192 protein-coding genes, 1 tRNA gene, 3 pseudogenes and 1 riboswitch (2 of these 197 only partly in view) are annotated in these 230,686 nt (G+C 67.2%); of the genes and pseudogenes, 117 read left to right on the top strand and 79 right to left on the bottom strand.

The genetic code is table 11. The annotated features are described in order from the left end of the window. A protein-coding gene (locus Q9Q79_RS20200; RefSeq protein WP_012481654.1) for an alpha/beta hydrolase crosses the window boundary here: on the bottom strand, window positions 1-584 show its 5' portion. It extends 271 nt beyond the left edge of the window; the window shows 584 of its 855 coding nt (coding positions 1-584); its start codon is at window positions 582-584; its stop codon lies beyond the left edge, outside the window. Further along, window positions 581-1,543, bottom strand: coding sequence for a ferrochelatase (gene hemH / locus Q9Q79_RS20195; protein ID WP_012481653.1), 963 nt, complete (start codon window positions 1,541-1,543; stop codon window positions 581-583). The genes Q9Q79_RS20200 and hemH overlap by 4 nt, the downstream gene beginning before the upstream one ends. A gap of 165 nt (window positions 1,544-1,708) precedes the next feature. Between hemH and Q9Q79_RS20190 the strand changes: the two genes are divergently transcribed. From Q9Q79_RS20190 to tatC, 4 genes are all read left to right on the top strand, one after another. Further along, window positions 1,709-2,602 carry a YSC84-related protein gene (locus Q9Q79_RS20190; protein ID WP_005411678.1) on the top strand — a complete coding sequence of 298 codons (894 nt, stop codon included), beginning with the start codon at window positions 1,709-1,711 and terminating at the stop codon, window positions 2,600-2,602. 75 nt (window positions 2,603-2,677) lie between these two features. After that, window positions 2,678-2,905: a Sec-independent protein translocase subunit TatA gene (tatA, locus tag Q9Q79_RS20185; protein WP_005420453.1), complete on the top strand. Its 228-nt coding sequence runs from the start codon at window positions 2,678-2,680 to the stop codon at window positions 2,903-2,905. A gap of 15 nt (window positions 2,906-2,920) precedes the next feature. Next, window positions 2,921-3,382, top strand: a complete 462-nt coding sequence (gene tatB / locus Q9Q79_RS20180) for a Sec-independent protein translocase protein TatB (protein ID WP_043034409.1) — start codon at window positions 2,921-2,923, stop codon at window positions 3,380-3,382. Beyond that, entirely contained in the window at window positions 3,379-4,128 is a 750-nt protein-coding gene (gene tatC, locus Q9Q79_RS20175) for a twin-arginine translocase subunit TatC (RefSeq protein ID WP_005411675.1), read from the top strand. Before tatB ends, tatC begins: the two co-directional genes overlap by 4 nt. A 107-nt stretch (window positions 4,129-4,235) precedes the next feature. On the opposite strand, the gene Q9Q79_RS20170 is transcribed toward tatC, so the two are convergent. The 3 genes from Q9Q79_RS20170 to Q9Q79_RS20160 are packed head-to-tail and all read right to left on the bottom strand — an operon-like array spanning window position 4,236 to window position 7,751. Beyond that, entirely contained in the window at window positions 4,236-5,147 is a 912-nt protein-coding gene (locus Q9Q79_RS20170) for a BPSS1780 family membrane protein (protein ID WP_024957777.1), read from the bottom strand. A gap of 50 nt (window positions 5,148-5,197) precedes the next feature. Then, complete coding sequence (locus Q9Q79_RS20165) at window positions 5,198-5,944, bottom strand: glutamine amidotransferase (protein WP_012481650.1); 747 nt, start codon at window positions 5,942-5,944, stop codon at window positions 5,198-5,200. Next, entirely contained in the window at window positions 5,916-7,751 is a 1,836-nt protein-coding gene (locus Q9Q79_RS20160) for a GspE/PulE family protein (protein WP_005414929.1), read from the bottom strand. The genes Q9Q79_RS20165 and Q9Q79_RS20160 overlap by 29 nt, the downstream gene beginning before the upstream one ends. Before the next feature lie 84 nt (window positions 7,752-7,835). On the opposite strand from Q9Q79_RS20160, the gene glyQ reads away from it, so the two are divergent. The 4 genes from glyQ to Q9Q79_RS20140 all read left to right on the top strand — a co-directional run bounded on the left by glyQ (window position 7,836) and on the right by Q9Q79_RS20140 (window position 16,817). Further along, window positions 7,836-8,747 (top strand): glycine--tRNA ligase subunit alpha, encoded by a 912-nt coding sequence (gene glyQ, locus Q9Q79_RS20155; RefSeq protein WP_012481649.1) that lies wholly within the window; start codon window positions 7,836-7,838, stop codon window positions 8,745-8,747. 87 nt (window positions 8,748-8,834) lie between these two features. Continuing rightward, window positions 8,835-10,910 (top strand): glycine--tRNA ligase subunit beta, encoded by a 2,076-nt coding sequence (gene glyS / locus Q9Q79_RS20150; protein ID WP_012481648.1) that lies wholly within the window; start codon window positions 8,835-8,837, stop codon window positions 10,908-10,910. A 256-nt stretch (window positions 10,911-11,166) separates the two neighbouring features. Beyond that, entirely contained in the window at window positions 11,167-12,963 is a 1,797-nt protein-coding gene (locus Q9Q79_RS20145; RefSeq protein ID WP_005414924.1) for an autotransporter assembly complex family protein, read from the top strand. After that, window positions 12,960-16,817 (top strand): translocation/assembly module TamB domain-containing protein, encoded by a 3,858-nt coding sequence (locus Q9Q79_RS20140; protein ID WP_076739431.1) that lies wholly within the window; start codon window positions 12,960-12,962, stop codon window positions 16,815-16,817. Before Q9Q79_RS20145 ends, Q9Q79_RS20140 begins: the two co-directional genes overlap by 4 nt. Window positions 16,818-16,828: 11 nt before the next feature. On the opposite strand, the gene Q9Q79_RS20135 is transcribed toward Q9Q79_RS20140, so the two are convergent. The 3 genes from Q9Q79_RS20135 to Q9Q79_RS20125 all read right to left on the bottom strand — a co-directional run bounded on the left by Q9Q79_RS20135 (window position 16,829) and on the right by Q9Q79_RS20125 (window position 21,215). After that, window positions 16,829-18,076 (bottom strand): heat-shock protein, encoded by a 1,248-nt coding sequence (locus Q9Q79_RS20135; RefSeq protein WP_012481645.1) that lies wholly within the window; start codon window positions 18,074-18,076, stop codon window positions 16,829-16,831. After that, complete coding sequence (locus tag Q9Q79_RS20130; RefSeq protein ID WP_172986132.1) at window positions 18,073-19,221, bottom strand: heat-shock protein; 1,149 nt, start codon at window positions 19,219-19,221, stop codon at window positions 18,073-18,075. Before Q9Q79_RS20130 ends, Q9Q79_RS20135 begins: the two co-directional genes overlap by 4 nt. Window positions 19,222-19,526: 305 nt before the next feature. Beyond that, complete coding sequence (locus Q9Q79_RS20125) at window positions 19,527-21,215, bottom strand: molecular chaperone HscC (protein WP_012481643.1); 1,689 nt, start codon at window positions 21,213-21,215, stop codon at window positions 19,527-19,529. A gap of 127 nt (window positions 21,216-21,342) precedes the next feature. On the opposite strand from Q9Q79_RS20125, the gene Q9Q79_RS20120 reads away from it, so the two are divergent. Continuing rightward, on the top strand, window positions 21,343-23,490 hold the full coding sequence (locus tag Q9Q79_RS20120) for a S46 family peptidase (RefSeq protein WP_012481642.1): 2,148 nt from the start codon (window positions 21,343-21,345) through the stop codon (window positions 23,488-23,490). Between the two features lie 207 nt (window positions 23,491-23,697). Continuing rightward, a complete protein-coding gene (locus Q9Q79_RS20115) occupies window positions 23,698-27,144 on the top strand; it encodes a PAS domain-containing hybrid sensor histidine kinase/response regulator (RefSeq protein ID WP_033835356.1) in 3,447 nt (1,148 codons plus the stop codon). A gap of 39 nt (window positions 27,145-27,183) precedes the next feature. Here the strand turns inward: Q9Q79_RS20115 and Q9Q79_RS20110 are convergent, their stop codons facing one another. The 3 genes from Q9Q79_RS20110 to acs form a co-directional block, all read right to left on the bottom strand. Continuing rightward, window positions 27,184-27,759, bottom strand: coding sequence for a manganese efflux pump MntP family protein (locus Q9Q79_RS20110; protein WP_006403281.1), 576 nt, complete (start codon window positions 27,757-27,759; stop codon window positions 27,184-27,186). 88 nt (window positions 27,760-27,847) lie between these two features. Beyond that, window positions 27,848-27,937, bottom strand: a riboswitch (yybP-ykoY riboswitch). Between the two features lie 233 nt (window positions 27,938-28,170). Continuing rightward, window positions 28,171-28,836, bottom strand: a complete 666-nt coding sequence (locus Q9Q79_RS20105; protein ID WP_005411662.1) for a response regulator transcription factor — start codon at window positions 28,834-28,836, stop codon at window positions 28,171-28,173. Between the two features lie 79 nt (window positions 28,837-28,915). Next, window positions 28,916-30,859 carry an acetate--CoA ligase gene (acs, locus tag Q9Q79_RS20100; RefSeq protein ID WP_065183645.1) on the bottom strand — a complete coding sequence of 648 codons (1,944 nt, stop codon included), beginning with the start codon at window positions 30,857-30,859 and terminating at the stop codon, window positions 28,916-28,918. 245 nt (window positions 30,860-31,104) lie between these two features. On the opposite strand from acs, the gene Q9Q79_RS20095 reads away from it, so the two are divergent. The 4 genes from Q9Q79_RS20095 (at window position 31,105) to xth (ending at window position 36,873) form a co-directional block, all read left to right on the top strand. Further along, on the top strand, window positions 31,105-32,532 hold the full coding sequence (locus Q9Q79_RS20095) for a DcaP family trimeric outer membrane transporter (RefSeq protein WP_005411660.1): 1,428 nt from the start codon (window positions 31,105-31,107) through the stop codon (window positions 32,530-32,532). Between the two features lie 127 nt (window positions 32,533-32,659). Further along, complete coding sequence (locus Q9Q79_RS20090; RefSeq protein ID WP_005411659.1) at window positions 32,660-34,321, top strand: MFS transporter; 1,662 nt, start codon at window positions 32,660-32,662, stop codon at window positions 34,319-34,321. A 213-nt stretch (window positions 34,322-34,534) separates the two neighbouring features. Then, window positions 34,535-35,944, top strand: coding sequence for a coniferyl aldehyde dehydrogenase (locus Q9Q79_RS20085; RefSeq protein WP_201861778.1), 1,410 nt, complete (start codon window positions 34,535-34,537; stop codon window positions 35,942-35,944). 161 nt (window positions 35,945-36,105) lie between these two features. Then, entirely contained in the window at window positions 36,106-36,873 is a 768-nt protein-coding gene (gene xth, locus Q9Q79_RS20080) for an exodeoxyribonuclease III (RefSeq protein WP_201861777.1), read from the top strand. 79 nt (window positions 36,874-36,952) lie between these two features. Here the strand turns inward: xth and Q9Q79_RS20075 are convergent, their stop codons facing one another. Further along, window positions 36,953-37,204: a GlsB/YeaQ/YmgE family stress response membrane protein gene (locus Q9Q79_RS20075; protein ID WP_044571088.1), complete on the bottom strand. Its 252-nt coding sequence runs from the start codon at window positions 37,202-37,204 to the stop codon at window positions 36,953-36,955. 90 nt (window positions 37,205-37,294) lie between these two features. Here Q9Q79_RS20075 and Q9Q79_RS20070 point away from each other — a divergent pair, with 90 nt between their 5' ends. The 9 genes from Q9Q79_RS20070 (at window position 37,295) to Q9Q79_RS20030 (ending at window position 45,754) form a co-directional block, all read left to right on the top strand. Then, window positions 37,295-37,894 carry a 4'-phosphopantetheinyl transferase superfamily protein gene (locus Q9Q79_RS20070; protein WP_049397043.1) on the top strand — a complete coding sequence of 200 codons (600 nt, stop codon included), beginning with the start codon at window positions 37,295-37,297 and terminating at the stop codon, window positions 37,892-37,894. 39 nt (window positions 37,895-37,933) lie between these two features. Further along, a complete protein-coding gene (gene rsmG / locus Q9Q79_RS20065) occupies window positions 37,934-38,572 on the top strand; it encodes a 16S rRNA (guanine(527)-N(7))-methyltransferase RsmG (RefSeq protein ID WP_012481632.1) in 639 nt (212 codons plus the stop codon). 113 nt (window positions 38,573-38,685) lie between these two features. After that, complete coding sequence (locus Q9Q79_RS20060; protein ID WP_005411653.1) at window positions 38,686-39,483, top strand: ParA family protein; 798 nt, start codon at window positions 38,686-38,688, stop codon at window positions 39,481-39,483. Then, complete coding sequence (locus tag Q9Q79_RS20055) at window positions 39,483-40,406, top strand: ParB/RepB/Spo0J family partition protein (RefSeq protein WP_005411652.1); 924 nt, start codon at window positions 39,483-39,485, stop codon at window positions 40,404-40,406. The genes Q9Q79_RS20060 and Q9Q79_RS20055 overlap by 1 nt, the downstream gene beginning before the upstream one ends. Window positions 40,407-40,531: 125 nt before the next feature. Further along, the gene (locus Q9Q79_RS20050) at window positions 40,532-41,266 is read left to right on the top strand and encodes a suppressor of fused domain protein (RefSeq protein WP_024957791.1); all 735 of its coding nucleotides are present in this window, start codon (window positions 40,532-40,534) and stop codon (window positions 41,264-41,266) included. Between the two features lie 45 nt (window positions 41,267-41,311). Continuing rightward, the gene (locus Q9Q79_RS20045; protein WP_005411650.1) at window positions 41,312-42,277 is read left to right on the top strand and encodes an NAD-dependent epimerase/dehydratase family protein; all 966 of its coding nucleotides are present in this window, start codon (window positions 41,312-41,314) and stop codon (window positions 42,275-42,277) included. Window positions 42,278-42,366: 89 nt separating this feature from the next. Next, window positions 42,367-43,089 (top strand): glycosyltransferase family 2 protein, encoded by a 723-nt coding sequence (locus tag Q9Q79_RS20040; protein WP_005420380.1) that lies wholly within the window; start codon window positions 42,367-42,369, stop codon window positions 43,087-43,089. Then, window positions 43,089-43,436 (top strand): lipid-A-disaccharide synthase N-terminal domain-containing protein, encoded by a 348-nt coding sequence (locus Q9Q79_RS20035; RefSeq protein WP_005414908.1) that lies wholly within the window; start codon window positions 43,089-43,091, stop codon window positions 43,434-43,436. Before Q9Q79_RS20040 ends, Q9Q79_RS20035 begins: the two co-directional genes overlap by 1 nt. 545 nt (window positions 43,437-43,981) lie before the next feature. After that, window positions 43,982-45,754, top strand: coding sequence for a DUF885 family protein (locus Q9Q79_RS20030; RefSeq protein ID WP_049396040.1), 1,773 nt, complete (start codon window positions 43,982-43,984; stop codon window positions 45,752-45,754). 95 nt (window positions 45,755-45,849) lie between these two features. On the opposite strand, the gene Q9Q79_RS20025 is transcribed toward Q9Q79_RS20030, so the two are convergent. The 5 genes from Q9Q79_RS20025 to Q9Q79_RS20005 form a co-directional block, all read right to left on the bottom strand. Next, a complete protein-coding gene (locus Q9Q79_RS20025; RefSeq protein WP_005411646.1) occupies window positions 45,850-49,059 on the bottom strand; it encodes a CusA/CzcA family heavy metal efflux RND transporter in 3,210 nt (1,069 codons plus the stop codon). Between the two features lie 10 nt (window positions 49,060-49,069). Further along, window positions 49,070-50,275 (bottom strand): efflux RND transporter periplasmic adaptor subunit, encoded by a 1,206-nt coding sequence (locus Q9Q79_RS20020; protein WP_111197066.1) that lies wholly within the window; start codon window positions 50,273-50,275, stop codon window positions 49,070-49,072. Continuing rightward, complete coding sequence (locus Q9Q79_RS20015) at window positions 50,272-51,525, bottom strand: TolC family protein (protein ID WP_201861943.1); 1,254 nt, start codon at window positions 51,523-51,525, stop codon at window positions 50,272-50,274. The genes Q9Q79_RS20020 and Q9Q79_RS20015 overlap by 4 nt, the downstream gene beginning before the upstream one ends. Window positions 51,526-51,581: 56 nt before the next feature. Next, window positions 51,582-51,920, bottom strand: a complete 339-nt coding sequence (locus Q9Q79_RS20010) for a hypothetical protein (protein ID WP_201861942.1) — start codon at window positions 51,918-51,920, stop codon at window positions 51,582-51,584. A gap of 161 nt (window positions 51,921-52,081) precedes the next feature. After that, window positions 52,082-52,480 (bottom strand): RidA family protein, encoded by a 399-nt coding sequence (locus Q9Q79_RS20005; protein WP_049459522.1) that lies wholly within the window; start codon window positions 52,478-52,480, stop codon window positions 52,082-52,084. A 107-nt stretch (window positions 52,481-52,587) separates the two neighbouring features. Here Q9Q79_RS20005 and Q9Q79_RS20000 point away from each other — a divergent pair, with 107 nt between their 5' ends. Then, window positions 52,588-53,481: a LysR family transcriptional regulator gene (locus tag Q9Q79_RS20000; protein WP_150359364.1), complete on the top strand. Its 894-nt coding sequence runs from the start codon at window positions 52,588-52,590 to the stop codon at window positions 53,479-53,481. A 55-nt stretch (window positions 53,482-53,536) separates the two neighbouring features. Continuing rightward, window positions 53,537-54,046: a DNA polymerase III subunit epsilon gene (dnaQ, locus tag Q9Q79_RS19995; RefSeq protein ID WP_005411640.1), complete on the top strand. Its 510-nt coding sequence runs from the start codon at window positions 53,537-53,539 to the stop codon at window positions 54,044-54,046. A gap of 13 nt (window positions 54,047-54,059) precedes the next feature. Here the strand turns inward: dnaQ and Q9Q79_RS19990 are convergent, their stop codons facing one another. Next, window positions 54,060-55,274: a glycosyltransferase gene (locus tag Q9Q79_RS19990; RefSeq protein ID WP_201861941.1), complete on the bottom strand. Its 1,215-nt coding sequence runs from the start codon at window positions 55,272-55,274 to the stop codon at window positions 54,060-54,062. 278 nt (window positions 55,275-55,552) lie between these two features. On the opposite strand from Q9Q79_RS19990, the gene rpmB reads away from it, so the two are divergent. The 6 genes from rpmB to Q9Q79_RS19960 all read left to right on the top strand — a co-directional run bounded on the left by rpmB (window position 55,553) and on the right by Q9Q79_RS19960 (window position 61,784). After that, on the top strand, window positions 55,553-55,789 hold the full coding sequence (gene rpmB, locus Q9Q79_RS19985; RefSeq protein WP_005411638.1) for a 50S ribosomal protein L28: 237 nt from the start codon (window positions 55,553-55,555) through the stop codon (window positions 55,787-55,789). 10 nt (window positions 55,790-55,799) lie between these two features. Further along, window positions 55,800-55,967 (top strand): 50S ribosomal protein L33, encoded by a 168-nt coding sequence (gene rpmG / locus Q9Q79_RS19980; RefSeq protein WP_169411268.1) that lies wholly within the window; start codon window positions 55,800-55,802, stop codon window positions 55,965-55,967. A gap of 232 nt (window positions 55,968-56,199) precedes the next feature. After that, complete coding sequence (gene cls, locus Q9Q79_RS19975; RefSeq protein WP_005414897.1) at window positions 56,200-57,618, top strand: cardiolipin synthase; 1,419 nt, start codon at window positions 56,200-56,202, stop codon at window positions 57,616-57,618. 45 nt (window positions 57,619-57,663) lie between these two features. Further along, window positions 57,664-59,085 carry an FAD/NAD(P)-binding protein gene (locus tag Q9Q79_RS19970; RefSeq protein WP_201861940.1) on the top strand — a complete coding sequence of 474 codons (1,422 nt, stop codon included), beginning with the start codon at window positions 57,664-57,666 and terminating at the stop codon, window positions 59,083-59,085. 9 nt (window positions 59,086-59,094) lie between these two features. Next, the gene (gene uvrD, locus Q9Q79_RS19965) at window positions 59,095-61,287 is read left to right on the top strand and encodes a DNA helicase II (protein ID WP_049396046.1); all 2,193 of its coding nucleotides are present in this window, start codon (window positions 59,095-59,097) and stop codon (window positions 61,285-61,287) included. A gap of 170 nt (window positions 61,288-61,457) precedes the next feature. After that, complete coding sequence (locus Q9Q79_RS19960; RefSeq protein WP_049396047.1) at window positions 61,458-61,784, top strand: low molecular weight protein tyrosine phosphatase family protein; 327 nt, start codon at window positions 61,458-61,460, stop codon at window positions 61,782-61,784. 91 nt (window positions 61,785-61,875) lie between these two features. Here Q9Q79_RS19960 and Q9Q79_RS19955 read toward each other — a convergent pair whose 3' ends face one another. Next, window positions 61,876-62,502: a hypothetical protein gene (locus Q9Q79_RS19955; protein WP_024957802.1), complete on the bottom strand. Its 627-nt coding sequence runs from the start codon at window positions 62,500-62,502 to the stop codon at window positions 61,876-61,878. A gap of 255 nt (window positions 62,503-62,757) precedes the next feature. Here Q9Q79_RS19955 and Q9Q79_RS19950 point away from each other — a divergent pair, with 255 nt between their 5' ends. Beyond that, entirely contained in the window at window positions 62,758-63,312 is a 555-nt protein-coding gene (locus Q9Q79_RS19950) for a hypothetical protein (protein WP_043034430.1), read from the top strand. Between the two features lie 48 nt (window positions 63,313-63,360). Here Q9Q79_RS19950 and Q9Q79_RS19945 read toward each other — a convergent pair whose 3' ends face one another. After that, window positions 63,361-63,507 (bottom strand): hypothetical protein, encoded by a 147-nt coding sequence (locus Q9Q79_RS19945; protein WP_005411630.1) that lies wholly within the window; start codon window positions 63,505-63,507, stop codon window positions 63,361-63,363. A gap of 185 nt (window positions 63,508-63,692) precedes the next feature. Between Q9Q79_RS19945 and Q9Q79_RS19940 the strand changes: the two genes are divergently transcribed. After that, window positions 63,693-64,139 carry a universal stress protein gene (locus Q9Q79_RS19940; protein WP_005411629.1) on the top strand — a complete coding sequence of 149 codons (447 nt, stop codon included), beginning with the start codon at window positions 63,693-63,695 and terminating at the stop codon, window positions 64,137-64,139. 258 nt (window positions 64,140-64,397) lie between these two features. On the opposite strand, the gene Q9Q79_RS19935 is transcribed toward Q9Q79_RS19940, so the two are convergent. Beyond that, entirely contained in the window at window positions 64,398-64,682 is a 285-nt protein-coding gene (locus Q9Q79_RS19935) for a DUF2782 domain-containing protein (protein WP_005411628.1), read from the bottom strand. Window positions 64,683-64,780: 98 nt separating this feature from the next. On the opposite strand from Q9Q79_RS19935, the gene polA reads away from it, so the two are divergent. Next, window positions 64,781-67,555, top strand: coding sequence for a DNA polymerase I (gene polA / locus Q9Q79_RS19930; RefSeq protein WP_076739419.1), 2,775 nt, complete (start codon window positions 64,781-64,783; stop codon window positions 67,553-67,555). Window positions 67,556-67,895: 340 nt separating this feature from the next. Further along, window positions 67,896-68,375, top strand: coding sequence for a YetF domain-containing protein (locus Q9Q79_RS19925; RefSeq protein WP_201861934.1), 480 nt, complete (start codon window positions 67,896-67,898; stop codon window positions 68,373-68,375). 42 nt (window positions 68,376-68,417) lie between these two features. Here Q9Q79_RS19925 and Q9Q79_RS19920 read toward each other — a convergent pair whose 3' ends face one another. The 7 genes from Q9Q79_RS19920 to Q9Q79_RS19890 all read right to left on the bottom strand — a co-directional run bounded on the left by Q9Q79_RS19920 (window position 68,418) and on the right by Q9Q79_RS19890 (window position 76,811). Next, entirely contained in the window at window positions 68,418-69,581 is a 1,164-nt protein-coding gene (locus tag Q9Q79_RS19920) for a hypothetical protein (protein WP_076739418.1), read from the bottom strand. A 95-nt stretch (window positions 69,582-69,676) separates the two neighbouring features. Beyond that, the gene (gene hemF / locus Q9Q79_RS19915) at window positions 69,677-70,573 is read right to left on the bottom strand and encodes an oxygen-dependent coproporphyrinogen oxidase (protein ID WP_201861932.1); all 897 of its coding nucleotides are present in this window, start codon (window positions 70,571-70,573) and stop codon (window positions 69,677-69,679) included. A gap of 54 nt (window positions 70,574-70,627) precedes the next feature. After that, complete coding sequence (locus Q9Q79_RS19910; protein WP_201861931.1) at window positions 70,628-72,241, bottom strand: hypothetical protein; 1,614 nt, start codon at window positions 72,239-72,241, stop codon at window positions 70,628-70,630. 37 nt (window positions 72,242-72,278) lie between these two features. Further along, window positions 72,279-73,400, bottom strand: coding sequence for a hypothetical protein (locus Q9Q79_RS19905; protein WP_012481611.1), 1,122 nt, complete (start codon window positions 73,398-73,400; stop codon window positions 72,279-72,281). 34 nt (window positions 73,401-73,434) lie between these two features. After that, window positions 73,435-73,995 (bottom strand): hypothetical protein, encoded by a 561-nt coding sequence (locus Q9Q79_RS19900; protein WP_111197056.1) that lies wholly within the window; start codon window positions 73,993-73,995, stop codon window positions 73,435-73,437. 30 nt (window positions 73,996-74,025) lie between these two features. Beyond that, complete coding sequence (locus Q9Q79_RS19895; protein WP_012481609.1) at window positions 74,026-74,445, bottom strand: NUDIX domain-containing protein; 420 nt, start codon at window positions 74,443-74,445, stop codon at window positions 74,026-74,028. Continuing rightward, window positions 74,442-76,811, bottom strand: coding sequence for a S9 family peptidase (locus Q9Q79_RS19890; protein ID WP_099562692.1), 2,370 nt, complete (start codon window positions 76,809-76,811; stop codon window positions 74,442-74,444). Before Q9Q79_RS19890 ends, Q9Q79_RS19895 begins: the two co-directional genes overlap by 4 nt. Before the next feature lie 168 nt (window positions 76,812-76,979). On the opposite strand from Q9Q79_RS19890, the gene Q9Q79_RS19885 reads away from it, so the two are divergent. From Q9Q79_RS19885 to Q9Q79_RS19750, 28 genes are all read left to right on the top strand, one after another. Then, window positions 76,980-77,309 carry a hypothetical protein gene (locus Q9Q79_RS19885; protein WP_005411618.1) on the top strand — a complete coding sequence of 110 codons (330 nt, stop codon included), beginning with the start codon at window positions 76,980-76,982 and terminating at the stop codon, window positions 77,307-77,309. Window positions 77,310-77,345: 36 nt separating this feature from the next. After that, a complete protein-coding gene (locus tag Q9Q79_RS19880) occupies window positions 77,346-77,999 on the top strand; it encodes a sigma-70 family RNA polymerase sigma factor (RefSeq protein WP_201861929.1) in 654 nt (217 codons plus the stop codon). Next, window positions 77,996-78,211, top strand: coding sequence for a hypothetical protein (locus Q9Q79_RS19875; protein ID WP_012481606.1), 216 nt, complete (start codon window positions 77,996-77,998; stop codon window positions 78,209-78,211). The genes Q9Q79_RS19880 and Q9Q79_RS19875 overlap by 4 nt, the downstream gene beginning before the upstream one ends. 321 nt (window positions 78,212-78,532) lie before the next feature. After that, window positions 78,533-79,828 carry an ABC transporter permease gene (locus Q9Q79_RS19870; protein ID WP_012481605.1) on the top strand — a complete coding sequence of 432 codons (1,296 nt, stop codon included), beginning with the start codon at window positions 78,533-78,535 and terminating at the stop codon, window positions 79,826-79,828. Between the two features lies 1 nt (window position 79,829). Beyond that, a complete protein-coding gene (locus tag Q9Q79_RS19865; protein ID WP_201861927.1) occupies window positions 79,830-81,029 on the top strand; it encodes an ABC transporter permease in 1,200 nt (399 codons plus the stop codon). A 129-nt stretch (window positions 81,030-81,158) separates the two neighbouring features. Further along, complete coding sequence (locus Q9Q79_RS19860; protein WP_012481603.1) at window positions 81,159-82,556, top strand: cytochrome ubiquinol oxidase subunit I; 1,398 nt, start codon at window positions 81,159-81,161, stop codon at window positions 82,554-82,556. A 1-nt stretch (window position 82,557) separates the two neighbouring features. Next, a complete protein-coding gene (cydB, locus tag Q9Q79_RS19855; RefSeq protein WP_005414876.1) occupies window positions 82,558-83,571 on the top strand; it encodes a cytochrome d ubiquinol oxidase subunit II in 1,014 nt (337 codons plus the stop codon). Window positions 83,572-83,788: 217 nt separating this feature from the next. Further along, entirely contained in the window at window positions 83,789-84,532 is a 744-nt protein-coding gene (locus tag Q9Q79_RS19850; RefSeq protein WP_012481602.1) for a beta-ketoacyl synthase chain length factor, read from the top strand. Next, a complete protein-coding gene (locus tag Q9Q79_RS19845) occupies window positions 84,525-85,322 on the top strand; it encodes a lysophospholipid acyltransferase family protein (protein WP_005414875.1) in 798 nt (265 codons plus the stop codon). The genes Q9Q79_RS19850 and Q9Q79_RS19845 overlap by 8 nt, the downstream gene beginning before the upstream one ends. After that, window positions 85,309-85,566: a phosphopantetheine-binding protein gene (locus tag Q9Q79_RS19840; protein ID WP_005411610.1), complete on the top strand. Its 258-nt coding sequence runs from the start codon at window positions 85,309-85,311 to the stop codon at window positions 85,564-85,566. Before Q9Q79_RS19845 ends, Q9Q79_RS19840 begins: the two co-directional genes overlap by 14 nt. A 17-nt stretch (window positions 85,567-85,583) precedes the next feature. Next, window positions 85,584-85,841, top strand: a complete 258-nt coding sequence (locus Q9Q79_RS19835) for an acyl carrier protein (RefSeq protein ID WP_005411609.1) — start codon at window positions 85,584-85,586, stop codon at window positions 85,839-85,841. 22 nt (window positions 85,842-85,863) lie between these two features. After that, window positions 85,864-86,415 (top strand): hypothetical protein, encoded by a 552-nt coding sequence (locus tag Q9Q79_RS19830; RefSeq protein WP_005414874.1) that lies wholly within the window; start codon window positions 85,864-85,866, stop codon window positions 86,413-86,415. Then, window positions 86,408-88,093 carry an AMP-binding protein gene (locus Q9Q79_RS19825; RefSeq protein ID WP_005411607.1) on the top strand — a complete coding sequence of 562 codons (1,686 nt, stop codon included), beginning with the start codon at window positions 86,408-86,410 and terminating at the stop codon, window positions 88,091-88,093. Before Q9Q79_RS19830 ends, Q9Q79_RS19825 begins: the two co-directional genes overlap by 8 nt. Continuing rightward, complete coding sequence (locus Q9Q79_RS19820) at window positions 88,083-88,853, top strand: glycosyltransferase family 2 protein (RefSeq protein ID WP_109337362.1); 771 nt, start codon at window positions 88,083-88,085, stop codon at window positions 88,851-88,853. The genes Q9Q79_RS19825 and Q9Q79_RS19820 overlap by 11 nt, the downstream gene beginning before the upstream one ends. 1 nt (window position 88,854) lies before the next feature. After that, the gene (locus tag Q9Q79_RS19815) at window positions 88,855-89,796 is read left to right on the top strand and encodes an acyltransferase (RefSeq protein WP_024957723.1); all 942 of its coding nucleotides are present in this window, start codon (window positions 88,855-88,857) and stop codon (window positions 89,794-89,796) included. Further along, window positions 89,786-91,336, top strand: a complete 1,551-nt coding sequence (locus Q9Q79_RS19810; RefSeq protein ID WP_005411604.1) for an aromatic amino acid ammonia-lyase — start codon at window positions 89,786-89,788, stop codon at window positions 91,334-91,336. The genes Q9Q79_RS19815 and Q9Q79_RS19810 overlap by 11 nt, the downstream gene beginning before the upstream one ends. Further along, complete coding sequence (locus tag Q9Q79_RS19805; protein ID WP_005411603.1) at window positions 91,323-91,754, top strand: acyl-CoA thioesterase; 432 nt, start codon at window positions 91,323-91,325, stop codon at window positions 91,752-91,754. The genes Q9Q79_RS19810 and Q9Q79_RS19805 overlap by 14 nt, the downstream gene beginning before the upstream one ends. Further along, window positions 91,751-92,380 (top strand): outer membrane lipoprotein carrier protein LolA, encoded by a 630-nt coding sequence (locus tag Q9Q79_RS19800; protein ID WP_012481598.1) that lies wholly within the window; start codon window positions 91,751-91,753, stop codon window positions 92,378-92,380. The genes Q9Q79_RS19805 and Q9Q79_RS19800 overlap by 4 nt, the downstream gene beginning before the upstream one ends. Beyond that, on the top strand, window positions 92,352-94,727 hold the full coding sequence (locus tag Q9Q79_RS19795; RefSeq protein WP_150359357.1) for a hypothetical protein: 2,376 nt from the start codon (window positions 92,352-92,354) through the stop codon (window positions 94,725-94,727). Before Q9Q79_RS19800 ends, Q9Q79_RS19795 begins: the two co-directional genes overlap by 29 nt. Before the next feature lie 52 nt (window positions 94,728-94,779). Further along, a complete protein-coding gene (locus Q9Q79_RS19790) occupies window positions 94,780-96,030 on the top strand; it encodes an NAD(P)/FAD-dependent oxidoreductase (protein ID WP_049459615.1) in 1,251 nt (416 codons plus the stop codon). Further along, window positions 96,018-96,575, top strand: a complete 558-nt coding sequence (locus Q9Q79_RS19785) for a DUF3261 domain-containing protein (protein WP_005414865.1) — start codon at window positions 96,018-96,020, stop codon at window positions 96,573-96,575. Before Q9Q79_RS19790 ends, Q9Q79_RS19785 begins: the two co-directional genes overlap by 13 nt. Then, entirely contained in the window at window positions 96,572-97,756 is a 1,185-nt protein-coding gene (locus Q9Q79_RS19780; RefSeq protein ID WP_005411598.1) for a beta-ketoacyl-[acyl-carrier-protein] synthase family protein, read from the top strand. The genes Q9Q79_RS19785 and Q9Q79_RS19780 overlap by 4 nt, the downstream gene beginning before the upstream one ends. Beyond that, window positions 97,753-98,208, top strand: coding sequence for a hotdog family protein (locus Q9Q79_RS19775; protein ID WP_005411597.1), 456 nt, complete (start codon window positions 97,753-97,755; stop codon window positions 98,206-98,208). The genes Q9Q79_RS19780 and Q9Q79_RS19775 overlap by 4 nt, the downstream gene beginning before the upstream one ends. Further along, complete coding sequence (locus Q9Q79_RS19770; RefSeq protein WP_201861924.1) at window positions 98,205-98,936, top strand: 3-ketoacyl-ACP reductase FabG2; 732 nt, start codon at window positions 98,205-98,207, stop codon at window positions 98,934-98,936. The genes Q9Q79_RS19775 and Q9Q79_RS19770 overlap by 4 nt, the downstream gene beginning before the upstream one ends. Beyond that, on the top strand, window positions 98,936-100,174 hold the full coding sequence (locus Q9Q79_RS19765) for a beta-ketoacyl-ACP synthase (protein WP_201861923.1): 1,239 nt from the start codon (window positions 98,936-98,938) through the stop codon (window positions 100,172-100,174). The genes Q9Q79_RS19770 and Q9Q79_RS19765 overlap by 1 nt, the downstream gene beginning before the upstream one ends. 62 nt (window positions 100,175-100,236) lie before the next feature. After that, the gene (locus tag Q9Q79_RS19760; protein WP_005411594.1) at window positions 100,237-100,677 is read left to right on the top strand and encodes a hypothetical protein; all 441 of its coding nucleotides are present in this window, start codon (window positions 100,237-100,239) and stop codon (window positions 100,675-100,677) included. A 160-nt stretch (window positions 100,678-100,837) separates the two neighbouring features. Then, window positions 100,838-101,098 carry a YcgL domain-containing protein gene (locus tag Q9Q79_RS19755; RefSeq protein ID WP_005411593.1) on the top strand — a complete coding sequence of 87 codons (261 nt, stop codon included), beginning with the start codon at window positions 100,838-100,840 and terminating at the stop codon, window positions 101,096-101,098. Then, window positions 101,091-104,429 carry an ankyrin repeat domain-containing protein gene (locus Q9Q79_RS19750; protein WP_099562687.1) on the top strand — a complete coding sequence of 1,113 codons (3,339 nt, stop codon included), beginning with the start codon at window positions 101,091-101,093 and terminating at the stop codon, window positions 104,427-104,429. The genes Q9Q79_RS19755 and Q9Q79_RS19750 overlap by 8 nt, the downstream gene beginning before the upstream one ends. Before the next feature lie 134 nt (window positions 104,430-104,563). On the opposite strand, the gene Q9Q79_RS19745 is transcribed toward Q9Q79_RS19750, so the two are convergent. After that, window positions 104,564-106,342, bottom strand: coding sequence for a monovalent cation:proton antiporter-2 (CPA2) family protein (locus Q9Q79_RS19745; protein WP_049427090.1), 1,779 nt, complete (start codon window positions 106,340-106,342; stop codon window positions 104,564-104,566). Window positions 106,343-106,686: 344 nt separating this feature from the next. On the opposite strand from Q9Q79_RS19745, the gene mgtE reads away from it, so the two are divergent. Continuing rightward, window positions 106,687-108,057: a magnesium transporter gene (gene mgtE, locus Q9Q79_RS19740; protein WP_065183617.1), complete on the top strand. Its 1,371-nt coding sequence runs from the start codon at window positions 106,687-106,689 to the stop codon at window positions 108,055-108,057. A gap of 189 nt (window positions 108,058-108,246) precedes the next feature. Continuing rightward, complete coding sequence (locus Q9Q79_RS19735) at window positions 108,247-110,973, top strand: bifunctional acetate--CoA ligase family protein/GNAT family N-acetyltransferase (protein ID WP_099524098.1); 2,727 nt, start codon at window positions 108,247-108,249, stop codon at window positions 110,971-110,973. A 35-nt stretch (window positions 110,974-111,008) separates the two neighbouring features. On the opposite strand, the pseudogene Q9Q79_RS19730 reads toward Q9Q79_RS19735, so the two are convergent. Beyond that, window positions 111,009-111,119 (bottom strand): annotated as a pseudogene (locus Q9Q79_RS19730) (YbjQ family protein); the annotation flags it as partial. A gap of 686 nt (window positions 111,120-111,805) precedes the next feature. Next, a pseudogene (locus Q9Q79_RS19725) lies at window positions 111,806-112,034 on the bottom strand (IS5/IS1182 family transposase); the annotation flags it as partial. 159 nt (window positions 112,035-112,193) lie between these two features. On the opposite strand from Q9Q79_RS19725, the gene Q9Q79_RS19720 reads away from it, so the two are divergent. The 3 genes and pseudogenes from Q9Q79_RS19720 (at window position 112,194) to Q9Q79_RS19710 (ending at window position 114,339) form a co-directional block, all read left to right on the top strand. Further along, window positions 112,194-112,571 (top strand): hypothetical protein, encoded by a 378-nt coding sequence (locus Q9Q79_RS19720; RefSeq protein WP_043034456.1) that lies wholly within the window; start codon window positions 112,194-112,196, stop codon window positions 112,569-112,571. Between the two features lie 172 nt (window positions 112,572-112,743). Continuing rightward, window positions 112,744-113,509 (top strand): annotated as a pseudogene (locus Q9Q79_RS19715) (ATP-binding cassette domain-containing protein). Window positions 113,510-113,637: 128 nt separating this feature from the next. Further along, window positions 113,638-114,339, top strand: coding sequence for an alpha/beta hydrolase (locus tag Q9Q79_RS19710; RefSeq protein ID WP_043034459.1), 702 nt, complete (start codon window positions 113,638-113,640; stop codon window positions 114,337-114,339). On the opposite strand, the gene Q9Q79_RS19705 is transcribed toward Q9Q79_RS19710, so the two are convergent. After that, the gene (locus Q9Q79_RS19705; RefSeq protein WP_224119435.1) at window positions 114,302-114,874 is read right to left on the bottom strand and encodes a YdcF family protein; all 573 of its coding nucleotides are present in this window, start codon (window positions 114,872-114,874) and stop codon (window positions 114,302-114,304) included. The two genes, Q9Q79_RS19710 and Q9Q79_RS19705, sit on opposite strands and share 38 nt — an antisense overlap. Between Q9Q79_RS19705 and Q9Q79_RS19700 the strand changes: the two genes are divergently transcribed. The 3 genes from Q9Q79_RS19700 to Q9Q79_RS19690 all read left to right on the top strand — a co-directional run bounded on the left by Q9Q79_RS19700 (window position 114,842) and on the right by Q9Q79_RS19690 (window position 117,527). Next, window positions 114,842-115,285 carry a hypothetical protein gene (locus Q9Q79_RS19700; protein WP_223846451.1) on the top strand — a complete coding sequence of 148 codons (444 nt, stop codon included), beginning with the start codon at window positions 114,842-114,844 and terminating at the stop codon, window positions 115,283-115,285. The two genes, Q9Q79_RS19705 and Q9Q79_RS19700, sit on opposite strands and share 33 nt — an antisense overlap. A 180-nt stretch (window positions 115,286-115,465) precedes the next feature. Next, the gene (locus Q9Q79_RS19695) at window positions 115,466-115,792 is read left to right on the top strand and encodes a hypothetical protein (protein ID WP_099527226.1); all 327 of its coding nucleotides are present in this window, start codon (window positions 115,466-115,468) and stop codon (window positions 115,790-115,792) included. Window position 115,793: 1 nt separating this feature from the next. After that, window positions 115,794-117,527, top strand: coding sequence for an ATP-binding protein (locus tag Q9Q79_RS19690; RefSeq protein ID WP_188246426.1), 1,734 nt, complete (start codon window positions 115,794-115,796; stop codon window positions 117,525-117,527). Window positions 117,528-117,589: 62 nt separating this feature from the next. On the opposite strand, the gene dkgB is transcribed toward Q9Q79_RS19690, so the two are convergent. Together dkgB and Q9Q79_RS19680 are read right to left on the bottom strand one after the other, a co-directional pair. After that, entirely contained in the window at window positions 117,590-118,399 is an 810-nt protein-coding gene (gene dkgB, locus Q9Q79_RS19685; RefSeq protein WP_188246427.1) for a 2,5-didehydrogluconate reductase DkgB, read from the bottom strand. A gap of 125 nt (window positions 118,400-118,524) precedes the next feature. Next, window positions 118,525-119,739 carry an MFS transporter gene (locus tag Q9Q79_RS19680; RefSeq protein ID WP_188246428.1) on the bottom strand — a complete coding sequence of 405 codons (1,215 nt, stop codon included), beginning with the start codon at window positions 119,737-119,739 and terminating at the stop codon, window positions 118,525-118,527. Between the two features lie 105 nt (window positions 119,740-119,844). Here Q9Q79_RS19680 and Q9Q79_RS19675 point away from each other — a divergent pair, with 105 nt between their 5' ends. After that, on the top strand, window positions 119,845-120,747 hold the full coding sequence (locus tag Q9Q79_RS19675) for a LysR family transcriptional regulator (RefSeq protein WP_005411584.1): 903 nt from the start codon (window positions 119,845-119,847) through the stop codon (window positions 120,745-120,747). A gap of 721 nt (window positions 120,748-121,468) precedes the next feature. On the opposite strand, the gene Q9Q79_RS19670 is transcribed toward Q9Q79_RS19675, so the two are convergent. After that, window positions 121,469-123,589 (bottom strand): methyl-accepting chemotaxis protein, encoded by a 2,121-nt coding sequence (locus Q9Q79_RS19670; protein ID WP_043034463.1) that lies wholly within the window; start codon window positions 123,587-123,589, stop codon window positions 121,469-121,471. A gap of 182 nt (window positions 123,590-123,771) precedes the next feature. Here Q9Q79_RS19670 and Q9Q79_RS19665 point away from each other — a divergent pair, with 182 nt between their 5' ends. Next, a complete protein-coding gene (locus Q9Q79_RS19665; RefSeq protein WP_024958520.1) occupies window positions 123,772-124,227 on the top strand; it encodes an Rrf2 family transcriptional regulator in 456 nt (151 codons plus the stop codon). After that, a complete protein-coding gene (locus Q9Q79_RS19660) occupies window positions 124,217-125,122 on the top strand; it encodes an NAD(P)/FAD-dependent oxidoreductase (RefSeq protein WP_043034464.1) in 906 nt (301 codons plus the stop codon). Before Q9Q79_RS19665 ends, Q9Q79_RS19660 begins: the two co-directional genes overlap by 11 nt. 95 nt (window positions 125,123-125,217) lie before the next feature. Here Q9Q79_RS19660 and Q9Q79_RS19655 read toward each other — a convergent pair whose 3' ends face one another. The 4 genes from Q9Q79_RS19655 to Q9Q79_RS19640 form a co-directional block, all read right to left on the bottom strand. Continuing rightward, complete coding sequence (locus Q9Q79_RS19655) at window positions 125,218-126,438, bottom strand: RtcB family protein (RefSeq protein ID WP_076739692.1); 1,221 nt, start codon at window positions 126,436-126,438, stop codon at window positions 125,218-125,220. Between the two features lie 56 nt (window positions 126,439-126,494). Then, on the bottom strand, window positions 126,495-127,619 hold the full coding sequence (locus Q9Q79_RS19650; RefSeq protein ID WP_005411579.1) for a slipin family protein: 1,125 nt from the start codon (window positions 127,617-127,619) through the stop codon (window positions 126,495-126,497). A 357-nt stretch (window positions 127,620-127,976) separates the two neighbouring features. Further along, window positions 127,977-128,050, bottom strand: a tRNA-Thr gene (locus Q9Q79_RS19645). 649 nt (window positions 128,051-128,699) lie between these two features. After that, complete coding sequence (locus tag Q9Q79_RS19640; RefSeq protein ID WP_012481579.1) at window positions 128,700-129,656, bottom strand: aldo/keto reductase; 957 nt, start codon at window positions 129,654-129,656, stop codon at window positions 128,700-128,702. Window positions 129,657-129,825: 169 nt separating this feature from the next. Between Q9Q79_RS19640 and Q9Q79_RS19635 the strand changes: the two genes are divergently transcribed. From Q9Q79_RS19635 to Q9Q79_RS19625, 3 genes are all read left to right on the top strand, one after another. Next, window positions 129,826-130,683, top strand: a complete 858-nt coding sequence (locus tag Q9Q79_RS19635; RefSeq protein WP_005411577.1) for a class I SAM-dependent methyltransferase — start codon at window positions 129,826-129,828, stop codon at window positions 130,681-130,683. 95 nt (window positions 130,684-130,778) lie between these two features. After that, window positions 130,779-131,045 (top strand): hypothetical protein, encoded by a 267-nt coding sequence (locus tag Q9Q79_RS19630; RefSeq protein ID WP_012481577.1) that lies wholly within the window; start codon window positions 130,779-130,781, stop codon window positions 131,043-131,045. A gap of 64 nt (window positions 131,046-131,109) precedes the next feature. After that, entirely contained in the window at window positions 131,110-131,649 is a 540-nt protein-coding gene (locus tag Q9Q79_RS19625; RefSeq protein WP_012481576.1) for a pseudouridine synthase, read from the top strand. A 90-nt stretch (window positions 131,650-131,739) separates the two neighbouring features. Here the strand turns inward: Q9Q79_RS19625 and Q9Q79_RS19620 are convergent, their stop codons facing one another. Both Q9Q79_RS19620 and hrpB read right to left on the bottom strand, forming a co-directional pair. Beyond that, the gene (locus Q9Q79_RS19620; protein WP_005411574.1) at window positions 131,740-132,114 is read right to left on the bottom strand and encodes a hypothetical protein; all 375 of its coding nucleotides are present in this window, start codon (window positions 132,112-132,114) and stop codon (window positions 131,740-131,742) included. Window positions 132,115-132,325: 211 nt separating this feature from the next. After that, on the bottom strand, window positions 132,326-134,830 hold the full coding sequence (gene hrpB, locus Q9Q79_RS19615) for an ATP-dependent helicase HrpB (RefSeq protein WP_201861615.1): 2,505 nt from the start codon (window positions 134,828-134,830) through the stop codon (window positions 132,326-132,328). A 67-nt stretch (window positions 134,831-134,897) separates the two neighbouring features. On the opposite strand from hrpB, the gene Q9Q79_RS19610 reads away from it, so the two are divergent. Then, window positions 134,898-135,695, top strand: coding sequence for a TatD family hydrolase (locus tag Q9Q79_RS19610; RefSeq protein ID WP_053443855.1), 798 nt, complete (start codon window positions 134,898-134,900; stop codon window positions 135,693-135,695). 78 nt (window positions 135,696-135,773) lie between these two features. Here the strand turns inward: Q9Q79_RS19610 and Q9Q79_RS19605 are convergent, their stop codons facing one another. The 5 genes from Q9Q79_RS19605 to Q9Q79_RS19585 all read right to left on the bottom strand — a co-directional run bounded on the left by Q9Q79_RS19605 (window position 135,774) and on the right by Q9Q79_RS19585 (window position 140,903). Continuing rightward, window positions 135,774-136,700, bottom strand: a complete 927-nt coding sequence (locus tag Q9Q79_RS19605) for an epimerase (protein WP_286244719.1) — start codon at window positions 136,698-136,700, stop codon at window positions 135,774-135,776. After that, window positions 136,697-137,635, bottom strand: coding sequence for a 2-dehydropantoate 2-reductase (gene panE / locus Q9Q79_RS19600; RefSeq protein WP_005411570.1), 939 nt, complete (start codon window positions 137,633-137,635; stop codon window positions 136,697-136,699). Before panE ends, Q9Q79_RS19605 begins: the two co-directional genes overlap by 4 nt. 377 nt (window positions 137,636-138,012) lie before the next feature. Further along, window positions 138,013-138,780 (bottom strand): hypothetical protein, encoded by a 768-nt coding sequence (locus Q9Q79_RS19595; RefSeq protein ID WP_201861616.1) that lies wholly within the window; start codon window positions 138,778-138,780, stop codon window positions 138,013-138,015. Window positions 138,781-139,146: 366 nt separating this feature from the next. After that, window positions 139,147-139,938 (bottom strand): ABC transporter permease, encoded by a 792-nt coding sequence (locus tag Q9Q79_RS19590; protein ID WP_005411568.1) that lies wholly within the window; start codon window positions 139,936-139,938, stop codon window positions 139,147-139,149. Beyond that, window positions 139,935-140,903 (bottom strand): ABC transporter ATP-binding protein, encoded by a 969-nt coding sequence (locus tag Q9Q79_RS19585; RefSeq protein WP_005411567.1) that lies wholly within the window; start codon window positions 140,901-140,903, stop codon window positions 139,935-139,937. Before Q9Q79_RS19585 ends, Q9Q79_RS19590 begins: the two co-directional genes overlap by 4 nt. Before the next feature lie 84 nt (window positions 140,904-140,987). Here Q9Q79_RS19585 and Q9Q79_RS19580 point away from each other — a divergent pair, with 84 nt between their 5' ends. After that, complete coding sequence (locus Q9Q79_RS19580; RefSeq protein ID WP_201861617.1) at window positions 140,988-141,737, top strand: ferredoxin--NADP reductase; 750 nt, start codon at window positions 140,988-140,990, stop codon at window positions 141,735-141,737. Between the two features lie 152 nt (window positions 141,738-141,889). Here Q9Q79_RS19580 and Q9Q79_RS19575 read toward each other — a convergent pair whose 3' ends face one another. The 3 genes from Q9Q79_RS19575 to Q9Q79_RS19565 form a co-directional block, all read right to left on the bottom strand. Beyond that, window positions 141,890-143,059 carry a lytic polysaccharide monooxygenase gene (locus tag Q9Q79_RS19575; protein WP_005411565.1) on the bottom strand — a complete coding sequence of 390 codons (1,170 nt, stop codon included), beginning with the start codon at window positions 143,057-143,059 and terminating at the stop codon, window positions 141,890-141,892. Between the two features lie 178 nt (window positions 143,060-143,237). Next, window positions 143,238-144,410, bottom strand: a complete 1,173-nt coding sequence (locus Q9Q79_RS19570) for a lytic polysaccharide monooxygenase (protein ID WP_201861618.1) — start codon at window positions 144,408-144,410, stop codon at window positions 143,238-143,240. Between the two features lie 190 nt (window positions 144,411-144,600). Beyond that, the gene (locus tag Q9Q79_RS19565) at window positions 144,601-145,128 is read right to left on the bottom strand and encodes a DUF1203 domain-containing protein (RefSeq protein ID WP_099524085.1); all 528 of its coding nucleotides are present in this window, start codon (window positions 145,126-145,128) and stop codon (window positions 144,601-144,603) included. Between the two features lie 255 nt (window positions 145,129-145,383). On the opposite strand from Q9Q79_RS19565, the gene Q9Q79_RS19560 reads away from it, so the two are divergent. From Q9Q79_RS19560 to Q9Q79_RS19545, 4 genes are all read left to right on the top strand, one after another. Beyond that, window positions 145,384-145,728 carry a diguanylate cyclase gene (locus Q9Q79_RS19560; RefSeq protein ID WP_062605396.1) on the top strand — a complete coding sequence of 115 codons (345 nt, stop codon included), beginning with the start codon at window positions 145,384-145,386 and terminating at the stop codon, window positions 145,726-145,728. 68 nt (window positions 145,729-145,796) lie between these two features. Beyond that, complete coding sequence (locus Q9Q79_RS19555) at window positions 145,797-147,323, top strand: alpha/beta fold hydrolase (protein ID WP_201861624.1); 1,527 nt, start codon at window positions 145,797-145,799, stop codon at window positions 147,321-147,323. Next, window positions 147,320-148,066 (top strand): ATP-binding cassette domain-containing protein, encoded by a 747-nt coding sequence (locus Q9Q79_RS19550; RefSeq protein WP_005411560.1) that lies wholly within the window; start codon window positions 147,320-147,322, stop codon window positions 148,064-148,066. The genes Q9Q79_RS19555 and Q9Q79_RS19550 overlap by 4 nt, the downstream gene beginning before the upstream one ends. Continuing rightward, complete coding sequence (locus Q9Q79_RS19545) at window positions 148,063-149,247, top strand: ABC transporter permease (RefSeq protein ID WP_032967061.1); 1,185 nt, start codon at window positions 148,063-148,065, stop codon at window positions 149,245-149,247. The genes Q9Q79_RS19550 and Q9Q79_RS19545 overlap by 4 nt, the downstream gene beginning before the upstream one ends. Before the next feature lie 22 nt (window positions 149,248-149,269). Here Q9Q79_RS19545 and Q9Q79_RS19540 read toward each other — a convergent pair whose 3' ends face one another. Both Q9Q79_RS19540 and Q9Q79_RS19535 read right to left on the bottom strand, forming a co-directional pair. Next, on the bottom strand, window positions 149,270-149,980 hold the full coding sequence (locus Q9Q79_RS19540; protein WP_049397678.1) for a transposase: 711 nt from the start codon (window positions 149,978-149,980) through the stop codon (window positions 149,270-149,272). 100 nt (window positions 149,981-150,080) lie between these two features. Beyond that, complete coding sequence (locus tag Q9Q79_RS19535) at window positions 150,081-150,878, bottom strand: helix-turn-helix transcriptional regulator (RefSeq protein WP_099485130.1); 798 nt, start codon at window positions 150,876-150,878, stop codon at window positions 150,081-150,083. Window positions 150,879-150,955: 77 nt separating this feature from the next. On the opposite strand from Q9Q79_RS19535, the gene Q9Q79_RS19530 reads away from it, so the two are divergent. Then, window positions 150,956-151,210: a hypothetical protein gene (locus Q9Q79_RS19530; protein WP_005414831.1), complete on the top strand. Its 255-nt coding sequence runs from the start codon at window positions 150,956-150,958 to the stop codon at window positions 151,208-151,210. A gap of 82 nt (window positions 151,211-151,292) precedes the next feature. On the opposite strand, the gene Q9Q79_RS19525 is transcribed toward Q9Q79_RS19530, so the two are convergent. Further along, a complete protein-coding gene (locus Q9Q79_RS19525; RefSeq protein WP_099485129.1) occupies window positions 151,293-152,297 on the bottom strand; it encodes an energy transducer TonB in 1,005 nt (334 codons plus the stop codon). Between the two features lie 202 nt (window positions 152,298-152,499). Further along, the gene (locus tag Q9Q79_RS19520) at window positions 152,500-153,120 is read right to left on the bottom strand and encodes a TIGR00645 family protein (RefSeq protein WP_005411554.1); all 621 of its coding nucleotides are present in this window, start codon (window positions 153,118-153,120) and stop codon (window positions 152,500-152,502) included. A gap of 112 nt (window positions 153,121-153,232) precedes the next feature. Here Q9Q79_RS19520 and Q9Q79_RS19515 point away from each other — a divergent pair, with 112 nt between their 5' ends. The 4 genes from Q9Q79_RS19515 (at window position 153,233) to Q9Q79_RS19500 (ending at window position 158,889) form a co-directional block, all read left to right on the top strand. Continuing rightward, the gene (locus Q9Q79_RS19515) at window positions 153,233-153,922 is read left to right on the top strand and encodes a glutathione binding-like protein (protein WP_076739703.1); all 690 of its coding nucleotides are present in this window, start codon (window positions 153,233-153,235) and stop codon (window positions 153,920-153,922) included. Window positions 153,923-154,084: 162 nt separating this feature from the next. After that, a complete protein-coding gene (locus Q9Q79_RS19510; protein WP_005414827.1) occupies window positions 154,085-156,310 on the top strand; it encodes a S9 family peptidase in 2,226 nt (741 codons plus the stop codon). A gap of 25 nt (window positions 156,311-156,335) precedes the next feature. Further along, a complete protein-coding gene (locus Q9Q79_RS19505; protein WP_005414826.1) occupies window positions 156,336-156,851 on the top strand; it encodes a cytochrome c oxidase assembly factor Coa1 family protein in 516 nt (171 codons plus the stop codon). Between the two features lie 238 nt (window positions 156,852-157,089). Next, window positions 157,090-158,889, top strand: a complete 1,800-nt coding sequence (locus tag Q9Q79_RS19500; protein ID WP_065183890.1) for a DUF885 domain-containing protein — start codon at window positions 157,090-157,092, stop codon at window positions 158,887-158,889. 171 nt (window positions 158,890-159,060) lie between these two features. On the opposite strand, the gene Q9Q79_RS19495 is transcribed toward Q9Q79_RS19500, so the two are convergent. After that, entirely contained in the window at window positions 159,061-159,519 is a 459-nt protein-coding gene (locus Q9Q79_RS19495; protein ID WP_005411549.1) for a hypothetical protein, read from the bottom strand. Window positions 159,520-159,703: 184 nt separating this feature from the next. Here Q9Q79_RS19495 and Q9Q79_RS19490 point away from each other — a divergent pair, with 184 nt between their 5' ends. The 4 genes from Q9Q79_RS19490 to Q9Q79_RS19475 all read left to right on the top strand — a co-directional run bounded on the left by Q9Q79_RS19490 (window position 159,704) and on the right by Q9Q79_RS19475 (window position 162,303). Further along, window positions 159,704-159,952 (top strand): hypothetical protein, encoded by a 249-nt coding sequence (locus Q9Q79_RS19490; protein ID WP_005411548.1) that lies wholly within the window; start codon window positions 159,704-159,706, stop codon window positions 159,950-159,952. 122 nt (window positions 159,953-160,074) lie between these two features. Then, window positions 160,075-160,992 carry a bestrophin family ion channel gene (locus Q9Q79_RS19485; RefSeq protein WP_005411547.1) on the top strand — a complete coding sequence of 306 codons (918 nt, stop codon included), beginning with the start codon at window positions 160,075-160,077 and terminating at the stop codon, window positions 160,990-160,992. 19 nt (window positions 160,993-161,011) lie between these two features. After that, complete coding sequence (hemB, locus tag Q9Q79_RS19480; protein WP_005414824.1) at window positions 161,012-162,001, top strand: porphobilinogen synthase; 990 nt, start codon at window positions 161,012-161,014, stop codon at window positions 161,999-162,001. 32 nt (window positions 162,002-162,033) lie between these two features. Beyond that, on the top strand, window positions 162,034-162,303 hold the full coding sequence (locus Q9Q79_RS19475; protein WP_049397683.1) for a hypothetical protein: 270 nt from the start codon (window positions 162,034-162,036) through the stop codon (window positions 162,301-162,303). A gap of 82 nt (window positions 162,304-162,385) precedes the next feature. Here Q9Q79_RS19475 and Q9Q79_RS19470 read toward each other — a convergent pair whose 3' ends face one another. Next, window positions 162,386-163,249 (bottom strand): PD40 domain-containing protein, encoded by an 864-nt coding sequence (locus tag Q9Q79_RS19470; RefSeq protein ID WP_049417654.1) that lies wholly within the window; start codon window positions 163,247-163,249, stop codon window positions 162,386-162,388. 49 nt (window positions 163,250-163,298) lie between these two features. Between Q9Q79_RS19470 and aroE the strand changes: the two genes are divergently transcribed. The 3 genes from aroE to dinG all read left to right on the top strand — a co-directional run bounded on the left by aroE (window position 163,299) and on the right by dinG (window position 166,771). Beyond that, window positions 163,299-164,144 carry a shikimate dehydrogenase gene (aroE, locus tag Q9Q79_RS19465; RefSeq protein ID WP_033833778.1) on the top strand — a complete coding sequence of 282 codons (846 nt, stop codon included), beginning with the start codon at window positions 163,299-163,301 and terminating at the stop codon, window positions 164,142-164,144. Window positions 164,145-164,147: 3 nt separating this feature from the next. After that, window positions 164,148-164,501, top strand: a complete 354-nt coding sequence (locus Q9Q79_RS19460; protein WP_005411542.1) for a hypothetical protein — start codon at window positions 164,148-164,150, stop codon at window positions 164,499-164,501. Window positions 164,502-164,668: 167 nt separating this feature from the next. Continuing rightward, on the top strand, window positions 164,669-166,771 hold the full coding sequence (dinG, locus tag Q9Q79_RS19455; protein ID WP_005411541.1) for an ATP-dependent DNA helicase DinG: 2,103 nt from the start codon (window positions 164,669-164,671) through the stop codon (window positions 166,769-166,771). A gap of 168 nt (window positions 166,772-166,939) precedes the next feature. Here the strand turns inward: dinG and Q9Q79_RS19450 are convergent, their stop codons facing one another. After that, the gene (locus tag Q9Q79_RS19450) at window positions 166,940-167,557 is read right to left on the bottom strand and encodes a hypothetical protein (protein ID WP_099524117.1); all 618 of its coding nucleotides are present in this window, start codon (window positions 167,555-167,557) and stop codon (window positions 166,940-166,942) included. A gap of 138 nt (window positions 167,558-167,695) precedes the next feature. Next, complete coding sequence (gene ilvD / locus Q9Q79_RS19445) at window positions 167,696-169,534, bottom strand: dihydroxy-acid dehydratase (RefSeq protein ID WP_065183892.1); 1,839 nt, start codon at window positions 169,532-169,534, stop codon at window positions 167,696-167,698. Window positions 169,535-169,991: 457 nt separating this feature from the next. On the opposite strand from ilvD, the gene Q9Q79_RS19440 reads away from it, so the two are divergent. The 3 genes from Q9Q79_RS19440 to Q9Q79_RS19430 are packed head-to-tail and all read left to right on the top strand — an operon-like array spanning window position 169,992 to window position 172,397. Further along, window positions 169,992-170,564, top strand: coding sequence for a DUF1190 domain-containing protein (locus Q9Q79_RS19440; protein ID WP_005411539.1), 573 nt, complete (start codon window positions 169,992-169,994; stop codon window positions 170,562-170,564). Between the two features lie 7 nt (window positions 170,565-170,571). Further along, on the top strand, window positions 170,572-171,750 hold the full coding sequence (locus Q9Q79_RS19435) for a glutathionylspermidine synthase family protein (protein ID WP_099527030.1): 1,179 nt from the start codon (window positions 170,572-170,574) through the stop codon (window positions 171,748-171,750). Beyond that, complete coding sequence (locus Q9Q79_RS19430) at window positions 171,750-172,397, top strand: hypothetical protein (RefSeq protein WP_099527031.1); 648 nt, start codon at window positions 171,750-171,752, stop codon at window positions 172,395-172,397. The genes Q9Q79_RS19435 and Q9Q79_RS19430 overlap by 1 nt, the downstream gene beginning before the upstream one ends. A gap of 138 nt (window positions 172,398-172,535) precedes the next feature. Here the strand turns inward: Q9Q79_RS19430 and Q9Q79_RS19425 are convergent, their stop codons facing one another. The 10 genes from Q9Q79_RS19425 to baeS form a co-directional block, all read right to left on the bottom strand. Then, window positions 172,536-173,834: a DUF58 domain-containing protein gene (locus Q9Q79_RS19425; RefSeq protein WP_049397688.1), complete on the bottom strand. Its 1,299-nt coding sequence runs from the start codon at window positions 173,832-173,834 to the stop codon at window positions 172,536-172,538. Next, window positions 173,831-174,817: a MoxR family ATPase gene (locus Q9Q79_RS19420; RefSeq protein ID WP_005411535.1), complete on the bottom strand. Its 987-nt coding sequence runs from the start codon at window positions 174,815-174,817 to the stop codon at window positions 173,831-173,833. Before Q9Q79_RS19420 ends, Q9Q79_RS19425 begins: the two co-directional genes overlap by 4 nt. Next, complete coding sequence (locus tag Q9Q79_RS19415) at window positions 174,814-175,998, bottom strand: DUF4350 domain-containing protein (protein ID WP_033833771.1); 1,185 nt, start codon at window positions 175,996-175,998, stop codon at window positions 174,814-174,816. The genes Q9Q79_RS19420 and Q9Q79_RS19415 overlap by 4 nt, the downstream gene beginning before the upstream one ends. Beyond that, window positions 175,995-177,617: a DUF4129 domain-containing protein gene (locus tag Q9Q79_RS19410; RefSeq protein WP_099473917.1), complete on the bottom strand. Its 1,623-nt coding sequence runs from the start codon at window positions 177,615-177,617 to the stop codon at window positions 175,995-175,997. The genes Q9Q79_RS19415 and Q9Q79_RS19410 overlap by 4 nt, the downstream gene beginning before the upstream one ends. Further along, window positions 177,607-178,599 carry a stage II sporulation protein M gene (locus tag Q9Q79_RS19405; protein ID WP_201861625.1) on the bottom strand — a complete coding sequence of 331 codons (993 nt, stop codon included), beginning with the start codon at window positions 178,597-178,599 and terminating at the stop codon, window positions 177,607-177,609. Before Q9Q79_RS19405 ends, Q9Q79_RS19410 begins: the two co-directional genes overlap by 11 nt. After that, window positions 178,596-179,285, bottom strand: a complete 690-nt coding sequence (locus Q9Q79_RS19400) for an RDD family protein (RefSeq protein ID WP_197614646.1) — start codon at window positions 179,283-179,285, stop codon at window positions 178,596-178,598. Before Q9Q79_RS19400 ends, Q9Q79_RS19405 begins: the two co-directional genes overlap by 4 nt. Before the next feature lie 123 nt (window positions 179,286-179,408). Further along, entirely contained in the window at window positions 179,409-179,939 is a 531-nt protein-coding gene (locus Q9Q79_RS19395; protein ID WP_197614645.1) for a gamma carbonic anhydrase family protein, read from the bottom strand. A gap of 140 nt (window positions 179,940-180,079) precedes the next feature. Next, on the bottom strand, window positions 180,080-180,901 hold the full coding sequence (locus Q9Q79_RS19390) for a nucleotidyltransferase domain-containing protein (protein WP_005411529.1): 822 nt from the start codon (window positions 180,899-180,901) through the stop codon (window positions 180,080-180,082). Window positions 180,902-181,033: 132 nt separating this feature from the next. Beyond that, window positions 181,034-181,723: a response regulator gene (locus Q9Q79_RS19385; RefSeq protein ID WP_005414809.1), complete on the bottom strand. Its 690-nt coding sequence runs from the start codon at window positions 181,721-181,723 to the stop codon at window positions 181,034-181,036. Next, window positions 181,720-183,123: a sensor histidine kinase efflux regulator BaeS gene (baeS, locus tag Q9Q79_RS19380; RefSeq protein ID WP_012481545.1), complete on the bottom strand. Its 1,404-nt coding sequence runs from the start codon at window positions 183,121-183,123 to the stop codon at window positions 181,720-181,722. The genes Q9Q79_RS19385 and baeS overlap by 4 nt, the downstream gene beginning before the upstream one ends. A 117-nt stretch (window positions 183,124-183,240) precedes the next feature. Here baeS and smeA point away from each other — a divergent pair, with 117 nt between their 5' ends. From smeA to smeC, 3 genes are read left to right on the top strand one after another with little or no spacing between them, the layout of a single operon-like run. Then, window positions 183,241-184,437, top strand: coding sequence for a multidrug efflux RND transporter periplasmic adaptor subunit SmeA (gene smeA / locus Q9Q79_RS19375; RefSeq protein WP_201861628.1), 1,197 nt, complete (start codon window positions 183,241-183,243; stop codon window positions 184,435-184,437). A gap of 12 nt (window positions 184,438-184,449) precedes the next feature. Continuing rightward, window positions 184,450-187,599 (top strand): multidrug efflux RND transporter permease subunit SmeB, encoded by a 3,150-nt coding sequence (gene smeB / locus Q9Q79_RS19370; RefSeq protein ID WP_201861636.1) that lies wholly within the window; start codon window positions 184,450-184,452, stop codon window positions 187,597-187,599. After that, window positions 187,596-189,011 carry a multidrug efflux transporter outer membrane subunit SmeC gene (gene smeC, locus Q9Q79_RS19365; protein ID WP_049397694.1) on the top strand — a complete coding sequence of 472 codons (1,416 nt, stop codon included), beginning with the start codon at window positions 187,596-187,598 and terminating at the stop codon, window positions 189,009-189,011. Before smeB ends, smeC begins: the two co-directional genes overlap by 4 nt. Window positions 189,012-189,143: 132 nt before the next feature. Here the strand turns inward: smeC and mnmG are convergent, their stop codons facing one another. Both mnmG and Q9Q79_RS19355 read right to left on the bottom strand, forming a co-directional pair. Beyond that, window positions 189,144-191,033, bottom strand: coding sequence for a tRNA uridine-5-carboxymethylaminomethyl(34) synthesis enzyme MnmG (gene mnmG, locus Q9Q79_RS19360; protein WP_049451258.1), 1,890 nt, complete (start codon window positions 191,031-191,033; stop codon window positions 189,144-189,146). A 549-nt stretch (window positions 191,034-191,582) separates the two neighbouring features. After that, window positions 191,583-192,065, bottom strand: a complete 483-nt coding sequence (locus Q9Q79_RS19355; RefSeq protein ID WP_201861638.1) for a hypothetical protein — start codon at window positions 192,063-192,065, stop codon at window positions 191,583-191,585. Window positions 192,066-192,224: 159 nt separating this feature from the next. Here Q9Q79_RS19355 and Q9Q79_RS19350 point away from each other — a divergent pair, with 159 nt between their 5' ends. Both Q9Q79_RS19350 and Q9Q79_RS19345 read left to right on the top strand, forming a co-directional pair. After that, window positions 192,225-193,187, top strand: a complete 963-nt coding sequence (locus tag Q9Q79_RS19350; RefSeq protein ID WP_049451257.1) for a pyridoxal-phosphate dependent enzyme — start codon at window positions 192,225-192,227, stop codon at window positions 193,185-193,187. After that, on the top strand, window positions 193,172-193,816 hold the full coding sequence (locus Q9Q79_RS19345; protein ID WP_024958800.1) for a YdcF family protein: 645 nt from the start codon (window positions 193,172-193,174) through the stop codon (window positions 193,814-193,816). The genes Q9Q79_RS19350 and Q9Q79_RS19345 overlap by 16 nt, the downstream gene beginning before the upstream one ends. A gap of 938 nt (window positions 193,817-194,754) precedes the next feature. Here Q9Q79_RS19345 and bioC read toward each other — a convergent pair. The 5 genes from bioC to bioB form a co-directional block, all read right to left on the bottom strand. Further along, on the bottom strand, window positions 194,755-195,639 hold the full coding sequence (gene bioC, locus Q9Q79_RS19340; RefSeq protein WP_005414800.1) for a malonyl-ACP O-methyltransferase BioC: 885 nt from the start codon (window positions 195,637-195,639) through the stop codon (window positions 194,755-194,757). A 12-nt stretch (window positions 195,640-195,651) separates the two neighbouring features. After that, window positions 195,652-196,431, bottom strand: coding sequence for an SDR family oxidoreductase (locus tag Q9Q79_RS19335; RefSeq protein ID WP_201861640.1), 780 nt, complete (start codon window positions 196,429-196,431; stop codon window positions 195,652-195,654). 29 nt (window positions 196,432-196,460) lie between these two features. Then, entirely contained in the window at window positions 196,461-197,240 is a 780-nt protein-coding gene (gene bioH, locus Q9Q79_RS19330; RefSeq protein ID WP_201861647.1) for a pimeloyl-ACP methyl ester esterase BioH, read from the bottom strand. A gap of 17 nt (window positions 197,241-197,257) precedes the next feature. Then, complete coding sequence (gene bioF, locus Q9Q79_RS19325; protein WP_024958354.1) at window positions 197,258-198,481, bottom strand: 8-amino-7-oxononanoate synthase; 1,224 nt, start codon at window positions 198,479-198,481, stop codon at window positions 197,258-197,260. A 67-nt stretch (window positions 198,482-198,548) separates the two neighbouring features. Continuing rightward, window positions 198,549-199,592, bottom strand: a complete 1,044-nt coding sequence (gene bioB / locus Q9Q79_RS19320) for a biotin synthase BioB (protein WP_043034226.1) — start codon at window positions 199,590-199,592, stop codon at window positions 198,549-198,551. A 204-nt stretch (window positions 199,593-199,796) separates the two neighbouring features. On the opposite strand from bioB, the gene Q9Q79_RS19315 reads away from it, so the two are divergent. The 14 genes from Q9Q79_RS19315 (at window position 199,797) to Q9Q79_RS19250 (ending at window position 224,025) form a co-directional block, all read left to right on the top strand. Further along, entirely contained in the window at window positions 199,797-201,167 is a 1,371-nt protein-coding gene (locus Q9Q79_RS19315; protein WP_201861648.1) for a chloride channel protein, read from the top strand. A 68-nt stretch (window positions 201,168-201,235) separates the two neighbouring features. Then, complete coding sequence (locus tag Q9Q79_RS19310; protein ID WP_201861649.1) at window positions 201,236-201,691, top strand: hypothetical protein; 456 nt, start codon at window positions 201,236-201,238, stop codon at window positions 201,689-201,691. Between the two features lie 194 nt (window positions 201,692-201,885). Continuing rightward, window positions 201,886-203,055 carry an L-dopachrome tautomerase-related protein gene (locus tag Q9Q79_RS19305; protein WP_099527753.1) on the top strand — a complete coding sequence of 390 codons (1,170 nt, stop codon included), beginning with the start codon at window positions 201,886-201,888 and terminating at the stop codon, window positions 203,053-203,055. Window positions 203,056-203,143: 88 nt separating this feature from the next. Further along, window positions 203,144-203,833 carry a ComF family protein gene (locus Q9Q79_RS19300; protein ID WP_201861653.1) on the top strand — a complete coding sequence of 230 codons (690 nt, stop codon included), beginning with the start codon at window positions 203,144-203,146 and terminating at the stop codon, window positions 203,831-203,833. Window positions 203,834-204,089: 256 nt separating this feature from the next. Further along, window positions 204,090-205,772: a ShlB/FhaC/HecB family hemolysin secretion/activation protein gene (locus Q9Q79_RS19295; RefSeq protein ID WP_286244689.1), complete on the top strand. Its 1,683-nt coding sequence runs from the start codon at window positions 204,090-204,092 to the stop codon at window positions 205,770-205,772. An 86-nt stretch (window positions 205,773-205,858) separates the two neighbouring features. Then, on the top strand, window positions 205,859-216,397 hold the full coding sequence (locus Q9Q79_RS19290; protein ID WP_286244687.1) for a hemagglutinin repeat-containing protein: 10,539 nt from the start codon (window positions 205,859-205,861) through the stop codon (window positions 216,395-216,397). Beyond that, window positions 216,390-216,893, top strand: a complete 504-nt coding sequence (locus Q9Q79_RS19285) for a hypothetical protein (protein ID WP_134948736.1) — start codon at window positions 216,390-216,392, stop codon at window positions 216,891-216,893. Before Q9Q79_RS19290 ends, Q9Q79_RS19285 begins: the two co-directional genes overlap by 8 nt. A 136-nt stretch (window positions 216,894-217,029) precedes the next feature. Beyond that, a complete protein-coding gene (locus Q9Q79_RS19280) occupies window positions 217,030-218,091 on the top strand; it encodes a hemagglutinin repeat-containing protein (protein WP_087803706.1) in 1,062 nt (353 codons plus the stop codon). Then, a complete protein-coding gene (locus tag Q9Q79_RS19275; protein WP_231098189.1) occupies window positions 218,037-219,185 on the top strand; it encodes a hypothetical protein in 1,149 nt (382 codons plus the stop codon). Before Q9Q79_RS19280 ends, Q9Q79_RS19275 begins: the two co-directional genes overlap by 55 nt. 697 nt (window positions 219,186-219,882) lie before the next feature. Further along, window positions 219,883-220,557, top strand: coding sequence for a polymorphic toxin type 50 domain-containing protein (locus tag Q9Q79_RS19270; protein ID WP_140416108.1), 675 nt, complete (start codon window positions 219,883-219,885; stop codon window positions 220,555-220,557). A 1,049-nt stretch (window positions 220,558-221,606) separates the two neighbouring features. Next, window positions 221,607-222,170, top strand: coding sequence for a hemagglutinin repeat-containing protein (locus Q9Q79_RS19265; protein ID WP_239511233.1), 564 nt, complete (start codon window positions 221,607-221,609; stop codon window positions 222,168-222,170). 100 nt (window positions 222,171-222,270) lie between these two features. Continuing rightward, a complete protein-coding gene (locus Q9Q79_RS19260; RefSeq protein WP_143599427.1) occupies window positions 222,271-222,552 on the top strand; it encodes a hypothetical protein in 282 nt (93 codons plus the stop codon). A gap of 454 nt (window positions 222,553-223,006) precedes the next feature. Then, window positions 223,007-223,558, top strand: coding sequence for an HdeD family acid-resistance protein (locus tag Q9Q79_RS19255; protein WP_005414787.1), 552 nt, complete (start codon window positions 223,007-223,009; stop codon window positions 223,556-223,558). Then, the gene (locus Q9Q79_RS19250; RefSeq protein ID WP_076739873.1) at window positions 223,555-224,025 is read left to right on the top strand and encodes a hypothetical protein; all 471 of its coding nucleotides are present in this window, start codon (window positions 223,555-223,557) and stop codon (window positions 224,023-224,025) included. Before Q9Q79_RS19255 ends, Q9Q79_RS19250 begins: the two co-directional genes overlap by 4 nt. A gap of 557 nt (window positions 224,026-224,582) precedes the next feature. On the opposite strand, the gene Q9Q79_RS19245 is transcribed toward Q9Q79_RS19250, so the two are convergent. From Q9Q79_RS19245 to Q9Q79_RS19225, 5 genes are all read right to left on the bottom strand, one after another. Continuing rightward, window positions 224,583-226,370 (bottom strand): MFS transporter, encoded by a 1,788-nt coding sequence (locus Q9Q79_RS19245; protein ID WP_201861656.1) that lies wholly within the window; start codon window positions 226,368-226,370, stop codon window positions 224,583-224,585. Between the two features lie 123 nt (window positions 226,371-226,493). Next, entirely contained in the window at window positions 226,494-227,621 is a 1,128-nt protein-coding gene (gene nagA / locus Q9Q79_RS19240; protein WP_201861659.1) for an N-acetylglucosamine-6-phosphate deacetylase, read from the bottom strand. Beyond that, window positions 227,618-228,394 carry a DeoR family transcriptional regulator gene (locus tag Q9Q79_RS19235; RefSeq protein WP_201861661.1) on the bottom strand — a complete coding sequence of 259 codons (777 nt, stop codon included), beginning with the start codon at window positions 228,392-228,394 and terminating at the stop codon, window positions 227,618-227,620. Before Q9Q79_RS19235 ends, nagA begins: the two co-directional genes overlap by 4 nt. Window positions 228,395-228,428: 34 nt before the next feature. Continuing rightward, window positions 228,429-229,763 (bottom strand): D-tagatose-bisphosphate aldolase, class II, non-catalytic subunit, encoded by a 1,335-nt coding sequence (locus Q9Q79_RS19230; protein WP_059035749.1) that lies wholly within the window; start codon window positions 229,761-229,763, stop codon window positions 228,429-228,431. A 16-nt stretch (window positions 229,764-229,779) separates the two neighbouring features. Continuing rightward, a protein-coding gene (locus Q9Q79_RS19225; protein WP_059035748.1) for an ROK family protein crosses the window boundary here: on the bottom strand, window positions 229,780-230,686 show its 3' portion. It continues 32 nt past the right edge of the window; the window shows 907 of its 939 coding nt (coding positions 33-939); its start codon lies beyond the right edge, outside the window; the stop codon is at window positions 229,780-229,782.

Raw genomic sequence — 230,686 nt, 5'->3', positions numbered from 1 at the left:
CACCAGCGGTAGCCACCCTCGACCGGTTCCACGCCGCGCTCGACCAGCAGCCGTGCACAGTGCTCGCTGAGCTGGTTGGTCATCATCCGTGCGCGGATCGGCGCGGCGAGGTCGGGGAACACGCGCAGCTGCTTGCGTGCCAGTGCGCGCGTGGCATTCACATGCTCGCGCAGGCGGTTGGCGGTTTCTTCCTCGGGGCCGCGCAGGCCGCCGAGCGCTTCGATCGCCACCAGGCGCTCGACGCGGTCACTGACCGAGGCGGTGAGGCTGGCGATGCCGGCGCCCATCGAATGGCCGAGCAGGTTGAAGCGGTCCCAGCCCAGTGCATCGGCGACGTCGAGCACGTGGCAGATCGCGGCGGCCGTGGTGTAGCTGGTACCGGCCGGCAGATGCGCGCTGTGGCCATGACCGGGCAGGTCGATGGCAACGAGCTGCAGCGACGACAGGTGCGGCGCCAGCGGCACGAAGCTGGCCGCGTTGTCGAGCCAGCCGTGCAGGGCCAGCACGCGCGGGCCATCGCCGTGGTTGCGCAGGCCGGCGACGCGCGCGCCACCGACCTCCAGTTCAAACGGTTGCAGACTCATGCCAGCGAGGCCACGGCCAGCCGCGCAAGCGCGCGTGCGTGCTCCGGTTCGGCGTTGAGGCAGGGGATGTAGCGCATCGTCGCACCGCGCTCGGCCAGTGTTTCGGTGAACCCTAGCGCGACTTCTTCCAGCGTCTCCAGGCAGTCGGTGGCGAAGCCGGGGCACACCACGTCGATCTGCTTCACGCCGGATTCGGCCAGCGCCCACAGGCTGGGCTCGGCATACGGCTGCAGCCAGCGCTCGCGGCCGAAACGCGACTGGTAACCCATCTGCCACTCGTCCCTGCCCAGTTCCAGCGCCTTGGCGATGGCCTGTGCGCTGGCCTCGCAGCGCTGCGGATACGGATCGCCGGCATCGGCCAGGCGCTGCGGGATGCCATGGAAGGAGAACATCAGCATCTGGCCGCGACCGTGCTGTTCCCAGTAGCGACGGATCGAGCCGGCCACGGCCTCGACCCAGCCCGGATCGACCGAATAGTCGCGCACCAGGCTGACGGTCACGCCAGGATTGCGGCGCTGCCAGGCATCGACGCGGTCTTCGACCGAGGCAGTGGTGGTGGTGGAGTACTGCGGATACAGCGGCAGCACCACGATGCGGCGCGCACCGTCGGCTGCCAGGCGGTCGAGCTCGCTGGCCAGCGCGGGTTCGCCGTAACGCATCGCATGACGCACTGTCAGGGTCGGCAACAGGGCCTGCATGGCCTGCGCCAGCTGGCGCGTATGCACCATCAGCGGTGAGCCGTCGGGCAGCCAGACCTGGGCGTACTTGGCCGCCGAACGACTGCTGCGCAGGGGCAGGATCAGTCCGCGCAGCAGCGGCTGCCACAGCAGTGGCGGGATCGCGACCACGCGGCGGTCGGACAGGAATTCAGCCAGGTAACGGCGTACGGCGGGGGCCGTCGGCGTCTCGGGCGTGCCTAGGTTGACCGCCAGCACGGCGGTATCGGGTGCGTCGAGCATGGGCGGTATTGTCGCCGATCCGGTGTCGCGCCGGGATGCAGGGTTCGGATTGCGGGCATAGCGCGCATCAATGTGAGCAGGGAACGCTCATTGGGGATTCATGACAACGCTACTAATTTCAGTCACTTGCTATATCTTCCTATGGACTGACTTCTGGAGCCTGCCATGCGTCGCCCGATCCAAGCCCTGCTGATCGCCGCCAGCCTGCTGTCCAGCCAGGCCATGGCCGGGCCGCAGGAAGACCAGCGTGCGCGCAATGCCGTGCGCGTGCTGGCTGAAATCCAGGAAATCCCTGAACAGGGCATTCCGGATAAATTGCTGGACGAAGGCCGCGCGGTCATCGTCATTCCCGACACGATCAAGGCCGGTCTGGTCATTGGCGGCCGTCGTGGCCACGGCCTGATGTCGGTGCGCATGCCCAACGGCGCCTGGTCCAACCCGGTGTTCGTGAAGCTCACCGGCGGCAGCATCGGCTTCCAGGCCGGCGTGCAGTCCTCCGATGTGGTGCTGGTGTTCCGCAACGACCGCAGCCTGGACAACCTGGTCAACGGCAAGTTCACGCTGGGTGCCGACGCTGGCGTCGCCGCCGGTCCGGTGGGCCGCAACGCCGCCGCGGCCACCGACGGCCAGCTGAAGGCCGAGATCTGGTCCTGGTCGCGCGCCCGCGGCCTGTTTGCCGGCGTCGCGCTGGATGGCGCGGTGCTGCAGATCGACGATGCCGCCAATCTGGACGCCTACGGCAGCAACACCACGCCGCGGATGATCTTCGAAGGCCGCGCCGCCGGTTCGCCGTCGATGGATGTGGTCGCCTTCCGCGATCGCCTGGAAGAGGCCACCTACGCGGCGCGCAACAACCGCAGCGGCAACGGCGGCAGCGCGCCGCGCCCGGCTGCCGCCCCGGCAGCTGCTCCGGCGCCTGTTCAGGCAGCACCGGCTGCGCCGGCTGAGGCCACCACCGCGCCGCTGCAGAACGTGCCGCAGACCCCGCCGCCGCAGCAGCAGGGCTTCCAGCCGGTGAATGACGGCGAGATCCGTACGGAAACGCTGGGCGGAAACTGACTTTCGTCACGCGCGCCGGCTGACAGCCGGTGCGCTATGCTCGACAGCCTGATCACTAACGTAACGAGCGTCTTTATGGGCAGTTTCAGCATCTGGCATTGGTTGGTCGTGCTGGCCATCGTCCTGCTGGTGTTCGGCACCAAGCGCCTGACCAGCGGCGCCAAGGACCTCGGTTCGGCGGTCAAGGAATTCAAGAAGGGCATGCGCGACGAGGACAAGCCGAACGCGCAGCTGGGCGATGAGTCGCGCAGCCAGGACGCGTCGCGCACCGCGCAGGACGAGCACGACCGTAACGCTCGCTGATCCGGAGCGGTTGCGGTGTTCGATATCGGCTTCAGCGAACTGCTGGTGATTGCAGTGGTCGCCCTGGTGGTGCTCGGTCCCGAGCGCCTGCCCAAGGCGGCCCGCTTCGCCGGCCTGTGGGTGCGTCGCGCCCGCAATCAATGGGATTCGGTGAAACAGGAACTGGAGCGCGAACTGCAGGCAGAGGACATCAAGCGGCAGATGCAGGATGTGCGCCAGGGCATGCAGGACACCGAGAACCAGCTGCGCGCCAGCGGTGAAGCGATCCGTCGCGAAGCCCAGCAGGCGCAGCAGCAGGGCGATGACCTGGTGCAGCAAGTCCGTGCACCGGCGCCCGCGGATCTGCCGCCGCACATGAGCGCCGCGCCCGATGCCGTTGAACCAGCGCAGGACGGTGGTGCCGCCGAGCCGGTTTCGGCCGCGCCCGCTGAAACTGGTACGCCGCCGCCGGCGCAGAGCACGGAGCGCCACCCATGAGTGAACAGGATTTCGGCGAGAGCTCGCTGGTAGAACACCTGGTGGAACTGCGCGGCCGGCTGGTGCGCGCATTGCTGGGCCTGGGCGTGGTGCTGCTGGCGCTGCTGCCGTTCACCCAGAAGCTCTACAACGCGCTGGCCGAACCGCTGGTCTCGCAGCTGCCGAACGGACAGACGATGATCGCCACCAACCCGGCCGGTGCCTTCTTCGCACCGCTGAAGCTGACCTTCTTCGTCGCGTTGTTCGTGGCGGTACCGTGGCTGCTGTACCAGCTGTGGGCGTTCGTCGCGCCCGGTCTGTATGCACGCGAGAAGCGCCTGGCGGTGCCGCTGCTGGTGTCATCGGTGCTGCTGTTCTACACCGGTTGCGCCTTTGCGTATTTCCTGGTGCTGCCGGCGGTGTTCCACTTCCTCACCACCTTCAGCCCGGACGTGATCGCAATCACACCGGATGCGAATGCCTATCTGGACTTCGTGCTGGCGATCTTCTTCGCCTTTGGTGGCAGTTTCGAACTGCCGGTGGCGATGGTGATCCTGGTGCTGCTGGGCTGGGTGACGCCGCAGCAGTTCAAGGAAGGCCGCGGCTACGCGATCGTCGGCATCTTCGTGCTGGCGGCGGTGCTGACCCCGCCGGACGTGGTGTCGCAGCTGATGCTGGCGATTCCGATGTGCCTGCTGTACGAGCTGGGCATCCACGCCGCACGCTGGCTGGTGCCGTCGTCGGTAGTGAAGAAGCCCGCCGCCTGAAAGACAAAAAGGGGACGGAGGGGATTAAGTCGTTAAAGGCAAAAACGACTTAATCCCCTCCGTCCCCTTTTCTATCCACGCATGGCGTGGATCTACCTGCGTTCTGGTCAGGCGTGGAACACGTCGCTCGAGGTCGGCGTGGTCGGAATCGGCGGCGCCGCGCGGCTGCCGCGGTGCACGAACATCTGTTTCCACGCGGCGTAGACCGCGCCGACATACAGCGGCATCAGCACCGTGGTCAGTACCAGCTGGGCGATGAAGGCGGCGGCCAGCGGGCCGCCGATCAGCATCGCGATCTGGATCACGATCACGAACAGGATGTACATGCAGAACGCGGCGATCAGGCCGAGTACGGCGAACACGAACATCGCGCCGATGTTCTCGATGCAGCCCTGCAGGCTCAGGCGCAGCGCATGCATGCCGCTCTGCTTGTCGAACACCACCAGCGCCGGCTGGGTGAACATTGCCAGCGACAGCGCCACCGCGCTCAGGAACACCAGCAGCATCCACAGCGCGATGCGCTTGGCCGGCAGATTGGCGACCAGCGCGGCCGCGTCATCCGGCTTGATCTGCTGGCCACTGCGGCTGATCTCTTCCATCTTGGTCATGACCTCGCTGAAGGCGGTGAAGCCCTCGCGGCCGATCATCAGGAACAGCAGCGCGCCCAGCAGCAGCACCGCCAGCACCTGGATCGCCAGCGGCACCAGCAGGTGGCTGACGCGGTGGTCGCGGATCGGCTGCAGCAGGTGCGAGGCCAGGCCCGGGCGGCCTTCATCGATCTCGCCCACGGCATACAGCATGCCGCCGAACATGATCGGCGAAATGGCCAGCGTCATAAGCTGCACGGCCATGCCGGCAGCGCCAGGAATCAGCGTCGACAACAAGGTGACCACCCAGCTCACCAGCAGCCAGGTCAGGCCGATCCGGGCCAGCTGCAGCGGCGCACGCCGGTACAGGGAGAACGTATCCAGCAACCACTGGGCGCCCGCCGAAGCCGGCAGCTTGCGAATCTCTTTCATGGACATCCGGGAAGGACAGGAGGGGGCCGGGCGGCTGCCCGTGCCGCCGATTATCCCTGTTTTGCCACCGGCTGGGCTGAAGACAGCCGTGCCTGGCGGACGAAGCGGCGCAACAGCTGGCGGGCCAGCGGCGCGGCACTGACCGCGCGCTCGATGCTGCGGGCGCAGCCGCCGTGGCGGCCGATGCAGTCGGCGCGGGCACGCACGTAGCCACGCATGTGGTGGGTGGCGAACTCCGGATGGAACTGCACGCCCCAGGCCTGGCGGCCCCAGCGGAAGGCATGGCAGCCATCCAGCGGTGAACGGGCCAGCACCTCGGCACCATCGGGCGCGCGCAGCACGGTCTGCAGATGGGTGGCATGGGCGGCAAAGTGCTGCGGCAGGCCCTGGAACAGCGGGTCCTGCGCGGCCTGCGGCTGCAGTTCCAGTTCGATCGTGCCGGACTCGCGGCCGGCCGGGTTGTAGGCCACCTCGCCACCCAGCGCATGTGCCAGCAGCTGATGGCCGTAGCAGATGCCGAATACCGGCAGGTCGTCGTGGGCGGTCTGGCGCAGCCACGCGGCGCTGCGCTCGCTCCAGTCGGCATGGTCGGTGACGAAGGCGGCCGAGCCGGTCACCAGCACGCCGGCGAAGGCATGAGGGTCGGGCAGGGCGCCACCGTGCTCGACATCGACCACCACCGTCTCGTGTTCTTCCAGCCCGGCGGCGACGCGGATCCAGTGCGGAAAGCGCCCGTAGCGGCGCAATGACGGCACCGGTCGGCCGGTTTCAAGGATCAGGAACGGGGCTGGGTTCATCCGGGGGCGGCAGCACTGACAGGACTTCCTCGATTGTAGTCAGCCCCTGCGCCACCTTTTCAAGCCCGGCCTGGCGCAGGGTTCGCAGCCCTTCAGCCCGCGCGGCACGGGTGAAACCGGCCAGGTCCATGTCGGCGCGGATCTGCCCGCGCAGCCGCGAACCCAATGGCAGCAACTCATACAGGCCGATGCGGCCGAGGAATCCGGTGCGCCGGCATTCCAGGCAACCGACCGGCCGACAGGGCGTGGCGGCATCTGGATATGCAGCATGGCTATCAGCCAGCACCGCCCAATCGGCCGCGCCGAGGCTGTGCGGCTGCTTGCAGTGCGGGCACAGCGTGCGCACCAGGCGCTGGGCGAGGATGCCGTTGAGGGTGCTGGCCAGCAGGTAATGCGGCACGCCCAGGTCGAGCAGGCGGGTGACCGCCGAGGGCGCGTCGTTGGTATGCAGGGTGGACAGCACCAGGTGGCCGGTCAGCGAGGCCTGCACCGCCATCTGTGCGGTCTCCAGGTCGCGGATCTCGCCGATCATGATGATGTCCGGGTCCTGCCGCAGCAGGGTGCGCACGCCGCTGGCGAAGTCCAGGTCGATGTTGGCCTGCACCTGCATCTGGTTGAACTCGGGCGCGATCATCTCGATCGGATCCTCCACCGTGCACACGTTCACGTCCGGCGTGGCCAGCCGCTTCAGCGTGGAATACAGGGTGGTGGTCTTGCCCGAGCCGGTCGGGCCGGTGACCAGCACGATGCCGTGCGGGCGCTCGACCAGCGCATTCCAGCCGGCGGCCTCCTGCGGGCTGAAACCGAGCTGGTCGATGCTCTTGAACGCGGCATCCGGGTCGAAGATGCGCATCACGCACTTCTCGCCGAAGGCGGTGGGCATGGTCGACAGGCGCATCTCGACCTCGCGGCCACCCGGCGAGCGGGTCTTGATGCGGCCATCCTGCGGGCGCCGGCGCTCGGCCAGGTCCATGCGGCCCAGCACCTTGATGCGGCTGACCACGGCGGTCATCACCGCCGGCGGTACCTCGAACACCTTGTGCAGCACGCCGTCGATGCGGAAGCGCATGCGCCCCATCTCGCGGCGCGGCTCCAGGTGGATGTCCGAGGCGCGCTGTTCGTAGGCGTACTGCAGCAGCCAGTCGACGATGTGCACGATGTGCTGGTCGTCGGCATTGACGTCGCCGGTGCGGCCCAGCTCCACCAGCTGCTCGAAGCTGGGCAGGGTGGTGCTGGCCTCGCCGCGCACATCGCCACGGGCGCCGCGCACCGAGCGGGTCACCCCGTAGAACTCCATGGTGTAACGGTGCAGGTCCAGCGGGTTGACCACCGCCAGCTCGATGCGGCGGCGGGTCAGGTGCTGCAGGTCACGACGCCATTCCTGCACCAGCGGCTCGCTGGTGGCTACCAGCACGCGCTCGGCATCCACCGCCAGCGGCAGGAAGCGGTGGCGGCGGGCGTAGGCATGCGACACCAGCGCGGTCACCGCAGCGACGTCCACCCGGGTCGGGTCGATGCGCAGGTAACGGCTGCCGGTGCGCTGCGCCAGCCACTCGGTCAGGCGTTCCAGGGTCAGTTCGCCGCCGCCGGTGGCGGCCAGCTTGAGGTTGGACAGCAGCACCAGCGGATGCACTTCACTGGCGTTGCGCGCGCCCTGTGCGGAAAACCGCATGCGCTCGCGGTCCTGCTCGGCCACCAGGCCATCGGCGGTCAGGGCCGCGGCAATCTGCTCGAAATGCAGCCGTCCCCAGGGCAGCGGGACGCCGTCCGCCTCGCCGGGCGTGCCTGCCGGCAGCCGATGTTCCATCTGCCTGCTCCTCCCGGGTACGGAATGCCCCGCAGGTCGGCCGTTATACTAGCGCACCCCCCTTGCCGGCCAAGACTCGTACGCATGTCCGCGACCCCGACCGTTCCGATCACCTTCCAGGGCCTGATCCAGACCCTGAACCAGTTCTGGGCCCAGCAGGGCTGCGTGCTCATCCAGCCGCTCGACCTGGAGGTGGGCGCCGGTACCTTCCACCCGGCCACCTTCCTGCGTGCGATCGGTCCGGAAGGCTGGAATGCGGCCTACGTGCAGCCGTCGCGGCGCCCGACCGATGGCCGTTACGGTGAGAACCCGAACCGCCTGCAGCGCTACTACCAGTACCAGGTGGCGATGAAGCCGGCGCCGGACAACATCCAGCAGTTGTACCTGGATTCGCTGAAGGCACTGGGCATCGACCCGCTGGTGCACGACCTGCGCTTCGTCGAGGACAACTGGGAATCGCCGACGCTGGGCGCGTGGGGCCTGGGCTGGGAAGTCTGGCTCAATGGCATGGAAGTGACCCAGTTCACCTACTTCCAGCAGGCCGGTGGCCTGGAATGCCGCCCGGTGCTGGGCGAGATCACCTACGGTCTCGAGCGCCTGTGCATGTACCTGCAGAACTGCGACAACGTCTACGACCTGATCTGGACCTACGGCCCGGACGGCCAGCCGGTGACCTACGGTGACGTCTACCACCAGAACGAGGTGGAGCAGAGCACCTACAACTTCGAATACGCCGACGTGGAAGAAATGTTCCACCGTTTCGACGCCTGCGAGCGTGAGGCGCAGAAGCTGGTGGAAGTGAACCTGCCGCTGCCGGCCTACGAGCAGGTGATGAAGGCCAGCCACACCTTCAACCTGCTGGATGCGCGCCGTGCGATCAGCGTGACCGAGCGCCAGCGCTACATCCTGCGCGTGCGCGCGCTGGCCCAGGCGGTGGCCAGGGCGTACTACGAGCAGCGCGAGAAGCTGGGCTTCCCGGGCGCGAAGAAGGCCTGACGGCCCTCCCGCACCGACCCGCTTTTCATCAACTACCCGGGGCGCCGGACGCGTTGCGCGCTGCGCCCCCACCACAGGATCGAACCGATGAGCCAACTGTCCCCCCTGCTGATCGAACTGGGCACCGAGGAGCTGCCGGTCAAGGCGCTGCCGGGCCTGGCCCAGGCATTCTTCGACGGTGTCGTCGAAGGCCTGCGCAAGCGCGGCGTCGCGCTGGAACTGGGCGATGCGCGCCCGCTGTCGACCCCGCGCCGACTGGCCGTGCTGCTGCCGGGCGTCGGTCTGGAACAGCCGGAGCAGCACAGCGAAGTGCTGGGCCCGTACCTGAACATTGCGCTGGACGCCGAAGGCCAGCCGACCAAGGCGTTGCAGGGCTTCGCCGCCAAGGCCGGGATCGACTGGACCGCGCTGGAGAAGACCACCGACAACAAGGGCGAGCGCTTCGTGCACCGCGCGGTGACCCCGGGCGCGAGCACCGCCAGCCTGCTGCCGGAGATCCTGCGCGAGGCGATCGCGGCGATGCCGATTCCCAAGCCGATGCGCTGGGGCGACCACGCCTGGGGCTTCGCGCGCCCGGCGCACTGGCTGGTGCTGCTGCACGGCGCCAACGTGGTCGAGGCCGAACTGTTCGGCCTGCAGGCCGGCCGCGTCAGCCGTGGCCATCGCTTCCACCATGACCAGGCGGTGTCGCTGGCGCAGCCGCAGGACTACGTTGAAGCGCTGCGCGCCGCGTTCGTGCTGGTCGACCCGAGCGAGCGCCGCGCGCGCATCGTCGCCGAGGTCGAGGCCGCTGCGGCCAAGGCCGGTGGCAGCGCCCGCATCACCGACGACAACCTGGAGCAGGTGGTGAACCTGGTCGAATGGCCGTCGGCGGTGCTGTGCAGCTTCGAGCGCGCGTTCCTGGCGGTGCCGCAGGAAGCGCTGATCGAGACGATGGAGATCAACCAGAAGTTCTTCCCGGTGCTGGATGCGGCAGGCACGCTGACCGAGAAGTTCATCGGCATCGCCAACATCGAATCGAAGAACGTGGCGGAAGTGGCCAAGGGCTACGAGCGGGTGATCCGTCCGCGGTTCGCCGATGCCAAGTTCTTCTTCGACGAGGACCTGAAGCAGGGCCTGGTGTCGATGGGTGAGGGGCTGAAGACGGTGACCTACCAGGCCAAGCTGGGCAGCGTGGCCGACAAGGTGGCGCGCGTGGCTGCACTGGCCGAAGTGATCGCACCCCAGGTCGGTGCCGATGCCGCGCAGGCCAGGCGGGCTGCCGAACTGGCCAAGAACGACCTGCAGTCGCGCATGGTCAACGAGTTCCCGGAGCTGCAGGGCATCGCCGGCCGCCACTACGCCGTGGCCGGTGGCGAATCGGCCGAGGTGGCGCTGGCCATCGACGAGGCCTACCAGCCACGTTTCGGTGGTGATGACATCGCGCTGTCGCCGCTGGGCAAGGTCCTGGCCATTGCCGAACGCGTGGACACCCTGGCCGGCGGCTTCGCCGCAGGCCTGAAGCCGACCGGCAACAAGGACCCGTTCGCGCTGCGCCGCAATGCGCTGGGCCTGGCGCGCACGATCATCGAAAGCGGCTTCGAGCTGGACCTGCGCGCACTGCTGGCCAGCGCCAACGCCGGCCTGGCCGCACGCAACGTGCAGGCCGACGTCGGCGAGCTGTACGACTTCATCCTCGACCGCCTGAAGGGTTATTACGGCGACAAGAACGTGCCAGCCACGCACTTCAATGCGGTGGCCGAACTGAAGCCTGTCTCGCTGTATGACTTCGACCGCCGCCTGGACGCGATCGGCACCTTCGCCGCGCTGCCGGAAGCCGAGGCGCTGGCTGCGGCCAACAAGCGCATCCGCAACATCCTCCGCAAGGCTGAAGGCGACATTCCGGCCCAGATCGACCCGGCGCTGCTGCAGGAAGACGCCGAGCGCGCGCTGGCTGAAGCGGTCACTGCGGCCATCGACGACACCGGCGCCAGCCTGCATCAGAAGGATTACGTGGCGGTGCTGGCGCGCCTGGCCCGCCTGCGCCCGCAGGTCGACGCGTTCTTCGATGGCGTGATGGTCAATGCGGAAGATCCGGCGTTGCGTGGCAACCGCCTGGCGCTGCTGACGATGCTGGGCGAGCGCCTGGGCAAGGTGGCAGCGATCGAGCATCTGTCGAGCTGATGCCCGTATCGGTAGTGCCGGCCGCTGGCCGGCATTGCCACCGCGCATCGCATCGACCTGTGGATTGCCGGCCAGCGGCCGGCACTACCGGAACACCGTCGGCGGATGTCCATCGGGGTCATCGCCGGCATCGCGCACGATGCCGGCATCCTCGCCTGCGATCACGAGGATCGCCACAAAGGCGCGTATTTTGACCGCCACTTAACAACCGATCCCGAATGACGTGATGCATTTCGCATCGTCACCTTCGGTCGGTATGCTGTGCCGCATGCAGCCAAAGAAATACGCCCTGCCGCTGATGGTCCTGTCGCTGGCCGCCACCTCCGTGGCCCACGCGCGCGGCACCATCGACAAGGTGGACATCAAGGGATTGGACAAGGGCGACGACGCCGCAATCATCGAGAACATCCAGGAATCGCTGTCGCTGTACGACACGATCGGCAAGGAACAGGGCGAATCGCGCCTGGAGTACCTGCTGTCACAGGCCGAGCGGCAGACCCGCCAGGCACTGGAACCCTTCGGGTACTACAACCCGGTGATCAAGGTCGAGGCGCCGCGCGAGGACGAGCATGTGCGGGTGCTGATCCATGTCGACAAGGGCACCCCGGTGACCGTGCGCCGTGAGCACATCGACATCACCGGGCCGGCGATGTATGACCAGTACCTGCAGGACGACCTGGCCGCATTCAAGCCCCGCAAGGGCCAGCGCTTCGAGCACACGCAGTACGAAGCCAGCAAGATCACCATCACCCGTCGCCTGGCCGAGCGTGGCTACTTCGATGCCGACTACACCCAGCGCCAGGTGCAGATCACCCGCGCCGACAACGCAGCCGACATCGACCTGACCTGGGACAGCGGCCGCCGCTACAACATGGGGCCGGTGCGTTTCGAGCAGGATTACTTCGTCGACAAGCTGTTCGACCCGCTGGTGTACTGGGAACAGGGCAGCTACTTCCACGAGGGCAAGCTGGACCGGCTGCGCGAGTCGCTGACCAAGCTGGACTACTTCAGCGTGATCGACATCCAGCCACGGCCCGACCAGGCCGATGCCAACGGCGAAGTGCCGGTGGATGTGAAGCTGACCCGCGCCAAGCGCACCATCTATACCGCGGGTCTGAGCTACGGCAGCGAGAGTGGTCCGGGTGTGCGCGGCGGCATCGAGCGGCGGTTCCTGAACAACCGCGGCCACAAGATGAACACGCAGCTGGACTATGCGCAGAAGCGCAAGAGCCTGGTGACCAGCTACCGCATCCCCGCCTTCAACTGGCTTGACGGCTGGTACACCTTCGCCGCCAGTGCGTATGACGAGCAGACCGATTACATCGACCTGCGCAACTTCAAGCTGATCGCCAGCCGCAGCGGCGAGATCAACGAGCACTGGACCGCGATCGCCTCGATCAACGCACTGCGCGAGCGTTGGCGCTATGCCTCCGGCACTGAATTCACCGATGCCGTCTACAACACCTCGACGCTGGTGTACCCGCAGATGGTTGCCGACTACGTCAACGTCGACGACGAGATGTTCCCGCGCAAGGGCATCAGCGGTACTGCGACGATGCGCGCCGGCGTTGAAGGTGCTGGCTCGGACACCAGCTTCGTGCAGGCCAACGCCGTGCTGCGCTGGTACATCCCGGTGGGTGAAAGCAACCGCCTGATCCTGCGCGGCGAGGGGGGTACCACCTGGACCAGCGATCTGGTGGCGATGCCGCCGAGCCTGCGCTACTTCGCGGGCGGTGACCGCAGCATCCGCGGTTACGCCTACCGCGAAGTCGGCCCGCGCACACCCAAACCCGACAAATACGCGCTGGGCGCCAAGAACCTGGTGATCGGCTCGGCCGAGTACGAGCACTACTTCAATGGCGGCCCGTGGGGCGCGGCGGTGTTCGTCGATACCGGCAGCGCCTTCGACAACACCATTGATCTGCACACCGGCGTCGGCTTCGGCGTGCGCTGGAAATCGCCGGTGGGCCCGGTGCGCGTGGATATCGCGCATGGCCTGAACAATCCGGATTCGCAGTTCCAGCTTTACCTCAACATCGGAGCGGACCTGTGAGCACGCCCGCACCCACCCCGAACACGCCGCCGCCGCGCGTGCGTTTCTACCGCCGCCGCCGCTTCTGGGCGTGGTCCGGCGTGGGCGTGATCGGCCTGGTGCTGCTGGCGTTGCTGGCGGTGTACTGGCTGCTGCAGACCGTGGCCGGCCGCGACGTGCTGCTGGCACAGGTGGTGGCGCGGCTGCCGGTGGGCGCCAGCTTCACCTGGGACAAGGTGGACGGCCCGGTGGCCGGTCCGCTGACCCTGTACAACGTCGACTTCCGCTACGACGACATCCATTTCCACGCCGAGCGCGCGCACCTGGAGCCGGACCTGCGCCCGCTGCTGGGCCGCAAGCTGCTGCTGGACAAGCTGGAGCTGACCAACGCGACGCTGAACCTGGCCAAGAGTGACGAGCCGTTCAAGCTGCCGTCGTGGCCCGATTCGCTGCCGCAGATCGAAATGCCGCTGGCGATCCAGGCCGATGCCATTGCCATCGACGGCTTCCGCATCAGCCAGGCCAACGAGCCGGTGATCGACATCAGCCGTGTGCGTGGTGGCATCGAGATCGCCAATGGCGAGTTCCAGGCGCACAAACTGGTCGTGGACAGCGACATGGGCAATTTCACCGCCCAGGGCCGCTACATCCCGGCCAAGGACTACGACACCGACGTGACCGTCACCGCAGTGTTGCCGGCCCCGCGTGGCCGTACCGCAGCGACGGTGGGGCTGGTGGCACGCGGTGACCTGGCGCACATGGAAGTGGCCGTAGCCGGGCGCGCGCCGAAGCCGCTGCACGCGATGCTGGTGTTCGATGGCCGCACCGATCCGAGCTGGAGCGCCAGCATCCGCAGCGACGAACTGGATCTGGCGCTGCTGTCGCCGGCACTGGCCAGCTCGGCGATCGCACCACTCGCACTGGACTTCACCGCGGCTGGCAAGGGCGGCAACGCCAACCTGCGTGGCAAGGTGAAGCAGGGTGATCAGGAGCTGGAGCTGGCACCGTCGGTGGTGTCGCTGCAGGACCAGGTGCTGAAGGTGTCGCCCCTGCTGGTGAAAGGGCTTGGCGGTGAGGCACGGCTGGAAGGCACCGCCGACTTCAGCCAGGAAGACCAGCAGAAACTCAATTTCTCGGTGGTCGCCCATGACCTGACCTACGTGCCGGCGCCCGATCCGAACACGGCCGGCAGCGCACCGGTGCCGGTCACCCTGAAGGAAGCGCGCTTCGGCCTGGCCGGTACCTTGAAGGCGTGGGCCGCGATCGGCCGTGCCGATGTCGAACGCGAAAAGCAGAAGGCACAGCTGCAGTTCGACGTACGCGGCAATGACCAGGCCGCGTCGATCCACCAGCTGCAGGCGCAGACGCCGGGTGGGCAGCTGCAGGTGGAAGGCCAGGTGGCGTGGGCACCGCAGCTGGACTGGGATGCCAAGGCCACGCTGAAGGACTTCGACCCCGGCTATTTCGTGCCGGGCTGGAACGGCCGCCTGTCCGGCAACCTGGCCTCCAAGGGCCGCCAGCTGCCGCCGCCGGCAAACGCGCCGCCGGGCACGGCCGGCACGCTGGAAGCCACCGTCGACCTGCCGTCGCTGAAGGGCATACTGCGCCAGCGCAATCTCGACGCACAGGGCAAGTTCGCGCTGCAGGGCGCGCAGGGCCAGGGCGATCTGAAGCTGTCGCTGGGCAGCAGCCGGGTGACCGCGTCGGGCAAGGTGGGTGATCGCCTCGACATCGACGCGCGTTTCGAACCGCTGCAGCTGAGCGATCTGCTGCCCGGCGCCGATGGCGGCCTGCGCGGACAGGTACAGGTGAAGGGCCCGCGCGATGCGCCGGACATCACTGCCGACCTGGTCGGCAACAACCTCAACTGGGACGGCTACGGCGCCGAGAGCGTGAGCATCAAGGGCCACCTGCCATGGCGCGGCGACAGCGGCACGCTGGCGGTGCAGGGCCAGCAGGTCAACGCCGGCATGCTGCTGGAACGCTTGAACGTGGATGCGCAGGGCAGTGTCTCCAACCTGCGCCTGGCCGCGCAGACCCGCAACGAGATGGGCGCGATCGAGCTGCAGGGCAGCGTCCGCCAGCAGGGCGCGCAGTGGCGCGGCGAACTGGCGTCGCTGCGTATCGCACCGGTGAAGGGCGATGCCTGGTCGTTGCGTGCACCGGCGGCGTTCGCGATCAACGGCAGCACCTACACCCTGTCCGAAGCCTGCCTGGCCGCTGCCAGCAGCGGCGCGCTGTGCGCACAGGCCAACTGGCCGCGTGAGGGCCTGGTGGTGCGCAGTGATGCGCTGCCGCTGGCGCTGGTGCAGCCGTGGCTGCCGCCGCAGTCCGGCCGCCGCATCTACCTGCGTGGCGATGTCAGCCTGGACGCGCAGATCCGCCCGCGCGGCAATGCCTGGGAAGGCCATGTAGAGGTGCGCTCGAAGGAAGGCGGCGTGCGCCTGGGCGAGAACCGCAACACCGTGGGGGATACCACCCGCGGCGAGCTGGTGCGTTATGACCAGTTCTCGCTCAAGCTCGACATGACCCCGGCCAGCATCAAGGGCTACCTGGGCATGGGCTTCCAGGGCAACGGCTTCGTCGATGCCAGGATGCAGACCGGCTGGGAGGCCAGTGCGCCGCTGAACGGCGAGCTCTACCTCAACATGTCGCGACTTTACTGGCTGGAGCTGTTCTCGCCGGACATCGTGCGCCCGACCGGCCTGATCGAGGGCCACGTCAGCCTGCGCGGTACGCGCGGCCAGCCATCGCTGGGCGGTGACGCCCAGCTGAGCAACTTCAAGGGCGAATTCCCCGCGCTGGGCCTGACCTTCGACCAGGGCAAGGGCAGCTTCGTGGCCCAGCCCGACGGTTCGGCAAAGATCACCGCGCAGGCCAACTCGGGCCAGGGCACGCTGTACGTGGATGGTGGTCTGTCGTGGTTTGGTGATGCACAGCCGCTGCAGCTGAAGATCCACGGCGAGAACGTGCTGCTGTCCAACACCAGCGAGCTGCGCATCGTCGCCAACCCCGACCTCGACTTCACCCTGGCCAAGGCGGCGATGGAGCTGCGCGGCACCGTGCACGTGCCCGAGGCCGACATCGATCTCGAACGCCTGGATCGTGGCACCTCGGTGTCCGAGGACGTGGTGGTGCTGGACCCGGCCGACCCGGAAGAGTCGCGCACCTCGCCGCTGGACATGGACCTGACCGTCAGTCTTGGCGACAAGGTCAAGATGACCGGCTTCGGCCTGAAGGGCGCACTGACCGGCAAGATGCAGGTCTGGGCCAAGCCTGGCCGCGAAATGACCGCCAATGGTGGCCTGGAAGTGAGTGGTCGCTACAAGGCGTATGGGCAGGACCTGACCATCACCCGTGGCAACCTCACCTGGAACTACAACGCGGTGTCCGACCCGCGCATCAACATCCGTGCCGAGCGCCGGATCGGTGATGTCACCGCCGGCATCGACGTGACCGGGCGTGCGCAGCAGCCGCGCGCGGACGTGTGGTCCGAGCCGGCGATGTCGCAGTCCGAGGCACTGGCCTACCTGGTGCTGGGGCGCAGCCTGACCGGTGCCAGCAGCGACCAGGCCCAGCAGGTCAACGCGGCCTCGGCGGCGCTCTCGGCTGGCAGCGGCCTGCTGGCCTCGCAGCTGGGCGCCAAGCTGGGCCTGGACGATGCCGGCGTGAGCCAGTCGCGCGCGCTGGGCGGCTCGGTGATTGGCGTCGGCAAGTACATCTCGCCCAAGCTGTACGTCGGCTACGGCGTGTCGCTGGTCGGTGCCGGTTCGGTGATCACGCTGAAGTACCTGCTGCGTCGTGGCTTCGACGTGGAAGTGGAGTCGAGCACGGTGGAAAACCGTGGTTCGATCAACTGGCGGCGGGAGAAGTAACCCGCCGCCATTCAACCGTTGCCGGTGCCAGGGTCCAGCTGGCTCACGACTGCGAATGAGGGAGCAGGCCTGCGCGGACGAGGCCCGTGCGTGAGCACGCCTTGCCCATCGAGCGGCGACGGTGGTTCGGCCGGTGTTGGCGCGGACGCCGTTCGCGATGGAGTCCACCCCACGAAGTGCGCCAGCATGAGGGCGCCGGACACGATGACCACCGAGGCATGGATTGCCGCGCGTTTCATGCCGGACGTGTTGAGCGCACGTGGTCGCACGGCATCACCCAGTAGTGCCAGCACCGCCAGAACCGCCAGTACGATCAGCGCGCCCAGCAGGCAGCGGACAATCGCGACCTGCAACTTCGGGATGTTGAAGCGCCTGGGCTGCGATATCGCCAGCCAGAAGGCGACCTGATCCGCGTCCAGTGGCGCCAGCGTGTCGCGGACGGTATGCACCCCCAGATGCTGCATCGTGCGCCGCATGGTGCCTGCGCGCCCGGGCACGCAGGACGACAGCAGCGATTGCAGCCAGTGCCACGGCCGGGTCAAGCGTTCCACGCGGGCACGGGCTTCATGGGGGGACACCCGATCCTGCGGTCGGTCCAGTGCTGTGGTGAGGGCCGCATGGTTGCGCGGCTGCAGCTGCCAGTGGCGATGCAGTTGGCTGCGTCGTGCACGGACCCGGTAGGGATCGATATCAGCCCGGATCTCATTCCAGCAGAAGTATCGACCGAGCAGATCGAAATTGGACTCGCACAGCGGGCCGCCCTGGTGCAGCAGCTGCTGCAGGACCACGTCACCGATACGTGGCCTGTCGGCCAATGACCACAGCTCCGGACGCCCGGCCAGCCAGTGCTCGAAGCTGGCCGGGTCGGTGTCGCCGGCGGTGTTGATCAGCAGGCGCGCAAACCGGGGCAGGTTCAATGATGGCTCCACCACATCGTCCGGCATGTCGGTGTCGAGCGTGCATGGATGATGCAGCTCCGGCATGTGGTCCATCGGCGAATGGCTGTCGTACGGCGCCAGTGGCTCGGGCGGGCTGTTGTCCGCAGGCGTGGTCGCGAGCGCTTCTGCACTGCTTTCCTCCTGCCACTGCGCACGGTTGCGTATCCACCGCAGCGCTTCCTGATAAGCCTCGTGCAGCGTCTGGAATGCCACCGGGTCTTCGTCCGGGCGCGCCGCGCGCAGTCTCTGCGCGTAGGCGCGCTTGATCGCCCGTTCGTCGGCGCTGGCGTCGAGCCCGAGAGCGTCCAGCGCCCGGTTCACGCAGTGTTTCCAGAGGCCGGCGGAAGCCGGTCAATCGGCGCGTGACGACGCGCGCGGTGCACGAACTCGGCGCCCCACTGCAGCAGGGTGAGAACGATGCCTGCTTCGGCGATCAGCATGGCAAGTACCATGAACACGCCGTGGCGGACTCCGAATCGCATCCGGGCACCGACGCGTCGCCACAGGCGCGCAGTCGCCAAGGGCAGTGCCATGAAGATCAGCAGCGTACCCTCCATGCGGTGGCCCAGGCCATGGACAAGAACCAGGCTGCCGATCGCCATCAACGGCGCAGGTAGGGCCAGCAGCAGCCCTGCACGCCGATGAGTGAGGTCAAGCGTAAGTTGGCGCAGCGCCCAGCGAACAGGCACCCACAGTACTCCCATCACCGCCAGCAGCAGGCCCAGGAGCGCCCCCATCTGGACGAATATCGAGGCTTCGCCCGCCTTTCCCTGGACCAACGAGACACCTGCGATTCCACCGAAGAACAACAGGCTGCAGACGCCCAGCAGCACGCCACGCAGCGCGTTCACCTGCCAGCGCCACCGCCTGGGCCGGGAGACGTCGGCAAGACTTCGCCAGAACAGGATCTGCTGCGGATGCCATGCCTCGGGCAACTGCTCGCTTCCCCCCGACTCGATGGCATCCAGCAGCGCGTTGACTTCACTGATGTGCTCGGGCAGCTGCGCCTGCCAGAGGGATCGCCGCAGGTTCCATGGCTGCGACAGGTAGCGCAGGCAACGACTGACTGTGATCCTCCCCAACCGCAGGCTGCCCTCTTGTTCAAGCAGTGCCGACAGCTCTGCCGCATTCCCGGTCTCGGCGGCCCAGCGTCGATGACCGCGCGACTGGATCGATGCCAGCCTGTCCGGATCCACGCCATCGTGTACATCATCCCAGCCAAAGCAGCGTGCCAGCAGACCCATGTTGGCTGCGCTGACGCTGTTGTGACTGCGTGCCAGTTCATCCAGCAGCGCGTCGCCCACCAATGGCTTGTAGCGCAGCGACCACAGCACCGGCGTGGCCTCCAGCCAGGGGCCGAAGTCTTCAGGGGAAGACAGATGGGCCATGCGCAGGATCGTGTGCGCATGGCCCGATACGTGGACCGCTCCCTCCAGTTCCGCCACTTGTGCCGTGCGCAGCAGCACAGGCGTGCCGCGAGGTGGCCATGGAGGCGAGTACGAACGCGTTTCGGGCGGCGCCCATGCCACGTCTGCGTCGGGCGGCCAGGGTGCGATGTCGGTTGCATGCTCCGCCGGTTCGTCTTCGTCTGCGGTATTGGCCAGCGCTTCCTGGCGGACCCAGTCCAATGCCGCCTGATAGGCCTCATGCAGGTGCTGGAAGGCGATGGGATCCTCGTCGGGTCGAGTCACCCGCAGGCGATTTGCATAGGCGCGCTTGATCGCGCGCTCGTCAGCGGCTTCGTCCAGCTCCAGGACGTGAAGTGCCCAGCTCATGCATCGCGCTCGAGGGTGTCCAGTGCCTCGTCCAGCTGACGGCGATGACGCTCGACGGCAATGGCGTCCTGGCCTTCCAGCACATGGCGGAAGCTGCTCAGCCACGACTGCAGCTGTTCGCGGTGATGGATGCGTTCCTCGTACAGGCGCTCGGTGCGGGCGATCACCGCGAGGTTGGGCTGGGCGTCACGCGGGTGGATCTTCAGCGCTTCCAGTGCGCGCAGGCGCTGCTGGATCTCTTCGGGTGACAGCAGCCCGGGATTCTGTTCCAGGATGAGCTCGTGGCGCTTGCCGGTGGCATCCTCAGTGACTTCGACCTGCAGCAGCCCGTTCACGTCGTAGGTAAAGCGGGCGGTGACGCTGCGCTCCTGCATCGGGACAGAATGGGTCAGCGGCACGGTCAGCTCACCGAGCTTGATGTTGCGATCCACCGTCGGGCTCTCGCCCTGGAACACGTCGATACGGATGGCGTCCTGCCGCTCGTGCAGCGGGTAGAAGCGATCCTCGCGGCTGACCGGCACCACGCTGTTGCGCTGGATGATCGGGTGGAAGTAGCCGCTGCGTTCGCCACCGGCAGCATCCTGGCGGGACACCTGCGTGCCGAGCGTGTAGGGGCAGACATCGGTCAACACGACTTCGCGCAAGGATTCGTCGCGCGCCTTCAATCCCGCTGCAACGGCGGCGCCCAAGACAATCGCCTGGTCCGGATGGATATGGCGCAGCGGAAGCCGACCGAACATGCGGGTCGCCAGCTTGCTGACCATCGGCATGCGTACCGCACCGCCGACCAGGATGATGTCGTCCAGCGCGTCGGGCTTGAGCCGGGCGTCGCGGATCGCGCGTTCGATGGGCCCACGCATGCGCAGCAGCAGCGGTTCGCAGAGCTGGGTGTAGCGCGCCTCGTCCATCTGCCACTGGCGTTCGCTGCCGGCCAGGGGCAACTGCAGGCTGGCAGCGCCGCTCAGGCTGAGTTCGCGCTTGAACAGTTCCAGTCGACGCAGCAGCTGCGCCTGTTCGGCAGCGGACAGGTCGCTGGTGGACGTGCCCTGGTCGGCATGGAAGGCCCGCACCAGTACCTGCAGGAAATCCTCGCCGCCCAGGAAATTGTCGCCGGCGCTGGCATGCACTTCGACCACGCCGTCGAACAGTTCCAGGATGGAGACGTCGAAGGTGCCACCGCCCAGGTCCAGCACCAGCACGCAGCCTTCGCCGTCACGCTCCTGCAGGCCATAGGCCAGCGCGGCGGCCGTGGGTTCATTGATCAGGCGCTCGACGCGGATGCCGGCCAGCTCGCCGGCTGCCCGGGTAGCCTTGCGCTGGGCGTCGGAGAAATAGGCCGGTACGCTGATCACTGCCTCCTCCACCTTGTGGCCCAGTGCGGCTTCGGCGTCAGCCAGCAGCGAGCGCAGCACCATGGCCGAAAGCTCCTCGGGGCGGAAACTGCGCTCACCCAGCCGGGTCTCGCGATCGCTGCCCATCCAGCGCTTGAAGTGGGCCACGGTCTGCTGTGGATGGCTGACCAGGCGGTCGCGGGCTGGCTGGCCAACCAGCACGGCGCCATCGACCAGGCTCACCACCGACGGCGTCAACAGCTCGCCATGGGCATTGGGGAACAGCTGCGGCCCGGTTGCCGTGTGCATGCCGATGAGGGAATGGGTGGTGCCAAGATCGATACCGACGATCATCTGCTGACGTCCGTTGTGCAGGGAACCGCGATTGTAGGAGTGGCCCCGACCCCCTGACCATCGGGCGTTGCCCGACAGCGCCCCACGGGCTATGGTCCCGGGCTGTTCTGTCGTACCGGATTGCCTCATGTCACCACGCAAAGCCCTTCCCACCGCCCTGGCCCTGGGCCTGACCCTCGCCGCCGGTGCCCACGCCGATGAAGGCATGTGGATGCCGACCCAGCTGCCAGAACTGGCCAAGCCGCTGCAGGCCGCAGGTTTCAAGGGCAATCCGGCCGACCTGGCCAACGTCACTGCGCCGCCGCTGAGCGCCGTGGTGCGTGCCGGCGGCGGCACCGGTTCGTTCGTGTCCGCCGACGGCCTGCTGCTGACCAACCACCACGTGGCGATGGGCGTGATCCAGTACAACAGCTCGCCCGAGCACGACCTGATCACTGGTGGCTTCATCGCCAGGGACCGTGCCGACGAGCGCCCGGCCAACCCGGACTTCCGCGTGCTGGTCACCGTCGGCTTCGACAAGGTGACCGACCAGGTGCTGGCGCAGGCGCGTGGCAAGACCGGCCGCGCCTACTTCGATGCCGTCGATGCGGCCAGCAAGCAGATCGTGGCCGAGTGCGAGAAGGACGGCAGCGTGCGCTGCTCGGTGGCCAACATGTACTACGGCACCGACTTCTACCGGATCGCCCAGCTGGAACTGAGCGACGTGCGCCTGGTGTACGCGCCGCCGCGTGCGATCGGCAACTACGGCGACGAGATCGACAACTTCATGTGGCCGCGCCACACCGGCGACTTCACCCTGCTGCGCGCCTACGTGGGCAAGGACGGCAAGCCGGCCGCCTACAGCAAGGACAACGTGCCCTACCAGGCGCCGGCACACCTGCAGATGTCGGTGGAAGGCCCGAAGGAAGGCGACTACGCGATGCTGGCCGGTTACCCGGGCATCACCTACCGCCATCGTACCGCGGCCGAATTCGCTGGCCAGATCGATACCGTGCTGCCGCGCCGCGTGTCGGTGTTCCAGCAGATGATCGACACCATCGAGGCCGCCAGCGCCAAGGATGCACAGGCGCGCACCCGCTACGCCTCGCAGCTGCAGTCGCTGAAGAACAACCGCAAGCGCGCCGCCGGCGAGCTGGAAGGCCTGCTGCGCAGCGACGCCAAGGCCCAGCGTGCTGCCGACGAGACGGCGATGCTCGCTGCCACCGACCGCAAGTACCAGGGCGACATCAAGGCGTTGCTGGCCAACCTGTCGCAGGGCGCGGCGGTGGGCGAGCGTGACCTGCTGCTGGACCAGATGGCCGCGCAGAGCCAGCTGCTGCGTTCGGCGTTGCTGCTGGAGCGCCTGCGCATCGAATCGGCCAAGCCGGACGCGCAGCGCGAAAGCGGCTACCAGCAGCGCGACCAAGCGATGATCGAAGGCGTGCTCAAGCAGGTCCAGCGCCGTTACGCACCGGAGGTCGAGAAGGCGCTGCTGACCACCCTGCTGACCCGCTACCAGCAGCTGCCGGACGCGCAGCGCGTGGCCGAGTTCGACGCGGCCTTCGGCCGTACCCCGCAGCAGCTGGCCAAGGCGCTGGACACCCTGTATGCGGGCACCCAGCTGGGTGACGAGGCGCAGCGCCTGTCGCGCTTCGCTGCCGCACGCGAAGGCAAGGCGCTGGCCGCCGATCCGCTGATCGCCGTGGCCGGCCCGCTGGTGGCCGCGCAGCTGCGCATCGAGAACGAGAGCAAGACCCGCGAAGGCGAGCAGCTGCGCCTGCGCCCGGCCTACATGCAGGCGCTGTTCGCCTGGCGTGCCAAGCAGGGCCGCGCCGTGTACCCGGATGCCAACCGCACCCTGCGCATCAGCTACGGCAAGGTCGAGGCGCTGCACCCGCGCGATGGCGTGACCTACTCGCCGGTGACCACCGTGGCCGGCATCGTCGAGAAGAACACCAACGCTTATCCGTTCGATGCACCCAAGCCGCTGCTGGCGGCGATTGCCAAGGGTGACTTCGGCAGCACCGCCGACCCGGCGCTGAAGACCCAGACGGTCAACTTCCTGACCAACCTGGATACCACCGGCGGCAACTCCGGCTCGCCGGTGCTCAACGCCAAGGGCGAACTGATCGGCCTGAACTTCGACAGCAACTGGGAATCGGTCAGCGCCAGCTGGTGGTTCGACCCGCGCTACAAGCGCGCCGTGCACGTGGACATGCGCTACCTGCGCTGGCTGCTGGCCAAGGTCTACCCGGCGCCCGAGCTGCTGAAGGAAATGGGCGTGCCGGCCCAATAACGCCGGTACCTGGCAGGTGCCCACCGCTTCCTGGTGGGTGCCCATTGATTCCCGGTAGGTGCCCACTGTCAGTGGGCACGGATGTCCCCGTCACGACCAACGGTCGTGACCCACCAGACGGGCCAACGGTCGTGACCCACCGCCATGACCTACCCTCACGACCAACGGTCGTGATCTACTGAACCCTGTTCCGACGGAAACGCACGCGTGGTCTCCAGCTGGATCCTGCTGCTGGTCTCGGTTGCCTATGCCGCGCTGCTATTCGGCGTGGCGTGGTGGGGTGACCGCCGGCCGATGTACCCCGACCGGCCGTGGCTGCGGCCGGTGGTCTACAGCCTGGCGCTGGCCGTGTACTGCTCGTCGTGGACCTTCTACGGCGCGGTGGGTACCGCCGTGCGCAACGGCATCGGCTACCTGCCGATCTATATCGGTCCGTTGCTGCTGCTGTTGTTCGGCTGGCGCATCATCGAACGCCTGGCGCTGATCGCCCGCAGCCAGAACGTGGTCTCCATCGCCGATTTCATCTCCTCGCGCTTCGGCCGCTCGCGGCGGTTGGCGGCACTGGTGGCGATCATCGCCCTGATCGGCATCATCCCGTACCTGGCCCTGCAGTACAAAGCGGTGGCGATGAGCCTGCAGGTGCTGACCGGCAACAGCGGCCCGACCGGCTTCTTCACCGATCCGGCGCTGTACGTGGCGCTGCTGATGGCGCTGTTCGCCACCCTGTTCGGCACCCGCCAGGTCGACGCCACCGAGCACCACCACGGCATGATGCTGGCGATCGCCTTCGAATCGGTGATCAAGCTGCTGGCCATGCTGGCCGTGGGCGTGTTCGCCTACCTGTGGCTGAGCAACCGCACCGACGCGGTGGTCGAGTCGGTGCATACGCTGTTCACCGGCCTGCCGCCGGTGGGCTTCATCTCGCAGACCCTGCTCAGCTTCCTGGCCATCATCTGCCTGCCACGCCAGTTCCACGTGGCCGTGGTCGAGTGCGGTGACGTGCGCGACGTACGCCGCGCGCGCTGGATGTTCGGTGGCTACCTGGTACTGATCTCGGGCATGGTGCTGCCGATCGCCACCGCCGGCGTGACCCTGTTCGGCACCGGCGGCAGCGTCGCCGACGACTCGATGGTGCTGGCCCTGCCGCTGGCCGAAGGCCGCAACGCGCTGGCGCTGATCGCCTATGTGGGCGGCTTCTCCGCCGCCACCGGCATGGTCATCGTCTCGTCCATCGCGCTGGCCACCATGGTCAGCAACGATCTGGTGATGCCGGTGCTGCTGCGTCGCAGTGGCGACCATCAGGAAGCCGCCGACGTTGCCTCGCGCGTGCTGTGGATCCGCCGCCTGGCGATCCTGCTGCTGGCGCTGATGGCCTACAGCTACTACCGCACCAGCAGCAACGACAGCACGCTGGCCTCGTACGGCCTGATGGCGTTCGCGGCGGTGGCGCAGTTCGCGCCCGGGCTGATCGGCGGTCTGTACTGGCGCGGCGCGAGCCGGCGTGGTGTCGAGGTGGGCATGCTGCTGGGCTTCGCCACCTGGCTGTACACACTGCTGCTGCCGGCGATGACCATGGCCGGCTGGGTCGATGCTGGCTGGGTGCAGCACGGCCCGTTCGGCATCGAGTGGCTGCGTCCGCAGCAGCTGTTCGGCATGACCGGCTGGGACCCCCTGACCCATGGGACGTTCTGGTCGCTGCTGGTCAATGCGGCGACGATGATGCTGGTGTCCGCACGCTGGCGGCCCGGTGTGGACGAGCGGCTGCGCGCCGCGCCGTTCCTCGACCCGTATGCCGAGCGCCCGTCGGTGGCCGGTGGCTGGCCCGGTCATGTGCACGTGGGCGACCTGCTGGCACTCGCCTCGCGCGTGGTCGGCGAGCGCCATGCGCGGCGTTCGTTCTTCGAGCAGGCACAGTCGCTGGGCCGCGAGCTGCAATCCTCGGCGCCGGCCGACCGGCCGTGGGTGCAGTTCACCGAACGCCTGCTGGCCGCGTCGATTGGTGCGGCCTCGGCGCGCCTGCTGCTGACCAGCCTGCTGCGTGGCTCGGGCATGGACCTGGGCGAAGTGGTGGCGGTGCTGGACGAAGCCGGGCAGGAACTGCGCTTCAACCGCGAGATCCTGTCGACCACGCTGGAGAACATCAGCGCCGGGGTCAGCGTGGTCGATCCGGACATGCGCCTGACCGCATGGAATCGTCGTTACCAGGACATGTTCGGCTACCCCGACGGCATGCTCTACGTAGGTCGCCCTGTGGCCGACCTGATCCGCTACAACGCCGAGCGCGGCGAGCTGGGCGAGGGTGATATCGAAGTGCAGATCAACCGACGCATCGGCTACATGCGCGCGGGGTCACCGCACGTGTTCGAGCGCACCCGCAGCGATGGCAAGGTGATTGAGATGCGTGGCCAGGCGCTGCCCGGCGGCGGTTACGTGACCAGCTACAACGACATCACCGACTACAAGCACGCGGAAAAGGCCCTGCTGGAAGCCAACGAAACGCTGGAACAGCGCGTGGCAGAGCGTTCGCATGAGGCCGAGGTCGCGCAGCAGTCGAAGACCCGCTTCCTGGCGGCGATCAGCCATGACGTGCTGCAGCCACTGAACGCCGCACGCCTGTTCGCTTCCGCGCTGCGCGACAGCGATCACGTGAGCGATGAGCAGAAGCACCTGGCCGAGCGCGTGGATGCATCGCTGCGCGCGGCTGAAGAACTGCTCGATGGCCTGCTGGACGTATCGCGCCTGGACGCCGGCGGCCTGCACCCGGTGATCGGCGAATTCGACGTGAGCGCGCTGATGCGCGAACTGGCTGCGCAGTACACCCCGGTCGCCGCCGGCCGTGGCCTGCGCCTGGACCTGTTCGCACGCCCGGCATGGGTGCGCAGTGACCGCCGCCTGCTGCGCCGCGTGCTGCAGAACTTCCTGGCCAATGCGCTGCGCTACACGCGCCAGGGACGCATCGTGCTGGCCGTGCGCCAGCGCGGCGACGAAGTGGAGCTGCAGGTCTGGGATACCGGGCCCGGCATTCCCGAGCACCACATGCGGCAGATCTTCGACGAGTTCCACCGCTACCAGCAACCGTTCGATTGGGGTGAGCAGGGGTTGGGGCTGGGCCTGTCGATCTGCCAGCGCATCTCGCGTCTGCTTGACCATCGCCTCAATGCGCGCAGCCGGGTCGGCAAGGGATCGATGTTCTCGATCATCCTGCCGCGGGTCGCACCGTTGCCGGGCTACACCGAACTGGCCGCGCCGGTACAGGCCGTCGCCGCGCCGGTGCGCAGCGATTCGCTGGCGGGCCTGCGCGTGCTGTGCGTGGACAACGACGAGGAGATCCTCGACGGCATGCGCGCACTGCTCGGCCGTTGGCAGGTGCAGGTGATCACGGCATCGACGGTGGATCAGGCGTTGGAGAAGGTGGCCGAACGACCACAGGTGATGCTGGTCGACTACCACCTGCACGACCGCATGGATGGCCTGGACGCGCTGGTGGCCCTGCGCGAAGCCGCCGGTTACCCGCTGCCGGGTGCGCTGCTGACCGCCGATGGCCGCGACGAGCTGAAGCGGATGGCGCGCGAACGCGGCTACCGCGTGCTGACCAAGCCGATCAAGCCGGCCTCGCTGCGCGCCTTCCTCGGCGCGCTGCGCGACGCGCAGTAGTGCCGGCCGCTGGCCGGCAACCACGTAATCGCGGAAGCGTTACCCCACGCCGTGCAGGTGTTCGTACAGGATGGTCGCGCCGATGATCACCAGGATCACGCCACCGATGATCTCCGCACGCTTGCCGACCATGCTGCCCAGCACGCGGCCGAGCATGATGCCGACGGTGACCATGGTCAGCGTGCACAGGCCGATGACCGCGGCCATCACGCCGATATGCACGTCCATGAAGGCCAGGCCGATACCCACTGCCATCGCATCGATGCTGGTGGCGAAACCGGTCAGCGCCAGCTTCCAGAAGCCGTGGTGCTGCGAGGGGTCTTCGTCTTCGTCAGCACTGTCCGGGCGCAGCCCGTTGTAGATCATGTGGATGCCCAGCGCACCGAGCAGGCCGAAGGCGATCCAGTGGTCGAAGGCTTCGACGTACTGCAGCGCGGCGCGGCCGAGCAGCCAGCCGATGATGGGCGTGATCGCCTCGATGACGCCGAAGATGATGCCGGCACGCAGTGCATCGCGGAACACCGGCTTGCGCATGGCCGCACCCTTGCCGATTGCGGCGGCAAAGGCATCGGTGGACATGGCGAAGCCGATCAGGAGGATCGAAATGGGGGACATGGACAGCGGCTGAGGTCGGGCAAGGACGGACGCACGGCTCGCGCTCGCGCCCAACCTGACGTTGCGCGCGCGGGCCGCTGGTCTCGCCAACCATCATGGTTGTCCACGCCACGGCGCACTGGCCGAGTATGTTGACGTGGACGATTCCTGCGAAGGAATCCGGCTACTCCCCAAGGGGACGCGAAGCTTAGCATCGCGATTCGCGCGTGGCGCATTTCCAGCGAAACGCGCAGGCAGGGCTGGTTTGTATAGCGATGGCTATATCGCGAGCGCAGCGGTGCCGGGTAGTGCCGGCCGCTGGCCGGCATGCGCAACGGCGAGAGCGTGCCAAAGCAAGCTTTGCACCTACCGAAGCGGTTTCGGGTGATTTCAGGAGCTGAAGGCGATTGCCGGCCAGCGGCCGGCACTACCTCAATCTTCTTCCGGCGGCAGCACGATGGCGTCGTCGTCGATCGCCAGCTTGCCGGCCATCAGCACGGCCTGGGTGCGGTTGGTCACGCCCAGCTTGCGCAGGATGGCGGTGACGTGGGCCTTGATCGTCGCTTCGGAGACGTTGAGGTCGTAAGCGATCTGCTTGTTCAAGCGGCCTGCGCCCAGCATCTGCAGCACGCGGAACTGCTGCGGGGTGAGCTCGCGCAGTCGCTGGCCGACTTCGCGTTCCTCGCGCTCGGTGGGCGGCACGTTGTGCGCTTCCGGCGGCGCCCAGGTCTCGCCATCGAGGATGGTGCCCAGTGCGTGGCCGATGGTGTCCGAATCCGCAGACTTCGGAATGAAGCCCAGCGCGCCGTGGTCGAGCGCGCGTCGCATCACCGTCGCCTCTTCGCGCGCGGACACCACGACCACCGGCAGGTGCGGATGCAGCGAGCGCATGTGCACCAGCGCGTTGAAACCCTGCGCACCGGGCATGTTGAGGTCCATCAGGACCAGGTCGGCGTCGTTGTGCTGGTCGGCCAGCGCGTACAGCGCTTCCACGCTGTCGGCCTCGAACAGCTGCACGCCGGGGATGACCCGCTGCACGGCGCCGCGCAGGGCTTCGCGGAACAGCGGGTGGTCATCGGCAATCAGGAGGGTGGTCATGGTCGGGGGGAACCGTGGGGGAAAGCAGATGGGGTCAGAGCCCTTTCCTTGCGGAAAGGGATCCGACCCCGGTCGTACATCAGCGCACCTTGCGCTCGTCCACCAGTGACGCCACCACCGACGGATCGGCCAGGGTCGAAGTGTCGCCGAGCTGGTCCGGCGCGTTCTCGGCGATCTTGCGCAGGATGCGGCGCATGATCTTGCCCGAGCGGGTCTTCGGCAGGCCCGGCGCCCACTGCAGGTGGTCCGGCGTGGCGATCGGGCCGATCTCCTTGCGCACCCAGGCAACCAGTTCCTTCTGCAGCTCATCGCTCGGTGCCTCTTCGGCCACCAGGGTGACGTAGGCGTAGATGCCCTGGCCCTTCACGTCGTGCGGGAAGCCGACCACGGCCGCTTCGGCCACCTTCGGGTGCGAGACCAGCGCGCTTTCCACCTCGGCGGTGCCGATGCGGTGACCGGACACGTTGATCACATCGTCGACGCGGCCGGTGATCCAGTAATAGCCGTCCTCGTCGCGTCGGCAACCGTCGCCGGTGAAGTAGCTGCCCGGGTAGGTGCGGAAATAGGTATCGATGAAACGCTGGTGGTCGCCGTACACCGTGCGCATCTGGCCCGGCCAGGAATCACGGATGATCAGGTTGCCCTCGGTCGGGCCGTCCTGGATCTCGCCATCGGCATTGACCAGCGCCGGCTGCACGCCGAAGAAGGGCAGGGTGGCCGAACCCGGCTTGAGGTCCATCGCGCCGGCCAGCGGCGAGATCAGGATGCCGCCGGTCTCGGTCTGCCACCAGGTATCGACGATCGGGCAGCGGCTGTCGCCGACCACCTCGTAGTACCAGCGCCAGGCTTCCGGGTTGATCGGCTCGCCGACGCTGCCGAGCAGGCGCAGCGAGGCGCGCGAGGTCTTCTTCACCGGCTCCTCGCCTTCGCGCATCAGCGCACGGATGGCGGTCGGGGCGGTATAGAAGATGGTCACCTTGTGCTTGTCGATGACGTTCCAGAAGCGCGAGGTGTCCGGGTAGTTCGGCACGCCTTCGAACATCAGCGAGGTCGCGCCGTTGGCCAGCGGCCCGTACACGATGTAGCTGTGGCCGGTGACCCAGCCGACGTCGGCGGTGCACCAGTAGATGTCGTCCTCGCGCAGGTCGAACACCGCTTCATGGGTGTAGGCCGCGTACAGCAGGTAACCGCCGGTGGTGTGCAGCACGCCCTTCGGCTTGCCGGTGGAACCGGAGGTGTAGAGGATGAACAGCGGGTCTTCCGCGTTCATGCGTTCCGGTTCGCAGGTGGCCGGCTGGCTGTCCACCACATCGTGGAACCAGCGGTCGCGCGGGGCCTGCATGTCCACCGCACCGCCGGTGTGGCGCACCACCAGCACGGTTTCCACGGTATTGGTGCCCGGCAGCTTCAGCGCGGCATCGACGTTGGCCTTCAGCGGAATCCTGCGGCCACCGCGCAGGCCCTCGTCGGCGGTGATGATCAGCTTGCTCTGGCAGTCGCTGACACGGTCGGCGATCGAGTTCGGCGCGAAGCCACCGAACACCACCGAGTGGATCGCACCGATGCGCGCGCAGGCCAGCATGGCTACGGCGGCATCGACGATCATCGGCAGGTAGATGGTGACGCGGTCGCCCTTCTTGACGCCGAGATTGCGCAGTGCATTGCCGAGGCGGCAGGTGCGCTCGTACAGCTCGCGGTAGGTCACGTGCTGGGCCGGTGCATCCGGGCCATCGGGCTCGAACAGCAGGGCGGTCTTGTCGCCGCGCGTTTCCAGCTGGCGATCCAGGCAGTTCACGCTGGCATTGAGCTCGCCATCTTCGAACCACTTGATGTGGAAGTCGGACAGGTCGTAGCTGACGTTCTTGATCCTGGTCGGCTTGCGCATCCACTGCAGGCGCTCGGCGGCCTTGCCCCAGAAACCATCCGGGTCGGTCACCGAAGCCTGGTACTGCTGTTCGTACGACGTCTTGTCGATGCGTGCCTTGGCGGCGAACTGCGGATCGACGGGGTAGATATCAGCCATGGCACCCTCACTTGCACGTTGACTTTGTATGTGCGGTCGCAGCATCGCAGCGACCGATCCCCTTCAGTTTGCCCCATCCACCCCCGGCCGCGTCACCACTCTGGTTAGACCATGGTCGAAAGTGAGCGCCCAGCAGGGCCGGGTTCGACCAATGGCGAATAGCCGCTATACATAATCGCCCCGCAGTCTCGGCTCGACCGTGCCCCACGCGCGGCATCACCTTGCCACTTGGGAGAGAGGGCAACATGAGCCACCGTACGTTGAAAGCCGTGCGCACACCTTTGGCGGCCTGCCTGTTGGTCGCCCTGGTCGCACCGGGCATGGCGTTCGCTGAGACCGCCAAAGAGAAAGCGCTGGAAGCACGCGTTGCCGAACTGGAACGCCAGGTCCAGCTGCTGCTGTCTTCGCAGCAACAACAACAGACCCAGATCAGCCAGACCCAGCAGGCGGTGACCGAAGTCCGCACGGTGCAGGCCGGGCAGAAGCCGGTTGCCTCGGTGCCGGCCGGCAAGCAGCCGATCCAGGTCACCACCATCACCCCGGGCGCGGCGCCGGGCACCACGGTCAAGATCGGCGGCTTCATCAAGGCCGACTTCCTGGCCACCCAGACCAGCGATGGCCAGCTGGCCGACGACGCCACCGGCCGCTCGCTGTACCTGCCGGGCCAGACCCCGGTGGAAGGCGCCGGCGGCAGCGGCAAGCGTTCGGGCACCGACTTCAACGCCCATGCCAAGTTCTCGCGCTTCAACCTGGGCATCGACAACGTGAGCGAATCGGGCAACAAGGCCGGTGCGTTCTTCGAGATGGACTTCTTCGGCAACTCGCTGGGCAACCAGACCGCCACCAATACCTACGGTGTGACCCTGCGCCACGCCTACATGTACTGGAACAACTGGATGGCCGGCCAGACCTGGTCCAACTTCATGGACGCGGCCGCACTGCCCGAAGCGGTCGACTTCGTCGGCCCCACCGATGGTGTGATCTTCGTGCGCCAGGCCCAGGTGCGCTACACCCAGGGCGGCTTCAGCGTCGCGCTGGAAAACCCGGAAACCACCACCCTCACCGGTACCCGCAACCCGGTCACCGGCGCCTGGACCAACACCAGCGCCAACTCCGACCGTGGCAGCCTGCCTGACCTGACCCTTCGCTATGGCTGGAAGGGTGACTGGGGCACCTTCGGTGTCGGCGGCATCGTCCGTCAGCTGAAGGTCGACAACCAGGCCACCGGCGCCAAGGCCGACAAGGTGGCTGGCGGCCTGACCCTGGGCGGCAAATGGGTGATGGGCGACAGCGATTCGCTGCACTACCAGCTGACCGGCGGCGAAGGCATCGCCCGCTACATCGGTCTGGGCATCACCGCCGACAGCGCCTACGACGTGGCCCGCGACGAGCTCAACCCGACCGGCGTGCTGGCCGGTTACGTGGGCTGGCGGCATGCGTTCTCGCCGAAGCTGCGCACCAACCTGATCTATGCGCGCAGCGACTACGACAACGACAGCATCCTCGGCCCGCTGGTGACCAAGAGCGTGCAGAGCATCCGCGGCAACATCTTCTACTCGCCGCTGCCCAAGGTCGATATCGGCGCCGAGCTGATGTACGGCCGTCGCGAAGTGGAGAACGGCAACAAGGGTGACATCACCCGATTGCAGTTCACCACGAAATACAGCTTCTAAGAGCGTGCCGGCCAGCGGCCGGCACCTACCGAGATGGGGTGCCGGCCAAGGTCGGCATCTACCGAATTGAGTGCCGACCAACGGTCGGCACCCACCAACAACGATTGCTTCGGAGGGGAAGCGTCCCATGTCCAGTACACCCAGCACCGCACATAAAGCGGGCACCCTGACCAAGGGCCACAAGAAGGTCATCTTCGCCTCGAGCCTCGGCACGGTCTTCGAGTGGTATGACTTCTTCCTGTACGGCTCGCTCGCGGCCATCATCGCCAAGCAGTTCTTCAGCGGCGTCAATGAAACCACGGGCATGATCTTCGCCCTGCTGGCGTTTGCCGCCGGCTTCTTCGTGCGTCCGTTCGGCGCGGCCTTCTTCGGCAGCCTCGGCGACCGCATCGGCCGCAAGTACACCTTCCTGGTCACCATCCTGATCATGGGCATCTCGACCTTCCTGGTTGGCGTGCTGCCCAACTACGCCTCGATCGGTTTCGCCGCACCGGTGATCCTGATCATCCTGCGCCTGGCCCAGGGCCTGGCGATGGGCGGCGAGTACGGCGGTGCCGCCACCTACGTGGCCGAGCACGCGCCGGACGACAAGCGCGGCCTCTACACCAGCTTCATCCAGTGCACCGCCACGCTCGGCCTGTTCATGTCGCTGCTGATCATCCTGGCCTGCCGTTACTTCCTGGGCAATGAAGCCTTTGAAGCCTGGGGCTGGCGCATCCCGTTCCTGGTCTCGATCCTGCTGCTGGGCGTGTCGGTGTGGATCCGCCTGCAGCTGAGCGAGTCGCCGCTGTTCCAGCAGATGAAGTCCGAGGGCAAGGGTTCCAAGACGCCGTTCCGTGACAGCCTGAAGGGCGGCAACCTGAAGCTGATGCTGCTGGTCCTGCTCGGTGCGGCGGCCGGCCAGGCCGTGGTCTGGTACGGCGGCCAGTTCTACGCGCTGTTCTTCCTCAGCAGCATGCTGAAGGTCGATGCCACCACCTCCTACCTGCTGATCGCGGCCGCGCTGGCGCTGGGCGTGCCGTTCTTCATCTTCTTCGGCTGGCTGTCCGACCGCATTGGCCGCAAGAAGATCATCCTGGCCGGCTGCCTGCTGGCGGCCATCACCTACATCCCGATCTTCAAGGGCCTGACCCACTTCGCCAACCCGGCCATCGAAGAAGCGCGTGCATCCTCGCCGGCGCTGGTCGTCGCCGATCCGAACACCTGTTCATTCCAGTTCGATCCGGTGGGCCTGCGCAAGTTCACCAGCTCCTGCGACGTGGCTACCGCCGCGCTGACCAAGGCTGGTGTGCCGTACGACGTACAGCCCGCTGCCGCCGGTTCGCTGGCGATGGTGAACGTGGGCAGCGCCAGCGTCACCTCGTATGAGGCGGCCGGCCTGACCAAGGAAGAAGGCAAGGCCAAGGCTGACGCGTTCGGTGCGGAACTGAAGACCGCCCTGACCACCGCCGGCTACCCGGCCAAGGCCGACGGCGCCCGCATCAACATCGCCGGCACCATCTTCATGCTGTGGCTGCTGGTGCTGTACGTGACCATGGTCTATGGCCCGATCGCCGCCTACCTGGTCGAACTGTTCCCGACCCGCATCCGCTACACCTCGATGTCGCTGCCGTACCACATCGGCAACGGCTGGTTCGGTGGCTTCCTGCCGGCGATCTCGTTCGCGCTGGTGGCCGGTACCGGCAACCTCTACTACGGCCTGTGGTACCCCATCATCATCGCGCTGATGTCGGTGGTGATCGGCGGCCTGTTCCTGCGCGAGACCAAGGACGTGGATATCACCAAGTAACCGGTGTGCCGACCAACGGTCGGCACCCACCGGGTTTCAGGGGCCGCGGTGCAGACCGCGGCCTTTCTGTTTGTGGGGCGTGCCCACTCGGCTCGCATTCCGGTAGTGCCGGCCGCTGGCCGGCAACGGCTTTATGTCCGCGGAGATTCATGAGGTTGCCGGCCAGCGGCCGGCACTACCATTGGGTTGCGCAGCACCCCGTATAGTCGGCCCATGACCACCACTACGCCGGAAGACCTTCCCGCCCTCCTGCACACCCTGCGCAGCGCCTGGCAGTCGCAGCGCCCTTCGCCCGACCAGCGCGAAGCCGACCTGCGCCGCCTGCGCGAAGCATTGAAGCCGCGCCTGGACGAAATGGCCCAGGCCATCGCCGAGGACTTCGGCCATCGCGCCCACGTTGAATCGAAGCTGGCCGATGGCATGAGCGTGCTGTCGGCCATCGACCACCTGCGTCGCCACCTGCGGCGCTGGTCGAAGCCGCAGCGGGCATCGGCGGGATGGAAGTTGTGGCCAGCGCGCGCGCAGCTGCGGCCGACGCCGCTGGGCGTGGTCGGGGTGATCTCGCCCTGGAACTACCCGGTCACGCTGGCGCTGGTGCCGCTGGCCACCGCGATTGCCGCCGGCAACCACGTGTTGCTGAAGCCTTCGGAACACACGCCGCGCACCAGTGCGTTCCTGGCCGATCTGCTGGCCAGTGTGTTCCCGCCCGATCGGGTGGCGGTGGTGCAGGGTGGGGCGGACGTGGCGGCTGCGGTGTCTTCGCTGCCGCTGGACCATCTGCTGTTCACCGGCTCGACGGCCGTCGGCCGCAAGGTGATGGCCGCCGCGGCCGAGCATCTGGTACCGGTCACGCTGGAGCTGGGCGGCAAGTCGCCGGCGATTGTCTGCCGCGATTTCCCGCTGGATAAAGCCGCAGCGCGGCTCGCCACCGGGAAATGGTTCAACGCCGGGCAGACCTGCATCGCGCCGGATTACGTGCTGATCGATACCGCGCGCCAGCGCGAGTTCGTGCAGGCGCTGCAGCAGCAGGTGCGCGAGCGCTATGGCGACTTCAGCGATGCCGACGACTACACCCGCATCATCAATGAAGGCCAGTACCGGCGCCTGCAGGGCTATCTGGCACAGGCGCGGCAACGCGGCGTGCCGGTGATTCCGCTGGCGCAGGTGGATGAGGCGCGCGCCGACCGCGAGCGCCTGCTGGTGCCGACCGTGGTGCTGGACCCGCCGGACGACCTGGACCTGATGCGCGAGGAGATCTTCGGGCCGATCCTGCCGGTGCGGGCCTACCCGGATCTGGATGCGGCGCTGGCCGAGGTGCTGTCCCGTGACCGGCCGCTGGCGCTGTATCCCTTCAGCCACGACACGGCGACGGTGGAACGCATCCTCGGTCAGGTGGTGGCCGGCGGGGTGACGGTGAATGACACGCTGCTGCACTTCGCCGCCGATGGCCTGCCGTTCGGTGGGGTGGGGGCCAGCGGCATGGGCGCGTACCACGGCCGCGCCGGGTTCGATGCGATGAGCAAGCGGCTGCCGGTGCTGTGGCAGTCGCGCTGGGCGGCCAGCGACCGGCTGCGGCCGCCGTATTCGAAGATTGCGGGGTTGTTGAAGCTGCTGCTTCGGTAGTGCCGGCCGCTGGCCGGCAACTGCGGGGTCTTGCCGACGGTTCATGGGGTTGCCGGCCAGCGGCCGGCACTACCGGTGGGTGGCAGCCTTGGTTGGCACGCGGGGGCCGTGCGCCAACCAAGGCTGGCGTCTACCAAAGCTGGCCCGGGTAGAATGCCCGCATGAAGATCGCCTCGTGGAACGTCAATTCGCTCAATGTCCGCCTGCCGCACCTGGAGCAGTGGCTCAGGGAGTTCGGCCCGGACATCGTCGGTATCCAGGAAACCAAGCTGGAGGACCACAAGTTCCCCGATTCTGCGCTGATCGCCGCCGGCTACCGCAGCGTGTTCGCCGGCCAGAAGACCTACAACGGCGTGGCGCTGCTGTCGCGTGAGCCGGCGCAGGACGTGCAGATCGGCATTCCCGGCTTCGAGGACGAACAGAAGCGCGTCATTGCCGGTACCTTCGGCGACCTGCGGGTGATCAACCTGTACGTGGTCAACGGCCAGGACATCGGTACCGACAAGTACGAGTACAAGTTGCGCTGGCTGGAAGCGGTGCATGCCTGGATCGCCGAAGAGCTGCAGCGCCACCCGAAGCTGATCGTGATGGGTGACTTCAACATCGCCCCGGACGCGCGCGATGTGCACGACCCGGAGGTGTGGAACGACAACCACATCCTGACCTCCACCGCCGAGCGCGGCGCGCTCAACAAGCTGCTGCAGCTGGGCCTGCACGATGGCTTCCGCCTGCACAACGACGAGGCCGGCGTGTTCAGCTGGTGGGATTACCGCGCCGCCGGCTTCCGTCGCAACCTCGGTCTGCGCATCGACCTGACCCTGGTCTCCGATGCGCTGAAGGCCGGTGCGGTGGCCTCGGGCATCGACCGCGAGCCGCGCACATGGGAACGCCCCAGCGACCATGCGCCGGCGTGGGTGGAGATCGGTTGAAACGGTAGCGCCGGGCCATGCCCGGCGAGCGCAGCGGCGGCAGGGGAACGCCGGGCATGGCCCGGCGCTACCGTTCTGATCACCGTATGCTCTTGCGGGTGAACAGGTTGACGATGGCCAGCAGGATCACCGCGCCGATCAGCGAGAACAGGAACGTACGCAGGGTGATGGCATCGTTGATGCCGCCGCCGAACAGGAAGCCGGCAATCAGCGCGCCGACGATGCCGACCACGATGTTGAGGATGATGCCCTGCTGGGCGTCGCGACGCATGATGATGCTGGCCAGCCAGCCCACGATGCCGCCAACGATCAGCCAGATGATGATGCCCATGAACGTGACCTCTGTAGGGGGAAGGGACGGGGACCAGTTGACCCGCAGCGCCGTGAAACCGTCGTGCAATCCCGTGACGGGCGTGTGCGGATGAGCCTGCCAGCCACCCTCGACGGCCCCTGGCGCTTCGGCCCGGTGACGGTCTGGCGCTGCCCGCATGTGCCCGGCCAGCGCGGTGAGCCGCAGGCCCGGCAGGTGCTGGCGCAGGCGCTGGGCGGCGAACCCGACGCCCTGCCGCTGGTGCGCGACGACAAGGGCCGGCCGGAACTGGCCGGTGCGCTGGCCCACTACGGCACCGGCTGGAGCCACAGCGGCGAGGTGCTGCTGGTGGCGCTTGGCGAAGGTGTGCGGCTGGGCGTGGACCTGGAGCTGCTGCGGCCGCGGGCCCGCCTTCTGGAGATCGTGCAGCGCTTCTTCCACCCCGAGGAGGTGGCCTGGCTGGAAAGCCTGGACGAGGCCGGGCGCGAGCACTGGTTCTTCCGCGTGTGGTGCGCCAAGGAAGCGATGCTGAAGGCGCACGGGCAGGGCATCTCGTTCGGGCTGCACCGCCTGCAGCTGGCGCCGGGGGCCGATGGCGCCCTGCACCTGCGCTGGTGCGACCCGGAACTGGGCGAGGCCGCGCGCTGGCACCTGCACGAATGGCAGGCCACCGGCCAGTTCCGTGCGGCGTTGGCCTGGTATCCGCACTGAAGCGGGGAATCAGCGCGCAAAACCGGCGATAATGTCGGCATGAGCGAACACCCACTTCCCGCCAGCGTGGCTGCCACGCTGGAACAGGGCCTGGCCAGCATGGGCCTGGACGCCGCGCTGGCGCCGCCGCTGCTGCGCTACCTGGCCCTGCTACACCGCTGGAACGGCACCTACAACCTCACCGCCATCCGCGACCCGCAGGAGATGGTTACCCGCCACCTGCTCGATTCGCTGGCGATGCAGCCGTTCGTGGCTGATGGCAGCCTGGCCGACCTCGGTACCGGCCCCGGGTTGCCCGGCATCCCGCTTGCGATCGCCTGCCCGGGCCTGCAGGTCACCCTGGTGGAGAGCAACGGCAAGAAGGCGCGCTTCATGCGCGAGGCCGTGCGCCAGCTCGGCCTGGGCAACGCCCGCGTGGCCGAATCGCGGGCCGAAGCGCTGGACGAGGCCGGTCGTTACGACCAGCTGACCGCGCGCGCAATGGATACCCTGGCTGGCATCGTCCGCGTCGGTGGCCATCTGCTGCGCCCCGGTGGCGTGCTGCTGGCCATGAAGGGCGTCTACCCGCATGAGGAGATCGCGGAACTGCCGGCTGGCTGGCAGGTGCGTGAGGTGACCCCGCTGAGCGTGCCCGGCCTGGCCGGCGAACGCCACCTGGTCACCGTTACAGGTCCCTGATTCCCGCCGCCAGCCCTTTGTGGAACAACGGGTTGGCGATCCACGATTTCCGCAAGGGGCCGGTTGTACGCATAATGACCGGTCCCAACCATCCGTCGACGAGGCACACCCGCATGGCCCGCATCATCGCCATCGCCAACCAGAAGGGTGGCGTCGGCAAGACCACGACCGCCGTCAACCTGGCCGCTTCCCTGGCCAACGCACCCAAGCGCGTGCTGTTGGTCGACCTGGACTCGCAGGGCAACGCGACCATGGGCAGCGGCGTGGACAAGCGTGAGCTGGCGGCCTCCACCTGCGATCTGCTGCTGGGCGAGAACAGCGCCGCCGATGTGCGCGTGCAGACCGCCGAAGGCTACGACCTGCTGCCGGGCAACATCGACCTGACCGCCGCCGAGATCCAGCTGATGGGCCAGAGCGAGCGCGAGCAGCGCCTGAAGCGCGCATTGGCGCCGATCCGCGACGAGTACGACTACATCCTGATCGATTGCCCGCCGGCGTTGTCGCTGCTGACGCTCAACGCGCTGGCCGCCGCCGATTCGGTGATCGTGCCGATGCAGTGCGAGTACTACGCACTGGAAGGCCTGAGCGCGCTGGTGGAAACCATCGAAGCGCTGCGCACCAGCCTGAACCCGGCGCTGGAGATCGAAGGCGTGCTGCGCACCATGTTCGACGTGCGCAACAACCTGGCCAACGCAGTGTCGGCCGAGCTCACCGAGCACTTCGGCGACCGCGTGTTCCGCACCATCGTGCCGCGCAACGTGCGCCTGGCCGAGGCGCCCAGCCATGGCCAGAGCATCGTCGGCTACGACCGCGCCTCGCGCGGTGGCGTAGCCTACCTGGGCCTGGCCGGCGAGATCATCCGCCGCAACAACGAACGCAACAAGGCCGCCAAGGCCGTGGAGACCGTCTGATGACCAGCAGCAAGCCGGCAGCCAAGAAGCGAGGCCTCGGCCGTGGCCTGGACGCGCTGCTGGGCCCGAAAGGCGCGGTCAGCCAGGTGCAGGCCACCACCGCGGTGATTGAGCCGCTGCCGGGTGAAGTGCTGCGCAAGTTGCCGGTCGGCCAGCTGCAGCCGGGCAAGTACCAGCCGCGCCGCGAGATGGACGAGGGCAAGCTCTCCGAGCTGGCCGACTCGATCAAGTCGCAGGGCGTGATCCAACCGATCCTGGTGCGCCAGCTGCCGGCAGGCAACTACGAAATCGTCGCCGGTGAGCGCCGCTGGCGCGCATCGCAGCTGGCCGGCCTGGACGAAGTGCCGGTGGTGGTGCGCGAGCTGGAAGACCGCACCGTCATCGCGATGGCGCTGATCGAGAACATCCAGCGCGAAGACCTCAACCCGCTGGAAGAAGCCGAGGCGCTGCAGCGCCTGATCAGCGAGTTCACCCTGACCCATGCCGAGGCCGCCGAGGCCGTCGGCCGCTCGCGCGCGGCGGTGTCCAACCTGCTGCGCCTGCTGGAGCTGCCGGTGGCGATCCGCTTGCTGCTGGAAACCCGCCGCCTGGAAATGGGCCACGCCCGCGCGCTGCTGACCCTGGCTCCCGAGCTGGCTGGCAAGCTGGCGCAGGAAGCGGCCGATGAAGGCTGGTCGGTGCGCGAGGTCGAGCGCCGTGCGCAGGCCTTCGCGGCCGGCAAGGTGCCGAGCAACCGCCCGGTGGCGACGCCGAAGGTGCAGCAGGCCGACATCGCCTCGCTGGAAACCGAACTGTCCGAAGCACTGGGTGCCAAGGTGGCGATCAACCACGGCCGGGGCGGCAAGGGCAAGCTGATCATCCACTACACCGACCTGGATACCCTGGACGGCGTGCTGGAAAAGCTGCGTACGCGCCAGGGCTGAGCCCGGCGCAGCGCCAGGGGGTGCGGCCTGTTCCCGCCGCGTCCTGCAGATGACAGGGAACGCACCGCCGCGCGTGCCGGGGATGCACTGCTCTCCGGTCCGCGGCCTCATCCAGGGAACAGGACATGAGCAACGAATACGAGGACGTCAGCCCGGACGGCACCCAGATACTGGTACATCGCCGCGAAAAGGACTTCGTGCCCGCCATCGGCGAAGAACAGCACATCGAGGCGATCAGCGCCCACCTCGAACGCCATCTGGGCCCGGTGTCCGGTGTCTTCCACGAGATCATCTCCGATCTGGTGCACATCGACGTGCACGTGGTGCCGGCCAATGACCACTGCCCGTACCTGCGCCTGGTCACCTCCGGCATGAGCGACCTGCCGATGACCGTGCCCGCCGAGGTGGACGCGGACGTGCCGCGCTACATGGAACTGATGGTGACCCTGCCGGCCGACTGGCCGATCTCCCAGGACGCCTTCGAGGACGAGCGCAATTACTGGCCGGTGCGCCTGCTGAAGGGCATGGCACGGTTGCCGCACGAGTACGACACCTGGCTGGGCTTCGGCCACACCATTCCCAACGGCCATCCCAGCGAGCCCTACGCGCCGGGCGTGGGTTTCGACGGTGCCATCGTGCTGTCGCCGGTGACCGCCCCGGAGGACTTCGCCACGCTGGCGCTGGAGGACGGCAGGACCATCAGCTTCATGAGCCTGGTTCCGCTGTACCCGGAAGAGATGGACCTGAAGCTGAGGAAGGGCGCCGAGGTGCTGCTCGACCGCTTCGATGCGAAGAACATCCAGGACGTGATCGAACCCGGCCGCACCAACGTGGCGAAGAAGCGTTTCGGTTTGTTCTGAGACCGGTAACATCAGGGGCCTGAACTTCGTTTCCAGGCCCCTGTCATGACCATCCTGCTCACCGGCGCTGCCGGCTTCATCGGTGCCTACACCGCCCGCGCGCTGCTGGAGGCCGGCCAGCCCGTGGTCGGCCTGGACAACTTCAACGACTACTATGACCCGCAGATCAAGCGCGACCGCGTGGCTGCGCTGTGCCCGGCGCTGGACCTGCGCACCCTGGACCTGACCGACCAGCAGGGCCTGGCGGCACTGTTCGACGAGGTGAAGCCGACTGCGGTGATCCACCTGGCCGCGCAGGCCGGCGTGCGCTATTCGCTGGAAAACCCGCACGCCTACGTCGACAGCAACCTGGTCGGCTTCGTCAACATGCTCGAACTGTGCCGTCACCGTGGCGTGCAGCACCTGGTGTATGCCTCCAGCAGCTCGGTCTACGGTGATTCGGCCACGCCGCCGTTCTCCGAGGACCAGCGCGTGGACCAGCCGCGCTCGCTGTACGCGGCGACCAAGGCGGCCAACGAGCTGATGGCCTACACCTACGCGCAGCTGTACGGCCTGCATGCCACCGGCCTGCGCTTCTTCACCGTGTATGGCCCGTGGGGCCGGCCGGACATGGCACCGCTGCTGTTCTCGCGCGCGGTGCTGGCCGGGCGGCCAATCGACGTGTTCAACGAGGGCCGCATGCAGCGCGATTTCACACATGTCTCCGACATCGTGTCGGGTATCCTCGGCGCGCTCGCGCATCCGGCCGATGGTCCGGTACCGCACCGGGTGTTCAACCTCGGCAACCATACGCCGGTCGAGCTGGAGCGCTTCATCAGCGTGATCGAGCAGGCCGCCGGTCGCCCCGCGCAGAAGGTCTACAAGCCGATGCAGCCGGGCGACATGGTGCGCACGATGGCCGATACCCGGCGCGCCCATGACGCATTCGGCTTCGACGCGGTGACCCCGATCGAAGAAGGGTTGCCCCCCGTCGTGCAGTGGTGCCGCGAGTATTTTGGCGACCGCGCCTGAGGACGGATCCTCACACAGCCGGATTCATCTTCGGATAACCTCGGCTTCGGAGAATGCGCGGTCTTTGTCCCCCTTTGGCCGAGTGCCTTATGAGCCAACCCGAGCTTTCCGTTGTCGTCCCGGTGTTCAACGAACGCGACAACGTCGCCCCGCTGGTTGCCGAAATCACCGCTGCACTGCGTGGCCGGCTGCCGTTCGAGATCGTCTACATCGATGATCACTCGCGCGATGACACCCTGGCGGTGCTGCAGGGCCTGAAGGCGACCACACCGGAACTGCGGGTGCTGCACCATGTGAACCAGAGCGGGCAGAGCACCGCCGTGCGCACCGGTGTCAAGCATGCGCGGGCGCCGTGGATCGCCACCCTGGATGGCGATGGCCAGAACGATCCGGCCGATATCCCCAAGCTGCTGGCCGCGCGCGATGCCGCCGAGGCGCAGGTGAAGCTGTTCGCCGGCTGGCGGGTCAACCGCCAGGACAGCGGCAGCAAGCGCTGGGCCAGCAAGTGGGCCAACGCCATCCGCGCACGCATGCTGCGCGACGATACGCCCGATACCGGCTGCGGCATCAAGCTGTTCGAGCGCAGCGCGTTCCTCGACCTGCCGTACTTCGACCACATGCACCGCTATCTGCCCGCGCTGATGCAGCGTGCCGGCTGGAAGACCACCAGCGTGCCGGTCAACCACCGCCACCGTACCGCCGGCGTGTCCAAGTACAACAACCTGGGCCGTGCACTGGTCGGCATCCGTGACCTGCGCGGCGTGGCGTGGCTGATCACCCGCAGCAAGCGCACCGCGGTGGAGGAGCGTTGATGGATCTGGAGCTGCACTGGCTCGACCAGCCGCTGACCTGGTTGTACTGGACCGGCCTGCATGTGACCGGCTGGAAGCTGATCGGCTATACCGGCGCGCTGATGTTCGGCGGCCGCTGGCTGGTCCAGTTCATCGCGTCCAAGCGTGCGGGCAAGCCGGTGATTCCGCGCCTGTTCTGGTACATGAGCGTGGTCGGCAGCCTGATGACGCTGAGCTACTTCCTGTTCTCGGCCAAGCAGGACTCGGTGGGCGTGCTGCAGAACCTGTTCCCGGCGTTCACCGCGCTGTACAGCCTGCAGCTGGACATCAAGCACCGGGGCTGGAAGCGGGACAAGGCCAGCCATTGAGACTACGCCGGGATGCGGTCTGCCGTGGGTAGAGTCGACTGTCAGTCGACTTTCGCGCGGAGCGCGGGGTTTGCTGCATATGGCGGAAGAGCAGCCGACTGACAGTCGGCTCTACCACGCGCCTTCGGCGCTGGGGCCCCGGCCTGCGGCCGGTTCCCGGCCCTGCCTGCCGTGGGTAGAGTCGACTGTCAGTCGACTTTCGCGCGGAGCGCGGGGTTTGCTGCATATGGCGGAAGAGCAGCCGACTGACAGTCGGCTCTACCACGCGCCTCCGGCGCTGGGCCCCGGCCTGCGGCCGGTTCCCGGTCCTGCCTGCCGTGGGTAGAGTCGACTGTCAGTCGACTTTCGCGCGGAGCGCGGGGTTTGCTGCATATGGCGGAAGAGCAGCCGACTGACAGTCGGCTCTACCACGCGCCCCCGGCGCTGGGGGCCCGGCCTGCGGCCGGTTCCCGGTCCTGCCTGCGCTGCAGGCAGGACCTTCGTCCCATGCCGTGGGCCGTGGGCGGTGCCATCATCGGGGTCTGCCTTCCCGGGAACCTGTGCTCGTGAAAACCCGTCTTGCCGTTGCCCTGCTGATTGCCCTGTCCGCCCCCGCCGTGGCCCTTGCCGCGCCGCCTGCCACCGCCGCACCGGCCAGCGTGGCCACCGAATCGCCCGCCGATGCCGCCTTCCGCGCGCTGTACGAGAAGGAATGGAAGTGGCGCCAGCAGGGCGGCGGTGAGGCCAGCGAGGACGAAGACGCGCCGGCCAATGCCACCCGCATGCCCGATGTCGGCCCGGCCGCGCAGCAGGCGCGCCTGAAGGTGTGGGACGAGACCCTCGCCGCGCTGAAGAAGATCGACCCGAAGACCCTGTCGCCCGACAACCAGGTCAACTACGCGATCTACCACGACCAGGTGTTCAACCTGGCCGAAGAGACGCGCCTGCGCGGCTACGAGATGCCGTTCAACGCCGACTCCTCGTTCTGGTCCAACCTGTCCTTCATGGCCCGGCGCGAGATGAAGACCGTGCAGGACTACCAGAACTACATCGCACGGCTGAACGATGTGCCGCGTTACTTCGGCCAGCAGACCGAGAACATGCGTGCCGGCCTGAAGCGTGGCTTCAGCGTGCCGCGTGCCGTGCTCGATGGCCGCGAAGTGTCCATCGCCACCGTCGCCGAGCTGAAGGACCCGACCGGATCGCCGTTGTACGCGCCGTTCAAGAAGCTGCCCACCACCATCCCGGCCGCCGAGCAGGCCAGGCTGCAGGCGCAGGCGCGTGAAGCGATCAGCGGCAAGGTGGTGCCGGCGTTCCAGCAGCTGCGCACCTTCTTCGTCAACGAGTACGTGCCGCAGGCGCGCACCACCCTGGCCGCCGAAGCGATGCCTGATGGCAAGGCGTACTACAAGCAGCAGATCCACGAATACACCACGCTGGACCTGTCGCCGGACGAGATCCATCGCATCGGCCTGGATGAAGTCGCACGCATCCAGAAGGAAATGAACGACATCATCAAGCAGGTGAAGTTCAAGGGCAGCTTCGCCGAGTTCCTGACCTTCCTGCGTACCGATCCGCAGTTCTATGCCAAGACGCCGGAAGAGCTGCTGTCGCGTGCCGCGTGGATCTCCAAGCGGGCGGACGGCCAGCTCGGCAAGTACATGACGCTGCCGCGCGCGCGCTTCACCATCGTGCCGGTGCCGCCGGATATCGCGCCGTTCTGGACCGCCGGCCGTGGTGGCATGGGCACCTACTGGCTCAATACCTACAACCTGCCGTCGCGCCCGCTGTACAACCTGCCGGCACTGACGCTGCATGAGTCCGATCCGGGCCACGCGCTGCAGGGCGCGATCGCCGCCGAACAGAAGAACCTGCCCGAGTTCCGCCGCAACGCCTACATCTCCGCCTATGGCGAAGGCTGGGCGCTGTACTGCGAGAAGCTGGGCGTGGAGATGGGCATCTACGAAACCCCGTACGAGGATTTCGGCCGCCTGACCTATGAGATGTGGCGCGCCGCGCGCCTGGTGATCGACACCGGCGTGCACAGCAAGGGCTGGACCCGCGAGCAGGCGCTGGCCTACCTGCGTGACCACACCGCGCTGAGCGAGCATGAAGTGACCACCGAAGTGGACCGCTACATCTCCTGGCCGGGCCAGGCACTGAGCTACAAGCTGGGCGAGATCGCCATCGTGCGCCTGCGCGCGCAGGCCGAGAAGGAACTGGGCGACAAGTTCGACATCAAGGGCTTCCACGACACCCTGCTCAAGCAGGGCTCGGTGCCGCTGCCGGTGCTGGAACAGCAGATCCAGGCCTACATCGCCGAGCGCAAGAAGGCCTGACCGCTACCGGGTAGTGCCGGCCGCTGGCCGGCAATCCGACCCGGTCACGGGGTCGGATCCCTTTCCCAGGGAAAGGGCTCCGACCCCCTCTCAGCTCACCCCACCGCCCGCGGCTTGGCCACCCGTGCAGCAAACGTCGGCAGCACCAGCAGGGTCAGCACGGTGGCGGTGATCAGTCCGCCGATCACCACCGTCGCCAGTGGCTTCTGCACCTCCGCACCGGAACCGCTGGCAATCGCCATCGGAATGAAGCCGACGATCGCCACCAGCGCCGTGGTCAGCACCGCGCGGATGCGGCTGGAGGCACCGTTGATCGCTGCCTGCAGCGGCAGGTCACCGGCATCCAGGCGTTCGCGGATCGCCTGCATCAGCACCAGGCCGTTCAACGTGGCCACGCCGGAGACGGCGATGAAGCCAACCGCCGCCGATACCGAGAACGGCATGCCCCGCAGCAGCAGCGCGAGGATGCCGCCGACCAGCGCCAGCGGCACGCAGCTGAACACCAGAATGGCTTCCTTGCCGCTGCGCAGGGCCATGAACAGCAGGCTGCCGATCAGCAGGAACACCACCGGCACCACCGTTGCCAGTCGCTTCTCCGCGCGCTGCAGGTTCTCGAACTGACCGCCCCAGGTCAGGTACGCACCCGGCGGCAGCGCCACGTCTGCCACCGCCGCCTGTGCTTCGCCCACGAAGCCGCCCAGATCACGGCCACGCACGTTGGCCTGCACTACCACGCGGCGGCTGCCGTTGTTGCGGCTGATCTGGTTCGGTCCTTCGCTGACCGTGATGCGCGCGACCGACGACAGCGGAATCACCAGCCCCGAAGGCGTGGCGATCGGCAGCGAGGCCAGCTGGTCCGGATCGTTGCGCGAGGCATCGTCCAGGCGCACCACTACGTTGAAGCGGCGATCACCTTCGAAGATCTTGCCGGCCGCCGTGCCGCCAATGCCGGTGGACAGTGCATCACTCACATCCGCGGCAGTCAGGCCGTACTGCGCCGCCGCCACGTGGTCGATCGCCACGTTGAGCGTAGGCAGGCCGGAGATCTGTTCCACCCGCACGTCGGCCGCGCCGTTCACCGCACGCAGCTTCAGCGCCACCTGGTCGGCCACCTTCTGCAGCTGGCTGAAGTCATCGCCGAAGATCATCACTGCCAGGTCGGTACGCACGCCGGAAATCAGCTCGTTGAAGCGCAGTTCGATCGGCTGGCTGAACTCGAAGCTGTTGCCCAGCTGCTGCCCGGCCAGCTTTTCGAAGCGCGCCACCAGTGCGTCCTTGGCCAGCTTCGGATCGGGCCAGTCCTTGCGCGGCTTCAGCACGATCACGCTGTCGGAGATGTTGGTCGGCATCGGGTCGATGGCCGCCTCGGCGGTACCGGTACGCGAGAACACGGTCTCCACTTCCGGCTGCGTGGCGATCGCTTTCTCCAGCGCCAGCTGCATCGCCAGCGACTGCTCCAGCGAGGTCGACGGCACGCGCAGGGCCTGCATCGCCACGTTGCCTTCGTCCAGCGTCGGCATGAACTCGCGGCCCAGCAGCGAGAACGCGCCGATGCCCACCACCACCATCATCACCGCAGCTGCCAGCACCGTGCGCGGATGCGCCACGGCCTTGCGCACCATCGGCTCGATGCGCGCACGCAGCACGCGGATCAGCTTCGTCTCGTGCTCGCCATCTTCGGCATGCGCATCGCCGTCCTTCACCTTCGGCTCGCGCACCAGCAGCGCGGCCATCGCCGGCACGAAGGTGAAGGAGAAGATGAAGGCACCGACCAGGGCCAGCATGAAGGTCGCCGCCATCGGGTGGAACGTCTTGCCCTCCACCCCTTCCAGCGTGAGGATCGGCGCGAACACCAGCAGGATGATCAGCTGGCCGAAGGCCGCAGGGCGCGCCATCTTCATCGCCGAATCGGCGGCCACGCGCAGCCGCTCCATCGCGGTCAATGCACGGCCCAGTTCGGCGCGGCGCTGGCCCAGCATCAGCAGCGTCGACTCGACCACGATCACCGCACCGTCCACCAGGATGCCGAAGTCCAGCGCACCCAGGCTCATCAGGTTGCCGCTGATGCCGAAGCGGTTCATGCCGATCACTGCGAACAGGAACGACAGTGGAATCACCAGCGCGGTGATCGTTGCTGCACGCAGGTTGCCCAGCAGCAGGAACAGCACCACCACCACCAGCAGCGCGCCCTCGGTGAGGTTCCTGGCCACGGTCTTGATGGTGGAATTGACCAGCACGCTGCGGTCCAGCACCGGCGCGGCCACAATGTCGGCCGGCAGCGATCTGTTCACCTGTTCCAGGCGCGCCGCAGCGGCCTGCGCCACGGTGCGGCTGTTGCCGCCGGCAATCATCAGCGCGGTACCCAGTACGGCTTCATGGCCGTTGCGGCTGGCCGCACCCAGGCGCGGCGCGCGGCTCAGCTCGACCTCGGCCACATCGGCCACGCGCACCACCACGCCATTGCGGGTGGCCACTGGGGCCTGTGCCAGATCCTCGGTGGTCAGCGCCAGGCCATCGGCACGCACCACCAGTCCTTCGCCGGCGCGCTGCACGAAACCGGCACCGGCCTGCACGTTGGAACGCTGCAGGGCGGTGACCAGATCGGCCAGGCCGAGGCCGTGCGCGGCCAGCCGCGCGCTGTCCGGATGCACGCCATATTCCTTGACGTAGCCACCGACCGTATCGACGCCGGCCAGCCCCGGGCTGGAACGCATCTGCGGCGCGATGATCCAGTCCTGCACGGTACGCAGGTAGGTGGCACGTTCTTCCGGCGTGCGCAGCAGATTGCCTTCCGGCGTGCGGTAGACCTCGCCGGCCTGCCAGCCGGCTTCACCCGGCTTGGCCAGCCTGGCCGGATCGAACGTGGTGAAGTCCACGGTCCACATCAGCACTTCGCCGAGGCCGGTGGTAACCGGCGACAGCATCGGCGACGCGCCATCGGGCAGGTCTTCCGATGCCTCGCGCATGCGTTCGGCCACCTGCTGGCGCGCGAAGTAGATGTCGGTCGCATCGGTGAAGATCGCGGTGACCTGCGAGAAGCCATTGCGCGACAGTGAACGCGTGGTGGTCAGGCCGGGGATGCCGGCCAGCGCGGTTTCCAGCGGGTAGGTCACCTGCCGCTCGATCTGCTCCGGGGTCAGCGCCGGTGCCACCGTGTTGATCTGCACCTGGCGGTTGGTGATGTCCGGCACCGCGTCGATCGGCAGCTTGCCCAGCTGGAACAGGCCCACCGCGGCGATCAGCGCCGCCATGAACACCACCAGCCAGCGGTGGCGCACCGCTGTTTCAATGATCAGCTTGAACATGGTCGCCTCCTCAGTGGCCGTGCTCGGCTTCGCCCTTGGCCAGCTCGGCCTTGAGCAGGAAGGCGTTGCTGCCAACGATGCGCTCGCTGCCGGTCAGGCCACCGAGGATCTCGATGCGTTCACCAGCGCGACGGCCGGCCAGCACCGGCTGCGCCTTGAAGCCACCTTCGACGGCAACGAACACCGCGCTGCTGCCATCGACGTTCTGCACCGCATCGGCCGGGACGCTGAGCGAGCCGTCCTGGCCTTCGGTGACCACTACCGCCGATACCGGCGAACCGGCCGGCGGCAGCGACGCATCCACCGGCGTGGCACGGATGACCGCGACGCCGCCCTGCTGGCGCACATCGGCGGCCGAACCGGTGACGGTGGCGGTGAAGCTGCCACCCGGCACGCTGACTTCCAGCTTCATGCCGGGCGTGACCTGCGCGGCCAGCGCGGGCGGTGCGGTGAACACCAGCTCGTTCATCGTCGGGTCGGCGACGTCGGCCACCGCGCTGCCGGCGGCGACCACGCCGCCCGGAGTGACCTGCACGTTGCCGACGATGCCGGCCACCGGGCTGGTGATGCGCACGCGGCCACTGGCGTCGGGCGCACCGTTGGCGGCGGCCTGGGCCTGCGCGGCAGCAGCCTGGGCCTGTGCCGCCAGCGAACGTGCACGCGAGGCTTCCATCTCCTGGCGGGCGACCACGCCCTGGTCGACCAGCGCCTTGTCGCGGCCATAGGCCAGCCGCGCGGCTTCGGCTTCGGCCGCTGCGGCCAGCGCATTGGCGCGGAACACCGCCGCTTCGCCGCTGACCACGATCGCCAGCGCCTGGTTCTGCTTCACCGCGGTGCCCGGCGCGACCAGCACGCGCTCGACGCGGCCGGTCACGGTCGACGCCACCGAGGCGCGTGCGCCGACCGACGGTTCGACCCGGCCGGACAGGCGCGTGGAACCACCGCCACCGCGACCGATTGCGACCACTTCGATACCGGAGGCCTTGATCTGCTCCGGGGTCAGCTGCACCACGCCTTCGTCGGCGTCAGCAGGCGCCTTCGCGGTTTCTGCCTTGGCTTCCTTGCTGCCAGCGGCATGGCCGTGGCCATCGTCGTTGCCGGCCTTGGCCGCAGCGGGGTTTTCATTGGCAGGCGTCTGCGCGTTGCCGGCGCAGCCAGCCAGCAGGACGGTCAGCAGCACGCCGCCGATCAGCGGGAAAGTACGGGAGAGAGTCATGGAGCCTCCACAAAGGGTGCGCGCCCTTCCAGGCGGGCAAGATCGATTTCCGCGGCGACGCGCGACAGGCGCGCATCCACGGCGGTGCCGCGGGCGGCGATGAGGGCGCTGCGCGTGCTGCGCAGTTCCAGCTGCGAGATGCGTCCGGCGTCGAAGCCAATGCGGGCCAGGCGATACGCCTCTTCGGCGGCGACCACGCTTTCATCGGCGGCGCGGGTACGGCTACTGGCGGCCTTCAACCCGGCCACCGCAGAGAGGCGCTCGGCCTCGCTGTCGCGGCGCTGCTGGTCCAGGCGCGCTTCGGCCGCGCGCTGGTCGGCATTGGCGGCGCGGATGCCACCGCGGTTGCGGTCGAACAGCGGGATGCTGAGGCTGACCCCGAGGTTGTAGGCACGCTCGCCGCCTTCGCGGAAGCGGGTCTGCGCGGCGGTGACACTGAGGTCGGGCAGGGCACGCTTGCGCTCCACCTCGACCAGCTTGCCCGCCGCATCGGCTTCGGCTTCGGCGATGCGCACCGCCAGTGCCACGTCGGTGGCGCCACGCGGCAGCGGCGGCGCACGGTCGAGCAGGCTGTCGTTGATCGACTGCACCGGGGCATCCAGCAGTGCGGCACCGGCCAGGCGGGCCAGCGCGGCATCGCGGAACGCCTGCGCTTCATCCAGCGCTGCGCTGGCGTTGGCCACCTCGCTCTGCGCCTGCACCGCACGCAGCTGCGGTTCGCGGCCCTGCTTGACCAACGCGTTGACGGCGTTGGCGTCAGCGCGGGTGAGGGTCAGTGCTTCTTCGGCCAGGGTGTAGCGGCGCAGTGCACTTTCCGCCTGTGCGTAGACCACCGCCAGCTGGCTGGCCACGTCGCTGCGGCTTTGGGCACCACGCAGGTTGGCGGCCTGTGCTTCGGCCCGGGCCGCACGGACGCGCGCGCCACGCTGGCCCCAGACCTCCAGCGGCTGGGACAGGGTGAGCACGGTATCGGCCTTGCCCATGCCGCCGTAGGAGCCGGTGCCCCAGGCGTTTTCGGCGGAGTAGGACAGGGAAGGGTTGGGCAACGCACGCGCCTGGTCGGCGCGCGCATCGGCGGCCTCGGCCAGTGCCGTACCCACGCGGGTGCCGGGCAGCTGCTCCAGGCGTTCAAGCAGGGTGTCGTAGGAAGGGGCGGCTTGCGCCATCACCGATGCCGCCGGGGCCAGGCCCAGCAACACGGCGACGACCCGCCCGGCCGCACGCAGCGACCGAGGTGTCAGGATCGACATAGGGGGATTCCGGTTGTGAGTGAAACGGGAGCCCGCAATCGCGGGACGCGCTCAACTCACGCCCGGGGGGGACGCGTCAATTCATCCTGGGCGACCGCATAGGTCGCCGCGTCGCCGGCATTCATCCAGCGCGCCGGCAGCGGCGCACCGAAGGCGGCAAGGGTGCTGGCCGGCAGGCTCAGGTTGGAGTGGTGGCAGTGGTTGTGGCTGCAGGCACCGGCGTGCTTGCTGTCACTGTCACCCTCGGCATCGTTGGCGTTGCTTTCCACGTGCACCGCAGTGGTGTCGTGCGGTTCGACCGCGCAGGCCAGCACGTCGGCCACCGGCACGACCACGAATGCCGCCATCAGCAGCATCATCAGGTACGAGCGAAGGTGGCGGGAGATCCGGCGCATGGAAGGGAGGCTAGCAAGCGGTTTTCGCCGGATACAATATCAATGGCCGCTTCGGGAATACGTCGGAATCTCCCGTTCAGGTGGGCCGGGCGCGGGGTCGGATCCCTTTCCGCCGGAAAGGGCTCTGACCCCGACACCTTGCTGCCGGCCAGCGGCCGGCACTACCGGTCTGCAGGCAGCTTCGCGATCACCTTGATCTCGAACTGGAACCCGTACAGCCAGGTCACGCCAATACCGGTCAGGGTCGGGTGCGGCGCCTCGCCCCAGTACTCGGGCACGATCGCCCAGGCCTTCTCGAAGTTCTCTTCCGGATCGACCAGAAATACAGTCACATCGATCACGTCATCGAACGTGCAGCCGGCAGCGGCCAGCACCGCATTGAGATTCTCGAACGCGCGGCGCACTTGGGTTTCGAAATCCGGCTCGGGCGAGCCGTCCTCGCGGCTGCCGACCTGGCCGGAGACGAACAGGAAGCCATTGGATCGGATCGCCGGCGAGTAGCGGTTGCGCTCGTACAGGGCCTGGCGGCCGGCGGGGAAAACGACATCACGCTGTGACATGGGGAAGATCCGTGGGAGAGAACGCCATCCTCCGCGCCAGTGCTGTCTGGATAAACCGCGATGATCGGCCTAGATTGATTGCCAATTCCAAACAATCATGGCCCGCCATGGACCGTTTCGAGTCGATGCGGGCGTTTGCCCGGGTCGTGGAAACCGGCAGCTTCACCCGCGCCGCGCACACGCTGCAGATCAGCCGCACCACGGTCACCCAGCTGGTGCAGCAGCTGGAGGCACACCTGCGGCTGCGCCTGCTCAACCGCACCACGCGCCGGGTCAGCGTCACCACCGACGGTGCAGCCTACTACCCGCGCATCGCCCGCCTGCTGGCCGAGCTGGAAGAAGTGGAGGGCGGGCTGGGTGACGCGGCCACCCAGCCACGCGGGCGGCTGCGCGTGGATGTGCCCGGGCCGTACGCGCGGTTGCGGCTGGTGCCGGCGTTGCCGGATTTCCAGGCGCGCTACCCGGAGATCCAGCTGGACATCGGCGTCAGCGACCGCGAGGTCGACGTCATCGCAGACAACGTCGATTGCGTGATCCGGGGTGGCACCCCGGCCGACCCGGCACTGGTGGCGCGACCGCTCGGCGCGCTGCCGATCGGTTTCCACGCCAGTCCGGGCTATGTGCAGCGCTTCGGCCTGCCGACCGACCCGCGCGCGCTGGAAGGACCCGACCACCACATGATCGGCTTCCTCAGCCCGCGCAGTGGCCGGGCGCGGGTGTTCAGCGCACAGCGCGGCGATGAGCGCGTTGAGGTGCAGGGCCGCTATACGGTCGGCTTCGATGATGGAAATGCCTATCTGGCCGCTGCGTTGGCGGGGTTGGGCGTGGTGGCGCTGCCCAGCTACATGGCCGAACCGCACGTGGCGCGCGGCGAGCTGCTGCCGGTGTTGCAGGACTGGCAGCTGCCGCCGATGCCGATGCATGTGATGTTCCCGCCGAACCGGCACATGAGCCAGCGGCTGCGGGTGTTTATCGATTGGGTGGTGGAAGCGTTGGGGTGAGTGCATCGGCCGCGTGCGAGAATCGGCGCGCACGTACTGGAGAACGCACACCCTGATGAGCCGCATCGTCGCACTGGATACCGAAACCACCGGCATCTCCCACCGCCTGGGGCACCGGGTGATCGAAATCGGTGCCGTCGAACTGATCGATGGCCAGCTCACCGGCCGCCAGTTCCACACCTACCTGCAGCCGCAGCGCAAGGTGGATTGGGGCGCACAGCGCGTGCACGGCATCAGCGATGCGATGCTGGTGGGCAAGCCGCTGTTCTCCAGCAAGGCGGCCGAACTGCTGGAGTTCCTGCGCGGCAGCGAGATGGTCGCGCACAACGCTACCTTCGATGTGGGCTTCCTGGACAACGAGCTGCGCCTGTCCGGCATCCCCGGCACGCTGGCCCAGCACTGCCGCATCACCTGCAGCCTGAAGCTTGCGCGGGGACGCTGGCCGGGTCAGGGCAACAAGCTGGATGATGTGCTGCAGCGCCTGCGCATTCCCAGCCAGCGCGGCCTGCATGGCGCGTTGAAGGATGCGCACCTGCTGGCGCAGGTGATTCCGCACCTGCGCTGAGGCCTGGCCGCTGTCACACCGGCCGCAACCATCGCTCGATCATTGCAACGCCACAGGCCACCCCGTCCTCATGGCGCATCGCCACGCCCAGGGCCGCCGCGCGTGCGCGTGTTGCGTCGGTTTCAACGAAGGTGATGGCTGCCGCCAGCGTTGCTGCGTCCAGCCGCTTCGGTGACAACGGTGCCGGTGCCACGCCCAACCGATACAGACGATCAGCCCAGAAGAACTGATCGGCGGCGAACGGCATCACCAGCGAGGGAATGCCGGCGCGGCAGGCCGAATGCGTGGTGCCGCTGCCACCGTGGTGGATGGCGAATGCGCAACGCGGGAACAGCGCTTCGTGTGGAGTCGGCCCCAGTACGAAGACCGAATCGGGCAAGCGCATCGCAGGCAGTCCCACCCAGCCAGGAAACAGCAGCACCCGGCGTGGCGCCAGCGCCTGCAGCAGGGCCGGCAACACGCGCTCGCGATCAAAGCCGGTCATGCTGCCGAAGCCCAGATACACCGGCGGCGGACCGGCATCGAGGAAGGCCTGCAGATCGGCCGGGGGTATCCAGGGCGCATCGGGAAGGCGCCATTGGCCACAGACGATGTGGTCGGCCGGCCAATCCGCCGGTGGCGGCAGCAGCTGCGGCGAGATGCCATAGAGCATCGGCAGGCCGGGCCACAGCGAGCGGCGCGGCGATTGCCCCAGCTGCTTGCGGGCTGCGTTGATCGGCCGACGGAACTGGCGCCAGATCAGGCCGTTGACCAGCCCATAGCTGGCGCGGTTCAACCAGCCCGGCGAGCGTCCCGGTGGCAGGAACGGAGAGCGGAAGGCCCGCGTCGGGGTCAGCGGGATCATGCCGGTGCCGGTGACCGGCAGTCCGCGGCGTTCGCCCACGCTCATGCCGACAAAGGCCGCCAGGCCACCGGTCAGAATCGCATCGCAGCCTTCGGCAGCGGCATCGGCCTGGCGCATCCAGCCGCTGACATGCTGCAGCGCCATCCGTGCCAGCCCGCTACTGGCGGCGGCAACACCGTTGCCACGCGAGACCAGCGCGACCACTTCGTCATGGATGTCACCTTCAAGAGCCGCATGGGGCACATCCAGTGCCTGCGCGCTGCCCAGGGTGCCGCCATCGGCAAGCAGTGTCACCTCGTGGCCTGCGCCGATCAGCCCATGGCAGAGAATGGCCAGGGGACGCGTATCGCCTTCGGTTCCGTAGGTCAGGGCCAGCAGCCGCATGGAAAGCTCCGCAGTGAACCGGAGCAGTATGCCGGTTGGCGGGCTCCCGGCCCTGCCGGTTCAGCCGCAGCCTGTGGGTAACTTGCGCAAGTGCTTGAACCCGTGCATAATGCGCGGCTCGCTGTGTCCGGTTTTCTACCGGGCGGCGCCCCCGGGAGCACGTCCCCGGCCGCCCAACGCCAGCGTAACCCTTTGATTCTCTTGACGTGTGGTGGGCAACCATCGAGGCCGCCGTCTCCCGGGCTACGGGCTGACAACTACTACTATCGAGGTGCGCAATGTCCCGCGTATGCCAGGTTTCCGGCAAGCGAGTGCAGACGGGTAACAACGTCTCGCACGCCAACAACAAGACCCGTCGTCGTTTCCTGCCGAATCTGCACGAGCGCCGTTTCTGGGTGGCCAGCGAGAACCGCTGGGTCAAGCTTCGTGTTTCCGCGCATGCACTGCGCACCATCGACAAGAACGGCATTGATTCCGTTCTGGCTGAGCTGCGTGCGCGCGGCGAAAAGGTCTGAGGAGTAAAGCATCATGGCAGGCAAGCGCGATAAGGTCCGTATGATTTCCTCGGCCGGTACCGGCCACTTCTACACGACCGACAAGAACAAGAAGAACACCCCGGGGAAGATGGAATTCCTGAAGTACGATCCGGTCGTGCGCAAGCACGTCCTGTACAAGGAAGGCAAGATCAAGTAATCCGCAAGGATTGCTGGTCCCCGCGAAGAAACCCGCCCTTGTGGCGGGTTTTTTCATGCCCGATGTTCCCGTGGTGGGCGCCTGTGGGTGCCGACCGTTGGTCGGCACACTCCCTCCACCCCCCGGTAGGTGCCAACCTTGGTTGGCACGCTGCTTCAACGCAGTCGAGCGCGGCTCGACTCTACAAGGGCCGGTGGGCAGAATGGCCCATCACCTCCCGACGGGCGACACGATGCTGTTCGAGTGGTTGCTGGGTTCCTACCTGCTGCTGATCGACTGGCTGATCCGGCTGGTCGCGCTGTGCTGGATTCCCACCCGCACCACGCCCGGCGCGGCGCGCAGCTGGCTGCTGCTGGTCGGCTTCGTACCGCTGCTGGGCCTGCCGCTGTACCTGCTGTTCGGCCATCCGTGGCTGTCGCGCGAGCGCATCCGCCGCCAGGCCGAGGCCTCGCAGGTGATCCGTGAGGAGCAGGCGCTGCAGCATCGCCTGCGCTGGACCCCACAGCCCGACACCGCCAGCGCCGAGATCGTGCCGCTGGTGCAGCGCCAGGGCGATTTCATGCCGGTGCACGGCAACGCCGTCGATCTGCTGACCGACTACGACGAGTCGCTGCACACGCTGATCGCCGACATCGACCAGGCCGAAGACCGCGTGCACCTGCTGTACTACCTGATGTTCGACGACGCGGTCGGCGAGGCCATTGTCGAGGCCTTGCAGCGTGCCGCCGCGCGTGGCGTGCAGTGCCGCGTGCTGCTCGATGCGGTGGGCGCCAAGCGTGGCCTGCGCGCCTATCGCAAGCGCCTGCAGGCGCGCGACATCGAAGTGCGCGCGATGCTGCCCGGTGGCCTGCGCTGGCGTCGCAGCGGACGCATGGACCTGCGCAACCACCGCAAGATCGCGGTGATCGACAACGAAGTGGCCTATGTCGGTTCGCAGAACCTGGCGGGCCCGCAGTTCGTGCCGGGCCACCCGAACCGCGAACTGGTGGCGCGCGTGCGCGGCCCGGCGGTGGCGCACCTGGAAGCCGTATTCGCCAGCGACTGGTACATGGAGACCGGCCAGCGCCTAGATGTGATCACCGATGTGCCCGAATGCGGCGACGACATCGCCACCCAGCTGCTGCCCAGCGGCCCGGCCTACCCGTACAGCAACGCGCGCGACGCGGTAGCCGCGCTGATCCACCTGGCGCGACGCCGGCTGGTGATGGTCACCCCGTACTTCGTACCTGACGAAGCCACACTGAGTGCGCTGCGTATCGCCGCATTGTCCGGCGTGCAGGTGCAGCTGATCCTGTCTGCCAGCAACAACCAGCGGTTGACGTCGTGGGCGCAGGAGGCCTACTACGATGAACTGCTGCGCTGTGGCGTGCGCATCGCGCTGTACGAGCCGCAGTTCCTGCACGCCAAGCACATGAGCGTGGATGAGGACATCGCCGTGCTCGGCTCCATCAACATGGATATCCGCTCGTTCGCGCTGAATGCCGAGATCGGCCTGATCTGCTACGACCGCGCGCTGGTCCAGCAGCTGTGCGCGATCGAGGACGGCTACCTGCGCGAGTCGCGGCAGCTGGACCTGCAGCAGTGGCGCAGCCGTCCCACGTGGCGGCGCAGCCGCGAAGGTATTGCACGGCTGGCCGATGCGTTGATGTGAAGCAATGCCGGCCGCCCATTCCGGCAATCCGGCCCGTCATCGCCGATGGCCTACAATCGGCACATGACTGATTCACCGCGTAATGGCGAACTGGACCTGGCAATCATCGGTGGTGGTGCGGCCGGGGTGCTGGTGGCGATCCAGGCGTTGCGCCAGGCCAAGGCGCCGCTGGCGCTGGCCATCTTCGAACCCGCCTCGCAGCTGGCGCAGGGCATCGCCTATGCCACGCCATGGCCGGAGCATCTGCTGAACGTGCCGGCGGCGAAGATGAGTGCGTTTGCCGACCAGCCCGGCGATTTCCTCGACTACCTGATGGCCGCCAATGCCTACCCGGGCGAGGCGCGCGAGGTGCTGGGCGAGCGCTATGTGTGCCGCCACTACTTTGCTGCCTACCTGCAGCAGCGCCTGCAGGAGGCCGCTGCGACCAGCCCGGCACAGCTGCAGGTGATCGCGCAGCCGGTGCTGGGACTGCAGCCGGATGACCATGGCTACCAGCTGACACTCGGCGATGGCAGCACGCTGCACGCCGCGCAGGCGGTGCTGGCCACCGGCAACAGCATGCGGCCGCTGCCGGTGGCCGGTGCCGAGGCACTGCCCGCCGATGACGTGATCGAGGCCTGGGACTACGACGGCGTACGCACCCTGGCCGGCGAGCAGGCCGTGGCCATCGTCGGCTCCGGCCTGAGCATGGCCGACACCGTGCTGGCATTGGTCGCTGCCGGCCACACCGGCCCGCTGCACGTGATCTCGCGCCACGGCCTGCTGCCGTTGCCGCATGCGCACGGCGGCCTGCCCACGTTCGACCCGGCCACGCTGTTGCCGATGAACCTGCGCCAGCGCCTGCGCGCGTTGCGTGGGTTCGCACGCCAGGCACAGGCCGACGGCCTGCCGTGGCAGGGCGTGATGGACCGTATCCGTCCGCACGGGCAGGCGCTGTGGTGCAGCCTCGACGCGGCCGACCAGCGCCGCTTCCTGCGCCATGTGGTGCGCTACTGGGATGTGCATCGCCACCGCATCGCCGAAGAGGTCGACGCACAGCTGCAGGCGCTGATCGAAAGCGGCCAACTGCGTATCCACCGATCCCGCCTGCAACGCGTCGGCCGCGAAGGCGATGCCCTGCGGCTGTCGGGTCGCGATGCCACCGGCAATGAACAGCAGTGGACGATCAGCGGCGTGATCAACGCTACCGGCGTGGAAACCCGCGCCAGTGCGCTGCGCAACCCGCTGCTGCAGCAGCTGCAGGCCGATGGCCTGGCCCGCCCCGGCCCGCATGGGCTGGGCCTGGACAGCACGGTGCCGGGCGATCGCCTGTGTGCCGCCGGTGGCCAGCCACAGGCGCGGCTGGGCGTGCTCGGCAGCCTGCGCATCGGCAGCCTGTGGGAAAGTCTGGCGGTGCCTGAACTGCGTCAGCAGGCGCAGGCACTGGCCACCCAGGTGGTCGCAGGAGCCGCGACGGCGATGCCGTAAAATGGGGGCATGGATGTCTCCCACCTGCTTGATGGCCTGAACCCGGCCCAGCGCGAAGCCGTCTCCGCTCCCCCCGGCCACCACCTGGTGCTGGCCGGTGCCGGTTCCGGCAAGACCCGCGTACTCACCCACCGCATCGCCTGGCTGCATGAAGTCGAAGGCGTGCCGACCCACGGCATTTTCGCGGTGACCTTCACCAACAAGGCGGCCGGTGAAATGCGCCACCGCATCGACGCGCAGCTGCCCAATGGCAGCCGCGGCATGTGGATCGGCACCTTCCACGGCCTGGCCAACCGCCTGCTGCGCCTGCACTGGCAGGACGCCAAGCTGCCCGAAGGCTTCCAGGTGATGGATTCAGATGATCAGCTGCGGCTGGTCAAGCGCGTGGTGCAGGCGCTGGAACTGGACGACGGCAAGTACCCGGCCAAGCAGATCGCCTGGTGGATCAACGAACAGAAGGATGAGGGTCGCCGCCCGCAGCACATCCAGCCCGAGCCGCATGATGCGTGGCTGGAAACCATGCGCCAGGCCTATATCGAATACCAGGCACGCTGCGACCGCGCCGGCCTGGTCGACTTCGCCGAGCTGCTGCTGCGCGCCCATGAACTGCTGCGCGACAACCCGGCGCTGCTGTCGCACTACCGTGCCCGCTTCCGCGAGATCCTGGTGGACGAGTTCCAGGATACCAATGCCATCCAGTACGCCTTCGTGCGCGTGCTGGCCGGCGATTCCGGCCACGTGTTCGTGGTCGGCGACGATGACCAGGCCATCTACGGCTGGCGCGGCGCCAAGGTCGAGAACGTGCAGGGCTTCCTGCGTGATTTCCCAGGTGCGCAGACCATCCGCCTGGAACAGAACTATCGCTCCACTGCCAACATCCTCGGCGCTGCCAATGCGGTGATCGCGCACAACCCGGATCGCATCGGCAAGCAGCTGTGGACCGACAGTGGCGACGGAGAACCGATCGACCTGTACGCGGCGTACAACGAGATGGACGAGGCGCGCTACATCGTCGAGCGTGCCCGCCAGTGGGTACGCGATGGTGGCAGCTACACCGAAGTGGCCGTGCTCTACCGCAGCAACGCACAGTCGCGCGCGCTTGAAGAGGCGCTGCTGAGCGAACAGGTGCCCTATCGCGTGTACGGCGGCATGCGCTTCTTCGAACGGGCCGAAATCAAGGACGCGCTGGCTTACCTGCGCCTGCTGTCCAACCGCAACGATGACGCCGCCTTCGAGCGCGCGGTCAACACGCCTACCCGGGGCATCGGCGACCGCACGCTGGACGAAGTGCGCCGCGAGGCGCGCGCGCAGGGCATCTCGCTGTGGGAAGCAACGATGCTGGTCACCCAGGGCAACGCGCTGGCCGCACGCGCGCGCAATGCACTGGCCGGCTTCCTGGGGCTGGTCAACGAGCTGCAGGCGCAGACCGTGCACATGACCCTGGCCGAGCGCGTGGACCACGTGTTGGCCCGCTCGCAGCTGCGCGAGCACTGGAGCAAGGAAAGCCGCAATTCGCTGGATTCGGAATCGCGCACCGACAACCTCGACGAACTGGTCTCGGTCGCTTCGCGCTTCGTGCGCCGCGCCGACGACATCGAGGAAGTGGGCGAGGACATGGACGAGCTGGTCGCGTTCCTGGCCTACGCCGCGCTGGAGGCCGGTGAAGGCCAGGCGCAGGCCGGCGAGGACGGCGTGCAGCTGATGACCCTGCATTCGGCCAAGGGCCTGGAATTCCCGCTGGTGTTCCTGGCGGGCATGGAAGACGGCCTGTTCCCCAGCGCACGTTCGCTGGAGGAAAGCGGGCGGCTGGAGGAAGAGCGCCGCCTGGCCTACGTCGGCATCACCCGCGCGCGCCAGAAGCTGGTGCTGAGCTATGCCGAGTCGCGCCGCATCCACGGCCAGGACAACTACAGCCTGCCGTCGCGCTTCCTGCGCGAGATCCCGCGCGAACTGCTGCACGAAGTGCGCCCGAAGGTACAGGTCTCGCGGCCGGCCTCGATGGGTGCCAGCCGGGTGATGGGCCATGCCTCGATCGAGGCGCCGCCGGTCAAGCTCGGCGCGCTGGTCACCCATCCCAAGTTCGGCGAAGGCATGGTGACCGACTACGAAGGCAGCGGCGCCCACGCCCGCGTGCAGGTCGAGTTTGCCGACGCCGGCAGCAAGTGGCTGGTGATGGCCTACGCCAACCTGACGGTGATCTGATCACCGTCGGGGGGCGGGATCCCTGTAGAGCCGAGCCATGCTCGGCTGCTGTTGGCGGGGAAGAACAGCCGAGCATAGGCCCGGCTCTACAAAAGCGGTTGGACGTTACACGTATGGGGTCAGAGCCCCTTTCCGTTGGAAAAGGGATCCGACCCCGATACGCTGCAGCCATGACCCGCAACGTGCTCTTCCTCTGCAGCCAGAACCGCCTGCGCAGCCCGACGGCCGAGCAGGTGTTCGCCGAGTGGCCGGGCATCGAAACCGCATCGGCCGGGCTGCTGGCCGATGCCGAGGAAGTGCTCAGCCCCGAGCTGCTGCAGTGGGCCGATATCGTGTTCGTGATGGAGCGTGCTCACCGCAACCGGCTGTCCAGCCGCTACAAGCCGTGGCTGAAGGACAAGCGGGTGATCTGCCTGGATATCCCGGATGACTACGACTACATGGACCCGGTGCTGGTGGAGTTGCTGAAGCGCAAGGTGGCGCCGTTCCTGCGTTGAGCGTTGGTGGTGTAGAGCCGAGCCCATGCTCGGCTGCTTCTGGCGGGAAAGGCAGCCGAACATGGCTCGGGTCTACCAGAAAGACAGAGCGTCAGTCCTGCGCCTTTGAACCGGCCGTCGCATCCTGTTCGGACATCGACTGCTGCAGGCTGCTGGTGAAACTCTTTACCGCGCGCTCCAGTGCGATTTCCCAGTTCTCGCGTGATGGCACCTGGAAGATGTTCGCGCCATGCCCGGTGGCGGTGAAGGTACGGGTCTGGCCTTCCTTCCGCGCAACGACCTGCACCGAAATGTCGGCCAGCATCTGTTGTGTGGATGACACCATCCGGAAGAAGTTCGCCGGCATCTTGACCGAGAAATCGGTGAGCGAGGCCTCCAGTTGCGTACATGAGGTTTCGCACTGATCGGCGGTGCGATAGCCCATGTTTCGCAATGCCTGGATCATGATTGCGCGTGTCTTGTCCGCCGCTGTGGTGGACTCGATGGAGACAAGGACGCCGTTGCCTTGACGAACCACCCCGGCAATGTTCTTCGCACGGTCGGCTGCCGCAACTTCCGGGTAATAGACCGGACGGACGTCGCGCACCGGCCCCACCACCACTACCGGACCCTCTTCGGGATTCACCCGGATATCGGGCACGTTCACGCGCACCACTTCGGTGCGGATGCCGCAGCCGGTGAGGAGCAGCAGCAGCGAAAGACCAATGATCGACTTCATGTATTCCCCCTGTTGGAATGGTGTCCTTGCGACGCGCATTATCGCGTGGCTCGCAGGCAGCGGGAGTGGCGTTGGTCACAGCGGGGCAGCCGAGCATAGGCGTGGCTCTACTGGGACGAGCAAAATGCAGTCGAGCATGGCTATGCCGGTCGTCCTGACCGGCACCCTTTGGGCGGTCGCAAGCGACGTTGGCAGCGGCTCCTGCCGCTCCCTTCGACTCTACAATGGGGCCTGACATCCTCCAGGAACGCCCCCATGACCGAACCCACGCTGCACGTCACCGTGAAGTTGAACGCCCGGCTGCAGCCCGAGCATCGTCACGAACTGTTCGAGGACCCGCTCGACGCGCTGTTGCAGGCGGCCCAGGTGGGCGAGCTGACCGGTGGTGGCACTGCAATATCCGACCTCGGTGAAGTCGAGTACGGCGACATCGAAGTGGCGCTGGTCGATGCGGACGGCGTGCCGAAGCTGATCGACCTGCTGGAACAGCTGGGTGCACCGAAGGGTTCGCAGCTGCAGGGCGCGGGTGAAGCCGACCGCAGCTTCGGCGTGACCGAGGGGCTGGGCATCTACCTGGATGGCCTGAACCTGCCGGACGAAGTCTACGAGCAGTGCGATTCCAACCACGTGTTCGAACAGCTGTCGGAGAACATCGACGGCCTGGGCGAGATCTGCAGCTGGTGGCAGGGCCCGACCGAAACCGCGCTGTACATGTACGGCGAATCGTTCGAAGCGATGCGTGATGCGATTGCCGGATTCGTGGGCAGCTATCCGCTGTGCCAGAACGCACGCGTGGTGCAGATCGCCTGAAGGTAGGGGCGCTGTAGAGTCGAGCAAGCTCGACTCTACGGCAGCAGGTTATCGGCCGGCTGACTGCCGGGCGTTGTCGCGCAGCGCCATGTCCTTGCCGATCTGGTAGCCGCCGAACAGCACCGCCAAGGCGATGATCGCGGCAACCATGATGGACTTCTGGGAACTCCAGACGGGCGGCTTGTTGTCCTGCATGTCGGTCGTCCTTGGGCGCGGCAGTGCGCCGCCCGCCGAGCATGCGCCGCCCGACCGGTGCGTGCAAGCGGGCGGTGCGCACACGCCAATGCGCGGCGCCGGATTGATTCTGCTCAAGGCACGGCCTGCACATCCGGTGTGCAATGGTGTCGTTCCCATCTGGCAGATCGCTACGGAGCCCCACCATGTACAAGCGCATCCTGATTGCCACCGACGGATCCGAGCTGGCCGACAAGGGCCTGGCCAAGGGCCTGGAGCTGGCCAAGGACCTCAATGCCGAGGTCGATATCGTGACTGTTTCCGAGCCATGGGCCGTCGGCATGTACGATGCCATGGGCTGGAGCGTGGGCTACATGAACAGCCCGGAGTACAAGGCCGACCGCGAGGAAGGTGCGCAGAAGGTGCTGCAGCCGGCGCTGGCCAAGGCGGCCGAGCAGGGCATCACCGCCAATCCGGTGCACGTGCTGGACCGCTACGCGGCTGACGGCATCATCGAGACCGCCGGCGAGCGCAACAGCGACCTGATCGTGATGACCTCGCACGGCCGCCGTGGCGTGACCCGCGTGCTGCTGGGCAGCCAGACCGCCGAAGTGCTGGCACGCAGCACGCTGCCGGTGCTGGTCATCCGCTGATCCACACCCACTGATTCAAGCGTTCCCGGGGAGGGGACCCGACGCCGGCCGCAGGATGCGCGCCGGCGTTGCTTTTTTGTCGGGGATCGGGGGGCGGATCCACGCATGGCGTGGATCTACTGATAGGCGGTCACCCACGCATGGCGTGGATCCACGTTCGTTGTCCCGATAGATCCACGCCATGCGTGGATGGGCCGTGCCGATGGCCTTGAGGGGTCAGAGCCCTTTCCTGTGGAGAGGGATCCGACCCCGGTCACCTCACCAGCTGTACAGCTTCCAGTACACCGGCGACACACCGTCCTTGTCGTTGTCGAAACGGCCGTCGCCGTTCTTGTCGTACATGTAGAACGGAGCACCGCGCGATGGCGTCACCTTGACCATGCGCAGCTGGCCGGACACACGGTATTCCTCGATGACATCGCCGTTGTCCATGGTGCGCTTGGAGACATCGGCGCCCTTGACGTCCACCGGGGGAGCACCTGCGCCACCCATGCTGGCGCAGCCAGCGAGCAGGAGCAGGGAAGCCAGCATCAGGGTCTTCATCGGCGGGGGCCTTTGCCTGGAGAGAGCCCTGATTATGCCCCATCGCCAGGTGCGTGCCGTGTCGTCGCGGTGCAGGCACGGGCGCGTAGAATCGGCGCATGAGCAGATTAGTCCTGATCGACGGGTCCAGTTACCTGTACCGCGCGTTCCACGCGCTGCCGCCCCTGTCCAATGCACAGGGTGAACCCACTGGCGCACTGTTCGGCGTGGTCAACATGCTGCGTTCGACGCTGAAGGAACGCCCGGCCTACGTCGCGTTCGTGGTCGATGCGCCCGGCAAGACCTTCCGTGACGACCTGTACGACCAGTACAAGGCCAACCGCCCGCCGATGCCCGATGAGCTGCGCAGCCAGGTCGAGCCGATGTGCCGCATCGTCGAGGCGCTGGGCATCAGCATCCTGCGCGTCCCCGGCGTGGAAGCCGACGATGTGATCGGCACGCTGGCCCTCCAGGGCCTGGCGCAGGACCTGAAGGTGACCATTTCCACCGGCGACAAGGACTTCGCCCAGCTGGTGCGCCCGGGCATCGAGCTGGTCAACACCATGACCGGCAGCCGCATGGATTCGGATGCGGCGGTGATGGAGAAATTCGGCGTGCGCGCCGACCAGATCATCGACCTGCTGGCGCTGATGGGCGACGCGGTCGACAACGTGCCGGGCGTCGAGAAGTGCGGGCCGAAGACCGCTGCCAAGTGGCTGGCCGAGTACCAGCACCTGGATGGGGTGATGGCGGCCGCGCCGACCATGAAGGGCAAGATCGGCGAAAACCTGCGCGCCGCGCTGGAGCGTCTGCCGCTGAACCGCGAGCTGGTGACCATCCGCACCGACCTGGCGCTGGACGCCAGCCCGACCACGCTGGCCCTGCGCGAGCAGGACGTGCCGGAGCTGACCGAGCTGTATGCGCGCTACGGCTTCACCCAGGCACTGAAGGAACTGGGCGCGCCGGTGCCGGCACCGGTGGCCGCCAGCGAGGCGACCCCGAGCCTGCGCGGCACTGCGGCCGGCTTCGCGCGTGGCAGCGTCGAGGCGCCCGCCGCTGGCACGCTGGATCCGGCACTGTCCGCGCCGGGTGAATACGAGACCGTGCTGACCGCCGAGCAGCTGCAGGCCTGGGTCGAACGCCTGCAGCAGGCCGACCTGATCAGCTTCGATACCGAAACCGATGCGCTGGACGCGATGCGTGCGCGCCTGGTCGGCATCAGCCTGGCCGTCGAGCCGGGCAGGGCGGCGTACATTCCGGTCGGCCACGATTACCCGGGTGCGCCGGCCCAGCTGCCGATGCAGCAGGTGCTGGACGCGCTGCGCCCGGTGCTGCAGGACCCGGCGAAGAAGAAGCTGGGCCAGCACGGCAAGTACGACCTGCACGTGCTGCGCCGCCACGGCGTGCAGGTGCAGGGCTACCACGACGACACCATGCTCGAGAGCTTCGTGCTCAATTCCACCGCTACCCGCCACGACATGGATTCGCTGGCGCTGCGCTACCTGGGCTACAGCACCATCAAGTTCGAGGAGGTGGCCGGCAAGGGCGCCAAGCAGATTCCGTTCTCGCAGGTGGGCATCGACGAGGCCAGCCGCTACGCCGCCGAGGACGCCGACATCACCCTGCGCCTGCACCACGCGCTGCAGCCGCAGCTGCTGGCCGAGCCGGCGCTGGACAGCGTTTACCGCGGCATCGAGATGCCGCTGGTGCCGGTGCTGGCCAGCATCGAAGCCAACGGCGTGCGGGTCGACACCGACGAACTGCGCCGGCAGAGCCAGGACCTGTCTTCGCGCATGCTGGCCGCGCAGCAGAAAGCCACCGAGCTGGCCGGGCGCAGCTTCAACCTGGATTCGCCCAAGCAGCTGCAGGCGGTGCTGTTCGACGAGTTGAAGCTGCCGGCGGTGGTGAAGACCCCCAAGGGCCAGCCCAGCACCAATGAAGAGGCGCTGGAGGCGATTGCCGACCAGCACGAGCTGCCGCGCGTGATCCTGGAGTACCGCGGGCTGGCCAAGCTGCGCAGCACCTACACCGACAAGCTGCCGGAGATGGTCAACCCGGATACCGGCCGCGTGCATACCAGCTATCACCAATCCGGAGCCGCCACCGGCCGCCTGTCCTCGTCGGACCCGAACCTGCAGAACATCCCGATCCGCACCGAGGACGGCCGTCGCATCCGCCGCGCGTTCGTGGCGCCGGAGGGCTTCCAGCTGCTGGCGGCCGACTATTCGCAGATCGAACTGCGGATCATGGCCCACCTGTCCGAGGACCCGGGCCTGGTGCGTGCCTTCGAGCAGGGCGCCGACGTGCACCGTGCCACCGCCGCCGAGGTGTTCGGGCGCACGCTGGAGGAAGTGACCCCGAACGAGCGCCGCGCCGCCAAGGCGATCAACTTCGGGCTGATGTACGGCATGAGCGCCTTCGGCCTGGCCCGCAACCTGGGCATCGACCGTGGCCAGGCGCAGGACTACGTGGCGCTGTACTTCAGCCGCTACCCGGGCGTGCGCGATTTCATGGAGCGGATGCGCCAGCAGGCCCGCGACCAGGGCTATGTGGAAACCCTGTTTGGTCGTCGCCTGTACCTGAACGACATTCATGCACGTAACCAGGGCCTGCGCGCCGGTGCCGAACGCGCGGCGATCAACGCGCCGATGCAGGGCACCGCCGCCGACATCATCAAACGCGCGATGGTGGACGTGGACCAGTGGCTGCGTGACAGCGGCGCACCGGCACGGATGATCCTGCAGGTGCACGATGAACTGGTGTTCGAAACCGAAAGCAGTTTCGTTGAAGACTTGCGTTTGCAGGTGGTCGAGCGCATGTCGCAAGCGGCCAAACTGCGGGTGCCGCTGGTGGTCGATACCGGCGTCGGCAACAACTGGGACGAAGCGCACTGAGGGCATTTCAGGCCGAAAACGACGTGAATTCGTTCATTCGTCAGAGGTTTCTGACTCGATCATGAATGTTGTCCTGATCGAGGTTCATTAAATTGGGCCCCTTCACGAACCGTTAGTGTTCGGAGTGCTTCTATAACTCTCGACAGGCGCAACGCCTGTTGTGGATCTCTCCCATCCCCTGGAGCAGATCTCGGAACGGGGACTCCTCCCCAAGTGCCCGTTCCCCGGCCCCGTTGACCTCCCCCTGGTCAGCGGGGCTTTTTATTTGTGCCGCCGCAGCACCAGGGATGGGGTCAGATCCTTGGTGCTAGGCTGGGCTACCGTTCCACAGGGGAAGGCCATGCCCGATCTGTTTGCACTGGCAATGCCCTGGTGGGAGTTCATCCTGCGCGCGGTGGTGGTCTATGTCGTGGTGCTGGGCATGGTCCGGCTTGGCGGCAAGCGGGCTCTAGGGCAGATCACGCCCTTCGACGTGCTGTTGATCGTGCTGCTGGGCAATGCGGTGCAGAACGTGCTGCTGGGCACCGATACCTCGCTGGGCGGCGGCCTGCTGCTGGCCGCGACCCTCATCCTGCTCAACTATGGGGTGGGCTGGCTGACCACCCGGAATCGACGCATGGAGCGGATGATCGAAGGAGAACCTACCGTAATCGCGCGCGATGGCCGGCTTTTGGAGGGTGTTCTTCGCCGCGAACTGATCAGCCGGGCCGATTTCGATGCTGCGTTGCGCCAGCAGGGTGGCCTGCGGATCGAGGATGTGCAGATCGCCCTGCTGGAGACGACCGGGCACATCACCATCCTTCCGCGGAAGGGCACCTGATCGTGCAGCACCGAGCATGGGCTCGGCGCTACAGCGCATCATTCACGGTGTGCAGCGGGTAGTGCCGGCCGCCGGTTTGCGCTCGTAATAGGCGAAACGATTGCCGCTGTCGATACCGACCAGGTTGCCGTTCTGCAGCAGCTGCAGCACGAAGTCGCTGCCGATATCGCGGTGGATGAGGATGCGGCCATCGCGCAGGCTTGCCCGCAGTGGCTGTTCGCGGCCACCGGCCTCAACCACACCACCCTCGAGGAAACGCAGCTGCGACAGCACGCTGCGCTCGGCTTCAAAGCTGCCACAGGGCAGTGCGGCGGCCGGCACCGGCGTGAGCGCTGCCGCGGGGGCGCTGGCGAGAACGGCAAGGTCTTTGGCCGGACCGCAGGCCGGGGCATCCGCGCGCTGTGCACAGGATCGCTGCAGCGCATCGCGGGCCTCCTGCAGGCGGCCACTGCTCCACAAGGTTTCGGCGGTGTCGGCGCAGAACGTTTCGCCCTGTTGCACGCGGCAAAGGTCGATCAGTTCATCAAGCTGTGCAGGTGGCAGAGGCGCATCCACGGAATGCTGCAGGCCGAGCAGGGCCTTGCCCATCATTTCCGAGGCAATCTCCTTGGCTGCCGTCATGCAACCCTCGGCGTCGAACGAGGGCAGCTCCTCCCTGCAGATCTCGGGAATCGGCGGTTCTTCCTTTCCGGGCGCTGCGTCCTTGGCCTGCTGCTGGTAGGTCTCCAGCAGGCGCATGCAGGCTGCGCCCACGCCCTCGGCGCACCAGGCGTGCAGTTTCACGGGTGCGGCCTCTGGCAGCGCCTCCAGGCACTCGGAGGTGTTCATCACGCAACCGCCCTCGACGGGCTGCGGCATCGTCTTGCAGGCGGCGGCGTGCTCACGGGTGAACTCGCGATAGGGCGTGCTGATCGTGCGGTCGTTGTCCGAGAAGTACCAGTTTTCCAGCTGGCCCGTGGACAGGTTGCCGGTACCGAGCACGTCTTCCTGGCGGGCGATGCGCAGCTCCTCGGTGGCCTGGTAGGGGCCGGACAGGAAGCCGTGGCCTTCGCTCTCCAGGGTCAGCGTGGTGTTGCCGTTGCTGTCCTTGTAGGTGCCGCAGGCCATCGACTGAGCGGCGGCCGGCAGGCTGGCCGAGGCCAATGCAAGCAACAGCAGGGAGCGCCAGCCCGCAGCGCGAGGGCGGGGGGAAACAGCAGCGGGCATGGGGTCATCCTTGAAGGAAGTGAGCAGGGCCTGTCCGGTGCGGGGCGCACCACAGGCAGGAGAGGGCGCCACGGGTCAGGCGTGGCGCCGGAAGATCAGAGCCAGTCGCGCGGCACCAGATAGTCGGCCAGGCGCGCCTCGGCGCTGCCCGCTTCCGGGACGAAGCCGTACTCCCAGCGCACCCGCGGCGGCAGGCTCATCAGGATGCTCTCGCTGCGGCCGCCGCTCTGCAGGCCGAACAGCGTGCCGCGGTCGTAGACCAGGTTGAACTCCACGTAGCGGCCGCGGCGGTACAGCTGGAACTCGCGTTCGCGCTCGCCATAGAGGGCGTCCTTGCGCTGCTGCACGATCGGCAGGTAGGCGTCGAGGAAACCATCGCCGACCGCACGCAGATAAGCGAAGTCGCGCTCGAAGTCGCCGTGCAGGTCGTCGAAGAACAGCCCGCCGACGCCGCGCGTTTCATTGCGGTGGCGCAGGAAGAAGTACTCATCACACCAGCGCTTGTGCGCGGCATAGCGTTCGTCGCCGAACGGAGCACACAGATCGCGTGCCACCTGGTGCCAGTGCTGCACGTCCTCGTCGAACGGATAGAACGGGGTCAGGTCGAAGCCGCCGCCGAACCAGCTGGCCACCACTTCACCGTCGCGCTGTGCCTGGAAGAAGCGCACGTTGGCATGGGTGGTCGGCACGTAGGGGTTGAGCGGGTGGAACACCAGCGACACGCCGGTGGCGCGCCAGGAGGCGCCGGCCAGTTCCGGGCGGTTGGCCGAGGCCGACGGCGGCAGGCGGCTGCCGGACACATCGGAAAAGCCGATACCGGCCTGCTCGAACACCGCGCCGTCGCGCAGCACGCGGGTGCGCCCACCGCCGCCCTCGGCACGCTGCCACAGGTCTTCCTGGAAGCGGGCCCGGCCATCGACGGCCTCGATCGCCGCACAGATGCGGTCCTGCAGGTCGGTGAGGTAGGCGCGCACGCGCTCGAATTCGTTCATGGCGCGTACTTTACCGCAGGGCCCGCCCGAAGCTGCGGACAGGCCCTGGCCGGCTCAGCGCTTGCGGTTGGAATGGCGTGGCGGCGGGGTGTCGTCTGATGCCGCGTCATCGGCCGCCTTCTGCAGCGCGCGGCCCAGATCGATCAGTTCCCAGTTCTGGGTGCCGAGCACGTCGCAGGCCACGTGCAGGCCACTGCGGTCGGCCTTGCACAGCCGGTCCAGCAGTGCATGTGCATCCACCTCGGCATCGTTGCCCTGGGCCGTGACCAGGTTCTCGCAGCCCTCGCGGACGCCGGCGCGGCAGACCGTGGTGAAGTGCTCGGCGGCCTGCAGCCAGTGCCCGGACAGCGCAAGGCGGTTGCCGAGCATGTTGCAGCCCTGCAGCTTGCCCTGCGCGCAGCAGGCTTCCGCCCCGCCGGTAGCGAGCGCCTGCGGGCAATCCTGGGGTAGCGGCAGCACGGTGTACTGCTTCGGTACACTGCAGCGGCCCGGGCCATCGCCAGTCGGGGTGAACACCTGGAAGCGGGTCCAGGTATCCAGGCCCAGCAGTTGGCCGCCAGGCAGCGGACGCAGCACGAAGTCGCCGCCCCTGTCGTGGCGGATGCGGATGTCGCCCTCTTCGACGCGGGCGCGGAGATGACTGTTCCAGCCAACGCCGACCAGGCCGTTGTCACCGAAGTCCAGCGTGTCCATCAGACCGCCATCGGCCCGGTAGTTGCCGCAGGGCAGGGCCGTTGCCGGTTGCGGTTGCAATGATGCGCCCAGCGCCTGCAACGCCGGCAGACGCTCGCAGGTGGCGGTGTCGTTGCCCGGTGTACAGGCCGCAGCCAGCGCCTGCACCGCCAGCAGGGGATCTCCCGCGTCCCAGGACAGTTCGGCCACCCGCTCGCAGAAGCCGCCATGCGCTACCTCGCGGCACAGCCGCAACAACTGTTGCCGCCGCTCAGCCGGAATGATCACCGGCACGGTCGGCGCCGTCATCGTCACCATGGCTTCGGTCATGGCTGCCGTCATCGCGGCCTTGACCAGCTGCGCCTGCACTGCGGGGTCGGCCTCGAGCGCGGCGGCACATGCCGGGGTTTCCTGTTCGAAGCCACCGTTGTCACAGGCAGCGGGGAGCTTGATACCGGACAGGGCGGCGTCGAGGGCCGCCTTCTGCTGGACAGGATCGGCTTCGACGACAGGTTTAGCCTCCTCATGCCAACGATCAGCCAGTTGCAGGCACATGCCGGGCACGCCTTCCCGGCACCCTGCTTCCAGCGCGGCCGGAGTGGCTTCGTGACGGTTGTCCAGGCAGGCCACGGCATTGGCCAGGCAGCTGCCTTCAGCCGGTGTGGCTGCGGCGGCGCACTGTTCGGGGGCCAGCAGGATGTAGGTCGTGCCATCCACCTCGACCGTGCCGCCACGGTCGCGCACCTGCAGCGCGCTGGGCAGGCCATGTTCCAGGTTCACCAGTTGCAGCTTTCCGTCGATCTGCTGGAACGCGACCGGAGACGGCGCACTGCCGAAGTGCTTCTGCTCGCCACGGTTGGGTGAGCTGATGCGCAGCGTGCTGCTGCCTTCGTCGGCCTTGAACAGGCCGCATTGTGGTGACTGTGCGGCGGCCATCGGTGCGGCCAGCAGCAACGCCCAGGCCAGCCAGCGCTGGCGCGGTGCGGGTGAATGCATGTCGTCTCCTTGACGATCGAACGGGAAACTCCAGGCGCTACGGCGAACCAGGGCCCTCGCGCGGGGGCGTACATTCTGCCGTGCCGGGCACGGGCTGGTAACGCTGGTAGGCGGTCTGCGCATCCATGCCGAGCAGATCGCCGTTGCCGAGCTGGCGCAGCACAAGGGTTTCGCCGTTCTGCTGCATGTGGATGGCGCCGTTCTGCAGGCGGGCCCGGGTGCCATCGCCGAAGTCGAGCCTGTCGATCACGCCTCCATCGGCCTGGTAGCGGCCGCAGGGCACCTGCTGGGCCGGGACGAGGCGCAGGTCGGCGCCGGGACCGCGCAGCGGTGCGATGCGTTCGCAGGCGCTGGCGCGGCCGGCATCGCAGACCACCTGCAGCGCCTGCACCGCCAATGCGGGCTCCAGCGCGATCAGCTGCTGTGCGGCTACTTCGACGCAGAAGCGGCCACCACGTTGCTGCAGGCACAACTGCTGCAGGCGATCGCGTGCAGCGGCCGGAAGCGGTGAATCCGGCATGTCTTCGTCTTCCTGTTGCAGGCGTTCACCGACCTTCTGCATGGCGGCGGCCAGCGCATCGCCGGTCAGCGTCTCGCAGGCCTGCGGGTCATGGCCGGGCGTGTGTTCGCGGCAGATGGGCGGGCGTTCGAAGCGCGCGGGGCTGGTGTCATCGCTGCCGGCTACGGTTGTTCCATCGCGAAGCTGGCGCAGCAGCGCCGAGCAGCCCGCGCCAACGCCTTCGCTGCACGCACGCTGGGCCTGGCCGGGTGAGGCCGTGGGCAGCCGTGCAACGCAGTGGCTGCCGGCGGCGCGGCAGCTGCCGTCCATCGCGCTGGGCTCGCTGGCGCAGGCGCGGGGCTGGCGCAGGATGTAGAGCACCACCCCGTCGTGCTCGATGCGCTGCCCATCGGCGCTGATCCGGATCGGCTGCGCCACGCCATCGTCGAGCATGACCAACCGCGTCTGTGCCGCACCGCGATCAACCCACAGCGGCTGCGGCTCGCTGCCATCATCGTGGTGGTAGCCGCTGCCGGGACTGGTGAACACCAGCGCCATGCCGCCATCGGCGCTGCGGTATTCGCCACATTGCAGCGCGTCGGCGCTGGCAGGCAGCGCAGTCAACAGCAGCAATGCGGGGAGAAGGGTCGGCAAGCGCAAGCGACGGTCCTTGTCGTGCGGGAAAGGGGGGGGCTCAGTGGAAGCGCGAGCGGAGGTCCGGCCGCAACAGGCGCCAGGCCAGCCAGCCCTGCAGGCCGAGGAGCACCAATGACATGGCCACCACGGTCAGCGTGATCAACCAGCGTTTCAGATGGAGTTCCTGCTGCAGGACGGCGTCGTCGGAGAGAAACGGGATGACGTCACGCATGAACACGTCCAACCAGCCGGCGATCGCAAAGTTGGCCAATGCGCTCAGCAGCAGGATCACCACAAAGCTCCACAGGCCCCAGCTGCGCTCGCGCAGCAGGCCCCAGCTGGCCAGCGTCGAGGCCAGGCACAGCAGCGCGGCAATCATCGACGCGGCCACCGGATGCGCCAAAAGCCAGGTCAGGCTGTGCAGGTGCTGGTCTTGTACTTCCCTCTCAACCAGATGCCAGATCGGAAGGTTGCGCAGCGGCCACAGCAGCAGCCCCTGCATCACGAAGTACACCGTGAGCAGCAGCGACAGCCAGAACGAAGCGTGTGCGATCGGGCGCACCCAGGCGTGATAGGTCGGCTGGACCAGCGAGGGAATCGGCGGGATCGACATTGACATCCGGTGTCCTTGCAATCGGTGCCCGCGCGATCAGCGGGCCGTCACCCGGGTGGCGACGGCCGGCAGGATATGGTGTTCGCTCAACGGTGCCAAGGGCTGGCCATGCGGCGGCTGCAGCGGCACCCAGGCCAGTTCGGCGATCTCGGCACATGCCTGTGGCGTGCCGTCCACCCGCACCCACCAGGCCTGTGCCTGCACGCGATGGCCGGGCTCGTTCACCGCCCAATCCTCGAAGGTGCCCAGCGCGATGGCGGTATCGGCGCACAACTGCACACCGAGTTCTTCGTCCAGTTCGCGGGCCAGCGCCTGCAGCGGCGCTTCGCCGGGTTCGGGCTTGCCGCCCGGTTGGATGAAGCGGCTGGCGCCGTGCTTGCGCACCACCAGCGCCCGGCCGCGGTCATCCAGGATGACCGCGGCCACGATGTGGATCGTGGCCGCGGCGTTGCTCACTTCAGGTTCTGCTCGAACAGCTTGAGGATGCGCTTGTACTGGTCCAGCCAGGAATCGGCGCGCACATAGCCGTGGCGCTCCAGCGGGTACGGTGCGATCGACCAGTTGTCCTTGTGCAGTTCGATCAGGCGCTGGGTGAGGTTCACCGAGTCCTGGAAGAACACGTTGTCATCCATCATGCCGTGGGCGATCAGCAGGTTGTCCTGCAGGTTCTGCGCGTATTCGATCGGCGAGGACACGCGGTACGCCTCCGGATCGATGTCCGGGGTATTGAGGATGTTGCTGGTATAGCCGTGGTTGTACTGGTGCCAATCCACCACCGGGCGCAGCGCGGCGCCGGCCTTGAACGTGCCCGGCGAGCGGAACAGGGCCATGAAGGTCATGAAGCCGCCGTAGGAACCACCGTAGATGCCGGCATGGTCGCGGTCACCCTGCTGGGTGTCGACCAGCCAGTCCAGGCCGTCCTTGTAGTCTTCCAGTTCCGGGTGGCCCATGTTGCGGTAGATCGCCGTACGCCAGTCGCGGCCGTAGCCCTCGCTGCCGCGGTAATCCATGTCCAGCACGATGTAGCCCTTCTGCACCAGCAGGTTGTGGAACATCTGCTCGCGGAAGTAGGCCGGGTAGCGCTGGTGCACGTTCTGCAGGTAGCCGGCGCCGTGCACGAACATCACGATCGGGTACTTCTTCCCCGGTTCCTTGTTTTCCGGCTCGTAGTACTTGGCCCAGACCACGCCGGCACCGTGCTTGGACGGCACTGCCACCAGCTTCGGCTGGATCCACTGGCGTGCCTTGTAGTCGGCGGTACGGGTGTCGGTCAGTACGCGCGCCTGGCCACCGGCACTGGGCAGCACGGCCAGCTGCGCCGGCAGGTAGGCGCCGGAGTAGCGCACCAGCAGCTGCTGGCCGTCCGGCGACAGCGAGAAGTCTTCCACGCCGTTGAGGCTGGTCAGCTCGCGCACCTGGCGGCTGCCGGTATCGACCGCGCAGACTTCGTAGTCATGCGGCGCCTGCTGGTTGCACAGGAAGTAGAAACCCTTGCCATCGGCCGACAGCACCGGCGCCGAGGTTTCCCACTTGCCGCTGGTCAGCGCCTGCGGCTTGGCCGTACCGGACTGGGTATACAGGTGCGAGAAGCCCGATTCCTCCGACAGCAGCCACAGCGTGCGGCCATCGGCCATCCAGCCGAAATCATTGAAGCCCCAGTTGATCCAGGCGTTGTCGGTCAGGCGATGGCGGTTCTGCACGCGGCCGTCGGCAGCGTTGACGCTGATGATCCAGCGGTCCTTGTTGTCGTTGGCACGCAGCATCACCGCGGCCTGCTGGCCATCGGGGCTCCAGCGGATGCCACCGCCCATGAAGTCGCTCATCACCTGCAGGCTGCGCTCGCCCTTCAGCGCGTCCTTGCCGGCCTTGCGGCGCAGCTCGGCCAGCGGATCGGTGCTGATGCCCGGCAGGCCGGCCAGCGAAACCTTCTCGGCCTTGCCGGTGCGCACGTCCACGTACCACAGCGTGTGCGGCTCGAAGCCGTTACGGCCGACGCGGGTGCGGGTGTCCTCGGTTTCCTCGTAGCCCGACTCGGTCACGTACAGCGGCATCTTGCCGCCACGGCCGTCATCGAAGTCCTTCGGCTTGGTCACCACGACCAGGTGGGTCAGGTCAGGCGACAGCACGCTGTCGGCGATCTCCACGTCGGCGCCCAGGTACACCGGGCCCGGCGCGCGGGTCGGGTCGGCCTGGCGCCAGCGCTGGTCCTGGTCCTTCAGTGCTTCGCGCTGGTCACGGTCGCGGCGAAGGGTTTCCAGCGTGCGCAGCTGCTGGTCGCGCAGCACGTCGGCCTTCGGCGGTGTACGCGGATCCTTTTCGGCCTTCAGGCTGGCCACCTGCTGCACGCCGCTGGCGGCGGTCCAGTGGAACCAGTTCTGGCCGACGCGCCAGATCACGCCATTGTCGGCGGCGAAGTTCACGTTGCCCGCGCGCTCGTTGCTGCGGGTCAGCTGCGTCAGCGCGCCGCTGCGCAGGTCGCGCACGAACACGTCGCCATTGCGCACGAAGGCACTGCGGCTGCGGCTGCGGTCGTAGACCGGCTCGGCCACGTCCAGGGTGCCGCGCTGGTCATCGGCCACCTGCGCGGCCACGCCACCGGCCACCGGCTGGCGGAAGGTATCGCGCACCGGGCTGCCGTTGCGCTTGAGCTGGTACTCCACCTGCTGGCTGTTCCACGACCACCAGGCCTTCTCGACCGGCGGACCGATCCAGTCCGGGTCGGCCATGGCCTGTTCGATGGTGATCGGCGTCGGCGCGGCATGCGCGGCCGGTGCGGCCAGCACGGCCGACAGCAGGAGGGACAGGGGCAGCACTCGGGACATGGGCGGACGGCACCAGTAGAGGAAAACCGGCCAAGCGTAGCAGCCGCAAGGGCCGGGGGCAGGGGCCACAGGTCATGGCAGCGGGATTGGCAAAGTAGTGCAACCGCTGGCCGGCCTCGCGCATCCATTCTCCTGAACCCGCATCATCCACCGAACAGGAGCCCGACCATGCAGGAACTGATCCCGATCACCCTCTTCATCTGCATCGCCTACGCGATCCACGCCATTGCCGATGCCCGCGCGCGCAGCAAGCTGGTGGCCCCGCACGTGCCCGAGGAAGTGATCCGCTCGCTGGCCGTGCTGGAAGAAGAGCGCCGCCGCCAGGGCGCGCTGCGCTGGGGCATCAGCCTGGTCTGCCTGGCGCTGGCCATGGCCCTGCTGGAAGCGATGGGTGCCCGTGACCTGACCTTCGGCGCCGCCGCCGCACTGGTCGGCAGTGCCGGCCTGGGCCAGCTGCTGGCCTGGCACTTCACCCGTCCTGCTGCGCGCAAGGGCTGAGGCAGGCGTGCCACGGGCACAGGGGGCGCCCCGTAGATGAGCCTGCTCGACGAAGCACTGTCGGCGCTGCGGGGCCGTCGCCGCCACGATGCAGTATCGGCGGCACCGCCCGCCGAGCCGCTCGACGCGGACCAGGCCCTGGTGCGGGCCATCATCGATGGCTCGCAGTCGGCCTTCGCGCAACTGGTTGAAACCCACCAGCGCACCTGCGCGCAAGTGATCGGGCGCATGGTCGGCGACCGCGACCAAGTGCCCGATCTGCTGCAGGAGACCTTCCTGGCAGTGTTCCGCCAGCTGCACCGGTTTCGTTTTGAATCCTCGCTGCGCACCTGGGTTTCCCGGGTCGCTTACACCACGGCGCTGCAGCACCTGCGCCGGCGGCGGCTGGAGGCGCAATGGATGGTGGCGGTGGAGGTGCCGGAGGAACTGGGTGTCGGCGATGAAGGCCCGGGCCCGGTTGAGTTGAGCGAGGCGCTGCAGGTAGGGCGCCAGCTCGGCGCGGCGCTGGAACGGCTGAGTGCACCGCAGCGCCTGATCGTCGGCCTGCACTACCTGGAGGATTTCGATCTGGCCGAAATCGAGCAGGTGACCGGACTGGCACGCGGTACCATCAAGAGCCACCTGCACCGCGCGCGCCAGGTCCTGAAGCAGGAACTGACGCGGCATGCCACTGCCGGAGAACTGCTGTGAACCCATCGACCGACCCTCGTGATGCGGAAGAGCGCGCGCTGGCGCAGGCGTTGCGTGAGCAGGTGCAGCGGGAAGAAACGCCGGATGTGAGTGACGCGCTGCAGAAGCGCATTGCCGCTGAGTCACGCGACAGTGGCGTGGGCTATGTGGTGGTGCAGGTGCTGTTGTTTGGCGCACTGCTGGCTGCAGCGGCCTGGTACTTCTGGGTCTAGAAGAACATTGACGCCCGCAACTGCTTTGGGACGCTTCTTCCTCCAACTTCCGATCAGATATCCAAGCGTCGGGCGTTGTCTCCACGTCGGCAGTTGGTCTTTCCCGTCAGACTCCGTCACGTCGGCCTCGTCATCAGTGGCAGTCGCTCTATCCAGGGTCCGCGAGCTACGTGTGTTTCCTGAGGAAAGTTGCAAACTCCATGCCTCCGCTTGAGTCGGAGTTTCACAATCAGAGACTCTCAACCATCAGCTTCCACGGGTATGGAGTGAGAATCACATGGACAGGTGCGCCAGTAATCCAACGCCGGATGCAATTGGATGATGCTCTACTACATCCAGCTTTCGCTTGCCCGATTCAAGCAACGGATCGGCACTCATCTGGCAATCGCTCTCATGCTGGGTGCGGGGGTGGGGATCACGACCGTGATGCTCTCCATTGTTCTCCAGGCATCGTCGGATCCCGCGCCGGGCCGGAGCTCCGCATTGTTCCGCCCGTACCTTGATGCGCGTCCAGATGCTCTGCGCAGTGGTTCCCCGGATCCGGGACAGGCACTGACCTGGCCGGATGCGAAGGCGCTTCTGGGCCAGGGGAGGTCGTGGAAGCAGGCCGCCATGGCGGGCGGGGCGGTGACGCTCTCCCGGCCGGGAGCCGCCAGCGCAAGGCTGCGTGCGAGGTTCGCAACGTCCGAAGTGTTCAGTGTTCTTGGCATTGCTGTTGTTGAAGGGCGCGCATGGACCGCCGAGGAGGGGCATGCTGCGAGTCGTATAGTGGTCCTGTCGCGTGCGCTCGCCGAGCGCGAGTGTGCGCAGGACTGTGTTGGTCATCGGTTGGAACTGGGCAGGCGCACCTACACTGTTGTGGGTGTCGCGGAGGACTGGCATCCGGTGCCGATGTTTCAGGGAGATCTCACACGGCGGCCGTTTGTGGAACCTGACGAGATCTACCTGCCGGTTGAGACCGCAATCGCGGACAGGCTGACTGTTGTGGACGGGACGGCGATCTGGGGGGGTGACCAGGACACGGACCCTGCAGGAGCCAACGTGTCATGGCTTCAATTGTGGGCGTGGCTGCCCACCGCGGATGATGTCGCCGCCTACCGGGCGAATCTGGATGCCTATGCACAGACAAAGGGCCTTCGGATCGAACCAGGCACCCAGCAGGTGGCACTCTGGCCGTTGATGGAGTGGCTGGATAGGCTGGGATTGGTTCCGGAGCGGGCCAGGATGCAGCTTCGGCTGTCACTGATCCTTCTCGGTGTGTGCATCGTCAACGCGGCGGCGCTGCTGAGCTTCAGTCTGGGGCGCCGTCGGCGGGAGCTCGCGATACGACGTGCACTGGGAGCGCGACGTCGGGACGTGTTCATCCAGCTCATGTGGGAATCCATCGCGGCGGGAGCCGCAAGCAGTGTGCTCGCTGTCGTCACCTACACGCTGGGAATCCGGGTGGTTGCTGCGGGAGACGTTCTGCCCAGCGCGATAACGGCGATGCATGCTGGGGCAATGCTGATGGCCGCTGGCCTGGGAGTCGTCACGACGTTGCTCTGTTCATTGGTCCCGTCGTTTGAAATCTGCAGGGTCAGCTCCCTGTCGAGTGCCTTCGCGAAGGGGGCTGCCTGAAATGTTCGAATCGATGAGGGAGACCCGACGACATTTGGGAAGCGCCGCACTGCTTGCAGTGCAGGCAGCGCTTGCAAGCCTGGCATGTGCGTTCGCACTGCAATCTGCGCTGGACAGCTTCGCCAGATTGAACGCCGGGAGCATCCGGGAGGCAGCATCGATTGGTGTGGTCAGAGTCTCTGATGTCGAAGAAGGCGCGGATGAAGCAGTGCTGCGGACAGACCTGTCTGCAGCACTGCTGCCCGGTGTTCAGGACACGGTTGTGAGCGACGCTGTTCCGTTCGGGGGAAGAGCCCATCGATACGGCGTATGCACCAGTGAGTCGGCCATGGTGCATTCGATGAACGCGGGCACGGCAGACGTTGCTGGATGTGATCGCGTTCCCGTTGTAACTGCAAGCTCTGGCTTGCTGGCGATGCTGGGCGCGGGAATCGTCCTGGGGCGCGATGCCACGGAGGACGACACGATTGAAGGCGCTCCGGTGGTGCTGATCAGTGAATCGCTGGCTGCCCATCTGTTCGGAACGGGGAATGCTGTTGGCCGCCACCTGTATTTCGGCCCCGGCAGCAGCCGGGTCATCGTGGGCGTATTTGCGTCTGTTGCTGGACCGGCGCCAGGCGGCAATGAGCGGGACTCGCAGTGGGTGCTGCTCCCGGGCCTTCCCATGGGCGCCAGTCGCTATTATCTGGCGAAGTGGAAGTCGGAGGTTGATCGTTCATCGCTTGATCGCACCGCCGATGCGCTGCAGCGGCCTTATCGGATCATGCATCCAGCCGGTGTCGAGACGCTGGCGGGTTATCGCGACGCCTACGTCAAAGCTGATCGCTTCGCTACGACCGTGCTCGCGGTCATGACCGCCGTTGTTCTCGGTGTGCTGATGGCCGGCGTTTCTGGAGTTGTGGGCGCGTGGCTTGATCAGCGCCGGCACTCCATTGGGGTTCGACGGACATTGGGTGCTCGCGGATCCGTGATCTTTGCCGAAATCATGTTCGAGGTTTCACTGTTCACCACGCTGGGCACCCTGCTCGGCGCGTTGTCGTTGCAGTGGGTAGGGTCGCCGCAGGACGGGATCACCGGTTCACCGTGGTTCTCGATATCGAGCGCTGTCGTGCTGGTGATGGCGGCCTGCTTGACTGCACTGGTACCCCGGGCCCTGCGAATCGCCAAGGAGCCGCCTTTGACCCTGCTGAAGCCCCTGTAGCCCATTCATCCTGTCACCCAGCTTCACCTGCGACAAAGTGAAGCAGCGCGTCACCCGGTCGCATCCCGTCTTAACGAAATCCTCCTAAAGTGGTCCGGTATCCCACCGGTCACAGGCAGGAGGCGTCCCTTGGACGCGTTGTTGTTGTCCCGGATCCAGTTCGGATTCGTCATCAGTTTCCATGTGCTGTTCCCCGCCTTCACCATTGGCACGGCCAGCTGGCTGGCCTTCATCGAATGGCGCTGGCTGCGCACGAAGTTGCCCGTGTGGCGCGAGCTGTATTTCTTCTGGCAGAAGATCTTCGCGGTGTCGTTCGGCATGGGCGTGGTCAGCGGCATCGTCATGGCCTTCCAGTTCGGAACCAACTGGCCACGGCTGAGCGAGGTGGCCGGCACGGTCATCGGCCCGCTGCTGACCTACGAAGTGCTGACCGCGTTCTTCCTGGAAGCCAGCTTCCTCGGCGTGATGATGTTCGGCTGGGGCCGCGTCTCGCCGCGCCTGCATTTCCTGTCCACCTGCATGGTGGCGCTGGGCACGCTGTTCTCCACGTTCTGGATCCTGTCGTCCAACAGCTGGCTGCATACGCCGGCCGGCTACGAGATGGTCAACGGCGTGGTGCATCCGGTGGACTGGTGGCAGGTGGTGTTCAATCCTTCGTTCCCGTACCGGCTGGCGCACATGGCGCTGGGTTCGTTCATCACCACCTGTTTCGTGATCGGTGGCGTCGGCGCGTGGTACCTGCGCAAGGGCACGCACGTGGAAGCGGGCCGGCGCATGCTGGTGGCAGCGGTGGCGTTCGCGGCACTGACCGTGCCGGTGCAGATTTTCGTCGGCGACATGCATGGCCTGAACACGCTCAAGCACCAGCCGATGAAGATTGCGGCGATGGAAGCGCACTGGCATGAAACCAAGGAGGGCGAGGGCGTACCACTGGTGGTGTTCGCGCTGCCGAACGAGAAGGAAGAGCGCAATGATTTCGAAGTTGCCATCCCGAAGCTGGGCAGCGTGATCCTCACCCACAGCCTGGACGGCACCTTCGACCCGCTCACTTCGGTACCGTCCAGCGAGCGGCCGCCGGTGACGCCGGTGTTCTTCGCCTTCCGGATCATGGTCGGGCTGGGCACGCTGATGCTGCTGCTGGCCTGGGTGTCGGCTTTCCAGTTGTGGCGCAGGAAGCTGCTGGATTCGCCGTGGCTGCTGCGCGGCTGGAACTGGATGCTGCCCAGCGGCTTCATCGCGCTGCTGTCCGGGTGGTTCGTCACCGAGATGGGCCGCCAGCCGTGGGTGGTGTATGGCGTGCTGCGCACCGCTGATGCGGTCGGCCCGCAGAGCGCGTGGATGACCGCGCTGTCGCTGGCGGTCTACGTCGTTGGCTACGCCTTCGTGTTCGGCTGGGGCATCTGGTACCTGGTGAAGATCCTGCGCCACGGACCGCGTCCGCACGATGATGGGCCGTCGCTGGACCACGGCAGCCACACCCCGGCACGCCCGCTGTCGGCGGCCGACGAACCGCTGGAGGAGCGCTGACATGGACCTGATGACCTGGCTGCCGGTGGCGTGGTTCGCGGTGATCGGCTTCGGCGTGCTGATGTATGTGGTGCTGGACGGTTTCGTGCTCGGCATCGGCATCCTCGCCCCGTTCGCCGAGGACGAGGAACAGCTGGACCTGATGATGAACACCGCCGCGCCGATCTGGGACGGCAACGAGACCTGGCTGGTACTGGGCGGCGCCGGGCTGCTGGCGGCGTTCCCGAAGGCCTATGCGGTGTTGTTGTCGGCGCTGTACCTGCCGGTGTTGTTGCTGGTGGTGGCGCTGGTGTTCCGCGGGGTGGCCTTCGAGTTCCGCTTCAAGGCGCATCGATCGCGCCGGCTGTGGAGCGTGGCGTTCGGCCTCGGTTCGCTGCTGGCGACCTTTGCCCAGGGCGTGATCCTGGGCACCCTGGTGCAGGGCATCCCGCTGGTGGACGGCGTCTATCAGGGCGGACCGTTCGCCTGGTTCAGCCCGTTCGCGATGCTGACCGGTGCCGCGCTGGTGGCCGGCTATGCGCTGCTGGGCAGCACCTGGCTGATCCTGAAGACCGAAGGCCGCGTGCAGGCGCTGGCACGGCAGATGACCCGGCCGCTGGTGGTGGCGGTGATCGCAGCGATGGGCCTGGTCAGCAGCTGGCTGCCGTTCCTCGATTCGCGGCTGATGGCCCGCTGGTTCAGCGACGGCAACTTCTGGTGGCTGTCGCCGGTGCCGCTGTTGACCCTGGCGGTGGCCGCCGCGCTGTGGCGCAGTGCGACCCATCCGCGCCGCGACCTGCCGCCGTTCCTGCTCAGCCTGGCGCTGTTCGTGCTTGGTTTCCTTGGCCTGGTGCTGGGCATGTGGCCGTACCTGCTGCCGCCGTCGATGACCCTGTGGCAGGCAGCCGCGCCGGCCTCCTCGCTGGGCTTCACCCTGGTCGGGCTGGTCATTCTGCTGCCGGTCATCCTGGGCTATACGGCGTGGTCGTACCGGGTGTTCCGCGGCAAGGTGCACGCCGACACCGGTTACCACTGATGGGTTGATGGCGGGGCCCGCCGGTGCCGGGCCCCGTGTTGGGGAATGTGAAACCTGCACACCCCGGGCGGGACGTGCTAGCGTGCGCTCCTTTCCGGCAGCCAGGGGGGCAGCCGGCGACGTCCTGGACGGACGCACGGCTGCAGGAATGGGGGGCCGCCGCGCGTCGCCGTAATGGCTCGTGCCTATCGTTCTCCCGTTGAAGCACCAACGCTAAATGATTGAATTCTCCATCGTCGACTGGGCCGCGTGGGCGCCCGGCCTGAGCGAGCGTAGCCAGTGGCTGGGCTGGGCCGAAGCGCCGTACCTGCCGCACGGCGGGGATACGCCGGCACTGGCAGAGGTTCCGGCAATGCAACGCCGTCGCATCGAGCGGTTGGGCCGCATGGCGATCCAGACCGCGTGCTGGTGCGAGGACGGGCAGGGGGCCGACAGCGACGTGCCGCTGGTGTTCGCCAGCCGCCATGGCGACGTCGCACGTTCGATGGACCTGCTGGGGGCGCTGGTCGGCGACCAGCCGTTGTCGCCCACCGGATTTGGCCTGTCGGTGCACAACGCGATCGCCGCGCTGTATTCAATCGCCCGCGGCCATCGCGGCAACTACCTGGCATTGGCGGCTGGCCAGGCAACGGTCGAAGCCGCGTGCCTGGAGGCCGTCGGCCTGCTGGCCGATGGCGCCCGCGAGGTGCGGGTGGTGGTCTACGAGTCGCCGCTCCCGGAGGTTTACGCGACGTTCGCCGACGAACCCGACCCGTTCTTCGCCTGGTGCTGGCGTTTGACCGCGCCAGCAGAGGACCGGCCGACGCTGGCGCTGCAGTGGCAGCCGGCCGACGGCCAGGCCAGCACTGTGCCCGGCCTGCTGCCGCACGCGCTGGACCTGCATCGCTTCCTGTTGTCCGGCGCGCCAGCGCTGGAGCACGTGGCCCATGGCCAGCGCTGGCGCTGGGGCCGCCGTGAGTGAGCTGCCGCGCCGCCTCGACCACGCCTGGCGGGTGTTTGGCACCGGCCTGAGCTTTGTTGCGTTTGGCCTGGGCGGGCTGCTGCTCGGCGTCCTGGTGATGCCGGTACTGCTGCTGATGCGGGACCCGGTGGCCCGTCGCCGGCGCGCCCGGCGCGTGGTCCAGGTCGCGTTCGCCAGCCATCTGCGGCTGATGCGCGGGCTGGGGGTGATGACCTACGAGATCGAGGGCGGTGAACGCCTGCAGCGTGACGGCCTGCTGGTGCTGGCCAACCACCCGACCCTGATCGACGTGGTCTGCCTGATCTCGCTGCTTCCCAACGCCGACTGCGTGGTCAAGCGGGCCGTGGCCTGCAACCCGTTCATGCGCGGTCCGGTACGGGCCGCCGGCTACATCTCCAATGACGATGGCGCCGGCCTGGTCGATGACTGCGTGGCCGCGGTGCATGCCGGCGGCACCCTGGTCATCTTCCCGGAGGGCACCCGCAGCGTGCCCGGGCAGCCGCCGCGCCTGCAGCGCGGGGCCGCCAACATCGCCGTACGGGGCCGCATCGACGTCACCCCGGTGCGGATCACCTGCAGCCCGCCAACCCTGACCAAGGGACAGAAGTGGTATCGTGTCCCCTCACGTCGCTTTCACGTTCGGCTGCAGATCGGCGAAGATATCCCGATCGCGCCTTTCTTGGCCGAAGACGACTCGCCAAGGGGGGATGCCTTGGCGGCACGCCGCGTTACCGAGCACCTTTCTCGTTATTTCGACCTGTCTGGAGAGCCGCCCCGTGCAAGCACTTGAGCACGAGATCAAGGAATTGATCATTTCCTCCCTTTCGCTGGAGGACATCACGCCGGAGGACATCGATCCGACCGCGCCGCTGTTCGTCGAGGGCCTCGGCCTGGATTCGATCGACGCGCTGGAGCTGGGCCTGGCGCTGCAGAAGAAGTACGGTGTCAGCCTCTCGGCCGATTCGGAAGAAACCCGTCGCCATTTCTCCAGCGTGCGCGCGCTCGGCGAGTTCGTCGCCGCCCGCCAGTCGTAACGGCGCCAGGAATTGCCATGACCAAGAATGAACTGTTCGAACGCATCGTCAGCATCCTGACCGACAGCTTCGAGATCGAAACCGCCCGGATCACCCCCGAGGCACGCCTGTACGACGACCTGGATATCGACAGCATCGATGCGGTCGACCTGATCGTGCAGCTCAAGCCGCTGCTGGGCCGCAATCTGCAGCCGGAAGCGTTCAAGGCCGTGCGCACCGTGCAGGACATCGTCGATGTCGTGCATGGGTTGCTGCCGGACCAGGCAGCCGCCTGACCGCAGCGCCGGCGGCTCCGCCATGGCACGCGCACGCACGGTCGTGGTGGCTGCGATCTCGCTGGCCTACCCGGTGCTGGTGTACCTGGCGATGGGCCGTTTCGAGCCACGCTGGCTGTCGCTGCTGCTGTTCACCCTGGCCCTGCTGCGTGCGCTGAGTACGCGCCAGCCGCTGTGGTGGGCCGCCGCCGCGGGAACCGGCCTGCTGGCCGTGTTGGCCACCGTGCTGAACCAGGCCCTGCCGCTGAAGCTGTATCCGGCGCTGGTCAACATGGTGATGCTGGCGGTGTTCGGCACCAGCCTGCGCTTCGGCCCGCCGCTGGTGGAACGCCTGGCGCGGTTGCAGGAGCCGGACCTGCCGGCGTTCGCGGTGGCCTATACCCGCCGCGTCACCCAGGTGTGGTGTGGCTTCTTCGTTCTCAACGGCAGCCTGGCCCTGCTGACCGCGCTTTACGCGTCGGACCGGGTCTGGATGCTCTACAACGGATTGTTGGCGTACGTGATGATGGGCGTGTTGTTTGCAGGTGAGTGGCTGGTGCGGCGTCGGGTCAAGGCAGCGCACGCGCATGGCTGAGTGGATTGCCCTGGACCGGCTGCTGGTGGACCCGCAGCCGCAGCGCAGCATCGGCGTGTGCGATGGCGAGGTGATCGACCATGCCCGCTTCCGCCAGCGGGTGCTGGCCTGGCGTGCGGCCTTTGCTGCTGCCGATGGCCGTGACTGGGCCCTGTACTTCGATGATGCGGTGGCCTTCGCTGCTGCGCTGTTCGGCGCCTGGCATGCCGGCAAGCGGGTGTTCCTGGCTGCCGACAACCTGCCGGCCACGCTGCAGGCGCTGCAGCCACAGGTGAGCGGTTTTGCCGGCGATGTTTCCGCCGACTACCGAGCGCTGGTTGCCCCCACCGTTGGCGTGGACGGCGAACTGCAGGTGCTGGACGAGCGCGCCTGCGAGCTGTGCGTGTTCACCTCCGGCAGCACGGGCCAGCCCAGTGCGATCAACAAGCGCATGGACCAGCTGGCGCGCGAGGTGGATGCGCTGCAGGCTGCGTTCGGCGCGCAGCTGGAAGGCGTGCAGGTGCATGGCACGGTGTCCCACCAGCACATCTACGGCCTGCTGTTCCGGGTGCTGTGGCCGCTGGCCGCCGGCCGCCTGATCCATCCGCGCCGGTTCTTCCACGAAGACCTGGTGGGCGCGCTGGCCGGTACCGACACGGTGCTGGTGGCGACGCCAGCCCACCTCAAGCGCCTGCCCGAGCAGCTCGACTGGGCCAGCCTGCACGGCCGCCTGCGCGCGGTGTTCTCCTCCGGTGGCCCGCTGCCCGAAGAAGCCGCACGCCAGGTACGGCAATGGCTGGGCGTGGCACCGACCGAGGTTTACGGCAGCAGCGAAACCGGTGGTATCGCCTGGCGCCGCTGGGATACCGACCTGCCGCCGTGGCAGCCGTTGCCAGGCGTGCAATGGCGCATCGAGGATGGCTGCCTGGCCGTCGCCTCAGCGCATCTGGAAACCCTCGACTGGTGGCGCACCCAGGACCGCGTGGAAGCGTTGGCCGATGGCCGCTTCCGCCTGCTGGGCCGTGCCGACCGCATCGTCAAGATCGAGGAGCGCCGCGTTTCGCTGGATGCGCTGGAACGCGCGCTGCGCGAAGACACCGAAGTGGACGATGTGAGAGTACTGGTCCTGCCAGGACAGCGTGAGCAGCTGGCAGCGGTGGTGGTACCGGCCAGCCTGGCGCTGCTGGAGGGCGGTGACGCCGCGCGCCGCGCGCTGGGCCAGCGCCTTGGCGCGCGCCTGGCACAGGCGCATGACGCGGTCACCCGGCCGCGCCGCTGGCGCCTGGTGAAGGCGCTGCCGATCAATGCACAGGGCAAGGTCACCCAGGCGGCACTGGCGGCGCTGTTCCAGCCGCTCATGCCGGTGCCGGTCTGGGTTCAGCGCGATGCTGCCAGCGCTACGTTGCGCATGACCCTCGACCCGGCGCTGCGGCCGTTCCAGGGCCACTTCCCGCAGGCGGCGATCCTGCCCGGCGTGGCGCAGCTGGACTGGGCCGTGCGTTTTGGCCGCCAGGCGTTCAGCATGCCGGCCGGATTCCTGCGCATGGATGCGGTGAAGTTCCAGCACGTGGCCCGCCCGGGCGATGAGCTGACCCTGCAGCTGGACTGGGATGCCACGCGCAATGTGCTGGCCTTCCGCTACACCTCCAGCCACGGTGTGCATGCCAGCGGCAAGGTGGTTTTCGCCGATGCGGACTGATCCGGCCGTTGCCGGTGCCGCGTTCGCGCCACTGGTGGTGATTCCCGTCTACGACCACGAGCACGCCATCGCGGCGGTGGTCGACGGCGTGCAGGCCGCTGGCCTGCCGTGCCTGCTGGTCGACGATGGCTCGCATGAAGCGTGCGCGACGGTGCTGCGTTCGCTGGCACAGCGCCAGGGCGTCGACGTGCTGCGCCTGGACATCAACCAGGGCAAGGGTGGGGCGATGCTGGCCGGCTTTGCCGAGGCCGCTGCGCGTGGCTACAGCCACGTGCTGCAGATCGATGCCGACGGCCAGCACGATACCGCCGACCTGCCGCGTTTCATCGAGGCGGCGCGTGCGCACCCGGGTGCGGTGATCTGCGGCATCCCGGCCTACGACGCCAGTGTTCCCAAGGCGCGCCTGTACGGACGCTACGCGACCCATATCTGGGTCTGGATCAACACGCTGTCGCTGCACCTGCGCGACACCATGTGCGGCTTCCGCGTGTATCCGCTGCCGCCGGTGCTGCGCCTGATCGGTGAAGAGACCATCGGCCGCCGCATGGATTTCGATACCGAGGTGATGGTGCGCCTGTACTGGCGACAGCTGCCGGTCGAGCACCTGGCCACGCGGGTGACCTATCCCGCCGATGGCGTGTCGCACTTCGATGTGTGGCGTGACAACGTGCGCATCAGCCGCATGCATACCCGCCTGTTCTTCGGCATGCTCTGGCGCGCGCCGCGCCTGCTGTGGCGCCGCCTGCGGGGGCAGCGCTGAGATGGCGGCCGCGCAGGGCGCTCCGCACTGGGCCGACATCGGCGAATCGACGTCGGTGGCCGGCGTGTTGTTCCTGTGCTGGGTGCACCGCTGGTTCGGGCGCTGGCCGTTCCGACTGTGCGTGTGGCCGGTGGTGGCCTGCCACTGGCTGGGCAACCGCGTCGGCCGCCAGGCCTCCATGCAGTACCTCCAGCGCCTGCAGGCACACAGCGGTGTGCTGGGCCGTGCGCCGACCCGGCGCGACAGCCTGCGCCACTTCTTCGCCTTCGCCGACACGATGCTGGACAAGATCCTCGGCCTGGGCGGGCGCTATCCGGCCGAACGCATCCACCTGCATCGCGACCTGGTGCTGGACAAGATCGCGCGCCGCGAAGGCGGGCTGATCCTGACCGCGCACATCGGCTGCCTGGAACTGTGCCAGGTGCTGGCCGAACAGGTGCCGGGGTTCCGCATCACCGTGCTGGTGCACACCGCGCATGCGCAGCGCTTCAACCGCCTGCTGCAACGGCTGGACCCGCTGGCGGCGGTGGAACTGGTGCAGGTAACCGAAATGGGCCCGGCCACGGCAGTGATGCTGGCCGAGCGCGTCGCGGCGGGGGGCTTCGTCGCCATCGTCGGCGACCGCACGCCGGTGCAGGGCGGACGCAGCGTCACCGCCGATTTCCTTGGCCACCGCGCCCCGTTCCCGATCGGCGCCTATGTGCTCGCCGCCGCACTGGGCTGCCCGGTCTACACCATGGCCTGCCTGCACCAGGGCGAGGGCTACCGCGTGGCATTCGAACAGTTCGCCGAACGCATCGTGCTGCCGCGCGGCTCACGCGATGCGGCACTGGCCGAACAGGCACAGCGCTTCGCGCGTTGGCTGGAACTCCAGGTCATCCAGTCCCCGTTGGACTGGTTCAATTTCTTCCCCTTCTGGGATCAGGCTCCGCATGACGACTGACGCCGTACCCGCATGCCGCTTTGGCGATGCACCGTTGACCATCGAAGACGTGGTTGCCCTGGCCCAGCGCCAGTGCGAGGCCGCACTGAGCGACGCGCCGGCGTTCCGCGCGCACATCCAGCGCGGTGCCGACTTCCTCGACCGCCTGCTGCGCGAGGACGGCGTGATCTACGGTGTGACCACCGGCTATGGCGATTCGTGCACGGTGAACATCCCACCGGCGCTGGTGGCTGAACTGCCGCACCACCTGTACACCTACCATGGCTGCGGCCTGGGCCGTTACCTGGACCCGGTCGAGACCCGTGCGGTGCTGGCGGCGCGCCTGGCCTCTCTGGTGCGCGGCATGTCCGGTGTAAGCCTGCCGCTGCTGGAAGGCCTGGCCACGCTGCTGCAGCACGACGTGCTGCCGATGATTCCGGCCGAAGGCTCGGTCGGTGCCAGCGGTGACCTGACGCCGCTGTCCTACGTGGCGGCGGTGCTGTGCGGCGAGCGCGAGGTGCTGCACGACGGCCGCGTGCAGCCGGCGGCGGACGTGCTGGCGAAGATCGGCATGACCCCGCTGAAGCTGCGGCCGAAGGAAGGCCTGGCGATCATGAACGGCACCGCGGTGATGACCGGCCTGGCCTGCCTGGCCTGGCAGCGCGCCGACTACCTGGCACGCATGGCTACGCGCCTGACCGCGTTCAACGTGCTGGCCAGCGACGGCAACGCGCACCACTTCGACGAAACCCTGTTCGCAGCCAAGCCGCACCCGGGCCAGGGCCGCATCGCCGCGCGCCTGCGCAGCGACCTGCACAGCGAGCGCCCGCCGCGCAACGAACAGCGCCTGCAGGATCGCTACTCGCTGCGCTGCGCACCGCATGTGATCGGCGTGCTGGAGGACAGCCTGCCGTTCCTGCGCCAGCTGATCGAGACCGAACTGAACAGCGCCAATGACAACCCGCTGATCGACGCCGACGGCGAGCGCATCCTGCATGGCGGCCACTTCTACGGGGGCCACATCGCGCTGGCGATGGACACCCTGAAGAACACCGTGGCCAACGTTGCCGATCTGCTCGACCGGCAGCTGGCGCTGGTGGTGGACGCCCGTTACAACCATGGCCTGCCGGCCAACCTGTCGGCGGCCACCGGTCCGCGCGCGGCCATCAACCATGGCCTGAAGGCACTGCAGATCAGCGTGTCGGCCTGGACTGCCGAAGCGCTGAAGCAGACCATGCCGGCCAGCGTGTTCTCGCGTTCCACCGAATGCCACAACCAGGACAAGGTCAGCATGGGCACCATCGCCGCGCGCGACTGCCTGCGCGTGATCGAGCTGACCGAACAGGTGGTGGCGGCAATGCTGATCGCCGCGCGCCAGGGCCTGGCCCTGCGTGAACGGGTTGGCCTGAATGCGCAGCTGCATGGCAGTCTGGCCGACATGTACGCCGACCTGGGGCAACGCATCGCCCTGGTCGAGGAAGACCGCGCGCTGGATCGCGAACTGCGGGAACTGCTGGTGGAGATCCGCGCGCAACGTTGGGAGCTGTATGCCGGTGAATGAGGCCATTGAACGGGTTGGCGAGATTGCGTTGACCCCCGCCTTCCATGACTGCGATCCGATGAACGTGGTCTGGCATGGCAACTACTTCAAGTACTTCGAGATCGCGCGCTGCGCGCTGCTCGGTCGCTACGACTACGACTACCCGCAGATGCTCGAATCGGGCTACCTGTGGCCGGTGGTCGATGCGCGGGTGAAGTACGTGCGCCCGCTGCTGTTCAACCAGGCGCTGCGCGTGGTCGCGCGCATCGTGGAATGGGAGAACCGGCTGAAGATCGAGTACGAAATCCTCGATGCGGAAAGCGGCCAGGTGCTGACCCGCGCGATGACCATCCAGGTCGCGGTGGACGCGGCCAGCAAGGAAATGCTGTACCAGTGCCCGCCGGTACTGTGGGAACGCCTGGGAGTGCCTGCGCCATGACTATGCTTGCCCGTCTTCCGAGCGTGCTGCTGTGCGCGCTGATGCTCGTCGCCGCACCGCGCGTGCAGGCGGCCGACCCAGCCATCGATGCGATTACCCAGGCGGTGGCGCGGCCGGATGTGCTGCGTGGCCAGTTCACTCAGGAAAAGCAGGTGAGTGGCTTCAGGAACCCGCTGCGCTCGCAGGGCCGGTTCGTGGTCGCGCGCCAGCACGGCGTGATCTGGACCACGCTCAAGCCGTTCCCCTCGGAAGTAGTGGTCACCGCCGACCGCATCCTCAGCCGGCAGCGTGATGGCAGCACCCGCGTCGAACTGGACGCGCGGCAGCAGCCGGCGATGCGTTCGGTGAATGCGATCATGTTCGCGTTGATGAGTGGCGACGTGCAGGCACTGTCCAGCCAGTTCAACGTGGCGGCCAGCCGTGAAGGGCAGGGCTGGCGGCTGCGCCTGACGCCGAAGTCGGCGATGCTGGCCAAGGCCTTCGAATCGCTGACCCTGCAGGGCGACCGCTACGTGCGCCAGGTCGAGATCGTCGAGGCCAACAAGGACCGCACGCAGATCCAGTTCAGCGCGTTGAGCGAGGCGCCGGCCACGCTCAATGCCGACGAGGCCCGCCGCTTTGAGTGAGGCCGTGGCATCGAACGCACCGGACCGGTTGCGGCGCTGGTGGCACTGGCTGGGCATTGCCTGGCTGCTGGTGCTGCTGGCGCTGGGCGCACAGCAGTGGCAGCTGTGGAGCCAGCAATCGCGGATCGACACCGACATCCTCGCCCTGCTGCCGCAGGATGCGCACGACCGCCTGTTGAGCGACGTCACCCGGCGCATTGCCGATGGCAGTTCGCGGCAGGTCGTGGTGCTGCTCGGCAGCAAGGACAGCGCGGCTGCCAAGCGCGCGCAGGCGGCCTTTGCGGCGGCCATGGCCAAGGATGCCGACCACGCCTTGCTGGTACCCAGCGGTTCGATCGAAGGCTGGTTTGACGAGGCGCGCGCGTTCTACGCGCCGTACCGCGACCGCCTGCTGACACCGGCCCAGCGCGAGCAGTTGCAGGGCAGCGAACCGGGCGTGTTGGCCGAGCAGGCGCTGGCTGCGCTGTATGGGCCGATGGGTGCGCCGCGATTGACTGAATGGCGCCAGGACCCGTTGTCGCTGTGGCCGCAGTGGTGGCAGCAGCAGGCGCAGGGTTCGGGCCTGCGGTTGGGCGATGACGGCCTGCTTGAAGCCGAGGGCAGGCATTGGGCCGTGCTGCAGTTCGATACGCCCGGCTCGGCGTTCCAGCTGGATGGCGAGCGCCACCTCGATGGCCTGCTGGAACGTGCCGGGCAGGCCGCCACGGCGGCGGCGCCTGAGCTTGAAATCCTGCATGCCGGCGTGCCGCTGCATGCCGAGGCCGCCGCGGTGCAGGCCAACCAGGAGATCAACACCATCGGTTGGGGGTCGTTGGCGGCGGTGCTGCTGCTGGTGTGGCTGGCATTCCGCTCGCTGCGCCCGATCCTGCTGGTGGCCGCCTCGCTGCTGATCGGCTGTGGCGTGGCGCTGGCGGTGACCGTGCTGGTGTTCGGCAAGGTGCACGTGCTGACCCTGGTGTTTGGTGCGTCGCTGGTGGGCGTGGCCGAGGATTACGGCATTCACTGGTTCGCCTCGCGCCAGGCCGAACCGGCCGATCGTCGCTGGAAACTGCTGCGGCATCTGCTGCCCGGCCTGTGGCTGGCCCTGCTGACCAGCGCGCTGGCCTACCTGGCATTGGGCCTGGCCCCGTTCCCCGGCCTGCGCCAGATGGCGCTGTTCTCGGTGGTGGGCCTGGCAGCTGCGTTCCTCACGGTGATCTTCTGGTTCCCGTGGCTGGATGGTGGCGAGATCCGCCAGACCCGCTTCTCGCAGTGGCTGGGCAATACGCTGGAGCGCTTCCCGCGCCTGCATGGCCGCCGCGCGGTGACGATGTTCGTGGTGATCACGCTGGCGCTGTCTGCCATCGGCATCGCGCGCCTGCAGAGCAACGACGACCTGCGCAGCCTGCAGTCCTCGCCGCCGGCATTGATGGCGCAGCAGATCCGCCTGAGCCAGTTGCTGGGCATGCCCAGCCCGGCACAGTTCTACCTGGTGCAGGGCGCCGATGCGGCGCAGCTGCTGCAGCGCGAGGAAGCACTGACCGAGCGCCTGCGTGTATTGGCCACCGACAAGCGCATTGGTGGCTATCGCGCGATCAGCGATTGGCTGCCGTCGCCGGCGCGCCAGCAGGCCGATGCTGCGCTGACCGCGAAGGTAGAACCCGGCGTGCTGTCGGCCGTGTCCGAGGCGGTGGGCGAGCCGCTGCAGCGGCCGCAGTTCGCCGCCGCGCCGCTCACCGCCGAAGCCTTCCTGGCCTCGCCGGCCTCGCAGCCGTTCCGCCACCTGTGGGTGGGTGAAGTCGGTGGGCAGATGATCAGCGTGGTGATGGTCGATGACCTGTCGCGCGCCGATGCCCTGGCCACGCTGGAGGGTGCCGCCGAAGGCCTGCCCGGCGTGCGCTGGGTAGACCGCACCTCCGATTTCTCCAAGCTGCTGGGCCACTACCGCAAGCTGATGGGCGGGCTGCTGCTGGTCGGCATCGCACTGGTGTTCGGTGCGCTGTGGCTGCGCTACCGCCGCCAGGCCTGGCGCGTATTTGCCCCCACCCTGATTGCCGGCGCACTGACCCTGGGCCTGCTGGGCCTGTTCGGCCAGCCGCTGCAGCTGTTCAACGTGCTGGCGCTGATGCTGCTGCTGGGCATGGGCATCGACTACGGCATCTTCCTGATCGAACACCGTGGCGATGCCAGCGCATGGCTGGCGGTCTGCGTGGGTGCGGCCAGCACCTGGCTGTCGTTCGGCCTGCTGGGCCTGTCGCAGACCCCGGCGCTGCGCGCGTTCGGCCTGACCCTGCTGTTCGGCATCGGCCTGGTCTGGCTGATCTCGCCACTGTTCCGGCCGCCACCGCATGACCTGCCGCCGGCCTGAGTCCGCCTTCCGCTTCTCTTCTTTCCCCTGATCGAGCAACAAGGACGCCCCGATGAGTACTGCTGTGGATGCTGTCGAACGCACTGAAATCCTGATCATCGGCGCAGGCCCGGCCGGCTCCGTGGCCGCGGCGATGCTGCGCCAGCAGGGCCGCCAGGTGCTGATGCTGGAGCGCCAGCAGTTCCCGCGCTTCTCCATCGGCGAAAGCCTGCTGCCGCAGAGCATGGAGTACATCGAAGCAGCCGGGCTGCTGCAGGATGTGGTCGAGGCCGGCTTCCAGTACAAGAACGGCGCGGCCTTCGTGCACGGTGAAGCGCGTACTGCCTTCGACTTCCGGAAGAAGTTCTCGCCGGGCTGGGGTACCACCTACCAGGTGCAGCGCGCCGACTTCGACAACGTGTTGGCACGCGGCGCCGAGCGCATGGGAACCACGCTGCGTTTCGGTGATGAAGTGCTGTCGGTCGAACCCGGTGAACAGCCTGCGGTGAGCGTGCGCCGCCCGGATGGCAGCGAATACCGCATCGAGGCCGATTTCATCCTCGACGCATCGGGCTTCGCGCGCCTGCTGCCGCGCCTGCTGCAGCTGGAATCGCCATCCAATTTCCCGGTGCGCGGCGCGATCTTCTGCCACGTGCGCGACAACATTCCGGCCGAAGCCGACTTCGACCGCAACAAGATCCTGATCACCACCCATCCCGAACACATCGACGTCTGGTACTGGACGATTCCATTCTCCAACGGCTGCTGCTCGCTGGGCGTGGTCGCCGAGCCGTCGTTCTTCGAGCGCTACGACGGCGACGACCTGCAGAAGCTGCAGGCCATCGTCGGCGAGGACCCCAACCTGACCCGTCTGCTGGCCAATGCCGAATGGGCGGTGCTGCCGGTGCGCCGCATCACGGGTTACTCGGCCAATGTCAGCTCGCTGTGGGGCCCCGGCTACGCGTTGCTGGGCAACGCCGGCGAGTTCCTCGACCCGGTGTTCTCGTCCGGTGTGACCATTGCCTTCAAGTCCGCGCAGCTGGCCAGCGAGTGCCTCAAGCGCCGTTATGCCGGCCAAACCGTCGACTGGGAAGCTGAGTTCTCGATCCCGCTGCGCGCCGGCGTGAAGACCTTCCGCCGCTTCGTGGAAAGCTGGTACCAGGGCGGCTTCCAGAAGATCATCTACCACCCGCAGCAGCAGCCCGAAGTGCGCGACATGATCAGCTCCATCCTGGCCGGTTACGCCTGGGACACCAAGAATCCGTATGTGGCCGATGAAAGTGGTCGCCGCATGCGCGTGCTGGAGGAATTGTGCAGCGCCTGATCTTCCGTACTGCGGCCCTGCTGCTGTGCCTGCTGCTGGCCGCCTGTGCCGGGCGCATGCCCAAGCCCCAGGTGGAGCTGCCGCCGCTGCGGCTGTCGCCGGCCAGCCTGCCGGCGCCGCTGGCCCTGCAGCAGCAGCTGCATTTCCGCTTTGGCAGCCATGAGCGCGACCTCGACGCGCTGCTGGAGGCCGACGCGCAGCAGGTGCAGCTGGCGGTGCAGGCGATGGGCCAGACCGGCGTGCGCCTGCAGTGGGACGGCCAGCAGCTGACCCAGCAGCGCGCGCCGTGGCTGCCGCCGCAGGTACGTGCCGAGCGTGTGCTGGATGACCTGCAGTTCGCGCTGTGGCCGACCGCGGCCATCGCCGCCGCGCTGCCGGCCGACTGGCAGGTCAGCGACGACGGCCAGCAGCGCAGCCTGTCGCGCGATGGCACGGTGTGGCTGCAACTGCAGCGCCTGGACGATGGCAGCGTGCAGCTGGACAACCGTGCCGAAGGCTATGCGCTGCGCATCGAATCGATCGACATGGCCGGACAGGACCGATGAGTGCACCGATCTACCTGAACGACCTGGGCGTGGTCTGCGCGCTCGGCGATGGCCGCGCCGCTGTCGCGTCGGCGATGTTCGCCGACGTGCCGGGCGGGCTCAGTGACAACGACAGCCTGTTGCCGGGGCGCACCCTGGCGCTGGGAGAAGTACGCACGCCACTGCCGGCGCTGGAGGAACTGCCGGTGGCCCTGCGCGGGCGCAACAACGCCCTGCTGGACGTGGCACTGGCGCAGATCGCTCCGGCGGTGGCCGCCGCGATCACCCGCCATGGCGCCGAGCGCGTGGCGGTGGTGCTGGGCACCAGCACCTCGGGCATTGGTGAGTCCGAGCAGGCCCTGCGCACCCACGCCGAACAGGGCCAGTGGCCGCAGGGCTTCGATTACGCCCAGCAGGAAATGGGTACTGCCGCGCAGTTCGTGCGCCAGCGCAGCGGCGCTCAGGGGCCCGCGTGGACCCTGTCCACCGCCTGCTCGTCCAGTGCCAAGGCATTGATGTCGGCTGCACGCATGCTGCGAGCCGGTATCGTCGACGCCGTGATCGCAGGCGGCGCGGATTCGCTGTGCCGCTTCACCGTGGCCGGCTTCAGCGCGCTGGAATCGGTGTCGGCCCTGCGCTGCAATCCGTTCTCGCAGCACCGCGCCGGTATCAACATCGGCGAGGGCGCCGCGCTGTTCCTGCTCACCCGCGAGCCGGGTCCGGTGTGCCTGGCCGGGTGGGGCGAGTCGGCCGACGCTCACCATATGTCCGCCCCCGATCCGCAGGGCCTGGGTGCCATCGATGCCCTGCAGCAGGCGCTGCAGCGCGCCGGCTGGGCGGCCGATGAAGTGGACTACGTGAACCTGCATGGCACCGCCACCGGGCACAACGATGCGATGGAAAGCCTGGCGGTTTCGCAGGTGCTGGGCAACGGCATTCGGGCCAGTTCGACCAAGCCCCTGACCGGCCATACGCTGGGTGCGTCGGGCGCGATCGAAGCTGCATTGTGCTGGATCGTGCTGGCCGAGAACCCGCAGCAGCAGCTGCCACCGCATTGGTGGGACGGCGTGGCAGACCCCGCGCTGCCGGCACTGCCGCTGGTCGCACCAGCCACCCGCCTGGCGCAGGCACCGCGGCGGGTGCTGAGCAATTCGTTCGCTTTCGGCGGCAGCAATGCCGTGCTGGCGTTGGAGCGTCGATGAACATGCTGTATGCAATTGAAGAGGTGGTACCGCACCGCCAGGACATGTGCCTGCTGGAGCGCATCACGCACTGGGACCAGGACACCATCGAGGCGGAACTGGTGGTGCCCGAGGCCGGCCTGTTCGTGGAAAACCACGAAGTACCGGCCTGGGTGGGAATCGAATACATGGCACAGGCCATCGCGGCCTGGGCCGGCTGCCGTGCGCGTGCAGCCGGCAAGCCGCCGCAGCTGGGCTTCCTGCTCGGCAGCCGCCGCTACAACAGCGCGCGCTGCAGCTTCCCCAGCGGCTCGCGGCTGCGCGTACAGGCGCGCTGCGAGCTGTTGGGTGACAATGGATTGGGGATGTTCGCCTGCCGCATCCTGGCGGGCGAGGACGAATGGGCGACAGCCAACGTGTCGGTGTTCGAACCGGCCGATGCGATGGCCTATCTGGAGAGTGGACAGGCATGACAGGGAATCGAAGCGTGCTGGTGACCGGCGCCAGCCGGGGCATCGGCCGGGCCATCGCGCTGCGCATCGCGCGCGATGGCTTCGACGTGGTGGTGCATTGCCGCAGCCGCCTGGATGAGGCACAGGCCGTGGTGGCCGAGATCCACGCGTTGGGCCAGCAGGCCCGCGTACTGATGTTCGACGTGGCCGACCGCGAGGCCGCACGCGCCGCGCTGGAGGCCGATGTCGAAGCGCACGGCGCGTACTACGGCGTGGTCTGCAATGCCGGCATCGCCCGCGACGGCGCCTTCCCGGCGCTCTCTTCGGAAGACTGGGACCAGGTCATCCACACCAACCTGGATGGCTTCTACAACGTGCTGCATCCGCTGATCATGCCGATGGTGCGGCGGCGCAAGCCGGGCCGCATCGTCACCCTGTCGTCGGTGTCCGGACTGGCCGGCAACCGCGGGCAGGTCAATTACAGTGCCGCCAAGGCCGGCATCATCGGTGCCACCAAGGCCCTGGCGCTGGAACTGGCCAGCCGCCAGATCACCGTCAACTGCGTGGCCCCGGGCCTGATCGAGACCGAAATGCTCAACGATGAAGTGGTTGAACACGCGCTCAAGCTGATTCCCGCCGGCCGCGTCGGCCGTCCCGACGAAGTGGCGGCCACGGTGGCGTTCCTGCTGTCCGAACCGGCCGGCTACATCACCCGCCAGGTGATCTCGGTGAACGGGGGCATGCTCTGATGGCCACCGATCGTCGCGTCGTGGTGACCGGTGCGTCCGCGATCAGTCCGCTCGGCCATGACTGGCCGACCATCGAGGCGCACCTGCGCAGCTGCCGCAACGCGGTGCGCGCGATGCCCGAGTGGGATGTCTATGCCGGGCTGAACACCAAGCTGGCTGCGCCGGCGCAGGACTTCGCGCTGCCGCCGAACTACAACCGCAAGACCACCCGCTCCATGGGCAAGGTCGCGATCATGTCGGTGCGTGCCACCGAAGTGGCGCTGCGCGAAGCTGGCCTGCACGAGCACCCGGTGCTGCGCAGCGGTCGCACCGGCGTGGCCTATGGTTCCTCGTCGGGCAGCCACGAAGCCACCGGCGAGTTCGGGCGCATGCTCAACGAGTTCACCACCGAAGGCATCAGCGCCACCACCTACCTGAAGATGATGAGCCACACCGCGCCGGTCAACATCGGCGTGTTCTTTGGCCTGTCCGGGCGTGTCTATACCACCTCCAGCGCCTGCACCTCGGGCAGCCAGGGCGTGGGCGCGGCCTATGAAGCGATCCGCAGCGGCAAGCAGACGGTGATGGTCGCCGGTGGTGCCGAGCAGCTCGACGCTACCGCTGCGGCGGTGTTCGACACCCTGTTCGCCACCAGCGTGCGCAACGACGCGCCGCAGACCACGCCGCGCCCGTTCGATGCCGGCCGCGATGGCCTGGTGCTGGGCGAGGGTGCCTGCACGCTGATCCTGGAAGACCTGGAGCACGCGCAGGCGCGCGGTGCCACCATCCTTGCCGAGGTGGTCGGCTACGGCACCAACAGCGACGGCCAGCACGTCACCCAGCCCAGCGCCGACACCATGGCCCAGGCCATGCGCCTGGCGCTGGAGGATGCGGGCCTGAAGGCGGCGCAGATCGACTACGTCAACGCCCACGGCACCGCCACCGATCACGGCGACATCGCCGAGACCCAGGCCACCGCGCAGGTGTTCGGCAGCCGCGTACCGATCAGCTCGCTGAAGAGCTACGTCGGCCACATGCTCGGTGCCTGCGGTGCGTTCGAGGCCTGGCTGAGCATCGAGATGATGCGTGCCGGCTGGTTCGCCCCCACGCTGAACCTGGCCGAGGTTGACCCGCGCTGCGGCCAGCTCGACTTCATCACCGGGCAGGGCCGCGAATTGCAGGCCGAGTACGTGATGAGCAACAACTTCGCCTTCGGCGGCATCAACACCTCGCTGGTGTTCCGCCGCTGGAGCGAATGATCCACCGTCCCATCCCGCCTTTTTCCTCAACCCACCCGCACCCCCGACAAGGAGATGTTCCGATGCGCCGCACCCTGATGATCGCCACGGCCACTGCACTGCTGGCCCTGACCTCCACCGCCTCCGCCCGCGACACCCGCGTTGAGCAGTCCCTGCAGGAGCTGGTCACCTCGCAGGCCGCCCGGGACGCCGGCATCGACGGCAGCGTGCGCTTCTACCTGGCCGGCCAGCCGGTCAGCGTGCAGCAGCGCCTGGGCGAGGACGTGACCAACAAGAAGACCAACGCCGCCAACAAGAGCGATGCCGAGGCCTGCCGCTGGGTCGCGCTGTCGGCGCTGCGCGCACTGCAGGACGGCGCCAAGTCGCGCGGTGCCAACGCGGTGGTCGACATCGTCAGCTACTACAAGAAGAACGAGTTCAAGAGCAGCACCAACTACGAATGCTATGCCGGTACGATCCTCGCTGGCGTGGCGCTGAAGGGCACCTACGCCAAGGTCAAGTAAGCGACCGCAGGGCAGCGGCGTTGCCTGAACGCCGCCGCCACATTGCTGAACCCCGTCGGGGAAACGCCGTCGATCACGCCGCCATCGTCGGCCGACGGCTTTCCCCGGTGTCGGCTTTCCGACACAATCATGGCTCTTCCCGGGTTATCGTCCCGCGGACATGCACGCCTACGTCTATAAAAGCCAACTCAAGCCTGACACCTACGTCTACGTTCCCCGACGCGATGATTTCAGCGCGCTGCCTGCGCCGCTGCTCACCTCGCTGGGTGCGCTCACCTTCGTCCTGGACGTGGCCCTGGATGCCCAGCGTCGCCTGGCCCAGGCCGACCCGGACAAGGTTCGCAGTGACATGAGCGAGCGCGGGTTCTACCTGCAGGTGCCGCCGTCGGTGGCCAGCCTGATGCCGCGCCACTATGACTGACGTCTCCCGTCCGCGCGCCCTGTCGATCGCCTTCGCCGTGGGCGCCTTGCTGGCACTGGGTGCTGCCGTGGGCGGCGTTGCCGGTGCCATCCTCGCCGCCCTGGCGCAACCGGCGTTCGCGCTGGGCGTGTCGTGGTGGCGGCGCAGCCGTGCGCTGCTGCCGCTGAAGGTGGTTGCACGCCAGGACCTGCCGGCGCTGCTGGCACTGTGGGCGGCCGCACCGCTGCTGCTGGCGCTGCTGCTGGCCTGGCCGCTGGCGGCGCTGCGTGACAGCGGCAGCCTTGCGGCGGTGCTGGGCCTGAGCGTGCTGGTCAGTGCCGGCCTGCTCGCTGCCTGGCGCACCTGGCCGTTGTGGAACGATGTCGAACGGCTTGATGGCCGCCTGGCCCATCATTGGCAGGCGCTGGCCGGTCGCGACCTGACCGCCTGGCGCGGTCTCGGCGTGGCGGCGCTGGTGATCGCGCTGGCCGCGCTGGTGGTGCTGCCGGCCTGGCCGGGGCTGCTGCCGGAGAGCGCGCGCTGGCCCGCTGCGCTGGCCGTGGTGGTGGTGTCTCCCGTGCTGCACCTGCTGCTGCAACGGGTCGCGCCGGCGCCGCTGGTGTCGTTGCGCCCCAGCCCGTTGGCCACCGCCAGCAACGAGCACGAACCGATGTTCGCTGCCGCGGCCGAGACCGCGCCGCTGGAGGCGATGGCACCGCAGGAGCTGACCCCGGCCCTGTATGAAGCCGCCCGCCACGGCCGCATCGACCGCGGCCTGCAGCTGCTGCAGGCCGGCGCCGATCCGTATGCGCTGCCCGACCCGAACTGGCGAGACCAGCGCAGCCTGGCGGTGCTGGCGGCGGTGCTGCCGGACCTGCGCCTGCTGCGCGAACTGATTGCCCGCGGCGTTGACGTGAACGCGCCGCACCGGGGCATGACCCCGCTGCTGGCCGCCACCCGCGACAGCTGGCATGGCCGCCCCGAAGCCGTGATGACCCTGCTCGCCAACGGTGCCGATTCGCGTGCCACCGACAGCGATGGCAACACCCCGCTGCACCATGCCGCGCGCAGTTCCGACCCAGGCGTGGCCGCGCTGCTGCGCGATGCCGCCGCCGAAGTCGATGCGCTGAACAACGAGGGCTGGTCGCCGCTGGCCGTGGCCTGCCAGGTCGGCAACTGGCGCCTGGCCCGCTTCCTGCTCGAACGCGGTGCGCGCAGCGAACCGGCAGAGGGTACCCCGGTGCTGCTGGCCGCCGCCGCCACCGAAGACGACGATCCGGCTGGCGTGCAGCTGCTGCTCAAGCACAAGGCGCGTGCCGACGCGCGTGATCGCCAGCGCCGCAGCGCGCTGCACGAGGCGGCGCTGGCCGGCCACGTTGAAATCATCGGCGTGCTGCTGGCCGCCGGTGCCAACCTGGAAGCACGCGATGCACTCGGGCGTACGCCCTGGCTGGAAGCCGCCCGTGCCGGGCGCGCCGCGGTGGTCGAACACTTGCTGCCGCACAAGCCGGACCTGGTTGCCGTCGACGGCGAAGGGCGCAACGCAGTGCAGCTGGCGGTGATGGCAGAGGATGTCTCGCCGTTGCTGGTCAAGCGCCTGGTGGAGCTGGGCATCGCCGCCGACGCGACCGATCCGGTCGGTCGCCGTGCAGTGGACTACGCTGCCGAAGCCGGGCGCTGGGCGATTGTCGCCCTGCTGGATCCGTCCTATCCGTTGCCGGCCGCGGTCAGTGACGGCCTGGCCGAGCGTGGCGAAGCCGCCAGTGCCAGCGGCCTGCTGCCGGACCGCCCGCCGCTGACCCTGCTGCGCGAGGCGCTGGGCTTCGGCAACACCGAAGGCATGGCCGCGCTGGCCAAGCTGTGCCAGCCGGAAGAACTGGGCGGCCTGCTGCTCGACCCCGAGCTGGCGCTGGAGCCACGCGCGGTGGATTGGCTGCTGGGCCACGGCGCCGATCCCTACGTGCGCGACGCCTGTTCCGATACGCCGATGTTCGCGTTGCTGTCGCGCGGAATCGATGCGGTGCCGGCGTTGCAGGTGATGTTGCAGCGTGGCTTGTCGCCGGCCGGACGCGGTGGCCTGGCACGCTTCCTGGCGGCCTGTGCGCAGCACGACCAGGCCGCCCGTGGCCTGGAACAGCTGGCGCTGGAATTGCTGGAGCGTGGCGCCGATCCGTTCGCGGCTTCGCCGGCCGGTGATCCGCCGTTGTCGCTGGCGGTGCGCCTGGGCTGGCTGCGCCTGCAGCAGGCGCTGCTGAAGGCGGGCGTCGATCGTGAAGCGCGCGACAGCCATGGCATGACCGCATTGCATCTGGCCACCGCATTGGCCCGCGAAGGCGCGCTGAAGCTGCTGGTGCAGCACGGTGCCTCGCCGGAAGCACGCGCCGCCGATGGCCAGACGCCGCTGGGCGTGGCGCTGTCGATTGGTCGCCGCGACCTGGCCGACTGGCTGGACTGGCGGGTGTGGCCGTTGCCGCGTCGCACCCTGCGCGAGTCCGATCTGCCGGCCGCCGCAATGGCCGGTGACGTGGATGCGGTACGCCGCCTGATCGACCTGGGCTTCGCCGTCGATGCGGTTGATGCGCAGGGCTGCACCGCGCTGCTGCGTGCCGCCGGCGGTGGCCATCTGGCGGTGACCGACCTGTTGCTGGCGCGTGGCGCTGATCCGCAGCATGCAGCGGCCAGTGGTGCCACGCCGCTGTCGGCGGCGGTCAGCATGCGCCAGGTGGACATCGTCTCGGCCCTGCTCGACGCTGGCGCCAAGCTGGAACACCGCCTGCCGGGCGGAGTGACCGTGCTGATGCTGGCGTCCGCGCTGGGCCTGCCGGACATCGTTGCGCGCCTGCTCACCGCCGGTGCCGACGTGCACGCCGGTGACGCCCAGCAGCTGGGCCCGCTGCACTGTGCCGCGCTGTATGGCTTCAGTGCCCGCGACCGCTCGCGCCTGCTCGCCCTGCTCGACACCCTGCTGCTGGCCGGTGCCGAACCGGACCAGGCCGCGGCCGGTGCGGTCACGCCGCTGCTGCTGCTGCTGGGCGCACGCGCCGAGCCCGGCACCGCCTGCGACGAACAGGTGGTGATGGCAGCGGTGGAACGCCTGCTGGACGAAGACGTGAGCCTTGAGGTGCGTGATCCGCGCGGCTTCGGACCGCTGCACCTCGCGGCCCTGCACGGCCTGCCGCTGCTGGTGCAGCGCCTGCTGCGCGCTGGTGCCGATCCGGAGGCGCGCGACAGCCTCAACCGCAGCCCGCGCGAGATCGCGGTGATGCGTGGCTTCATCGACGTGGCCGGCGAGTTTGAACCGCGCGTGCCGGGTGTCTCGTCGATGGCGCGGTTCCTGCGCGACAACGGTTGATCGCTGGAAAAGGGTAGTGCCGGCCGCTGGCCGGCTACCTCATGACATCTCCGGGATGACGGGATTGCCGGCCAGCGGCCGGCACTACCGGGTCCGCCATTGATCGGGTGGGTGCCGACCGTTGGTCGGCACGCCTACTTGCCGTCGCTTTCCGCGTCGGCCTCGAACAGATGCATCAGGTCGTTGCGTGCGTCGCGCGAGGTCTGGATCACCGCCGCCTCGTCGTCGTACACCAGGTACTGGTCGCGCAGCAGCTGCTCATCGTGCTCGCGGAAGCGCTGCACGTGGCGCTCGGCCACATCCGGTGCCACGCCCAGCGCGGTCAACACGCGGCCGCTCATCTCCAGGCTGGTGCCGAACACTTCGCGGAACGGCTCGGCCGACATGTCCATCAACCGCCACGCATGCTGGCGGTTGCGTGCACGCGCCAGCACCGTCGCGTCCGGGTACAGCCGGCGCACCATGCGCACCGCGCGCAGGTTGGTTTCCGGGTCATCCACGGTGATCACGAACACATCGATGTGCTCGCCCCCGGCCGCGCGCAGCATCTCCGGCCGGGTCGGGTCGCCGTAATACAGCTGGTTGCCGAATCGGCGCAGGTCGGCCACGGTATCCGGGTTCGCCTCCAGCGCCACGAATGGCACCTTCTGCGCGGTCAGCAGGCGCGCGATCACCTGGCCGAAGCGGCCCATGCCGGCGATCAGCACCTTGGGCCGGTTGTCCGGCGCCACCTTGTCGGCCTCGGCCGGCTCGCGCGGAGTAGCTTTCTCCTGGCCGAGCAGTTTCAGCAGCGCGATCATCAACAGCGGCGTGATCGCCATCGACAGGCCGACGATCGCCACCAGCCGGTCGTGGTTGGCGTTGCCCAGCAGGTGCGCGCGCTGTGCCTCGTTGAACACCACGAAGGCGAACTCGCCGCCCAGCCACAGCACGCTGCCCAGCAGCAGCGATTGCCGCGAGCTGAGCCGGGCGACACGTCCAACCGCGTAGAGCAGGCTGAACTTGACCACCAGCAGGATGCCGACACCTGCGGCGATCAGCCACGGCTCGGCGGCGATGCGGTCCAGGTCGATGCCCATGCCCACCGCGATGAAGAACAGGCCCAGCAGCAGCCCCTTGAACGGCTCGATCTGCGCTTCCAGCTCATGCCGGAACTCCGAATCGGACAGCAGCACGCCGGCCAGGAACGCGCCGAGGCTGGGGCTGAGGCCGGCTTCCTGCATGAACCAGGCGGTGCCCAGCACCACCAGCAGGGCGGTGGCAGTGAATACTTCCGGGCTGCGGGTGCGCGCGATGATGCTGAACACCTTGCGCAGCACCGGTCGTCCGCACAGGATCACCACCGCCAGCGCACCCAGCGCCACGGCCGCATCTTCCCAGCGCAGGGTCTCGTTCTTCACCCCGCCCAGCAGCGGGATGGCCGCCAGCAGTGGGATCGCGATCAGGTCCTGGAACAGCAGAATGGCGAACCCGAGCCGGCCATGGTCGCTGTTGATCGCCTTGTGCTCGGACAGCAGCTGCAGGCCCACCGCCGTGGATGACAGCGCCAGCGCCACGCCTACCACCAGCGCGCTCTTCCACTGGAAGTGGTCGAGCAGCAGCACGCCGCCCAGCACCAGCCCGGACAGCGCCACCTGCGCCGCACCGGCACCGAACACCGAGCGCCGCATCACCTTCAGGCGTGCCGGCGACAGCTCCAGGCCGATCACGAACAGCAGCATCACCACGCCGATCTCGGCGGCGCCGAGGATGCGGTCGGCGTCCTGCACGAAGCCCAGCCCGTCCGGGCCCAGCACCACACCGGCCGCCAGGTAGCCCAGCACCGCGCCGAAACCGAACTTCTTGAACACCGGCACGGCGATGACCGCCGCCAGCAGCAGCACCAGCGCCAGTTCCAGACCACCGCTATGCATGGGAATACCTGGTCATCGGGGGAGCCGCTGTGCGTCCGTTCGGGTTGGGAAAAGCGTGGCGAACACCACCGCGCCATTATGCGCGCCGGCCTGTGTACGCACGAGAACAACCTGCGGGCAGGGTGCTGCCGCGGCGGGACCGGGTTGACCTGCATGGTCCACGGGTCCAGACTGCCCGCCGCTGGCGGCGCGTCCGTCGGCACACGCATCCCGGAGTCCCCAACCCATGTCCAGCGACAGTAGAAGTCGACCTCGTTCGACGCCAGCGATGGCCACCGCCTGACATCGGGACGGTTTGCCTGCGTTGGCGTTGCGCGAGGTCGCACCCCCACAAGGCAAACCCGATGAACCAGAAGCAATTGCTGCGCCCGGTGGCCGATGCCGCCGCACTGGCCGCGCCGCTGGCGAACTTCAACACCGCCGATGCGGTGGAATTCCTCAACACGCTGGAACTGACCCGCGCCGCGGAAACGTTGGCTGCGCTGCCGTTGCCGCGTGCAGTGAAAATGCTGGAAGCACCGGAACTGCACCGCAGCGGCGAACTGGTGGCTGCGCTGCCGCCGGCGCGCGCTGCCGCCCTGCTCGGCTTGATGGCCGACGACCGCGCCACCGACATCGTCCATGAGCTGGATGAGGAAGAACGCGCGCGGTTGATCCCGCTGCTGGGCACCGACGCCCGCCAGGCCATCCAGAAGCTGCTCAGCTACCCGCCGAACACCGCCGGTGCGCTGATGACCACCGAGTACGTGGCGGTACCCGCCAGCTGGACCGTGGCGCAGACCCTGCAGCACATCCGCCAGGTCGAGCGCACCCGTGAAACGGTGTACGCGATCTACGTGCTGGAGCCGGCCAGCCAGCAGCTGCAGCAGGTGGTGACCATGCGCCGGCTGATCACCGGCCTGCCGGAGGAGTCGATCCTGGACGTGGCCCAGGTCAATCCACCGGTGACGGTGGACGCACTGATGGACCAGGAAGAAGTGGCACGGCTGATCCGTCGCCACGACCTGCTGGCGATCCCGGTGGTCGATGCGCAGCAGCAGATGCTCGGCATCGTCACCGTCGATGACGTACTGGATGCGCTGATCGAGGAATCCACCGAGGACGCGCACAAGTTTGGCGGCATGGAAGCACTGGACAAGCCGTACATGCAGATCGGCTTCTTTGAGATGCTGCGCAAGCGCGCCGGCTGGCTGAGCGTGCTGTTCCTGGGCGAGATGCTGACCGCCAGCGCGATGCAGCACTATGAGGACGAACTGGCGCGTGCGGTGGTGCTGACCCTGTTCATCCCACTGATCATGAGTTCGGGCGGCAACTCCGGTTCGCAGGCCACCTCGCTGCTGATCCGCAGCCTGGCGCTGCGCGAACTGCGCCTGCGCGACTGGTGGAAGGTGGCCCTGCGCGAAGTGCCCACCGGCATGGTGCTGGGCGCGATCCTCGGCTGCCTGGCCATCGTGCGCATCGTCATCTGGCAGCTGGGTGGCCTGCATGACTACGGCGAGCACTGGATCCTGCTGGCGATCACCATCGGTGCGGCGCTGGTCGGCATCGTCACGTTCGGCTCGCTGTCCGGATCGATGCTGCCGTTCATCCTGAAGCGGCTCGGCTTCGACCCGGCCAGTGCCTCGGCCCCGTTCGTGGCCACCCTTGTGGACGTGACCGGGCTGGTGATCTATTTCAGCATCGCCGCGATGATCCTGCACGGCACACTGTTGTAAACCGGGGTCGGTTACGGGGTCGGTTACGGGGTCGGATCCCTTCGCGCAGCGAAGGGCTCTGACCCCTGAAGCACCGTGCCCCGGTAGTTGCCGACCTTGGTCGGCACGCAAGGTTCACGCAAGGGTCAGAGCCCTTTCCTGGGGAAGGGATCTGACCCCATCGCCATGGAATTTGGTTACCGTAGGCGCATGAGTACCTACCACCTGCAGTCCGTGTTCCGTCCGCAGTCGGTCGCGGTGATCGGCGGCAGCCCGCGTCAGCGCTCGGCCGGACGTGCGGTGATGCGCAACCTGCGCGGCACCGGCTTCCCCGGCAGGGTGGCGTGGATCAACCCGCGGCATGCCGAAATCGATGGCATCCGCACCGTGAAGCGGCTGAAGGACCTGGACTGGGTGCCGGATCTGGTGGTGATCACCGCGCCGGCGTCGATCGTGCCGCAGGTGGTGCGCACCGCTGCCGAACGCGGCGTGCAGGCCGCAATCATCCTCACCGCCCACCTGGGTGAAGGCCCGGGCTCGCTGTCGGCGCAGGTGGAGGCGGTGGCGCGCAAGCATGGCCTGCGCATCCTCGGCCCACACTGCCTGGGTGTGATTGCACCGCACGCACGGCTCAATGCCAGCATCGCCGCGCACTTCCCGCAGGCCGGTGATCTTGCGTTGATCTCCGAATCCTCGGCCATTGCCGCCGCGCTGGTGGAGTGGGGCGTGGCCCGCTCGGTCGGGTTTTCCGCGGTGGTCTCGCTGGGCGACACGATGGACGTCGACTTCGGTGACCTGCTCGACTACTTCGCCACCGACTACCGCACCCGCGCCATCCTGCTCTACGTCGAGCAGATCAAGGATGCGCGCAAGTTCATGTCGGCCGCGCGTGCCGCCGCCCGCGCCAAGCCGGTGGTGGTGGTGAAGTCCGGCCGCGCCGAGCGCGTGCAGCCGGGCAGCCGCGATACCCATGTGCAGGCCCTGGCCCGCGCCGACGACGTGTATGGCGCCGCGTTCAACCGCGCCGGCCTGCTGCGCGTGGGCGCGCTGGACGAACTGTTCACGGCCGCCGAATCGCTGGGCCGGTTGGGGACCTTCCCCGGTCGTCGCCTGGCCATTCTCAGCAATGGTGGCGGTGTCGGCCGCCTGGCCGTGGACCAGCTCATTGCACTGCGTGGCACGCTGGCCAACCTGTCCGACAGCACGGTCGAGAAACTCGACGCCGTGCTGCCGCAGGGCTGGTCGCGCAGCAACCCGGTCGACATCGTGGTCGACGCCGATGGTGATCGCTATGCCGCCGCCATCGAGGCGCTGCTGGCCGACAACGAGAATGATGCGGTGATGGTGGTCAACGTGCCGACCGCATTCACTTCATCCGCAGACGCTGCACAGGCGCTTACCCGCACGCTCGGACTGCGCCCGCGCCATCACCGCGACAAGCCGGTATTCGCGGTGTGGCTGGGCAATGATGACCAGGCCACCGCCACGCTCAACGCGGCACGGGTGCCGACCTATCCGACCGAGGCCGAAGCGGTGCGCGGCTTCCAGCATCTGGTGCGTTACCGCGAAGCGCAGAACGCCCTGATGGAAACACCGCCCAGCCTGCCGCAGGACTTCAGTGTCGACGCTGCGGCCGCACGCGCGCTGGTCGATGCGGCATTGGCCAACGGCCAGCAATGGCTGGACCCGTTGGCCACCCACGAACTGCTCAAGGCCTACGGCATTCCCTCCGCGCCGGTGATGCACGCGCGCGATGCGCACGAGGCAATGGACTTGGCGCAGCCGTTGCTGGAGCGTGGCGCCAGCGTGGCGCTGAAGATCCTGTCCCCGGACATTCCGCACAAGTCGGAAGTGGACGGCGTGCGCCTGAACCTGTCCACGCTGCCGGCGGTGCAGAGCGCGGCCAACGCGATCCTGTCGCGCGCACGCCAGCTGCGGCCGGATGCGCGCATCGATGGCCTGCTGGTGCAGCCGACCATCGTTCGCCCGAAGGCGCGCGAGTTGATCGTCGGCATTGCCGATGACGCGACGTTCGGCCCGGTGATCGTGGTCGGCCGTGGCGGTACCGCGGTTGAAGTGATCAATGACAAGGCGTTGGCGCTGCCGCCGCTGGATCTGCGCCTGGCCCATGAGCTGATCGGCCAGACCCGTGCCTCGCGCATCCTCAAGGCCTATGGCGATGTGCCTGCCGCCGACGAGCGCGCACTGGCCCTGGCGCTGGTCAAGCTGGCGCAGCTGGCCGCCGACATTCCCGAAGTGCGTACGCTGGACATCAATCCGCTGCTGGTCGACGGCAAGGGCATCCTCGCCCTCGACGCACGCGTGGCGGTGGCGCCGTCGCGCATCCTGCACAAGGGCCGTGGTCATCCGCGTTTTTCGGTGTTCCCGTACCCGAAGGAGTGGGAGCGCACCATCGAACTGTCCGATGGCGGCCGCGCCTTCGTGCGTCCGGTGCGGCCGGAGGACGACGCGCTGTTCCGTGCGTTCTTCGCCCGCGTCAGCGACGAGGACCTGCGCCTGCGTTTCTTCCAGTCGGTGAAGCACTTCAGCCACGAGTTCATCGCGCGCCTGACCCAGCTCGACTACGCACGCTCGATCGCACTGGTGGCGATCGAACCGCGCAGTGGCGAAATGCTTGGCGCGGTGCGCCTGCACGCCGATGCCGATTACCACCGCGGTGAGTACGGTATCCTGATCCGCTCGGACCTGAAGGGACACGGCATCGGCTGGCGGCTGATGGCAATCATGATCGAGTACGCCAAGTGGCTGGGCCTGGACGTGGTCGAAGGCCAAGTGCTGCGCGAGAACAGCACCATGCTGGCGATGTGCCAGAGCCTGGGCTTCAAGACGAAGCTGGACCCGGATGACCCGACGGTGATGATGGTGACCCTGCCGGTGCAGCAGGTAGAGGTGCCCGAGATCCCGCCAGCGGCGTGATTCCGGGTAGCGCCGGGCCATGCCCGGCGGCCTTGTCAGCGCAACGGTTCCACCACCACCGCCGTGCCATAGCACAGCACCTCGGTCAGTCCAGTCATCACATCGGTGGCGTCGTAAAGCAAGCTCATGCTGATGATTGCGCTGCTGTCAGTCGTTCCGACGATTGAATATAGACTACAACGATGGCTTATACCCTACGCCAGTGACGTCCGAGTGGTCCACGCATGTCGGCGTACCGGGTGCCTGCTGTGTCTCTTGCGTAGGAGTGACTGAATCACCAGAAGGAAAGAAGCGGCTACTGACGCATTTCGCTCTTCAACTCAGCGAAGAAGCAACGCTACCATTGCGCCACGGCGTGGCGGCGACCCTTCGTGACCTTATTGAAAGAAGATGTTTCCCGATGTTGCAGGCATGAGGAAATTTGTGAGGATCCAAGGTATCAACGAAAAGACCTTCGCCATCTGCGTGTGCTGCCTAGCTATGGTGGCGGCAACTGCAGACGGTCGGACCTTGCCGTTCTTGTTCATAGGAGCGGTTGTCATTGTGATAGCCAGGCGTGCCGACGTCAGGCGCGAGCGGATTCGGGAAGAGCACGCGTCGAAATGATCACTTTGCAAGGATGCCGCTTGAGCTGCAGCTGCGGCTGATTCCTGCAAGGACGCCAAGTCCGTATTGGTTTCAATGCGGCAGTTGATGGACCAGAGCAATCGTCATGACTCTTCTCGACGCTTGGCATGGAGTCCACGCGAGTTATGCAGGGCATCTTGACCTGAGAACGACTGGTGAGCCGTTCGAACAGCCGCATCGAATCAATCTCGTGCAACGCTTGCTACATGCCCGAATCGCTCAAACGCATATCACTGCTGCAGCAGGTGGATGCGCAGCATCGTCTCCATCGCATACGGTGACCGACCCACGCGACCCGAACGCGGGTAATGTGGCTCGATCCGGGCCGGTAGTGCCTTCCATGGCACTACCTAGTCCACCTCGTAAAGGAGAATCTCGCGCCGGGTCTGCTTGCGCTTGCCCAGGCCCTGCGCATCCCCAAATGTCAGCCGTATGATGTATTCCACTACGCGACTCAATAGTGTCCCCCGAAGCGGCAATCTGTGGCGGGCACTGCTGCACAGTTCGCAGGGAGCTGTTCAGAACATCCTTGGCGCTGGTAAATCATTGGCTGGATCGCGGGGCTTTCGCCCTGCGATCCTTTGAGGGTCGATATGAAGATTACTGATGGATTTGATGGGCGGCATGGCAAGTTCTATTTTATTTCCCTGGTAGCAATGGCGTCTGCCTCAGCGCTGATGCTGGTGGCGGCGCTTCGGGGTGCTGAGCCTTTGCAGGTTCCTCAGGAGGTCGGAGTTTCTGTTGCCGCATTCTCGCTGATGTGTTCGACGGCAAGTTACCTGCTAATAGGGAAAATTAAGTGCTCGTTCCTGCTGCTTGGGGCTTCGGCTGTCGTGTTTTCGGCCGCTCTATGGTCGTTCGGTGCGCCTTTGTCGTTCGTGCTTCTTTTGGGGCTTCCAGCTCTGCTCCTGTCTTTAATTTCAGTTATTTTTCGGGATAAGGTCGATATACAGGTCGAGGGGGATGACTAACGTTATTTATCTATAGATTTGCTTATTCTTAGTCCATTGGTCGCTGATGGCTGAGCGAGATTTGTCGTCCTCATGACCTGCATCTACGGATGCTCTGAACAACTACTTCGGTAGTGCTGTCCGCTGGCCGGCGGCCTGAGAGACAATAGAGGCACACGTTGAGAAGCCATCCATGCAGCTGACATTTGGCGATACGCAGGGTCTGGGCAAGCGCAAGCAGACTCGGCGCGAGATTCTCCTTTACAAGGTGGACTAGGTAGTGCCATGGAAGGCACTGCTGGCTCGGATCGAGCCACATTACCCGCGTTCGGGTCGCGTGGGTCAGTCGCAGTATGCGATGGAGACGATGGTGCGCACCCACCTGCTGCAGCAGTGATATGCGTTGGAGCGATCCGGGCATGTAGTAAGCGCTGCACGAGATCGCTTCGATGCGGCTGTTCGCCCGGGTCAGCGAGCTTGATGCGATCCCGGATGACCAGTTGTTTGCCGGGAGCATTGCCGACAACATCAGCGGCTTCGATAGCGGCTTCGATGAACAGCGCATCGAGGAAGCTGCTCGGATGGCAGCCGTGCACGACGATATCGCGGGGCTGGCGATGGGTTATCACGGTCTTATCGGAGACATGGGCAACTCGCTTTCAGGCGGTCAGAAGCAGCGAGTGATTCTGGCCCGCGCCCTCTACCGCCGGCCACGGATTCTGTTTCTGGATGAGGCCACCAGCCATCTTGATGTCATGCGCGAGCGCTTGGTCAACGAAGCCGTGCAGCGTATGGAGCTGACCAAGGTGATCGTGGCCCATAGGCCGGAGACCATAAACAGCGCCGACCGCGTGCTCGTGATGGAGCAGGGGCGGATCGTCCAGGAGGTGCGGCCCCAGCGTGGGGCGTCGACGGCGCCTGCTTCCGACGCCGAGGAATGCGTCGCGGCATCGGTCTGACTCGCGTCCCACAGGGTATCCAGAAGCGGGCGCGGGTCCGGCGCGCCTGGCTCATCCGGCGGCACGTCGCCGCGCTTGGCGCGGTCGCTGGCATGGCGCCGCCACCGCACCGGCGCGACAATACCCCCATGACCGACCGTATCCCCCTGTTGCTGCTGCCCGGCCTGCTCAACGATGCCGAACTGTGGCGCGCGCAGTTGGCCGATCTGGCCGACATTGCCGATTGCACCGTAGGCGACCAGACCCGCGGCGAGACCCTGCAGGCGGTGGCCGAGGACGTGCTGGCGCAGGCGCCGGAGCGCTTTGCGCTGGCCGGGTTCTCGCTGGGTGGTTTCGTCGCCCAGCAGATCCTGCGCATCGCGCCGGAGCGTGTGCTGCAGCTGGCGCTGATCGATACCTCGATCCACGCCGATTCACCGGAACGTGCCGAACAACGCCGCAGCCAGCGCGCCAGCGTGCGCCTGCCGGGGAAGTTCCACGGCTTCGGCGATGCCCTGATGCGCAGCTACATCGACGCCTCGCGGCTGGATGATTACGTGCTGGTGCAACGTGTGCGTGACATGACCGCCCGCCTGGGCGCGGAAGTGTTCCTGCGCCAGAGCGCGCTGGAACGCCGCGATGGCCACGATGTGCTGGCTGGTTACCGCGACCCGCTGCTGATCGTATGTGGCGTCAACGACCGCATTACGCCACTCGCAATGAGCGAGGAAATGCACGCGATGGTGCCGCACTCGCAGCTGGTGGTGGTGCCCGATTGCGGGCACCTGGCCCCGATGGAGAAGCCGGACGAGGTCAGTGCGGCGATGCGTGGGTGGTTGCTGCAGGCGTGACACTGTCCAGCTTGATGGATTCCTCGTTCCAACCCATGCCGTTGTAAACGTGGTAGCGCAGGACGCCGATGTACTCGTGCAGCATCACTTCGATCAGCAGCAGGTTGTACGCAGAGGGAAGCCACCCCGGCGAGGCGCGGAGGCGATCACTGGGCAAGCCCTCGGCCACGACACCGAAGTGCCGGAAGTAGATCAGACTTCGCCTTAGGTGCAGGCCAGAGGTCACCAGCACTACCCGGACACTGTCGCGCTGGATCATTCGGCTGCTGTTGCTGGCGTTCTGCCAGGTGTTCACGCTGGCGTGCTCGCGGATGATGTGTTCCGCAGGCACGCCCAGCGCAATCAGTTCACGCGCGTAGACGTTGGCTTCTGCGGCATTGTCTGGCGCAGTAGCGCCACCGCTGACCAGCACCACGCAGGATGCACCGGTGCGTTCGCAGGCGAGGTAGCGCTGCGTTGCGGCCATCAACCGGCTATAGCCAGCCAGGCCGGGCCTGGAGCCGTGAGCGTCCTGATCGATGCCAGCGCCCAGCACGACAATCGCCGTGCGTGGATGGTGCGCTGTTGCAGTGCTTGGCGGCGCGTCCTGTGCCAGGTCCAGCAGCAGTTGCGTGATGGGCGCGCTCGCGCTGGCCAGGATGGCCAGTGGCGCTACGGCGAGCAGGGCGCCGCTACGCACGTGTCGCTTTCGAACCAGAACCGCACACGAGAGCAGCAGAAAGAGTGTCAGGGCGAGCATGTCGAACCTCAGGAAAATTTGAAAGGAATCCGATGGCGTTACGCGATCGTTGCTTCCATGTTGGATGCCATGGATCTGAAGCGAATGTCACTCCCGGTCAGATGTGTTGCCATCGTGGGCGCCATCCTGCTCGCGGTTGCAGGCGGGCATCTGCTGGGTAGCATGTTTCCGCAGCTGTTCCTGCAGATCCATCAACGGATGCAGTAGTCCGTACGCTCCGCACGTTGTCGCTTCAGGCCTCTGTTTGGGCGTCGCGGAACGCGGAAACGCATCTCTTCAGGTGTTGAATGCGACAAGCAGAGGAAAGCAATGCGACGCTTGAACTCAACGCAAGGCGTAGAGCCGCGGCGACATCCTGCAGACGGACCTGAGCTCGGGGAGCGATCGATGCTCAACCTGATTGCAGCGACCGCGCCAGACCAGTTCTCATCGTTTGTCGTTGACCTGGACGAGGCGATTTCGCGCTGGATGAGCGCTGCGGAGAATGAATCCCCGGGTTGCCTGGAACAGGAGCTTTCGCGCATGCATGCCTTGAAAAGTGTGACCTCGGCCTTGGGCAGCTGCAGGATTGCCGATGCCTGCGAAAATCTGGCTGATGCTCTCCGCTCCGGCGAAGCCATCGGCAGCGTGCGGCTGCGCGGCTGCGCGCTGGCAATCTCGGCAAAGCGCCTTCTGGGACGCACGACAGGTCAATCACTGACCGGGGGGCGCTGACATGCATGATCCGTACACGCCCTCTCCAATGTCGTCCCCGGCAGCGCTGCTGCATGCTGCGCGCGTGCTGGAAATGCATCGTCTGGCTCTACTGCTGTCATGCTTCCAGGAGCCGCGCGCCAGTGGGTTCCGGGTGCTGCTGCAGGCGCTTGCGGTGCTGTGGTGCTGGCTCTGGATCGATGGCCCTCAGCCTGTTCTGGCCGATGAGGCAGCGCGGGTGCTGCCGGCCGCCGTTGTACTTCTGGCGGTATCTGTAGCGTGGGCACTCTTTGTAAAGCTTCGCAGGGCGCGTCACGACACGTGGTACGACGCGGCGGGTCTTCTGCTCAGTCTGGCGATGGTGGCCATCCAGGTGCACGCGGCCTTCATCCTGTTGATGGCACTCAATGCAATCCTGCCGTTCCTCGTCATCGCCGCGACGGTGGCTTACGGACGCAAGGCCATGGCGCCGGCAATCGCGGTAACGGCCGTGGCGCTGCTTTGGGCAGCCCCCGAAGGCTACTGGTTCTCGCGGCCCGCCTATCTGGCCTATGCGCTGGCGCTGACCATCCTGTTGCCGCTGGTCGTGGCGTCACTGGTGGCAGCGATGCGCGAAATCGCGTTGCGTGCCATTGCGTCGCGTGAGGCGCAGGGGCGATTCGTCGGCACCATGAGTCATGAGCTTCGCACGCCGCTCAATGCCATCATCAGCGGCATCCAGCTTCTGGAGGTCAATACGGCAAGTGCTGCCCAGCGACACGCACTGGCCACCGTTGCAGGGCAGGCCCAGGCGCTCCGACGTCGCATTGATGATGTACTTGATGTTGCCAGCATTGATGGTGGCAAGCTGAAACTGCGGCCACATCCTTGTTCGCTGCGTTCCATCATCGAGGCGGCGCAGGCGAGCTGCATGCCTGCGGCTGCAGACAAAGGCGTGGTACTGCAGGTGGATGTGGGGAGAGCAGACGTATGGCTGTTGGCAGATGGCGGTCGCATCGAACAGGTGGTGACCAATCTTCTCTGCAATGCCATCAAGTTCAGTCCCATGGCGGGCGAGGCGAGGGTCTCGGTTGGCGCCGTTCGAGCGGTGGATGACTGGCAGGTGCGGATCTCGGTCTGCGACTCCGGGACGGGCATCGACGAAGCGCAGAGAGACATGATTTTCTCGCCTTTCGTGCAGGTCAGTCAGGGCGAAGCACGTTGCGAACAGGGCGTCGGGCTCGGGCTGTACATCGTTCGGCTGATTTCCGATGCCATGGGCGGAACGATCAGCGTCGGCCGCAGCGATGTCGGCGGCGCCTCATTCGTGTGGTGCTTCGCTGCTGCCGTGGCCGATGAGGCTGAGCCGCTTCCTTCCCTGGGTGAGCTTTTCCAGTTGCACGCGGCGGTGGTTCGTCCGCTGCACTGCCTGCTGTTCGAAGACGTGGAGACCAACCGCGAGGTGGTGCAGCACCTGCTGCAGTGTGCAGGCCATCGCCTCAGCTTCCGGAAAGATGGTCACGATGCTCAGGCCGTCATCAAGGCGCTGGCGCCCGACGTAGTTCTGCTGGATCTGCACATGCCAGGTTGCAGTGGATGGGACGTACTGGAGGCGCTGGTCAGGGACCCTGCGGCGCCTCCCGTTCTGGTGATGAGCGCAGACACCCGGGTAGAGGTGATTGACAGGGCGCAGGCGCTGGGCGCGGCTGGGTTTCTGTGCAAGCCACTGGACATCGAGAGCGTCCTGGATATGTTGCGCGGTGTTGCCGAGCGCTGACCGTCCGGTAGGTGCCGACCAAGGGCGGCACCTACCGATTCCGATCCGTAACCGCAGCGGGATCAATCCCAGGCCGGGGCGATACCTTCCGGGTTGGCCAGGCGATGGCCGCGGTCCAGCTTGGCGATCTGCGCCATGTCTTCGTCGGTCAGGCGGATCGCTGCTGCTTCCAGGTTGCCCGACAGGTTTTCGCGCTTGGTCGACGACGGGATCACCGAGAAGCCCTGCTGCAGCGCCCAGGCCAGCGCGATCTGCGCCGGAGTGGCCTGGTGGCGGCCGGCAATGGCCTGGATCACCGGGTCCTTGATCACCTCGCCATAGGCCAGGCTCATGTAGGCGGTGATGTGGATGCCGTTGTCCTGCAGGAACTTCACCAGCAGGCGGTTCTGCAGGTACGGATGGATCTCGATCTGGTTGGTGGCGATGGCGCCTGCACCGAGGATGCCGATCGCCTTGCGGGTCTGTGCGATGGTGAAGTTGGAGATGCCTATCTGCTTCGTCAGGCCCTGTGCCTTGGCCTCGGCCAGTGCGGTCAGGTACTCCTCCATCGGCACGTCGACCTTGTCGTTCGGCGACGGCCAGTGGATCAGTGCCAGGTCGACATGGTCGGTGCGCAGCTTCTCCAGGCTGGTGCGCAGGCTGGCCAGCAGCGCTTCGCGCTTGAACTCGATGATCCAGACCTTGGTGGTCAGGTAGATCTCATCGCGCGGCACACCGGAGTCGGCAATGGCCTGGCCGACCTCGGCTTCATTGCCGTAGATCTGTGCGGTATCGATGGCGCGGTAGCCGACATCCAGCGCGTTGCGCACGGAGTCGATCACGGTCTGGTCTTTGAGGCGGAAGGTGCCGAGACCGAAGGCGGGGACAGTCATGGGGAGCTCCAGCAGAGGGGAGGGATGCGAATATCCGGCAAAGGGTAGGCCAGTGGCCGCATGCGTGCCGGCAACGGTGCATTGCACCACCGTACCGGCAGGGTGCCGGCACGGCATGACCTGTCTCAATGCGCGGCCACGGCGATGCCGTCGGCACGATCATCGATGCCATCACGACGGTCCAGGCGCCCGCTGAGCACGGTCAGCGCATAGGCGCCCAGTACCACCAGCGCGCCGAGCCACGGCGTGTGCATCAGGCCGACGTGCTCCACCACCAGGCCACCCAGCGAAGCGCCCAGTGCGATGCCGATGTTGAAGGCGGCGATGTTCAGGCCCGAGGCCACGTCGGTGGCCTGCGGTGCATAGCGCTGCGCCTGCTTGACCACATAGACCTGCAGGCCGGGCACGTTGCCGAAGGCCACGGCGCCCAGCGCCAGCACGGTCAGCAGCATCAGCCAGGCGTTCCAGGCGGTGAAGGTGAGCGCGAACAGCACGATGGCCAGCAGCGCGAAGATGCGCTTCAGCGCGGGCACCGGGCCCATGCGGTCCGCCATGCGCCCGCCCCACAGGTTGCCGATCGCCACTGACACGCCGTACACCAGCAGCACCAGGCTGACCGCATTGGCCGAGAAACCGGTGACGTCCTGCAGGATCGGCGCCAGGTAGGTGAAGGCCAGGAAGGTCCCGCCATAACCCAGCGTGGTCATCGCATAGACCAGCAGCAGGCGCGGCTGGGCCAGCACGGCCAGCTGCTGGCGGAAGCTGGACGGCGCGCTCTGCGGCACGCTGCGCGGCACGAACAGCAGCGCACCCAGCAATGCGATCACGCCGAGCCCGGCCACCGCCAGGAAGGTGGCGCGCCAGCCCAGGTGCTGGCCGATGAAAGTGCCCAGCGGCACACCGGTCACCAGCGCCACGGTCAGGCCGGTGAACATGATGGCGATCGCGCTGGCGGCCTTCTCCTTCGGCACCACCGCGGTGGCGATGATCGAACCGATCGAGAAGAACACGCCGTGGGCCAGGCCGGTGAGGATGCGCGCGACGATCAGCGAGGTGTAGCCCGGCGCCAGGAAGGCGATGACGTTGCCGAGGGTGAACAGCACCATCAGCGCCACCAGCAGCGACTTGCGCGGTACGCGGCCGGTGAGCGCGGTCAGCACCGGCGCACCGATGGCCACGCCGAGGGCATACAGAGAGACCAGCAGGCCGGCCGAGGGCAGGCTGACCTGCAGGTCGGCGGCAATGGTGGGAATCAGGCCGACGATGACGAACTCGGTGGTACCGATGGCGAAGGCACCGAGGGTCAGCGCCAGCAGGGCGAGGGGAATGCCACGGATCATGGCCGGCTCCGGAGGGAAGGAAGGCGCGCAGTGTGCGCGGCGCACCTTTGCCGAAAAACCGGTCTTCACGCCAATCACTATTGCCGCCCAGTCAATAATGGAGGCATGAAGACCACTCTCGATGAAATGCAGGCCTTCCTCGCGGTGATCGACAGCGGGTCGATCAGTGCTGCCGCCGAACAGCTGGGGCAGACGCCGTCGGGCGTGAGCCGGGCGCTGGGGCGGCTGGAAGACAAGCTCGGCACCACCCTGTTGACCCGTACCACCCGCCGCCTGCACCTGACCGCAGAGGGCGAGGCCTACCTGCGCCATGCACGGGCGATCATCGATGCGGTGGAGTCCGCCGAGGAACAGATGGCCGCCCGCCGCGAGCGCCCGGCCGGACGCCTGCGCGTGGATGCGGCGATGCCGTTCGTGCTGCACGTGATCGCGCCGCTGGTGGCCGGGTACCGCGCGCGCTACCCGGAGGTGCAGCTGGAGTTGAACAGCTCCGAGCGCTACATCGACCTGCTGGAACGGCGCACCGATCTGGCGATCCGGATCGGGCCGCTGGCCGACTCCACCCTGCATGCGCGGCCGTTGGGTCGCTGCCAGCTGCGGCTGGTGGCCAGTCCGGCCTACCTGGCGGCACACGGCGAACCGGCCAGCGTCGCCGCGCTGGGCCAGCACACCCTGCTCAGCTTCAACGAACCGGAATCGTTGAATCACTGGCCGTTGCCGGGCGATGCCGATGGCCTGCTGCGGGTGCGTCCGGATATCGCGGTGTCCAGCGGCGAAACACTACGCCGACTGGCGGTGGAAGGCGTGGGCATCACCTGCCTGTCCGACTTCGTGACCGACCGCGACCGCGCCGCCGGCACTCTGGTGCCGGTGCTGGCGACGCAGACGCTGGATGTGTACCAGCCGATCCACGCGGTGTATTACCGCAACACGGCGGTGTCGGCGCGGATCAGCTCGTTCCTGGATTACCTGGGTGAAGCGATGGCGCGGAGCGATTACCTGCGCTGAGGTCGTGGCGGGGTTGCCGGCCAGCGGCCGGCACTACCGCAGGTTACGGCGGGTGCGGACCGTTGGTCCGCACGGCCCCTGCCATCGCCCGACCAACGGTCGGGCGCTACCCATGTGGTGGTGGGGTCGCCGGCCCGCGGCCGGCACTACCGCAGGTTACGGTGGGTGCGGACCGTTGGTCCGCACGGCCCCTGCCATCGCCCGACCAACGGTCGGCCGCTACCCATGTGGTGATGGGGTTGCCGGCCAGCGGCCGGCACTACCGCAGGTTACGGCGGGTGCGGACCGTTGGTCCGCACGGCCCCTGCCATCGCCCCACCAACGGTCGGGCGCTACCCATGTGGTGGTGGGGTCGCCGGCCAGCGGCCGGCACTACCGCAGGTTACGGTGGGTGCGGACCGTTGGTCCGCACGGCCCCTGCCATCGCCCGACCAACGGTCGGGCGCTACCCATGTGGTGGTGGGGTTGCCGGCCAGCGGTCGGCACCACCGCAGGTTACGGTGGGTGCGGACCGTTGGTCCGCACGGCCCCTGCCATCGCCCGACCAACGGTCGGGCGCTACCCATGTGGTGATGGGGTTGCCGGCCAGCGGCCGGCACTACCGCAGGTTACGGTGGGTGCGGACCGTTGGTCCGCACGGCCCCTGCCATCGCCCGACCAACGGTCGGGCGCTACCCATGTGGTGGCGGGGTTGCCAGCCGCTGGCCGGCAACCGGATCAATCAGGCCGCGCGCGCCAGCGCGTCCTTCGCTGCGGCGGTGGTCGACAGATCGAACACATCCACCGCGTCGATCAACCGGTTCGCCTGCTGCTCCAGGCTGCGCGCGGCGGCGCTGGCTTCTTCCACCAGCGCGGCATTCTGCTGGGTGGTGCCGTCCATCTGGATCACGGTCTGGCTGACCTGTTCGATGCCCGCGCTCTGCTCCTGCGAGGCGGCGGAGATCTCGGCCATGATGTCGGTGACACGCTGCACCGACGCCACGATCTCGGCCATGGTGTCACCGGCCTCGCGCACGCGCCGTGCACCGTGGCCGACCTGTTCCACCGACGCTTCGATCAACGCCTTGATCTCCTTCGCGGCTGCCGCCGAACGCTGTGCCAGGGTGCGCACTTCGCTGGCAACCACCGCGAAGCCGCGGCCCTGCTCGCCGGCGCGTGCCGCTTCCACCGCGGCGTTCAGCGCCAGGATGTTGGTCTGGAAGGCGATGCCGTCGATCACGCTGATGATCTCGGCGATCTGCCGCGACGAGGTTTCGATCGCGCCCATCGTCGTCACCACCTGGCCGACCACGCTGCCGCCGTGAGAGGCAACGGTGTGCGCGCCGATCGCCAGCTGGTTGGCCTGGCGCGCATGCTCGGCGTTCTGGCGCACGGTGGAGGTCAGTTCCTCCATCGATGCCGCCGTCTCTTCCAGGTTGGCGGCCTGCTGTTCGGTACGGCGCGACAGATCGTTGTTGCCGGCGGCGATCTCCGCCGCCGCCGTGTGGATGTTGCCGGAGGCGTGCTTGATGTCGGTGACGATGGTTGCCAGCTGCGTAGCGGTGGTGTTGGCGTCGCCGGCGATACGCGCGAACACGCCCTGGAAATCACCGTGCATGCGCGCGCCGAGGCGGCCATCGGCAATCGCGCGCAGCATGCTGGAGACCTCGCCGAGGTTCAGTTCGGTGGTCTGCATCAATCGGTTCAAGCCGTCGACCATTGCGCGGAAATCATGCTCGAAGCGTGCGCTGTCGCCGCGCTGGCCGAAGTCACCGGCGGCGGCGGCTTCGGCCAGGCGGCGGATCTCGCCGTTGATCATGCCGAGATTGGCCTTGGCCGTATCCAACGCGTTGGTGATCACGGCCTTTTCGCCGGGCAGGCGTTCCATGTCCTGGCTGAGGTCACCGACGGCATAGCGGCCCATGATCGAGATCGCGCGCATCTTCACCTGGATGTGCGCGTCAACCAGCGTGTTGCAGTCGGCCACCATGGTGCCGAACGCGCCCGGGAACGCACTGGCATCCATGCGATGGCTGATGGTGCCGGCGTCATGCGCCTGCGCCATCGTCGCCTGTGCGTCCAGTACGCCGCGCAGCGTGGACTGCACCGCCTGCATCGCCTGCGCGAGGCGACCGATCTCGTCGCGGCTGCGCACCTGCACCACGTGCTGCAGATCACCGGCGGCCACGGCACGCGCAGCGGCTTCCACCGCCAGCACCGGCTGCACCACCGCGCGCCGCAGCCACCAGGCCAGGCCCATCAGCAGCAACACGGCGGCCAGCACGGTCAGCGCCGCGCACAGCAGCAGGGTCTGCCGCGCCTGCTGCGACCGCGCCGCTACGGTTGCTTCGGCCACCTGCGTGGCATGCGTGCTCAGCGCATCCAGTGCGGTCGCCACCGGGCGGTCCTTGCCACGCACCAGATTGTCGCCGGCGGCGGGATCGTAGCCGGCTTCCGCAAACGCCTGCAGGGCGGCGTGGTAGTCCTTCTGCAGCTGCGTGTGCAGGCCGATGAAGGACTGCGCCAGTTCGCGCGTGCGTATGTCCGGGCTGGCTACGAGGCCCCTGGCCAGCTGCTCGACCAGGCGGCCCTCGCTGTCAAAGGCGTCCAGATGGCGCTGGCGCAGCGCGTCGTCGTGGCCGCGCAGCAGCACGTTCTTCCATTCCTGCACCTGGCCGCGGAACTCGCGCTGCAGGCGTTCGGCGTCGCGGCTGTGCGCGACTTCGGGTGGAACCTCGGTGGACAACTTCAACCAGGCGGAGGCCAGGCCCGCCAATGCGCACAGCAGGACCACGGCCAGACCAACGGAAACCGCGCCGAGCAGCTTGGACTGCAGGCGCGGAGCACGGACAGACGCTTTCATGGAAGGGACTCTCGGGAAGGGGCAATGCGGTATCGACCTGTCCCCATGCGTCTGAAGTGCGACGCTCATCACATTACCGTTTCGTTTAGTGATGTGAAGGGGATGTTTCATAGGACAAATGTGTCCATATGGAACGAAAGAAGACCCTCGACAGAGAATTTAAATGTAACTATCGTTGTTACATGAAATCCGCAAATCCACTGTCTGACGCCCTGCATGTGATGGCGCACCTGGTCGGCCATGCCGCCCCGCGTACGTCCGAGCAGCTGGCGTCCTGCCTGCCGACGCATCCGGTGGTGATCCGTCGCCTGCTGGCACAGCTGCACAAGGCCGGCCTGGTGCGCAGCACCCGCGGCCACGGCGGCGGCAGCCTGCTGGCACGCGACGCCGCGGCGATCACCCTGCATGACATCTACCTGGCGGTGGGCGCACCACCGCTGGTCCAGGTCGGCGCCCGCGACTCCGGCGGTGGCTGCCCGATCCAGCGGCTGGTCAACAGCGCCCTGCTCGAAGGGGCGCGCGAAGCGCAGCGCCTGCTCGAAGCGCGGCTGCAGGCGACCACGCTGGACCAGCTCGGCGCCGACTTCGCCCGCCATCTCGCCCATCACCGTTCCCTGGAAGGTCACCATGAATCCTGATGTGCTCATCGTCGGCGGCAGCTATGCCGGCATTGCCGCCGGCCTGATCCTGGCCCGTGCCCGTCGCCCGGTCACCGTCATCGACGCAGGTTCGCCGCGCAACCGTTTCGCCAGTCATTCGCACGGGGTGCTCGGGCTGGATGGCATCAGTGGCGCCGAGCTGCTGAAGACGGCGCGCCAGCAGCTGCTGGACTACCCCACGGTGCGTTGGGTGCATGCCGAAGCCGTGCAGGCCACCGCCAGCGCCGAAGGCGTGGAAGTCCGCACCGCCGATGGCCAGGTGCTGGCCGCGCGCAAGCTGCTGCTCGCCAGCGGTGTTGCCGACCAGTTGCCGGCGTTGCCGGGCCTCGCCGAGCGCTGGGGCAGCACCGTGCTGCACTGCCCGTACTGTCATGGCTATGAAGTGGGTGGTGGTGCCATTGGCCTGCTTGGCGGTCATCCGATGTCCGCCAGCAAGGCGCCGCTGTTCGCGGACTGGGGCAATGTCACGTTCTTCAGCATGGGACTGGACATCACGGATGAGGAACGCGCCGCCATGCAGCAGCGCGGCGTGCAGATCGAGACGTCACCCGTGCTGGGCGTGCAGGGCGACCAGCCGACCTGGCTGGAAGTGGAGCTGGCCGACGGCCGCCGAATCGCCCAGCGTGCGTTGTTCGTGCCGGCCACCCAGGCGATGGCCACGCCATTGGTGCAGCAGCTGGGCTGCACGTTGGTCGAGAGCCCGCTGGGCGTGCTGATCGAGGTCGATGCGATGAAGCACACCTCGGTGCCGAACGTGTATGCCGCAGGCGATGCGACCACGGTGGGCAACATCACCCTGGCCATGGCCGAAGGCGTGCGCGCGGGCATCGGCGTGCACCATGCGCTGGTGGCCGAGGACAGCGTGCCGCGCTGAATGTGCCGGGGTCAGATCCCTTTCGCAGAAAGGGATCTGACCCCCGACGCCACGTGTTGCTCTGGTAGAGGCCGGCCTTGGCCGGCACCGCTCCATTACCCCTTCACGCACAGCACCTGGCGCAGCGTGTGCACCACGTCGACGAGGTCGAGCTGCGCGGCCATCACATCGTCGATCGACTTGTACGCGGCCGGTGACTCGTCCAGCACGCCGCTGTCCTTGCGGCATTCCACATGCGCGGTGGCCTCGCGGTGCTGGGCCAGCGTGATCTGCTGGCGCGCCGTGCCACGGCTCATCACCCGGCCGGCGCCGTGGCTGCAGCTGTGGAAGCTGTCCGCGTTGCCCTTGCCGCGCACGATGTAGCTGCGCGTGCCCATGCTGCCGGGAATGATGCCCAGCTCGCCCTCACGCGCGCTGACCGCGCCCTTGCGCGTCACCAGCAGTTCCTGGCCGTTGTGCATCTCCTTCTGCACGTAGTTGTGGTGGCAGTTCACCGCCATCGCTGCCAGCTGGAACTTCGGCAGCCGGTGGCGCATCTCGGCCAGCACGCGCGACATCATCGCCTCGCGGTTCTGCCGGGCGTAGTCCTGCGCCCACGACACCGCTTCGACGTAGTCATCGAACAGCGGCTCGCCTTCCATGAAGAACGCCAGGTCCTTGTCCGGCAGGTGGAAGCCCAGCACGCGCCGGGCCAGTTCCTCGCGCGCCTTCTCGATGAAGTAGGTGCCGATCAGGTTGCCGGTACCGCGTGAGCCGCTGTGCAGCATCACCCACACCGTGTCCGTCTCGTCCAGGCACAGTTCGATGAAGTGATTGCCGCCGCCCAGCGTACCCAGCTGGCGGTCCAGCTTGTCGGTGCGGATGCGGCGGTGCTTGTCCTTGATCTTCTCCAGGCCGGCGGCCAGCCCGGACTGCACCAGCCGGGTGTGGATGCTGTCGGGCATGCGGTGATGCTCGCCGCCACGGCCATTGCCGACCGGGATGCTGCGCTCGATGCTGTTGCGCAGCTGCCGCAGGTCATCGGGCAGGTCATCGGCGCGCAGCGTGGTACGCACCGCCGCCATGCCGCAGCCGATGTCGACGCCGACCGCGGCCGGGATGATCGCCCCGCGGGTCGGGATCACCGAGCCTACGGTCGCGCCCTTGCCCAGGTGCACGTCCGGCATCACGGCCACCCACGGCCCGACGAACGGGATCGCAGCGATGTTGCGCAGCTGCTCATGCGCCTGCGCTTCCAGCGGCACACCGTTGACCCAGCCCTTGATCGGCGTGGTGCCCTCGGCATGCAGCCATTGATAGTTCTGTTGAGTGTCCATGTCTTCTTTATTGTCCTTGATGGGCCGGCGGCGCGTCCCTGCGCCACCGCTACCCCCTACCTGATCGTCACCAGCTGCTTCAGCACGCCATCCAGGCCGCCGAACACGGTGAGCGTGTCGATCTTCTCGGTGACCTTCTCCAGTGCCTCCAGCTCCTTCAAGCGCATCAGCACCGGGTTGTCCTCGATCAGCTTTGCGGTGTTGAGCTGCGAACGCGTGGCGTTGGCCTCCTCGCGGCGACGGATCACGCTGGCCTGGGCCTGCTTTTCGGCCAGCACCACGCCGTTGAGGATCTCCTTCATCTCGCCCGGCAGGATCACGTCCTTGATGCCGACGCCGAGCAAGCGCACGCCGTGGCCTTCGATCGCCGCCTGCACATGCGCAGCGATCTCGCCGTCCAGTGCCGCCTTGTCACCCAGCAGCTCGTCCAAGCTGCGCGCGGCAATTGCCTGGCGCAGGCCGAACTGCAGCTGCCGGTAGACGAACTCATCGGCATTGCTGAGCGTGCGGTGCGCACGCACCGGGTCGACCACCTGCACGGTCGCGGCCAGGTTCACCCGCAGGGTCACCTTGTCGCGGCTGAGCAGTTCCTGGCCGGACACGTCCAGTGAACGTGCACGCAGTTCCACACGCTCCACCGACACGTTGCCGTTGAAGTTCCAGAACGCGTGCAGGCCGGCGTCCAGCGTCTGCCGCAGCGTGCCATCGATGAACAGCAGGCCGACCGACTCGCTCGGCACCGTGCTGATCACCGCCACACGCGGCAGCACGCCCAGCTGGCCCAGCCGCTGCTGCACGTCCGCCGGAATGCGCGGCTCGTCACCCAACGCCATTACCTGCACCTGGGTATCGACCGAACCGCGCCAGTACAGACGGCGGCTGCCCGGCGGCAGCACTTCATCGATGCGGCCGTTGCGCAGCAACAGGCCGACCTCGCTGGCGCCGACGTTGGCCAGCACGAAGTGCGTGTCCAGCTGTGCGCCCAGCGCTTCGATCAGGCTGTCCTGGTCGCTGCCAGTGTAGGCCGCGCCCTTCGATGCAGTGTGGATGTCCACGTGCGGCCGGCCGCCGAACGGCGACAGGCGGTGCACGCCCGGCAGCAGGATCTGCTGGAAACGACGGTTGCGATACACCAGGCCGCGCTCGCCGTCGCCGATCACGACCTTGATGGTCCAGAACATGGGAGTCTCTCCTTGTATGGCTCTGGTGGTTCGACCCGTTGCGGATGAATCGCCATGACCCGGGTCGATCCGGTCGTGGCGAGGCTGCCTGCACATCACGTGCAGGCAGCGGAAGAGGGCGGCCATCGGCGGACGGTCCGCGCGCGGAGCCTTCGATGCGCCGGCAGTGCTGCCATCGTCGTTCCCGGCAGGCAGCACCGGTGCGGAACGTGGCTGGCAGTGGCGGCGGGCCGGGGCCCGGCGTGCGGTCCGTTGCCTTCCACGTTCCTGCCCGAAGGCGATGTCGGTGGACGGCGACGATGGCCGCTGGGGCTTGCGCCCCGGGTGTTGCTTCAAGTCATGACGTGACAGGTCATGTGGTTTGGAGTGGGAATCGAACCCACGACAGACGGATTACGGATCCGTTGCTCTGACCAAGCTGAGCTATCCAGTTGGGGACCGCGCGGAATCGAACCGCGTACCGGCGAACCGGTGCCTGCCTCCAGCAGGCGATCCAGGCGATGGCATGTCCGCGACCTCCGGCATACGCCACGGCAACGCCGCGCGCACCAGCCCGTGGTTGAAACGGGGCCGTTGGATAATCGAGGGTGCAGGCCACCGACATTATCGGCGAGCGATAATGTTCTGATGCGATGCAGATAATGTCCAGGCGCTGCCAGTCGCGCGAAGTAAATCCTTCGGCGGGGCGGGAAAAGCCTGGGTCAGTGAGCGGCGGGTCGCCGCGCGGGGTGCAGTTCTGGCATCGCGGGTCCTTGTGTCGACGCAAACGAAAACGCCCCCGGGACTTGCGTTCCGAGGGCGTCGTCAGGCCTCGGAGATCGGGGTGGCCGATCTCCGCAGGGCGGGTATCAGGCCGTTGTCAGCTGGTCTTCCTTGCCGAACGCGCGCGCCGGCCCGTCCATGCGCAGGCATGGCAGCAGTTTGGCGATGGCGACGGAATGCGCGTTCAAGGGAAGTTTCCAGTGGTTGTTGAAACGAGGTGCGCACGATAAACCACGATTTAGTCGTGCGCAACCATTTTGTGCAATTATTTTCTTGGGTATGCGTGCAATGCCGGCCAGCGGCCGGCACTACCGGCCCTCACGCTTCGGCGCTGGCGGCATCCAGCTGCGCGACATCCTGCACGCTCAGCGACACGTTGGCCGCCGCCAGCAGATCGTGCAGCTGCTCGACGCTGGTGGCGCTGACGATCGGCGCGGTGATCGACGGCCGTGCGATCTGCCACGCCAGTGCGATCTGCGCGGCACTGGCGTTGTGCTTGCTGGCCACGTCATCCAGTGCCTGCAGGATGCGCAGGCCACGCGGATTCAGATAGCGCTTCACCACGTTCTCGCCACGCGCCGGGCTCTTGGCCGCATCGGCCGGCGTGCGGTACTTGCCGCTGAGGAAGCCACTGGCCAGCGCGTAGTAGCCGATCACGCCGATCTGTTCGCGCTGCACCAGCGGTTCCAGTTCCTTTTCGTAGCCGGCGCGGTCATACAGGTTGTACTCCGGCTGCAGGGTTTCGTAACGCGGCAGCTTGTAGTCGGTGGACACCTTCAGCGCATCGGCCAGGCGCGTGGCGCTGTAGTTGGAAGCACCGATCGCACGCACCTTGCCAGCTTCGATCAACCGGCCGAAAGCAGCCAGGGTCGCTTCCAGCGGCGTCGACTCGTCATCCTCGTGGGCCTGGTACAGATCGATCACGTCGGTCTGCAGGCGGCGCAGCGAATCCTCGACCGCCGCATTGATGTTGTCCGGGGTCAGGCCGGGGCGTTCGGCCCACTTGGCCACCTTGGTCGCCAGCACCACCTTGTCGCGCTTGCCGCTGCGGGCAAACCACTTGCCGATCAGCGTCTCCGATTCGCCGCCGGCATTGCCCGGCACCCAGGCCGAATACACATCGGCGGTGTCGACCAGGTTGAAGCCGGCGTCGACGAAGGCATCGAGCAGGGCGAAGCTGGCCTTCTCATCGGCGCTCCAGCCGAACACGTTGCCACCGAAGGCGAGCGGACGTACATGCAGGCCGGAACGGCCCAGTTCGCGGGTTGCCGTCATGGGCACGGACTCCTTGGGGGAAGTGCTCCAGAATAAAACGCGTAGTGTGACCGTGCTGCGGCGGCGACCACAAAACAGTGTTCCGCGATACGCACGCAGCTAACGTTTTGTGAACACCTGGGACGCCGCGGCTGCTAGTCTCGCCGCATCTTCCGCTGGAGTCGCTCCGATGATGCCTGCTTCGTCCCTGCGTGGTTGCCGCCTGCTGCTTGCTTCGGCCCTGTTTGCCGCTGTTCCCGCGTTCGCCGCACCGGCCACGGTGGCGCCGGCGAAGATCCAGGTGTCGCCGGCCATCGACGCGGCGGTGAAGGCACCCACCCGTGATGCCAACAACGTCAAGCGCGACGGCTTCCGCCACCCGGCGCAGACGCTGTCGTTCTTCAAAGTGACGCCGGAAAAGACCGTCATCGAGATCACCCCCGGCAACGGCTGGTACTCGGAGATCCTGGCGCCGCTGCTGCACGACAAGGGCCACTACGTTGCTGCGGTGGTCGATCCGATGGCGGTGCCCGAAGGCCGCGGCCGTGACTACCAGCAGCGCAGCCGCGACAGCCTGGAAAAGAAGTACGCCGCTGCACCGGCACAGTTCGGCAAGACTGCCGTGGTGGCCTACGATCCGGCCAAGCCGGTGTTCGGCCCGGCCGGTTCAGCCGATGTGGTGCTGACCTTCCGCAACGTGCACAACTGGCGCAAGGCCGGCCAGGCGCAGGGCATGTTCCAGGGCTTCTTCAACGTGCTCAAGCCGGGCGGCGTGCTGGGCGTGGTCGAGCACCGCGCCAAGGCCGACGTGGCCGACGACGATGACACCGGCTATGTCGGCCAGCAGCAGGTGATCGCGATGGCCGAGGCCGCCGGCTTCAGGTTGGACGCGCGCAGCGAGGTCAACGCCAACCCGCGCGACACCAAGGACCACCCGAACGGCGTGTGGACGCTGCCGCCGACCAACCAGCACGACAAGGCCGACGAGGCGAAGTACCAGGCGATCGGCGAAAGCGACCGCATGACCCTGCGCTTCATCAAGCCGTAAAGCGGGGCGCCGGGCCGTGCTTGGTGAGCGCGCAGCGCGGTGTTGGGCGGAATGGGTAGCGGCCGGGCAATGCCCGGCGCTGCCACCAATGGAGTGTGCTGTTGAAGAAAGTGCTGTACTTCGCCTTCGCATTGATGGCGCTGCCGCGGTTGTACGACTTCGTGTTCCATGCGGGTCACGTGCATGATCTCGTGGCGGCGGCAGGTTTTGCGGTGCTGCTCGTGGGCTGCCTGTGGGACGAACGTGCGCGCAGGGCCTGCCCACCGGTAGCGCGGCTACGGTATCGCGCCAACGCTGCCGCCACGTGCGGCGCCGTGGTGGTGCTCGTTGCGCTGTTGATGGAAAGGAAGGTCTTCGGCTGAGTGGTGATCGCGGCGGCGATGCGGGAATGGGACAATGCCCCACCCGCCGACTGCCGTGCCCGCAATGCTGATCGCCTTCAACAAGCCCTTCAACGTGCTCTGCCAGTTCACCGACCGCAGCGTGCCGGCGCGGCCGACGCTGGCCGGGTTCGGCCTGCCGCCGCGCGTGTATGCCGCGGGCCGCCTGGACCATGACAGCGAGGGGCTGCTGCTGCTGACTGACAACGGCACGCTGGCGCACAAGCTCACCGATCCCAGGCACAAGGCCGACAAGACCTACTGGGTGCAGGTGGAAGGCACGCCCAGCGATGAGCAGCTGCAACAGCTGCGCGACGGCGTCGAGCTGAACGACGGGCCGACCTTGCCGGCGAAGATCGAGCGCCTCGATCCGGCGCCGTCGCTGTGGACACGCGATCCGCCGGTGCGCTTCCGCAAGACCGTGCCCGATGCCTGGCTGGCGATCACGATCCGCGAGGGCCGCAACCGCCAGGTGCGGCGCATGACCGCGGCAGTGAACCTGCCAACGCTGCGGCTGGTGCGGGTGGCAATGGGGCCCTACCGGCTGGACGACCTGCAGCCGGGGCAGTGGCGGCAGATCGGTTGAAACAGAAAGGGCCGGATACCTCGCGGCATCCGGCCCCGGCTCGGGGTCAGATCCCTTCCGCAGGAAGGGCTCTGACCCGGTTGGTCACACTCAGGCGTCGCTGCCGATATCGCTGTGCTCGTCCACCACGGTGTCGTTGCGGCGGTCGCGTGCGTTGATGCGCTGCGCCTGCCCATTCACCACGTGGCCATTGGCAGCCTTCTTCTTCTGCTGCTTGCGGTACAGCGCATAGCCGAGCAGGCCGACGCCGACGGCAGCCGCGGCAATGGTCACGGCCGGGTTGCGGCGGGCGAACTTGGTGGCGACCTTGCCGCCGGTCTTCACTGCGCCGAGGGCGGCGCCGGTCTTGATCCAGTCCGCGTTGCGCAGGCTGCCACCGGCGCTCTTCAGGCCATCGCCGGCGGTGTGGGCCAGCTCCAGGGCGCGCTCCAGAGCGCGGTCGGTGATTACGGTCAGCTTGCTCATGCGGGGGTCCTTTGCCTCGGGTCGAAGTCCAGTGTCGCGTGTTGCCCGTAAACGGTATGTCAGTCGGGGACGCAGGCGGTGTGACTTTAGCGTAGCCATTCAGGATCAGGCAGGGTGGGTCGGATCCCTTTCCGTTGGGAAACGGCTCTGACCCCAGCGCCACGCCTGGGGTCAGAGCCCATCGCGATGCAATGGGATCCGACCCCGCCCTTCAGGTTCCGCGCGGCTTGGCCCGGTGCGTGGCCGTCGCCGTCCACGGATCATCCGGCCATGGGTGGCGCGGGTAACGGCCCTTCATCTCCTTTTTCACTTCGGCGTAGGTGCTTTCCCAGAAGTTGCGCAGGTCCTGGGTGACCTGCAGCGGGCGGCCACCGGGGGAAAGCAGGTGCAGGGTCAGCGGCACGCGGCCATCGGCGATGCGCGGCGTGTCGGCCAGGCCGAACAGTTCCTGCAGCTTCACCGCCAGCACCGGCGGCAGCGGATCGCCGCTCTCGCTGTCCAGCGCATAGGTGATCGGCCGCTCCAGTCCGGACGGCACGGTGATGCGGGTCGGTGCGTGGCGTTCGACCAGCTGCCGTTGTGACCACTCCAGTGGCGATTTCAGCGCTTCGCCAAAGCTGGATTCGTCCAGCGCATCCAGTCGCGTCTTGCCGGCGAACGCGGGCTGCAGCCACTGCGCACGGTTGGCCAGCAGGGCGTCGTCGCTGCAGTCGGGCAGGCCGAGCTCGGGCATCCAGCGGCGCAGCGATTCCACCCGTGCCTGCCACTGGCGCAGGCCTTCGGTCCACGGCAGCGCCTGCAGGCCGAGCTCGGCCACCGCATCGGTCAGTGCCTGCGCGGCGTGCTGCGGATCGACCCGGCCGGCCGAGCGGCTGTCCAACACGATCCGGTCGAAACGGGTCTCGCGCAGGGCCACCAGGGCGCGGCGCTCGCTGTCCCAGCGCACCACGTCTTCGGTGACGAAGCGCTCCGGCCACGCCCTGCGCAGCTGGCCTTCGTCCACCGGTGCGGCACGCAGCAGCAGCGCATCGCGTGCCTCAAAGCGAAGCTCGCTGGCCACCAGCCAAGGTTCGCCACGCAGGTCGCTCAGCTCGTGCAGGCGCGCGCTGCGCCCATTGGCCAGCAGGTAACGCAGTGGATCGCCGGGATGCTGGAAGCCGATCCGATCAGGGAAGGCGTGAGCGAGCAGGTCACCCAGCTCATGGGCCTCGATGCTGGCCGGCGGCGTGGCTTCGCAGCGCAGGCGGCGACGCCACTGCTTGGCGGCGGCATCGATGGCGGCCAGCCCGCTGCGGTTGGCATCGCCCGGTGTGCGGCCATTGCGGAACGCGGCCAGTGCGCGCCAGCGGCTCGCCAGCGCGTCACCGCCCTGGCGCAGCGGATCGCGCGCTTCCAGCAGCGCGGCCAGATCGGCGGCCAGCGCCTGCGAACGTGCATCGGGCGCGGCCAGCAGCATCGCCGCCATCCGTGGGTGCGTACCCAGCGCCAGTACGCGGCGGCCGAGTGCGGTGATCGCACCACTGCTGGACAATGCGCCCAACCGCTGCAGCAGTTCGCGGGCGGCGCCCATCGGGCCGGCAGGTGGCGGATCGAGGAAGCGCAGGTCGCTGCTGCCCCAGGCGGCCAGTTCCAGTGCCAGTCCGGCCAGTTCCACCTGGCCGATCTCGGCGCGGCGCTGCGGCTCCAATCGCTGCGACTGCGGCCACAGCCGCCAGGCCACGCCTTCGGCCACGCGACCGGCGCGACCGGCGCGCTGGTCGGCCGACGCCTGGGCGATGGACACCACGTCCAGCCGGGTGAAGCCGCTGTTGGGGTCGTAGCGCGGTTCGCGTGCCTGGCCGCTGTCGATCACCACGCGCACGCCGGGCAGGGTCACCGACGACTCGGCCACGTTGGTGGCCAGCACCACGCGGCGGCGGCCATCGCTGGCGGCCTGCAGCACGCGCGCCTGCTGTTCCACCGGCAGCTCACCATGCAGGGCCAGTACTTCGACGCCGGCATCCAGCGATTCCTGCAGGCCAGCCTGCACCCGCGCGATCTCGCGCTGGCCGGGCAGGAACACCAGCAGGTCACCGGGGTGATCGGCCAGGGCCTGCTGCACCGCGCGGCGCACCTGCAGTTCCAGCGTCTCATCGCGGCGCGCCGGGAAATGGCTGACCGTCACCGGGTAGCTGCGGCCCTCGCTGCTCAGCCGCGGCGCATCGAGGAAGCGTGCCAGGCGCTCGCCATCCAGCGTGGCCGACATCACTACCAGGCGCAGGTCATCGCGCAGCTGCGCCTGCACGTCCAGCGCCAGCGCCAGGCCGAGGTCACCGCTGAGATGGCGCTCGTGGAATTCGTCGAACAGGATCGCACCGACCTCTTCCAGCATCGGGTCGTCCTGCAGCATGCGGGTCAGGATGCCTTCGGTGACGACTTCAATGCGGGTGCGTGCCGAGACCTTGTTCTCGAAGCGGATGCGGTAGCCGACCGTGCCGCCGACCTCTTCGCCCAGCTGCCGTGCCATGAACAGCGCGGCGCTGCGTGCGGCGACCCGGCGCGGCTCCAGCAGGATGATTTTCCGGCCTTGCAGCCATGGCGCTTCGAGCAGGGCCAGTGGTACCTGGGTGGTCTTGCCGGCGCCGGGCGGGGCTTCCAGCACCAGCCGTGGCTGCACGGCCAGGTGCTGCTGGATCTGCGGCAGCAGCGGGGAAATCGGGAAGAGCGGGGCATTCATGGGCAAAGAATAAGGGGCCATGGCGGCCGCAGGTACAATGCGCGGGCACTTTTCCCCCGCGATGACCATGCACCTGATCGATATCGGCGCCAACCTGACCCACGACTCCTTCGACCGCGACCGCGATGCCGTGCTGGACCGCGCACGGCAGGCCGGCGTGGTGCAGATGGTCATCACCGGTGCCAGCCGCGAGCACTCGCCGTTGGCGGTGCAGCTGGCCCAGCAGCATCCGGGCTTCCTGTACGCAACGGCCGGCGTGCACCCGCATCACGCGGTGGAGTACACCGAGGAATGCGATGCCGAGATGCGCGCGCTGCATGCCCACCCGGAAGTAGTGGCGGTGGGGGAGTGTGGGTTGGACTACTTCCGTGATTTCTCGCCGCGCCCGGCTCAGCACCGCGCCTTCGAGCGACAGCTGCAGCTGGCCGCTGAGAATGGAAAGCCGCTGTTCCTGCACCAGCGCGATGCGCATGCCGATTTCATGGCACAGATGAAGAACTTCGAAGGCCGCATCGGCCCGGCGGTGGTGCATTGCTTCACCGGCGAACGCGACGAACTGTTCGACTACCTGGACCAGGACTGGTACATCGGCATCACCGGCTGGCTGTGTGACGAGCGCCGTGGCGCGCACCTGCGCGAACTGGTGAAGAACATCCCGGCCAACCGCCTGATGATCGAGACCGATGCCCCGTACCTGCTGCCGCGCACGCTGAAGCCGATGCCGAAGGATCGCCGCAACGAGCCGATGTTCCTCTCGCACATCGTGGAAGAGCTGGCGCGCGACCGTGGCGAGGACGTGGCGGTGACGGCGGCCAACGCCACGGCGGCCACGCGTGCGTTCTTCCGCCTGCCCGAGGTGGGTTGATCCGTAGAGCCGAGCCCATGCTCGGCTTATCGCGCGCAGCGCGAAAGACGCAAAGAGCAGCCGAGCATGGGCTCGGCTCTACAAAGCGCTGTCCGGTAGCGCCGGGCCATGCCCGGCGAGCGAAGCGGCCAGCGCCTGCAGTCCTTCCCGATACGTCGGAAACCGTGGTGCCCACCCCAGCGCCGCACGCGTGCCACGGCTGTCGATGCGCTTGTTGCTCTGGTAGAAGCGCTGCAGCGTCGGGCTCAGCGCTGGATCGTCCCAGGCCACGGCCGGCGGCATCGCAAGCCCGGCCAGCTGCGCGGCGAAGGCCAGCACATCCTGTGGTGGTGCCGGTTCGTCGTCGCTGGGCAGGTACAGGCCCTGGTGGGTCGGTCGCTGCATCGCCGCGATGATCACTGCCGCAAGATCCTCTACGTGCAGGCGATTGAACACCAGGCCCGGCCGAATCACATGGCGGGCACGGCCTTCGGCCAATTGCAGCAGTGCGTTGCGTCCGGGACCGTACAGGCCAGGCAGGCGGAACACCGCAGAGGCAATGCCACGTTCTTCTGCAAGCGCACGCCATTGCGCTTCGGCACGCAGGCGCTGCACGCCGGCTGCTTCAGTGGCATCGGCTGCGCTGCGCTCGTCAACCCAGCCGCCGGCCCGGTCGGCATACACCGACGTGGATGACAGATAGCCCACCCAGCGCAGTGCCGGGCTGTCCTGCAGTGCCGGCAGCAGCAGACGCAGTGCCGGGTCGCCCTCGGCATCTGGCGGTACGCTGCACAGCACGAACTCCGCCTGTGCAATCTCATCGAGCAGGGCTGACGAAGGTGGCGCGTCGGCGCGCAGCTGATGCCGCAGCAGGCCATCGTCCGGCGCCGACGAGGGGTCACGCACCGTGCCGACGACGTGCACTCCCCGTGCCTGCAGCTGCGTGGCCAGCACGCATCCGCTCCAGCCCATACCGAGGATCAGCACCCGCGTAGGCAGCGCACTGGCCGGCAACGGGATGCTCACGCGCCGCGCAGTGCCTGGTAGGCCTGCAGGCTGCTGTAGGCGACCTGCAGCAACAGGGCTTCCTGATCGGCCTTGCGTGCACGCGCCAGCATGTCGCCGACGATCTGTTCGGCCTCTACCTGCTGGCCTGCTTCCAGATCCCGCAGCATCGACGCCTTCAATGCAGAGCCGGCCTGGGTGAGGGTGCCGCGTGCGGTGTCCTGCGCGGCATCGGGAATCGGCTCACCGGCAGCTTCGGCCACGGCCAGGCATTCGTCGTACAGGCCGCGCACGATCGCCTCGCCATCATCGGTGGCGACGATGGTGCCGATATCCGCGCGAAGCAGGCAGGTCGCAGCGGCCAGCGCGGTCAGGAAGGTGTACTTGATCCACTGTTCCTGGCCGATGTGTTCGCTCGCCAGGTGATCAAGATGGGCCTGCGCGCAGGCAGCGGCGAAGGCACGCACGCGTGCGGACGCCGCGCCGCCATCGCGCTCGCCGAAGGTGAGCTTGGCCGGCTTGCCCAGGTGCAGCACCGCACCGTCGGGGGCCTTGGTGGCGCTGATGAAGCACAGGCCGCCGAGCACGGCGTCGCGGCCGAAGCGCAGGTCCAGCGCGTTGTAGTGGTGCAGGCCGTTGAGGATCGGCAGCACGGTGGTGTTCGCGCCCACGGCTGGAGCAATGGCGTCGATCGAGCTGTCGAGGTCGTAGGCCTTGCAGCTGAGGATGACCAGATCGAACGGCTTCTGCGCGGCCAATGCGGGCAGCGCATCGGCGGTGACGTGCTGCACCGGGAAGCTGGCATCGCCGAGCGGGCTGCGGATGACCAGGCCATCGCGGTCCAGCTGTGCGGCGCGCGCGGGGCGCACGAGGAAGGTCACGTCCACGCCGGCCTGGGCCAGGCGACCACCGAAGTAACCGCCGGTACCGCCGGCGCCGAGGATCAGGATGCGCATTGCACGTTCACCGCTTTCTGGGGAATCAGATCTGCGATTGTGCCGGAGATTACGGCCAACGGCGGAGCCCCTCGTGGTGGTTCGCGCAGTTGGTTTCATGAGCTGGGTCGTGTGCGATGGGTTCGCGGGGGACGCCGTGAACCCCGCTCCGCGGTCCGGCCCAGCCGCTGGCGGCTGTGCGTTCGGGCGCTTGCGAAGCAATGCTTCGCAAGCAAAGCGCCCTCACCCCTGGGGGCTTAGCCGCGCCATCCATGGCGCGGATACCCCCGCGAGCCCATCGCACACGACCCCTGACAGTTTCCGGGTGCGGCCACCACGGAAAGCAGATCAAGAGCGAAAGCGGGTCGCTCGCTGCGCTCGCTCGTGTAGAGCGGTGCTCAGGGCAGTTGTTCGCTGAAGTCTTCGGTGTAGCCCAACAGCAGTGTGGTGCGGGTGGCCAGGGTTGCAGCCAGTTTTGACCACGTGTCATGCGTTCCGGCCGCGTAGACGCGCTGCAGGTCCGCGACCAACGCATTTGCCTGTGCAGGCGACGGCGCGCTGTCGCGCTGGAAGCCGAGCCACGATGCGCCGAGTCCGAACAAGCGGTAGTCATGGTGTTCCTGCAGGTGCCGGATCAGGGCGTGATTCTGGAAGATGTCCCAGTCCGCGCTGAAGTAACCGTTGGGCAGGGCGGCGATCAGCAGGTCATCGCGGTCCACCGGCACCTGTTGCACGCAGACCACCTCGTCGACGATGAGGTCCGGCGTTGCATTGGCGGCGACCAGCGCCTCGATGTCCTCGTCGCTGCACATCAGCGTGCCCGGCAGCGCGCTCCATTCCAGCCGATGAGAGGAATGCTCGAGCTGCGCGACCACATGCGCCAGCAACCGCTCGCGTGCCGCCAACGCGTCTTCGGGGGTTTCCGGATCTTCGTCCTCGTACAGCGCGATGCGCGCGTCGTCGGACGCATGCATGCTGGTGTAGCGGCATTGGCCGACATCATCGAGCGTGCACAGGTAGCGATACCGGGGATCAGCCGTTTGTAGTGACGCCAGGTATTCCAGCACCTCATCCAGCGTGGGCGAATCGCCCAGCAACGCATGGCTGAAGGCATCGATGGGGCCGTCCGACACGGCCTTGTCCAATGGAATGGAAGTGATCTTCATCGCCACAGCCTAGCCGCAATCCCGAACGAAAAGATCCGGGCGTCGGCCTTACCGTGAACGCTCCATTCACGCATGGCGTGGATCCATCGTGTCGACCAAGGTCGACACCCACCAACAGCAGCGGCAATCTGTCGAAGGCGGGGTGGGTCCGGTTGCGGGGGTGTCCGCGGCATGGATGCCGCGGCCAAGCCTCCATGGACGGATTCACGGCGTCCCCCGCAACCGGACCCACCCCGCCATCCCCCGGATAGTCAGCTTTTGCCGTTGCTTTTGCCGTTGCCGTTGCCGTTGCCGTTGCCGTTGCCGTTGCCGTTGCCGTTGCCGTTGATTCGGCGGGTGCAGGGCCGCAGGCCCTGCAGGCAAAACTCAGCTGCGCATGCCCACGCCGCGACGCAGCAGCCACAGCGCCAACGCCGTCAGCACCACCACGAAACCGATCATCAGGCCGTAGGCCACCGGCAGCGGTACATCGCTGCTGCCCAGCAGGCCATAGCGGAACGCGTTGACCATGTAGAAGATCGGGTTGGCGTGCGTGGCCGCTTCGGCCCAGCCCGGCAGCAGCTTCACCGAATAGAACACGCCACCCAGGTAGGTCAGCGGGGTCAGGATGAAGGTCGGCACGATCGCCACGTCATCGAACTTCTTCGCATACACCGCGTTGATGAAGCCGGCCAGCGAGAAGATCGTCGCGCCCAGGATCACCGTGGTCAGCATCACCAGCGGGTGCGGGATGCGCACAGGGGTGAAGAACATCGCGATGATCAGCACGATCACGCCCACCATCAGGCCGCGCAGCACCGCACCGGCCACGTAGCCCCACAGGATCACCCAGTTCGGCATCGGGCTGACCAGCAGTTCTTCCACGTGACGGCCGAACTTGGCGCCAAAGAACGAGGAACTGATGTTGCCGTAGCTGTTCTGGATCACGCTCATCATCACCAGGCCCGGCACGATGAACTGCATGTAGGTGTAGCCGCCCATGTCACCCACGCGCGACCCGATCAGGTTGCCGAAGATCAGGAAGTACAGGGTCATGGTGATCGCCGGTGGCACCAGGGTCTGGCCCCAGATGCGCATGATGCGGGCGACTTCGCGGCGCACGATGGTCATCAGCGCGATGCGGTTGCGCTGGCCGTCGGTCAGCTCGGTGGTGCTCATGCAGGCTTCTCCAGGTTGCCGGTGAGGCGCACGAACAGCTCCTCCAGGCGGTTGCTCTTGGTACGCATCGAACGCACGCGGATACCGGCCTCGTTGAGCGTGGCGAACACGCGGTTGAGGTCCATTGCGCGCGGCATGTCGATGTCCAGCGTGTGCGGGTCCGGCGCGGTCAGCGTCGCACCTTCGATCACCGGCAGCTGTGCCGGCAGGTCACCGTCGATGTCCAGCAGGAAGCCCTCCACGTCCAGCTTGGCCAGCAGGGTGCGCATCGGCCCCTGCTCGACGATCTGGCCATGGTTGATGATCGCCAGGTGGCGGCACAGGTACTCGGCCTCTTCCAGGTAGTGCGTGGTAAGGATGATCGTGGTGCCTGCGGCATTGATCTCCTTCAGCACGCGCCACATGTCGCGGCGGATCTCGATGTCCACGCCGGCGGTCGGCTCGTCCAGGATCAGCAGGCGCGGGCGGGTCATCATCGCGCGGGCGATCATCAGCCGGCGCTTCATGCCGCCGGACAGCGTGCGGCTCATCACCTGTGCCTTTTCCCACAGGTGCGCGCGCTTCAGTTCCTCTTCGGCGCGCTGCTCGGCTTCCTCGCGCGGTACGCCATAGAAGCCGGCGTAGTTCACCAGGATGTCGAAGGGCTTCTCGAACAGGTTGAAGTTGATTTCCTGGGGCACCAGCCCGATCAGGCGCATGGTGGCGCTGCGGTTGCGCACCAGGTCGCTGCCGAACACTTCCACCTGGCCCTCACTGAGGTTGACCAGGGAGCTGATGATGCCGATCAGGGTCGACTTGCCGGCGCCATTGGGGCCGAGCAGGGCGAAGAAGTCGCCCGGGGCCACTTCCAGGGAAACCCCCTTCAGGGCCTGGGTGCCGTTGTCGTAGGTCTTGCGCAGGTCGCGCACGCGCAGGGCGGGCGCCGTATCGTTCTGGGATGCCAAGCTCGAAGCCTTCGCGCCCATGGGCTGGCGCTGGAGAGGGGCGGGGAGGGGCTATTATAGAAGACCCCGAGGGCTTGCCCCGGCTACACACTGTCCCGAAAAGTCGTGCCTGTTCAATTCCCCCTCAAGCTGGTCGGCTGCCGCATGCTGGCCCCGACCGTCTGCCACTACCAGTTCGTGCGTGACGATGGGCAGCCGCTGGATTTCCAGCCCGGCCAGTTCATCCAGGTCCATTTCAGCTACGCCGACGGCACCGAAACCAAGCGCAGCTACTCGCTGGCGACCATCCACGACCACGCGCTGGGCCCAGGCGAGGCGGTGGATATCGCCGTCAGTTTCGTGCCCGGTGGCGCCGCCACGGCCCTGTTCGAGGCACTGGAGCAGGGCGGCCAGATCAGTGCGTCCGGCCCCTATGGCCGGTTCTGCCTGAATCCCGGTGACCACAACGCCCGTTACCTGCTGATCGCCACCGGTACCGGCGTTACCCCGTACCGCTCGATGCTGCCGCTGCTGGAAAAGGCCATGGCCGAACGCGGTGTGCAGATCGTGCTGTTGCAGGGCGCGCGCAGCCCGGGCGAGCTGCTGTACAGCGAAGATTTTTACAGCTTCGCCGAAAAGCACCCGAACTTCCGTTATGTTCCGTGCCTGTCGCGTGAACTCCCGGCTGATCCGCACCCGGACGTACAGCACGGCTACGTGCAGCAGGCGCTGGCCGGCTTAACGCCGGACCCGGCCACCGACATCGCCTACCTGTGCGGCAACCCGGACATGGTCGATGCCTGTGCCGAGCTGCTGAAGGCCGCCGGCCTGGGCAACCCGCAGATCCGCCGCGAGAAGTACGTCAGCAGCAAGTAAGTCAGGGTAGTGCCGGCCGCTGGCCGGCAGCCCCACGAACCCTGGTAGTGCCGGTCGCTGGCCGGGCAGCCCCACGAACCCTGGTAGTGCCGGCCGCTGGCCGGCAACTCCAAGAACCGGAGGCGGCGCCACGCCGCCCCCGGTCGCCTGCCTCAGTACGCGACCCAGGCATCGCGCCAGGCGAAACCGGTGCCCGGGCGATAGGCATCGGCGTTGATGTTGCACCACGCACCCTCCGGGAACGGCCGGCAGGCGTAGAGCTTGCCGTCGGTGCCCTTGACCACGGTTTCGCCCGGCGTGTAGCTGCCGATACCGGCCGGATACACGAAGTCGTAGTCGTCACCCGGCGGCGGATCGACCGGATCGACCGGGCCCGGCAGGCGGGTATCGATCTGGAACAGGTTGCCCGGCTTCAGGTAGACGCGGTTCTCGGTGGCCGAGGCGACCGGCGTGATCACGCCGTTCCTCATCACGCCCACACGCGCCTGCTGTGCACTGGCGTTGACCTTGCGGGCCAGCGCCAGCGGCCACTGGTTCGCAGCGGTCTGACCTGCGGCCAGGGTGATCTCCGGACGCTCCAGATCATTGCCCTGGGCGTTGAACACGCGCAGCGTCAGGGTGGTGCCTTCTTCCAACGCACCGCGGGCGGTGACCGGGCCGGCGTCCTGCCACTGCGGCGGCGGTTCAACGCCACCACCGCCTTCGAAGCGCACGTCCGCGCAGGTATAGAACGCTTCACCGGAATCCGAGCGCTGCCAGGTGTTGTAGATGATGTGCTGGCCGCTGCGCTTGGGCAGCGGGCAATCCAGCTTGTAGACGTCGCCGGAGACCGGCACGTTGCCCAGCGTGCAGAATTCCTGCAGGTCGGCCCAGCGCAGCGGGCTGCCCGGTTGCCAGCCGTCGCGGGTGACGTAGAACTTCCACTCGCGGGTAGCATGCGGGGCCGGTGCCTTGAACTCGAAGGTGTAGCGCCCGCGCGAATCGGCGCGGATCGGCGAGGTCGGCCAGTCACTGCGGTTCAGATCGAGGCCGCGGTACTTGCTGTTGCCGCCGCTGCACAACTCGCCATCTGGAACCACCGCTTGATGGTTGCCGTTGGCGTTGGCCTGGTTGACACCGGCCCAGTCGTAGAACGGCTGGGCGCCGCCGATGGCCTTGGCGGCGGCGCAGGCCGGGTTGGTCGGATTCTCCGGATTGCCCTCGTGGCACTGCTTCACGCGGCTGAGCGGCTTGGACAGGGTGCCGTGGGCGAAGGCGTTGCCGGACAGTGCCAGGCCGACAACGGCGGACAGTGCGAGGACGGCCCGATGGGACAGGTGCATGCAGGAACTCCTTTGCGAAGTGTTGGAAACCTCGCGGAGTCTTCCCATGTAGCCGCCATATGCCCATCAGACAAGTTTGAAAGGCTGCTGCGTTCCTCTGTTTCTGCAACGCGCGCCCCACTGCGCGGCAGGGGAGCCAGGAGGCGGTGCGATGTGCACCGCCTCCCACATCACTGCGTCAGTACGCGATCCACGCATCGCGCCAGGCCGCGCCCACGCCCGGCCGGTAGGCCTCGGCATTGACGTTGCACCATGCACCCTCCGGGAACGGGCGGCAGGCATACAGCTTGCCGTCGCTGCTCTTCACCACGGTCTGGCCCGGCACATAGCTGCCGATGCCCGCCGGGTACACGTGGTCGAAATCACCACCCGGCGATGGCGTACCCGGGTCCGGCACCTGGGTATCGAGCTGGAAGCGGTTGCCGTCCTTCAGGTACACGCGATTGTCGGTGGCTGACGCCGACGGCGTGATCACGCCATTGGCAAGCACGCCCACGCGCGCATGCCGGGCACTGGCATTGACCTTGCGGGCCAGCGCCAAGGGCCATTGCGCGGCCGAGGTCTGGCCGCTGGCCAGTGTCGCTTCCACACGTTCGACATCGTTGCCGCTGGCATTGAACACGCGCAGTGCCAGCGTCGTACCGACCGGCAATTCACCGCGGGCGGTGACCGGGCCGGCATCCTGCCATTGCGGTGCCGGCGTCGTACCACCGCTGCCGCCTTCAAAGCGTACGTCCATGCAGGTGTAGAACGCTTCGGTCGAATCCGAGCGCTGCCACGTGTTGTAGATCACATGCTGGCCGGTGCGCTGCGGCAGCGTGCACTGCAGCTTGTAGGTGCCATCGGCAGAGAGCGGTGTATTGCCCAGCGTGCAGAACTCCTGCAGGTCGGCCCAACGCAACGGGCTGCCCGGTTGCCAGCCGTCGCGGGTGACGAAGAAGCGCCAGTCGCGCGTGGCGTGCGGCGCGGTTGCCTTGAACACGAAGGTGAACTTGCCATTGGCATCGGCGTGGATCGGCGTGGTCTGCCAGTCACTGCGGTTCACGTCCAAGCCGCGGAAGGTGGGATTGTTGCCGCTGCACAGCTTGCCGTCGGGCACCACCGCCTGATGGTTGCCGTTGGCGTTGGCCTGGTTGATGCCGTTCCAGTCGTAGAACGCCTGCGATCCGCCCACCGCTTTCGCGGCGGCGCAGGCCGGGTTGGTCGGGTTCTCCGGATTGCCCTGGAAACAGGCATAGACGCGGCTGACCGGCGTGGTCATGGTGCCGTGGGCGAACGCGTTGCCGGCCAGGCACAGGCCTGCAGCGGCGAACGAGGTGGCCAGCAGCAGCGGTGTGGATCGGAATGACATGGCGCTTCCTTGTGGTCGTCGAAAGAGAGCGGTGACCGCAGAGTTGCGCTGCGCGGCGGACTTTCGGCGGCACCATGGCGAGTATCGAGTTGCGGTGCCGGGTGCGGAACCATGGAAATGCTGATCCGTGACTGTGGGTGTGAAGCCCTTCCCGCGGGCTTCACGTGGGCCTGAACGGATGCGCTGGCGATCACGTGTTCGGCGTGGCAACGATCACGTCGTGGAGATCCGGCCATGTCGATGTCATGCCGACGCGATCCGCCTGGCACGAGAAGCAGCCGTGGGCCGCGTTGTGCAGCTGCACGAAGGCCACGGCAGGGTCGGCAAACAGCGCGTCCAGCCGAGCGCCGACATCCGTGCCTGCGCTGATCTCGGCGGCCAGCATCAATGCAGCCTGGTCATAGGCGCGCAACGAGATCATCCGGCGCTGCACATACGGGGGCACCTCGCCTGGCGGCAGCACGCAACGGGTCACGCCACGCTGTACGAAGATCGGGCCCGAGGCGTGATAGGGCGAGTGCAGGGGCAGGTGCACGTGGGACAACAGCAGCAGCTCGCTGCCACCGGGCGGATCGCTCAGGCTGATCCGGCAGGGGTGTCCTCCTGATTCGCCGGCCCAGCGACGCCGGATGCCCAGCGCAGCCAGCGCGGTGTCGCTCTTTTCGAACAGGTGCAGGAACGGGCGGTGGTCGATGCCACCGAGGTACCACGCATGCATGGGCGTCTCCTTGGTTTCCCACGGATTCTGCGCAGGCACCGGCCGCCGTGCTCGCCGTTTTCAGACCCCGCATCTCCATCGGGCCAGGCAGCGCCACGGGGAACGCAGCACAAGGCGCCAAGATGCGCGCGCCGCCCCGGCCGATGAGCGCCGCATGTCCGTGGATTTCCCCACCCTCACCGTGCTTGGCTTCCTGCTCTGCATCGCTGGGGCCATCTGGCCGGAGACGAGGTACTGCGCCACTTCGCTGCGTTGATGCAGCACGGTTTGCAGGGCCATCACACGCTGCTGGGCGGCTACGGTGGCGAGGAGTTCGTGCTGGTGCTGGCCGGCAGCACGCAGGCGGAAGCGATGGCGCGGGCTGCGGCGATCCGTACCGCTCTGCAGCAGAAGCCGGCGCGGCTGGCCACCGGGCCGGTGACGTTCACTGCCAGCATCGGCCTGGCGATGGACGACGGCCAGGGCGAGCTGTCCACGCTGCTGGCAGCGGCAGACGCGGCGCTGTACCGGGCCAAGGCCGCCGGCCGCGATCGCCTGGCCTGCGCCACGCCGGCGGAGATTTCGCGTCTGCCCATCGCCGACGACGCCGTGCCCGTGTAAGTTGAGTCACATCTTCCGCGGCAGCCCGTCGTGGTTGCCAGGAACGTCCTCCAGGGGAAACGAGCACGATGCAAAGACACCACCTCGCGTTGGCCGCAGTGTTGGCCAGCCTGATGCTTGCCGGTTGCAGCCAGTCACCGTCACCCGCCGCCGAAGGCGCCAGCGATGCACCCAGCCGCCGTTTCGGCACGATCGACTTCCAGCCCTGCACGCTGTCCACGGTAGGTGCCAGTGCCAACGTGGAAGCGCAGTGCGCCACCCTGCAGGTGCCGGAGGACCGGGCCCAGCCCGCTGGCCGGGGCATCGGCCTGCGCATCGCCTGGCTGGAATCGGGCAGCAGCGGCTCCAGCCAGCCCGACCCGGTGTTCTTCCTGGCCGGTGGCCCCGGCCAGGCCGCCAGCGAAGTGGCCGTCATCGTCGATACCGCGCTGCGCCAGGTGCGCAAGCAGCGGGACATCTTCCTGGTCGACCAGCGCGGCACCGGCGGCTCCAACCCGCTCAGCTGCCTCGGCGCGGACGGAAAGGAACTGCCGATGGACGAGGACGCGGCGCCCTCCGAGGCCTTGATGCGCGACTATGCCCAGCGATGCGCGGCTTCCCTGCAGGGACGTGCGGACGCACGTTTCTACACCACCACCGAAGCCATTGCCGACCTGGACGCGGTCCGCCAGGCCTTGGGCGTGGACCGGGTCAATCTGATCGGTGCGTCCTACGGCACCCGCGTGGCCCAGCGCTATGCGGGTACCTATCCACAGCACACCCGCAGCATCGTCATCGATGGCGTGGTGCCGAATGAGCTGGTGGTGGGCGGCGATTTCGCCAGGACGTTCGAAGACGCGATCGCCCTGCAGTCGGCGCAGTGCCGCAAGGACGCTGCCTGCAGCAGGCGCTTCCCGACCGATACCCGTGCGCAGCTGCGCAGCGTGGTCGAGACCCTGCGCCGTGCACCGGTTCCGGTCGAGTATCGCGATCCTGGCACCTACGACACCCGGAAGGATGTGCTGACACCGGACAGCGTGGTGGGCCTGGCTTTTGCGTTTTCCTACGTACCCCAGTACGCCTCATTGCTGCCGCTGGTTCTTGATGAAGCCGCGCACGGCCGCTACGCGCCGCTGGCATCGCTGGCACGCGGTGCGAACCGCAGCATGGATTTCCAGATCAACCGTGGCATGCACTGGTCGGTGATCTGCAGCGAAGACGCGCCGCGCTACCAGGCGCCGGCCGAGGATCCCGGGCGCCTGTTCGGCAACGACGTGGCACGTTCGTTCTTTGCCGCCTGCCCGGCATGGCCGCACCGGCCGGCACCGGCAGCCAATGCCGTGCCGCTGCGCAGTGACGTACCGGCGCTGCTGTTGTCTGGTGAACTGGACCCGGTGACCCCGCCGCGCTATGCCGAGCAGGTCCTCAAGGGCCTGCCCAATGGACGCGCGCTGGTTGCCCGTGGCCAGGGCCACGGCACGCTGACCGCCGGCTGCATGCCGCGCCTGCTTGGCCAGTTCATCGACACGACCGATGCCAAGGCGCTGGATGCCGGCTGCCTGGACACGCTGAGCTACGTGCCGGCGTTCACCTCGTTCAACGGATGGGAACCATGATCGTCGCCGACAACCTGCACAAGGCCTTCGACACCCGCACCGGCCGTATCCAGGCCGTGTCCAACGTCGGCTTCCGCGCCGAGGATGGCCGCATCACCGGCCTGCTGGGGCCCAATGGTGCCGGCAAGACCACCACCATGCGCATGCTGTACACGCTGATGACCCCCGACCAGGGCAGCATCAGCGTCGATGGTGTCGATGCTGCGCGCAATCCGGTGGAAGTGCGTCGCCATCTCGGCGTGCTGCCCGACGCGCGTGGCGTCTACAAGCGCCTGACCGCGCGTGAGAACATCGCCTACTTCGGCGAACTGCATGGCCTGTCGGCCGAGCGCATCCGCGAGCGCATCGAGGTGCTGTCGCACGCGCTGGACATGGGGGACATCCTCGACCGCCAGACCGATGGCTTCTCGCAGGGCCAGCGCACCAAGACCGCGATCGCCCGCGCACTGGTGCACGACCCGCGCAACGTCATTCTCGATGAACCGACCAACGGCCTGGACGTGATGACCACCCGCGCACTGCGCCGCTTCCTGCTGGGCCTGCGCGAAGAAGGCCGCTGCGTGATCCTGTCCAGCCACATCATGCAGGAGGTGGCTGCGCTGTGCGATCACATCGTGATCATCGCCAAGGGCACGGTGATGGCCGCCGGCAGCGCCGATGAACTGCGCGCGCAGTCCGGCGAATCCAACCTGGAGGATGCGTTCGTGAAACTGATCGGCAGCGAAGAGGGCCTGCACGCATGAGCATGATGTCGACCCTGATGACGGTGATGCGCAAGGAGCTGCGTGACCTGTCGCGCGACCGCCGTACGCTGGCGCTGACCCTGCTGTTCGGGCCACTGCTGTACCCGCTGCTGATCCTGGGCATGGGCAAGCTGTCCGAAAGCCGCGTGCGCACGCAGATCGAGCAGCCGCTGCAGATTCCCACCATCGGCGCCGAACATGCGCCGAACCTGGTGCGCTTCCTGGCTGCCCAGGGCCTGAATGCCGCTGCTGCGCCGAAGGACCTGGCCGAGGCCATCCGTTCGCAGGACATCGACGTCGCGCTGCGCATCAGCCCGGACTTCGGCAGGGACTGGGCCGATGGCAAGCCGGCGCTGGTGGAGGTGATCAGTGACAGCACACGACGTGCCGCCGAGGTGCCCACTGCGCGCCTGCAGGCGGCGTTGGCCACGTACAACGGGCAGGTAGGGGCGCTGCGGCTGATGGCGCGGGGCATCGACGCCCAGGTCGCACGGCCGCTGGACGTGGCCAGCCAGGACATGGCCAGTGCCGAAGCCAAGCGTGGCCTGATGCTGTCGGCGTTGTTGCCGATCCTGCTGACCCTCACCTCGTTCCTCGGTGGTGCCTACCTGGTAATGGACACCACCGCCGGCGAGCGTGAGCGGCAGTCGCTGGAGCCGCTGCTGGCCACGCCGGGGTCGCGCAGTGCCATTGTCAGCGGCAAGATCGCCGCCGCCTGCATGGTCGGCTTTGCGTCGCTGCTGTTGACCCTGGCCGCGTTCAAGGTGAGCGCGCAGATCGCCCCCGGCAACATCGGCCGCCAGCTCAACATGAACATCATGGCGATGGTGCAGATGCTGCTGGTGATGCTGCCGATGCTGCTGATCGGCACCTCGCTGCTGACCTTCCTGGCCGCAGCGGCCAAGAGCATGAAGGAAGCGCAGAGCCACATGACCTGGTTGATGCTTCTGCCGATGCTGCCGGGCTATGCGCTGATCGCCTACCCGGTGAAGAGCCAGCTGTGGCAGTACGCCGTGCCGTTCCTGTCGCAGAACCAGATGCTGCTGAAGGTGATCCGCCACGAGACCATCACACCCGCGGTCTGGGCCATCTACCTCGGCGCCAGCCTCGGCCTGGCCGCCGTGCTGTGGTTCGCCGCCGTGCGCCGTTATCACAACGAGCGCCTGGCCATCTCCGGCTGACCGTAAAAGGGGACGGAGGGGATTAAGTCGTTTCTAACCCCCCCGCGCCCTTCTTCTGAGGGCGCCCCCGCTTGCGCAGCATCACGGGGCGACCCAGGGTCTGTTCCACCATTCGCAGGTAAGCTGCATTTCCCAACGGATGCTGGCCGGCACTGTGCGCACGGATTGCCGGCAGGTCAGCGGACGCGTTCATGTCCTGCAGAAACTCCGCATAGAGCATTGCCCGCTGTCGCTGGGTCGGGGCGAGCGCCTGGAATGCGGGATGTTCCGTCAGCATCGGATCGTGGCGCCGCTGCAGGTTTCCATGCACGCTCGACCATGGGTGATCTTCCGGGGCGGCAGTCATGCCTGCACGAACCGGATTGAGTTCGATGTAGCGATAGACGCTGAGCAGATAGGCGTCGCTGTCCACCATCGAAGAATGGAAGCGGCCCTGCCAGAGCGGTCCGCTGCGCTGATGCCGCTGATTGAACGCCTGGACATAGTTGTTGCCCTGCATCCGCATCGCATTCGCCAAGCCAACACGCGTGGAAGGTGTGGCCAACAGATGAACGTGATTGCCCATCAATACGTAGGCATGCAGTGCGACCTGATGCTTCAGGAACGCGCTGTGCAACAGGTGCAGAAACAGCTGACGGTCGATATCGTCAACGAAGATCGCCCCCTTGTTCACACCGCGCTGGGTTACGTGGTACGGCTGTTCGGCCAACATCAGGCGTGCTTGTCGAGGCATGGCAGTTCGGGGCTTCAAGAATTCATCAGACTGCCGCCTCCGTGACCTTGAAGGGCATCAGGCGATGCCGCGAGATGGCGTGGGGGAGGGCAGAAGCGACTTAATCCCCTCCGTCCCCTTTTCCATACCGCGCAGGCGTAACCCCCATCTCGCGCTTGAACACGGCGATGAATGAACTAGGCGTGTCGTACCCCATCGACAGCGCGACGCTGATCACCGGCTCGCCGGACAGCAGGCGTGGCAGCGCCAGCAGCACCCGCAGGCGTTGCCGCCACTGGCTCAGCGTCATGCCGGTCTCGGCCAGCCAGTGGCGGGCCAGGCTGCGGCCGGACAGGCCACTGCTGGCGGCCCAGTCCTCGACGGTGCGGTTGTCGTGCGGCGCGCGAGCCAGCGCGGCGGCGATCCGGCCCAGGCGCCGGTCACGCGGTTGTGGCAGGGCCAGCGGCAGCGGCGTGCTGGCGGCAATCTCATCGGCGATCACGCCGGCCAGGCGTGCCTGCGCAGCATCCAGTGGCGCATGGGGCCATTGCAGCGCACGTGCTGTCGCCGCCTGCAGCAGCGCATTGGGCTGGAAGATGCGTGGTGTGGCGGGCAGACCCAGGCAGGCCTCCGCGTTGAAGTACAGGCTCCAGCCATTGAACCCGTCTGCGCCCAGCAGCGCGTGGGGCAGCAACGGCGGTATCCAGGCGACGTGACCTGCGGGCAGCAGCCAGTGCAGGTCGTCGGCGGCGATCCGCAGCAGCCCCTGGTACGCACCCAGCAGCTGCCCACGCGCATGCCGGTGGCGGGCCGTGCGACGCTTGCCGAGCTGGTGCAGCTGGGCCGCCAGCACTACCAGTCCATTGGTGGCATCGGCCAGCGCGGGGTCGAGCAATGCGGCGGTTGTCTGATCTGCCATATCGATTGGCAGTTATACGGCAGAAACGTCGCGTCCGGGACCCGACACTGGGGCCCACTTCAACGGAGCGCTTCCCCATGCAGCCACACGACATCCTCCCCGACCATCAGAACGACGTGCAGGTGAACGGCCTTACCGTGCGCAAGGGCAGTGTCGGCGCCTTCCTGGCCAGCGTCCGTGACTGGCAGGATCCCGCCAGCGATGTTGCCACCCGTTCCACTGCCGAAGCCGACCTGCGTGCGCTGCTGCCGGGCCTGCACGCGCTGGGCCTGTTCCAGGTGCTGACGGCGCGCGATCCGGCACTGCAACACCTGATCGATGGAGCGGCCTGAAACGGACAAGGCCCGGACATGCCGGGCCTTGGCGTCATTGCAGGGGCAGAAACGACTTAATCCCCTCCGTCCCCTTTTTCGTTCAGTTGTTGCCCGGCGCGAACACCAGCGTACGGCGGGTGGTCACCGGCGCGCTGACCGGCTCGAAGCGCCATCGCTTGACCGCGTTCAGGGCTTCACGGTCGAACACGCGTCCCGGCGTCGCGCGCAGCACGCGAGCGTTCACCACCGAGCCGTCAGTGCCGACGGTGATCTCCACCAGCACTTCGCCGGAGGTTCCCGAACGCAGCGCTTCGCCCGGATAGCGCGGCGCCGGTGTGCTGACCGGGCGCAGGGTGGGCGCTGCCGGTGCGGCGGCCTGGCGTGCGGCGCTGGCCTGCTGGGCGGCAGCCTGCTGCTGCTTCTGCTCGGCCTCGCGGCGGGCGGCGGCCTGGCGCTCGGCTTCCTGGCGCTCGTTGTCGCGGCGCGCGGCATCCTGCTGCGCGGCAATCTGCTTGGCGGCGTCGGCTTCCTTGGCGCGCTGCTCGCTCAGGCGCTGCTGCTCGGTCTGCTGCTTGCTGCGGTCCTCGGCGTCCTTCTTGGCCTTCTCGGCTTCCGCTTCGGTGCGCTTGGCTGCGTTCTGCACGCCCTTGGCCAGGCCGTCCTTCAGGCGCGGCAGGGCCGGCGCGGATGCATCCACCTTCTCGATCAGTGCCACCAGGCGCTGCGCTTCGGTGTAGTCCTCGCGGCCCAGGTGTTGCTCGGCGGCGATCAGGGTGTACGGCAGCAGGTCGGTCAGTGCGCTCTTCACCGAGGCGTCGTCCGGCGTCTTGTCACGCAGGGCGAGGTAGTACTCGATGGCGTTGTCGCCGGCCGGTGCATACATGCGGTTCTCGCGCAGCGCCTGGCTGGCCGACTCGCGCAGCTGCTCGGTGCCCATGGACTGCACCTTGGCAGCAACCGCCGGTGCGGCGGGCGCGGCAGCGGCAGGCGCCGTGACGGCAGCAGGCGCTGCGGATTCTTCCTTGCCCGAGCAGGCGGCCAGTGCCAGTGCCAGGGCAACCGGCAGCCACCGGCGCGCGGCGGTGATCGTTGAGACGTGCGACATCCTGCTCCCCTCTAGAAGACGACGTGACGTAAATCATTGATACGCATGGCCGGGACCTGCGGTCCGGGCGCGGCAGGGTGACGTTTCCCGACGCCACCGCCGGCAACGGCGAGGGTGCAATCTAGCATCCCGGCCACCGCCGCGCACAAGGGACGGTGGCCGGAATGGGGCAGCGGCGGTCAAGCCGCTGGCGGCGGCGACCTCAGTGGTCGTGTGCCTTGTCGTGCGACTTGCTGTGGCTGTTGGACATCAGCTTGTCGGTCCAGGCGATGCCGATCGCCGACAGGATGAACACGCAATGGATGATGGTCTGCCACAGCACGCCATCCTGGGTCAGCATCGAGCAGCGGGCGACACCGATGTTGGCAGCGGCCACGCTCATCTGCTCCGGCGTGCACAGCGGGATGCCGCCAAGCGCACCGCTGGCGATGAAGGTCTTCAGCAGGTGGATCGAGGAGATGCCGATGATCGCCATCGCCAGCTTCACCTTCAGCACGCTGGCATTGACGTGGCTCAGCCATTCCGGCTGGTCCGGGTGGCCTTCCAGGCGCAGGCGCGAGACGAAGGTCTCGTAGCCGCCGACGATCACCATCACCAGCAGGTTGGAGATCATCACCACGTCGATCAGGCCCAGCACGATCAGCATGATCTGCTGCTCGCCCATCGACACCGAGTGCGAGATCAGGTGCCACAGTTCCTTGCCGAACAGGAACACGTAGACGCACTGCGCCACGATCAGGCCCAGGTACAGCGGCAGCTGCAGCCAGCGCGAGGCGAAGATCAGCGTGGACAAGGGGGAGAGCGGCGGGCGGTTTGCACTCATGCGAGGGATGCTGCGTTGCGGGGGAGAGGCGAGGTTACCGGCCCGCCATGACGGTGCCAACCCAACTCACGCACTAGACTTCAGGTTCCTTTCCGCACCCCGAGCCGCCGCCATGATCGACCTGTATTACTGGCCCACCCCGAACGGCCACAAAGTGACCCTGCTGCTGGAAGAAACCGGCCTGGAATACCGCATCCACCCGGTCAACATCGGCTCGGGCGACCAGTTCAAGCCGGAATTCCTGGCGATCTCGCCGAACAACAAGATGCCGGCCATCGTCGACCAGGCCCCGGCCGATGGCGGTGCTCCCCAGAGCGTGTTCGAGTCCGGCGCGATCCTGCTGTACCTGGCCGAGAAGACCGGCCGCTTCCTGCCCAGCGATCCCCGCGGCCGCGTCACCACCCTGGAGTGGCTGTTCTGGCAGATGGCCGGCCTGGGCCCGATGAGCGGCCAGATGGGCCACTTCAACGTATACGCGCCTGAAAAGATGCCGTATGCCATCGAGCGCTATGACAACGAAGTGCGCCGCCTGCATGGGGTGATGGACAAGCGCCTGGCCCAGCACGCCTTCCTGGCCGGCGACGAGTACACCATCGCCGACATGGCCAGCTACCCGTGGATCGGCGCCTACGACAAGCTGCCGGTGGATTTCACCGCGTTCCCGAACCTCAAGCGCTGGCATGAAGCCATTGCCGCACGCCCGGCCACCCAGCGGGCCTATGCCCTGCGCCAGCAGGTGAACCCCAACGCCGGCAAGCCGCTCAGCGACGAAGAGCGCAAGCACCTGTTCGGCCAGCGCTGACCGCCTCGGGGTCGGATCCCTTTGCAGCGCGAAGGGCTCTGACCCCAGCACCAGGCCATGGGCAGAAGGTCATGCTGCCTTCCCGCACGGGCTTGGTTAGGATGGGGGACGACCGCTCCGCGTCCATCGCGGGGGCGGACCTGCCGTTTGCCGGGATCCTCCATGCGCCACCTGTTCGCTTCGCTCGCCCTCATGCTCGCCACCAGTACCGCCGCCCACGCTGAAAAGCTGACCCTGGAAGCCATCACCGGCCCGTTGCCGTTGTCCGGCCCAACCCTGATGAAGCCGAAGGTGGCGCCCGACGGTTCGCAGGTCAGCTTCCTGCGCGGCAAGGACAGCGACCGCAACCAGCTGGACCTGTGGACCTACGACATCGACAGTGGCCAGACCCGGTTGCTGGTTGATTCCAAGGTGGTGCTGCCCGGCACCGAGACCCTCAGCGACGAGGAGAAGGCCCGCCGCGAGCGCCAGCGCATCGCCGCGATGACCGGCATCGTCGATTACCAGTGGTCGCCGGACGCGCAGCGCCTGCTGTTCCCGCTGGGCGGCGAGCTGTACCTGTACGACCTCAAGCAGCAGGGCCAGGCGGCGGTGCGCCAGCTGACCCATGGTGAAGGCTTCGCCACCGACGCCAAGCTGTCGCCCAAGGGCGGCTTCGTCAGCTTCATCCGCGGCCGCAACCTGTGGGTGATCGACCTGGCCAGCGGCAGGCAGCTGCAGCTGACCCGCGACGGCAGCACCACCATCGGCAACGGCGTTGCCGAGTTCGTCGCCGACGAGGAAATGGATCGCCACACCGGTTACTGGTGGGCGCCGGACGATTCGGCGATTGCCTTTGCCCGCATCGACGAATCGCCGGTACCGGTGCAGAAGCGCTACGAGGTCTATGCCGACCGCACCGACGTGATCGAGCAGCGTTACCCGGCCGCCGGCGATGCCAACGTGCGCGTGCAGCTGGGCGTGATCGCACCGGCCGCCGATGCGCAGCCGCGCTGGGTCGACCTCGGCAAGGAACAGGACATCTACCTGGCCCGCGTGGACTGGCGCGATGCGCAGCACCTGAGCTTCCAGCGCCAGTCGCGTGACCAGAAGCAGCTGGACCTGGTGGAAGTGGCACTCGATTCCAACCGCCAGCGCGTGCTCGCCCACGAGACCAGCCCGACCTGGGTGCCGCTGCACAACAGCCTGCGCTTCCTCGATGACGGCAGCGTGCTGTGGTCGTCCGAACGCACCGGCTTCCAGCACCTGTACCGCATCGACAGCAAGGGCAAGGCCACCGCGCTGACCCACGGCAACTGGCCGGTGGATGAGCTGCTGGCGGTCGATGAAAAGGCTGGCAAGGCCTACTTCCGCGCCGGCATCGAGACCTCGCGCGAAAGCCAGATCTACGCGGTGTCGCTGCAGGGCGGTGAGCCGCAGCGCCTGTCGAAGGCGCCGGGCATGCACAGCGCCAGCTTCGCCCGCAACGCCAGCGTCTACGTGGACAGCTGGTCCAACAGCACCACGCCGCCGCAGATCGAACTGTTCCGCGCCAATGGCGAGAAGATCGCCACCCTGCTCGAGAACGACCTGGCCGATCCCAAGCATCCGTATGCGCGCTACCGCGATGCGCAGCGCCCGGTGGAGTTCGGCACGTTGATGGCTGCCGACGGCAAGACCCCGCTGAACTACAGCCTGATCAAGCCGGCCGGCTTCGATCCGTCCAAGCGCTACCCGGTGGCGGTGTACGTCTATGGTGGCCCGGCCAGCCAGACCGTCACCGACAGCTGGCCCGGCCGTGGCGACCACCTGTTCAACCAGTACCTGGCCCAGCAGGGCTACGTGGTGTTCTCGCTGGACAACCGTGGCACCCCGCGCCGTGGCCGCGACTTCGGTGGTGCGCTGTATGGCAAGCAGGGCACGGTGGAAGTGACCGACCAGCTGCGCGGCGTGGCCTGGCTGAAGCAGCAGCCATGGGTGGACCCGGCGCGCATCGGCGTGCAGGGCTGGTCCAACGGCGGCTACATGACCCTGATGCTGCTGGCCAAGGCTTCGAACCAGTACGCCTGTGGCGTGGCCGGTGCGCCGGTGACCGACTGGGGCCTGTACGACAGCCATTACACCGAACGCTACATGGACCTGCCGGCGCGCAATGAAGCGGGTTACCGCGAAGCGCGCGTGCTGACCCATATCGATGGCCTGCGCTCGCCGCTGCTGCTGATCCACGGCATGGCTGACGACAACGTGTTGTTCACCAATTCGACCAGCCTGATGAGCGCGTTGCAGAAGCGTGCACAGCCGTTCGAGCTGATGACCTACCCGGGTGCCAAGCATGGCCTGTCCGGCGCCGATGCCCTGCATCGCTACCGCGTGGCCGAAGCCTTCCTGGGACGTTGCCTCAAGCCCTGATCCAGAAACGGGAAGGAGCCCGCCGATGACCCTGCCACCGCCGATTCCCGCCCATGACCCGGCATCCGCCGGTTGGTGGTGCCGCCACTGGCGCTGGGCGATGCCGTTGATGGTGGTGCTGGTGCTGGGTGGTGCAGGGGGTGTGGTGACCTGGAGCGTGCTGCGCTGGAGCGAGGCGGCACGCGAGAGCCCGCCGATGCGCGAGGCGCTGCGGCGGGCGGGCTGCAGTATTGAACTGGTGGAAGCGTTCGGTGAGCCGTTGAACATCGAGTCGATGCCGCTGGGCAGCATGCAGACTGCGATCAACGGCCAGCGTGATGTCGGCCTGACCGTAGCCCTCGAAGGACCGCATGCGCACGGGCGGTTGTTCGTGCAGGGTACCCGTCGCGATGACGTGTGGGACTACCCGGTGATGTACGTGTTGGGCGAGGACAAGCAGACCTTCGACCTGACGGCGCTGGATGACGACGAGGCCGCGCAGGAGTGTGAGCTGAAGGCCTGCCGTGATCGCGGCGAATGCCCGCTGACCGCCGTGCTCTGACCTCCGAGCGCAGGCGACTGCGGGACGTCGACTGGGTAGAGTCGACTGTCAGTCGACTGCTCTTCGATCAGACAGCGAAAAACCCCGCGCTGCGCGCGATGGTCGACTGACAATCGACTCTACTCCCGCCAGGTTTCCGCGGAGCCCGGCTGCACAACCAGCCCGCCATGACTTCCCACCGATTGTCGCCATCGCCGTGAGCGCGTAGGGTGCGGGCAACCCTTTGCTGGAGTGTCCCATGAAGCCGATTGCGCTCGCCGTTGCCCTGGCCCTGACTGCCGCACCGCTGCTGTCCGCACCACCGGCGCTGGCGGCACCCTCCGCCAAGGCCGCCACCCCGGCCAGCCCGGCCTGGGTCGCCCGCAGCAATGCGCTGGCGCAGATTCTGCTGGACGCCCAGGGCCCGTTCCAGCCGGAGGAAACCGGCTTCTTCGGCGTGCCCGGCTACGACGACAAGGTGGCCGATCTCGGCCCGGACAACGGCAAGCGCTACCGCGCTGCCATGGCCAAGGCACGCGACGAACTGAAGGCAAAGCTGGCCGTCGAGAAGGATCCCAATGTCCGCCAGGACCTGGAGATCATGATCCACGCCGCCAGCCAGAACATCGAAGGCAGCGAGCTCAACGAGAAGTACCTGCTGCCGTGGAGCGATGCGCCGCAGACCGTGTTCAGCGGCCTCAACCTGCTGCTGTCCGACCAGGTGCCGGTCGAGCGCCGGGCCAAGGCGGTCGACCGCCTCAAGGCCTATGCCGGCCTGCAGCCGGGCGGCACCGCCTTCACCACGCTGGCGCGCCAGCGCTACGAGGAACGGCTGAAGGACAGCAGCCTGTTGCAGCCGACGAAGATTGAAGTGCAGCAGTCGCTGGACAACGTCGAGACCTACATCACCGGTATCGAGTCGCTGCTGAAGAAGTACCAGATTGCCGGCGCCGATGAAGCAATGAAGGCGCTGGCCGGGCAGATGAAGGACTACGCCGCCTGGACCCGCAAGGAGGTACTGCCGAAGGCACGTGCCGACGCACGCCTGCCGGCGCCGTTGTACGCCTACCAGCTCAAGCAGGTCGGCATCGACATCGACCCGAAGCTGCTGATGCAGCGCGCGCAGCTGGAGTTCATGGAAACCCGCTCGGCGATGCAGCAGCTGGCACCGCTGGTGGTGAAGGACAAGGGGCTGAAGGTGGCCGACCCGAGCGATCCGGTGGCGGTGATCCGCGCGCTGAAGGCCGACAAGATCGCCGACGACCATCTGGAAGGTCACTATCGCAAGGTGATCGATGCGATCGATCCGCTGATCCGCGAGCACGCCATCGTCGACGTGCCCAAGCGCGCCATGCAGATGCGCCTGGGCTCGGCCGCCGAGAGTGCGGCCAGCCCGGCTCCGCACTTCCTGCCGGCCCCGCTGGTCAACAACACCGGGCAGCAGGGCACCTTCGTGCTGCCGCTGGGCAACCCGGCAGCGGGCCCGGGCGCGCAGTACGACGACTTCAACTTCGGTGCGGCAGCATGGACGCTGAGCGCGCATGAAGGCCGCCCCGGCCACGAGCTGCAGTTCACCGCGATGGTCGAGCGTGGTGTGTCGCTGGCACGCACCATGTTCGCGTTCAATTCGGTGAACGTGGAAGGCTGGGCGCTGTACGCCGAAGCCGAGATGGTGCCGTACGAGCCGTTGGACGGGCAGATGATCGCCCTGCAGTTCCGCCTGCTGCGCGCCGCGCGCGCGATGCTCGACCCGATGCTCAACCTCGGCCTGACCGACCGTGCCAACGGCGAGCGCGTGCTGATGGAGCAGGTCGGCCTGTCCAAGGCGATGGCCACCCAGGAACTGGACCGCTACATGGTGCGGATGCCGGGCCAGGCCGGTAGCTACTTCTACGGCTACACCCGCATCCTGGAACTGCGCATGCAGACGGAACTGGCGCTGGGTGCGAAGTTCGACCGCCTGGCGTTCAACAACTTCCTGCTCGACCAGGGCCTGCTGCCGCCGGACCAGCTGGCCGACGCGGTGAACAAGGTATTCGTGCCGAAGTACAAGCGCTGAACACCCTCCGGTAGTGCCGGCCGCTGGCCGGCAACCGGTGTTGGTAGATGCCGACCTTGGTCGGCGCTGTGGGTTCGTGCCAACCAAGGTTGGCACCCACCAGAGCGATGTGTTGGCTGTTGCAGGGATGTGCCGGCCAGCGGCCGGCACTACCCCGGTGACGCTGCTGCGTCACCGCTGCGGGGTAATCACCTGTGTCGGCAACCGCGCCGGCGGTGCCGGATTCGGCACCCAGATCGCGACGCCCGCGGCGCGCTTCTGCGTGGTCGGAATCCCGATGCCGACGCCACCACCGACGTGCGAGCCGAACGTGCCCGCGCCCACCGACATGCCTACCGGCGAACCGCTGCTGCCCACGCCCATCAGCACCACGCCGTTGGCGCCCAGCGCTGCGGCTTCACGCTTCAGGCGGGCCACGGCGGCGTCGGTCTGGCCCTGGGTGCCGAAGCCGACGGCGGAAGACGATTCCAGCTGGGCGATTTCCTGGGAGCCGGCCGGTGGCGTCGAATAGATCTGCACCAGCGCCGGATCGATCGGTGCGCGCGCGCGGCCCAGCATCACCTTGGAGGTGCTGGCACAGCCGGCGGCGACCAGCAGCGTGGCCGCCAACGCGGCCCAACGGATGTTCATGGCACTTCCCCTGCAGGACTGGTTGCGATGATCGGCGGGCCACTCTGAATCGGCGCCAACACCCGGGCCGGGGCACGCACGACAGCACGCTAGCACGGGCCGGGTGACAGCCCCGCCAATGGCAGTAGGCGGCGGCAACGGGAACGATTATGGTGGGGCCAGGAACCAACTGCGGGAGAGCGGCATGGGTGTGATCAGTCTGTTGTGGGGCGTATTGGCGCTGTTGTGGATGATCCTGGCGTTGATTCCGCTGCTGGGCTGGGGCAACTGGTTCCTGATCCCGTTCGCCGCGGTCGGTGCGGTGATCGCCGCGCTGGGCATCCTGTTCACCCACCCGAGCAAGCGTGGTCGGGCGTGGGCCGGATTGGTCCTGAACGGTATCGTGGTGGTGGTCGGCATCCTGCGTCTTGGCCTGGGCGGCGGCGTGGTCTGAGCCCGGTCCCGGGTGCGACAGGGCGTCGCAGGCACACGGCCGATGGCCGGGCGGGGGCGTACAATGAATGGCTGCGCGAGCCCCCCGCGTGCCTGTGAATCCGCGCCCCGCGCGGCTGCCCCATGATCATCCGACCCCGTCCCCACGGCTGGCAACTTCTGTACATCCTGCGCGGTTCGATCGTCAAAGCGATCGCGCCGAAGGTGCTGGCCATCCTGATCCTGTCCATCGCCGTGGCTGCGGTGGTCGAACTGGCGCCCCCCACCGGCATCGAACGCGTGTCGGTGACCCCGTTCACCCTGCTTGGCCTGGTGCTGTCGATCTTCCTCAGCTTCCGCAACAGCGCCTGCTACGACCGCTGGTGGGAAGGACGCAAGCTGTGGGGCCAGCTGGTCTACGAATCGCGTTCGCTGGCGCGCCAGGTAAACCTGCTGCTGGCCGACGACGCGGGCCGTCGTCGTCGCGTCGCCTACCTCACCACCGCGTTCGCCCATGCGCTGGCGGCGCGACTGCGTGGTCGCATCGTCGCCCTGGCAGCACTGCCGTGGCTGGACAAGCGCCAGCGCGAACAGCTGGGCCAGCGCGAGAACGTGCCCGATGCACTGCTGGCGATGATCGCGGCCGAACTGGCGCATGCGCTGCGCGCCGGCCAGCTCGAGCCCATCCTCTACACCCAGCTGGAAGAGCGCCTGCACGCGATGTCGTCGATCCAGGCCGGCTGCGAGCGCATCCTCACCACGCCGCTGCCGTTCGCCTACACCCTGCTGCTGCACCGCTGCGCGTGGATGTTCTGCGTGCTGCTGCCGTTCGGCCTGGCCAGTTCGCTGGGCTGGGGCACGCCGGTGCTGTCGGCGGTGCTGGCCTATGCCTTCTTCGGCCTGGACCAGCTGGGCGAAGAAATGGAAGACCCGTTCGGCCTGGAGCCGAACGACCTGCCGCTGGACGCGCTGGTGCGCACGATCGAGATCGACCAGCTCGATGCGCTCGGCGAACGCCCGTTGCCCGAACCCCTGCTGCCGCAGGGCTACCTGTTGCAATAGCCACTCTTCGGAGCCTGCCATGTCCCATCCGCTTTACCGCCCGCGCCGCATGCGCCACGACGAGTTCTCGCGTCGCCTGATGCGCGAGAACACGCTGACCACCGATGACCTGATCTACCCGGTGTTCGTGCACGAACTGGCCGGCCGCACCGCAGTGCCGTCGATGCCGGGCGTGGAGCGGCTGTCGATCGAAGAACTGCTGAAGGTGGCCGAAGAGGCGCTGGAGCTGGGCATTCCGGTAATCGACCTGTTCCCGGTGATCGACCCGTCGCTGAAATCGCTGGATGCATCGGCGGCGTGGGCCGAGGACGGCCTGGCGCAACGCGCGATCCGCGCGCTGAAGTCGCGCTTCCCGGAACTGGGGGTGATGACCGATGTGGCGCTGGACCCGTACACCACCCACGGCCAGGACGGCATCATCGACGACAAGGGCTATGTACTGAACGACATCACTGTCGAAGCGCTGGTCAAGCAGTCGGTGTCGCATGCCGAAGCCGGCGTCGACATCGTTTCGCCGTCGGACATGATGGATGGCCGCATCGGCGCGATCCGCCGTGCGCTGGATGCCGACAACCACGTCAACGTGCGCATCATGGCTTACTCGGCCAAGTACGCCTCGGCGTTCTACGGTCCGTTCCGTGATGCGGTGGGCAGCGCGGCCAGCCTCGGCAAGGCCGACAAGAAGACCTACCAGATGGACCCGGCCAACGGCGACGAGGCCCTGCGCGAGATCGCGTTGGACCTGGAAGAAGGCGCCGACATGGTGATGGTCAAGCCGGGCATGCCGTACCTGGACCTGGTGCGCCGGGTGAAGGAGAAATTCGGTGTGCCGACCTTCGCCTATCAGGTGAGTGGCGAGTACGCGATGATGAAGGCCGCCTTCGCCAACGGCTGGCTGGACGAGCGCGCCTGCGTGCTGGAGTCGCTGCTGGGCTTCAAGCGGGCCGGTGCCGATGGCGTGCTGACCTATTTCGCGCCGCAGGTGGCGCGATGGCTGCGCGAGCGCTGACAATAGCGCCACGATAGACGGAGGACTGCGCGATGGGACCCGAACTGGGATGGATGCAATGGCTGATCTGGGGCACCGGCACGCTGGTGTTCGGCACCATCATCGTCGGTGTCTTCATCGCCGCCTGGCGCGCGGGCAAGCGTCCACCGGAGCAGCTCTCCGCCGCCCGCCACGTGGCCCGTGAGCAGGCCCTGCCGGACAGCGTGCAGGCCGAGCTGGCCGCGCTGAACCAGCGCAAGGACAATGGCCAGCTGAGCGAGATGGAGTACGAGCAGTTGCGCGCCAAGGTGTTGTCGCGCTGACGGGCAATGCCCGGGGTCGGATCCCTTTCCGCAGGAAAGGGCTCTGACCCCTGCGCGGGCGCCATCCACGCGCGGCGTGGATCTACCGCACGCACCCGGCCACCGCCGCCACCTTCGGCACCGCCAACCGGTACACGTCCACGCCACCGGCACGCGGTGCCCTGGCCGCGCTGCTGGCCACCATCATTTCGCCTGGCTTGGCGTTGTCGATCACCGGCGCGCCGGTCCAGCCGCCGGTCTGGTTGAACGACAGTCCCAACGGTTGCAGGGCCGCGCCACTCCACGCGCAGCCGCTGCTCCACACCTGTGCGGTCGTGCCGTTGCCGCGGCTGAACACCACTGCGCCATCGTTGCCCAGCCAGTCGCCGTCGGTCTCGTCATCGGCGCTGTTCAACGCTGTCAATGCGGTGGCCGGGCCGCGCATGCCCTGCGCATCCAGCGTCGCCACGAACAGGTTCCAGCCGGCGCCACGGCCCTGTTGGCGGGCAAACAGCAGCCGCGTGCCGTCCGCGCTCAGGGCCGGCCCGCGCTCTTCGTGGCGTCCACCGTCGCCGGCCATGGGGTGCGCCTTGCCCAGCCGGCCATCGGCTTCCACCGCAGCCCGGTACAGCGCCAGCGCGCCTTCGCGGCCGGCGGCGAACAACAGCCAGCGGCCGTCGCGGCTGAAGTAGGGATCGCGGGCCTCGCCGGCCACGCCTACCGGCAGGGCCTGCGCCTGCTGCCAGCGGCCATCGACCACGCGCGCCTCCCACAGGCCCCAGCCGGCTTCGCCGCGGCGGGCGAAGACGATGCGCTGGCCGTCGGCACTGATCGTGGCGCGGCCCTCGTCGGCACGGGTCGAGACCACGCCCATGCCTTCGATGCCGTACTCGTTCAACGCCATCGCCACGGGGGCAGAGAGTAGACTGGCGGCAAGCACCAGCAGGGGCAGGGTGATGCGCATCATCCGGTTCCATGCACGAACAGAGCATCAGTCTAGCCAGCTTGAGGATTCCATGACCGACCGTTACGCCGTCTTCGGACACCCCGTTGCCCACTCGAAGTCGCCGCAGATCCACGCGACGTTCGGTCGCCAGGAAGGCATCGCGGTGGATTACCGCGCGATCGACCTGGCCCCGGAGGCGTTCCTGGCCGGCCTGGAGGCCTTCGCCGCCGACGGCGGTGTCGGCGCCAACGTCACCTCGCCGCACAAGGAGGCCGCGTTCTCGGTGTGCACCACCCTGACCGCACGCGCGCGCCGCGCCGGTTCGGTCAACACGCTGCTGCGCAAGGGCGACCGCTGGCATGGCGACACCACCGACGGCATCGGCCTGGTGCGTGACCTGACCGACCGCCATGGCCTGGACCTGCGTGGCCGCCGCATGTTGCTGATCGGTGCCGGTGGCTCCGCGCGCAGCGTCGCCCCGGCGCTGCTTGATGCCGGCATCACCGAGCTGGTGGTGGTCAACCGCACGCCGGAACGCGCCGATGAACTGATCGATGCGATGGGTGAGCCGGGTCGCGCGATCAGCCGCTACTGGGAAGACCTGCGTGATCTGGGTGACTTCGAACTGATCGTCAACGCCACCTCGGCCGGCCGCGACCGTGACGTCGAGTTCAAGCTGCCGCTGTCGCTGGTCAACTCGATGACCACCGCCGTCGACCTCAACTACGGCGAAGCGGCGATCGCCTTCCTGGCCTGGGCGCGCGCCGCAGAGTGCCGCAATACGGTCGATGGCCTGGGCATGCTGGTCGAGCAGGCCGCTGAGAGTTTCCTGCAGTGGCACGGTGTGCGCCCGCAGACCGACGAGGTCTACCAGTCGCTGCGCCAGGGCTCGGCCGTGCTGGCCGGCGAGGACTGATCGATGGACGGCACAACCCTGCTGGTCACGGTGCTGAGCATGGTGGGCGTGCGCCTGCCGGTGCTGATCGCGCTGTGCGTGGGCCTGGTCTGGGTGGTCGGCGCACCGCGCGATGCCACCCGCACCGGTGCCTTGGTCGGCCTGCTGCTGTTGCTGCTGGCCAGCCTCGGCGGCATGGCGGCGGGCATCCTGCCGATGTGGATGGTCCGCAGCGGTGATTTCAGTGCCGTGTCGAGCTTGAGTGCCATCCTCGGCGTGCTGCATTTCGCGCTGGCGATGGTCGAGGCGATCGGTGTGGTGCTGGTGGTGTGGGCGCTGGTGCGCCTGCTGCGTACCCGTACGCTCCCGGCCGCCTGACCGGTCGCGCCGGGCCATGCCCGGCGTATCTGCCCCTGGGATGGTCCGGCCATTGGACCGGGACCGCCAGCGGGCGTCGTCGCTGGCCCGTTCAGGGTCCCAGCGGCGGTGAATGCGGCCGGCCATGCGACAATGCCCGGCCTGATCCAGCTACGGTAATTCCCGGCGTGACCGAAACCGTCGCCGCTCCGCGCACCCTCGATGACACCTTGAAGGACGCGATCCGCAAGGCGTACACGACGCTGCAGGCCAATACCCCCGGCTTTTCCACCCGTCGCTCGCAGAGCCAGATGATCGGCGTGGTGTCGCGTGCGCTGTCGAAAAGCGGTGGCGTCGGCGTGGTCGAGGCGCCCACCGGCGTCGGCAAGAGCCTGGGCTACCTCACCGCAGGCGTGCCGATCGCATTGGCCAGCAAGAAGAAGCTGGTGATCAGCACCGGCACCGTGGCGCTGCAGTCGCAGCTGGTCGAGCGCGATATCCCGAATTTCCTGAAAGCCACCGGCCTGGAGGCGACCGTGGCGCTGGCCAAGGGCCGTACCCGCTACCTGTGCACGCGCAATGCCGCCGAGGCGCAGGGCGAGGGCTCGCAGGGCGGCATGTTCGAGGATGACGCGCCGCTGTTCGACCGGCCGCTGGCGCCGATCGAAATGGACATCGCCAAGCGCCTGACCGACGCCTTCACCAGCGGCAGCTGGGATGGCGATATCGACAACGCACCGGAGACCATCAGCCCCGGCCTGCGCAGCCGCATCACCACGCCGGCTTCGGGTTGCGCCGGGCGCCGTTGTGCGTACTCGGCACAGTGCGCGGTGCTGCGTTCGCGCAACACCGTGCGTGACGCGCAGATCGTGGTCACCAATCACGCGCTGCTGCTGTCGGCGCTGTCGATCGGCGACAGCGACAACGGCCAGCCGTTGATCGCACCGCCGTCGGACATGCTGCTGGTGCTGGACGAAGGCCATCACATCGGCAACGTGGCGATCGACCAGGGCGCGGCCAGCCTGGCGCTGGACGAGATGGCCAAGCGTACCGGCCGCCTGCAGATCCTGATCGCCGGCGCCTACCGCGCGGTCGACAAGGATCGCCTTGGCAACCTGCTGCCGAACGAAGCGATCGAGGTGGCCAGCAACGTGGCCAAGCAGCTGCGCGCGTTCCGCGATCATATCGAGCGGGTGTGGATGCCGGCGCCGGCGGACGAAGAGCCGATGTGGCGCGCGGCCAATGGGCGACTGCCCGAGGCCTGGCGCGAGCCGATCGAGGCGTTGGCTGACGATACCCGCAGCCTCTACAACTGGGCGCACGCCGCCACCGCGCAGGTGGCCAAGGGCAAGCCGGACGATGCCGCGCGCGAGCGCCTGCAGCGCAACCTGGGCATGGCGCTGGAAATGATCGAGCAGCAGTACAACCTGTGGCAGGCCTGGCGTCGCGAAGACAAGGACGGTGCGCCGCCGATGGCGCGCTGGGTCACCGCCACCCGCGACGGCGACCTGGTGCTGCACGGCTCGCCGGTTTCGGCCGCGCACGTGCTGCGCAAGCTGCTGTGGGATGAAGTGGACTCGGTGGTGATGACCTCGGCGACGCTGACCGGCGGCGGCGATTTCCAGTCGCTGGCGATCGACAACGGCATTCCGGAAGAGGCCGAGATGGTCTCGCTGTCGTCACCGTTCGACCTGCCCAACCAGGCCGAACTGATCGTGCCGAAATTCCCGGTCACTCCGGACGACCGCGAAGGCCATCCGCGCGAAGTGGCGCGCTATCTCGACACCGAGCTGGACTGGGCCAAAGGCTCGATGGTGCTGTTCACCTCGCGCTGGAAGATGGAGAAGGTGGCCGGGCTGATGTCGGCCGCGCGCCGCAAGCAGGTGCTGGTGCAGGGCGAGATGTCCAAGACCCGCCTGATCGACGAGCACCTGCGCCGCGTGGCCGCAGGCGAGGGTTCGGTGCTGTTCGGACTGAACTCGTTCGGCGAAGGCCTCGACCTGCCCGGTGAAGCCTGCACCACGGTGGTGATCACCCAGGTGCCATTCGCGGTGCCGACCGATCCGCAGACCGCCACCCTCAGCGAATGGTTCGAGGGGCGTGGGCTGAATGCCTTCAACCTGATCGCCATTCCGCATGCGTTGCGCACGCTGACCCAGTTCGCAGGCCGCCTGATCCGCACTTCCACCGACACCGGCCGCGTGATCATCCTCGATTCGCGGCTGCTGACTCGCCGCTACGGCAAGCGCATCATCGACGCGCTGCCGCCGTTCAAGCGTGTGATCGGCTGACCGGTAGTGCCGGCCGCTGGCCGGCAAAATGGGGACGGAGGGAATTAAGTCGTTTTAGCCACAAACGACTTAATTCCCTCCGTCCCCTTTTTTGCGAGCACTGTACAGATGCCGGCCAGGGGCCGGCACTACCGCACGGGCTGACGATCGGACAGCGGCGCTTGATGGTTACCGGGTGCCTGTTTCAGGCGTCCGGCAGCCTGGTCCATAGGCCTCCGTGTATGGTTTGCCGAAGCAGCGCAGTAGCCCATCAAGCACATCCAGGTTCGGTGGCCACGGCATCTGCACCTGCTGCCCGCCCTCGGTGGTGAAGTGGTAGCGGCCGTCCCTGATGTTCTCCGCCATCGCGGTGGGCGTCGGTATTGCGACCAGCCTCGCACGAGCCTTCTCCAGGGCGCTGCGGTCCTGGCGCAGGAACGCGACCATGCCGTCCACGTAGGCATTCCAGTAACCCGGGTCGCCCGCGTTCACGGGTTTGTGGCTGCGTTCCATCAGCGTGATCGCCTGCGCGGTCTGCCCCAGCTCCGCGCGCAGCTGGCCCTCATGCCAGGTGATGATGACGTTGCCTTCTGCCTTGGGCAGAGCGCCATAGGCGGACAGCAGGTCGGCCGCTTCGCGGGTACAGCCACGGTCGGCCAGCGGGCGCCAGCCACCTGCCAGGTCCTGATCGAATCGACCAGGTTCCATCGCCAGCATCGCTGCACGGTCGTAGCTGCAGTCGGGGGCTTTGGGCGGCTCCGCAGACGCGCCCATGGCAGCGGCCAGCGCAAAGGAAAGCAACATCATCTCAACCTCCGTGTTGGTGACTCCCTGGACCACCATAACGGATCAGGATGGGTAGCGCCGGCCGCTGGCCGGCAACCTCATTGATGTGGGGCGTCGCAGTACAGATGCCGGCCAGCGGCCGGCACTACCGTATGGCGGTCAATCGCCCAGAAGCGCGGTGTTGCGTACGGCACCCTTGTCGGCGCTGGTGGCGAGCAGTGCATAAGCCTTCAGCGCGCTGGTGACCTTGCGTGGGCGCGGTGCGCGCGGCTTCCAACCACGCGCATCGGCGTCGCTGCGGCGCTGGGCCAGCACGGCCTCGTCCAGCAGCAGGTCGATACGGCGGGCAGGGATGTCGATGCGGATGCGGTCGCCATCTTCCACCAGGCCGATGACACCCCCGCTGGCGGCTTCCGGCGAGACATGGCCGATCGACAGGCCCGAGGTGCCGCCGGAGAAGCGGCCATCGGTGAGCAGTGCGCACTGCTTGCCCAGCCCCTTCGACTTCAGATAGCTGGTCGGGTACAGCATTTCCTGCATGCCGGGGCCGCCCTTCGGGCCTTCGTAGCGGATCACCACCACCTCGCCCGGCTGCACTTCGTCGGCGAGGATGCCGGCGACGGCGGCGTCCTGGCTTTCATAGACGCGCGCGGGGCCTTCGAACACATGGATCGACTCATCCACGCCGGCGGTCTTCACCACGCAGCCATCCACGGCCAGGTTGCCGCGCAGCACGGCCAGCCCGCCTTCCAGCGAATACGCATGCTGCAGCGAGCGGATGCAGCCCTCGGCGCGGTCTACGTCCAGCGTCGGCCAGCGCGTGGCCTGGCTGAAGGCCTCCTGGGTGGGAATGCCGGCAGGGCCGGCCTTGAAGAAGGTGTGCAGGGTGTCGTTGTCACTGCGCACCACGTCCCAGCGTTCCAGTGCTTCGGCCAGGCTGGCGCTGTGCACGGTCGGCACCGTGGTTTCGAGCAGGCCGGCGCGGTCCAGTTCACCGAGGATGCCGAACACACCGCCGGCGCGGTGCACGTCCTCGATGTGGTACTTCGGTGTGTTCGGCGCCACCTTGCACAGCTGCGGCACGCGCCGCGACAGCGCGTCGATGTGGGTCAGGTCGAAGTCGACCTCCGCTTCCTGCGCTGCGGCCAGCAGGTGCAGGATGGTGTTGGTGGAGCCGCCCATGGCGATGTCCAGGGTCATCGCATTGGCAAACGCCGCCTGGGTGGCGATGCCGCGCGGCAGCGCGCTCGGGTCTTCGCCGCCATACCAGCGATGGCAGAGTTCGACGATCAGGCGGCCGGCGCGGCGGAACAGCGCCTCACGGTCGGCATGGGTGGCCAGCGTGGTGCCGTTGCCCGGCAGCGACAGGCCCAGTGCTTCGGTCAGGCAGTTCATCGAGTTGGCGGTGAACATGCCCGAGCAGGAGCCGCAGGTGGGGCAGGCGCTGCGTTCGAACGCGGCCACCTTCTCGTCGGAAGCGCTGTCATCGGCAGCCACCACCATCGCATCGACCAGGTCCAGCTTGTGCTCGGACAGCTTGGTCTTGCCCGCTTCCATCGGTCCGCCGGAAACGAACACCACCGGGATGTTGAGGCGCAGCGCTGCCATCAGCATGCCGGGGGTGATCTTGTCGCAGTTGCTGATGCACACCAGCGCGTCGGCACAGTGCGCGTTGACCATGTACTCCACGGCGTCGGCGATGATCTCGCGGCTGGGCAGCGAATACAGCATGCCGTCGTGGCCCATCGCGATGCCGTCGTCCACGGCGATGGTGTTGAATTCCTTGGCGACGCCGCCGACCTGCTCGATCTCGCGCGCGACCAGCTGGCCGAGGTCCTTCAGGTGCACGTGGCCGGGCACGAACTGGGTGAAGGAGTTGGCGATGGCGATGATCGGCTTGTGGAAGTCGCCGTCCTTCATGCCGGTGGCACGCCACAGGGCGCGGGCGCCGGCCATGTTGCGGCCGGCGGTGGAGGTGCGGGAACGGTATTCGGGCATGGCTGGCGGAACGGGCGGGCCGTACGACGTGGGGGTCAGCCGATCATGGCCAATTTTTTCGGTTGCTGCTGCAACCACCGGGGAGAGAGCGGCAGGGCTGCGCCCTGCACCCGGGGTAGTGCCGGCCGCTGGCCGGCAACCTCAACAGCAACAGCTGGGCTATCCGTGGGATGGCGGGGTGGGTCCGGCTGCGGGGGACGGCGCAAGTACGTCCATGTAGCCTCGGTCGCGCCATCCATGGCGCTCACGCCCCCGCAACCGGACCCACCCCGCCTTCGACAGTTTCCTGCGATCTGACGGGGTCGGATCCCGTTGCTGCGCGACGGGCTCTGACCCCCGATTCCTGATTGGAGCGACGAAAATGAAAGTCCGTTCATCTTTCGGACTTTGCCGATTCCGGTTGCTGGTCCGGATTTGGCATCATTGGGGCATTGATCCGTCGACAGGGCATGAGGCCATGAAACGTTCCCGCACCACCGCGCTGCTGCTGATGAGCGCCGCGCCGCTGCTGTTCACCGCCTGCCAGAAGGAGCCGGAGGTGAAGGTGCAGGAAGGCCTGTACACCTCGGTCGAGGCCTGCACCGAGGCCACCGGCGATCCGTCGTCGTGCCGCAATGCCTTCGCCGAAGCGCAGAAGCAGGCCGCCGATGCGGCGCCGAAGTACGCCAGCAGGGAAGCCTGCGAGAAGGATTACAAGCCGGAGCAGTGCGTGCAGCAGCACACCTCGGCCGGTACCTCGTTCATCGGCCCGATGATGATGGGCTTCTTCATGTCGCAGATGCTGAGCAACCGCGGAGGCCTGGCACCGCAGGCACCGGCGTCGGCGCCGGCCTACCAGGACAAGAACGCGGGTTGGGCGCGCCCGGCACCGGGTGGCACCGGTGGCCTGAACACCGCCAGCGGCATCGGCGCGGGCAAGGCCGGCCTGGCCCCGGTCACCAGCGAACCGAACCGTGCGGTCACTGCCAGCCGTGGTGGCTTCGGCAACACCAGCGCGCGCCGCAGCAGCAGCGGCAGCTACGGCGGCTGATCGACCCATGCAGCGCATCCGGATTGCCGAGCGTGCCCAATGGCGGGCGCGCGCGGAAGAGGCGGGTTTCCGCTTCCACACCATCGACGGCCAGCCGTACTGGGACGAAAGCGCGTACTACGCGTTCACCCTGCGCCAGATCGAGCAGGACATCGAAGACCCCAGCGCCGAGCTGCACCAGATGGCGCTGGACCTGGTCGGCGATGTCATCGCCAGCGAACGATTGATGGACCAGCTGGCGATTCCGCCGCATTACCGCGACTGGATCGCCGACAGCTGGCGCCAGCGCCAGCCGCATCTGTACGGTCGCCTGGACCTGGCCTACGACGGTACTGGCCCGGCCAAGCTGTACGAACTGAACTACGACACGCCGACCTCGCTGTTCGAGGCCAGCTTCTTCCAATGGCAGTGGCTGGAAGACCAGCGCAACGCCGGTCGCCTGCCGCAGCACGCCGACCAGTTCAACGCGATCCACGAAGCGCTGGTCGAGCGTTTCGGCGAACTGGCCACGCAGCTGCCACCGCCGCTGTATTTCAGCGCGGTGGGCAGTTCCGAAGAAGACCGCGGCACCGTCGACTACCTGCGCGACTGCGCCTCGCAGGCCGGCCTGCATGGCCAGGCCATCGCCATCGAGGACATCGGCCTGTCCGAGGACGGCCGCTTCACCGCGCTGGACGATTCGGTGATCGGCACGCTGTTCAAGCTGTACCCGCTGGAAGACCTGATGGCCGAGGAATTCGGCCGCGCGCTGCCCGGCTCGGGCGTGCAGCTGCTGGAGCCGGCGTGGAAGGCGGTGTTGAGCAACAAGGGCATCCTGCCGCTGCTGTGGCAGCGCAACGTGGGCCATCCGAACCTGCTGGAAGCGCATTTCGATGACGGCAGCACGCTGGCGTCGGGCTGGGTGCGCAAGCCGCTGTTCTCGCGCGAAGGCGCGAACATCGAGATGCATCTGGCCGATGGCAGCACCCAGCGCAGCGACGGTCCCTACGATGGCCCGGCGATCATCCAGCGCGCCCATCCGCTCACCCGCTTCGAAGGCGGCTATCCGCTGATCGGCAGCTGGGTGGTGGGTGACCACGCCTGCGGCATCGGCATCCGCGAAGACGACAGCGCGATCACCCGTGACAGTGCGCGCTTCGTGCCGCATGCGATCGTTGACGAGGCGCCGACGCGGATCTACGTCTGATGGCGGTGCGGCGTTGGCCTGGCCGGCATGGGCGTTCTTCGCCCGTGCCTGGCCGGCACTTCGATGACGGGCGCAGCCTGCAGGCCTTCGCGGACCGTGTCGCGGTGCGTTGCCATCGCTGCGACACCCCCGGCTGGGTGGTCGCCAGCTGGGAACCTTACCGGTGGACCGCGCGATTCCGCTGCACCGGCTGCAGTTCTGCACTGGACAGTGGTGACTGGGTCGGTGCGGTCTACATGCTGGGCCGCCAACCTTGTGGATTCTGTGGGCATCAGTGGCTGCACGTGCGTCGTCGGGTTCCCGCTGGCGTTCCTGCACCGGCGTCCTTCGCTGCTCGATGCGCGCAATGTGATCGTAGTACCGATGTTTCGGTCTCGGTGCGTCCGTTGCGTGATGCCGAGCCTGCCGATCCGCACTTCGGATTGCCGCTGTGCCTGGTCGAACAGACCCGCGCAGGCCTGCTCTGGGCCTATAACGCTGAACATCTGCACGCATTGCACGAGTACGCCAGCGCGACATTGCGCGAAAGCCGCGGCCATCACCGATCCATGTTCTCGCGCCTGCCGCAGTGGATGAAGCTGGCCCGCAATCGGGTGTTGCTGCAGCGCGCGGTGGAGCGATTGCAGCGGCGATTGCTGCAGGGGTAGTGCCGGCCGCTGGCCGGCAACCGTTGCTGGTAGATGCCGACCCTGGTCGGCGCTGTGGGTTTCGTGCCAACCAAGGTTGGCACCTACCAGAGCGATGTGTCGGTAGTGCCGGCCGCTGGCCGGCAACCGCTCCCGGTATCAGAGCAACCCTTCGCGCTTCACCGCCAGATAGCGCTCCACCAGTGCACCGGGCAGGGCGTCGGCGGTCACGTCCAGCACCATCACCTTCTCGCTGCGCAGCGCTTCATGCGCTTTCGCGCGCTGCTGCAGGTACAGCGCCGCGGCGCCGGCCTGTGCCGCGTCCTCCAGCGACTGCACCTCTTCATCGAGGACAGCATCCAGTTCGCGCTCGCGCAGGCTGGCCACGCACACCAGGTGGCGTTTCTGCAGCAGGCGCACCGCCGCCAGCAGATCCTCGATGTCTTCGTCGCGCACGTTGCTGACCAGCATCACCAGCGCGCGCCGGCGCTGGCGCAGCGACACTTCGGTGGCGGCGGCCAGGTAGTCGGTGGCCACCGCGCGCGGCTGCAGATCGTAGCTGGCACGCAGCAGGTGCTCGACCGTGCCCATGCCACGCTGCGGTGCCACCCAGCGGCGCTCGCCACCGGTGGCGAACAGGCCGGCAGCATCGCCCTGGCGCAGCGCCAGGTAGGCCACCACCAGAGAGGCGTTCAATGCATGATCGAAGTGCGAGAGCCCGCCTTCGCTGGCCAGCATGCGGCGGCCACTGTCGAGCATCAGCAGCAGCTGCTGGTTCTTCTCGTCCTGGTACTCGCGCGAGACCAGCTTGCGCGCACGCGCGGTGGCCTTCCAGTCCAGCTGGCGCAGGCTGTCGCCGATGCGGTACTCGCGCATCTGGTGGAAGTCGGTGCCTTCACCACGGCGGCGCTTCACGTGTGCGCCGACCAGCCGCGAGGCCTGGTCGGCACTGAACAGGGCGAAGCGAGTGAGCGGTACGAAGTTCGGATAGACCCGCACGTCCAGCACGGGAGGCAGCGTGCGTTGCTGCCACCACAGCCGCCATGGCGAGCGCATGCGCAGGTGCACGCCGTCGAAGCGGAAGCGCCCGCGCTGCAGCGGCTGCAGGTGGTAGTGCAGGGTGGACGCGCTGCCGGGCTTCAGGCGCACGCGCTGCGGCAGCGACTCCAGCGGCCAGCCGCCGGGGACCAGGTCGAACACCTGCACCGTCATCGATGCGTCCGCCTGCAGCCGCAGCGCGGCCTCGCGGCGCACGCCCAGTGCCAGCGCTTCGGGCAGCTCACGCTGGATCTGCGGCGATGGACGCCGCGTCTGCCGCCACAGATCCATCAACGCTGGCACGGCAATCGCCACCGCCGCCAGCGCCCAGCTCCAGCGCGGCAGCAGGCCGCCCAGCACCAGGCCACCCAGGGCGGCCCAGGCCAGCAGCAGCGCCAGCAGCAGCGGGGCCGGCCTCATCGGCGCGGTGCTTCCACCTTGGCCAGCAGTGCACCCAGCACGTCGTCGGCGTCCTGGCCTTCGATCTGCAGTTCCGGTGCCAGCGCGATGCGATGGCGCAGCGCGGGGCGCGCGATGTCGCGCACGTCGTCGGGGGTGACGAAGTCACGGCCGGCCAACACCGCCTGCGCGCGCGAGGCACGTACCAGCGCGATGCTGCCACGCGGGCCAGCGCCGACCGCGATACCCGGCCACTGCCTCGTGGCCGCCACAATCCGCACCGCGTAGTCGATCACTTCGTCATCGACGGTGATCGCCGCCGTGGCACGTTGCAGTTCCAGCAGTTCGCCGGCACCGAGCACGCGCGGCACCTGGCTCAGGTCGAAATCGCTGGCGGCGCGGCCGCTGGTGATCGCGGTCACCATGCGCTTCTCGTCCTCCAGCTGCGGGTAGTCGATCAGCACCTTCAGCAGGAAGCGGTCCAGCTGTGCTTCGGGCAGCGGGTAGGTGCCTTCCTGCTCCAGCGGGTTCTGCGTGGCCAGCGCCATGAACGGCGGCGCCAGGGTGAAGGCCTTGCCTTCGATGGTCACCTGGCCTTCCTGCATCACTTCCAGCAGCGCCGACTGGGTCTTGGCCGGTGCGCGGTTGATCTCGTCGGCCAGCAGCAGGTTGGTGAACACCGGGCCGCGACGGATCTTGAAGCTCTCGCTCTTCGGGTCGTACACCGCGTGGCCACTGACGTCGCTGGGCATCAGGTCGGGGGTGAACTGCACGCGGCCGTAATCCAGTTCCAGGGCCTGTGCCAGCGCGCGCACCAGCAGGGTCTTGCCCAGCCCGGGCACGCCCTCGATCAGCACGTGGCCACCGGCCAGCAGGGCCACCAGGATCTGGTCCAGCACATCAGCCTGGCCGATGAAGGCGTGGCCGACGGCATCGCGGATGGCATCGACGCGTTCGATCAGGCGGGCGTTGGCGGCCGCCGGCAGCTCGGGGACTTCGGTCATAGCAGGGATCTCATCTGGAGCAGCAAGCGGATGCGCTCGCGCAGGGCGGAGGAATCGTGCGGCGGAGGGGGCGTGAGCGCGCTGGCAACGCGGCCCTGCGGCCACTTCAGCAGCTCGGCGATGGCCTGATCACGCGGCGCGCCATCGAGTGCGGCGGCAACCGGTGCGCGCAGGCGCAGGCGGTGCAGGAACAGGGCGAGTACGGCCTCGTACAGGCGCGCGCCGTGGCCGAAACGCAGCAGCAGTTCACCACTGGCGCGCACGTGCTCCAGCAGCGAACGGCGTTCCAGAACCGGCGACGGCAGCAGGCTGCCGAAGCGCTGCGAGCGGCCCCACAGCCAACCCAGCAGGGCCAGCAGCAACGGTGCCCACAGCGGCCAGCCCTGATAGAACATGCGCGACCACAGCGACGGCGGGCGGCTGGCATAGACCAGCCAGACCGCACCCTTGCCGTAGTTCGGATCGAGCAGGTAGCGGGTCAGGTCGCGATGCGACGCGTCGTGCAGGCCGTCGCTGGCCTTGCCCCCTGCGGAGGCCAGGCGCGCCGCCGGTGAGTCCACCTCGCTGCGCATGAACTCCATGTCGGCCAGCACGCTCACCTTGCCCTGGCCATGGCGCAGGCGCGCGAACACCAGGTCGCGATCCGTGCCCCAGCGACGTTCGGCCTGCGCACTGGCGGCAAAACCCAGGGTGAAGCGACGGCCACCGCAGAATTCGACGTGGCCAGGATCGTCGTCGACATGGAACGGCTGGCAGTCGCTGCGCTGGAACAGGCTGTCCACGCCCAGCCGGTCCAGCAAGGGGCCCTGCGTGCTGCCGGCATCGTCCTCGGCCGGCGGCGGTGTACGTACCAGCAGGTGGCCGCCACCGTCGACCCAGTCCAGCAGCGCGCTGGCAACGGGCGGCGGCAGTTCGCTGCTGTCCTGCAGCAGCACCACCGTATCGTTCGGCCCCAGTGCCATCTGCTGCAGTTCCAGCCGTGGCCGCGAGTGCACGTCAATGCCATCGGCGCGCAGGGCCTGGCCGAGTACGTACAGCGGGTTGTAGGCGGCTTCGCCCTGTGGCGGCAGCCGGATCGTCTCGGTCACCCGTTCGTGCGTGCGCAGGTAGAGGATGGTCAGCGGTACACCGAACAGCACCAATGCACCGAGCAGCAGCGACCAGAACAGGCGCGGACTCATGCCTGCCACCCGTACTGCTGGCGCAGGGTATCGGCCAATGCATCGAAATCGGCGCGGCTGGGCAGGCGGCCACCGTAGGCGGCGTACTGCCACATGCGCACGATGCGCGCGAACAGGTCACGATCGGTGGCATCAGGCATGCGCCGCGACGCGCGCAGGCATTGCGCTTCGGTGGCACCGGGTGGAAGCGCGATACCGCTGCGCTCGCCCACCGTGCGCACACTGGCGCGGTACAGCAGGGCCAGCGCCTGCCGCGGCCGGCCCTGGTCCCAGAGCAGGCCAGCCTGGGTGGCCACGTCCGGCGGCAGCACCACCGGCAACTCCACCTGTTTCTCCAGCACCTCCGGTGCAGCGTCGGCCTTGCGCCGGCCACTGCCACGCAGCCATGGCAGCCACAGCCGCGCGGTCAGCAGCAGCACCAGCAGCAGGATGCCGAGCAGGCCCCACAGGCCCCATTCGGCCAGCCGTGCCAGCCAGGCGATGCCGTCCCTGCGCGCTTTGCGTTCACCTTTGCTGTTGGTGTCACGCTGCAGCTGCTTGTCTTCCTTCTTTTTTTCCTCGGCCTGCTCGATCGGCTTCCAGCGGGTGACCTCGCGGGTCGGGCGCTGCAGCGGGTCCTCATAGGCGCGGTTAACCGCTTGACGGAAACCGGCGGTGTCCACCGGCGTGCCACCGAAGATGGTGGCCGGCGTGTTGGCCGGGTCGATGGTCGGTTCATCGTCGTCGTCTTCGGCGGCGATGTCACTGGCGTTGGGCTTGCCCATTGCGCGCCCGGGCTCGGCATCTGCGTCCTGCGCATGCACCGGGGCGGAGACCAGCGGCAGTGCCAGGCACAGCAGCAGCGCCAGCGTCGATGCCGCCGGCAGCAGGCGATCGCGCAGGCGGCGCAGGGCGATTTCGACGTCCCAGGCTTCCATCTGCGTACGCCGGTTCAAGTACAGGCCAAAGCCCGCACCGACGAAGAACGGGCCGATCAGCGCCGAGGCCAGCCAGCAGGCCAGATTGAAACCGAAGCGTGCCCATGCCGGCGTGTCCTTGCCGATCATGTCCCACGCCGCACGCCAGGATTCGGACATCAGGTCCAGTGGCATGAACATGAACACTGCACCGATGGCGCCGGACACCAGCACCGCTTCGAACGCCATGCAGGTCACGGTCAGCACTGTCGCCGCACCTGCGGCGCCGGCAGCCACCGCACGGCGGCGTGGACCGCGCTGGCCCGGTGCGTTGCCTTCCAGCAGGTTCACCGGCAGGCACAGGCTGCGCAGCACGCTGAAGCGACGCCAGCCCAGGTAGCCCCAGGAACCAGTGTTGCCCCAGTGGCGCTGCGCACGCAGGGCCGAAAGTGTGCTGACCGGTTCGCCGAAGATGCCGCGTGACAGCACATACAGCGGCGCACGCTCGAACAGTGGCTTGCACCACCACATCGCCAGCCAGGCCCAGCCGAAGGCATCCAGCCACCATCCCAGCGCGTTGAAGATCACGAACAACGGAGCACTGGCCAGCAGCCAGCTGCCCCACACGGCGCGCGCATGGCGGCGGGCGAGGGCACTGCCCAGCTCCATCGCTTCCCAGCCGCTGCGTGCACGCAGCACCACGTCCAGACGGTCAATGCGCATGGCCGCCTCCACGCCCGCCACGCCACAGCCACAGCAGCACGCCGGCCCAGAGCACTCCGGCGACGCCGAACTTGGTCGATGCGGGGACTTCGGCGATCGACGACCAGAACGCTTCGATGAAGGCTGCGACCAGCAGCATGAACGCCACGCCCAGGCACAGCCGCGCACCGATACGGCCACCGTCGACCAGCGCGTCCAGGCGGCTGCGCCGGCCCGGTGCCAGCAGCTTCATGCCCAGCTGCAGGCCGGCACCGCCGGCGATCACGATCGCGGTCAGCTCGAACGCGCCATGGCCGGCCACGAAGCGCCAGAATGGTCCACCGTGTCCGATGTGCTGCAGGTGGCCGGCCACTGCGCCGATGGTGACGCCGTTGAACAGCAGCACCAGCAGCGTACCCAGCCCGGCCAGCAGGCCGCTGGCGAAGGTGCGCAGGGCAATGCTGATGTTGTTGAGGATGTAGTGGCCGAACATCATCCAGTCGGTACCGCTGTCGCGGCCCAGTCGTTCGGCGGCAGGGTCGTACATGCGCTCCATCGCGGCGATCTGGCGGTTGTCCATCAACGTGTGGATCAGGTCCGGGTAGACCTGTACAAGCACGAAGCAGGCGATTGCCGGCAGCGCGAACATCGCCAGCGCCACCCACATGCTGCGTGCCTGGCTGCGCACGAGCAGCGGGAAGTCGGCCACCAGGAATTCCAGCGCGGCGCGCCAGCGCGTCGGCCGTGTGCGGTACAGCACGCTGTGGCCCTGCTGCATCAGCTGCTGCAGGCGCTGGAGCAGCTGCGGGCTGTAACCGCGCTCGCGGGCCAGCGCCAGCTGCTGGCACAGGCGCCGGTAGCGCTGCGGGACGGCGGTATCGTCCAGTGCCAGGCCGCTGGCCTTGCGGCGCGCGCGGCGCGAGGCGCCGGCACGCAGTAGCAGCCACTGTTCCAGCTCCTGCCATTCCTGCTGGTAGCGGGCGACGAACTGTTCCTGTTTCATCGCCGCCCCAGCAGCCAGTTGGCCATGGCGTACAGGCGCAGCACGGCGACCTGGCCGTGGGTGCCGGTCAGGGGCTCGGCAATGCCGGCCAGCTCCTGCTGGCGTGCCGCCGACAGCCGTGGCGCGCGCTCGGCGAAGGCCATCAGCGCGGCCTGTTCCTCCGGCCGCAGTGGCTGCGGCGGGGCCAGCACGCTGTCGATGGTAGGTGGCGGCGGCAGGTACATCACAGGCGCGTGCACCACCACGGTGCCGGCCACCAGGTCGCCGAGGCGGCGGCCGTGCGGATCGAACAGGCTGCTGACCAGGCCCAGTGCATAGCCGAACGGCAGCATGTCCACCGTGCGCAGCAGGTTGCGGGTGATCGCCGCCATCCAGCCCACGGGCGCGCCATCGCGGGACAGCACGCGCAGGCCCAGCGCGCGCTTGCCCAGGGTACGGCCCCACAGCGCCTCGCACACGATCGGGTAGACCCAGTAGGCCAGGAACATCAGCACCAGGTTGAGGCCGGAGCCGAATTCGTCCAGCACCGCCAGCGGAATCGCCATCAGCACCAGTACCGCGATGCGCACGCCAAGATCGACCAGCCAGGCCATGGCCCGCGGCAGCGGTCCGGCTGCCGGCAACTGAAGCAGCACACCCTCCGGCGTCACCACCTCACGGTAGGTATCGAGCATCGGTGCGGCCATCAGCGCGGTGGCCTTCGTTGTGGGCGCCGGAGTCCTCTCCGGCTGGCAACCACAGGCATGGGGGTCTCGACAGGTCCTGGTCGGGCCCAGACTTTAGCAGAGCCGCGCGGCAGCGTTGGCTGCTCAGCCCCGGTATTCGTCCTTCAGCCGCACGTAGTGGTCGGCCGAATAGTGCAGTGACTCGATCTCCTTGTCGCTCAGCGTGCGTGCCGGCCGGGCCGGATTGCCGACCCACAGCTCGCCTTCGCCCACCAGCTTGCCGGGACCGATCACCGCGCCGGCACCGACGAAGCCGTGGCGTTCAACGCGGGCACCGTCGAGGATGCAGGCGCCCATGCCGATCAGGCTGTAATCGCCGATCGTGCAGGCGTGGATGATGCAGCCGTGGCCGACGGTCACGCCTTCGCCGATCAGGGTCGGGTAGCCGGCCTTGTTGTACGGGCTGTGGTGGCTGACGTGGATGATGGTGCCGTCCTGCACGTTGGTGCGTGCACCGATGCGTACGTAATTGACGTCACCGCGGATGACCGTGCCCGGCCACACCGACACGTCGTCGCCCAGTTCCACGTCGCCGATGATCGTGCACGACGGGTCGATGTACACGCGCTCGCCGAGGACGGGCATCTTGTCGCGGAAGGGGCGCAGCGGGTTCATCGGGGTCTCCGGAAATCAGGGCGTTCGCGACGATGATACCCGTGTGGTAGTGCCGGCCGCTGGCCGGCAACCGCGCGGCACGCCTGGATTTCCGTGGTTGCCGGCCAGCGGCCGGCACTACCAGAGGCAGGTGCGGCTCTTCACGCAGGCGCGTGCTCGGCCAGCATCTGCCGGAACAGCTCATCCAGCCACGCAGCATCACCTCGTCCGGCGGGCAGCTGTGGCGCCTGCGCAGTCCGGATGGCCAGTTCACGATCGATGTAGTCGCTGATCGCCGCAATGCGTGGCCCGGCGGCGACCTCGGCGCTGGCCCGCTTGACCGCCAGCAAGGCATCGATGACTTCACGCACCGCACCGTCTGGCAGCAGCCGGTCCAGCAGATCCTCGAAGGCCATCGGCGGGGGTGTCTGTTCGTGCTCTATCCACTGGCAGGCCAGCAGTGGGCGCAGCACGTACAGGTACTTCTTGGTGCGCACCGTTTCGCCACGCAGGTAGCCGCGATGGTTCGAGCGCGCCATGTTGAAGTAGTGCCACCAGGTGCCCAGCGGTGAATGGAACGCTTTCGCTGCTTCCCACAACTGTGACACCGCCGCCTGATCCTGCTGGTAGACGATCGGCGAGCGCAGCCACTCGATCAGGGTCGGATTGGATTTTGAAACCAGTCGCAGTGCCTTGCGCAGGTCCCAGCCGCTCACGTCGAGCTCATCGTCGATCGGCAGTTCGATCACATCGCGCTGCGCTTCGCCGGGACCGGTGCTCTCGTTGACGCTGAGATACCAAGGCTGGCGATGCACGTAGATGAAGCGCGCGTCGTAGTCGCTGTCGGGCGAGGAAAAGCCCCAGCCGCGGCTGCCCGACTCGCAGGCCAGCAGCACGCGTACGTCGTAGCGCTGTTCGATGTCAGCCAGGGTGGAAAGGATGGCGGCGCGCTTGTCCGGCGCGATCGGGTGGATGTCGTCCATGCAGTTGTGTTCGTAATGTCGAGCGTGCTCGACTGTAACGCAAGTGCGCACCGGTAGTGCCGGCCGCTGGCCGGCAAGCTCATGGGCGCACTTGGAATTCTGCGGTTGCAGGCCAGCGGCCGGCACTACCGGCTAGGGCTCGTAGCTGTAGCCCATGCCGTACACCGAACGGATCGGCTCGCCTTCCATGCCGGCGTCGGCCAGCTTGCGGCGCAGGTTGCGCACATGGCTGTCGACGGTGCGGTCGACCACCACGCGATGGTCCAGGTACAGCCGGTCGAGCAGTTCATCGCGCGCCCAGATCCGGCCTGGGGTGGCCAGCAGCGTGCGCAGCAGGCGGTACTCCACCGGCGTCAGATCCAGGCCCTTGCCGTTCCAGGTGGCGCGTGCGGCCGGCTCGTCGATGTGCAGGCCACCGTTGGCGCGCGCACCCGGGTCCGGGCGGTAGCGGCGCAGCACCGCCATCACCCGCGCGACCACTTCGCGCGGACTGAACGGCTTGCAGATGTAGTCGTCGGCGCCGATCTCCAGGCCCAGCAGGCGGTCGATCTCTTCCACCCGTGCGGTGACCATGATGACCGGTACATCGCTGCTGGCACGCAGTTCGCGGCACAGGTCCACGCCGTCGCGCTGCGGCAGCATCAGGTCCAGCAGCACCAGGTCGGGCTGGTAGCGCGCGAACGCGTCGATCACTTGGCCACCGTCGTCCACCCACTCGCTGGCCATGCCGGCGGCGGCCAGGTAGTCGCGCAGTACCGAGGCCAGGCGTGGCTCGTCCTCGACGATCAGGATCTTCGTGGACGTGGCGGGCGACGTGCTCATGCAGGCTCCGGCAGGGTGATGACCACGCGCAGCCCGCCCAGCGGCGAGGGCGCGGCGTGGATGACGCCGTGGTGGGCGAGGATGATGTTGTGGCTGATGGCCAGGCCCAGCCCGCTGCCGCCACTGGCGCGGTTGCGCGAACTTTCCACGCGGTAGAAGCGTTCGAACAGCAGTGCACACTTGTCGGGCGGAACGCCCGGCGCGGTGTCTTCCACGACCAGCTGCACGCCGGCAGGCACGCGCGCTGCCTGCACGCGTACGCGGCCACCGGCATGGGTGTAGCGCAGTGCGTTTTCCAGCAGGTTGGCCAGCACCTGCTGCAGGCGCCGCTCGTCACCGGACACCTGCAACGGCGTGGCGGGCAGGTCTTCTTCCAACGCCAGGCCTGCATTGGCGAAGCGCACGCGCATGCCATTGAGTTCGCTGCGCAGCAGCGCCACCAGGTCCAGTGGCGCGAAGCGGTACGCCAGGCCGCCGGACTGGGTCATCGACAGGTCGTGCAGGTCGTCGATCAGCTTGCCCAGCTGGCGGATCTCGCCCTGCAGGCCCACCAGGTTGGCCCGGTCCAGCGGACGGATGCCATCTTCGATCGCCTCCAGCTCGGCGCGCACCACGGCCAATGGCGTGCGCAGCTCATGCGAGATGTCGGCAATGAAGGCGCGGCGGTTGCGTTCGGTATCGTCCAGCGCCTGCGCCATCCGGTTGAAGTCGTTGACCAGCGCGTCCAGCTCATCGTCACTGGTGCGCTCGATGCGGGTGGCGTAGTCACCGGCGGCCAACCGGTGGGTGGCAGCGGCCAGCTTGGCAAGGCGCTGGCGCAGCGCACGCGATACCAGCCAGGCCAGCAGTACCGTCACCAGCAGTAGCGCGATGCCGATCACCCACCAGGCGCGCACCTGGGTGTTGTAGAAGTTCAGGTCGTTGGTGGCGATGACGGTCTGGAACGGCACCATGCCCAGCCAACCGACGGTCTGCCCGTCCACCTGCACCGCATGCGGCTCGTCATCGCTGGTGGCGTCGGGGTTGCCGGCCACGAAACGGTGCTGCGCGTCGAACAGGCCCAGGCGCGACGGCACGCCGGTCTGGTCGGACAGCGACGGCACCGGTCCTTCGTGCCCATGGGCCAGGTCCGGGCGCAGCAGCCGCGCCCAGCGGTCGCCATCACCGTGCAGATGCTCCCAGCCACCGTGCTCGCGGTACTCGCGCTGCAGGTGTGGCATCAGCCGCTGCATGCGCAGGTCGCCCTGGTCGTTGAGGTAGTCCAGGAAGCCGGTCTGGAAGGCCACGCGGCTGGCAATACCGTTCACTGCCAGCACCAGCAGGCAGGCGGTGAAGATCGCGAGGAAGGTCTTCGCGGTCAGGCCGAATTTGAGTTGGAACTTCGCCATCGCGAAGGCCATTAGCGGCGCATGCGGCGCCGAAAGCAAGCGTCAGCTGAGCCCGTCGCACAATCTCCATATTCTCTGCACAGTTTCACGGCAGCGTGCACGGGTCAACGCAAGGCCCCCACGCCCCCCATGTCCCTCCTGCGCCCGCTGTCCCGTTCCCCGCGTCCCCTGCTGTTGCCCCTGCTGCTGGCCCTGGCGGCCTGTTCGGCGGGCAGGACCGATGCCCCGGCCATGCCCGAAGTGGGCGTCATCATCGCCCGCGCGCAGCCGCTGGCACTCCAGCAGACCTTGCCCGGCCGTGCCGTGCCGTTCGAGATCTCCGAGGTGCGGCCGCAGATCGGCGGCCTGATCCGCCAGCGGTTGTTCACCGAAGGCCAGCAGGTCAAGGCAGGGCAGCTGCTGTACCAGGTCGACCCGGCACCGTACCAGGCGGCCTTCGATACCGCCCGCGGGCAGCTGGCGCAGGCCGAGGCCACCGTGTTGTCGGCACAGCCGAAGGCCGAGCGTACCCGTGCGCTGGTGAGCATGGATGCAGCCAGCAAGCAGGACGCCGACGATGCCACCTCGGCATTGAAGCAGGCGCAGGCCAACGTGATTGCCGCGCGCGCTGCATTGCAGGCTGCCCGCATCAACCTCGACTACACCCGGGTGACCGCCCCCATCGACGGTCGCATCGGCACCTCCAGCGCCACCGCCGGCGCGCTGGTCGCGGCCGGCCAGGATACGGCGCTGACCACCATCCAGCGGCTGGACCCGGTGTACCTGGATGTCACCCAGTCCAGCACGCAGATGCTGGCGCTGCGCAAGCAGCTCGATGCGGGCCTGGTGAAGGCCATCGATGGCAAGGCACAGGTAAAGGTGCTGCTGGAGGACGGCAGCACCTACGCGCATGAAGGCACGTTGGAGTTCGTCGGCAGCGCAGTGGATCCGGGCACCGGCAACGTGAAGCTGCGCGCGGTCATTCCGAACCCGGACGGCCTGCTATTGCCGGGCATGTACCTGAAGGCGGTGCTGCCGATGGCCACCGACGCGCGTGCCCTGCTGGTGCCGCAGAAGGCGGTGGTGCGCAACGAGCGCGGCGAACCGCTGCTGCGCCTGCTCGACGCCAAGGATCATGTGGTCGAGCGCCGCGTCAGCACCGGCCAGGTGGTCGGTAACCAGTGGCAGATCACCAGCGGCCTCAAGGCTGGCGAACGGGTGATCGTCAGCAACGGCAGCGCGGTATCGCTCGGTCAGCAGGTGAAAGCGGTGGCGGCCACGATGGCGCAGTTGGCGGCGATGCCGGCGGTCGATCCGAACGGCAACACCGACGAAAAGTCGCACTGAGGCCTGGCCCACATGGTTCGTTTCTTCATCGACCGGCCGATCTTCGCCTGGGTGATCGCCATCGCGGTCAGCCTGCTCGGCCTGCTCGCGATCCTGATCCTGCCGGTGGACCGCTACCCGCAGATCGCCCCGCCCACCATCACCATCCGCGCCACCTACACCGGCGCCTCGTCGCAGACCGTGGAAAACGCGGTCACCCAGGTCATCGAGCAGTCCCAGCAAAGCCTCGATCACCTGATGTACATGACCTCGACCAGTGCCTCCGACGGCTCGGCGCAGGTCAACCTGGTGTTCGCCACCGGTACCAATCCGGATACCGCGCAGGTGCAGGTGCAGAACCAGCTGCAGGCCGCCATGGCCACGCTGCCGCAGGCGGTGCAGCAGAACGGCCTGACCATCACCAAGTCCAGTGGTTCGATCTTCGAGGTGCTGTCGTTCACCAGCGAAGACGGCAGCATGGACAACTTCGATGTCGCCAACTTCATGGAAGCGCGCATCGATGACCAGATCAGCCGCGTCAGCGGTGTCGGCAACATCCAGCCGATCGGCCAGGAATACGCCATGCGCATCTGGCTGGATCCGGAGAAGATGCGCCAGTACGCGCTGATGCCCTCGGACATCGAGACCGCACTGCAGGCACAGAACACCGATGTCTCCGCCGGTGAGCTGGGTGGCCAGCCGGCGCTGAAGGGCCAGCAGCTCGACGCCACGGTAACCGCGCGCAGCCGCCTGCACACGCCCGAGCAGTTCGCGCAGGTGGTGCTCAAGGCCGATGCCAACGGCGGCGTGGTGCGTCTGGGCGACGTGGCGAAGATCGGCCTCGGGCCGGAAAGCTACGACAGCATCAGCACCTTCAATGGCAAGCCGTCGGCGTCGCTGGGCATTGAACTCAATGCCGGTGCCAACGCGATCGCCGTCTCCAAGGCCATCGATGCACGGCTTCAGCAGCTGCAGAAGTACTGGCCGCATGGCTACACCGCCCACGTGGCCTTCACCACCACGCCATTCGTGACCATTTCGCTGAAGGAAGTGGTGATCACCCTGATCGAAGCGATCATCCTGGTGGTGCTGGTGATGTACCTGTTCCTGCAGAACTGGCGCGCCACGCTGATCCCGACCATCGCGGTGCCGGTGGTGCTGCTGGGCACGTTCGGCGTGCTGGCTGCATTCGGGTATTCGATCAACACCCTGACCATGTTCGCACTGGTGCTGGCCATCGGCCTGCTGGTGGACGATGCCATCGTGGTGGTGGAGAACGTGGAGCGGGTGATGACCTTCGAAGGGCTGGCGCCGAAGCCGGCCACGCTGAAGGCGATGGGCCAGATCACCGGCGCGCTGGTCGGCATCGTGCTGGTGCTGACCGCGGTGTTCCTGCCGATGGCGTTCTTCAGCGGTGTAACCGGGGTGATCTATCGCCAGTTCTCGGTGACGATCGCCGCCGCGATGATCCTGTCGGTGCTGGTGGCGATGACCATCACCCCGGCACTGTGTGGCAGCATCCTGCACCAGATTCCCAAGGGCGGCCATCCGCATGGCGACCACGGTGGCGAGCCGAGCCTGCTGGGCAAGTTCTTCATCTGGTTCAACCACCGCTTCGAGCGCACCTCCAACGGCCTGCGTCACCGTGTGGATCGTTTCCTCGGCCGCCGCACGCTCGGCGTGCTGTTCTACCTGGTGCTGAGCGTGGCCACCGGCCTGTTGCTGTGGCACCTGCCGGGCGCGTTCCTGCCCGATGAAGACCAGGGCATGCTCAACGCGCTGGTGAAGCTGCCGGCCGGTTCCACGCTGGAGCAGACGCGGGCGGTGATGGATCGTCTGAGTGCCGTCGCGGTGAAGGACGACGGCGTGCTCTCGATCCAGGCCACCGCCGGTTTCAGTGTTACCGGCAGCGGCCAGAACGTCGGCCAGGCCTTCATCCGCCTGAAGGACTGGGATGACCGCAAGGACGACGCCGATACCATCGCCGCACGCTTGACGCGGGCGATGGCCAGCGTGCCCGATGCGCAGGTGTTCATCACCTCGCCACCGGCCATCCTCGGCCTCGGCGATGCGGGTGGCTTCACCCTGGAACTGCAGGACGAAGGCGGTGCCGGCCATGCCGCCGCCGTGGCCGCGCGCACCACGCTGCTGAAAGAAGCCGCCAAGGACCCGAAGCTGGTCAACGTGCGCTACGCCAGCCTGGAAGACGCGCCGGTATACGCGGTGAAGGTGGACGACGCCAAGGCGCAGGCGATGGGCGTGAACCCGCAGGACGTCAATGACACCTTGAACGCGGCGTTGGGCGGCGACTTCGTCAACAACTTCATCTACAAGGGCCGCATCAAGAAGGTGTTCATCCAGGGCACCGCCGAAGCACGCATGCAGCCGCAGGACATCGAGCGCTGGAGCGTGCGCAACCAGGCCGGGCAGATGGTGCCGCTGTCGTCGCTGATCAGCACGCATTGGACCAGTGCGCCGGCCGCACTGCAGCGCTACAACGGCATCTCGGCGATGGAAATCACCGGCCAGCCGGCACCGGGCGTCAGCTCCGGCGAGGCGATGGCCGAGATCGCGCGCCTGGCCGACACGCTGCCGGAAGGCTTCAGTCACGCCTGGTCGGACATGGCCTACCAGGAACAGCTGTCGGGCAACCAGGCGCCGATGCTGTACGCCATCTCGCTGCTGTTCGTGTTCCTGTGCCTGGCCGCGCTGTATGAAAGCTGGGCGGTGCCGTTCGCGGTGATGCTGGCGGTGCCGGTGGGCGTGTTCGGCGCCGTGCTGATGATGAACCTGCGTGGCCTCAACAACGACGTGTACTTCCAGGTCGGCCTGCTGACCACGATTGGTCTGGCAGCGAAGAACGGCATCCTGATCGTCGAGTTCGCGCGCATCCTCGAACAGCAGGGCAGGAGTACCCGCGACGCAATCCTGCAGGCGGTCTACCTGCGGCTGCGGCCGATCGTGATGACTTCGCTGGCGTTCCTGATGGGCGTGTTGCCGCTGGTATTTGCCACCGGCGCCGGTTCGGCTGCGCGCCGTTCGCTGGGCACGGGCGTGGCCGGCGGTACGGTGGCCTCGATGGTGCTGGGCATGTTCTTCGTGCCGTTGTTCTACCTGCTGGTGCGCCGCCTGTTCCCGGGCCGCGCGCCGGCCGACGCCACTGTCCCGGAGACAAGCCCATGAAGCCGATGCTGCTGCGCGCCCTGGCGGCCGCAACGATGACCGCCGTGCTGGGCGGCTGCGTGAGCATGGCCCCACACTACCAGCGTCCCGAGGCGCCGGTGCCGGCACAGTTCGGCAATGCCGGCACCGGCGAGGCTGAGCCGGCACTGGCGATGCCGGCCTGGCGCGAAGTGTTCCTGGAACCGCGCCTGCAGCAGGTCATCGCGCTGGCGCTGCAGAACAACCGCGACCTGCGCGTGGCGGTGCTGCAGGTGGAGAAGGAGCGCGCGCAGTACCGCATCCAGCGCGCGGCACTGCTGCCGTCGGTGGATGCCAGCGGCAGTGTCACCCGTTCGCGGGTGAGCGATGCCAACAGCGAGACCGGCGTCACCCAGCAGACCGAATCCGATGCCGTGCAGGTGGGTATCAGCAGCTGGGAGCTGGACCTGTTCGGGCGTATCCGCAGCCTGAAGAACGAGGCGCTGCAGAACTGGCTGGCCAGCGCCGAGAACCAGCGCGCCGCGCGCACCAGCCTGGTGGCTGAAGTGGCGACGGCCTGGCTGGCGCTGGCGGCCGACGAGCAGTCGCTGGCATTCACGCAACAAACGCTGGACAGCCAGCAGCAGACCCTTCAGCGCACCGAGGCCCGCCATGCACAGGGGCTGGCCTCGGGCCTGGACCTGTCGCAGGTGCAGACCAGCGTGGAAGCCGCGCGCGGGGCGCTGGCGAAGCTGCAGACCCAGCAGGCGCAGGATCGCGATGCATTGCAGCTGTTGGTGGGGGCACCGCTGGATCCGGCCCTGCTGCCAACCGCGCAGGCGCTGGATGGCAGCGTCGCATTGGCGCCGCTGCCCGCCAACCTGCCGTCCAGCGTGTTGCTGCAGCGCCCGGACGTGCTGTCCGCCGAGCATGCATTGCAGGCAGCCAACGCCGATATCGGTGCCGCGCGCGCCGCATTCTTCCCGACGCTGGCGTTGACCGCCAACTACGGCCACAGTTCCACCGCGTTGTCGACGCTGTTCTCGGCCGGCACCCGTGGCTGGTCGTTCGCGCCCAGCATCACCGCGCCGATTTTCCATGCCGGTGCACTGAAGGCCTCGCTGGATGCCTCGAAGATCGGCAAGGACATCGGCATCGCGCAGTACGAGAAGGCGATCCAGCAGGCCTTCAGTGAGGTGGCCGATGCGCTGGCCACGCGCGATCACCTGACCGCGCAGCTGGACGCGCAACGCGCGTTGGTGGCTGACAGCCAGCGCAGCTACACCTTGGCCGATGCTCGCTACCGCACTGGACTGGATGGCTACCTGCAGTCGTTGGATGCGCAGCGCAGCCTGTATGCCGCGCAGCAGGACCTGATCGCCCTGCAGCAGCAGGAGGCGGGCAACCGGGTGACGTTGTTCAAGGTGTTGGGTGGTGGCGCCGACGCGCGGTAACGCGCCCGCCAATGTGGGTGTGCCTTCCGCTCCGGTAGGTGCCGACCTTGGTCGGCACAAATGCATGCAGCATCGCGATCTGATGATTCGTGCCGACCAAGGTCGGCACCCACCAGAAGCAGGTGCGGCCGCTTATGCCACGCGGCCGCGGCGCGCCCGCTCCAGATGCACCAGCAGCAGCGAGATCGCTGCCGGGGTCATGCCCGGGATGCGCTGCGCCTGGCCGATGGTCTGCGGGCGCACGCGCTCCAGCTTCTGCAGCGCTTCGGCCGACAGCCCGCGTACCGTCGCATAATCGAAGGCTTCAGCGATCGGCGTGGCTTCGTGCCGCTGCTGGCGCTCGATTTCCTCGCGCTGGCGATCCAGGTAGCCGGCGTACTTCACGCCGATCTCCACCTGCTCGGCCACCTTGGCGTCGGCCACGGCCGGGCCCAGCGACGGCACCTGCATCAGCTGCGCGTAATCCAGCTCGGGGCGCTTGATCAGGTCCAGCACATTGGTTTCGCGGCTGACCGCCACGCCCAGCGTGTCCTGTACCTCGCGGCCCAGTGCATTGGCCGGCGTGGCCCACAGCGCACCCAGGCGCGCGCGCTCGGCGGCGACGGCGGCCTGCTTGGTTTCGAACGCGCTCCAGCGATGGTCATCCACCAGGCCCATTTCGCGGCCGGCGGGGGTCAGGCGCTGGTCGGCATTGTCCTCGCGCAGCTGCAGGCGGTATTCGGCGCGGCTGGTGAACATGCGGTAGGGCTCGTTGGTGCCGTGGGTGATCAGGTCATCCACCAGCACGCCCAGGTACGCCTCGTCGCGGCGCGGGCACCAGCCATCCAGTCCACGTACCTGGCGTGCGGCGTTGAGGCCGGCCAGCAGGCCCTGCGCGGCCGCTTCTTCATAGCCGGTGGTGCCGTTGATCTGGCCGGCGAAGAACAGGCCGTTGACCAGCTTGGTTTCCAGCGAGGCCTTCAGCCCGCGCGGATCGAAGAAGTCGTACTCGATCGCGTAGCCCGGGCGGGTGATGTGCGCGTTTTCGAAACCACGGATGCTGCGCACCATCTCCAGCTGCACATCGAACGGCAGCGAGGTGGAGATGCCGTTGGGATAGATCTCGACGATGCCCAGGCCTTCGGGTTCGACGAAGATCTGGTGGCTGGCCTTCTCGGCGAAGCGCACCACCTTGTCCTCGATGGACGGGCAGTAGCGCGGGCCGATGCCTTCGATCTGGCCGCTGTACAGCGGCGAGCGATGCAGCGCGTCGCGGATGATCTGGTGGGTCTGTTCGGTGGTGTGGGTGATCCAGCAGCTGACCTGCTGCGGATGCTCGTCCACCGAGCCGAGGAAGGACATCACCGGGCGCGGCGAATCACCGGGCTGCTCATCCATCACGCCGTAGTCCAGCGAGCGGCCGTCGATGCGCGGCGGCGTGCCGGTCTTCAGGCGGTCCACCTGGAACGGGCGCTCGCGCAGGCGCGCGGCCAGCGTGGTGGCCGGCGGGTCGCCCATGCGGCCGGCGGCGTACTGGGTGGGGCCCACATGGATCTTGCCGGCGAGGAAGGTACCGGCCGTCAGCACCACGGCCCCGGCGTCGAAACGCAGGCCGGTCTGGGTGATGACGCCGCGCACGGCGTCGCCTTCGATGACCAGATCGTCCACTGCGGCCTGGAACACGGTCAGGTTGGCCTGGCCTTCGACGATGGCGCGTATCGCCATGCGGTACAGGTTGCGATCAGCCTGGCAACGGGTGGCACGCACGGCCGGGCCCTTGGAGGCGTTCAACGTGCGCCACTGGATGCCGGCGCGGTCGGCGGCATGCGCCATCGCACCGCCCAGGGCGTCGATTTCCTTGACCAGGTGGCCCTTGCCGATGCCGCCGATGGCCGGGTTGCAGCTCATCGCGCCCACCGTTTCGATGTTGTGGGTCAGCAGCAGGGTGCGCACGCCGGTGCGGGCCGCGGCCAGCGCGGCTTCGGTGCCAGCGTGGCCACCGCCGATGACGATGACGTCGTAACGATGGAAGGACGGATTCATGGGGGCTGTTCAGCTGGGGGCGGGCGCGGCCGGGGGGCGGCGCCGGGGTGGCGATTTTAGCGCCATTCGGGGCCCGGACGTCGGCGCCGGCCCGTTGGCGGCGAAATCAGGCCTAAAGTTGGCAGGATTTTTGCAGATAACCCAATAGCACCCATCGTGGCTGGCGCCGCAGGCGCCCGTGACCGGAATTGGAACAGGGGCCGGTACAGGCGCACGGTGGGGGAGCAGAGGGCCGGCAGTCGGGGGACTGTCCGGCCCTGTTTTTTTGGGGTGCCGGGAAAGGCCCCGCCCACGCATGGCGTGGATCTACTGACGCTGGGGCTCTCGCCGGTTGGCGGCCCGGCAAAACAAACGGCCCCGCATTGCGGGGCCGTCTGCCTTCAGAGGTGCCGACATCCGACAGGGCCGGAACAGGGGGGATCCAGATGTTCCTGTCGGATATCGACGTAGAGCTTTTTGCGGCGGCCCGTGTCGTTTTTGTCACTTTGTGACGCGGGCCGTCACTGTCCGCGTAGATTGCGGCTTGGACCGTGTGAAATGCAAGACGGTTCAGCGCTCAACTGTGCGCTGCGTCGCACGATCCATGTTGCGCCAGGGGGAACCGTTCATCCTCGGCGCACTCGGTGCCGGTGCCGGACGGGCCTGGGGCGCCGGCGGCTGTGCGTTCGACTGCGGCGGGCGGCGCATCGAGTCCATGTTCCGCCACGGCGAACCACCGTTGTACGACGGTCGCGACGGCGGCGGCGGACGGTGCTCGCCACCATTGCCCGGACGCGGCGGCGGGCGGTGGTTGTGCGGCGGGCGGTAGATCGGGCGCGAGTAGTACGGGTTGCCATAGCCGCCGTAATAGCCGCCATAGCCACCGTAGTACGGGTAGCCGTAGTTGTAGGGATAGCCGGCCGGGTAGCGGTACTCCACCGACGGCGCGCCGTGGTAGTAGCCGCCACCGCGGCCACCGCCTACATAGTCGTAGGTGGTGCAGCCAGTCAGGCCCAACAACAGGCCACCGGCAAGCAACAGGCGCATTTTCATGGTGGGTCCCCCCAGAGGACGGATGTGCAGCCAGCTTCGTGCGCGGGCATTGAATCGGCCCTTAATTCGGCTGGCCAGGATGAATGGAGGCGTAGGCCTGCATGCTGGCATGACCTGTGCCCCGGTCGCCAGCGCGGGGGCATACGTTAATCTTGCGTCATGAGCGATTCACTGTTGCCCCGCGCCGATGATGTCCTGCTTGCTGCTGCGAGGATTGCCCCGCATGCCAGCGTGACCCCGGTGCTGCGCTCGCGCACCCTCGATGCAATGACCGGTGCGCAGTTGGCCTTCAAGGCCGAGCACCTGCAGCGTGGTGGCGCATTCAAGTTCCGTGGTGCCTGCAATGCGGTGTGGTCGCTGGATGCCGATCGCGCCAGTGCTGGTGTGGTGACCCATTCCTCCGGCAACCACGGCGCCGCGCTGGCCCTGGCCGCACGCACCCGGGGCATCCCCTGCCATGTGGTGGTGCCGGAGGGGGCGGTGGCCGCCAAACTGGCCAACATCGCCCGCCACGGCGCCACGCTCTGGCGCTGCCCGCCGACCATCGCCGACCGCGAGGCCACCTGCGCCAAGGTGCAGGCCGATACCGGCGCAACCCTGGTGCATCCCTATACGAACCCGGCGGTGATGGCCGGGCAGGGCACCGCGGCCCTGGAACTGCTGCACAGCGACGGCCCGTTCGACGCGCTGGTGGTGCCGGTGGGCGGCGGTGGCCTGGCCAGCGGTACCGCGCTGGCCCTGCAGCACGCCAGTCCGCAGACCCGGCTGATCCTGGCCGAGCCGGCCGGCGCCGATGACACCGCGCGCTCGCTGGCCATCGGCGAGCGCCAGGGCGCGTTCACCCCGGACACCATCTGCGATGGCCTGCGTACCCTGATTGGCGCGCCCAATTTCGAGTTGCTGCGCGCCGCCGGTGCCGAGGTGATCGTGGTCGATGACGCCGCGACGCTGGCGGCGATGCGCCTGCTGTGGGACGTGCTCAAGCAGGTGGTGGAGCCCTCTTCGGCCACCGTGCTGGCTGCGGTGCTGGCGCAGCCGCAGCGCTTCGCCGGCCTGCGCGTGGGCCTGGTGTTGTCCGGCGGCAACGTCGACCTGCCAGCGCTGCGCTGGGGGGCGGCGTGAGCCGCGGGCGGCACCGCGAACGCACCGGCCTGCTGGGCTGGTTGTGGCGGCTGTTCGTGCTGCTGGTGATCTGGCTGCTGGGCGTGACCGCCTGGATCGTCTGGGTGGGTGAACGCGACCAGGCCGCCAAGGCCGACGCCATCATCGTGCTGGGTGCGGCCGCCTATGACGCCAAGCCGTCACCGGTGTTCGAAGAACGCATCCGCCACGGGCTGGATCTGTATGAAGCACGCTATGCGCCGCTGCTGATCTTCACCGGTGGCTATGGCGGCACCGGTGCGCGCTTCTCCGAGTCGCAGGTGGCGCGGCGCTACGCGCTGAAGCATGGCGTGCCGGACGATGCGATCCTGATCGAAACCGCTTCGCGCAATACCGTGCAGAACCTGGTTGAAGCCAAGCGGCTGATGGACCAGCGCGGCCTGCACCGGGTGATCGTCGTCAGCGATCCGCTGCACATGGCGCGCGCGCTGCGCCTGAGCAAGGCGCTCGGCATCGATGCGCTGGCCTCGTCCACGCCCAGCACGCGCTTCCGCAGCTTCCACACCAGCTGGCGCTTCCTGGTGCAGGAAATCTATTTCTTCCACCGCGACCTGGTGCGCCCGCCGTTGAGTTCGCCGGCCAATACCTGAGGGCGGAAGCCTGCGTTGCGCACGGCGTCGCATTGGGTAGTGCCGGCCGCTGGCCGGCAGATGCCCCCCATGGAATCGTGAGGTTGCCGGCCAGCGGCCGGCACTACCAGACGATCAGGTCTGCTTGCGGCGGATTGGAATCGCCGACACCGCTCGGAATTGGCAGGTGCCAACCTTGGTTGGCACCATCTGTCAGATCGCGATGCTGCCGGCCAGCGGCCGGCACTACCGGACGATCAGGTCTGTTTGCGGCGGATTGGAATCGCCGACACCGCCCGAATTTGGTGGGTGCCGACCTTGGTCGGTACAACCTGTCAGATCGCGATGCTGCCTGCACTGTGCCGACCAAGGTCGGCACCCACCAGAGCGATTCGCGTATGGCGTCGCATTTGGTAGTGCTGGCCGCTGGCCGGCAGATGCCCATCATGGAATCGTGAGGTTGCCGGCCAGCGGCCGGCACTACCAGACGATCAGGTCTGCTTGCGGCGGATTGGAATGGCCGACACCGCTCGGAATTGGCAGGTGCCAACCTTGGTTGGCACCATCTGTCAGATCGCGATGCTGCCGGCACTGTGCCGACCAAGGTCGGCACCCACCAGAGCGATTCGCGTATGGCGTGGCATTTGGTAGTGCCGGCCGCTGGCCGGCAGATGGCCACCATGGAATCGTGAGGTTGCCGGCCAGCGGCCGGCACTACCAGACGATCAGGTCTGCTTGCGGCGGATCGGAATCGCCGACACCGCCCGAATTTTGTGGGTGCCGACCTTGGTCGATACAACCTGTCAGATCGCGATGCTGCCGGCACTGTGCCGACCAAGGTCGGCACCCACCAGAGCGATTCGCGTATGGCGTGGCATTTGGTAGTGCCGGCCGCTGGCCGGCAGATGGCCACCATGGAATCGTGAGGTTGCCGGCCAGCGGCCGGCACTACCAGACGATCAGGTCTGCTTGCGGCGGATCGGAATCGCCGACACCGGCACCGAGGCGACGTCATGCCCGCCTTCGCGGATCGGCGCGCCCGGGTCCGGTGCCCAGGCGTGGGCATAGATCACTTCCCAGCTGCTGGGCAGCTTGCCGTCGGCGCGCCGCATCGGCTCGTACGCCGCCGCCGCCGCCGCGAAACGGCCACGCCCGGTCAGTGTGTGGCGGCGGTCCACCCGCGCGTTGGTCGCACCCATCGCGCGCAGCTCGCGCATCAGCGAGGGCAGGTCGTCGTAGGTCAGGGTGAACAGATCGCGATCCAGCACCGGGTCGCGGAAGCCGGCCATCATCAGCGCGTCGCCGAACTGGGCGATCTGCGCGAAGCGGCTCACATGCGGACGATCATCGGCGGCGGCGAACGCTTCGTTGAGTTCCACCAGGGTTTCCGGGCCGAAGGTCGAGCACAGCAGCAGGCCACCGGGCTTGAGCACGCGACGGAATCCGGCGAACACCGCCGGCAGGTCGTCCACCCACTGCAGGCACAGGTTGCTGAAGATCACATCCACGCTGTTGTCGGCCAGCGGCAGCGCGGCGGCATCGCCGCACAGGCGCTGGAACGGCTTCCACCAGCCGGCCTGGCGCTTGGCCTGGTCCAGCATCGGCAGCGCCACATCCAGCGCGATCACCTGCGCCTTCGGCCAGCGCTTCTTCATCAACGCGCTGGCATGGCCGGTACCCGCGCCGATGTCCAGCACCACCTCGGGCTTGCGTGCCTCCAGGTAGTCCAGCGATTCGATCAGTCGCGACTGCACCTCGCGCTGCAGGGCGGCGGCGGCGTCGTAGCTGCTGGCGGCACGCGCGAACGCGCGGCGGACGTGGCGGGCATCGAAGTGGGACGGCATTGCGAAAGTCTCTTAGAACGTACCGGGGTAGGCGCCGCCGTCGATCAGCAGGTTCTGCCCGGTGAGGTAACCGGCCTGCGCACTGCACAGGAAGGCGCAGGCGGCGCCGAACTCGTCCGGCGTGCCGAAGCGGCCGGCGGGAATCTGCTGGCGGCGGCGCTCGGCCACTTCGCCAGCATCGCCGTCCTTGCCTGCACTGTGGGCGAAGTTGGCGCGCAGGCGGTCGGTGTCGAACTGGCCGGGCAGCAGGTTGTTGATGGTGACGTTGTGGGCCACGGTGCGGCGCGACAGGCCGGCGACGAAACCGGTCAGGCCGCTGCGCGCGCCGTTGGACAGCGCCAGGATGTCGATCGGGGCCTTCACCGCCGACGAGGTGATGTTGACGATGCGGCCGAAGCCACGCTCGATCATCGCGTCGACGGTGGCGCGGATCAGCGCGATCGGCGCCAGCATGTTGGCGTCCAGCGCGGCGATCCAGTCGTCGCGCTCGAAATTGCGGAAATCACCGGGCGGCGGACCACCGGCGTTGTTGACCAGGATGTCCACCTGCGGGCATGCGGCCAGTACTGCCGTGCGGCCGGCCTCGGTGGTGACATCGGCGGCGACCGCGCGCACCTCGGCAGAGCCGGGCAGGGCGCGCAGTGCTTCAGCGGCGGCCTGCAGCGCAGCATCACCACGGGCCACGATCACCACGTTGACGCCCTCGCGCACCAGCGCGCGCGCGCAGCCCAGGCCCAGCCCCTTGCTTGCGCCGCAGACCAGTGCCCAGCGGCCATTGATACCCAGATCCATGCGTCAATCCTGCGGAATTCGGAAGGCGCTCATTGTCCGCCATCGGCCGGTGACAGGCCGGCAACGAAGTGTTGCAGGACCGCGGCGACCTCGTCGGCATGGCCGAGGAAGGGCGCGTGGCCGCCGTGGGCGATGGTCAGCGCTTGCGCACCCGGGGCCAGTGCTGCGGCGGCCTGCATCGCCACCGGAGACACCAGCCGGTCACGCTGGCCGGCGATCCACAGACTGGGTTTGCCCAGCGTTGGCAGTGCCCCGCGCAGGTCAGTGCTCTCCAGCAGGCGCAGGCCTTCCAGCAGGGCGCGTTCGGTGGGCGCACCGCGCTCGACCAGGCGCTGGCGCAGGGTGCGCAGCTCATCGCGGGCGTGTGCCGAGCCCATTACGTCCAGCGCGAGGAAGCGTTCCAGCGTGCCGCTGAAGTCGGTCGCCAGCTCGCGGCCGAACTGCTCGAACACCGCCGGCTCCACCGCGTGCGGCCAGTCTTCGCCTCGCACGAAGCGCGGCGTGGCGGCGATCATCGCCAGCCCGCGCACCTTTGGCAGCGTGGCCGCCGCGTGCAATGCGAACAGGCCGCCCAGTGACCAGCCGCACCACACCGCCGGCGGCGTAGCCGCGGCAATGGCACCGACCACGAACGGCAGGCGCAGCGGCGTGGTGTCCTCGCGGCTGTGCCCATGGCCGGGCAGGTCGACCAGATGCAGGGTGAACTGGTCCGCAAGCCGCTGCACCAGCGGCGCGAACACGCCGCCCTGCAGGGCCCAACCGTGGATCAGCACCAGGTCCGGCCCACGGCCGGTGACGTCAATATGCATGGGCAACGACACGGAACTCAGGCAAAGACAGGCAGCGGCGGTGGCGCGGCTTCACGCACGGCCAGGGCCACGCGTTCGCGCGCGCTGGCGATGGCCTCGACCAGCCCCCGCACCTGTTCCGGCGTGTGCAGCGCAGACAGTGTCACCCGCAGGCGTGCCTTGCCTTCCGGCACGGTCGGCGGGCGGATCGCACCGACCAGCCAGCCGGCCTGTTCCAGCGCCGTGGACATGGCCACGGCGGTGTGGTCATCGCCGCACAGCAGCGGTTGGATCGGCGTGTCCGAAGCCATCAGGTCCAGCCCGTGGCGGCGTGCTTCGCTGCGGAACAGCGCGATCAGGTCTGCCAGTTTGGAACGGCGCCAGTTGTCCCTGCGCGCCAGGCGCACCGCTTCAAGCGCAGCGGCGGCCATCGCCGGTGGCACGGCGGTGGTGTAGATGTACGGGCGTGCGGTCTCGGCCAGATGCTCGATCAGGTCGTCGCGGCCCAGCACCAGTGCACCGGAACCGCCCAGTGCCTTGCCCAGCGTGACCAGCTGCAGCGGCACATCGTCCACGCCCAGTCCGGCGGCGGCCACGGCACCCCGGCCATCACCGACCACGCCTACACCGTGCGCATCATCCACATAGAACAGCGCCTGCTGCAGGCGTGCCACAAGCGACAATGCACGCAGCGGTGCGATGTCGCCATCCATGCTGAAAACACCATCGGTGGCCAGCATTGCCGCGCCATCGGGCGCATGCTTGAGCTGACGCATTGCGCCTTCCGCATCCAGGTGCGGATAACGGCGCAGGCGTGCACCGGCCAACCGGGTGGCATCGAGCAGGCTGGCGTGGTTGAGCTTGTCCTGTACGCAGACATCGTTCTCTTCGCTCAGCAGCGCCTGCTGCACCGCCAGGTTGGCGGCGAAGCCACTGCCGAACAGCAGCGCACGCGGATAGCCAAGCCATTCGGCCACCTCGCGTTCCAGCGCCTCATGCAGGGCATGATGGCCGCAGACCAGGTGCGAGGCACCTGCGCCAGCGCCTTCGCGTGCGGCGGCGTCCTGCAGCGCGTTGACCACGCTGAACTGCTGGGCCAGGCCGAGGTAGTCGTTGCTGCAGAAGCCGGTCAGCCACTGGCCGTCCACTTCCAGGCGCACGCCATCGCGACGGGTGACCGTGCGTCGCGGGCGGCGACGGCCTTGGGCATCGCGCAGGGCGCGCTGGGCGTGGAGGCGAGCGGTCAGGTCGGGGCGGGCCATGGTGGCTGAATGCGTCGACGGGGCGGCTAGGGTAGCGCGTTGCCGCGGCGCCTGCTTGCGGCCCGTCTCAGGCCGCGTGAGCGCAGCCACAGCCGGGCGTATCGGCACTGATATCGGCGTGCACGGTACCGCCGTGGTCGTGGCCCTCGGCATCCACCTGCACCGCCATCGGCCGCAGGCCCAGCCGGGCGAACAAGGCCAGGTCGCGTTCGCTCTCCGGGTTGCCGGTGGTCAGCAGTTTGTCGCCATAGAAGATCGAATTGGCACCGGCCAGGAAACACAGCGCCTGAAGCTCGTCGCTCATCGCCTCGCGCCCGGCCGACAGCCGCACCATCGAGCGCGGCATGGCGATGCGTGCCACCGCGATCATGCGCACGAACTCGAACGGGTCCAGTTCGGCACTGCCATGCAGCGGCGTGCCCGCCACCTGCACCAGCTTGTTGATCGGCACCGAATCGGGATGTGCCGGCAGCGAGGCCAGCGCCAGCAGCAGGCCGACGCGCTGCGCGCGCGTCTCGCCCATGCCGACGATGCCGCCGCAGCAGGTCTTCAGGCCGGCATCGCGCACGTGCTCCAGCGTATCCAGACGGTCCTGGTACTGGCGCGTGTGGATGATCGAATCGTAGTAGTCAGGCGCGGTGTCGAGGTTGTGGTTGTAGTAGTCCAGGCCCGCATCCTTCAGCGCACGCGCCTGCTCGCCGCTGAGCATGCCCAGCGTGGCGCAGGTCTCCAGCCCCAGTGCCTTCACCCCGGCGATCATCGCCGCCACCTTCGGGATGTCGCGGTCCTTCGGCGATCGCCACGCGGCGCCCATGCAGAAGCGCGATGCACCGGCGGCCTTGGCCTGGCGTGCCTTGGCCAGCACCGCGTCGGTCTCCATCAGCTTCTGCGCGTTCACCCCGGTGCTGTAGCGCTGCGCCTGCGGGCAGTACGCGCAGTCTTCCGGGCAGCCCCCGGTCTTCACCGACAACAGCGTGGACACCTGCACCTGCGCCGGATCGAAGTGTTCGCGGTGCACCGCGGCGGCGCGGAACAGCAGCTCGGGAAACGGCAGATCGAACAGCGCCTGCAGTTCGTCGTGTTGCCAGTCGTGGCGGATGGCAGCAGCCATGGCGGGACCTTGGATACGAGTGGAGCGAGGGCGGCAGTGTGGGTGGGCGCGGGGAGGCTGTCAACCATCTATATTTTAATTTGGTTTACGGATCGTTGGTGCAATAGAGCATCGAGCGAAGCGCCGCATTTCACCGCATGCTGCAAGGCGTCCAGCCACAGTGCCTGCTGCACAACGCAAGTGCTGGCGCGCAGACTCTTTCCCATGCTTGATCTTTACCGCCTTCGTGGCCGCATCACCGCGCTGGTCCTCAGCGAGGCCTGGCGCCGCCGCGCCGCGCTGTGGGGCGGCGCGGTGGCCGTGGCACTGGTGGCGATCCTGTTTGCCAAGGCCAGCGATGCGGCCTTCCATCTGTTCCAGCGCATCACCTCGCACTCGCCGTGGTGGGCCCTGCTGCTCACGCCGGGCATCTTCGCGCTGCTGGCCTGGCTCACTTCCGGCGTGCTGAAGCCCACGCGGGGCAGCGGTATTCCGCAGGTCATCGCTGCGCTGGACAAGGCTGATGAGCCGTTCCGGAAAACCAACCTTTCCCCAGCGGTTTCGGCCGGCAAGCTGCTGCTGACCTCGCTGTCGCTGCTGGGGGGCGCATCGGTCGGGCGCGAGGGACCCACCGTGCACGTAGGCGCCAGCCTGATGTATCTGTTCGGCCGCTGGTTCGGCTTCAAGGATCCCCGCGAGCTCTCGCATTTCCTGTTGGCCGGTGGCGCTGCTGGTATTGCGGCGGCGTTCAACACGCCGCTGGCCGGCATCGTCTTCGCCATTGAGGAGCTCAGCGGCCGTTTCGAACATCGCTTCTCCGGCACCCTGTTGACCGCGGTGATCGTCGGTGGCGTGGTATCGCTCGGTCTGTTGGGCAATTACACCTACTTCGGCCATGTGAGCGCGCGTCTGCCGCTCGGCCAGGGCTGGCTGGCGATCCTGCTGTGCGGCGTGGTGGCGGGCCTGCTGGGTGGGCTGTTCGCACGTGCGGTACTGGCCAGCGCGGCGGGCCGTCCGCGTTGGCTGGGCCAGCTGCGGCAGCGGCATCCGGTATTGCTGGCCGCGGGCTGCGGCCTGGTGGTGGTCGTGCTGGCCCTGGTGTTCGGCGAAGGCGCGTTCGGCACCGGTTACGAACAAGCGCGCAGCCTGGTGCAGGGCCAGGCGCTGGTCGGCCACGAGTTCGGGTTGATGAAGCTGCTGGCCAACCTGGCCTCGTATGTGGCGGGCATTCCCGGTGGCCTGTTCTCACCTGCGTTGGCGGTCGGCGCGGGACTCGGCCACAACCTGTCAGTGCTGATGCCGGGTGTGGACCCGCGCGCGTTCGTGTTGCTGGGCATGTGCGCCTACCTGACCGGTGTGACCCAGGCGCCACTGACCTCGGCGGTGATCTCGCTGGAGCTGACCGACAGCGGCGATCTGCTGCTGCCGATCCTGGCCACGGTGCTGATCGCGCGTGGTGTGTCCGGGCTGGTGTGCCGCGTGCCGATCTACCGCGGGTTGGCGGAGTTGTTGATAGTGCCGAAAACGGCTGAAGATGTGGCTGTCGAGGCGCCTGCTGTGCGAACCTCCCGCACCCGCGAAAATGGAGATGACTAGGAGCAATGCAGCCTGGAGCAGCAATTCTCCTCCCAGAGGAGGTGTTGGCGACGTTACGGTGCTACTTCGTGACCGATGATGGCTCGCTTCCGGAAGTGGAGCTCGCGTACCGTGAGGCCGCCGGAACGGCCGATGCGTTCGCCTATCTGTTTGCCTGCGGTGCCCGCGTCGCGGGTTCTGGAAGCGTGCAGCTCTGGCACCGTGCGGAAGATCTTGGTCAGCCGTTCTTGGGACCGGGCGACGCGCGACGCGTTCTCCAGGACGAAGTGGAACCCTTCCATGTCGGCCTTGCAGACATTGCCTGCGGCGGCGTTCTTCTGCCAGAACTGGGTGTGCTCGTCATGCGCCATGGGTTGATGCTCGATTACCGCATGGGAGCGTCATGGGGCCAGCGGGAGGTCCAGGCCTTCCTGCTCCTTCTGCACCAGTTGCAGCGGCGGGGTGGCGTGATGACCGTTCCCTGGTGGGGTGAAGAGGGTCAGCACAGGTTCGAAACCGCGTTGGCAGCCGTTGAGATTTCTTGAGCGGGTTTGCCGCAAGGCAGGCACGCAACGGATAGACAACGATCATTGCTTCAATCAACGCGATCAATCAGCCCTCCATCTTCACTCCAGCAGTGAAGCTGATTCCACGTTGCACCGTCTACCCGATGCCACGCGCGACGCAGAAGATGCGTCCACGCCGGGGCTGCCCCCGGACCTGCATCGAGAGCGCGACCATGATCAACTGCCGTATCCGCCGCCTGGCGGCCGCCGTCCTGGCGCTGGCCAGTTCCCCCGCGCTGGCGATGTCCGGCGCGCCCCTGCTGCCCAGCGAGCGCGGCATCGGTACCCTTGAACCGGTGGCGCGTTTCGAAGGTGCCATGCCCACCAGCGTGGCGGTATCTGAAACCGGGCGGATCTTCGTCAACTTCCCGCGCTGGGGCGATGAGGTGGCCTACAGCGTGGCCGAATGGCGCGACGGCCGCGCCGTTCCCTATCCGGATGCGCGCATCAACCGCAAGGACGGCCCCGATCCGGCGGCCCATTTCATCAGCGTGCAGAGCGTGGTGGCCGATGGTCAGGGCCGGTTGTGGGTGCTGGATACCGCCGCGCCCGGGTTCTCTGCGCCACAGGCCGGCGGTGCCAAACTGGTGGCGATCGACCTGGCCACCAACACCGTGGCCAGGACGCTGGTGTTCCCGGCCAACGTCATCGACGCGCGCACCTATGTCAACGATGTGCGCTTCGATTTCCGGGTTGGCCGCGAGGGCGTGGCCTACGTGACCGACTCGTCGCTGAGCGGTATCGGCGGCATCATCGTGATCGACCTCGCCACTGGCGCCGCGTCCAAGCGCCTGGTCGGCCACGTATCCACCTCGGCCGATGCCGCCTTCGTGCCGATCGTGGAAGGGCGGCAGATGCGACTGCGTAACGCCGATGGTTCGTCGGCGCCGTTCACCGTGGCCGCCGATGGCATCGCCCTGTCGCCCGATGGTGGCACCCTGTTCTACACGCCCTTGTCCAGCCGTCATCTGTACAGCGTGCCGACCGCGCTGCTGCGCGACCCGAAGCTGAGTGAAGCGGAACTGGCGGCGGCGGTGGTCGACCTGGGCGACAAGGGCGCCTCCGATGGCATGGAGATGGACGCCAACGGGCGGCTGTATGCCAGCGACTACGAGCACAACGCCATCCATGCCCGCGACGCGCAGGGGCGATGGACGACGGTGGTGCACGACCCGCGCATCCTGTGGCCGGATACGCTGTCGATGGGGCCGGACGGCTATCTGTACTTCACCGCCAACCAGCTGCATCGACAGGCCGGCTTCAATGGTGGCGTGGATCGCCGGCAGACGCCGTACATGGTGTATCGCACGCGTGTGGATGCGAAGCCTGCGCCAACGCGGTGAAGTGCTCCATAAACGGGTAAAGATGCCTACAGGTCAAGGAGCGTGCGTCTGATGGCCTCGGGGCACCGGCGCGTTCACGCTGTAGCGCATGCCGGCCCTGTTCAAGTCCACTCGCCTCCTGCAGGCGGCACTTCGCGTGGTGCTACCGCTGCGCTGCCTGGTCTGTGGCGAGCCGGGCCACGATGAACTTGACCTGTGCCGCGCCTGCTTTGCCGAACTGCCCTGGGCCGGTCGTGCCTGCCTGCGCTGCGCACTCCCGCTACCCGGGAACGCCCTGATCGTCTGCGGTATATGCCGCGACGAGGTACCGCCGCAGTCCGCCACGCATGCCAGCCTGCTGTACCTTCCACCCGTCGATCAGCTGCTGGTGCGCTACAAGTTCCATCAGGATCTGGCGGCAGGTCGCCTGCTCGCGCAGCTGATGCAGCGCGCACCACCCCCCTGGTCGTGCGCGTCGCTGGTGCCGGTGCCGCTGCATGGGCGGCGCCTGCGCCAGCGCGGCTACAACCAGGCCGCCGAACTGTGCCGGTTGCTGCCGATGCCGGTCTGGCAGGGCCTCTACCGGCGCCGCCACACCGCGCCGCAGTCCGAGCGCAGCGCAGAACAGCGCAGGGACAACCTCTTTGACGCATTCGGCACGCGCTTGTCGCCGCCGACACGGCTGACCGTGATGGACGATGTGATGACCACCGGCAGCACAGTGATGGAAATCGCCGAGACGTTGCGGCTGGCCGGTGCCAGGGACGTGCGGGTATGGGTGTGCGCACGTGTGCCGTAACGGCCGCAGCGATTGACGACGTATGACGGCTGCTGAAGGATGCCCATCCTTCAGCGTGTGGTGCTCGACTGCGTCGCCGCAATGGGTACACGGATGCAAAGACCCTAAAGTTCCGCGCACTCCCGCCGATAGCGGTTGGCGGTCGAGTCGGTGCTGGCCGCATGTTCTCTCTGCACGATGTCTGTTCACAGACCCAGGTCTGTACCAATGCTGGACAAGGAAGTCGTTGATGGGTAACAGAAAAGCAGGATGCGGCGTGCGTGCCGTTCTGGGCACCGCGGGACTGTTGTGGATCGGCGTCGTGCATGCACAGTCGGCCAGTCCCTCGTTCGCCGAGCAGCAGGAACTGCGCGAACGCGCCGAGCGCGAGGCGCGCGAGCGTGAGCAGCGGCAGGCATTGCCGGATGTATCACGCGAACAGCCGGCCGCTGCCACCGATCTGCAGTCGCTGGAACTGCCGGACGAAGAACCGTGCTTCACCCTGCAGCAGCTGCAGCTTGACGGCGCGCATCTGGGGCAGTTCGCGTTCCTGCAGCGCTATCTCGACCGCTACCGTGGCCGCTGCGTGGGCCAGCAGGGCATCGCGCTGATCGTGCGGCGTGCCTCGGATCTGGCGCTGGCCAAGGGCTACGTGACCACCCGCATCGGCCTGCCTGAGCAGAGCCTGGGCAGCGGAACCCTGCGCCTGCAGCTGGTGCCGGGCGTGATCCGGCAGATCCGCTTCAACGCAGAAGAGATACCCGATTCGATGTGGAAGAGTGCGTTTCCCGCGCGGCCGGGGGACGTGCTCAATCTGCGCGCGTTGGAACAGGGCCTGGAGCAGCTCAAGCGCGTTCCGTCGCAGGACGTGAACATGGAACTGGTGCCGGGCGAGGCGCCCGGCGAGTCGGACGTGGTCATCAGCATCCGCCACGGCAAGCGATGGCGTGCCTCGGTGTCGCTGGATGATGCCGGCAGCCGTGCGACCGGAAAGCAGCAGGTCGGCGCGACCGCGTGGGTAGACAACCTGGCTCGCGTCAACGACCTGCTCAGCATTGGCGCCAGCAGCGACGGCAGTGCCGACAAGGGCCGGGGTACCCACGGCTTCAATGCATCGTGGTCGGTGCCGCTGGGCAACTGGCGTTTCAGCACCAGCACCTACAGCTCGCGCTACAAGCAGACCATCGCCAGCAACGCCGACACGTTCGCCAGCACCGGCACCTCCAGCAACGTCGACCTGGCCGTGGAACGGCTGCTGGTGCGTGGCCAGAGCTACCGCAGCGGCATCGAGCTGCGCGTGGCGCAACGGTCGTCGCACAGCTACGTGGAAGGCGTGGAGATCGAAGGCCAGCGCCGGCGTACCACCTCGGTCGAGCTGGCGCTGCTGCACCGCCAGTACCTGGGGCGGGTCCAGGCAGATATCCGCCTGGCGCACCGCCGCGGCGTGCCGTGGCTGGGAGGCGATGATGACGCCGTGGGCCGTGATGACCTGGCGCCGACGTTCCGCTATGGGCTGACCACGCTGGATATCGGCGCCGGTGGCGCCCTGACATCCGGGCCGCGTCCGCTGGCATGGAACACCGCGCTCCGCTACCAGTGGAGCAAGGACACGCTGTACGGCTCGGAGTTCATCAGCGTCGGTGGCCGCTATACCGTCAACGGCTTCGACGGCGAGGTGCCACTCGGCGGCAGCCGTGGCGGCTACTGGCGCAACAGCATCAGCTGGATGGCACATCGCGCCATCGCGCCCTATGCGGGCATCGATATCGGCCACATCGAGCGCGACGACCGCCAGGGTATCGGCGGCGGAACCCTCAGCGGCGCCCACCTGGGTGCACGTGGCGAGCTGGGCGGATTGGCGTGGGATGGCTTCGTCGGCGTACCGATGAGCCGCCCGGCGTGGCTCAAGCATGAGGCACGCGGTCACGTGATCGGATTCCGCGCGTCCTGGCAGTTCTGATTCGACTGGAAGCACCGTCGCCACGTGGCGACGTGATCGGGTTGTTGTGTGTGCAGTTCCCCCCTGGGTTGATGGAAGCACCTGGCATGAAGAACGTATTCCGCAGTCTGTCCCTGTCCGCTTCGGGCGCCGGTTGGGCCACGCGCCTGCGCACCGCGATGGCGAGCGCCACGCTGGCATTGGCGTTCCTGGCCCCGGGCAGCTCGTTTGCCCAGGTGCAGGTACAGGCCGGCGAGCAGGCGCGGGCCGACCAGGCGGCGAACGGCGTGCCGGTCATCCAGATCAACCGGCCCAACGCGGGCGGCGTATCGCACAACCGCTTCCAGGACTACAACGTCGGGCGCGAGGGGCAGATCCTCAACAACAGCGCGAGCACCGTGCAGACCCAACTGGGTGGCTACATCCAGGGCAACGGCAACCTGCAGCCGGGCCAGTCGGCACGATTGATCCTCAATGAGGTGACATCCACCAATGCATCGCGCCTGCAGGGCCACATCGAGGTGGCGGGGCGCTCGGCGGCGGTGATCGTCGCCAACCCCAATGGCATCACCTGCGATGGCTGCGGCTTCATCAATACCACCCGTGGCACGCTGACCACCGGCACCCCGGTGTTCGGCAACGATGGCAGCCTGTCTGCGTTCCGGGTGTCGCGCGGAACGATCCGCCTGGAAGGCAACGGCCTGGATGCCGGCAACCTGGAAGGCGTCGACCTGCTGGCCCGCGCGGTGCAGCTCAACGCGGGCCTTTGGGCGCGCCAGGTGAACGTGGTCACCGGCGCCAACCAGATCGATGCCCAGACCCTGGCGACGCAGGCGATCACCGGAGAAGGCGAACGCCCGCAGTTCGGCCTGGATGTTGCCGCCCTCGGGGGCATGTATGCAGGCAAGATCCGGTTGGTCGGTACCGAGGCCGGCGTGGGCGTGCGCAGCACGGGCCAGATGGTGGCCGACGCAGGCGACTTCATCCTGACCCAGGCCGGCGATGTCCGCCTGAGCGGACGCACGGCGGCCGCAGGCCGCCTGCAGATCGAAACCGACGGTGACCTGAAGGCCGACGGCACCCAGTACGCGCAGGGAGATCTTCAGATCCGTGCCCGGCAGGCGTCGCTTGCCGGTTCGACGTCGGCGGGCGCTGCGTTGGCCGTACGCGCCAACCAGAATCTGGACCTGGCCGGCAGCGCGCAGGCCGCACAGATGCAGCTGGACGCCGGTGGCACGCTGACCCTGGCTGACACGGTGAAGAGCGCGGGCAGCATCGCGCTGGCTGCCGCGCAGGTGCAGAACCGTGCACAGGTGACCGCAGGTGCCGGGCTTGCCGTGCGCGCCGACACGCTGGCGCAGGACAAGGGCGCGCGCCTGGGCGCACAGGTGCTGGACGTGCAGGCCCGCCAGGTGGACAACGCCGGCCTGCTGCTGGGCAACCAGGGCGTACGGATGCAGGCCGCGCAGCTGCACAACGCCGGCCAGCTGTACAGCGACGCCGACGTCGAACTCGATGCGGCCAGCATCGACAACGAGGGCATCATCGGTGCCGGTGCCAACCTGCGTGCAGCGGCCGACCGCATCACCCAGCTGAAGGGTGCCGAGCTGTCTGCGGGCGGGCTGCTGAAGGTCCAGGCGCGCCAGCAGCTGGACAACGCCGGACGCATCCTCTCCGAGCAGGCGCTGGAACTGTCTGCCGGCGGCGTGGACAACCAAGGCACCCTTGAGGCCCGCCAGGCCACGCTGACGGTCGATCGTCTGCGCAACAGCGGCACGCTGCAGGCGGTGGACCTGCTGGCATTGAAGTCCAAAGCACGCATCGACAATGACACCACCGGCAGCATCCAGGGGGGCAAGGGCCTGCAGGTCGACGCCGATGTGCTGGACAACGCCGGCATCATCGGCAGCGCAGCCGATGCCCGTCTGTCCGTTGCCACGCTCGACAACCGCAACCGGCTTGAAGCCGGCGGCACCCTGACCCTGCAGGGCGGCGTCCTGCACCAGCAGGCGGCCGCCACGGCGCTGGCACGCGTGCTGGCCGTGGACGTGCAGAAGGTCATCAACGACGGTCGCCTGCATGGCCAGCAGGCAATGGACCTGCGCGCCACTGAGCTGAGCAACAGTGGCGTGATCTACGGTCGTGACCGCTCACAGCTGCGCACCACCACATTGGACAATGCCGGCGTGATCGCCAGCGATGGCGCGCTTGACGTGCGCACCGACGCGCTGCACAACCGCGCCGGCGGCAACCTGTCCAGTGCGCAGTCGCTGCAGCTGGATGCGGTGACGCTGGACAACGCCGGCAACGTGTTCGCCAAGGGAGCACTGACGGCCAAGGCCGATGTGATCGACAACCGTGGCGACCTCTATGGCGCCGGCGATGTCGATGTCACCGTGCGCGATTCGCTGGACAACCAGGGCAGCCTGGTGGCCGGCCAGACGTTGCAGGTGCGGGGCCGGACCCTGCGCAGCGAGGGTGAACTGGGCAGCGAGCGCGGCAACGTGCAGCTCAGCAGTGACCAGGCCCTGGTGCTGGGCGGGCGCACGTTGGCGGCCGGCACACTGACCGCGCACGCGGGCGGCAGCCTGGAGCAGTCGGGCAAGGTCTTTGCGCAGCAGGGCGTCGTGCTGTCCGCCGATGCCGGCGTGACGCTGAAGGGAACGATCGACAGCGCCGCTGATCTGCAGGTGCGCAGCGATGGCGACCTGGACAACCAGGCGGCGTTGTTCGCCAGCGGCGCGCTGTCGCTGCAGGCTGCGCAGGCACTGCGCACTGCGGCCGACGTTCAGGCGCGCACGTTCACGCTGCAGGCCGCCCAGGCCAGCAATCGCGGGCGCGTGCTGGCCTCGGGTGACATCGAATTGCGGGCGGGGCAGATCGACAACAGCGGCGTGATCGTGGCGGGCCTGCTGGCCGACGGCAAGGTTGGCAGCACCGGCAGCGTCACCCTTGATGCGCGTCAGCAGCTGCGCAACGCCGGCCAGATCAACGCCGGCCAGCAGGTTCACCTGCTGGGCGACAGCCTGCTGCTGGAGGGTGGCCAGGTCTGGTCCGGTGGCACCCTGCTGGCGCAGGCGCGCAGCGGTGAGTGGCGCAATATCGGCGGCAGCCTGACCGCCATCGGTCTGCTCGACCTGCGTGCCACCGACCTGCTGCGCAATGCGGGCAGCCTGCAGGGCACGCGCATCGGCCTGTTGGCGGCCGCGCTGGACAACAGCGCCGGCGAACTGCTGCAGACCGGCACCGATCCCTTTGAACTTGGCCTGACAGGTGCCCTGCGCAACACCGGCGGGCGCATCGCCGCCAATGCCGGCAGTGTCCACCTGAAGGCTGCGCAGCTGCTGAACCAGGGTGGCCGCATCGAGCATGCGGGCACGGGTGTGCTGAAGATCGAGACCGGCACGCTGGACAACAGCACTGCAGGCCTGATCGTCGGCAACGGCGAGGCGGACGTGGCCGTTGCCGGTCGCCTCGACAACAGCGGCGGTACGCTGACAGCGGGCACCGGTGCACGCGTAACCGGCACGGAGATCGTCAACACCGGTGGCAGGCTCGATGCTGGCGGCAACCTTACCGTGGACGCTGCCGGGGCATTGGACAACCGCACTGGCACCATCGTGCAGCGCGGCGCCGGCCAGCTGCAGGTGCTGGCCTCCCAGCTGGACAACAGCAATGGCCTGCTGGGCGCCGAGGGCAATGCGCGCGTGACCAGCCGCACGGGCGACCTGCGCAACGTGGATGGCAACCTGTACGCCCGCCAGGAACTCGCGCTCGACGTGGCCGGTGCGCTGGCCAACCAGCGTGGCCTGGTCCACGGCGGCACCTCGCTGGATCTGCAGATCCGCCAGGCACTGGACAACAGCCAGGGCAACATCGAAGCACAGGGCCCTGCGAACATCCGCGCTGCCTCAGTGGGCAACCGTGGCGGCCGCATCGTGGCCAACGGCACCGGGCAGCTGACGCTGGAATCGGCCGGTGCGCTGGACAACCGTGGCGGCACCCTGGGCAGCACCGGTGGTGCGCTGACGCTGACCGCAGGCAGCGTGGACAACCGCGCCGAAGGCGGCCAGGCCAAGCTGGTGGCCGGAACCGACCTGCGCCTGCAGACCGCATCGCTGGACAACGCCGGCAGCATGGTCCACGCCGCCAACACCCTGTACCTGGAGCGCGCAGGCGCACAGGTATTCAACGTTGGTGGCCAGCTCAGCGCAGGCAACCTGCTGCGCCTGGATCTTGCCGCGCTGGACAATAGCAACGGCCGGCTGCTCAGTCGCCAGAGCCAGCTGACGCTGGGCAGCCTGGCCAATGGTGGCGGCGAAATCAGCGCCTATGAAGCACTCGGCGCACGCCTGCAGGCCTTCAGCGGCATCGGCCGCCTGTTCGGCGGCAGCGAGCTGCGCCTGACGCTGGCGGGCGATTACGTGCATGGCAATGGCCAGCGCCTGGAGAGCAACGGGCTGCTGAAGCTGGACGTGGCCGGCGCACTGGTCAACCAGGGGCGCCTGGAGAGCAAGGGCACGCTTGAAGTCTCGGCGGCGCGGATCGAGAACACCGCTGGCGGGCAGTTCAACGCCACGGCAGGCAATGGCAGTGGTCGTGTCGCGCTGAGTACGGCCGGCGATTTCAGCAATGCCGGTCGCGTGGACGGCGATACGGTGGAGGTGTCGGCTGCCAACATCACCAACACCGGCACCGTGATGGGCAACGCGCTGGAACTGCGCGCCTCGCGCATCACCAACGGCCGCGACCTGGGCAACACGCTGGTCGCACGCGATTACAACGAAGGGCTGATGGCGGCCACCGGCCGCATCAACCTGTATGCCAACTACATCGACAACCTCGACGGCGAGCTCTTCAGCCTGGGCGACATCCGCCTGCAGGGCTGGAACGGCGGCAACGCCCAGCAGATCCGCAACCGTTCCGGGCGCATCCAGGCCGAGAACGATCTGATCCTGGCTGCACTGGGCGTGGCCAACGAGCGTCGTGTGCTGGTCACCCAGCACAAGGTCTACAGCGGCAACGAAGGCGCTGCCGACCCGGACAGCGGGACGTTCAGGGTCGACGGCATCGACGGCCCGGTGCCGCCGGGCAAGCTGTGCCCGGGCGACTGTGCCGTGCTGGAAGTCTGGACCGAGCACAAGGACCTGGTGCTGGAAGGCACCACCGTCATCGCCGCCAGCGCGGCATCGCAGCTGATTTCCGGTCGCGACATGCAGATGTCCGGCGGCTCGGTCGACAACCGGAACTCGGCCATCGCCGCCGGTCGCAACCTCTCGATCAACGGCCGCGGCTCATCCAACAGCGAAGACCCCAACGACTGGGCCGGCGTGGTCAACAACGAGGCGCTGGCCGGCTACAAGGTGGTCCAGCGCACGTCGACGATCGACTACACCTACCGCCCTTGCCCCAGCCGCTGCGACTTCGAGATCTATGGCGGCAGCCGCGCGCTGGGCACCAGCACGGTCACCAAGCAGGTCACGCTGGCCGGCGGCAATGCCAGCATCACCGCCGGCCGCAAGGTGCAGATCGAAGCGCGCGAGGTCAACAACGCCGTGGTCACCGCGCACAGCGGTGGCACACCGTTGGACGTTGCCGGTTGGCAGGGCAACAACGCCTACGCACCCGAACTGGGCCAGCAGCAGGGCGCCGGCGCGGTCGGCGGCAATGCTGGCGCACCGGGTGCACAGCAGGGCGTGGCCACCGGGCCTGCCAGCGCGCAGGCGCAGGGTGCGGGCACGGCCGGTGATACCGGCTCCCCGGGCCCTGGCCGTGTCACCCCGGTGCCGCCGCCGCAGGTGGTGGGCAGCCCGCAGAATCCGCTGCCGGGCCTGTCGCTGCCCAGTGGCGGCCTGTACACGGTCAATCCGGGCAACCAGCGCTGGCTGGTGGAAACCGATCCGCGCTTCGCCAATTTCGGGCAGTGGATCGGCTCGGACTACATGTTCCAGCGCCTGAACCTGGACCCGGACAAGCAGCTGCGTCGGATGGGTGACGACTTCTACGAGCAGCGCCTGGTGATGGAACAGATCACCGGCCTGACCGGGCGTCGCTACCTGGATGCCGACCAGGGCGATGGCATGGGCCAGTACCGCGCCATGATGGATGCCGGCGTGACCGAAGCCGCGCGCCAGCAGCTGAGCGTGGGCGTGGCGCTGTCGGCCGAACAGGTGGCCGCGCTCAACGAAGACATCGTGTGGATGGTCGCCCAGGAAGTGGACGGCCAGAAGGTGCTGGTGCCGGTGGTGTACCTGTCCCAGGCCACCGCCAACCGCCTGCAGCTGGGGGGCGCCGCCATCGCTGGCGAGTCGGTGGAGATCCGCGCCGGCAATGTGTCCAACCAGGGCATGATCCGCGCCGATGATCGATTGACCATCGATACCGGCAGCCTGCTCAACGATCGCGGTGGCATTTCCGCGGGCGGCAATGCCCGCATCACCGCCGTGGAGGACATCCTCAACAACAGCGGCCTGATCCAGGGCGGCAACGTGGCCCTGGTGGCCGGCCGTGACCTGAAGAGTGTCAGCGGCATCGACGTGGCCAGCATCCGCAGCGGCGGCAGCCTGGCGCTGGAAGCCGGACGTGACCTGGCACTGGTCGGTTCGCAGACCCGTGCCCGCGGCAACGCGGCGCTGGAGGCCGGCCGCGACCTCAATCTCACCACGCAGATGCAGGGTGATGGAAGCCTGCGTCGCACCACGCTGGACGTGGGCGGCGGCCTGTCGCTGGACGCCGGCCACGATCTGAACCTGACGGCAGTGACAGCCAAGGCCGGCGGCAGCGTCCATGCCACGGCCGGCAACGACATCAACCTCAACGCACTGACCACCACCGAACAGGGCGGCTGGGGCAGCAACCGCTACACGCGCGAAACCCTCAACGCCAGCGGCATCGAGGCCGGTGGCTCGCTGGGCATGCAGGCCGGGCAGGACGTGAACCTGCAGGCCGCGCAGCTGAAGGCCGGCGACGGCCTGGCCGTGGTGGCCGGGCGCGATCTCAACCTGCAGGCCGAAACCACCACCAACACCAGCCAGCAGCAGAGCCGTGGCAAGCGCTTCTCGCAGACCACGCAGAGCATGGACGAGACCGTGCACGGCACTTCGCTGCAGGCCGGCGGTGACATCGCGCTGGTGGCCGGGCGCGATGCCAACCTCACTGCCACGCAGGTCGGCAGCACCGACGGCGGCATCAGCATTGCCGCTACGCGCGACGTGAACCTGCTGGCGGCGCAGGAGGACCACAGCTGGGAGCAGGAAACCACGCGCAGGAAGAAGGGCCTGCTGTCGAGCAAGACCACCACCACTTACGACGCGACCCGGGACAGCCTGGTGGTGGGCACCACGCTCAGCGGCGAGACGGTGACCATCGGCGCCGGACGTGACGTCGTCGCGCAGGCGGCGCAGGTGGCTGCCACCGGTGATGTGGTGGTGGCCGCCACCCGCGACCTCACCATCGGCACGGCCACCTCCACGCACAGCGAAGAGCATGACAAGACCGTCAAGCGCTCGGGCGTGTTCGGCGGTGGTGGCTTCAACCTGACCATCGGCAAGAGCAAGCTGGAAAAGGGCCTGGAGATCGAGCAGAGCGCGCCACAGGGCAGCCTGATCGGCTCAACCGATGGCCGGGTCAACCTGAGCGCCGGCAACACGCTGCACATCACCGGTTCGGACGTGCTGTCGAAGACCGGTACGCAGCTGGTGGGCGGGCAGGTGGTGATCGACGCGGCACAGGGCACCACTGACGTACACCAGAGCACCAAGCAGAAGAGTGCCGGTATCAACGTCGGCCTGACCGGCGGTGTGGTGGATGCCGCCCTGGCCGCCTACGGTGCGGCCAAGGCGGCCGGCAATGCGCAGGATGACCGCCTGAAGGCGCTGTACGCGGTGCAGGCGGCCAATGCCGCCGCTGGCGTCGGCGGCGCCATGCAGCAAGGCGCTTCCGGCGCCACCGACGGCGTGAGCCTGCGCATCGGCATCGGCGCCTCCAGCTCCAGTGCCAGCCAGACCAGCCACGACCAGTCGGCGGTGGGCAGTACCATCCGCAGCCAGGGCGACGTCAGCATCGTGGCCACCGCCGGTGACCTGAGCATCATCGGCAGCCAGGTGAAGGGTGACAACGTGGCGCTGGCCGCGCGGGACAACATCACCCTGCGCAGCGAAGCGGAAGACCACACGCAGTCGTCGAAGAACAAGAGCGGCAGCGGTGAGATCGGTTTCAGCATCGGCGCGCAGACCGGTTGGTACGTGTCGGCCAGCACCGCCAAGGGCAAGGGCAGCGGCAACGGCACCACGCACGTCGAAACCGTGGTGGACGCCGACCGCAACCTGACCGTGATCAGTGGCAAGGACACCACGCTGCAGGGTGCCCAGCTGAGTGGCGACAAGGTGGTGGCCAGCATCGGCGGCAACCTGTCCATCATCAGCGAGCAGGACACCGACGACTACGCCAGCAAGCAGACCCAGGCTGGTGGCACCTTCGTGTATGGCAGCGGCGGCACCGTCAACATCGGCCAGCAGAAGGTCGAGAGCCACCTGCGCAGCGTGCAGGAACAGAGTGGCATCGTTGCCGGCAGTGGTGGCTTCAACATCACTGTAGGCGGCAACACACACCTGGAAGGCGGCGTGATCGGCAGTACTGCCGATGCCTCGAAGAACCGCCTGGATACCGGCAGCTTGACCGTTGTCGACATCGAGAACGAATCCCGCGCCAAGACCAGTGGCGGTGGCATCGGCACCGGGATGAGCAGCGGTGGTGGCATCAGCAACCCGCTGGGGAGCGCGGCCGGCGCAGGGCTGAGCCTGCTGGGCGGCACCAAGAAGAACGACAGCAGCACCACGCGCTCGGACATCGCCGCCGGCACCGTGGTGGTGCGCGATGGCAATGAAAGTGCCTTGGCCGGTCTTGATCGGACCGCGACCGGCTTTGATACCGACAGCGCACTGTCGGCCGTTGATCTGCGCAAGATGCAGGAGCGTGCCGAAGTGATGCAGCTGGGTGGGCAGCTGCTGTTCAAGGGTGTCGGCGACCTGGGCGGCTACCTGAGCCAGAAGGCGGAGACCGAAGAAGGCAAGGCGTTCTGGGCCGACGGCGGCAACGGCCGCGCGCTGCTGCACGGCATGGCCGGTGCAGCGATGGCCGCATTGGGTGGTGCGGATGCGCTGAACGGCGCGGTGAGTGCTGCCGGTGCGGAGAAGGCCAAGATCGCGATCTCGGAATTCCTCGAGAACAACAAGGGCAGCCTGAGCTGGGAGGACTACCAGTCGCTGATGGAAATCGGCAGCGCGATGGTGGGTGGGGCCCTGGGGGGAAGTACGGGCGCCAACATTGCCGTCACCGGGGATCGGTTCAATCGGCAGCTGCATCCGGATGAGGTGAAGTGGATCCGCTTCCATGCAGAGGAATTCGCCCGCGAGCAGAAGATCTCGAAGGAAGAGGCCTATCGCATCCTTCTTGTGGAAGCGGCTGCGTACGTTGACTCGAAAATACAGTCCGACCTGAGTGGAGTAGAAAACAACACTGACGCAATTGATTTCCTGCGCAAGAACCAGAACAAGTACGACTGGGGTACCGCGTTCGACAGCAGCGATCGGGACAACTTCTCTAAGTTCAGCGAAGAGCTTGGGCGCGAAACCGGCTATTTCAAAGACGTCTACACTGCCATCTCGGGAACTGCTTACGCCGCCGGATCAACCAAGGACTGGCGCTTTGAGTTCCAGGAGCCACTGCGCTACTACGGCGACGCCTCGCGCTCTCAGAAGGGCGTTGCCATGGTCCAGGCTGGCGCAGCCGCTCTTGGCATCGGTGCGGCGGCGGCCGTTGAATTCGGTGGCTGGTGCATCCTCAATCCATACAGCTGTGGCAGGGCTGCCAGCGGGGCGATCGATGCGGTGATGGGTGACTACGTGGGTGGTCACTCGCTTGCACCAGTGCTGCCAGCGTTGGTTGCGGCAAAGGCCGCTACCACTGCGGAACAAACGCTTCGACTGTCGAGCGGCGCGGTGGGTGCTGAGATCGCGGGGAATGCTGCAAAGAAGGGGGGGCTGCAATCCGAGCAGGTGCTGAAGCCGATGCAGGCTGCCGGTGCGGATGTGGCAGAGGCAGGCGCGAAGGCCGGGGCAAGCGAACAATCTTCTCTGGCAAATCTGAATCGTCTGAGTCCGCAGGAAGAGGCTGAGCTACTAAAGCGACAACTGATCCAGGCCGAGCGGCATGATCCATGGATCGGTACAACGCTTCCGGGGGCCGAGGCGCCAGTGACGGTTACGGCAGAAGCAACCGTCGGCGGGCGAATGCTCAAAGACACCAATCAGACCGCCCGACCTACCAAGCTCGCTGATGCAGACCACCCGACGCTGGTGGCCGATCTCCTTCCGCCTGGTGCGCCAAATTCCAGTATGAAGTCCGCTCATGCGGAAATTGCGGTCATCCAGCGAGCCTATGAGCAAGGACTTACAAATGCGCAGAAAATGCTCATTGTGGTTCGCGGTGAGGGAGTTTGCAGCTACTGTCAACGGAGTGACAATTTGATCGCAGCTGCGCAACGCTCTGGTCTTAGTAAGCTCGAAATAATTGACGTTGAGAGGAATACGAAGATGGTGTGGAATAGAGGTGAGAAATCCTTCTTCGAGGTGACTTTGCATGAATAAGTACTTTAGCTATCCTGTTGTTAAAAAAATCCTTCGCTATACCGATGCGGGGAGTAATGACGGTCCGCAATGGATTGATAATCCTTCCAGTGATGTTGTGGAGGATGCCGTTCGGCACGTTTTTAGTAATGGGAAAATTCTTGATGTGACGATTCCAGAGGGTCAGGGTTCGTTGCTTCATCGGCTTACAATGGTAAGTAAGGCTGGGGAGTGTAGGTTTACCGCTAATCTTTATCACGAGGACCACAGGCAGGCTTTTCTTGAGTGGTGGGAGCCAAAGGGAGCTGCATTCCGCGGGGCAAGCCGATATGGTGATGACTACTTTGACGACAGGACGGTGTGCAGGGATATCGCTGTAGCTGTCGCGCTGTTCCGCGAGGTCATTGATATTAATGGGCTGAGTGGCGCCTCTCTTTCTCAATTCCTATCAGAGTGGGACCCGATTAGCATGGAAGGTAGACGTCTTGTCGCAGAGAGTCTTCCGTCGCGACGCTAAGCATGACCAAGGAGTAATGCCGTGTAGTTAGGCTACGCCTTCTCAGCGCTTTGCGCAGTTGAGGTGTCGACGCCGGCATTGTGGCCCTTGGTAGACGCAAGATTCTCGGAGCGAGGAGGCAGGTTGCATCGTTGCAGTGGCCGCGCGACAGACTGGTCAGTCGTCAAAGAACAAGAGCGGCAGCGGTGAGATCGGCTTCAGCATCGGCGGCAACCTGTCCATCATCAGCGAGCAGGACACCGACGACTACGCCAGCAAGCAGACCCAGGCTGGCGGCACCTTCGTGTATGGCAGCGGCGGCACCGTCAACATCGGCCAGCAGAAGGTCGAGAGCCACCTGCGCAGCGTGCAGGAACAGAGTGGCATCGTTGCCGGCGACGGTGGCTTCGACATCACCGTGGGTGGCAACACGCACCTGGAAGGCGGCGTGATCGGCAGTACTGCCGATGCGTCGAAGAACCGCTTGGATACCGGCAGCCTGACCGTTGTCGACATCGAGAACGAATCCCGCGCCAAGACCAGTGGCGGTGGCATCGGCACCGGGATGAGCAGCGGAGGTGGCATCAGCAACCCGCTGGGGAGCGCGGCCGGCGCAGGGCTGAGCCTGCTGGGCGGCACCAAGAAGAACGACAGCAGCACCACGCGCTCGGACATCGCCGCCGGCACCGTGGTGGTGCGCGATGGCAATGAGAGCGCTTTGGCCGGTCTTGATCGGACCGCGACCGGCTTTGATACCGACAGCGCACTGTCGGCCGTTGATCTGCGCAAGATGCAGGAGCGTGCCGAGGTGATGCAGCTGGGTGGGCAGCTGCTGTTCAAGGGTGTCGGCGACCTGGGCGGCTACCTGAGCCAGAAGGCGGAGACCGAAGAAGGCAAGGCGTTCTGGGCCGACGGCGGCAACGGCCGCGCACTGCTGCACGGCATGGCCGGTGCAGCGATGGCCGCATTGGGTGGTGCGGACGCGCTGAACGGCGCGGTGAGTGCTGCTGGTGCGGAGAAGGCCAAGATCGCGATCTCGGAATTCCTCGAGAACAACAAGGGCAGCCTGAGCTGGGAGGACTACCAGTCGCTGATGGAAATCGGCAGCGCGATGGTTGGTGGTGCTCTGGGTGGAAGCACGGGCGCCAACATTGCCGTTTTCTTGTGGAAGCGGCTGCGTACGTTGACTCGAAAATACAGTCCGACTGGAGTGGAGTAGAAAACAACACTGACGCAATTGATTTCCTGCGCAAGAACCAGAACAAGTACGACTGGGGTACCGCGTTCGACAGCAGCGATCGGGACAACTTCTCTAAGTTCAGCGAAGAGCTTGGGCGCGAAACCGGCTATTTCAAAGACGTCTACACTGCCATCTCGGGAACTGCTTACGCCGCCGGATCAACCAAGGACTGGCGCTTTGAGTTCCAGGAGCCACTGCGCTACTACGGCGACGCCTCGCGCTCCCAGAAGGGCGTTGCCATGGTCCGGGCTGGCGCAGCTGCTCTTGGCATCGGTGCGGCGGCGGCCGTTGAATTCGGTGGCTGGTGCATCTTCAATCCGTACAGTTGCACCAAGGCCATCAGCGGAGCAGCCGATGCGGTGATGGGTGACTACGTGGGTGGTCATTCGCTTGCACCTGTGCTGCCGGCCCTGGTGGTGGCAAAGGCTGCTACCACTGCGGAAGACACGCTTCGATTGTCGAGCAGCGCGGCAGGTGCTGAGATCGCAGGGAATGCTGCAAAGAAGGGGGGGCTGCAATCCGAGCAGATCCTGAAGTCTGTGCAGAACTCATCGACAGAAACGGCAGGCCAGGCTGCAAATGGGGCTCTGACTGCTGGGCGTGAGCTGACACCTTTGTTCAAAGATGTTGAAACAGGTCTAAACTCGATAAATCCTGTCCGCTCCAATAATCGAGGTGGAATTTTGGAGCTTGGTTTGGATCCGGATAAGGGGAAAATTGCAGTGCATGAAGGTCAGGCGGCCGTCCAGTTAGAGAATTCCTTGGGAGGGACTCTGAAGAGGACAGACCCGGTGCAGGGCAGTAAAAATCCCGACTTCGTATTTGTCAGTGGGCCCTATGCGGGGAAGACCGTGGATTTCATGTGGACAGACGGTACAAAGTCTACTCAAATAAATAAATTCTTCTCCAATAATTCTGCGCAGAATCAGCGGCAGCTGATAGATCATGTAAACAAGGCGGATATGGTTCCTCTGGATTACAGGAATCTTGCTCCTGAAAATCAGGCTTTGGTAAACTCTTGGATAAAAATGCTCACTCCGGAGCAGCAGGGTAAAATTATTATTTTGAGGTAAATTATGGCGATGTACATTTCTATTGGCGACGGGAACGGGCCGCCAGGTGCTGGCTGGTCCACTTCGGGTGGGGTGTTCGATTGCATTGTAGAGTCGACAAGGATGCTCTTTCGGCCCGACGAACAGTGCTGCCTAAGCGATATCTATGCCCCGCTGGATGAGCAGGGACAGAATTTCATTGTTCTCGACTACGTCGATGAGAGCTGCTTTAATTTGTTCTATTCGCGGTGCAGGCGGGCTATGGAAGAGTTTCCTTCCTCGGAGCGAGCGAAGATCGTTCCCGAGAGTCATATCCCAGGAATCATATGGAATTGGTCCGAAGTTCTAAGAATCATGCGGGAAGATCCTCGTTATCGGGAGTCCGCGTAAAAGACAGATGGATGTTCGAGGTGGGTTGATTGCTGCTGCTGGCACATACGGCAGGTACGTGAAACCGGATGGCACTTCATCAGTTCAGATGATTCTGGTGGCCCTGAGCGAATACAGCTGCGCGGAACCAGCAGTCGGTCGTCGAAGAACAAGAGCGGCAGCGGCGAGATCGGCTTCAGCATCTGCGGCAACCTGTCCATCATCAGTGAGCAGGACACCGACGACTACGCCAGCAAGCAGACGCAGATCGGTGGCACCTTAGTGGCGTAGTTGCTGCAGCGGCGGCTTCAACATCACCGTGGGCGGCAACACGCACCTGGAAGGCGGCGTGATCGGCAGTACTGCCGATGCCTCGAAGAACCGCCTGGATACCGGCAGCCTGACCGTTGTCGACATCGAGAACGAATCCCGCGCCAAGACCAGTGGCGGTGGCATCAGCAACCCGCTGGGCAGCATGGCCGGCGCAGGACTGAGCCTGCTGGGCGGTACCAAGAAGAACGACAGCAGCACCACCCACTCGGATATCGCCGCTGGCACGGTGGTGGTGCGCGATGGCAATGAAAGCGCCCTGGCCGGTCTTGATCGGACCGCGACCGGCTTTGATACCGACAGTGCACTGTCGGCCGTTGACCTGCGCAAGATGCAGGAGCGCGCCGAGGTGATGCAGCTGGGCGGGCAGCTGCTGTTCAAGGGCGTGGGTGACTTGGGCGGCTACCTGAGCCAGAAGGCGGAGACCGAAGAAGGCAAGGCGTTCTGGGCCGACGGCGGCAACGGCCGCGCGCTGCTGCGCGACATGTTCAATAGTGACGTGGACCCGTCTGAGCTCCTAGCTGGGGTTCATAGTGGAAAGTGCCCTGTCGTCGGGAATGGTTCACGAGGGAACCCAATTGTGGAATTTGGTCGGCCGATAGGCGTTGATGGAACAACCGGACAGGCCGTAACAAGGGGGCAGATACACTATAGTAAAAATGGTGCTCATATTGTTCCGGATGCGAGGAAGTAAGCGGTATGTTTTTGAATAGGTTGCCGGATTGGCTAGTGGTGTGCTTCAGGGTGGCGCTCCTCGGTGAGATATATCAGGAGATCCGAGCCATAGCTGTAGGGTACGACGAGAAGGGGAGGGTTTTGATTCGTTATTATCTTGAGCGTGACCCGACTGATCTTGATTGGGAAAGCGTAGAGGTCGTGGCGACAAATGTCGATGCAGCAAGTTCGGAGGTTGGTATTTCAAGAATCGACGTTGAATGCCTGTATGTTTCAGGCCCTCTGAGGGGCTTGCCATCACTTAGTGGTTTTGTATATGCACGCCGAGAGTTTAATTAGGGATAGGGCTCGAAGGGTCTAAAGGATGGTTCTGTGTGCAAGATTTCCATGATTCTGTGCATGATCAGCGGCGGCTGATAGATTATTTTGCAAGGTCATCGCAGGGCAATGCGAGGCTGGAAACGTTTATATGTTATATGCAATGCTGATGGCAAAATATCCTCGAGAACTTCCAAGAATAAACGTGGCGGTGGTCTGTGAGTTACGTTGAAAGACAGGTCGAGATAATTGATTCTCTATATAGGGCGATGGATGCAAGTGCTGAGAATGGTTACACGGATGCTGCGTGTAGATTTCGCTATCTTCCAGAGGAGGATGGATCTCTTGGCATTGATTCCTCATTTTTTTACACGATCGGTGGCGTTTCCGTATCTGCATTGTTGAATGATTATGGTGATAAGGGTTGTGCTGATTTGGCTTGCGATCTCCATGATGTAATGAAGGAGCATACGGGAGGGGATTGGAGGGAATTTGATATTGTGATTAATTCCGATAAGACTGTAACTACACAGTTTATATATTCTTAGTGATTTTGTTCATGCCATTAGTCTAAAATTCCCAGGATCCTTTGACTCGATGAGGAATTCTTGAAAACCAAGGTGGCAGACGCTGAAGTGAAAAATTTGGCGTAATGGCGGAGCTAGTGCTTTCGGTTGAGGGCTAGTCCGTCCTATCGGCATTGGCGCCTCCAGTTCCAGTGCCAGCCAGACCAGCCACGACCAGTCGGCGGTGGGCAGCACCATCCGCAGCCAGGGCGACGTCAGCATCGTGGCCACCGCCGGTGACCTGAACATCATCGGCAGCCAGGTGAAGGGTGACAACGTGGCGCTGGCCGCGCGGGACAACATCACCCTGCGCAGCGAAGCGGAAGACCACACGCAGTCGTCGAAGAACAAGAGCGGCAGCGGTGAGATCGGTTTCAGCATCGGCGCGCAGACCGGTTGGTACGTGTCGGCCAGCACCGCCAAGGGCAAGGGCAGCGGCAACGGCACCACGCACGTCGAAACCGTGGTGGACGCCGACCGCAACCTGACCGTCATCAGCGGCAAGGACACCACGCTGCAGGGTGCCCAGCTGAGCGGCGACAAGGTGGTGGCCAGCATCGACCGCAACCTGTCCATCATCAGCGAGCAGGACACCGACGACTACGCCAGCAAGCAGACCCAGGCTGACGGCACGTTTTTGTGCGGCAGCGAGCGCTGGAGTGGGGGCCAACATCTGAGCTTTGTCGCCAGGCGTGGATGCCTTCAGCTCTGTTACCAGCCAAGCCTGGCACCACCAGAGCGCTGTTGACGACCCATGGAGTGGAGTGTTGTGGGAGGTTGTTGGCAGAGTTTGGTTCGGTGAACTAAAGTTAATTAAATAAGTGGTAAGGGCTGTCAAGGGAGCGCGAGTGAAAGATAAGAATTCATTGGCTATCGATTTCTCGGAGCGAGTTGGTGTGCCCATTGATAGGCGTTATCTATCTGATTTTTTCGACGACATGAATGCGCGCTTCAAGGGAGATGGTTCATACTTCATTATTAAGACGGACGGAGATAGGATCGGTGCAAGGCTGACGTTCGTTTTTTGTGATCGTGCAAGGGATGTTGTGCTGAGGAGGGATACTTCCAGTATTGAGGACGGCATGATGCACATGTTTGCTGGCCTGGAAGAAGCAGGCGGCTACGTTTGATTGGTTCAAGTAGCAGATAAGCCGGCGCTTCACCTGAAGCGCGCTTGGCGTACTGGTTGGATGGCGTCCCGGCTTGTCTTGATATTGGAATGTGGGCCGTGCATATCGCTGATTCGGAGGGCCTTATCAATCCATCCCCGGGGTCATGCGGTGAATGTGGTGGTGCAGGACACACCCGGGACAACCCGCAGAGCAGACTTGCATCGCAGAACTTGGCCGGCCTGGGCAGTGCGAAGAAAATGACAGCACCACCACCGGTACTCATACTGCCGCCGGCCGGGTGGTTGCGGAGTCCAAATGAGAGTCGAAGCAGGCCTTGATCTAACAGTCGCGGTGCTTGACGCTCATGTCCATTGGGGCGTCGATCCAAGACGAACCCGTCCAGAACCACCGTCATCTCCCTCTTCATCACAACGGGCTACGATGAACCCGGTTCCGGATCGAAGGAGTGGCCATGAATTCCCCCTTGTCTCCCCTGTTGTCGGCAATCGGCCGTAGCTGGTGGATCCTCCTGCTGTATGGCCTGGTCGCTCTCGGCTTCGGCATCATCGCCATCGGCTGGCCCTTGTCGGCGGCCATGGCATTGGCCTGGACGCTGGGCGTGATGGCCATCATCGAGGGCGTCATTAGCCTGTTCGCATTGATCAATGGCGGCAGCGGCGCGTCCCGCGGCTGGCTGGCGCTGTATGCTCTCGCCTCGCTGGGCTTCGGCATCCTGGCGGTGATCAATCCGCTGGCAACGGCCAGCGTGCTGGTGCTGTTCCTGGCGGCGTGGCTGCTGGTGGCCGGCATCTATCGCATCGTGTTCGCGATCCGCGTGCGCAAGCAGATCCAGGGCGAATGGTTGCTGATCCTCAGCGGCGTGCTGGCCGTGGTGCTGGGCCTGTTGTTTGCGGCCAACCCGTATGCCGGCGTGGCGGTCACCACGCTGTGGATCGGTATCGGCAGCCTGCTGTACGGCCTGCTGCAGGTGCTGGTGGCATTCAAGCTGCGGAAGCTGAAGTGAGAACGGCGCTTCCCCTGTTGGTGGGCGTGGCCTTGACCCTGGCCGGCTGCATGCCGGGCGCCACGCCCGCAGTGCAGACAGTCGAGCGCCATGCACCGCGCCCCGGTGTGGATGTGCGCCTGAGCGCGGTCGATGCGGATGGCAAGGGCACGCAAGCGCAGTGGCAGGGCGAGACCCTGGCGCTGCGCGAGCCGCCGATTGCCGACAGTGCAGATATCGCCGATGTGCGCTATGTGCTGGACGCGGGCCAGGAGCCCGGCCTGCAGATCCGGTATCGGCCAGAAGCACGCCAACGCATCCACGATGGCACGGCGGCGCTGGTGGGGCAACGAGCGGCGATCAGCGTGAATGGTCGCGTGCTGATGGTGGCGACGGTGAAAGGCCCGTTCGGTGAATCGATGATGCTGAGCGGGCTGCCGAGCGTTGCCGAGGCGCAGGCGTTGGCCAGGCATATCACCGGGAAGTGATGGCAGCGGTAGAGTCGACTGTTAGTCGACTCACGCGCGTAGCGCGGCGTTCCTGGTGTTGGAGCGAAGATCAGTCGACTAACAGTCGACTCTACCCGGTCTGCGTACCGTACCCATCGGCGTGCCACAGCCCAGCGACCTGAGGCGCAGGCGTTGGCCAGGCATATCACCGGGAAGTGATGGCAGCGGTAGAGTCGACTGTTAGTGGACTCACGCGCGTAGCGCGGCGTTCCTGGTGTTGGAGCGAAGAGCAGTCGACTAACAGTCGACTCTACCCGGTCTGCGTACCGTACCCATCGGCGTGCCACAGCCTCAGCGACCTGAGGCGCAGGCGTTGGCCAGGCATATCACCGGGAAGTGATGGCAGCGGTAGAGTCGACTGTTAGTCGACTCACGCGCGTAGCGCGGCGTTCCTGGTGTTGGAGCGAAGAGCAGTCGACTAACAGTCGACTCTACCCGGTCTGCGTGCCGCACCCATCGGCGTGCCATACCGTCATCGGCGGGCCATACCCCGTTGGCATGTCATGGGGTATGGCCGACGCCAGGTGCAGGCGCTGTCAGCCCCGCTTTCCCGCGAACCGTGCCTCGATCTCCTCCAGTGACTTGCCCTTGGTCTCCGGCAGCCAGAACGCGGCTACCAGGAAGAACACGAAGGTGCAGGCCGCCCAGAACACGAACATGCTGGCGTAGCCGTAGTGGCCCACCGCGGGCAGGAAGATGGCGGCGATGGTGGTCGACACGAACTGGTTGATCAGCAGCGCGATGCTCATGCCGTTGGAGCGGATGCGGTTCGGCATCAGCTCCGACAGTGCCAGCCACACGCACACGCCGGGGCCGACCGCGAAGAACGCGACGAACACCAGGATGCAGGCCGCCACCGCCCAGCCATGTGCAGGCGGCGGCACCGGGCCGATACGCGCCTGTTCGATGCGCAGCGGTGCCTGCGCGGCACTGGCCGGGTCGGCGAACGGGTTCAGATGGAGCTTGCGGAAGAACGCACCAATCACGCTGTCGGGCTGCACGGTGCCGGCGCGCTCGATGCGCAGCTCGCGATCGGTCAGGTTGTCGCTGCGCAGGGCGCGCACATTGGTGAAGTCACCATAGGCGTAGGACACGGTCAGCTGCATCGACCGGCCTTCGCTGTCGATGCCGCCACCCAGGCGCTGCCACTGGGCGTCATCCAGCACCAGTTGCAGGCCATCGCCGTTGACCGCCGCCTGCAGCTGCGGTTGCACATCGGCGCGGCCACGCTCGGCCTGGAAGAACAGCGTGGCCGCGGCCAGCAGCGCCACGCAGATGCCACCACTGCCGAGCATCAGCAGGAACTTGCGGCCCTTGCGGTCGACCAGCAGCAACGCGACCACGGTCATCACCGCATTGAGCAGCTTGATCGCCACGTCGGCGCCGTTGGCCACTGAACCGGACAGGCCGGCCTGGTTGAGGATGTTCACCGCGTAGGCCAGCACCGAGTTGATGCCGGTGGCCTGGGTGCAGGCCAGCACCACGCAGGCGAGCAGGAACGGCACCACGTAGCGGCGGCTGAGCAGCGGGTCACGCTTGCCATCGCTGCTGCTCGATTCCGGCGCCTGGATCTGGGCCAGCGTGGGCTCGACGTCTGCGGCGGGTAGGACGCGCTGGAGGCTGCGGCGGGCTTCATCGATGCGGCCGCGGCGTACCAGCCAGCGTGGCGATTCGGACAGCCAGAAGATGCCGGCGCAGAACAGCAGGCCTGGCGCCAGGCAGGTCCAGAAGATGGTGCGCCAGGCGTGGTCCTTCACCGTGAACAGTTCCTGCGCCTGCTGCGCGACCGGCAGCGAACGCACGGCTTCGGCGGCGGCATCCACGGCGTGAGCGTGGTACAGGCCGATCAGGGCTGCCAGCACCAGGCCAACGGTCAGCAGCAGCTGGAACATCGCCGCGCCGCGCCCACGTCGCTCGGGGCTGAGCACTTCGGCCAGGTACAGTGGAATTACTACGCCGATCAAACCGCCACTGATGCCCTGCAGCAGGCGCCCCAGCAGCAGCGGCGTGTAGCCGGAAGCCAGTGCCATGATCGGAATCGAGGCAGTGAACAACAGGCCGGCCAGCAGCATCGCGCCGCGGCGGCCGATCAGGTCGGCAACCATGCCGGCGAACAGCGAGGACAGCACGCTGCCCAGCAGTACCGCTGCCACCACGAAGCCGAGCTGCTGGCTGCTGAGCTGCCAGGCGTGGCTGGCAGTTGCTTCAAGATAGGGCAGGGCGCCGGCGATGATGCCGATGTCGATGCCGTACAGCAGGCCACCCAGGCCGCCGATGAAGAGCAGGTAGCGTACGGGCCAGCGCGGAGCGGTGCGTGCAGTCATCGGCATATCCCAGAAGGTGTTTCGGTGCGGATTGCTTTCTGTAGAGTCGAGCCATGCTTGACTGACCGCGCATGGCGCGGCAGAGCAGTCGAGCATGGCTCGACTCTACGAAGGCACGGTGCGTCAGGCTGGTGTTGCGTTCAAATCGACCACGCGCCCACCCACCACCACCTGCTGCAGGCGCAATCCGGCATCCAGCACCACTAGGTCGGCGCGGGCGTCGGGCGCGATGCGGCCGCGATCGCCCAGGCCCAGGTAGTCGGCCGGGAAGGTGGAAACACGTTGCGAGGCATCGGCCAGCTCCAGGCCCACCTGCACCAGGTTGCGCAGCGCCTGGTCCATGGTCAGTGCACTTCCTGCCAGTGAACCGGTCGCCAGGCGCACGCAGCCGCCGCACTTGTGCACGCGCTGCTCGCCCAGCGCGTACTCGCCATCGGGCATGCCGGTGGCGGCAGTGGCGTCGGTCACCGCGTACAGGCGCGGGATCGCGCGCGCGGCCAGGCGGATCACGCCGGGGTGGATGTGCTGCAGGTCGGGAATGATTTCGGCGTACTGCGCATGCGCCAGTGCGGCCGCGGCGATGCCCGGCCGGTAATGATCGACACCGGTCATGCCGTTGAACAGGTGGGTGAAGCCGGAGGCACCGGCCTGCAGTGCAGCAACGCCTTCTTCGTAAGTGCCGGCGCTGTGGCCGAGCTGCACGCGGATGCCCATTGCCGAAAGCGCGGGAATCAGCGCGGTGTGCTCGCCGATTTCCGGCGCCAGCGTCATCACCCGGATCGGCGCCAGCGCATGCAGTTGCTGCACCAGTGCCAGTGTCGCCTCGATGGTGCGGTTGGGCTGCGCGCCCAGCCGCTGCGGGCTGATGAACGGCCCTTCCAGATGCACGCCGACGATGCTGGCGGCGTCTGCATCGGGTGCGGCCATGGTGGCGGCCACGCCGTGCAGCGCGTGCTCGATCTCATCCAGGCCGGCGGTCATGGTGGTCGCCAGCAGCGTGGTGGTACCGAAGCGCAGATGGGTGCGGGCGATGGTGCGCGCCACGTCGCCGCCCTGCATCAGGTCCACCCCTGCAGCGCCGTGCACATGCAGGTCGATGAAGCCGGGCAGGATCACCGGCAGCTGCAGACCGTCAGCGCCGCTGTGGTCGTCCACCTGCAGCTGGCGCACGTGGGAATCGAAGTGGACGTGGCCACGCCGCCAACCCAGCGGGGTGAGGATGCGGCCATGCAGGGAACGGGTGTCGCTCATGCGGTGGGCTCGGCGATGATCACCTCGATGCCCAGCCGCTGCAGTCCCTCGCGGGTTGCGTCGTCGATGCCGGCATCGGTGATGATGGTGTGGATCTGATCCAGCAGGGCGATGCGGTGCAGGCTGACGCGCCCGAACTTGGAGGCGTCGGTCAGCACCACGATACGGCGTGCACGCTCGACCATGCGATGGTTGAGGCGGGCTTCGGCTTCGTGATGGGTGGTCAACCCGAACTGCAGGTCCAGGCCATCCACGCCCAGGAACAGCGTGTCGAAGCTGTAGGAGTTGAGGCTGGCTTCGGCCTGGCTGCCCTGCAGCGACAGCGACTGCTGGCGCAACAGGCCGCCGGTCAGCAGTACGTTGATGCCGGCCGCGTTGGCCAGTTCCCAGGCGATGTTCAGCCCGTTGGTCATCACCGTCACGTCGCGCTGCGTGCGCAGGTGGCGGGCCAGGGTCATCGTGGTCGAGCCGGAGTCGATGATGATGTTGTCACCAGGCCGTACCAGGCGCGCGGCACACGCGCCGATCGATTCCTTCAGCGGCAGGTTCAGTGCGTCCTTTTCGTGGATGTCCTGTTCCTGCGGCGGCGTGCGCACCAGCGTGGCGCCACCGTGGGTACGGTTGGCCAGGCCCTGCGATTCGAAATGGGTCAGGTCGGCACGGATGGTCACCGCCGACACGCCGAAGCGCTCGACCAGATCGGCCACCTGCACCGAGCCGTGCTCGATCAGCAGCTGCAGGATCTGTTGCCGGCGGGAGCGGGTGTTGCGCATGGCCATTCTCGGTGTCGCGGGGGAAAGGTAGAGATTAGCCGTTCGAAGCAACGGCGGCAGCCGAACCTGCGTGGTGAGTGCGGGTTCCGGCCTGGTTGGCGCTGCAGGCACGGGCGTACTCACCCAGGCACAGGCCGATACGGTGCTGCACCAGTGCGGTGGGGGTGTTGGCCAGGGCGCCTTCGCGCACGGCGCGGTACTGCTCCGGCAGGTACTGGCTGAGCAGCACCAGCGGCGGCGCGTGCTGTTCCAGGTTGGCGAACAGGGTCTGCACCGCCTGTACCAGCGCCGGCTCGCCCCAGTAGTAGCGGCAGCGGTCGCTGAAGGAGTAACTGCGCAGCAGGCGCAGCGCTGCCTCATCGCCCTGGTAGTAGGACTGCCAGTACTTCGGCTGCGCCACCATCACCTCGTCCAGCACCTGCGGCAGGCGCGAGCATTGTGCGGCCGGCAGCAGTTCGGCCTCGATCGCGGCCAGCGCGAACAGCGCTTCGCGATAGGCGAAGGTTGCCGCCGGGCCGACCTTGAGGATGGCGAAGTGGTCGCGCACCAGCGCGTGCAGGCCGCTTTCGCGCTGGTAGTCGGTGGAGTGCGCCTCGAAGACGATGCGTGGCTGCTGTTCCAGGAAGTCGGCCAGCGTGCCGGCAGCGGCGGCGTCGTACTCGTGCACGCTGCTGTGGTCGAAGTCGACGCCCGGCTGCACCACCATCGCGATCACGCGCTGCCACGCATCACGCAGCTGCGGCGTGTCGAACGCCTGCTGGTGGATGGCCAGGGTCTGCGCGGCGGCGGCCGGCGTGGTCACCTGCAGGCCCTCGGCAAGCGAGGCTTCTCCACCGGGAATCGGCACCTCGGTACCGATCACGTAGACCGGCGGCGGCAGGCCGTGTTCGGCGGCGGTGCGTTCGGCGATCTCGGCCAGCTCGGCCGAGCGTGCGGCAACGATGGCATCGGGCAGCGGCACCGGGTCATCGGCGCAGGACATGCTGCAGTCGAGATGGATCTTGTGGAAACCGGCGGCGACGTAGGCTTCGATCAGCACGCGCGCGTGGGTCATCGCTTCGGCAGCCGGGCGCTTCTGCCAGGCATTCGGGCCAAGGTGGTCACCGCCGAGGATCAGCCGCTCGCGCGGGAAGCCTTCCTCATCGGCCAGGGTACCGACATAGTCGCGGTACTGCGGCGGGGTCATGCCGGTATAGCCGCCGAACTGATCGACCTGGTTGGAGGTGGCCTCGACCAGCAGCACGGTGCCGTGTGCCAGCGCCACGTGCATGGCCGCGCGCAGCACCTGCTCGTTGCTGCAGCAGACGCTGTACAGGCCGACGTTGGCACCGGCGCGGTGGGAGGCAAGCAGGGTCTGCAACGGGGACATGGTCAGGCTCCGGACATCAGGAAAACGAGGGTTGGCAGGCGAGCAGGGCGGCACCACGTGCGCCACCGGCATCGCCGAAGCGCGGCGGCACGATCGGCGGTACCTGCACGCCGTTGAACAGATGGGCAGCGATGGCCGACGGCAGCTGCTGGTACAGCGGCGCGTACTGCGAGAGACCACCGCCGAGCACGATCACGTGCGGGTCCAGCGCCAGCACCAGCGCGGCCAGGCTGTGGCCAAGCAGATCGCGGTGGATGTCCAACGCCTTGCGCGCACGTGCATCGCCGGCTTCGGCCAGGGCGATCACGGCGCTGGCGTCAGCGGCGCTGCCACCGAGGTGGCGCTCGATCATCGCCACACCGCTGCCGGACACATAGCGCTCCACGCAGCCCTGCAGGCCGCAGCCGCAGTCCAGCAGCGGCAGGCCGTGGCGCTGCAGCAGGTGGCCGGGCACGCTCCAGTGGCCCCATTCGCCGGCTAGGCCGTTGAAGCCGGACAGCAGCCGGCCGTGCAGGCAGAAGCCGCCGCCGGCACCAGTGCCGAGGATGGCGCCGAACATGCTGGGGTAGCCGTCAGCCGCGCCGCCGTGCGCTTCAGACAGGGCAAAGCACTGCAGATCGTTGCCGAAGTGGAGCGGGCGCTGCAGGCGTGCCTGCAGATCCTGCGCCACGCATTGGCCGGTCAGTGCAGGCACGTTCGCGCTGAGCTGGCGACCGCTGCGGCGGTCACGCACGCCGGGCAGGGCGATGCCGATGGCCGCATCGCTGCGACCGAGGGCGGCGTCCGCCTCGACCACCAGCGCCACCACCGCCTGCAGGAAGCCGTCGTAGTCACCCTGTGGGGTGGCCACGCGGCGGCGCCAGGTGACCTGCATCGCCGCATCGCACGCCACCAGCTCGATCTTGGTGCCGCCGATGTCGATG

Source organism: Stenotrophomonas sp. a6, from assembly GCF_030913325.1.
Taxonomy (GTDB): domain Bacteria; phylum Pseudomonadota; class Gammaproteobacteria; order Xanthomonadales; family Xanthomonadaceae; genus Stenotrophomonas; species Stenotrophomonas maltophilia.
Note: the sequence above shows the minus strand (reverse complement) of the source record. Positions and strands in the feature narration are given on the sequence as shown.

Coding starts and splice junctions, on each gene's coding strand:
- Q9Q79_RS19535 (WP_099485130.1), bottom strand. CDS start 150,878: ATGGCAGATCAGACAACCGCCGCATTGCTCGACCCCGCGCTGGCCGAT.
- Q9Q79_RS19590 (WP_005411568.1), bottom strand. CDS start 139,938: ATGAGCACCACCGAGCTGACCGACGGCCAGCGCAACCGCATCGCGCTG.
- Q9Q79_RS20055 (WP_005411652.1), top strand. CDS start 39,483: ATGACCAGCAGCAAGCCGGCAGCCAAGAAGCGAGGCCTCGGCCGTGGC.
- rsmG (WP_012481632.1), top strand. CDS start 37,934: ATGAGCGAACACCCACTTCCCGCCAGCGTGGCTGCCACGCTGGAACAG.
- Q9Q79_RS20000 (WP_150359364.1), top strand. CDS start 52,588: ATGGACCGTTTCGAGTCGATGCGGGCGTTTGCCCGGGTCGTGGAAACC.
- Q9Q79_RS19510 (WP_005414827.1), top strand. CDS start 154,085: ATGCGCCACCTGTTCGCTTCGCTCGCCCTCATGCTCGCCACCAGTACC.
- panE (WP_005411570.1), bottom strand. CDS start 137,635: ATGCGCATCCTGATCCTCGGCGCCGGCGGTACCGGCGGTTACTTCGGT.
- Q9Q79_RS20095 (WP_005411660.1), top strand. CDS start 31,105: ATGAGCCACCGTACGTTGAAAGCCGTGCGCACACCTTTGGCGGCCTGC.
- Q9Q79_RS19885 (WP_005411618.1), top strand. CDS start 76,980: ATGCAGGAACTGATCCCGATCACCCTCTTCATCTGCATCGCCTACGCG.
- Q9Q79_RS20190 (WP_005411678.1), top strand. CDS start 1,709: ATGCGTCGCCCGATCCAAGCCCTGCTGATCGCCGCCAGCCTGCTGTCC.
- Q9Q79_RS19565 (WP_099524085.1), bottom strand. CDS start 145,128: ATGCATGCGTGGTACCTCGGTGGCATCGACCACCGCCCGTTCCTGCAC.
- hrpB (WP_201861615.1), bottom strand. CDS start 134,830: ATGAATGCCCCGCTCTTCCCGATTTCCCCGCTGCTGCCGCAGATCCAG.
- Q9Q79_RS19655 (WP_076739692.1), bottom strand. CDS start 126,438: ATGGACACTCAACAGAACTATCAATGGCTGCATGCCGAGGGCACCACG.
- Q9Q79_RS20120 (WP_012481642.1), top strand. CDS start 21,343: ATGTCACCACGCAAAGCCCTTCCCACCGCCCTGGCCCTGGGCCTGACC.
- mnmG (WP_049451258.1), bottom strand. CDS start 191,033: ATGAATCCGTCCTTCCATCGTTACGACGTCATCGTCATCGGCGGTGGC.
- cydB (WP_005414876.1), top strand. CDS start 82,558: ATGGACCTGATGACCTGGCTGCCGGTGGCGTGGTTCGCGGTGATCGGC.
- Q9Q79_RS20070 (WP_049397043.1), top strand. CDS start 37,295: ATGAGCCTGCCAGCCACCCTCGACGGCCCCTGGCGCTTCGGCCCGGTG.
- Q9Q79_RS19770 (WP_201861924.1), top strand. CDS start 98,205: ATGACAGGGAATCGAAGCGTGCTGGTGACCGGCGCCAGCCGGGGCATC.
- Q9Q79_RS19925 (WP_201861934.1), top strand. CDS start 67,896: ATGCCCGATCTGTTTGCACTGGCAATGCCCTGGTGGGAGTTCATCCTG.
- Q9Q79_RS19570 (WP_201861618.1), bottom strand. CDS start 144,410: ATGTCATTCCGATCCACACCGCTGCTGCTGGCCACCTCGTTCGCCGCT.
- Q9Q79_RS19575 (WP_005411565.1), bottom strand. CDS start 143,059: ATGCACCTGTCCCATCGGGCCGTCCTCGCACTGTCCGCCGTTGTCGGC.
- polA (WP_076739419.1), top strand. CDS start 64,781: ATGAGCAGATTAGTCCTGATCGACGGGTCCAGTTACCTGTACCGCGCG.
- Q9Q79_RS20025 (WP_005411646.1), bottom strand. CDS start 49,059: ATGTTCAAGCTGATCATTGAAACAGCGGTGCGCCACCGCTGGCTGGTG.
- Q9Q79_RS19540 (WP_049397678.1), bottom strand. CDS start 149,980: ATGCCTCGACAAGCACGCCTGATGTTGGCCGAACAGCCGTACCACGTA.
- Q9Q79_RS20075 (WP_044571088.1), bottom strand. CDS start 37,204: ATGGGCATCATCATCTGGCTGATCGTTGGCGGCATCGTGGGCTGGCTG.
- Q9Q79_RS19820 (WP_109337362.1), top strand. CDS start 88,083: ATGCGGACTGATCCGGCCGTTGCCGGTGCCGCGTTCGCGCCACTGGTG.
- Q9Q79_RS19695 (WP_099527226.1), top strand. CDS start 115,466: ATGCTCAACCTGATTGCAGCGACCGCGCCAGACCAGTTCTCATCGTTT.
- Q9Q79_RS20020 (WP_111197066.1), bottom strand. CDS start 50,275: ATGACTCTCTCCCGTACTTTCCCGCTGATCGGCGGCGTGCTGCTGACC.
- Q9Q79_RS20105 (WP_005411662.1), bottom strand. CDS start 28,836: ATGACCACCCTCCTGATTGCCGATGACCACCCGCTGTTCCGCGAAGCC.
- Q9Q79_RS19500 (WP_065183890.1), top strand. CDS start 157,090: ATGAAGCCGATTGCGCTCGCCGTTGCCCTGGCCCTGACTGCCGCACCG.
- Q9Q79_RS19485 (WP_005411547.1), top strand. CDS start 160,075: ATGATCATCCGACCCCGTCCCCACGGCTGGCAACTTCTGTACATCCTG.
- Q9Q79_RS19555 (WP_201861624.1), top strand. CDS start 145,797: ATGCAAAGACACCACCTCGCGTTGGCCGCAGTGTTGGCCAGCCTGATG.
- Q9Q79_RS19530 (WP_005414831.1), top strand. CDS start 150,956: ATGCAGCCACACGACATCCTCCCCGACCATCAGAACGACGTGCAGGTG.
- Q9Q79_RS19245 (WP_201861656.1), bottom strand. CDS start 226,370: ATGACTGCACGCACCGCTCCGCGCTGGCCCGTACGCTACCTGCTCTTC.
- Q9Q79_RS19690 (WP_188246426.1), top strand. CDS start 115,794: ATGCATGATCCGTACACGCCCTCTCCAATGTCGTCCCCGGCAGCGCTG.
- Q9Q79_RS19235 (WP_201861661.1), bottom strand. CDS start 228,394: ATGCGCAACACCCGCTCCCGCCGGCAACAGATCCTGCAGCTGCTGATC.
- Q9Q79_RS19620 (WP_005411574.1), bottom strand. CDS start 132,114: ATGAGCAAGCTGACCGTAATCACCGACCGCGCTCTGGAGCGCGCCCTG.
- bioH (WP_201861647.1), bottom strand. CDS start 197,240: ATGCATATTGACGTCACCGGCCGTGGGCCGGACCTGGTGCTGATCCAC.
- Q9Q79_RS19505 (WP_005414826.1), top strand. CDS start 156,336: ATGACCCTGCCACCGCCGATTCCCGCCCATGACCCGGCATCCGCCGGT.
- Q9Q79_RS19585 (WP_005411567.1), bottom strand. CDS start 140,903: ATGGGCGCGAAGGCTTCGAGCTTGGCATCCCAGAACGATACGGCGCCC.
- Q9Q79_RS20125 (WP_012481643.1), bottom strand. CDS start 21,215: ATGATCGTCGGTATCGATCTTGGCACCACCCATTCCCTCATCGGCATG.
- Q9Q79_RS19935 (WP_005411628.1), bottom strand. CDS start 64,682: ATGAAGACCCTGATGCTGGCTTCCCTGCTCCTGCTCGCTGGCTGCGCC.
- bioB (WP_043034226.1), bottom strand. CDS start 199,592: ATGGCTGCTGCCATCCGCCACGACTGGCAACACGACGAACTGCAGGCG.
- Q9Q79_RS19865 (WP_201861927.1), top strand. CDS start 79,830: ATGTTCGAATCGATGAGGGAGACCCGACGACATTTGGGAAGCGCCGCA.
- Q9Q79_RS19780 (WP_005411598.1), top strand. CDS start 96,572: ATGAGTGCACCGATCTACCTGAACGACCTGGGCGTGGTCTGCGCGCTC.
- dkgB (WP_188246427.1), bottom strand. CDS start 118,399: ATGACTGTCCCCGCCTTCGGTCTCGGCACCTTCCGCCTCAAAGACCAG.
- Q9Q79_RS19790 (WP_049459615.1), top strand. CDS start 94,780: ATGAGTACTGCTGTGGATGCTGTCGAACGCACTGAAATCCTGATCATC.
- Q9Q79_RS19795 (WP_150359357.1), top strand. CDS start 92,352: ATGCCGACGAGGCCCGCCGCTTTGAGTGAGGCCGTGGCATCGAACGCA.
- tatA (WP_005420453.1), top strand. CDS start 2,678: ATGGGCAGTTTCAGCATCTGGCATTGGTTGGTCGTGCTGGCCATCGTC.
- Q9Q79_RS19750 (WP_099562687.1), top strand. CDS start 101,091: ATGACTGACGTCTCCCGTCCGCGCGCCCTGTCGATCGCCTTCGCCGTG.
- Q9Q79_RS19920 (WP_076739418.1), bottom strand. CDS start 69,581: ATGCCCGCTGCTGTTTCCCCCCGCCCTCGCGCTGCGGGCTGGCGCTCC.
- Q9Q79_RS19775 (WP_005411597.1), top strand. CDS start 97,753: ATGAACATGCTGTATGCAATTGAAGAGGTGGTACCGCACCGCCAGGAC.
- Q9Q79_RS19440 (WP_005411539.1), top strand. CDS start 169,992: ATGAAACGTTCCCGCACCACCGCGCTGCTGCTGATGAGCGCCGCGCCG.
- Q9Q79_RS20045 (WP_005411650.1), top strand. CDS start 41,312: ATGACCATCCTGCTCACCGGCGCTGCCGGCTTCATCGGTGCCTACACC.
- Q9Q79_RS19940 (WP_005411629.1), top strand. CDS start 63,693: ATGTACAAGCGCATCCTGATTGCCACCGACGGATCCGAGCTGGCCGAC.
- Q9Q79_RS19430 (WP_099527031.1), top strand. CDS start 171,750: ATGGCGGTGCGGCGTTGGCCTGGCCGGCATGGGCGTTCTTCGCCCGTG.
- cls (WP_005414897.1), top strand. CDS start 56,200: ATGCTGTTCGAGTGGTTGCTGGGTTCCTACCTGCTGCTGATCGACTGG.
- Q9Q79_RS19355 (WP_201861638.1), bottom strand. CDS start 192,065: ATGAAAATGCGCCTGTTGCTTGCCGGTGGCCTGTTGTTGGGCCTGACT.
- Q9Q79_RS19395 (WP_197614645.1), bottom strand. CDS start 179,939: ATGAACCCGCTGCGCCCCTTCCGCGACAAGATGCCCGTCCTCGGCGAG.
- Q9Q79_RS20050 (WP_024957791.1), top strand. CDS start 40,532: ATGAGCAACGAATACGAGGACGTCAGCCCGGACGGCACCCAGATACTG.
- Q9Q79_RS19400 (WP_197614646.1), bottom strand. CDS start 179,285: ATGGCCGCACCGATGCTCGATACCTACCGTGAGGTGGTGACGCCGGAG.
- smeB (WP_201861636.1), top strand. CDS start 184,450: ATGGTTCGTTTCTTCATCGACCGGCCGATCTTCGCCTGGGTGATCGCC.
- Q9Q79_RS19675 (WP_005411584.1), top strand. CDS start 119,845: ATGAAGACCACTCTCGATGAAATGCAGGCCTTCCTCGCGGTGATCGAC.
- Q9Q79_RS19825 (WP_005411607.1), top strand. CDS start 86,408: ATGGCTGAGTGGATTGCCCTGGACCGGCTGCTGGTGGACCCGCAGCCG.
- acs (WP_065183645.1), bottom strand. CDS start 30,859: ATGGCTGATATCTACCCCGTCGATCCGCAGTTCGCCGCCAAGGCACGC.
- Q9Q79_RS19870 (WP_012481605.1), top strand. CDS start 78,533: ATGCTCTACTACATCCAGCTTTCGCTTGCCCGATTCAAGCAACGGATC.
- hemF (WP_201861932.1), bottom strand. CDS start 70,573: ATGAACGAATTCGAGCGCGTGCGCGCCTACCTCACCGACCTGCAGGAC.
- Q9Q79_RS19900 (WP_111197056.1), bottom strand. CDS start 73,995: ATGTCAATGTCGATCCCGCCGATTCCCTCGCTGGTCCAGCCGACCTAT.
- Q9Q79_RS19520 (WP_005411554.1), bottom strand. CDS start 153,120: ATGAGTGCAAACCGCCCGCCGCTCTCCCCCTTGTCCACGCTGATCTTC.
- Q9Q79_RS19460 (WP_005411542.1), top strand. CDS start 164,148: ATGGACGGCACAACCCTGCTGGTCACGGTGCTGAGCATGGTGGGCGTG.
- Q9Q79_RS19285 (WP_134948736.1), top strand. CDS start 216,390: ATGAATAAGTACTTTAGCTATCCTGTTGTTAAAAAAATCCTTCGCTAT.
- Q9Q79_RS20085 (WP_201861778.1), top strand. CDS start 34,535: ATGACCACCACTACGCCGGAAGACCTTCCCGCCCTCCTGCACACCCTG.
- Q9Q79_RS19720 (WP_043034456.1), top strand. CDS start 112,194: ATGAAGATTACTGATGGATTTGATGGGCGGCATGGCAAGTTCTATTTT.
- Q9Q79_RS19300 (WP_201861653.1), top strand. CDS start 203,144: ATGCCGGCCCTGTTCAAGTCCACTCGCCTCCTGCAGGCGGCACTTCGC.
- Q9Q79_RS20005 (WP_049459522.1), bottom strand. CDS start 52,480: ATGTCACAGCGTGATGTCGTTTTCCCCGCCGGCCGCCAGGCCCTGTAC.
- Q9Q79_RS20090 (WP_005411659.1), top strand. CDS start 32,660: ATGTCCAGTACACCCAGCACCGCACATAAAGCGGGCACCCTGACCAAG.
- Q9Q79_RS19595 (WP_201861616.1), bottom strand. CDS start 138,780: ATGAAGATCACTTCCATTCCATTGGACAAGGCCGTGTCGGACGGCCCC.
- Q9Q79_RS19545 (WP_032967061.1), top strand. CDS start 148,063: ATGAGCATGATGTCGACCCTGATGACGGTGATGCGCAAGGAGCTGCGT.
- Q9Q79_RS20010 (WP_201861942.1), bottom strand. CDS start 51,920: ATGCGCCGGATCTCCCGCCACCTTCGCTCGTACCTGATGATGCTGCTG.
- Q9Q79_RS20060 (WP_005411653.1), top strand. CDS start 38,686: ATGGCCCGCATCATCGCCATCGCCAACCAGAAGGGTGGCGTCGGCAAG.
- Q9Q79_RS19315 (WP_201861648.1), top strand. CDS start 199,797: ATGCTTGATCTTTACCGCCTTCGTGGCCGCATCACCGCGCTGGTCCTC.
- Q9Q79_RS19765 (WP_201861923.1), top strand. CDS start 98,936: ATGGCCACCGATCGTCGCGTCGTGGTGACCGGTGCGTCCGCGATCAGT.
- Q9Q79_RS20160 (WP_005414929.1), bottom strand. CDS start 7,751: ATGGAACATCGGCTGCCGGCAGGCACGCCCGGCGAGGCGGACGGCGTC.
- Q9Q79_RS19810 (WP_005411604.1), top strand. CDS start 89,786: ATGACGACTGACGCCGTACCCGCATGCCGCTTTGGCGATGCACCGTTG.
- smeA (WP_201861628.1), top strand. CDS start 183,241: ATGTCCCTCCTGCGCCCGCTGTCCCGTTCCCCGCGTCCCCTGCTGTTG.
- Q9Q79_RS19760 (WP_005411594.1), top strand. CDS start 100,237: ATGCGCCGCACCCTGATGATCGCCACGGCCACTGCACTGCTGGCCCTG.
- hemB (WP_005414824.1), top strand. CDS start 161,012: ATGTCCCATCCGCTTTACCGCCCGCGCCGCATGCGCCACGACGAGTTC.
- Q9Q79_RS20145 (WP_005414924.1), top strand. CDS start 11,167: ATGCTGTGCCGCATGCAGCCAAAGAAATACGCCCTGCCGCTGATGGTC.
- Q9Q79_RS19495 (WP_005411549.1), bottom strand. CDS start 159,519: ATGAACATCCGTTGGGCCGCGTTGGCGGCCACGCTGCTGGTCGCCGCC.
- aroE (WP_033833778.1), top strand. CDS start 163,299: ATGACCGACCGTTACGCCGTCTTCGGACACCCCGTTGCCCACTCGAAG.
- Q9Q79_RS19560 (WP_062605396.1), top strand. CDS start 145,384: ATGCAGCACGGTTTGCAGGGCCATCACACGCTGCTGGGCGGCTACGGT.
- Q9Q79_RS20015 (WP_201861943.1), bottom strand. CDS start 51,525: ATGTCGATCCTGACACCTCGGTCGCTGCGTGCGGCCGGGCGGGTCGTC.
- Q9Q79_RS19515 (WP_076739703.1), top strand. CDS start 153,233: ATGATCGACCTGTATTACTGGCCCACCCCGAACGGCCACAAAGTGACC.
- tatC (WP_005411675.1), top strand. CDS start 3,379: ATGAGTGAACAGGATTTCGGCGAGAGCTCGCTGGTAGAACACCTGGTG.
- xth (WP_201861777.1), top strand. CDS start 36,106: ATGAAGATCGCCTCGTGGAACGTCAATTCGCTCAATGTCCGCCTGCCG.
- Q9Q79_RS19755 (WP_005411593.1), top strand. CDS start 100,838: ATGCACGCCTACGTCTATAAAAGCCAACTCAAGCCTGACACCTACGTC.
- Q9Q79_RS19415 (WP_033833771.1), bottom strand. CDS start 175,998: ATGAGTCCGCGCCTGTTCTGGTCGCTGCTGCTCGGTGCATTGGTGCTG.
- Q9Q79_RS20040 (WP_005420380.1), top strand. CDS start 42,367: ATGAGCCAACCCGAGCTTTCCGTTGTCGTCCCGGTGTTCAACGAACGC.
- Q9Q79_RS19525 (WP_099485129.1), bottom strand. CDS start 152,297: ATGTCGCACGTCTCAACGATCACCGCCGCGCGCCGGTGGCTGCCGGTT.
- Q9Q79_RS19390 (WP_005411529.1), bottom strand. CDS start 180,901: ATGGACGACATCCACCCGATCGCGCCGGACAAGCGCGCCGCCATCCTT.
- Q9Q79_RS19990 (WP_201861941.1), bottom strand. CDS start 55,274: ATGCGGCTGCTGGCCCTGACCTACGGAACCGAAGGCGATACGCGTCCC.
- Q9Q79_RS20165 (WP_012481650.1), bottom strand. CDS start 5,944: ATGAACCCAGCCCCGTTCCTGATCCTTGAAACCGGCCGACCGGTGCCG.
- Q9Q79_RS19710 (WP_043034459.1), top strand. CDS start 113,638: ATGACCGACCGTATCCCCCTGTTGCTGCTGCCCGGCCTGCTCAACGAT.
- Q9Q79_RS19410 (WP_099473917.1), bottom strand. CDS start 177,617: ATGCGCATTGACCGTCTGGACGTGGTGCTGCGTGCACGCAGCGGCTGG.
- Q9Q79_RS19420 (WP_005411535.1), bottom strand. CDS start 174,817: ATGACCGAAGTCCCCGAGCTGCCGGCGGCCGCCAACGCCCGCCTGATC.
- glyQ (WP_012481649.1), top strand. CDS start 7,836: ATGTCCGCGACCCCGACCGTTCCGATCACCTTCCAGGGCCTGATCCAG.
- bioC (WP_005414800.1), bottom strand. CDS start 195,639: ATGCCGTCCCACTTCGATGCCCGCCACGTCCGCCGCGCGTTCGCGCGT.
- Q9Q79_RS19490 (WP_005411548.1), top strand. CDS start 159,704: ATGGGTGTGATCAGTCTGTTGTGGGGCGTATTGGCGCTGTTGTGGATG.
- dnaQ (WP_005411640.1), top strand. CDS start 53,537: ATGAGCCGCATCGTCGCACTGGATACCGAAACCACCGGCATCTCCCAC.
- Q9Q79_RS19835 (WP_005411609.1), top strand. CDS start 85,584: ATGACCAAGAATGAACTGTTCGAACGCATCGTCAGCATCCTGACCGAC.
- Q9Q79_RS19910 (WP_201861931.1), bottom strand. CDS start 72,241: ATGCATTCACCCGCACCGCGCCAGCGCTGGCTGGCCTGGGCGTTGCTG.
- Q9Q79_RS19350 (WP_049451257.1), top strand. CDS start 192,225: ATGAGCGATTCACTGTTGCCCCGCGCCGATGATGTCCTGCTTGCTGCT.
- smeC (WP_049397694.1), top strand. CDS start 187,596: ATGAAGCCGATGCTGCTGCGCGCCCTGGCGGCCGCAACGATGACCGCC.
- baeS (WP_012481545.1), bottom strand. CDS start 183,123: ATGGCCTTCGCGATGGCGAAGTTCCAACTCAAATTCGGCCTGACCGCG.
- rpmB (WP_005411638.1), top strand. CDS start 55,553: ATGTCCCGCGTATGCCAGGTTTCCGGCAAGCGAGTGCAGACGGGTAAC.
- glyS (WP_012481648.1), top strand. CDS start 8,835: ATGAGCCAACTGTCCCCCCTGCTGATCGAACTGGGCACCGAGGAGCTG.
- Q9Q79_RS19625 (WP_012481576.1), top strand. CDS start 131,110: ATGCTGATCGCCTTCAACAAGCCCTTCAACGTGCTCTGCCAGTTCACC.
- Q9Q79_RS19950 (WP_043034430.1), top strand. CDS start 62,758: ATGACCGAACCCACGCTGCACGTCACCGTGAAGTTGAACGCCCGGCTG.
- Q9Q79_RS19945 (WP_005411630.1), bottom strand. CDS start 63,507: ATGCAGGACAACAAGCCGCCCGTCTGGAGTTCCCAGAAGTCCATCATG.
- Q9Q79_RS19305 (WP_099527753.1), top strand. CDS start 201,886: ATGATCAACTGCCGTATCCGCCGCCTGGCGGCCGCCGTCCTGGCGCTG.
- Q9Q79_RS20110 (WP_006403281.1), bottom strand. CDS start 27,759: ATGTCCCCCATTTCGATCCTCCTGATCGGCTTCGCCATGTCCACCGAT.
- Q9Q79_RS19635 (WP_005411577.1), top strand. CDS start 129,826: ATGATGCCTGCTTCGTCCCTGCGTGGTTGCCGCCTGCTGCTTGCTTCG.
- nagA (WP_201861659.1), bottom strand. CDS start 227,621: ATGAGCGACACCCGTTCCCTGCATGGCCGCATCCTCACCCCGCTGGGT.
- Q9Q79_RS19475 (WP_049397683.1), top strand. CDS start 162,034: ATGGGACCCGAACTGGGATGGATGCAATGGCTGATCTGGGGCACCGGC.
- Q9Q79_RS19815 (WP_024957723.1), top strand. CDS start 88,855: ATGGCGGCCGCGCAGGGCGCTCCGCACTGGGCCGACATCGGCGAATCG.
- Q9Q79_RS19435 (WP_099527030.1), top strand. CDS start 170,572: ATGCAGCGCATCCGGATTGCCGAGCGTGCCCAATGGCGGGCGCGCGCG.
- Q9Q79_RS19405 (WP_201861625.1), bottom strand. CDS start 178,599: ATGAAACAGGAACAGTTCGTCGCCCGCTACCAGCAGGAATGGCAGGAG.
- Q9Q79_RS19800 (WP_012481598.1), top strand. CDS start 91,751: ATGACTATGCTTGCCCGTCTTCCGAGCGTGCTGCTGTGCGCGCTGATG.
- Q9Q79_RS19955 (WP_024957802.1), bottom strand. CDS start 62,502: ATGAAGTCGATCATTGGTCTTTCGCTGCTGCTGCTCCTCACCGGCTGC.
- Q9Q79_RS19670 (WP_043034463.1), bottom strand. CDS start 123,589: ATGAAAGCGTCTGTCCGTGCTCCGCGCCTGCAGTCCAAGCTGCTCGGC.
- Q9Q79_RS19290 (WP_286244687.1), top strand. CDS start 205,859: ATGAAGAACGTATTCCGCAGTCTGTCCCTGTCCGCTTCGGGCGCCGGT.
- Q9Q79_RS19610 (WP_053443855.1), top strand. CDS start 134,898: ATGCACCTGATCGATATCGGCGCCAACCTGACCCACGACTCCTTCGAC.
- Q9Q79_RS19640 (WP_012481579.1), bottom strand. CDS start 129,656: ATGACGGCAACCCGCGAACTGGGCCGTTCCGGCCTGCATGTACGTCCG.
- bioF (WP_024958354.1), bottom strand. CDS start 198,481: ATGGCCCGCCCCGACCTGACCGCTCGCCTCCACGCCCAGCGCGCCCTG.
- hemH (WP_012481653.1), bottom strand. CDS start 1,543: ATGCTCGACGCACCCGATACCGCCGTGCTGGCGGTCAACCTAGGCACG.
- Q9Q79_RS19850 (WP_012481602.1), top strand. CDS start 83,789: ATGATTGAATTCTCCATCGTCGACTGGGCCGCGTGGGCGCCCGGCCTG.
- Q9Q79_RS19230 (WP_059035749.1), bottom strand. CDS start 229,763: ATGTCCCCGTTGCAGACCCTGCTTGCCTCCCACCGCGCCGGTGCCAAC.
- Q9Q79_RS19735 (WP_099524098.1), top strand. CDS start 108,247: ATGAGTACCTACCACCTGCAGTCCGTGTTCCGTCCGCAGTCGGTCGCG.
- Q9Q79_RS19660 (WP_043034464.1), top strand. CDS start 124,217: ATGAATCCTGATGTGCTCATCGTCGGCGGCAGCTATGCCGGCATTGCC.
- Q9Q79_RS19255 (WP_005414787.1), top strand. CDS start 223,007: ATGAATTCCCCCTTGTCTCCCCTGTTGTCGGCAATCGGCCGTAGCTGG.
- Q9Q79_RS19650 (WP_005411579.1), bottom strand. CDS start 127,619: ATGTTCTGGACCATCAAGGTCGTGATCGGCGACGGCGAGCGCGGCCTG.
- Q9Q79_RS19745 (WP_049427090.1), bottom strand. CDS start 106,342: ATGCATAGCGGTGGTCTGGAACTGGCGCTGGTGCTGCTGCTGGCGGCG.
- Q9Q79_RS19425 (WP_049397688.1), bottom strand. CDS start 173,834: ATGAGGCCGGCCCCGCTGCTGCTGGCGCTGCTGCTGGCCTGGGCCGCC.
- Q9Q79_RS19335 (WP_201861640.1), bottom strand. CDS start 196,431: ATGGATCTGGGTATCAATGGCCGCTGGGCACTGGTCTGCGGCGCAAGC.
- Q9Q79_RS19970 (WP_201861940.1), top strand. CDS start 57,664: ATGGCCTACAATCGGCACATGACTGATTCACCGCGTAATGGCGAACTG.
- Q9Q79_RS19450 (WP_099524117.1), bottom strand. CDS start 167,557: ATGATGTTGCTTTCCTTTGCGCTGGCCGCTGCCATGGGCGCGTCTGCG.
- Q9Q79_RS20170 (WP_024957777.1), bottom strand. CDS start 5,147: ATGAAAGAGATTCGCAAGCTGCCGGCTTCGGCGGGCGCCCAGTGGTTG.
- Q9Q79_RS19880 (WP_201861929.1), top strand. CDS start 77,346: ATGAGCCTGCTCGACGAAGCACTGTCGGCGCTGCGGGGCCGTCGCCGC.
- Q9Q79_RS19805 (WP_005411603.1), top strand. CDS start 91,323: ATGCCGGTGAATGAGGCCATTGAACGGGTTGGCGAGATTGCGTTGACC.
- Q9Q79_RS19830 (WP_005414874.1), top strand. CDS start 85,864: ATGGCACGCGCACGCACGGTCGTGGTGGCTGCGATCTCGCTGGCCTAC.
- uvrD (WP_049396046.1), top strand. CDS start 59,095: ATGGATGTCTCCCACCTGCTTGATGGCCTGAACCCGGCCCAGCGCGAA.
- Q9Q79_RS19470 (WP_049417654.1), bottom strand. CDS start 163,249: ATGATGCGCATCACCCTGCCCCTGCTGGTGCTTGCCGCCAGTCTACTC.
- mgtE (WP_065183617.1), top strand. CDS start 106,687: ATGAACCAGAAGCAATTGCTGCGCCCGGTGGCCGATGCCGCCGCACTG.
- ilvD (WP_065183892.1), bottom strand. CDS start 169,534: ATGCCCGAATACCGTTCCCGCACCTCCACCGCCGGCCGCAACATGGCC.
- Q9Q79_RS19680 (WP_188246428.1), bottom strand. CDS start 119,739: ATGATCCGTGGCATTCCCCTCGCCCTGCTGGCGCTGACCCTCGGTGCC.
- Q9Q79_RS19665 (WP_024958520.1), top strand. CDS start 123,772: ATGAAATCCGCAAATCCACTGTCTGACGCCCTGCATGTGATGGCGCAC.
- Q9Q79_RS19960 (WP_049396047.1), top strand. CDS start 61,458: ATGACCCGCAACGTGCTCTTCCTCTGCAGCCAGAACCGCCTGCGCAGC.
- Q9Q79_RS19385 (WP_005414809.1), bottom strand. CDS start 181,723: ATGAGCACGTCGCCCGCCACGTCCACGAAGATCCTGATCGTCGAGGAC.
- Q9Q79_RS20035 (WP_005414908.1), top strand. CDS start 43,089: ATGGATCTGGAGCTGCACTGGCTCGACCAGCCGCTGACCTGGTTGTAC.
- Q9Q79_RS19550 (WP_005411560.1), top strand. CDS start 147,320: ATGATCGTCGCCGACAACCTGCACAAGGCCTTCGACACCCGCACCGGC.
- Q9Q79_RS19890 (WP_099562692.1), bottom strand. CDS start 76,811: ATGTCCCGAGTGCTGCCCCTGTCCCTCCTGCTGTCGGCCGTGCTGGCC.